Genomic DNA, 229,257 nt, shown 5'->3' with positions numbered 1-229,257 from the left:
GCTTGCCGAAGCCGCAGGTCAAGCGCGGCAACTACCCGGCGTAACTCACTCTCAGATCGAGAACCGCCTCATCGGAATTCCGGTGAGGCGGTTTTGCGTGTCATGCGCGTGCGGTTAGTGGGCTCGGAGACGCGAGAGCCCTCGGTTGATCTGGCGTGCCCACAACGGCCCGAGGTACAAAAACGCCGAGTATCCCTGCACGAGGGTGGCTCCGGCATCGAGGCGCTCGGCGACATCGTCAGCCGTTGACACTCCCCCGACAGAGATGACGCAGAGGGAACTCGGCACGACCCGTCGGATCACCCGCAGTACCTCGAGTGAGCGTGCGGCGAGCGGAGCCCCGGACAGCCCACCTGCACCCGCTGCGTCAATGACGGCCCGGTCGCTCACCAGTCCGTTGCGCGAGATCGTGGTGTTAGTGGCGATGATGCCGTCGAGCCCGCGCGAAACAACCAGTTCGGCGATGCGCACGACCTCATCGTCGCTCAAGTCGGGGGCGATCTTCACCAGGAGCGGGGTCGATCCGGCTTCCGCCTTCACCGCGGTGAGGAGCGGCGCGAGCTTGTCGAGCTCTTGCAGTCCACGCAAGCCCGGGGTGTTCGGCGAGCTGACGTTGACTACCAGGTAATCGGCGACCGGGGCAAGCAACTTCGTGCTGGTGAGGTAATCGTCGATAGCGTTATCGACCTTCACGACCCGGCTCTTGCCAATGTTGACTCCGAGCACCGGGCGGTGTGCGACGTGACGAATTTTGCTCAGCCGCTTCGAAGCATCCGCCGCTCCACCATTGTTAAAGCCCATGCGGTTAATCACGGCGCGATCGCGGACCAGGCGGAACAACCGTGGTGTCGGATTGCCGGGCTGGGAGTGCGCGGTCAACGTACCGACCTCCACGTGGCCGAAGCCGAGAAGCCCCAGCCCGATGACGGCCTTGCCATCTTTGTCAAAGCCAGCAGCGACACCGAACGGCGTGGGAAAGGTGAGCCCGAGGGTCGACACGCTGAGGTCGGTAGTCGGGCGGGTGTGCTTCCGGATCGCCGACGAGAGTCGCAGTTTGGGAAGAGCGCGAATCACGTCGAAGGCAAGGTGGTGAGCGAACTCAGGGTCGAGCTTCGACAGGACCGTTGCAAAGAAGAAGGGGTACATCAGCCCTCGACACTGCCCGTCGTCTCGGCTGCCGCGCCGGAGGCATGCTCAACGCGCAGCAAGGCGATGGCTGCTTCAAAGTCTTCCAGCGAGTCGAACGCCTGGTACACGCTCGCGAAGCGCAGGTAGGCGACCTCATCGAGTTCCCGCAGCGGGGTGAGGATGGCCAGCCCGATTTCGTTGGCATCGATCTGGCTGGTGCCGGTCTGGCGAATCGACTCCTCGACCTTCTGGGCGAGAACGGCGAGGTCAGAGTCGGTGACCGGCCGGCCCTGGCAGGCCTTGCGCACACCGGAGACCACCTTGTCCCGCGAGAACGGCTCGACCACACCGGACCGCTTGATCACGTTGAGGCTCGCGGTTTCGGTCGTGCTGAAGCGACGTCCGCATTCGGGGCATTGACGCCGGCGTCGAATGGAAAGCCCGTCGTCGCTGGTGCGGGAGTCGATGACGCGCGAATCGGGGTGACGGCAGAAAGGACAGAACATGAGGACTCCAGCTGGTAACGGATGCTTCGCGCGGTTCGGACAACGCCTAGGAGAATCGCACGGTGACGGCGGCACCGTGTGCGGGCAGCGCTTCTGCGCCACTGAGCGCAACAACCTGGGCAGCGACCTCTTCGAGCGCATCGCGGCCATAGTCAATGATCTGCTGCGGGCGCAGGAACGTGTACGCCCCCAGCCCTGACGAGAACCGGGCCTGACCGCCGGTGGGCAGCACATGGTTAGAACCGGCGAGGTAGTCGCCGACACTGACCGGCGAGTGGGCGCCCAGGAAAATGGCACCGGCACTCGTGATCGTGCTGAGCACAGCGCTGTTGTCCTCGGTCTGGATCTCGAGGTGTTCGGGACCGTAAGCGTTGCTGAACCGGGCAGCCGTGGCGAGGTCGTCCACAAGGACAATGGCGGACTGCTGACCACCGAGGGCTTCGCGCACTCGAGCGGAATTGGGGGTAACAGCTGCTTGCTCGTCCAGCTCACGAACCACCTGGGCAGCAAAGTCTGCCGATGTCGTGACGAGAAGTGACGCCGCAGCCTCGTCGTGTTCGGCCTGGCTGATCAGGTCCGCCGCGACGAAGCGCGCGTTCGCACTCGCGTCCGCGATGACGAGGATCTCGGTGGTGCCGGCTTCGGAGTCGATGCCGACGACGCCGCGCACCAGGCGTTTAGCCGCCGCGACGTAGATGTTCCCAGGGCCGGTGACCACGTCAACCGGTTCGAGTCCGAGGGAGGGGACGCCGTAAGCCAGTGCGCCAATCGCACTCGCCCCACCCATGACGTACACCTCGTCGATTCCGAGCAGACCGGCCGCTCCAAGAATTGTGGGGTGCACGCGCCCGCCGAAGTCGCTCTGCGCCGGAGAGGCCAGTGCAATGGAGGGAACACCGGCGACTTGCGCCGGGACGACATTCATGACCACGCTCGAGGACAGGGCCGCTTTCCCGCCCGGAACGTAAAGTCCGACGCGGTCGACGGGCTGCCAGCGCTGGTGCACTGATGCGCCGGGGCTCAGCGTCGTAGTCACCGGAGAGTGCAGTTGAGATTCGCTCGCGCGACGCACACGGTCGATCGACGCTTCGAGAGCGCTGCGCACCTCGGGATCCAGACCAGCGACAGCCGCGGCAATCTCGGCTGGTTCGACACGCACCTGAACGTTTTCGACGCGATCGAAGGCGGCCGCGTGGCGCTGGAGGGCCACCTCGCCGTCACGTCGCACCTCGCTGATGAGTCGTTCAGCGGCTTCGCTCGCTACCGCAATATTCACGACAGGTCGAGGGATGAGGTTCAGTAGTTCAGCGCGAGTAGGCTGAAGACCGCGCAGGTCGAGTGTGTGGATTGTGCTCTGGATCATGGCGATACCAGCCTATCGCCCGACGTCGCAAGGTCAGGCATTCGGCGCAGCTGAAAGGAACTCAACATACGATGAACCCCATGCAGGACGATCTCGAAGCGTTCAAAGCCGCTTTCCGTCGGCATGCTGCGGGAGTCGCAGCCATCACGGCCTTGGATGCCCAGGGAAAACCGGTGGGGTTCACGGCAACGTCGCTCGCTTCGTTGAGCGCCGTGCCTCCCCTGGCCACCTTCAACATGGCGCGAAGCGCGAGCAGTTGGCCCGCCATCGCTGAGACCGAGCGACTGGTCATTCACATGCTTGGGGCGCGAAACCGGTCGCTTGCTGAAATCATGAGCGGCGACAACGCGTCGCGCTTTGTCGGCGAACACTGGCATGAGGGAGCGCATGGGCTGCCGGTCCTCGACAACGTCACCACGTGGATGGTCGGGCGCATCATCGAACGATTCCCCGTCCACAACAGTGTCGTGGTCGTCGTGCAGATCGAGGGCGGCGATGTCGGCGCCGACGACGCCCCCCTGCTCTACCATGAGCGCCAGTACCTGCGCCCGGGCGAAGTTGCCTAACCTCGCATGATCCCGCCGAGCTGACGGAGGACGCCAACCCGTCCGTCGTCATGGCGGATGACAAGTTCACTGCCGCGGTCGACGATGGCAAGCGCCCACGCGCTGGGTCCGATCTCGAACACCGTCTGTCCCGATGTTTCGTCCACGACGGGAAGGGGCACCGGTGAGTAGACCCAGAACGGCTGGGCGGACACTGCCGGCGGCGTAGCGGCTGAGGCCGCGGCGTCAGGCACAGAGTCATCGATCCGTGACGTTTCGGTTTCGGCCGGCTCTTCAACCTGCGGTGGCTCAGACGAGCGAGTTGCTGGTTCCGGAGTGGGTATTTCGGCGTCACCGAGCGTTTCCTGCTCGGCGACGTGCCGTATCGCTGACACGGGAGCAGGCTCGTCGGCGAAATGGACCTCGTCGACATCGTCGTCACTCCGACGGGGCTGAGGATCGTCGCTCCCGGCAGCCGGCTGCGCCGAACTCGGGGGCTCAGTTGGCTGGGGCGACTCCGTGCGCGCCTCCCCTGTGCTGGGCTCAGCGTATAAGCCGCCGAGGCTCTCGTCATACGTCCCAGCGGGCTTGGGCGACCACCCTTTTCGGCGGTAGGCCGCGAAGTCTTCAGGACGAGCGTCTGCCGGTGTGAGTTGCACCGTGCCGGTGTTCTCCTGGCTGTAGGAGTGGACCTCCGCGCGCTGCGCGCTGTCCGGACGGACCGAACGCGGCCGGCGAGGAACCGGGTTCGCCTCTCGGGCAAGTGGGTGCGCTGAAATGTCTTCACGGCGTTCGAAGTCGTCCTTGAGCGGCGCTGTGAACGGTGCGAAAGTCGTCGGGACAAGGCTTGCGACGGCAAAAATAAGGCCGAGGATCAAGCCGGGTCCAGGCACAATCACATCGGCATCGCGGCCGAACGCGTTTCCTCCGAACCAGGCGGAGAAGCCCAGGAGAAGGAACAGGGCGCCCACGTAGAAGCCGACCGTCGCGATGGCCATCGCTGAAGCGAACTGGTCGACGGAGAGAGAACCGATCCGAATGCGGCGCGCAGGCTGCAGCCGGCGGAGCACCATCAGAGCGGCAGCGGCAGCGAGCAGGAGCGCACCGGGGATCGCGAGCCACGGCGCCGGCGCCCAGAGACTGGTGTATCCGAAGAGATCGGCATATACACCGCCGATGAACGGGAGGAAGGAGGAGATGAGAACGAGTGCGGCGAGGGCCACGAAGATCGCTTCACGCAGGGTGAACGGACCCACACCATACGCAACCCCGTTCTCGTTGACACGCGGACGGCGCGGCTTCGGCTGTGCCGGTGTGCCGAACTGCTGGGGCTGAGGGTACGAGGAATTCGGAGCACCATATTGCCGCGGCTGTGGGTATGCGGAAGCAGGTGCCGCATACTGCTGGGGCTGGCCGTACTGCTGGGGCTGGCCTGCCTGGGCAGGGTGCGGTTCGCCGACTCCCGGCCGGGCAACGTACTGGTGCTGCTCTGGGAAGCCACCCTGCGGGACAGACGGTTGAGCCGAGTACGGCTCGTGACCGGACGTCGCAGGATGCTCTGCTGGTTGAGCTGCCGGGAATGAGGCCCCTGCATCGTCGACACTCTGACCGGAGTCACGCGCCGGCGGCTGCTGAGGTTCGACGGGCGGGTTTTCGGGGTTCTTCATCACAGTTTCCTTTGATCACCGTGACGGGCACGGTCATTCCGACGAGGCACCACTGTACCCCGAACGGGTGCAGCCGATACTAGCCGAGGCAATTCGGCCCCAGCAACGACTTCAGTTCTCCGAAGAGATCGGGCGTCACTTTGACCGGATAGGGAATCTCAAACAGGCGCGCTGTGTCGCCGCGCACGAGCTTCAATCGCACCTCAGAATCACCGGAGTGACGCGTGAGGATGCCGCCAAGTTGGGTAACAACGTCTGTGGTCGCGCGGAAGTCCGGCATGGTGAGCGTGAGCGGACCGGTTGAGCCACCCTGTCCGGTCTCGGGCGAGAAGATGCTGTATGCGTGCAGGTTCATACCGTCGTCGCGCATGCTGACGCGGCCGCGCACGACAACCACGGAGTCGTTGACCAGCGTTGGCGCGAATTCTTGGTACGCCTTACCCATAAACATCACGGTGATTTCACCGCCGAAGTCTTCGACCTGGATCATCCCGTACTGGTTGCCCGAGGTCTTCGCAACTCGATGCTGCACGCTCGTCGTCAAACCGGCGATGGTGACGGTGTCGCCGTCTTCGGTGTGGTCGGATGTGAGCAGGTCGGTGATTGTCGTCGACGCGTGCTTGGCCAGTTCGAGCTCGAGGCCGGCCAGCGGGTGATCGGACACGTAGAGCCCAAGCATGTCGCGTTCGAAGGCGAGCTTGTCTTTCTTCGACCATTCCGGACGGTCCGGGATAGCTTCAGCCGACGCATCCAGCTCGAAAATGCCACCGAAGAGATCAACTTGGCCGTTCGCCTCATTGCGTTTGAGGCTGACGGCACTTTCAACCGCGTCTTCGTGAATTTCGATGAGTCCGCGTCGTGTGGCTCCCAGCGAGTCAAAGGCACCGGCCTTGATCAGGGACTCCATGGTGCGCTTGTTGGCGACCTGGAGAGGAACCTTGCGAAGGAAGTCGTGGAACGAGGTGAACTCCCCCTCACGCTCGCGGGTGGCACGAATCGCCTCGACGACATTGAATCCGACGTTGCGGACAGCGCCTAAGCCGAACCGGATGTCTTCACCGACGGCGGCGAAGAAGCCGATTGACTGGTTGACGTCAGGGGGGAGAACCTGGATGCCCATCCGCCGGCACTCGTTGAGGTAGACGGCGAGCTTGTCGCGGGCGTCGCCGACACTCGTGAGCAGCGCCGCCATGTACTCAGCCGGATAGTGAGCTTTGAGGTATGCGGTCCAATACGACACCACACCGTATGCGGCGGAGTGTGCCTTGTTGAATGCGTAGTCGGAGAACGGCAGGAGGATGTCCCAGAGAGCCTTCACTGCGGCATCGGAATAGCCGCGCTCGCGCATTCCGCCACTGAAGCCCTCAAACTGCTTGTCCAGCTCGGACTTCTTTTTCTTACCCATCGCACGGCGCAGAATGTCTGCCTGGCCCAGCGAGAAGCCAGCGACCTTCTGCGCGACGCTCATCACCTGCTCCTGATAGATGATCAGGCCATAGGTCTGGCCGAGAATCTCCTGGAGCGGTTCTTCGAGCTCGGGATGGATCGGAGTGATCGCCTGCAGGCCGTTCTTGCGTAAGGCGTAATTCGTGTGCGAGTCAGCACCCATCGGGCCCGGACGGTAGAGCGCAATGACGGCCGAGATGTCTTCGAAGTTGTCGGGCTTCATCGACCGCAGCAGGCTACGCATCGGGCCACCGTCGAGCTGGAACACACCCAGCGTGTCTCCGCGGGCGAGAAGCTCGTATGCCCCGGGGTCATCGAGCGGCAGCTCTTCGAGCTCGATGCGGTGACCACGGTTCGATTCGATGTTGTCGAGCGCGTCGCTGACAATCGTGAGGTTACGAAGCCCCAGGAAGTCCATCTTGATCAACCCGAGAGATTCACACGCCGGGTAGTCGAACTGGGTGACGATCTGGCCGTCTTGCTCGCGCTTCATGATCGGGATGATGTCGATGAGCGGGTCGCTCGACATGATCACACCGGCGGCGTGCACACCCCACTGACGCTTGAGGTTCTCAATGCCAAGCGCGGTATCGAACACCGTCTTCGCTTCCGGATCGGTCTCAACGATCGTGCGGAGGTCAACGGTTTCCTTGTACCGCGGGTGGGTCTTGTCGAAGATGCCCGTCAGCGGCACGTCCTTGCCCATCACGGGTGGCGGCATGGCTTTGGTGAGCTTGTCACCCATGCCAAACGGGAAGCCCAGGACCCGAGACGAGTCTTTGAGTGCCTGCTTCGCCTTAATCGTTCCGTAGGTGACAATCTGGGCAACGCGCTCGTCGCCGTACTTTTCGGTGACGTAGTGAATCACTTCACCACGTCGCCGGTCATCGAAGTCGACGTCGAAGTCGGGCATGGACACACGGTCGGGGTTGAGGAACCGTTCGAAGATGAGGCCGTGCACCAGTGGGTCAAGGTCGGTGATCTTCATGGCGTACGCGACCATGGAGCCAGCACCCGAACCGCGGCCAGGGCCGACGCGAATGCCGTTTTCCTTCGACCACTTGATGAAGTCGGAGACCACGAGGAAGTAACCGGGGAAGCCCATCTGCACGATGACGCCGGCTTCATAGTTGGCGCGGGTGCGCACGTCGTCTGGGATGCCGTTCGGGTAGCGAACGTGGAGACCGCGCTCGACCTCCTTGAGGAACCAGGTCTCCTCCGTCTCACCGGCGGGGACCGGGAACCGGGGCATGTAGCTCGCGCTCGTGTTGAACTCGACGTTGCACCGCTCGGCGATGGCGAGGGTATTGTCACAGGCCTCGGGGTGATCGCGGAACAGCTGTCGCATCTGCTCGGCCGACTTCAGGTAGAACTCGTCGGCGTCGAACTTGAACCGGTTGGGGTCGTCGAGTGTTGAGCCGGACTGCACACACAGCAGCGCGGCGTGCGCCTTGGCGTCGTGTGCGTGCGTGTAGTGGAGGTCGTTGGTCGCCAGGAGAGGCAGGTCGAGTTCCTTCGCCAGGCGGAACAGGTCGGTCATCGTTCGTCGTTCGACGTCGATGCCGTGGTCCATCACCTCGCAGAAGAAGTTGTCTTTGCCGAAAATGTCCTGGAACTCAGCGGCCGCCTTCTTGGCTTCGTCGTACTGCCCCAGCCGAAGGCGGGTCTGGATCTCTCCACCCGCGCAGCCGGTCGTGCCAATGACGCCCTTCGCGTATGTCGACAGCAGCTCGCGGTCCATTCGCGGCTTGAAGTAGTAGCCCTCGATCGACGCGAGCGACGACATCCGGAACAGGTTGTGCATGCCCTCGGTGGTCTCGCTGAGCAGCGTCATGTGCGTGTAGGCACCGCTACCCGAAACGTCGTCACGCCCCTGGCTGCTCGAGCCCCAACGCACACGCGTCTTGTCGCTCCGGTGCGTGCCTGGGGTGACGTAGGCCTCGGTGCCGATGATCGGCTTAATACCGGCTGCTGTCGCGGTACGCCAGAAGTCGAACGAGCCGAACATGTTGCCGTGGTCGGTGACCGCAACAGCGGGCATTTTCTCGGCGATGGCCGCATCAATGAGTGGTTTGACGCGCGCGGCGCCGTCGAGCATCGAATACTCGCTGTGGACATGCAGGTGAACGAACGAGTCGTCTGATGAGGTCAAGACTTCTCCGGGAAGCTGAGGGGCTGGACTACAAGCCTAATCCTCGCGGAGGACATCGAGAGCGTGTTGCAGGTCGGCCGGGTAGTCGGAGGTGAAGGTGACCCACTCCCCCGAGCCTGGGTGGTTGAACGACAGTTGGCGCGCGTGAAGCCACTGCCGCGTAAGTCCCAGTCGGGCGGAAATCGTCGGGTCGGCGCCGTACAGCGGATCTCCGACGCACGGATGCCGTTGGGCCGCCATGTGCACGCGGATCTGGTGTGTTCGGCCAGATTCGAGGTGCACCTCGAGCAGCGAAGCGCTCGGAAAAGCTTCCAACGTTTCGTAGTGCGTGACCGACGGCTTGCCGTCGGCCGTGACAGCGAACTTCCAGTCGTGCCTGGGGTGACGGCCGATCGGCGCGTCGATGGTGCCGGCAAGCGGGTCGGGGTGACCCTGCACGATGGCGTGGTACACCTTCTCGACGTCTCGGTCGTGGAACGCCCGCTTGAGCGCGGTGTATGCCCGCTCGCTCTTGGCGACGACCATGAGTCCGGTTGTGCCGACGTCGAGCCTGTGCACGATCCCGGCGCGCTCGGGCGCCCCTGACGTCGACACCGAATAGCCGGCGCCGGCGAGGGCACCGAGGACGGTCGGGCCGGTCCACCCCACCGATGGGTGCGCGGCGACGCCAACCGGTTTGTCGACGACGATGATGTCGTCGTCGTCGTAGATCACGCCGAGGTCACTGACCACAACGGGAACGATGACTGCTTCCTGCCTGGGGGCCCAGTTGACCTCGAGCCAGCCGCCGGCGCGCAGTCGATCGGACTTGTCGAGGATGCGGCCGTCGACGCTCACTCCACCGGCCTCAGCGACCTCGGCCGCGAAGCTTCGGGAGAACCCGAGCACTTTGGCCAGTCCGGCGTCCACTCGGGATCCGTCCAGCCCGTCGGGGATGGGAAGGCTGCGCGACTCCATCAGGCGGGCAAGTGCTTCGCGTCTGGGCTCGAGTCCGGCTGGGCCGGGGACTCGGGCGCGGAGGTGGTCGACGCTGAATCTGTCTTTAAGTCTCCACGTTCAGAACTGACGGCGTCTGAGCCTGGCAACGCCGTGGCATCCGCTTCAGGTTTTTTGCTGGAGACGGTTCGTGTGCCGTCCAGGTTGATGCCGCGCAGGGTGAGGATGATGAACAAGCCCATGCTCGACACGATGCAGACGTCGGCGACGTTGTAGATCGCGGGCATCATCCACGGAGTCGAGATGAAGTCGATGACGTGGCCCAGGCCGAACGACGGTTCGCGCAGGAGGCGATCGGTGAGGTTACCGAGAACCCCGCCGAGCAGGAGGCCGAAGACAACGGCCCAGCCGATCGAGCGGATCTTTCGCGCGAAAATGATGATGGCGACGGTGACGCCGGTAGCGAGGATCGAGAAGATCCAGGTACTGCCGGCAGCAAGCGAAAACGCCGCCCCCGGGTTCTTGACGAACTGCAGGATGAGCAGCTCGCCAAGAACCGGGACCTGCTCGCCGAGCGGCAGGTTGGTGACGACGAGGTGTTTCGTGAATTGATCGAGCGCCAGCGCCGTTCCCGCGAGGACCGCGAGAACGACGAGCGCTCGAGCACTGGAAGTACCAGTTGGTGTCTTGGGCAAAACCTTAGACGTTGGACTTTTCGGTGCTGGACACGAAGCCAGAACCGGTTCCCTGAGAGCTCGGGCCGCCGTTGGCGTCGAGTTCCTTGAGCTGACCCTCGATGTAACCGCGCAGCTTCTGGCGGTACTCGCGCTCGAACTCGCGCAGGCCGTCGATCTTCTTCTCGAGCTTCGAACGCTCCTCGTTGAGGATGTTCATCTGCGCGCGCTGCTTGGCTTCGGCCTCGGCGACGACACGAGCGGCCGTTGCGTGGCCTTCGGCGATGAGTGAGTCGCGCTTCTCGGCACCCTCGCGAACGTGCTCGTCGTGGAGGCGACGGGCCAACTGCAGGAGGCTCGAGGAGGACTCGGAGTCGTCCTGGGCGCTGGCGGGCTGTGCAACCGGAGCAGCGGCAACCGGTGCGGCGGCAGCGGGGGTCGGAGTGGCTGCAACAGGCTCGGCGGGGCGCTCAGCGGTGCCCGATCCGGCAGCCTCAAGCTTGGCCTGGAGCTCCTGGTTCTCCTGGAGCAGGCGACGCAGTTCGACAACGACCTCATCGAGGAAATCGTCGACCTCGTCCTGGTCGTAGCCCTCGCGGAACTTGGTCTGCTGGAACTGCTTGTTGACAACATCTTCCGGAGTTAGCGCCATGGCTTCCCACCTCTTACTTGTTTGGCTCGATTGGACGTGCCTACGCTAGCAAAATCCTCGGATCTCAACCTGAGGATGCAGCTACCGGGACACGTGTCTTTCAGGATACCGCTACGAACGGACTTAGCGCAGGATCACGTTGACCAGGGTCATGGCGATGATCACGCAGAGCATCGTGATGCTCCAGCCGAAGTCCAGCGCAAGCGCGCCCATCCGGATCGGCGGAAGGATACGCCGGAAGAAGCGGATGGGTGGGTCGGTCAGGGAGTAGACGAACTCAGCGGCGACAAGGCCGAAGCCCTGAGGCCGCCACCGCGGCTTGAACGTCCGCGCGAGATCGAGCGCGAATCGCGCCCACATCACGAAGAAGTACAGCAGCAGCGCGAAGTAGAGGATGTTACGAATCAGAGAAAGAACGGAGTCCACCCGTCAATTATTGCTGAGCGAAGAAGGTGGATTCTGCCGCGGCAGCTCCACCGGCATCTCCGAGCACGGCAACGTGCTGCGGTGAGAGCAGGAACACCTTGCTCGTAACGCGCTCAATCTTGCCGTACAGGCCCTGTGACAGCCCGCTGGCGAAGTCGATCAGGCGCTTCGCATCGCCCTCGCTCATCTGTGAAAGATTGATGATGACGGGAACGCCGTCACGGAATGTTTCCGCGATGACCTGGGCGTCGCGGTACTGCTTGGGGTGCACGGTAAGGATCTCGTTGAGCTCGCTCGGTGCGGCCTGCTTGGTCGCCGTCGGCCGACGAAGAGGTGTAACCGGGGCACGGTTCGCAACGGGAGTCGCCCCCTGCGCCGAAGCGCTGGTCGAGCTGCTGCTGGCGTTCGAGCCCTGTGCGGCAGGCGTTGCCTGCTGCGCGGGCGCCTCGCGCTCCTCGTACTCGAGATCATCGTCTGCGAGGCCAAGGTAGACCATGGTCTTCTTCAGCGGGTTGGACATCGCTACCTCCGTTTGTGCGGTTCCTTCTCTATGAAGATTAACCGGCTGATGGTCGGTTTCCCGTGATTGCCGTCCCAATCCGAAGGTGTGTCGCGCCTTCGAGGATGGCTTCCGTGTAGTCGTGTGACATCCCGGCAGAGATGCGTGTCGCCCTCGGTTCAAGGGCGATAACGCGCTCGGAATATCCGCGCAGCCGGGCGAACGCGGCGCGAGGCTCCTCGCCGAGCGGCGCGACGGCCATCACGCCCCAGAGCTCCAGGCTCTCGGCGTCGAGAACCCGTTCGACGAGTGCCTCCAGGCCGTCGGGCTGCACTCCCCCTCGCCCTTCGTCGTCCGTCAGATTGACTTGGACGAAGCACGGCAGCGGCGGGAAATCACCGCCGGCGGCGTCCAGTGCGCTCACCAAGGCTGGGCGGTCGACCGAGTGAACCACTGACGCGTACTGGCGCGCCTGTCGAGCCTTCTTCGACTGGAGCTGTCCGACGAAGTGCCAGGACAGATCTGTCAGCGAGGCGAGCTCGCTGGCCTTGGCTGAAGCCTCCTGGTGACGGTTTTCGCCCACGTCACGTACACCGAGCGCGTAGAGCTCCTCAATCAGTGATGCGGGATGGAACTTCGTCACAACGATGGTCGTCACCGCGTCGGTTGCTCGACCGGCATCGGCCACGGCCGCGCTGATTCCGGCACTGACCGACGCCAAACGCTCGGCCAGCGGAAGCTGACCGAGCGTTTGTTCGTTCGAAGAGTTCATTCCTACTTGAGGAAATCGGGGATGTCGAGCTCGTCTTCGTCAGCGAACGCCGGGTCGGCGGTTGCTGGCGGAGTCGACAATGCTTCTTCGGTCACGCGCCAAGTCTGCGGTGCCTCGGTCAGCACCGAACTACTCACGGGCGTCTCACTGCTTCCGGAAGACGCAGCAGCAGCTGCGGCTGGAGTGCTGGTCATCACGCCACCGGTCGTCATAACGGCGTCACGAACCGACTCGCCACCGCGCGACGGGGGCTCTCCCCCGTCGAAACCAGCAGCGATGACCGTGACGCGAACCTCATCACCGAGGGTGTCGTCGATAACGGCACCGAAGATGATGTTGGCCTCGGGGTGGACCGCTTCCTGCACAAGACGCGCTGCGTCATTGATCTCGAAGATACCGAGGTTGGACCCGCCCTGGATGGACAGCAGCACTCCGTGAGCGCCCTCGATCGAAGCTTCGAGCAACGGAGATGCGACGGCGAGCTCCGCCGCCTTGATGGCACGGTCGGCACCGCGAGAGGAACCGATTCCCATGAGTGCGGAACCCGCGCCCTGCATGACGCTCTTGACGTCAGCGAAGTCGAGGTTGATAAGGCCGGGGGTGGTGATGAGGTCGGTGATCCCCTGAACACCAGCCAGGAGCACCTGGTCGGCGGTCGAGAACGCCTCGAGCATGCTGATGCCCCGGTCGCTGATTTCCAGCAGGCGGTCGTTCGGCACGACGATAAGTGTGTCGACTTCTTCCTTGAGCTTGGCGACGCCGAGCTCGGCCTGGGCCTGGCGACGGCGGCCTTCGAAACCGAACGGCTTCGTGACGACACCGATGGTCAGGGCGCCGATCGACTTGGCGATGCGAGCAACGACGGGAGCGCCACCGGTACCGGTGCCACCACCCTCACCCGCCGTGACGAAGACCATGTCTGCGCCGGCGAGTGCTTCTTCGATTTCTTCCGCGTGGTCCTCGGCGGCGCGTCGGCCAACCTCGGGATCGGCACCTGCGCCGAGACCGCGAGTGATCTCGCGACCGACGTCAAGCTTTACGTCGGCGTCGCTCATGAGCAGCGCCTGCGCGTCGGTATTGATGGCGATGAACTCGACGCCGCGAAGGCCGAGCTCAATCATTCGATTGACAGCATTGACGCCGCCGCCGCCAATGCCGACGACCTTGATTACGGCAAGGTAGTTCTGGTTTGTAGTCACGTCCGGCCTCCGGTGAGAACTCTCAACCTCAGGTTAAGGTTTAAAGTTATGCTCAGTATGCATTTCTTGTGATTGACGTTAGGGCCAGTTCCCCCCGCGGACGGGACGACTCCCCGCGTGTCGGTGATCCGGTGGAGAAAATCGCGCGACTACCGAACGACGGCGACGCTCGGCGAGCTGACGTCGTAGACGTCGAACCCCGGTTGTGACGCCATGAGCCTAGTGAGCGTGTATGCCTTGAGCTTTGACTCGTCCGAGCTGCCCCAGACGATGCGCGCCTCACTCTCGCGCAGGGTGAAGCTCACATCGTCCTGGGTCGTCGCGGTGACCTCATCGACGGTGGCAAACAGCTCATCAGGGAGACTCCGCAGCACGGCAGCGGCGGGAAGGAAACCGGGTGCTTCCGTTCCACCGTCAACGGCGATTAACGGATAGTTCGCCGGCTGACTTTCCGATTGCTCAATAACGACGCCAGCGGCATCCACCACAGAAAATCCAGTCGGAGTGGCGACCGTGCCGACGGGAGTACGCTCAACCAAACGCACGATCAGTGTCGATGGCGGTCGCGCCTGGACCGAGTATGACTCGATCAGTGGGTATTGCACGAGCGCTGCCTTGATGGCGGTGTCGTCAACGAGGGGAAACGGCGAGCCGAGCTGGCTAGACAGGTCTTTCACCACGGCGTCGGAATTGACCCGGAAGGCACCCTCGACCTGGATCTGGCGAACGGAGAGAACGGGCGTGTACGCCGCAAGAACAGCGATGAGCGCCAGGGCGAGGATGCTGCCGATTCCGATCAGCCAATTGCGACGCAGGCGGCGCGAGGTTGCGGTGAATCGCTTGACCTCGGCCTTTTCGACACGCTTACGGCGCTTGCGCGCCTCGCGCGGGTTCACCCAATCGGGCCGTGGCGCGGGAGCCTCGGTGTGTGTCTCGGCAGACGGCGTCGACGCCTCTCGACCGAATAACGGGATCGGATCTGCCCGTGGGGCCCGTGCGCCGTCGGCCGGACGTTCGGCCGCTCCACCGGTCTCCGCCGGCCGCTGCGGCGTAAAGCCGGAGGGTCGTTTCATTGCTTAGTCCCGCGCGGCCGTGAGCGACCCCAGCAGCTGCGGGACGATCCGGTACACGTCTCCGCAGCCCAGCGTAATGACGTAGTCGCCGGGCTGGGCGATCGAGGCAACGTAGTCTGCGGCGTCCTGCCAGTCCGAGATGAACTTCACCTTAGACGGGTCGGTGAACTTCTCCGACACCAGGGCACCGGTCACGCCAGGTTCGGGATCCTCCCGAGCGCCGTAGACGTCGAGGACGATCGTCTGGTCGGCGTGGGACTCGAGGGTGTCTGCGAATTCGCGAGCCATCAGCCGGGTCCGGCTGTAGAGATGCGGCTGGTGCACAGCGATGATGCGGCCAGTGCCGACGACCGTGCGCGCGGCCGACAGGGCTGCAGCTACTTCGGTCGGGTGGTGAGCGTAGTCGTCGTACACGCTGACGCCGTCGACGGTTCCGTGGAGTTCGAAGCGCCGCTCGGTGCCACCGAACTCGGCGATCGCAGCGAGGGACTCAGCGGCTCCGAAGCCGAGGCCGACGAGGACGGCGAGAGCGCCGGCCGCGTTGATGGCGTTGTGCTTGCCCGGGATGCGGAGCGTCGCGCCGTTGTCCTGCCCCTCGAAGCTGACGATGAACGAGACGGGTCCCTCGGTGCTGATTGACGATACTCGAACGTCTGCATCAGGGCTTTCGCCGAACGTGATGACGCGCTTGTTGGTCAGCTTCTTGGTGACCCGAACAGCACCGGGGTCGTCGGACGAGATCACAACGAATTCGGATGCCTTCTGGGCGAACTCCACGAACGCGTCGTCGAACGCCTCGAGCGATCCATAGTGATCGAGGTGGTCGGCATCCACGTTGGTGATCAAAGCGACGGCCGTGTCGTAGAGGAGGAAGGAGCCGTCAGACTCGTCAGCCTCGACCACAAAGAGCTCGCCGGTGCCGGTGGCACTCGAGACGCCAAGCGACTCGATGACGCCGCCGTTGACGAAACTGGGGCTCTCGGACAGGCCAAGCAGGCCGGTGATGATCATGCCCGTGGAAGTGGTCTTGCCGTGCGCACCCGCAACTGCCACCAGGCGCTTCTGGTTGATGAGCCAGGCAAGGGCCTGGGAGCGGTGCAGCACCGGGATGCCCCGTTCCTGCGCCAGGACGTACTCCGGGTTGGTCGGCCAGAGTGCGCTGGTCACCACGAGGGTGTCAGCCGAACCGACGTTGGCGGCGTCGTGCCCGATGGCGATGGTTGCGCCCAGCTCACGCAGCGCCGCGATGTTCGAGGAGTCACGAACATCGGAGCCGGTGACCGTGTGACCGGCCGCGAGGAAGAGGCGAGCAATGCCGCTCATCCCTGATCCGCCGATGCCCACGAAATGGACAGCGCCCAGTTCACTCGGAATCTCGATGCTGAAGTCGGGTTTGATCACGCTGTACTTCCTGTTGATGGTTCGCGCCGTGTGGCAGCTTGAGTTTAAGCCCGTCGGATGGGAGTCAGGACGAGGACGAGCCGACTGCCTCGTCGATGAGGGTCAGCATTCGGCTGGATCCTTCGAGTGTTCCCATTAGCCGCGACTGAACGGCCATGTCCTGGACCCGCATGCGATCGGTCATGAGCGGGATGAGCGACGACGAGATCCACTCGGGGGTGAACTTCGCATCGAGAACAATCACCGCTCCGCCGGCGTTCACGGCGTCAGCGGCGTTATAGCGCTGCTCACCGTTCCCAACCGGGTAGGGAACGTAGGCCGCCGGAATACCCAGGGCGCTGAGCTCCGACACCGTCGCGGCTCCCGCGCGTGAGACCGCAAAGTCCGCCACAGCGAGTGCGAGATCCATGCGGTCGCAGTACGGTGCCATGCGGTAGTGCCGGGTGCCCGGATCGGTCAGGTCTGACTTGTCGCCGGTGATGTGCAGGATCTGGAATCCGGCGTCGATAATCATGTCGCGGGAATCGTAGATCGTGCGGTTCACCTTGCGTGCTCCGAGGGAACCGCCGGTGACGAGGAGTGTTGGGCGGTCGTCAGCAAGATCGAAAACGTCGCGTGCTTCCCGGCGGGCCGCGTCACGGTCGAGCCGTTCAATCTCGCGACGGAGCGGCATTCCGACGAACCGGGAGTTGCGCAAGCGGGTTCCATGGAAGGCGACGCCGACAAACCGGGTGTACCGGGCACCGAGGCGATTGGCGAGCCCGGGCTTGGCGTTCGCCTCGTGGAGGACGAGGGGCACCTTCGCACGTCGGGCGGCGAGGTAAGCCGGAGCCGATGCGTATCCACCGAAGCCAACGACGACGTCGATCTGATGGGTGGAAATCATGTCGACAACGTTGCGAACAGCTGCGGAGAAGCGCGGGGCAAAGCTGAACGCCGAGCGGTTGACCCGTCGGGGGAACGGGAGTTTCTCGATGGTGAGGAGTTCATAGCCTCGCTCGGGAACGAGGCGGGCTTCGAGTCCTTCCTTCGTACCCAGAACGAAAACGCGAGCGTCAGAATCACGTTCAGTGATGGCATCCGCAATTGCAAGAAGTGGATTGACGTGGCCAGCGGTTCCTCCGCCGGCGAGGAGGTAATTCGTCATCGGGTGTATCGCTCTCCTGTTACGGGGAATCGGGGTTTCGTGGCTTGCTCTCGCGCGAACGAGAGCACGATGCCGACGGCGCAGAGGGACGTCAGGAGTGCCGTTCCTCCCGCGGAGATAAAGGGAAGTGGAACACCGAGAACCGGGAGAAGCCTGAGAACGACGCCAATGTTGACGAAAGCCTGGCCGATAATCCAGACCATGATGGCGCCGGTGGTGATGCGAACGAATGGGTCGGTGCTCGATCGGATCACGCGAACGAAAGAGACGGCGAGAAGGACAAACATGATGAGCACGACGGTCGCCCCGATGAGGCCGAGCTCTTCACCGATGATGGCGAAGATGTAGTCATTCGATGCCGCTGGAAGCCAGGAGTACTTCTCGCGGGAGTTTCCGAGGCCGAGTCCGAACACTCCCCCGTTGGCCAACGCCCAGGTGCCGTGGAGGGGTTGCCAGCACAGGTTCTCGTAGTCAGCGCACTCCGCGTCGAGGAAGGTGAGGATGCGCGCCATGCGGTTCGGGCTGATGAGAGCCATAACCGCGAAAAGCGCGATGCCGGCGAGGAAAGGCACGAGCACATAACGAAGCTTGAGGTTGGCAAAGAACATGGCGCCGATGACGATGCCCGCCATGATGACAACGGTTCCGAGGTCGTGGCCGCCCAGAACCAGTCCGAGCGCCAGAGCGGAGACAGGAACAACCGGGATAAGCGCGTGCTTCCAGTTGCTCAGCAGGTTGATCTTTTTGCCCAGGATGAACCCGAGCCAGACGGCCAGGGCGAGCTTGAGCAGCTCCGACGGCTGGCCGTTGATGGGTCCGACCGCGATCCAGTTTCGGTTACCACCCTCGGCAATACCGAGAGGACTGAAGACGAGGAGCTGGAGGATGAGGGCGCCAAAGAGTGCAAGCCATGCCCACTTCTTCCAGAAGCGCACCGGGATGCGGGAGATGACCAGCATGAGCGGGATGCCGATGAGTGCGTAGGTGGCCTGTTTCCAGAATCCGCCGAAGAAACCCTTGTTGTCGAGGAATGAATCGACCGATGAGCTCGAAAGCACCATGACCAGTCCGACACCCACGAGGAAGACGGTGGTGCAGAGGACGAGCAGGTAATTGCTGGACTCCGGGCGGATGTATGCGCCCAGACGGATTCTCGTGCTTCTGGCGCCGGTTTCCTCGCTACGCAGACGGTCGGTTGGTGGGGCGGTCATCTGCCTCACCTTCCCATCGTTCACGTACAGCATCCGAGAAACGTCGGCCACGTTCCGCGTAATCGATGAACTGGTCCATCGATGCCGCAGCCGGTGCAAGGAGCACCACGTCGCCAGCCACCGCGATTTTCGATGCAAGATCGACGGCTTGCGGCATGACATCTTCAGTGTCATCTGCGTCGACCTCGACGAGGGGGACGTGCGGCGCGTGTCGCTGGAATGCGCTGAGCACGGCCGACCGATCCTTACCAATCACGACCGCTCCTCGGAGCCTGTCGCTGTGCCGGGCGATGAGTTCGCTGACGTCAACGCCCTTCAACAGGCCGCCCAGAATCCACACCACTGATGGGTATGCGGCCAGTGATGCGTTCGCGGCGTGCGGGTTCGTAGCCTTCGAGTCGTTAACCCAGCTAATGCTTCCGCTGGTGAGGACCAGCTGGATTCGGTGGGCATCGAGCCGGAACTTCGCAAGTGCCGAGCGGACCTGGGCGGGTGTCACTCCATACGAGCGGGCGAGAGCGCTTGCGGCAAGTACGTTGGCGACGATGTGGGGGGCCGCGAGGCCGGCAGCATCGAGGTCGTCGATCGTGGTGATCTCGAGCGCCGAGGTGGATCGCTCATCGAGGAACGCCCGATCGACGATGATGCCGTCGACGATGCCGAAGTCACTTGGACCGGGAACACCGAGGTCGAAACCGATCGCACGGGCGCCCTCCTCGACCTCCGCGTCCCGAAGCAGCGCCTCAGTGCGCGAGTCGGACTTGTTGTAGATGCAGGCAACGCGCGTGCGGTCGTAGACCTGACCCTTTGCCGTCACGTACGCCTCGAAGGAACCGTGCCAGTCGATGTGGTCCAGGGCGATGTTGAGGCACGCACTCGAGTGCGGAGTGACGAAGTCGGGACCCGATTGACCGCTGAGGTAGTGCAGTTGGTAGCTGGAGAGCTCGACGACGAAGACATCGAAACCTTGTGGGTCGCGAACGGCGTCGAGCACGGGCACGCCGATGTTGCCGCAGGGAGCAACTCGCAGCCCAGCTTCGGCGAGCATGGCGGCCGTGAGCTGGACGGTGGTCGTCTTGCCGTTGGTGCCGGTGACGAGGATCCACTCGGCCGGAGTTCCCACTTTGTCGCGCACGCGCCAGGCCAGTTCGATGTCTCCCCACACCGGGACACTCTGCGTGGCGGCCCATTCAAGAATGGGGTGATCGGGGTGAAATCCCGGGGAAACGATGATGACGTCTGGGCGCAGTTCAACCAGTTCGGCGGGAACCGTGCTGAGCTCGGTTTGAACGAGTCGCGCGCCGATCACGTTGACGAGACCGGCTCGCTCGTTCTCACCTTCCGGGGCGAGGACGAGAACGTCTGCTCCAAGTTCGGCCAGCGTATCCGCTGCGGCAAAGCCCGTGACGCCCAGACCGAGGACAGCAACTTTCAGGTCTTTCCAGTCGGCGTGCCAGCTGGTCAGCGAGTTCAAACGATCGGACATGGTTAGCGCAGGATCCATTCCAGGTAGAAGGTTCCGACACCGGCGGCGACGAGGAGCCCACCGACGATCCAGAACCGGACCACGACCGTCACCTCGGCCCAGCCTTTGAGTTCGAAGTGGTGGTGGATTGGACTCATCCGGAAAATCCGCTTGCCGTGGGTGATCTTGAAGTAGGCACGCTGGACGATGACGGAGCCCGTCTCGATGACGAAGAGGCCGCCGATGAGGACGAGGAGCAGCTCGGTGCGGGTGAGGATCGCGAGGGCCGCAATGGCACCACCGAGGGCGAGCGAACCGGTGTCACCAAGGAAAATGGACGCCGGGGATGTGTTCCACCATAGGAAGCCGATGAGGGATCCGCAAATAGCTGCGGCGACGATGGCCAGAGCCAGTGGGTCTCGAACTTCGTAGCACTTGTATGCGACTTCGTCTGCGAGCGATGAACCGAAGCAGGACTGGTTGTACTGCCAGAACCCGATCACGACGTAGGAGCCGATGGCCAGGATGGACGCACCTGTGGCGAGTCCGTCGAGACCGTCTGTGACATTGACTCCGTTGGAGGTTGCGGTCACGATGAAACTTGTCCAGAGCAGGTAGAGGACCACACCAATGACCGGCCCGAGGATCATGAGATTGATCGGCAAGTCGCGGGTCGCGGAGATCGCTGTCGACGCGGGTGTGACGCCCTCAGCGCTGGGGAAGTTGATCGCGAGAATACCGAAGATCACCGCGACGATCACCTGACCGAAGACCTTCGCCCATCCCCCGAGCCCGAGGCTGCGCTGTTTGCGGGTCTTCGTGAAGTCGTCAATGAAGCCCACGACGCCAAGACCCACCATCATAAAGAGCACGAGGAGCGAGGACACACTGATCGCGTCGCCCGTGATGAGCATGGCGGTGAAGAAGCCGAAGAGAGTCGCGGCGATGATGACGATGCCGCCCATGGTCGCCGTTCCCCGCTTGGCGTGGTGCGACTTGGGTCCGTCGTCCCGGATGAACTGGCCCCACTGGAGCTTCCGGAATAGTTTCACAAACGCTGGTGTGAGGAACAGCGAGAACGCCATGGACAGTGCGCCGGCCGTGAGGAGTGCTACCACGAGAAGAGTTCTCCTAACCGGTCACCCAGGAATCGTAACTTGGCGGAATTCGAGGACTTTACGAGCACCGTATCTCCGGGGATGATTTCTGCAGCGAGGTAGTCGTAAGCAGCATCCATATCGCCAAAGTACACGCTCTCACCGTCCCACGAACCTTCGTTGATGGCGCTGATGTGCATGCGGCGCGCCTCGGGGCCGACCACAACAAGCCGGGAAATGTTGAGACGAACGAGCTGGAGACCGATGCGGTCGTGCTCATCACCGGAATACTCACCGAGTTCGCTCATCGCCCCGAGGACGGCAATTGTGCGCTTCCCCGGCTCTGAAATCTGGGCAAGAGTCTTGATCGCAGCCGACATGGAGTCGGGGCTGGCGTTGTAGGCATCGTTGATGATAGTGACGTCGTTCTTACCGCCGAGCACCTCCATACGCCAGCGCTCAGCGCGCTCCAACGTCTCCAGGGCTGCGGCAGCGCGTGCCAGCGGGACGCCCAGGGTGTGCGCGGCAGCGAGTGCGGCGAGTGCGTTCGAAACGTGGTGCTCACCGAGTACGCGCAGCCGCACCGACACCGATTCCTCGCCGGGGACATGTGCGGTGAACGACGTGCCCGTTCGGGTACCGGCGACGTTGGTGGCTCGAATCGTGGCGGAGGCATCCTGACCGAATGTGACAACTCGGGCGCGGGTCTTGTCGGCCATAGACGCAACCCGGGGGTCGTCGGCGTTGAGGATGGCAACGCCGTCAGCCGACAGGTCGGCGACCATCTCGGTCTTCGCGGCGAGGGTCGACTCGATTCCGCCAAAGCCGCCGGCGTGTGCCAGACCGACCTTGAGGACAACACCGATGTCCGGTTTCGCGAGGGCAACGAGGCGTGCAATGTGCCCGATGCCGCTCGCTCCCATCTCAACGATGAGGTAACGCGTCGACTCGGTGATGCGGAGCATTGTGGTGGGCGCGCCGACGGCGTTGTTGAACGAGCGGATGGGAGCCACCGTCTCGCCCTCCCCCGCGAGAATGCGCTCGAGCATGTTCTTCGTGGTCGTCTTACCGTTCGACCCGGTGATCCCGACGACGGTCAGCGTGCCGACGGCACGAACGCGCTCGACGACGAACTGCGCAAGCTCTCCCAACGCCGTGACCGCATCCGGAACGACGATCTGCGCAACCGGGGCGTCGACGGGATGCTCCACAATGGCCAGCGCTGCGCCCCGTTCGACGGCAGCATCCACGAAGAGGTGACCGTCGGTGTCATCACCGCGCTTGGCGATGAAAACCCCACCCGGCACGATCTCACGGGAATCAGTCTCAACGGGACCGTCCACGGCTGTATCGCCCGTGGCATCCGTTCCTTCCACATGGAGGGAACCGGACAGGCGATCGGCAATCTCGGACAGGGTTAAACGAATCATAAAAAATTTCTTTCAGGCACGCAGGCGCTCGCACGGGTGCCGATGGCGCGAGAGGACACTTTTGTCTCGCGCACGTGGGTTAGTAGTAGCCCGGGTAATCGGCGCCGGGCGTTGTCGACGGTGGGATTCCGTACTTCTTGATCACCTGGAGGACGGCTTCCTTGAAAACGGGTGCCGCTGCCGCTGATGAGCGCTTGTAGAGCGGATCTTTCAGGGTCACGGTAACGACGTATTCAGGGTCGTCGGCCGGAACTGCGCCGGCCATGGATGAATAGAACGTGTCTTGAAGTATACCGCCGATGATTTGCTCACCTGTTCCGGACTTGGCAGCTACGCGGTAACCCGGGATCTCAAGCTCCTCTGACCAGAAGCCCTCGGTGACCACGGTTTCCATCATTCCCAGCGTTTGCAGGGCAGCCTCTTCGGACACAACGCGCTCGGGCTTCGCCTTCTCCGGCACGTCGGTGACGGTGCCGTCCGGGTACGTGCAGCCCTCAATGAGTTGAAGTGGGAGTTTCTCACCCCTGTTGGCGAGGGCCTGATAAGCACCGGCCAGCTCAATTCCGGTGACGTCAACGCCCTGTCCGAACATGGTGGTGTAGTAGGTCTGGTTGTCCCATTCCTCCCACGGGTGCAGGGTTCCGCGTTGCTCGCCTGGGAATCCGATTTCACTCTTGTGGCCGATTCCGAAAGCGTCGAGGTAGTTGTAGCGCTTCTCGGGGCTGAGCTTCTCACCGAGCTGGCTGGTGCCGGTGTTGGAGGAGGTCTGCAGGACACCCGCGAGGGTGAGTTGCTGGCGCTCGTGCGGCAGGGCGTCCTTGATGCTTGCGCCATTCGACGGCTTGTAGCGGTAGTCGGCGACGACGTGGGACGACGGCGTCGCGACTCCCGCGTCGATGAGGGACGCTGCGGTGAGTGGTTTGAACACAGAGCCCGGTTCGAACCGGTTCTGGAAGACTCGCGAGCGGCGGTCGTCTGACGGGGTCGCCGATACGTCATTGGGGTCGAGCGACGGCGCTTCGGCGATGGCCCGGATCTTGCCCGTCTTCGCTTCGGTGACCGTGATGGTTCCCCACGCTGCAGCCTGCGCCTGCACCTGCGATGCGATGAGTTGTTGCATGAACCAGTTGAGGTCGGCGTCCAGGGTGAGCTTGAGCTCTCCACCCGGCTCCGCTTCCTTCGTCACGGTGGTGGTGCCGGGGAGCGCGACTCCATCTTTGCTTCGCTGGTAGGCCTCTTGGCCGTTGACGCCGCTCAGGCAGCTGTTCTCCGAAAGCTCCAGTCCGCCGAGGCCCACGTTGTCACTGCCGACGTATCCGATCACACCACCGGCGATCGCCCCGTTGGGGTATGTGCGGCCCGAGGTCTGCTTCGGGTAGATCCACCAGATCCCCTGCTTCTTGAGTGTGAGCAGCGCCTGGTAGGTGTCATACTCGACGCCTTTGATCAGATAGGCGAAGTTGCTTGAGGCATCGACCTCAAGAGCTTTGTCCACGATGGCGAGCAGTTCTTCCGGGGTCTGGCCGGTGACGGCACCGATCTCAGCCATGGCCTGCTCGACGCTGACGGTCTCTTTCTTCCCGTCCTCACCGGTCCTCGTGAACTCGTCCACGTCTTTCGGTGAGATCGTGACATCGAACAACGTGACGCTGCCAGCCAGCATGGTTCCATTGGTGTCAACGATGGACCCGCGAGGCGCGTAAATGGTTCCTGCGCTCGACGTTTTAGCGAGTGAGTCGTCAACGAGTTGGCTGGCGCGGACGACCTGGATGTCAACGAGCCGAACGACGAAGACACCGACGATGGCGATCACGCAGACGATTGCTGCGGCCACCCGACGCCGCGTCGAGAGCGAATGCTTCACTTCGTTTTCCTTCGCACTAAGCCCCGGCGTTTAGTGGGTTTGAGGCGACGGGATCCCGTTGTCCAACGATATGGGGGCCACCGGAGCATCAGGATCTGCCACGCCAGAGTTGGCGGGATCAACGGTCTGTTCCGGAACGGTCACGAGCGGAAGGTCAGCAATCAAAGAGTTGGCGACGAGGGTCGAGGCGCCGACGGGCACGCTGCTGTCGGCGGTGCCTGCGGCAGGAACGCCGACGATGCCACCGTCCGACAGTCGCAGGTAGGCGGGCGTCCCGCTGATGACCATGCCGAGAGCCTGGGCGTTCGCCGCGATGAACTGCGGTGACGACACCTCGAGGAGGTCGTCGGTCACGGCCTGCTTCTCCCAGGTCAGCTGGGTCTGCTGCTTGGTCAGAGCGGAGATCTCGTACGCGCCGTGGCTTAGTCCAACGCTCAGCAACAACTGGGTAGCCACGATGGCGAGCATGCCGGCGACGGCGCCGACGGCGTAGGCGATCTTGGGACGCGCCCGGCGTGCAGCACTCGCCGGGACGGCGCGGAGCGGCCGCTCCGGCGTGCTCCGTCGTGGTGCTGGTGCGGAAAGGGGGAACGCGGTCGCCAGGTTCGCACTCATGAGTTGTCTGCTTTCACTCGTTCTGCTGCACGCAAGCGGACGGGCGTCGCTCGCGGGTTTTCAGCTTTTTCTTCGTCTGTCGCCAGTTCGGCTCCGCGCACCAGGAGCCGGAATCGCGCGCTGTGCTCGGGAAGCTCGACCGGCAGGTCCGCCGGTGAGGTAGATGAGGTGGCCGCCGAAAAGTCGCGCTTCACAATGCGGTCCTCGAGCGACTGGTACGACAGCACGACAATGCGTCCGCCGACTGACAGGGTGCCAAGCGCCGCAGGGATCGCCCGCCTCAGCACGCTGAGTTCGGTGTTGACCTCGATACGCAGTGCCTGGAAGACACGCTTAGCCGGGTGTCCAGCGCGCGACACCGCCGCGGGAGTCGCCTCCTGCAGCAACTGGACGAGCTGTCCTGATCGAGTGATGGGCTCGACCTGGCGGGCTTCAATGATCTTCCGGGCATACCGGCCGGCAAGTTTCTCTTCGCCGTAGTCCTCGAAGATTCGGCGCAGGTCGCCCTCGCGGTAGGTCGCGAGAATGACCTCAGCCGTGAGATCGCTTGTCGCGTCCATGCGCATGTCGAGCGGCGCATCCTGCGAGTAGGAAAACCCGCGCTCCGCCCGGTCCAATTGAAGCGAAGAAACCCCGAGATCGAACAGGATGCCATCAGCGGCCTCGAATCCCGACTCGGCCAGCGCGTCAGCGATGCCGTCGTACACGGTGTGCACCGGGTGGAAGCGGTCGCTGAAACGCTTGAGCCGCTCCTCGGCGATCGCCAATGCGTCAAGATCCCGGTCGAGGCCAACGAGCTGCAGCTCCGGGAAGCGCTCAAGGAAGGCCTCGGCGTGTCCGCCCATTCCGAGCGTGGCGTCGATGAGGACAGCTCCGGGCTTGTCCAGCGCGGGGCCCAACAGCTCGAGGGTTCGGTCGAGCATGACCGGGGTGTGAATGTTGTGGAATTCCATAGTTTCTCCGGACTGCCCCTGAATCCTGATCCCCATCCATTCGGACCTGGCACCGGGGAAGTGTGTCAGGGCGAGCGAACGGCTGGGAGTCAGAGCTCAGGGACTAGAACAATCCAGGAATCACCTCCTCTGCGGTGTCGGCGAAGGCAGCTTCCTGCTCTTCGAGGTACTTCTCCCAGGCCTCGGTGTCCCAGATTTCGGCACGGCTTCCGGCACCGATCACGGTGAGGTCGCGCGACAGCCCGGCATAGGTCCGGAGCGAAGCCGGCACGGTGACCCGGTTCTGCTTGTCCGGTGTCTCGGCGCTCGCTCCGGAGAGAAAGACACGGAGGTAGTCACGGGCTTGCTTGCTGGTGACGGGCGCCTGGCGAATCTTGTCGTGAAGCGCTTCGAACTCACGAGTGCTGAACACGTAAACGCAGTGTTCCTGCCCGCGAGTCATGACGACTCCCCCGGCCAGTTCGTCCCGAAACTTCGCGGGGAGGATGATGCGGCCTTTTTCGTCGAGCTTGGGGGCATAGGTGCCAAGAAACATCGGCAGACCCCCCTTCGATTCCGGCCACGCATCAGGTTGCCTCCACTTTACTCCACTTAGCCCCACATATCTACGAAAACCGGCGTAATCGCACTATTCGCTTGTCGAAATTCCGCACCATTACGGGGCACACAGCGGTGGAGGGAAATGGAGCTATCGGGTCGAAAGGATGGCGCTGGGGCCGTCTCCCAGGCCCGTGAGCTTCAGCTCGAGTGGCTCGGCGACAACCGGTGGAGCAAAGTGGAGTACAAGCGATCGTGGCTATCCGCGCGAGAATCGTGGCTCGGGCGAGCCGGTCGGCGACCGAAAAATGGCAACAAAAAAGGACCGACCATGATGGTCGGCCCTTCTCAGACGTTGCGGGTCTCGGCGTGACCGTCGAGACGAAGAATTACTTAGTGATCGTCTTGTCGCTTATCCCAGCGATCATTCATCCGATCCATAAATGACGCGGACGCCTTCGGCTTGGTTCCGCCTGCTGCCCCGGGGAATGCAGAACGCGGCTCAGCACCAGGTGTGCCCTTCCCTGGAGAAATGGCAACCATGACCCCGACCAGCATCGCGGCAAAACCGATGATGCCGATGATGGGCTGCTGGAGAATCACGCCAGCGACGAGAGCTCCGGCACCCACAATGGTGACGACGCAGCCGACGGCAATATTGCGATAGCTCGGGCGGCCCTTACGGTTTCCGACGGTCGAGACGAAATCAGCGTCGTTCCTGTAGAGGTTGCGCTCCATCTCATCAAGAAGCCGTTGCTCCTGTTCAGACAGTGGCATGATGTTCCCCTCCAACTTCGGGTGCGACGCAGGTTCATCCCTGTCAATTCTAGCGTCGCTCTGATGGCTAGGCTAGCGATGTGAATGAAACCGTCAATCTGAACGACCTTGTCCAGTCTCGGATTGGCGAGTTCATTACATCGAGGAAGACAATTCTCGCTCAGGTAGGGTCGGGACTGGATCCCTTTGCCGCCTTTTCTCGGGAGTTTCTCAGCGGTGGCAAGAGGTTCCGTGCACGGTTCTGCTACTGGGGCTGGCAAAGCGTTTCTGAAGCACCCGGGCACCCTCCAGCGGACGGTGCAGCCAGCCTCGACGACATCATTTCCGTGGCAAGCGCGCTAGAGATTTTTCACGCAGCGGCTCTGATTCACGATGACATCATCGACAACTCCGACACCCGGCGGGGCGCGCCAAGTGGACACCGCCGTTTCGAACAGCTGCATACCGACGGCGGATGGGCTGGAAACGGGGAAGAGTATGGTCGCGCGGCAGCGACGCTCCTCGGCGACCTGCTGCTTGGCTGGAGCGACGAGCTGCTCGACGACGCCCTTGATAGGTGCTCGCGACCGGTCGCCCGCGCCGCCCGTTCCGAGTTCAACCGGATGCGCACCGAAGTCACCGCCGGCCAGTACCTCGACATCCTCGAAGAGCGAGCCTGGCGCGCACACGACGACGAGTCACAACTCAGCCGTGCACAGCAGGTCCTCATCTATAAGTCTGCGAAGTACAGCATCGAGAGCCCGCTTGCGCTTGGCGCTCTCCTCGCGGGCGCCACAGCCGACCAACTGGGGGCGCTGAGGTCGTTTGGATTGCCATTGGGAGTGGCTTTCCAGCTTCGTGACGACCTGCTGGGTGTCTTCGGCGACGCGGCCGTCACCGGGAAGCCCAGTGGCGACGATCTCCGGGAGGGCAAGCGCACAGTCCTGATTGCCCTGACTCGCACCGCAATTCCTGCATCAGCGCGACGGATCCTCGACGAGCTCCTCGGCGACCCCGACATGGATGACACCCAGATTGCGGCCCTCCAAGCGACGATTCGGGAATCCGGCGCCGTCGATCAGGTTGAAGCGATGATCGAGAATAACGTCGACCGTGCAACGAGGTCTCTGGCGTCGGCATCACTGTCGCCGACCGCAACGGCACAACTCCGCGACCTGGCGGACGCTGTCACGCGGCGAACTTACTAAGCGACCGCGCGAATTCGACCGAGCGAGCTCGACCCTTTAGGCGAGAGCCTGAGCTACCCGGCGGACTTCGGCCTTGCGACCGGCACGAAGCGCGTCGATGGGAGCGACCTGCAGGCTCTCCTCCTCAGTGAGCAACCACTGAATCGCGTCATCGTCGCGGAAGCCAGCATCGCCGAGCACGAAGAGAGTGCCACGCAGCTCGCTCAGCGGCTCATTGTCGCGAAGGAAGTCCGCGGGAATGCTCAATACACCATCGCGCTTGACGGCGACGAGCTGGCGCTCCTCGATGAGTTTACGAATTCGGCTCTGGGTTACACCAAGTGCGTCAGCGGTCTCAGAAAGAGTCAGCCACTGGCGCTCAGGAAAGATGTTCGTCACGGTAAGAGTCTGCCATGCCGCCCGACCGGATCCCACTCACGAAGTATCAACTCGCCTGTTTCGCACCAGTCACACCAGTCACATTGATTGACTCGCGACACAACTCTGTGGGAACGTGTGTACCGACTGTCACACGAACGGGGGTCATCCCATGCCGTTGCCACCAGCGTCTTACCTACTCTCTCCAGCCACTTCGGACTCCGACCGGACGTCGGACTCCACCGACACCGCCGAATCGGCGCTTGCGCTGCGCACCGCCGCCCGCGCGGCAAGCCGCCGTCGCACCCGCAACCTCACGTTGCCGCTGGTCTTGACCGGATCCATCGCGGCCAGCATGCAGATCGCCCTGCCCGCGACAGCTCACGCCGCGCCTTCTGCGCCGAAGCCACGCTCGAGCGTTCCTGCACCGACTCCCCCACGTGCCGCCCCGGCCCCTGTCGTCGTCCAGGCCGCGCCCGCGCAGTACACCGTCGAGTCAGGTGACACTATTTCTGGCATCGCTTCGAAATTCGGTCTCGCCACGGCGTCAGTCCTCGCGCTCAATGGACTGGGTTGGTCCAGCATGATCTTCCCCGGCCAGGTTCTCCTTCTGACCGGGGCAACGGCCAGTCCGGATGCCCCAACGCCGGCACCGTCGGCCCCGGCCGCCTCAACGTACACCGTGGTTTCCGGCGACACCATTTCCGGCATCGCGTCCGCGCATGGCGTCAGTGTTGCCGCTGTCTTCGCGGCGAACGGCCTGAGTTCCGCCAGCATCATCTACCCGGGACAGAACATCGCCATCCCCGCAGCCGGCGCCACGCAAGCGGCTCCGGCTCCGGCTCCTGCCCCAGCGCCGCCTCTGCAGGCGCCCCAGACACCCCAGACTGTGACACCGCTGTCCGCGGAAATGCGCGCGAACGCGTCAGTGATCGTGTCAACCGCCCGTTCATTGGGCGTCGGTGACTACGGCATCGTTATCGCGCTTGCCGCTGCAGCGCAGGAGTCGAGTCTTCGCAACGTGCAGCACGGCGACCGCGATTCGATGGGCTTGTTCCAGCAGCGCCCGAGCATGGGATGGGGCACCGCCGACCAGGTACGTGACCCGATACGGGCCACCAAGGCGTTCTTCGGCGGTTCGTCGAATCCGAATCCCGGTCTGACGTCAGGCCTGCTCGATGTACCCGGCTGGCAATCGATGAGCGTGACCGCGGCGGCCCAGGCGGTACAAAAGTCCGATCATCCCGACGCATACGCGAAGTGGGAAGCATCGGCGCGCGCCTGGCTCGCCGAGCTGGGTTGATCGACGTACGCGCCGGGACAACCTTACGATCAGGTCACGAATTGACCCTGATTAGCGGGGCGCACGGTGTTTTGCCAGCGCTGAGCGTTCACGGCTCCATAGACTTTCGTTCGTGACAACCAGCCAACAAACCGACCCGATTATCGGACGTCTCATTGACGACCGTTATGACGTGCGCTCTCGCATCGCCCGGGGTGGTATGGCGACGGTTTACCTGGCAACCGACCGCCGCCTCGAACGGCGCGTTGCGATCAAGGTCATGCACGGACACCTCGCTGACGACAGCAACTTCCGCAACCGGTTCGTCCAGGAAGCGCGAAGCGCCGCGCGTCTTGCCGATCCGCACGTCGTCAGCGTCTTCGACCAGGGCCAGGACTCCGACCTCGCCTACCTGGTGATGGAGTACCTGCCGGGAATCACCCTGCGCGAACTGCTGCGTGACCACGGCAAGCTGACCGCCCGCCAGGTGATGGACATCATGGATGCAGTCACCAGTGGGCTCGCCGCAGCCCACCGCGCCGGCATCATCCACCGCGACGTCAAGCCGGAGAACGTACTCCTCGCCGATGACGGCCGCATCAAGATCAGCGACTTCGGACTTGCGCGTGCGGCCAGCGCCAACACCGCTACGGGCCAATCGCTGCTCGGCACCATCGCCTACCTCTCCCCCGAACTCGTCACCCGCGGCGTTGCTGACGCCCGCAGCGACATCTACGCGCTCGGCATCATGATGTACGAGATGCTCACCGGTGAGCAGCCGTACAAGGGCGAACAGCCCATGCAGATCGCCTACCAGCACGCCAACGAGTCGGTGCCGCGGCCGAGCGCCGTGAACCCCGATGTTCCAGACGCGCTCGACGATCTCGTGCTGTGGGCCACCGAACGCTCTCCTGACCAGCGCCCCGCCGACGCTCGAGAACTGCTGGAGCGGCTTCGAGAGGTCGAAAAGCAGCTCGGCTACGGTGGTTCCTCAAACAGCCAGGCCACCATGGTGATGGCAACACCTCCACCCGCAAGCGATGTCGACGGCTTCACGCAGGTACTGACGTCACCCTCCATGCGCACCGACCCCGTCGACCCGGTCGACGCCGCATCCGCGCTGAGCACGGTGACTGCCAAACGTCGCACCAAGGGCTACTGGATCCTCGGCCTCATCCTGCTTCTCGCGGCGCTTTCCGGCGGTACCGGCTGGTATTTCGCGGCCGGGCCCGGCTCCTCCGTCTCGATCCCCTCCCTCGTCAATGAGGACCCAGACGCGGCGGCACAGACACTCGAAGAACTCGGCCTCACGGTGACACGGGGCGAGGAGTACAACTTCGACGTCACGGCCGGTCTTGTCTCAAGCACCGACCCGGCGTCCGGAGCATTCGTCGATAAGGGCAGCGCCGTCACGGTGAATGTGTCCCTCGGCCGCGCCCCGGTCGCACTGCCCGCTATGGCCGGAATGAGCCGCACCGACGTTGAAGCGTTCCTCACCGACAACCGGCTCACCCTCGGCGCCGTCGATGAACAATTCAACGGTGACGCTGGCGAAGGACTCGTTCTGACAGCGACGGATGCTTCCAGCGGCGCCGATCTGTCGGCAGGCGGTGAAATCCTTCAAGGCGAAACCGTCGATATTGCGGTCTCACTCGGGGGTATCCCTTCCGTCGCCGGAATGACTCCCGATGAGGCACGCGCGGCACTGACCGATCGCGGCCTCGTTGTGGCAGACAAGAGCAGGGAAGAATTCAGCGACGACGTCGACAAGGGCACCGTGCTGGGCGCGGACGTGCCCGAGGGCACCGTCCGCCCGGGCGACACTATCACCCTGGTGGTTTCCAAGGGCCAGGACCTCGTCACGGTTCCGGACGTCAGCGGCCGGATCCTGGCCGAGGCGAAGACAGAACTCGAGAAGCTCGGCTTCACGGTGAAGGTGATCAGCGACGTGGCCGAGGCCAACTGGGGCTTCCCACTCGTGACCGTCGACCAGTCAGACCCAGCAGGCGGCACCGCCATTAAGCGCGGGTCGACGGTGACGCTGACCTCGTACCTCTTCGAAGCACCCTAAACGTCGATACTGGCGACTGTGCCTGACCCCGGTCGCGCCGCAACCAACGAACCCCCTCGAGCCGCGGCTCGAGGGGGTTCGTTGTCGTACGGAGTGTCTTACTTCGCCAGTTCCTCAGCCACCAGGAAGGCAAGCTCGAGGGACTGCATGTGGTTGAGGCGAGGATCGCAGAGCGACTCGTACCTCGTGGCCAAAGCGGCTTCGTCGAGCTGCTCCGAACCACCGAGGCACTCGGTGACGTCGTCACCGGTCAGCTCGACATGGATTCCACCCGGGTGCGTTCCTGCTGCCCGGTGTGCTTCGAAGAAGCCCTTGACCTCGTCGACCACGTCGTCGAACCGACGCGTCTTGTACCCGTTGGGCGTCGTGATTCCGTTGCCGTGCATCGGGTCAGTGACCCACAGCGGATTGGCATCCGACGCCTTGATCGCTTCCAGCAGCGGAGGCAGGGCGTCGCGAATCTTGCCGGCACCCATCCGCGTGATGAAGGTCAGGCGACCGGGCTCACGGTTCGGGTCCAGCTTGTCGATGAGCTTCTGCATGGTCTCGGGCGTCGTCGACGGACCGAGCTTCACTCCGATCGGGTTACGCACCCGGGAGAGGAAGTCGACGTGGGCACCATCGAGGTCGCGCGTGCGCTCCCCGATCCACAGGAAGTGGGACGACGTGTTGTATGGCGTTCCGGTGCGCGAGTCGATCCGTGTCATCGGCCGCTCGTAGTCCATCAGGAGGCCCTCGTGGCCGGTGTAGAACTCGACGCGCTTCAGTTCGTCGAAGTCAGCGCCAGCCGCCTCCATGAACCGGATGGCCTTGTCGATATCACGGGCCAGTTGCTCGTACCGGTGATTGGCCGGGTTGGCCGCGAAGCCCTTGTTCCAGCTGTGCACCTCGCGCAGGTCAGCGAAGCCGCCCTGCGTGAACGCACGGATGAGGTTGAGCGTGGATGCCGCCGTGTGGTAGCCCTCAACGAGTCGTGCCGGGTCGGCGCGACGCGACTCCGGGGTGAAGTCGTAGCCGTTGACGATGTCGCCGCGGTACGCGGGCAAGGTGACATCGCCGCGGGTCTCGGTGTCGCTCGAACGCGGCTTGGCAAACTGGCCGGCCATGCGACCCATCTTGATCACGGGCATCGACGCACCGTAGGTGAGAACGACGGCCATCTGCAGGATGGTCTTCACCCGGTTGCGGATCTGGTCGGCCGTCGCACCAGCAAACGTTTCGGCACAGTCGCCACCCTGGAGCAGGAAGGCATCTCCGGAGGCCGCGCGTGCGAGCCGTTCGCGCAGGATGTCGACCTCGCCGGCGAAGACGAGCGGAGGGAACGACGCGATCTGTGCTGACGCGTGAGCGACAGCATCCGTGTCCGGCCATTGCGGTTGTTGCTTGATCGGCAGTTCACGCCAATAGTCCAAGCCGGCAATCACAGAGTCATCTGCCAATACCACCGGGTCGTTTGGATCTACCACGGAACATCCTGTCCTGAGAGAAGGGGAAAAGCCTGCTTCCGGAGGGAAACAGACAACGTTCCCAGACTAGCGCGATTCGATCGCGGCCTTCTCCTTGACGCTGGTTGCGTAGACATCGACGTATTCCTGCAGACTCAATTGCTGCAGTTCGTACATCAGCTCGTCGGTGATCGAACGGAGGATGAAGCGGTCGCCTTCCATGCCCTCGAAGCGGCTGAAGTCGAGCGGTTTACCGATGACGATTCCAATGCGGCGCAGTCGTGGAAGGGTGGTGCCGATCGGCATCATTTTTTCGGTGTCGATCATGGCGACCGGGATGATCGGCACACCGGCTTCGAGCACCATGCGTGCCACACCGGTGCGGCCGCGGTACATCTTGCCATCCGGACTGCGGGTTCCCTCGGGGTATATGCCGAGCAGCGAGCCGCTGCCGAGGACCCGCAGGCCGGTGCGCAGCGATGCTTCGGACGCCTTGCCGCCCGAGCGGTCGATCGGCAGCTGGCCGGTTGCGGTCATGAAGACGCGGGTGGCCCAGCCTTTGAGGCCCTTACCTGTGAAGTAGTCGCTCTTGGCCAGGAAGGAGATGCGCCGGTCGAGGTAGAGCGGCAGGAAGACGGAGTCGATCACCGACAGGTGATTGGAAGCGAGAATGGCGCCACCGGTCTTGGGTATGTTTTCCTGCCCAATGACCCACGGGCGGAAGAGGGATTTCAGCAGCGGCCCCGCCACCAGGTACTTCATGAACCAGTAGAACATCGTTGTCCCAGTATGCTCTACAGCTGCGCGGAGCCGGTGGTACGCCGTGCGGCGACGCGGGCGAGGTCTGCTGCTCCAACGACACCGGCGTCATTCACCAGTTCGGCGATGCGGAACTCGGGCTCGGGGTGGAAGCCCCTCGCCGGGAGGTGCTCGAGGTACGCCTGGCGAATCGGCTCGAGCAGCAGGTCACCGGCCTGGGCCACTCCCCCTCCGATGACGAAGAGTTGCGGATCGAGGATGGCGCCGAGGCTTGCACAGCCCTGACCGAGCCAATGCCCGAGCTCACGCAGTGCAGCGAGGGCACCGCCATCCCCGGCCATGATGAGGTCGGAGACGTCGTGACCGGAGAGGGTGCCGACCTCGGCCCGACGGTCGGCCAGGGCCTGTCCCATGCCGCCTGCGTCGGCGAAGTTGTTGGCAAACCGCAGAAGGGCCCGCCCCGACCCGTACTGTTCGAGGCAGCCGTGCTGGCCGCAGCCGCACGGAAGACCATCGGGAATGAGTCGCATGTGGCCGAGCTCGGCGCCCGCTCCGAAGCCGCCGCGGAACAGTCGGTCCTCGGTGACGATCGCGCCGCCCACTCCGGTTCCGACGGTGAGCATAACCATGTCACTAAAAAGACGCCCAGCACCGAATCGGAACTCGGCCCAGCCGGCGGCGTTCGCGTCGTTGTCGATCACAATAGGAAAAGAGAGCCGCGCAGACAGGCGGGCCTGGAACGGCTCGTTCCGCCAGCTGATATTGGGCGCGTAGTACACCGTTGACTGAGCCGCGTCGATGAAACCGGCGGCAGCAACGCCGACACCGTCGATCGCTTCTCCCGCCGCCAGCTCGGTGACCATGGCCACAACGGCATCCTCAATCAACTGGGTGGACTGTGGCGTCGGTACCCGCGATTCACGGACGATGTCGCCATCTTCATCGACGAGAGCTCCGGCGATCTTGGTTCCACCGATGTCGATGCCGATTGCGTGCACGCGCGGGCCTCCAGTTTGCGAGAAGGATAAGTGACCTGACGAAAGCGACAACAACGGGCCGCGCCAGTACCTCTCACTTTAGTGATCCGGTCCAACCCGCGCCATCTAGCCAGTGGCGCACGGCGTAAGCCCCCTAGAGTAGACGTACCCTGCCCCTCTAGGTACCGAAGGAGATACCTTGGAACAGTTCGATGTCCCCGCAGTTGTCACCGCCGACCCGACAGCGAACACGACGGACCTGCTTGTCGAGCGAGTGAAACTTACCCCAACCGCTCCCCTGTTTGCCGTTCCGGACAACGGCGGCTGGACCGACGTCAGCGCCGAAGAGTTTCTCCGGCAGGTCGTTGCACTCGCCAAAGGATTGACCGCAGCTGGAATCCAGCCGGGCGACAAGATCGGCCTGATGTGCAAGACGAGCTACCAGTGGACGCTCATTGACTTCGCGACCTGGTTCACCGGCGCGATCCTCGTGCCCATCTACGAGACCAGCTCACCCAGCCAGGTCCAGTGGAACATGGAGGACTCCGGTGCCGTTGCCGTCATCCTCGAGACCGCTGACCACTTTGCACGATTTGACGAGGTTCACCCCGATCTCCCGTTGATCCGCAATGTCTGGCAGATCGCGCTCGGCGACCTCGATAAGTTATCCGCCGCGGGGACCGAAGTTTCCGACGAGGAAATCGAACGTCGCCGCTCGCTGGCGGTCGGTTCGGACATCGCAACCCTCATCTACACGTCAGGATCGACCGGCAAGCCGAAGGGCTGTGTGATCACCCACTCCAACTTCGTTGAACTGTCGCGCAACTCTGCGGTAGCGCTCCACGAAGTGGTGGAGGGAAAAAATGGGTCGTCGACCGTCCTCTTCATCACTCTCGCGCACATCTTTGCCCGGTTTATTTCTGTGCTCAACGTGCACGCGGGCGTCAAGACCGGCCACCAGCCAGACACCAAACAGCTGATCCAGGCGCTCGGGTCATTCAAACCGACGTACCTCCTGGCCGTGCCGCGCGTGTTCGAGAAGGTGTACAACTCCGCCGAGCAGAAGGCAGAGGCCGGCGGAAAGGGCAAGATCTTCCGCGCGGCCGCCGATGTCGCGGTCGAGTACTCGAAGGCCCGCCAGGCCGGAACCGTGCCGTTCGGGCTGAAGGCCAAGTTCCTCCTCTTCGACAGGCTCGTCTACAACAAGCTCCGCACCACACTGGGCGGGAACATCGAGTATGCCGTTTCGGGCTCGGCACCGCTCGGCTCACGACTCGGACACTTCTTCCACAGCCTCGGCATCGAAATCCTCGAGGGCTACGGACTGACTGAAACCACAGCCCCCGCGACCGTTGGCCGTCCGGGCAAGACGCCCATCGGAACCGTTGGCCCGCCCATGCCCGGCGTCTCCATCCGGACGCTTGACGATGGCGAGATCGAGGTCAAGGGAAACAACGTCTTCAAGGAGTACTGGAAGAACCCGGAGGCAACCGCTGAAGCCTTCAACGACGGCTGGTTCCGCACCGGTGACCTGGGATCGTTCGACGCCGACGGTAACCTCACCATCACCGGACGTAAGAAGGAGATCATCGTCACGGCCGCTGGGAAGAATGTTGCCCCGGCCGCGCTCGAGGACCCTATCCGGTCGAACCCGGTCGTCGGCCAGGTGGTTGTCGTGGGCGACCAGCGTCCATTCATTTCGGCGCTAATCACTCTCGACACTGAGATGATCGGCACATGGCTGGGCAATAACGGCCAGGACGCCACCCTGACCCTCGACCAGGCGGCGAAGAACCCGGCGGTCCTCGCCGAGATCCAGCGCGCCATTGACACCGCAAACTCGCGGGTATCCCGCGCAGAGTCGATTCGGAAGTTCATCGTCCTCGCCACTGAATTCACGGAGGCGAGCGGACATCTAACGCCGAAGCTCAGCATCAAGCGCCACGTCATCCTCAAGGACTTTGCGCCGGTCATCGACGGTCTTTACACGGACGTTCCCACCCAGGGAATGTCTCTGAAGTAAGTCGGACCACGGTTCGAAAAAAGCATCCCCGCTCCGATTTCGGAGCGGGGATGCTTTTCTCGTGGCCGAGCGAGAGCTAGAACCAGCTGCTCTCGCGCACTTCCTTCATGGCGGCCCGACGGTGCTCTTTGCCGAGTCGGTCAAGGTAGAGCATCCCGTTGAGGTGGTCGGTCTCGTGCTGCAGCGCCTGGGCGAGCACTCCGGTGCCGGAGACCTCGACGGGCTTCCCGTCGAGGTCAATGCCCGTGACCCGAGCGAACGGATACCGCGGAGTGGGGTACCAGAGCCCAGGCACTGAGAGGCACCCCTCGTCGACCAGTTCCGGTTCTCCCCGGGTCTCGGCAAGCACGGGATTCAGGATGTATCCGATCTCCCCGTCGACGTTGTAGCTGAAGGCGCGGAGGTTCACCCCGATCTGGCTCGCGGCAACACCAGCACGCCCGGGCGGGCGCACGCTGTCAAGGAGGTCTTCGACAAGCCCGCGGACTCGATCATCGATGGTTCCGATGGGGTCGGAGGCTGTCTTGAGCACGGGGTCTCCGAAGAGCCGGATCTGTCGTTCTGTCACTGCTGTCTTTCGGTCGGGGCGGGAGAGGAAAGGGTGGGTCGCGTTGTGGGCATGCCTTCGACAACAAGCGCCGCCAGCGTTCGTGCCGCGTGCCGGGTCACCGGTTTGAGGTCGGCGAACGAGATGGCGGAACCCGCGGCAAGCTGCGGGTCATACGGAATACGCACAATTTCGCGCACCCGGGACTTGAAGTGGCTCTCGATCTCACCAAGATTCACCATATGAGAACCCTGTGTGGCCGTGTTGAGCGCGACGATCGCGTTCGCCACGAGGTGTTCGAAGCCGTTCTGCTCCAGCCAGGTCAGCGTTTCGGACGCCAGCCGGGCCTCATCGACGCTCGATCCGGAAACGATGACGACGGCATCCGCTCGCCGAAGGGTTGCCCCCATCACGGAGTGCACAATTCCGGTGCCACAGTCGGTGAGCACCAGCGAGTAGTACTGCGACGCCAGGTCTGCCACGGTGTCGTAGTCGTCGGCGTTGAACGCTTCAGACAGGTGTGGGTCGGTATCGGATGCCAGAACGTCCAGTCGCGTCTCGTCACGGGCGACCATGGTGGAAAATTCGTTGTATCCGCGGATCGAGTCGACCTCGCGAACCACGTCGCGGACGGTGTAGTCGGTTCGCCGGGCGATGCGCTCAGACAGGGTGCCGCGGTCAGGGTTCGCGTCGATGGCTATTGTCCGGTCGTCTCGGGCGTCAGCGAGGGCCATACCGAGCAGTGCGGTGACCGTCGTTTTACCGACGCCGCCCTTGCGGGTGAGCACGGGAACAAACCGGGCACCACCGTGAAAGTGCTTGCGGATGCGCTCGTCGAGCTCTTTGCGAGCGGTGGCCTCCGCGGAGTCACCGAGGTGGACGCGCTGCCGGGTGGCGTCGTAGACGAGTTTGCGCCAGAAACCCTCCGGTGGTCGCCGTACGCCGTGCGCACCCTCAAGCAGGCGCTCGCTCGTCAGCAGGGCCGATGACTCTGCCCCTCCGGTCTCACTGCGGCGTGCGCTCGCGCTCACCGGTGCCGGTTCGGCAGCCATCGGCGTCGTGACGATTGTCGCGATCACTTCGACCGACTGAGTGGGCGACACAGCGCCGGCCTCGATCGAGTCGGGCTGAACAGCGACGTCGTCGATGGCGACGGCCTGTTCGTCGTCGGGGATGTCGTGAATGGGCGCTGCGGGCAACTGGACGGAAACGGTGGCCCGCGACGACACGGCGTCGATCGTGTCGATCGACGCCGTGTCGATGTCAGCGGTGGAAAGCACGGGCTCGGCAACACCGTCCGGTGTGGACCGGTCGCCTGAGTGCCGTGCGTTCCCCCGTGGAGCTTGAGTGGGTGCCATGAGAGCAACCCCCTTCGTTCGGGTTCAGCCAACTAGTTTAGGCGTCAGCGCCCCCGAACGCCGAGAACCGGACTCTACGCCCCCGGCCTGATGACCACGATGAGGTCGCCCGCCTCCACCTGCTGGGTGGTGGGGATGGCCAGACGCTCCACAGTTCCACCCACCGCAGCGGTGATCGCGGCCTCCATCTTCATGGCCTCGATCGACGCGACAGGCTGGCCCGCCTCAACGACGTCACCCTCGGCAACCTTGACGGTGACCACACCGGAGAACGGTGCTGCGACCTGGCCTGGCTTCGACGTGTCGGCCTTCTCGACCGGCTTGGTCTCGACCTTGATGCTCGTGTCCCGAACGAACACCGGCCGAAGCTGGCCGTTGAGGGTCGTCATGACGGTGCGCATGCCCTTGTCGTCCGGCTCACCGATCGCCTCGAGGCCCGCGTACAGGCGCACACCCTTGTCGATCTCGATGACGTGCTCCTGGCCCGGTTCGAGTCCGTAGAGGTAGTCAATGGTGTCGACGACGGAGAGGTCACCGAAGAGCTCCCGGGTCTGCAGGAACTGCTGCGTCGGCGCAGGGAAGAGCAGGCGGTTGAGCGCCGCTCGGCGTTCGACCGCTGTGCCGTCAAGCTGCGTCTGGTCGGCGGCGCTGAGCGGCGCAACCTCAATGTTGATGTTCTTTCCGGCGAGCACCTTGCTGCGGAAGGGTTCGGGCCAACCGCCCGGCAGGTCGCCGAGTTCACCGGCCATGAATCCCACAACGGAGTCGGGTACGTCGTACTTCTCCGGGTTTTCGGCAAAGTCAGCCGGGTCGGCCTTCACAGCTGCGAGGTACAACGCAAGGTCGCCGACAACCTTCGACGACGGTGTCACCTTGGGCACGCGGCCGAGGATCCGGTCGGCAGCCGCGTACATGTCCTCGATGAGCTCGAAGTGGTCGGCCAGGCCGAGCGCGATGGCCTGCTGGCGCAGGTTCGACAGCTGCCCGCCCGGAATCTCGTGTGTGTAGACACGACCGGTCGGGCCAGCCAGCCCCGATTCGAACGGCTTGTAAATGTGACGAACGGCTTCCCAGTACGGCTCAAGGTCGGTGACGTTCTGCAGCGAAAGGCCTGTGTCACGCTCGGTGTGCGCCAGAGCGGCAACGAGAGCGGATGCCGATGGCTGGCTGGTGGTGCCAGCCATCGGTGCGCTCGCAACATCAACCGCATCCGCGCCGGCCTGGCTCGCAGCCAGCAGCGTGGCCAGCTGGCCACCCGCGGTGTCGTGCGTGTGCACGTGGACGGGCACGTCGAACCGCTCGCGGAAGGCTGAAACCAGTTTCGCGGCCGCGGCCGGACGCAGAAGGCCGGCCATGTCCTTGATCGCCAGAACGTGCGCTCCGGCCGAGACGATGTCGTCGGCCAGACGCAGGTAGTAGTCGAGGTTGTAGAGCGACTCCGACGGGTCAAGCAGGTCACCGGTGTAGCAGACCGCAACTTCAGCGACCGTCGTTCCGGTTGCGAGCACCGCATCGATGGCCGGTCGCATCTGATTGACATCGTTGAGCGCATCAAAAATGCGGAAGATACCAACGCCAGTGTCCGCAGCTTCGCGCACGAAGGCATCCGTCACCGCTGTGGGATATGGCGTGTAACCCACCGTGTTGCGGCCTCGCAGGAGCATCTGGATGGCGACGTTCGGCAGGGCCTCGCGCAGGCTGGCCAGGCGCTCCCAGGGGTCTTCGCCGAGGAAGCGGAGGGCGACGTCGTAAGTCGCACCTCCCCAGGCCTCAACGGAGAGAAGCTCGGGGGTGAGCCTCGCGACGTGGGGGGCTGCAGCGAGCAGGTCACGGGTGCGCACGCGGGTGGCGAGGAGCGACTGGTGAGCGTCGCGGAACGTCGTCTCGGTGACGGCAAGGGCGGTCTGCTCACGAAGCGCACGGGCGAAACCCTGCGGGCCGAGCTCGAGCAGGCGCTGGCGTGATCCGGCGGGGGCCGGTGTCGAGAGGTCGATCGCCGGGAGCTTCTCTGCCGGGTGCAGGTTCGTCGGACGTGCGCCGTGAGGCTGGTTGACCGTCACGTCGGCGAGCCAGTTCATGATCTTGGTTCCGCGGTCCTTCGACACGCGGCCACGCACGAGCTCAGGGCGCTCGTCGATGAACGAGGTGCTGAGGTCGCCCGCAACGAAGTCGGGGTCCTCGAGAACGGCCTGCAGGAACGAGATGTTGGTGGAGACGCCACGGATCCGGAACTCGGCGAGTCCGCGCTTGGCCCGGGCCACGGCTGCGGGGAAGTCACGGCCACGGCACGTCATCTTCGCGAGCATGGAGTCGAAGTGCGGGCTGATCTGGGCGCCGGGGTTGATGGTTCCACCGTCGAGGCGAACACCGCCTCCACCGGGCGACCGGTAGGTGGTGATCTTGCCGGTGTCCGGCCGGAACCCTTGTGCAGGGTCCTCGGTGGTGATGCGGCACTGCAGCGCGGCGCCGTGCATCTGGATGGAGTCCTGGCTGAGCCCGAGGTCGGCGAGGGTCTCCCCCGCCGCGATCCGGATCTGGGACTGAACGAGGTCGACGTCGGTGATCTCTTCCGTCACCGTGTGCTCAACCTGGATGCGGGGGTTCATTTCGATGAAGACATGCTTGCCCTTGCGCTCGCCGGCGGTATCGAGGAGGAACTCGACGGTTCCGGCGTTGACGTATCCGATCGACCGGGCGAAAGCGACAGCGTCGCGGTACAGCGCCTGGCGCAGCTCATCGCTGATGTTCGGGGCCGGGGCGATCTCGACAACCTTCTGGTTGCGGCGCTGCACGGAGCAGTCACGCTCAAACAGGTGAACGGTGTCGCCGGTGGCGTCAGCGAGGATCTGTACCTCGATGTGACGCGGGCGCAGGACGGCCTGCTCAAGAAACATGGTGGGGTCACCGAACGCACTGTCGGCTTCGCGCATCGCTTCGGCGAGGGCCGGAGCGAGTTCTTCCTTTGTCTCCACCCGGCGCATGCCGCGTCCACCGCCACCGGCGACGGCCTTGGCGAAGAGTGGGAAACCGACTTCGTCCGCACCGGCGAGCAGCTCGTCAATGTCGCGGGACGCCGGCGTTGATGCGAGAACCGGGACGCCGGCCTCGATCGCGTGGCTCTTAGCGGTGACCTTGTTGCCGGCCATCTCCAGAACGTTCGAGGTGGGACCGATGAAGGTGATGCCGTTTGCGGCGGCCTGTTCCGCGAGGTCGGGGTTCTCGGAGAGGAAGCCATAACCGGGGTAGATAGCGTCAGCGCCGGCTTCGAGTGCAACCCGGATGATCTCGGATACATCGAGGTACGCACGCACCGGGTGGCCCGGTTCGCCGATCTGATAGGCCTCATCAGCTTTGAGCCGGTGCATTGAGTTGCGGTCCTCATAGGGGAACACTGCAACGGTTTTTGCCCCGAGTTCATAGGCGGCCCGGAAGGCACGGATCGCGATTTCGCCTCGGTTGGCAACGAGAATTTTTTTGAACATGCAGACCTCTCTGGCAGCACAGCGCACAGGGAACAGTTAGGTTCTGCCAGCTTAGTGAAGGTAACGTATCTACTTGTGCACGTACTAAGCGTCTCGAGCCTCAAGGGAGGCGTCGGGAAAACCACCGTCAGCCTTGGCCTGGCCTCTGCGGCCTTCGCGAAGGGCGTGAGGACGCTCGTCGTCGATTTGGATCCACAGTCGGATGTTTCGACCGGCATGGATATCGCCCTCGCGGGTCGATTGAACGTCGCAGATGTTCTCGCCTCTCCGAAAGAAAAAACTGTCCGCCAGGCGATCTCGCCGAGCGGCTGGACCAAGACCCACCCCGGCACCGTCGATGTGCTCATCGGCAGCCCGTCTGCGATCAACTTCGACGGCCCGCACCCGTCCATTCGTGACATCTGGAAGCTTGAAGAAGCTCTTGCTCACGTCGAGGACGACTACGACCTCGTGCTCATTGACTGTGCACCGTCGCTCAACGCGTTGACCCGCACCGCATGGGCGGCAAGCGACCGTGTTGTCGTTGTCACCGAGCCCGGCCTCTTCTCGGTCGCCGCCGCTGACCGCGCGCTGCGGGCGATCGAAGAGATCCGTCGCGGCCTGAGCCCCCGGCTTCAGCCGCTCGGCATCGTGGTCAACCGTGTCCGTTCACAGTCCCTCGAGCACCAGTTCCGGATCAAGGAGCTGCGTGACATGTTTGGCCCGCTGGTTCTCAGCCCGCAGCTGCCCGAGCGCACATCACTCCAGCAGGCGCAGGGAGCGGCCAAACCGCTGCACATCTGGCCGGGTGACAGTGCCCAGGAGATGGCGCACAACTTCGACCTGCTGCTCGACCGTGTGCTGCGCACCGGCCGTGTGGGCGAATACGCCGATCCCGCGAAAGCTGCCCGCTAGATCCCTCGCCCGGGTATCTGTATGGCCCACCGGTGATTGTGCTGCCCAGGCGGAGTCGCGCCCGAATGGACGAGACGACCAGGGCATGAGGCACCTGCAGTCAACCGCGGAGTGTGCGCCTGGGCGCGACAGTCACGCCTAATACAGCGTTGGGCAACCAGCCGGAATGCTACGCGGTGCGTGCAGCGCGACGAGCTGCGAGTTCGTCCATCGGATCGGACGCCTGGCTGTCGAACTCAATCAGCGTGCTCTCGACCTCGCGGAGAACCTTGCCGACCGCGATGCCGAAGACGCCCTGGCCGCGGCTCACGAGGTCGATGACCTCGTCGTCTGACGTGCAGAGGTACACACTGGCGCCGTCGCTCATGAGCGTCGTCTGTGCCAGGTCATTGATGCCTGACTCGCGCAGCTGGTTAACCGCGGTACGGATCTGTTGCAGCGAGATTCCCGTGTCGAGCAGTCGCTTAACCAGCTTGAGCACGAGGATGTCACGGAATCCGTAGAGTCGCTGCGAACCCGAACCGGCTGCTCCACGGATGGTCGGTTCAACCAGGCCGGTGCGTGCCCAGTAGTCGAGCTGACGGTAGCTGATGCCAGCCGCACGTGCGGCGACGGCGCCGCGGTAGCCGGACTGGTCATCGAGGTCGGGCATGCCGTCGGTGAAGAGGAGCCCAAGGTCGTACCGAGCATTGTCGTTGGCGGTATTCTCGCTCATCCGTTGGTGCTCCTGTCGAAAAAGGCTGCGGCGTGTACCGCGTTATCCACGGTACCGAGCCACGTCGATTCGAGCAACGACATCCGCTCACGGCACCCGGCGTGTCGAGGTGCCGTGATCATTCTGTGACCTGGCGATCGTTCACGACGTGAGCCTGCCCAGCGCCGCTCGAACCAGGCTGGCCCGGATCACATCGAGTTGCCCGGCGATCTCACCGGAGAGTTCCGCGGCACGCGCGCGACTTCCCGCGTCGTCTTTCCGAGAAATGGGCAACAGCGCGCTCTCGATGAGGCTCACTTCGCGTTCCGCGGTCGCACGGTAGCCGCGCAGGTGGCGCGGCTCGATGCCGCACCGCTTGAGCGCCACCAGCGAACGCAGTACTCCGAGGCTGTCGTCGGTGTAGGTCTCGGATGGCGTCACCAGCGACGCAGATATCGCGTCGTTAAACAGAGAAGCGGATGCTCCCGCCTCCTTAATCAATTCCTCCCGTGAGTACCGTCGGCCAGCAGGAATGATCGTCGAAACACGACCGTTGCCCCCGGGAAGAGCCGGCGACTGGCCGGCGTCGAGGTCGGCCAGGTAACCCCGGATAACCTTGAGCGGCAGGTAATGGTCTCGCTGCATCGAGAGGATGATGCGCAAGCGCTCGACATCCTCGGGCGAAAACTTCCGGTACCCCGACTGTGTGCGCCGCGGTGAGACCAGCCCCTGCTCTTCGAGGAACCGCAGCTTTGAGTTACTGAGGTCAGGAAACTCTTTCGCCAGGCGTGAGAGCACCTGTCCAATCCCGAGCAGGGCGGGCGACGACTGTCCCTTCCTCGGTGAACCGGCGCGCACGTTCTCTGGCGCGCGCTCAACCCCCTGGCGTCTGGCTGCCTGGGCCGACACGGGTTAGGCGCCCGCTTGAGCGTTCAGGTCAACACGTGAGGGATAGAAGGTGAGGCGGAACTTTCCGACCTGTACCTCCGCACCGTCACTCAACAGCGCACTGTCGATCCGCACTCCGTCAAAGTAGGTGCCGTTGAGGGAGTTCAGGTCGCGCACCTCGAATGCGACGCCGCGGCGAATGAACTCAGCGTGGCGCCGAGATACCGTGACGTCGTCGAGGAAGATGTCGGCGTCGGGGTGCCTGCCCACCGTCGTCACATCGGCATCGAGGAGGAAACGCGCACCGGTGTTTGGCCCGCGGCGGGCGATCAGCAGCGCAGAACCTGACGGAAGAGCTGCGATCGCTTCTTTCTCGTCAGCGCTGACGTCGGCTTCGACCGCCTGCAGGGCAGCGCTCAGGTCGCGACTGAAGTCGCGGCTGAAACTCGCCGTCGTGTCGTTGGAAACCTCGCCGCTCGAACTGTCTTGAGCGGCGGGCTCGCGCAGAAAAGCCCCGGTCGGGGGGTTCTGCTCATCGGGGTGTTGCACCGTGAACCTCCTAGGTTTCCAGCGTATCTGATCGGGGCTCCGTGTGTCCTGAACCCGGGTGCTTTGGTTGCACTCTTTTCACGCGGACGGTGTCGACGAGATAGAGGATTCCGGCCCACCAGTAAAGCACGGCACCGACGATGGAGAAAATCATGCCGAATGGCTGCACGTATCCCTGCACATCCGGCAGCGCAGCTGCCAGCATGAGGAGCGGAAGCCCCAGGAACAGGCTTGCCGTCGCGAACTTGCCGACCCAGTTGACCGGGAAGGCACCGTGCCCGATCCTGGCCAGCAGTACACCGATCGCCAGCAACATGACGTCCCGGGCCACAATGATGACGACCAGCCACCAGGGAATGAGTTCGCGCCACGCGAGTCCAAGCAGCGCAGCAAAGATATAGAGTCGGTCGGCGGCCGGGTCGAGAAGCTGGCCGAGGCGCGACACCTGGTTGAGCCGCCGGGCCAGGAACCCGTCGAGGAAGTCAGTGAAGCCCGACACCGCAAGAACGACCAGGGCCCCAATGTCTTGTCCTTCGACCAACAGAATGAGGAAGACCGGAACGAGGGCCAGCCGCAGGAAGCTCAACACGTTGGGGAGCGTCAGAATGCGGTCGCTGACTTCGGTATCGCCATTTCTGCTCACACCGTCAGCCTACTGGACCCGATTTTCCGCTGTGGAAGGCGCCAGGCCGTGACACCCCTATGAGGGCGTTATCGTATCGATACACTGACGTACCCTGTAGCTATGGAGCGAATTGCAGGAGCCGATGCACAGAGGCTCGATGGTTCGCCCACCCGACGCCGGGTACTCCTCCGCGTCGGTGTTCCCGTCGTGATCGCTGCCGTGCTCGCTGCGGCGTTCTTTGTGCTCTCTCCGCGCCCCGCTGTCGTGACCGGCGCAGCGGCCGACAGTGCGGGCGGTACCATCGCAGCTGCGGCTGATCCGGCACTGTCCCTGGCGTCGTTCGCGGATGCTCGTGACCTGCTGAGCGACGCGGACCGCACGTTCGTGGTCCAGGTGATCGGGGACTCCACCGGTAATGAACCGGGTGAGTGGGTCGACGTCGCATTCCGTGCACTTGCCGTCGAACTGGACCGACCCCTCGTCCAACACCCCTGGGACGTCCTCTCCACTTCCTATCTCTCGCCCATCCGCTCCAACGACGACGCACCGAACGCCCTGCTCGAAGTGTGGAACGGATCGGCCAGCGGAAAGACGGCTGCATACTCCCTGGCCAACTTCGGTGCCCTTGTTCCGGTCCAACCGGACCTGGTGATCCTCAACCACGGCCTCAACAACGTTCTCGCGCCAGCCCAGGTGGGCGACGAGTTCACGGCACTCATCGCCGAGCTCGAGCGATCGTGGCCGTCACAGATCGGTTATGCCGCGTTGCTGGAAAACCCGCGGCTCGACCAGTATGCGGCCGCCCATGAGGACGTCATCGCGCACGTCTCCGAGTGGCTGACCGAGCACCCGGAGGTTCGCTCGATCGACGTGCGCTCCGCGTACCTCGACTCCCCCGACCTTCCGCTTCTCCTGCTGCCCGACCTGCTGCACCCGACACCGGCCGGCTCGGCGCTGACCGCCGCAACGGTTCTGGACGCGATCGAGCACTGAGACGTCGCGTCGACCTCAGTCGTTCGGCTCGAAGATCGCGAGGGTTCGGAAGAACGGCTGTGACCGCACTCGCCACCGCCGGGGCAGGACCTGGCGCAATTCGTTTGGCAGGAAGCTCCGACGAATAGAGATGAGGCCGTCTTCCCTGACAAACGATCGGTGAAAGAGCAACCCGGTGATGATGCCATAGAGGACGTATCCGAGTCGGGTCCGGCGGATATCACTGTGGATAGCAATCCGACTCGCCAGGTGTTCGGAGTCTGCGAGGATGCCGCCGAGCTCGACCGGCGAGAGGTGGTGCAGCACATGGTTGGAGATCACGACATCAAATTTCGCTCCTTCCTCGACCATCTGGCCGCTGGTGCACTGGCGATATGCCACGCCGTCGGTGGGCGGAAGCCCGCGCACGTACGCGGTCGCACGGGGGTCGGGGTCGATCGCTGTGACAGCCAGCGTGATCCCATCGCGCCGGGCCAGGCGAACGAGTGCACGAGCGACGTCGCCTCCCCCGCAGCCGATATCGAGCAGGGTGTGGTGCGTTCCGGTGAGCCGCGGGCGAATCTCGTTACGGTAGGTGATCGCCCACCCGGCCACGACGCCGTTGACGATCGGAAATTGCGCGTAGGTGCGAAACAGAGTCGGCAGGTCGCAGTCCGGGTCGTCCATGCGCTCAGTCGCCTCAGTGTCACGCGTTTGCAGCCAGCCGCGTGGGGCGCCGATCACAGCGGTCATCGCGTGACCCGGGTGAAGAGCCCGGCCTCAACGGTCAACCCTGGACCGAAAGCCATCGCGCACACCCTCTCCCCGGGCGCCGATGGCGCCGATTCGAGAATCTCCTTGAGCACGAACAACACAGTGGCGCTCGACATGTTGCCGTAATCCCGAAGAATCGCCCGCGACGGTGCCAGTTGCTCGACAGTCAGGCCCAGTGTTGCCTCAACCTTGTCGAGGATGCTGCGCCCGCCCGGGTGAATCGCCCAGTGCGCTACCCGGGTGGACGGGTCGTCAGCAAGCTGGGGCTCGTCGACGAACAGCGGTTGCAGTGCCGGTTCGATGTAGGTGTCGATAATCTTCGGCACGGCCGCGCTCAGCACCATGTCGAAACCGGCGTCGCCGATGGTCCACGCCATGTCGCCCTCGCCGACGGGGGTGAGGTCGCTGACCAGCTTGTCGATCCGAAGCGTCGACGTGCCGACCGGTCCATCGGCCGCGGTGATGATGGCGGCGGCGGCTCCGTCACCGAAGACGCTTGACGCGACGATCTGGTCGGGGTCGTTCGACGAGCGGACGTGGATCGTGCACAGTTCACAACTGACGACGAGCACGACAGCGGCGGGATCGGCTGCGCACAACGCCGCTGCGGCCCTGAGTGCGGGGAACGCGCCGTAGCACCCCATGAAACCGATGTGGAAACGCTGCGTGCCCGTGTTCAGCCCGAGCCCACGGACAATTTCATAGTCCGGCCCCGGCGCATAAAACCCGGTGCAGGAGACCGTAACAACATGGGTGACATCGCCGGGCTCGATGTCGTCGCAGGCATCGAGCGCGCGTGTCGCCGCCTCAAGAAACAACTCGCGCGCGGCGCGAATGTAGACATCGTTGCGGGTGCGGGTTGATGGCATCAGAAGAGCGCCGGCCGTCGCGTCGTAAAATGTCGACTCCTCCGCCCGCGGCGAGCCATCGAGCTCGTCGATCACGGTGCGGCGTGTCGCAATGCCCGACACATCGAACGAGGTGCGCACGAGGCGCTGCCCCAACCGCGTCAGCCCGTCCTGTTGCGCAAAGATTTCTCGCGCGACCGACTGGTCGAGCACTGTGGTCGGGACAGCGGTCTGAATGGTTCGTAGATGCGCGGGCATAGATCACACTCTAAACACCGCCGCCGCCAGTTTCGGGCGGGTTGCGCTGGCCATGCGGAACCCACAGAGCACTGCGGCTGGCAGAAGCACCGAAGTCAGTGCTGTCGATGCGCGCGCCGAAATGCAAGGCCTTGATGACGGGGGCCGCACCGGCCTAGCCTGATCGGATCACACCGGCCGAAAGGACAACAGGACTATGGCAACGGCAACGCAGGAACGTACGAGGACCTCCTCCGCAAATTCCGGAGCAAAGACCACTCGCAGGCAGAAGCCGGAGCGCGGATTCATCGCCTCCCGCGAGCTCGCCGAAAACATGCAAAAGGTGCTCGTCGACCTCATCGAGCTGCACATCCAGGGCAAGCAGGCGCACTGGAACGTCGTGGGCACAAACTTCCGCGACCTTCATCTGCAGTTGGACGAGATTATCGAGGCGGCTCGGGAGTTCTCCGACGAGATTGCCGAGCGAATGCGCGCTTTGCACGCGGTACCGGATGGTCGCAGCGACACGGTCGCCTCGACAACGACCCTGCCGGCGTACCCCAACGGCGAGACCGACACCGCCCAGACCGTCGACCTCATCACCGTTCGCATTGAAGCGACCGTCGGCACCATGCGCGACGTTCACGACGCCGTCGATGAGGAAGACCCGACAACAGCCGACATCCTCCACGCGATTATCGCGAAGCTTGAGCAGTTCGCCTGGATGGTCAGCGCGGAGAACCGCACCCCGTCGAAAGGCTAAAAGCGCTCAGTCGTCGGCCGACGCGGTCGCCGACACATCAAGGAGTGCGATCGACGCACCGGGCGACACCAGGAGGTAGGCGGGCTCGAGGATGCCCTCACCGCTGTTCACCTGGAGCCAGTGCGATCGCCCCGCAGTCACCGCATCGCCGATCTCCGCCTGGAGGTCGGCGATGTCGCGGTGAGGGACCGAATATCTGGCGCCTCCGTAGACGACGTCGACGCGATTCACGATTCGTCGTCCGCGTGGCTGCCCGCAGCCTTCTGCTGCGGCTCAGGGACGATCTGTAATCCGCTCGCAGAATTGGACGACGCGCTCAGAGCCAGGATCCACTCCCGGTTGAGCGCTGGCAGCCGGGATCCGAAGTACTTGTAGTGCAGGGGAATGTTGGGCGCGAGCCAGATTGTGCTCCGACCGTCGCCGACCGCGGGGTCGTCCTTCCAGCTGAAGTAGAACGACTCCCCGCGCCGCAGCTTCGCACCGATCACAATCTGCAGGTGGGCCAGCACCCGATCATCAAAGTCCACCGTGAGGGTGGAGTCGTAGTGAAGCTTTCCCATGTCACACCTTTCGAAATACCATCTGGCGATTCGACATGCCAGGCGCCGCGCTTCCGCGGAGGTGGGCAGCGAAACACTGCGTCCCCCTCAGCGTAGCCTGAGCCGCCCGGCGGGGTAAGAGCCGGTTTCGATACCGACGACCTCGCCCGTGAACCTCGACGCCCGCCGTAGAATCGGGACCATGCCGCTGTGGACCGAAATTGCCGACCGAGTCTATGTTCGGCGCTACGAACCGCTCGATATCTCGATCACCCTCATTGCCGGCGACGGCGGCCTGTTGCTCGTCGACACCCGCTGTAATCCGCGAGAGGCGAAGGAAATCCAGACGGATGCCACGGGGCTCGGTCTCGGAGACATCACCCGGGTGGTGAACACGCACGCCCACTACGACCACAGCTTCGGAAATTCGGTCTTTGCCCCGACGGCCACCATTTACGGGCACGCCGGGATTCCCGCTCACTTCGCCACCTGGGAGGCTCCGCGACTGGACGCATGGCGGCACAGTCCGGACGCCCAGCCGCAGTATGACTGGCACGGCGTCGAGCTGGTTGCGCCGTCGGAACTCATCGCAGCAACGACCGAACTTGACCTCGGAAACCGTGTGGTGCGACTCATCCCCCTCGGCCCGGGCCACACCGACACGGACCTTGTCGTTCAGGTTCCGGACGCCGGGGCCTGGATCGTCGGCGACGTGATCGAAGAGTCCGGTCCCCCCATGTACGGCTCCGGAAGTTTCCCGCTGGACTGGCCAGTTCAGGTACACGCGCTCGCTGAGCTGATGGGCGACGGTGACCTGGTTGTACCCGGGCACGGCGCCGTCGTGAATGCATCGTTCGTTCACGACCAGGCGGGCGTCCTGGCACAGGTGGCCACCGGCATCCGCTCATCGTTTTCACGATCGGAACCGCTGGAACTCGTTGTCGACCGGATCGTGTCGGAGACCGGCCTGCCCGATGCACACGTCGAGGCGGCCGTGTATCGCGGCTACACACTGTTGGCCGGATCGGACGGTGGCCGATGACATCGACCGTGCGGATCGACAGTTGGCTGTGGGCCGTTCGGCTGTACAAGACCCGATCGATGGCGACGACCGCGTGCCGCGGCGGGCACGTGCGGGTGAACGGTGAACGGGTGAAGGCCGCGTATCCCGTCAAGGTCGGTGACGAAGTGCGGGTTCGCGAGCACGGTTTCGACCGAATCGTTGAGGTAGCCCGGCTGGCCACCAAGCGGGTGGGCGCCCAGGTCGCGGCTGAGTGCCTGGTTGACCGGACTCCCCCGCCACCGCCCCGGGAGGAAGTGGCACTCGCGCCGATGCGTGACCGCGGTGCAGGGCGACCGACAAAACGGGAACGCCGGGATCTGGAGAAGCTTCGCGGACGGGAACTGCCGGAGGACTGAGCGCCCGTCTAGGCTGGGCTCGTGACCGTGCTGACTCCAGACCTGCTCGAGCGCCTGCGCTCGCGAGCCCCGGGCTACGACCGGGACAACACCTTCTTCAGCGAAGACCTCGACGAGTTGCGATCGGCGGGCTACCTGGCCCCACAATCGCTGCTCGAGTCTGCGCGTAACCAGCGGCTGCTGGCACGATTCGCCCCGGCGACAGCGCTCGCCATCAACATGCACCACGTCGTGGTCGGGGTTGCCCGGGTGGTGAGCGAGCGCGGCGACGCAAGCCTGGACTGGATCCTCGACGACGCGCGCGCAGGCGAACTGTTTGCGTTCGGCAACAGTGAAGCGGGCAACGACGAGGTGATGTTCGACTCGGGCACCCGTGCGGAACCGCAGCCGGACGGGTCGTATCTGTTCAGCGGCACCAAGATCTTCACGTCCCTGTCACCGGCGTGGACGCGGCTCGGCATTTTCGGGCGAGACGACTCGGATCCGGACGCTCCCGTGCTCGTGCACGGCTACCTTCACCGCGACAGCGGCGGGCACCGAGCCGTCGGCGAGTGGAACACACTTGGCATGCGGGCAACCCAGAGTTTCACGACAGTGCTGGAGAACGCACCCGTCGCGGCGGATCGCATTGCTCGCGTCCTCCCGGTCGGCCCGAGCGCTGACCCGTACATCTTCGGGATCTTCAGTAACTTCCTCCTGCTGATCAGCTCGGTGTACGCGGGCATCGCCGATCGGGCGCTCGAGCTCGGGGTTGAGGCCGCCCACCGCCGCACCTCGAAAAAATCGGGGAAGAGCTACGCCGATGATCCCGACATCCGCTGGCAACTCGCCGACGCGGCCATCGCTCTCGACGCGCTTGCGCCGCAGATCGAGTCGCTCGCTGCCGATGTTGACCGGCTCATCGACCACGGCGGCGCGTGGTTCCGACTGCTGGTTGGCACGAAGACGCGGGCCATTGACACGGCTCGGGACGTGGTGGAGAAAGCGATTCGGTGCTCGGGCGGCGCGTCGTATTCCGCCGACTCTGAGCTCAGCCGGCTCTATCGCGACGCCCTGGCCGGGCTGTTCCACCCGAGCGACCCGGAGTCAGCGCACGCCACGGTGGCAAACTCCCTGCTTGGTCCGGTCAGCCCACCGGAGTAAGCGACCGCTCACGGGCGGCGTCAGCCGTGCGCTTCTCGGCCTCGACGCTGATGCGGTTCGCCATGCCGTTGAAGATGACACCGTGGAACGGCAGGATCGCAAACCAGTACAGCCGGCCACCGAGGCCCTGCGGAAAGAAGACCGCGCGCTGGCGGTAGCGGGAGCCGCCCTCCGTGTGTTCGACCGAGAGCTCGAGCCAGGCCTGCCCAGGAACGCGCATCTCGGCACGAAGCCTCAGCCGGACGCCACGCTCCAGCAGCTCCACCCGCCAGAAGTCGAGGGCGTCACCGGTCTGTAGCCGGGTGGCGTGCCGTCGGCCCCGTCGGAGACCGACTCCGCCGACGAGCTTGTCCATCCACCCGCGGGCAGCCCAGGCCAGCGGGAACGAGTACCAGCCGTTCTCGCCACCGATACCCTCGATCACAGCCCAGAGGTCGCCAGGCGTGGCCGCGGTCTCGCGTTCCTTGAGATCGGTATAGACGATGTGCCCGGCCCAGAGCGGGTCACTCGGCAGCGGGTCGCTCGGGGCGCCGGCGACCGATGAGTCCTGCCAACTGGTTTCAACGTCGCCGTTGCGCATGCGGGCGAGCGCGAGTCGCACGGCGGAGCGGTACCGGGTGAGCCCCCCGGGCGGAGCGGGAATGTATTCGTCGATGTCGTGTTCGGTGACGACGCAGTCGTACTGCAGCGAGGCGATGATCGGAACGGCCAAGCTGCGCGGGATGGGCGTCACGAGGTTGACCCACTGCGACGCAAGCCACGGGGTCAGCACCGGGAGCGATGCGATGGGGCGCTGTTGCAGCCCCGCTTCGAGTGCGTATCCGTTCATCATCTGGCCGTAACGGAGAATGTCTGGTCCCCCGATGTCGAAGGTGCGGTTCACATCGTCGGGCATCGTGGCGGCCTCAACCAGGTAGTGCAGGACATCACGAATGGCGATCGGCTGGATGCGATTGCGCACCCACTTCGGTGCGGGCATGTACGGCAGCACATCGGTGAGGTGGCGAATCATCTCGAACGAAGCCGAGCCGGAACCGATGATCACGCCAGCCTGGAACGCGACTGTCGGCACAGGGCAGGACAGGAAGATGTCACCCACCGCGACCCGGGAGCGCAGGTGCTCTGACAGCGGACCGTTCGACGGGTGCAGTCCGCCGAGGTAGATGATGCGTGAGACTCCCGCTGCGGTCGCAGCCGACGCAACAGCACGCGCCCCCGCCGCCTCAAGATCTTCGAATCGTCCGCCACCCGCCATGGAGTGCACCAGATAGTAGACAATGTCGACGTCGGCACACGCCGCTGTGACGGCATCCGTGTTCGAGATTTCGCCCTCGACCACTTCGACATCGTTGCGCCAGGGGACGTCGACGAGCTTATGCGGGTTGCGCACGAGAACGCGCACGGCGTACCCGGCTGAGAGCAATTTGGGAACGAGGCGTCCACCGACGTAACCGGTGGCGCCCGTGACGAGAACACGGCGCATATGCCGACCTTACGTCGGCGACCATGCTCCCACCGGGTTTCGGTGCTGATTCACTCCTCGATCACAGACAACACGTTGTTCGCGGGATCACGGAACCAGGCGATCGTCGGTCCGTTGCCGCGCATGATGCCGTTCTCGTCGGTCGGCAACTGGTCATCGTCGTAAATCTTGGTTGTTATCCCCGCAGCGTTCAGCTCGCCGACCGCAACGCTGACGTCAGCCACCACGAAATTCAGAATGGTGAACGACGCGGGCGCGTGGTCAGCTTTGGGGTAGGCGATCACCCGGGCACCGCCCGGAAGCGTGAGTTCGAGAATGCCCATGTCGTTCAGGGAGACGTCGAGTCCGAGGGCGTCCCGGTAGAACGTTGCGGCGGCGTCGATGTCGTCGACGCTGAATCCGCCAAACGCGGCGAGTGTGGTCAGCATGTGCAGCTCCTTTGCGTGCGGTGGCGAAAACTATTTCAGCAGGCCCGCCACGGCCTCCCCTCCGTTTCTACACGGGGGCGCGGCACAACGCGAGCCCCACGCGAACAACAGCAGAAACCTTGCTGGGCATAGCACTGACCGCTTTGTGCGCAAGCCCTTGAATCACTTGTTGTGCGGTGGCAACGTCGCACCATGACGCGATTTGGATACACACTGATGACCGAGCAAAGCGGACCGAGGGAACTCGTGCGCTACGCCGTTGCGGCCGAGAATGCCGGGTTCGACTTCGAGGTGTCGAGCGACCACTACTCACCGTGGGTGACCGAGCAGGGCCACGCCCCCTATGCCTGGACGCTGCTCGGCGCCGTCGCCCAGGCCACGAACCGGGTGGAGCTGGCCACCTATGTCACCTGCCCGACAATGCGATACCACCCGGCAGTGGTTGCGCAGAAGTCAGCGACCCTGCAGCTGCTCGCCGAGGGCCGATTCATCCTCGGCCTTGGCGCAGGCGAAAACCTCAATGAGCACGTGGTCGGCGAGGGCTGGCCCTCTGTCGACGTTCGCCACGACATGCTGGAGGAAGCGGTGACGATCATTCGTGAGCTGCACACCGGCGAGCTCGTGACGTGGGAGGGGTCGTACTTCCGGGTGGACTCCGCCCGGGTGTGGGATGTGCCCGATGACGGGGTTCCGATCGGGATCGCGGTGTCTGGCGACAAGTCGATCGCCCGGTTCGCTCCGCTCGCCGACCACTTCATTTCCACCGAGCCGAGTGGTGAGCTGGTCGAGAAGTGGCATGCCGCCCGTGGCGGTGATGACGGTGACGCCCGGGTGATTGGGCAGATTCCGATCTGCTGGGGCCCCGATAAGGACGCGGCAATTGCACAGGCACACGAGCAGTTCCGCTGGTTTGGAGGCGGCTGGGCCGTGAACGCCGACCTGCCGACCCCGGCTGGCTTCGCGGGAGCGTCGCAGTTCGTGCGACTCGAGGACGTGGCTGAGTCGATCGCCTGCGGACCGGACCTCGACGAAATCGCGGAGAGCGCCCGGGCCTTCATTGACGCCGGTTACACCGACATTGCCCTGGTACAGGTGGGCGACCGCGGGCAGGACGCGTTCCTGGCTGAGGCCGCCGAGCCTTTGCTCGAGAAGCTCCGCGCCCTCTGAACCCGGGTCAGGAGGTCTTCGACTGGTCCATCCACCATTCGGTGAACTGGGTGGCCCGGCCGCCCGGACCGAACCGGATCACCCACAGGTTCGAGTAGGTCGGTCCGTCCCGATAGTCGGTGCTGGCCTCAACGATCGTGACGGCATCCGTTTCAACGATCACCGACCAGGTGAACTCCGCGGAATCCGGCGGGTCCTGGCGATCGAGCCAGCCGGCGACGATCGCGTCGATGCCGCGCCACGGTTCGACCCAGGGCTCGGTGCGATATTCGGCGTCGTCGGTGAAGAGGGCCTGGATGTCGGCGGGGTCGTTGCTCTGCCACGCACGGAGATAGCCGTTCATCCACGACGAGATCTGGGACGTCATGGCATCCGGTATAGCGCAGCCGCGGGCTGACCGGAACCCGTTCCGTCTTTTCGGCGAACAATCAAGCCCTGTAACGCGGCAGAGCGGCGAAGCTACGCTGGCCCACACACGACCATGAGAAAGCACGGGAGAAAGCAGGAGACATGGCACATGCACCGCGGCGAGGTCGACGCCCAACGCTCACGCGCAACGTCGCACCAGGTGTGCACCGGCTTGAGCACGCCTACGTGAACTGTTACCTCATTGAGGATGGCTCGTCGGTGACGATCGTTGACGCGGGATTCCCGTCGACCTGGGCTCCGCTCCTCCTCGCGCTGGATGAGATTGGGCGGTCCAGGCGCGACGTTGACGCACTCGTGCTCACCCACGCACACTTCGACCACATCGGGTTTGCCGCTCGAGCGCAGGCCGAACTGCGGGTGCCGATTTGGGTGCACCAGGCCGATGAACACCTCGCAGCACACCCGTATCACTATCAGCGAGAACGCACGCCATTCATCTACCCGCTGCTCTACCCGGCGGCAATTCCGGTGCTCGCCGGGATGACCGCGGCAGGCGCACTCGCCGTGAAGGGCGTCGAGAACGTGCACCATCTGCCGGAGACCGGCACTCTCGATGTGCCCGGCCAGCCGCAGGTCGTGTTCAGCCCCGGACACACCTTTGGACACACCGCGCTGTTCCTGCCGAACCGGGGAGCCCTTCTCAGCGGCGACGCTCTCGTCACCCTTGACCCGTATAAAGGGTCGCGGGGAGCTCAAATCATCGCGGGGGCCGCAACCGCGGACTCCGTCATGGCGCTGGACACCCTGACCGCCCTTGCCGACACCGATGCGGGGATCGTCCTGCCCGGTCACGGCGACCCGTGGTCAGGCGGAATCCGGGCCGCAGTGGACGCGGCGCGCGAGTTCGGCGCGTCCTAAGCACGTGGTCGCGATCACCCTCGTTCACGGCGACATCACGACCATGCGCGTCGATGCGGTCGTGAACGCGGCCAATAACTCGCTGCTCGGCGGTGGCGGCGTCGACGGCGCTATCCACCGTGCCGGCGGCCCGGAGGTTCTCGCCGAGTGCCGACGGCTTCGGGAGACGGTACTTCCGGACGGTTTGCCCACCGGGGAGGCGGTGGCGACGACGGCCGGACGGTTGCCGGCTCATCACGTGATCCACACAGTCGGTCCGGTCTGGGACCCGAGGGCAGATCGATCGGAACTGCTGGCATCCGCTTATCGACAGAGCCTCGCGGTCGCCGACGAACTCGGTGCAGCCACCGTAGCGTTTCCGGCGATCTCGGCGGGCGCGTACGGCTGGCCGACCGCGGATGCCGCCCGGATTGCCATTCGGACGGTGCGCGAGGTCGACCCGCCGTGTGATGTCACGTTCGTGTTGTTCTCACCCGAGGTGTTCGCCGCATTTCAGACGGCACTCGCCGAAGAAGGTTAGAGGGCTGCGTCGGCGATCACGACCGAGTGCGGAGCCAGGCGGACCCCGTGCTCGCCGTTGTCGAGAATTGCGGCACCCTCGGTCGCGAATGAGCCGAGTACGCCCCCGATGCGGGCAGGGAGCATCCGTTCAACGTCATCGAAGTTGATGAGGATCGCGACGGACCCACGGCGAAGCACAAGCCAGCGCTCGTCGCCGTCGAACTCGACAGCGGTTGAGCCGAAACGCGGGTCGAGCAGGTCGGGTTGGGAGCGGCGCAGTGCGGTCAGCTGGCGATACCAGTCGAGCAGCCGTGCCGAATCAGCGTTCTGGACTTCGTCCCAGTCGAGTTTCGAGTTCGTGAACGTTGTGGGGTCCTGCGGGTCAGGAACGACGTTCGGGTCCCAGCCCATCCGTTCGAACTCGGCGATGCGGCCTTCGGCCGTCGCCTTTCCGAGCTCGGGCTCAGGGTGGGAGGTGAAGAACTGCCACGGCGTTCGGGCGCCCCACTCCTCCCCCATGAACAACATCGGGGTAAAGCCGGCCGTGAGGGTCAGCGCCGCTGCGATCGCCAACTGTCCGGTGTCGAGGGTGGCAGAGAGCCGGTCGCCGGTGGCGCGGTTGCCGATCTGGTCGTGGTTCTGGTTGGCCACGACGAGGCGCCACGTCGGCATGTGCTCGGTGTCGACCGGTCGGCCATGCACGCGCCCTCGGAAGCTCGAGAAGGTGCCGTCGTGGAAGAACCCGCGCGTAAGCACTTTGGCGAGGGCTGAGAGCGGTTCGAAGTCGGCGTAGTAGCCGGTCGTCTCGCGGCTGAGCGCAACGTGGACGGCGTGGTGGAAGTCATCACTCCACTGGCCGTCGAGGCCGTAGCCGTGAGCTTCCCGCGGCGTAATCAGCGTGGGATTGTTGAGATCCGACTCCGCGATGAGGGTGAGCGGGCGGCGCACGGCTGCGCTGAGCGCGGCCACCTCGGTTGCCATTTCCTCAAGCAGGTGTGTGGCACGGGAGTCGACGAGTGCGTGGACCGCGTCGAGGCGCAGTCCGTCGACGTGGTACTCGTCGAGCCACATCAGCGCGTTTTCGAGAATGTAGCTGCGCACCTCGTCTGAGTGCTCGCCGTCCAGGTTGACCGAGGACCCCCAGGTGTTTCCCGGGCCGTCGGTGAGGTACGGGCCAAACTTCGGCAGGTAGTTGCCGCTCGGTCCGAGGTGGTTGTAGACGACGTCCTGGATCACACCGAGGCCGGCGGCGTGGCACGCGTCCACGAAGCGCTGGTAGGCCGCGGGTCCACCGTAGCCTTCCGAGACGGTGTACCACAGCACCCCGTCGTATCCCCAGTTGTGAGTGCCGTTGAATCCGTTGACCGGGAGCACTTCAACGAAGTCGACGCCGAGGCTGACCAGATGATCGAGCCGTTCGATCGCCGAGTCGAGAGTGCCGTCGGGGGTGAAAGTACCGACGTGCATCTCGTAGATGACGCCGCCACCCAACTGTCGCCCGGTCCAGGCGCTGTCGTTCCACTCGTACTCCGACGAATCGAACGACCGTGACAGCTCGTGCACACCGTTCGGCTGGCGCAACGACCGGGGGTCAGGGAACGGCCCCTCACCGTCGATGCGGAAACCGTAGTCAATGTCTGTGCCATTCATCAGAACAGCGGATGCCGGTCGCCACCACCCGTCGCCGCCCGGGGTCATATCGGAGGACGAGTCCCCCAGCACGAGTTCGACATGCGAGGCTGCGGGGGCCCAGACGCTGAACGGTTCACGGTTACGCCTGTTGATCATTCGGATTCTCCCAACAACGCTGCGAGGTCGGTGTCATCGGGCACGAGGAGTGCCACGGGGTATTGGTGAAGCAGGTCGGCCAGTCGAAGGGTGCCGCCCGCGTACCGTTCTCCGGTAAACGCGTCGACGAGCGGTCGCCCAGCGACGACGACCGTTGTGTCTCCCCAGCCGCCCCTCTTACGGAGGCCGACCGGCAGGCGGGTGGCAATAGTGATGGCGTCGCCGCGATCGAAGGCGACGGCATGAGCGGCGGCAGACCCATACGCGGGAATCGCCAGGTAGCGGGAGAACCACTCAGGACGGTCCCGGCGCAGGCGAAGTGCGCGGGCCGTCACGAGGAGCTTGGCCGCACCGGTCTCGTCGACAGGTGGCAGCCAGCCGCGGTCCACCCTCGCCAGGAACTCGCGTCGCAGGTCAAAATCAATGCTGCGACGGTTGTCCGGGTCGACCAGGGAGGTCTCCCACAGTTCACTGCCCTGGTAGACGTCCGGCACGCCGGGCGCTGTGATCTGGATCAGCTTGGCGGCGAGCGAGTTGCTCCAGCCGGCCTGAGCCACCGTGTCGACAAACCCGGTGACGATATCGTTCACCTCGGAGTTATCGAACACCGCATCGATGAGCGCATGCATGGAGTTCTCGAACTCCTCGTTCGGTGCGGTCCACGTTGTCGAGGTGCCCGCTTCACGGGCGGCCTTTTCGGCGTAGGCGTGCAGTCGCTCGCGCGACGCGGGCCACGCACCGAGTACGGCTTCCCAGAGGAGTTGTTCAAACGGGCCGTCGCCGAGCGGAACCAGCTCGCGCAGGCGCTTCAGCGTGGCTTCCCATTCGGCAGGCATTTCCGAGATGACGGAGATGCGGCTGCGCACGTCTTCCCCACGCTTGGTGTCGTGGGTGGACAGGGTTGTCAGCGACGCGGGAAGAGAGGCTTGGCGGAAAAGTTGGCGGCGGTGGAATTCGGCGACGTCGATCGCAAATTCACCGGGATCTGCCCCCACTTCGTTCAGTGACGTCAGTCGGCTGAATCGGTAGAAGGCGGTGTCTTCGACTCCCTTCGCCATCACCATTCCCGAGGTCTGTTGGAATCGCACCGCAGCCGGATGCGTCGGATCCGCCAGCACGGGGTAGAGGGCGTCGACGCGAGTGGCGAGGTCGGGTCGGCGGGCCTTCGCTGAGCGCGCTGCCTCTGCGAGGTGTTCCTCGCCGAACGGCAGGTAGGACCGGTAGACCGGGAAACAGGCGAGGAGCTCGGCCAAGGCGTCGTCAGCGTCGTCGATCTCCGGAACAAGTCGTGCCAGTCGAAGCACTTCCGAGCGGAGAATCCCATCGGCGATGTGGCGCTTGTTTTCGTAGATGAGCTCAGGCCACACGTCGTCCATCGATGCCTGTGTGTCCTCCAGGCGTCCCTCGAGGGCGTCCAGCCTGCCTCGTCCCGCCGGGTCGACAAGAACGCGGTCGATGTCACCAAGCGCGTCGTACCCGGTTGTTCCGGCGGCCGCCCAGTTCGGCGGAAGTCCCTCGTCGCCCTCAAGAATCTTCTCGACGAGGACATAGATTCCGCCGGTCGCCTTCTGCAGGTCGTCGAGGTAATCGCCCGGGTACGCGAGCCCATCCGGGTGGTCGACACGTAGTCCGTGGACGAGGTCTTCCTTCACCCAGCGCAAAATTTCGGCGTGTGACTCTGCGAAGACCCAGGGCACTTCGACCCTGATGCCCGCGAGCGAGTTCACCGCGAAGAAGCGGCGATAGTTGAGTTCGCTGTCTGCACGCCGCCAGTTGATCAGCTCATAGTTCTGACGCGAGTGAACGGTGCGAGCGTCGGCACCGTCATCGGCCGTGCCGGGCGCAATCGGGAATTGGTTGTCGTAGTAGTGGAGTTCACCGTCGACGATTGCCAGTGACTCCAGCTCCTCGTCGCCGTCGCCGAGCACGGGAATCCGAACCTTGCCGTTTCCGGCGGCCCAATCCACGTCAAACGCCTCGGCGTAGCGAGACTCCTGGCCGAAGGTGAGGAGGTCCCACCACCAGGCGTTCGCCCGGGGCGTTGCCACACCAACGTGGTTGGGGACGATGTCGACGAGGATGCCCATGCCGGCTTTCCGCGCTGTTGCACCGAGCTTGTCCAGGCCCTCAGCACCACCGCGTGCAGGATCAATGCGTGAGTGGTTGACCACGTCGTACCCATGGTCCGAACCCGCCTCCGCTTCCAACAGCGGAGACAGGTAGAGCCAGTCGGCACCGAGGGCATGGACGTAGTCCGTGACCGCCGCTGCCTTGTTGAGGTCGAATGACTGGCGGATTTGGAGCCGATACGTTGATGCTGGGATTTTTAGTTCGCTCAACTCATTGCCCCCGGCTTCACCTCGGTGTTCGACGTGCTTTGGGACCCGCTGAGCACAGCGAGTGACGCGGCGACCGAGTGGTCCGGTTCGGCTTCTGGCGTCCGATATGCCCGCATGACAAGAAGCGAGCGCGCCAAGACCGTTTGTTTGGCTCCCGCCGGGCGAGGGATGGCATCCGCTCCTTCACCTGCGGTGTCCACGACGATCTCCCACTGCTCCGAGTATTCTTCGGGCGGCAGAGTGAATTCGGTGTCTTCGACGTCCGCGTTGAAGTACATCAGGAAATGCACGTCGCTGACATTTTGGCCACGGGCGTCCCGCTCCCTGATTCCCTCACCGTTGAAGAACACTCCGACGGTCCGAGCGAGATCTTCGTCCCAGTCCTCCGGCTGCATCTCCAGGCCGTCGCGGTTGAGCCATACGATGTCGGGAAGCGGCTCACCCTCACCGCGTCGCACCGGGCGGCCGTCGAAGAAGCGGCTGCGGCGGAACACCGGGTGCTCCTTACGCAGCCGAGCCACGGCTGAAGTGAACTCGATCAACGGTGCATCGACACGGTCCCAGTGCAGCCAGGTCAGTTCGTTGTCCTGCGCATAGCCGTTGTTGTTGCCCTGCTGGGTACGACCGAGCTCGTCCCCATGAAGGATCATCGGGACGCCCTGTGAGAGCAGCAGCGTCGCAATAAAGTTGCGCTGCTGGCGCGCCCGAAGCGCGAGCACCTCGGGGTCGTCGGTCTCACCCTCAGCACCCGAGTTCCACGACCGGTTGTGTGATTCGCCGTCGTTGTTATCTTCGCCGTTGGCGTCGTTGTGCTTGTCGTTGTAAGAAACCAGGTCGCGCAGGGTGAATCCGTCGTGCGCGGTCACGAAGTTGATGGAAGCGACCGGACGACGGCCGGAGTGCTCATACAGGTCGGCCGACCCGGTGATGCGGGAAGCGAACTCGCCCAGCGTCGAGGGTTCTCCTCGCCAAAAATCACGGACGGTGTCGCGGAACTTGCCGTTCCACTCTGTCCATTGCGACGGGAAGTTTCCGACCTGGTAGCCACCGGGGCCGACGTCCCATGGCTCCGCGATGAGCTTAACCTGCGAGACGATGGGGTCCTGCTGCACAAGCTCGAAGAAGGTCGACAGCTTGTCCACCTCGTAGAGGTCCCGGGCCAGGGCCGATGCGAGGTCGAAACGGAAGCCGTCGACGTGCATCTCGGTGACCCAGTACCGCAGGGAGTCCATGATGAGCTGCAGCGCGTGCGGGTGCCGGACGTTGAGGGTGTTCCCCGTTCCGGTGTAGTCGGTGTAGTACCGCTTGTCGTTTTCTTCGAGCCGGTAGTACGCCTCGTTGTCGATACCGCGGAAGGAGAGGGTCGGTCCCATGTGGTTGCCTTCAGCCGTGTGGTTGTAGACAACGTCGAGAATTACCTCGATGTCCGCAGCGTGAAGGGACTTCACCATGCCCTTGAATTCCTGCACCTGCTGGCCGACCTCGCCGGTCGACGAGTACTCGTTGTGCGGGGCAAAAAATCCGATGGTGTTGTAGCCCCAGTAGTTGCGAAGCCCCTTGTCCAACAAGGTGGAGTCCTGAACGAACTGGTGCACCGGCATCAATTCAATGGCGGTCACGCCGAGGCGCTGCAGATGCTCGATGGTGGCCGGGTGAGCAACACCGGCATAAGTCCCCCGCTGTTGCTCCGGGATCTCCTCGTTGAGTTTGGTGAGTCCCTTGACGTGCGCCTCATAGATGACGCTGCTGTTGTATGGCGTCCGCGGGTGCCGGTCGCCGGACCAGTCGAAGAATGGGTTCACCACAACGCTGAGCATGGAGTGCGGGGCGCTGTCGTCATCGTTGCGCGAGTCGGGGTCACCGAAGTTGTAGGAGAACAACGACTGGTCCCAGTCGTAGGATCCGCAGGTCGCCTTTGCGTACGGGTCAAGCAGCAGTTTGTTCGGGTTGAGCCGCTTTCCCTCTTCCGGTGCGTACTCGCCATACACGCGGTATCCGTACCGCTGCCCGGGCTGGGCCTCCGGCAGGTAGCAGTGCCAGACGAAGGCGTCGGCGTCTCGCAACTCCACCCGCGTCTCGGTGCCGTCCTCATCGAAGAGGCAGAGCTCGACGCGTTCTGCTGCTTCGCTGTAAATCGCGAAGTTTGTTCCGCTGCCGTCGTAGGTGGCGCCAAGCGGGTACGCGGTTCCTGGCCAGCTTTCCATCGGTCTCCTTGTAGGGGTTCCCCGGGCGAAAAGGTCACACGAGTGGCTCAAATCTAGTTCGTTGTTTGGAAAGGTCCCTTTGTCGTCAGAAGGTCTAGCTTTCGGGCCGGGCGGATGGTATTGATGCTTTTTTACATCGACACGCGCGACTTCTGCAGGGCCTTGTATTGTCCGACGCTGGCGGGTTTCATGGGAAGTGGTTACGGCACCGGCGTGGGGGACGAACCTTTCGGCGCGGTGCGACAGCTGGTCGAGGAGGAGGACAAACGAGTGTTGGATTCAGAAACACGGAAGCTGGCAGAACTCTGGCGCCGCGAAGGAAAGTTCTCGACGGTGTTCGTCGAGGCCAATGGCGTGGTCGATAAGCCCGGACAGGACGCCGAGTCCCGAAGACAGGCCATTCGAGATTCTCTCGAGCGCGCCGGTGCGCCGGAGGCCGACCTTGCCACGATTGAGCGCATCCTTTCCGAACCCACCGGCCTCGGCGGCGAGGTGTCACGCTTCCTCGTCGTGCACAACGGTGAGCCGGTGCTCGACGAAATGCTCACCGGGCCCAGGGCGTGGCCAGACAGTTCCACGTACCTGAGCGTTCCCGATCTGCTGCCGCTCGTGCGCCACCGCCAGAACGACGTGGTGTACCTCGTCGTCGAGGCGAGCCGAGGCAATGGTGAAATCCACGCCTACCGCGCGTCCCACACCGCGGTATTGCATTCCGAAGCCGTGGAAGGCAGGACAGACAGCCTCAACAAGGTGCAAGCGGGCGGCGGCTGGGCGCACAGCAAATACCAACACCATTCCGAGGAGATCTGGCGGCAGAACCAGACCCAACTGGCATCGTCGATCGATGAGCTCGTGCGCACGCTCCGTCCGCGGTTCGTCCTGGTGGCCGGAGACGTTCGTGCGGTGCAACTGCTCATCGACGAACTCTCACCAGCGGCTCGTGACATCAGCCGCCCCGTTGCTGCCCACGTTCTCGCTCCCGGGTCATCCCGGACCGCACTCGAGCAACGGATCTCTGAGAAGCTCGAAGAGGTGCGCCGGCAAGATCAGTCGGCGGCCATCGACAAACTCTCCGCCGGCGACTTCGAAAACGGGGCGCTCGGGATCGGTGCTGTGGCTCACGCCCTGCAGCAGAGCCAGGCTGACACTGTGCTCATCGACGAATCCCCCGCGGACGGTCGGACGCTGCTCGCCCTGGCCTCCGAACCGTGGGTGGCGACGGCACCGGAAGAAGCCATGGGTGCCGACGTTCTCGGCCCCGTGCCCGCACTGCTCGCGCTGACCCGCGCTGCCGTGTTGACCGAGTCACGTGTGCTCTTCGTCGACCACGGCATCCTGCCCAAATCGGCGGACGTTGCGGCGGTTCTCCGGTGGCCGACCGGGCCAGCCATCCCCGGTACGCCGCGTTGGCAGCAGGAACAGGACCAGGCAGCCCGCGCGCAAACCCAGGCGCAGGCATAAATCGACCGGCTCGAGGAAAGGAACCGCATGACGGGCAGCGACGATACCTCCGGTGATCACACCGGGCAGGCACAGGAGAGCGGGCCAGGGGCCGCCGTCGGCAAACGCATCACCGGCGAAAGCGATCCCCGCGACCCCGACGGGCTCATCACCCTGGACGATCTGCCGAATCGGTTGGGCAGCGCGTCCGACCTCGGCGACCTGACCCGCAAGGCTCGTGAGTACGGCGACGCGTCCCTCGAGGAGCGCGACTGACCGCCGGCGCAACCCATTGCCCCTGGCACGCGCTCGCCCTACTCTGAGTCGAATGCGCACCCAGGTACACAACATCGGTTCATCGACGCGACGGACACCCGGCACCGCCCGGGCCCTCGCGTCGATGTTCGCCGTGACCGGAGCCGTTCACTTCCTCGCACCACGGGTGTTCGACCCGATCGTTCCACGCTGGCTGCCGGGCTCGAGCCGCTCCTGGACGGTGGCGTCCGGCCTCGCAGAGTGGGCGCTGGCCGCGCTCGTGGCGCACCGCACCACCCGCAACAGTGGAGGGCTCCTCTCCGCCGCATTCCTCGTGGCCGTGTTTCCGGCTAACGTCCGCACCGTGCGGATCGTGCGCTCCAGGGGCATGCTCGCGCAACTGATCGCCATCGCCCGGCTCCCCCTGCAGGTGCCGCTGATTGCGCTCGCGCTCCGGGTCGGACGGAGTGCCTCATGACACTGACTGGATCCGGGTTGGCTGGGGGCGTGCTCGCCGGTGTCTTCGACGGGCTCCGCGCGCTGCGCCATCCGCGTCCGATCCACCCGCACGGCGTCGCGCTGAGGGGCTCGCTCCGCTGGCTCACCGACCGGGCTCCGGCCGGCATCGACCTCATCGACCACCCGCACACGAGCGAACTACCGCTCACCGCACGCGTCTCACGCTCCGTGGGGGTCCCGGCGCCGTTGCCCGACGTGATCGGACTCGCCGTGCGGTTCGGAACGACAACCGGCCCGGCCGATGTGCTCCTGGCCTCGACCGGCTTTGGGGTGCCGTCCCGGTTCTGGCTGGCCGCCCACCGGTGCCCGTCTCGGGCCCGCTTCACCACGCTGCTTCCGCTGAAAACCGAGAACGGCCCACTCCTACTCGCTGCGCGCACGATGGAGCCGACAGACCTGCCCACCGACCCGGTGGCGCTCGCTCACGCCCTCGAGAACTCGAGCTGGCGTCTGAAGCTGTACCACGCCCGCCCGCTGGGCCACTGGCATCCGTTCGCCATTCTGGAGGTCTGGCGTGAACCGGGCGCGATCGACACGATCGAACGATTCGACCCGGTGAGACACGCGCTGCCGGGCACGTCGACGTACGGCTGGGAGCGACGACTTCGAGAACCCTCATACCTGAGGTCCAGAGACGCCAACCAAGGAGTGACAGATGAACAGTGCAGAAATATTGACGGATGCTTTTCAGCGCGTTTCTGAGAACGTCCATCATGCGATCGATGGCGTCGATGCGCCCACTTTGCTGGCGCGCGTCGATGACGACGCGAACACGCTCGCCTGGCTCATCTGGCACCTCACCCGCGTGCAGGACGACCATGTGGCTGACCTGCTCGAGACGGACCAGATCTGGGTTTCCGCGGGTTGGGTGGACCGGTTTCGGCTGCCGTTCCCGCCCGAGGACACCGGCTACGGGCACTCGAGTGACGACGTGGCTGCCGTTGTGGTGAGCGCACCCGAGCTGCTGCTCGGCTACTTTGACGAAGTGCACGACCGCACCGTGCATTTTCTCCGCGGGCTCAGCGACGATGACCTCGACCGGGTGGTCGACGAGAACTGGAACCCGCCCGTGACGCTCGGGGTTCGGCTCGTCAGTGTCATCGCCGACGACCTGCAGCACGCCGGCCAGGCGGCGTTCCTGCGCGGCGTGCTGGAGCGGTCACACCGATAGACCGTGCGGCTGCGCCGTGCCCGCAGCGGAGCCTAGGTGCGGGGGCGGTTCGCCAGGCGCCCGAGGGCCGCCAACGGGATGGGCAGCCAGTCCGGGCGATTGCGCGCCTCGTACACCGCTTCGTAGAGCGCCTTGTCCATTTCGAAAGCGTCGAGCAACTCACGGTGCGCCCTCAGGTCGATGCCCGCGCGCTCGATGTATCCGCTGAGGAACGCGTTGCGTGACGCTCGGGTCCAGTCCTTCGCCTCGTCGGTGCTGCCGAGCGAACCGGCCACATAGTCGAAGCTGCGAAGCATTCCGGCCACGTCGCGCAGGGCGAAGTCGGGCTGCGACCGCTCGTGCATGGGGCGAAGGGGCTCCCCCTCGAAGTCGAGGAGCACCCAGTGCCCGTCTGCGGCCAGCAGGACCTGTCCCAGGTGATAGTCGCCGTGGATGCGCTGCAGCGCCGGCCAGTCGAGCGACTCGGTGGAGGCGTACAGCGCATCGATGGTGCCACGGAACTCCTCGATCTGAGGCACCTCGTCGATGGCCAGCGCCAGGCGGGAGCGCCAGCTGGCGAGGGTGGCGTCGACTTCAGCAGGGGTGGGAGCGGTCGTGCCGAACGAACCGGCAAGCAGGGTGTGCACCTCGGCGGTCACCGTGCCGAGCGAGTGGGCACGCTCCGTGAAGTCGTTTCCTTCCTCGGCCGAGCGCAGGGCGAAGCGCCACGCGTCTTCCGACCCGGCCAGGAACTCCTGCGCGAAGGCGAGGTGTCCGCGGGCGCGGCCGGTGTCCCTGCCGATGTCGTCCCACTCACCGGTCACCGCGCCGATGGAATGCGGCACGTTGGGCGAGCCCGATGCGGCGAGCGCTGCCTGGAGCACAACGTCGGGGTTCTCGCCGTGGTGAAGGGCACGGAATACCTTGCAGATCACCCGGTCGATTCCGTTTGAGGTCACGACCCGGTAGATGATGGACGTGTTCGACTGTTCACCGCGCAGGACGCGAGACGACGTGATCTCGGAGATGTCGATGGCGCCGAAGACCTGGCCCTGTGCTGTCGCGCCGTGCGCTGTGGCCTCGGAGTCCGTTGTGATCATCCTCAGGAGAGCAGCGGCGTATGCCGGGTCGTGCGGACCGTCGTAGAGGTAGGTGGTTCCGCCGTCTGTGGGCACCTCGGCGATCAGGGCAGCCTCCGCTCCATCGAGCGGCTCAGTGCGCTCGGTCACCGGCACCTGATAGAGCACAGGCACCCGCGCGGAGAAGTCCATCACGAGGTGGGTGACGAGTCGAGGGCCGTCTGAGGGGATCTCCCAGCTCCCGATGAGTTCGAGACGGGGAACCCGTCCTTTACTTGCGAACCAGCGCTGGGACACAACCCAGGGTGAGATGAGGTCGAGGGGGCTCGTCGGCGAGGACATAGTGGAAGACTATTGCGTTCGGGGTAACCGGGCCCTCACGCCGCTCGGGGGTTGACAGCCGGATCTGTTCCCGGCAGCTTTCGGCGAGCGTCCTTTTCGCAGCGTCGGTAGAACACCGCGTACAGGGCGAGGGTTGCGGCGAGGCCCGGGACCAGCGCCCAGGCCGCGATTCGTGAGAAGTCCAGCTGCGCCCAGCTCAGTATGATCCCGAGAAGGATGAAGCTCAGGCTGACCAGCTGCGCCTGAAAGATCACCCGGAACGCCGACCACCGAGGGTCGACGAGCAGCCACAGGTTTACCGCGCCCGGAAGAGTGAGCGTCGCGCCAATCACCCGGGCGGTCAGCGGAGTCAGCTGCCAGGCCCAGGTGTCGACGCCGATTGCTGGCACGAGAAAGAGAACGCTCCCCACGGTGAGGGAGGCCGCACCAAGGGCGGCGAGCGCCCTGCACCATCCACGCGGGATGACCGTCTCCTCAGCAACGACATCGGTTGGCCTGCTGTGGGCCCTTCGGGACTGCAGGACGAGGACGAGCGCGAGCAGCACCGGGGTCGTGAGATACAGGGTGGCCCAGGCCACGAAGGAGAGATGCCCCGCGTGAAACTTCTCCCAGTGCAGCAGCGTCGCGATCCCGAGAAGCGTCGCGAAGGTCAGCACCGCCGGAAAGCCCCGGCGCACCGCGACCCAGGAGCGGGTGCGCAGTACTCCGGCGAAGAACCAAATGCCGCCGATATACGCAGACCCGAGATAGAGCGCGGTCACGGGCGGCGCAATCGTCCAGGCGAAATGCTGTTCGGTGTGACCGGGAGCCAGGTAGAGCAGGACGCTCGCCACCACGAGGAAGGGCAGCACAAGGATGCTCACCGCGAGGGTAACCGGCGACAACGAATCGGCACCGCTCTCGGGACTGCTCCCCCGCTTGAGGCTTTCCAGCGCCTCATCCACGAGTGAGCTCCGCGGCCGGTTCACCGAGCGCAAAGGCGAGGGCGTCTGTCACGCTGAACGAGCGCCCGCGGACCCGGGCCTCCTCGAAGGCGTCGGCCCCCGGACCCGCCAGCACGCCATCCACCCACGGCTGGGAGAAGGCAAAGGTCGGCGCGTTGTACAGGCCGGTTTGCTCCCGGAGGTTCTGCGCGGCACCGGCCAGAATTCCGGCCCGTTCGACATCGCCACTCGTCACCGCCGGAACGATCAGTCCCTCGAGGCCGTAAGCGATCCCGTCGTCGTGCCGGAGACGTGCCGATGTGCGCAGGCTCGATTCAAAGGCTGTTCGGGCGTTCTCCAGGTCACCCGCGAAGGCGAGGGCCACTCCAACGTGGTGCAGGGCAATGGTCTCACTGAGCTCATCCCGCTGCTCCTCGGCGAGCGCAAGGCTCTCCCGGAACCGCTCGAGTGCCGGTTCGACCTGCTGGGCGAGAAGCGCCAACCTGCCGAGCACGACGAGCACCATGGCCTGGCCCCAGTTGTCGTGGGTTTCCCGAAACAGGCGAAGGCTGGTTTCAAGATTCTCCTGCGCTGCGGCGGGGTCCGGCGGTTCGGCGGCCAGTCGAGCAAGCGCGGCGGAAACGAGGGCGAGGGCCTGGCCGGAACGTACCCCCTCTGCTCCGAACAGCTCTGCGCTCTCCAGCAGTCCCGGCAGTACCTGGCCGGCCGGTTCTTCCCAGAAGCCAATCGCCCGTGTGAAGTACAGCGCGACCGCCCGGGTCACCCCGGTCGCCGGCGGATCGGTGTCGAGCACTCGCGTCATCCAGGTCCGCACCTCACCGAGCCGGCCTCCCACCCACCAGTACACATACAGCGTCCAGCAAAAGCGCGCGGCTCGCTCAGCATCGCCGATGGACAGGAGGTACAGCACGGCGGCGCGGAGGTTGGCGTCGTCATCGGCCAGCCGAGTCATCCATTCGCGTTGTTCCGGGCCCTCAAGCGAACGCTCGGCCCGCTCGCCGAGGGCAACAAAGTATGCGGCGTGCAGTGCACAGGTGTCCGGCAGTTGACCCGCAGCGTCCAGCTGTTCCCGAGCGAACTCCCTCACCGTGACAAGGAGGGAGAACCACGAGTGCGTACCCCGGTCGTCCTGGCGCACGAGGCTGTTGTCGACGAGCGTTCCAAGCACTGTGAGCGTGTCGGCGTCACGCGAGGCGCCGTAGACCGCTTCGACGGCCTCGAGGCTGAACCCACCGTCGAAGACGCCGAGCGTCGACAGGAGGTCGTTTTCATCCGTACTGAGCATCTGCGTGCTCCACTCGATGGTGCGCCTCAACGTCTGTTGCCGGTGAGGGAGGTCGCGAGGGCCTCCACTGAGAAAGGGCAGCACCTTGTCGAGCCGCTCGAGCATGGCGCTCGGGCTGAGCAGTCGAATCTTCGCCGCTGCCAGCTCAAGAGCGAGCGGGACACCGTCAAGCCGGGCGGCGAGGCGGGATACCGCTGATGCGTTGGCATCCGTCACCTGAAAATCAGGCTTAACGGCTCGCGCCCTCTCGGTGAACAACGCCACAGCGGGAGCGGACCGAATGTTGTCGGCGGTGGCGGGAATCGTGCTGTCAGGGAGGCTGAGCGGGCCTACCTCGAAACTGCGCTCAGCCGAGAGTCGTAATCGCGTGCGGCTGGTCACGAGAATGGTGAGGCCGGGCGACGAACGGAGCAGTGGCATCAGCCGCGGCGCGGAATCGACCACCTGCTCGAAATTATCAAGGAGGAGTAGCAGGCGCCGGCCGCCCACCGACACTGCGATCTTCTCCTCCAGCGAGCCGTCGCCGGTGTCCCGCACACCCATGGCGTGGGCGATGGTGGACAGGACTGCCGCGTCGTCGTGAACCGGAGCCAAATCGACGAAGCAGACACCGGCTGAAAACGTCTCTGCGCTGCGGGACGCGGCCGCAATGGCAAGTCGGCTTTTGCCGATTCCACCGGCACCCACCAGGGTGACCAGGCGAACGGCAGGGTCTCGAAGCAGAGCGTCAACGGCGCCGAGCTCGGTAGAACGACCAATGAGTTCGGTGAGCGGTGCCGGCAGCCCGGAGCGGGTCGGGCTGACCTCGTCGGCCGGCGCCTCGGTCTCGGCGCTGGCCAACGCGAATCGCTCTGCCAGCAACGTGGCGAGATCGGCTTCCAGGAAGTCGGCGAGCTGGCCAGCGTCGGAGAAGTAGGTGAACGACGCCGTGTCGTCGGCCCGGATCTTGTCGAGAAGCTCAACCAGTCGCGGTTCCCGCTGCGCACTCTCTTTGATGTAGATGAGCTTGGGCATTTCCCGAGGTGTGAGGAGGTACTCGTCGGCGAGCCCAGACACCTCTTCGCCGGGCGCGACCCAGCCGTACCGCTCCCAGTACAGGCCCACAAAGACGTCGCTCTGCGCAAGGTAGGCCCGGTACAGGTCACGCGGCGGGTGCGGACGGGCACCGAGCTCGAACATCACCGGTGCAAGGTGCAGCCGTTCGATGGCCGATCGCGCCGACCGGCGCTCGGGCGCGAGTTCCTTGAGCGTCGAGCTGACGAAGATCCGCAGTTTTTGGTCGGGTGTGCGGATAGCGCCGGACTGCTTCTGCATGCAGGCATTCTGGAACGTGACACTCCCTCGCGTCCACCCCTCGCTGCTCTGGAGTCGGACGCAGCGCGCGAGTACACTCGCGGGCAGAACCGCGCCCCGGTGGTCCTCGCGCGGTGTGGAGGTCCCATGACCGACGACCGGCCCCAGCACCCGCGCATTCTCGTGTGCCTGGCCTCGCCCCATTCGCGCTCCCGGATTAGTGACGAGCTCACGCGTCGATACGCGACCGATTACGACATCGTTGAGTCGGCGAGCGCGGCCGATGCGCTGGACGTGCTTCGCGACGCCTCGACCGCAGCGACCCGGGTGGCCCTCGTGCTGTCCGACGACCTCAGCGAGGACAACACCCACGGTTCGGTGTTCCGTTTCGCCCGTCACCTCTTCCCCGACGTCCGGCGTGGGCTCGTCATTGAGTGGGGCTCGTGGGCGCTCCCCCGCACCGCCGAACTCGTGCACTCCGCCCTCGCGTCCACCCAGGCCGACTGCTACGTCGTTGTGCCCCGCCGGTCGCCCGACGAGTACTTCCACCGGGCTATCACCGAGCTGCTCTATGCCGTCGAACGGAGCAGTGAACAGGTGACACCGGATGCCACGATCGTCGGCCCGCTCTCACTCCCGCGGGTGCATGAGATAACGCGATACCTCACCCGGGCGGGCATTCGGTCCCGGGTGGTCGGCCCGGAGTCCACCGAAGGCAGCGACATCAGCAACTCGGGCGAGACTGCCGCCGCCGGAAGTCCGCTTGTCGAGGTGGCGGGCGGCGGTGTGCTGGTGAACCCGAGTAACGCCGATCTGGCCGAGGTCTTTGGATTGACCACCACGGTGCCGACGGACTCTTCAGTGGACGTCACCATTGTCGGAGCCGGACCTGGCGGTCTTGCAGCCGCGGTGTATGCGGCATCCGAGGGGCTTCGCACGCTCGTTCTGGAACGGGAGTCCATCGGTGGCCAGGCCGGGTCGAGTTCGCTGATCCGCAACTATCTCGGATTCGCCAGTGGGGTGTCGGGAGCAGATCTGTCCGATCGTGCCTACCAGCAGGCCTGGGCGTTCGGCGCACGATTCGGGCACACCCGCACGGTGACCGGGATGGCGACCGCGGAAGGCGGCTTTCGGCTGACCCTGGACCGGGGCGACGAGGTTCTCACCCGGTCGGTGATCGTGGCCAGCGGGGTGTCCTACCGGCGGCTCGCGGTTCCTGGCCTCGACAGGTACGTGGGCACGTCGGTGTTCTACGGTGCAACGGCTGTCGAGGCCAAGGCACAGACCGGTCGCCATGTCCTCGTCGTCGGTGGCGGCAACTCGGCCGGCCAGGCCGCTCTGCACCTTGCGCGCTATGCCGCGTCGGTGTCTCTTGTCGTACGTGGACCGACCCTTGCCGCGAGCATGTCGAGTTACCTCATCGAGCAGCTCACCGCGGCCGGTGTCTCCATCCTCACCGAGCGGAAAATCGTCGGAGGAATCGGCACGAACGATGAACTGGAAGCCGTCGTACTCCGGCATCGTGTCGCCGGGGACGAGACGACGGTGCCGGCCAGCGCCCTCTTCATCACCATCGGGGCTGCCCCACACACCGACTGGGTGAATCCGACGGTGCTGCGCGACCGGTGGGGCTACATCTTCACGGGCAACGACATGGTGATCGAGGGCGGTCGTCGAGCCTGGCCAGGAGAACGCCCGCCCGCGCCGCTCGAGTCGTCCGTCGCCGGTTTCTTCGCGGTGGGCGATGTGAGGCGCGGTTCGGTGAAGCGAGTCGCCTCGGCGGTGGGCGAAGGCTCAGTGGTGGTGTCGTCGGTGCACGCCTACCTGGCCGAGAGTCGGGCGCGTTAGCCGGAGCGCTCGAGCGGCCCAGCGAGCTCGGCCACAATTTCAGCCAGGCGCATGGCGTCGAACGGAGCCCGCACCTTGGCGTCGTTATCGCAATACACGTAGACATCCCGTGGACGCCCGTCGGTCGACTCCCCGGTGCGCCAGCCGTGCACCCGCGCTGCCCAGGTCTGCAGCAGCTCCTCCGGGTACCCGCTGACGTACAGCTCCTCGGCGCCGTGCAGCCGCACGTACATCTCACTCGATGTCACCTCAAACATCTGCGGGAACCGGCCGGCACTGTCGGAAACCACGATGGCGACGTCATGGTGGCGCGCCAACTCCACAAAGTCCTCGCACTCAAAGCTTGGGTGGCGCACCTCCAGCGCATAACGGATGGGCCGATTCGCGTCGGTCTTCAGCCACGACCGCCCCTCCATGCGTGCGTCATGCCCGCGGGCGAATTCGACGGCGGCCGTTGTGGTGCGGGGCAATGCCCCGAGGAAGGCGTCGATCGTTCCCCGGTCGTAGGCCAGGTTAGGTGGCACCTGCCAGAGCACCGGCCCGAGCTTCGGACCCAGCGCCAGCACCCCCGAAGCGAAGAAGTTCGGCAGCGCCTTCTCCGCATTCTTGAGTCGCAGGATGTGACTGATGTACCGACCACCCTTCACCGAGAACAGGAAGTCATCCGGCACTTCCGCGGCCCAGCGCACGTAGCTCGCCGGTGTTTGCAGGGCATAAAACGAGCCGTTGATCTCCACCGAGTTCATCCGCCCCGAGACATACTCGAGCTCCCGCCTCTGCGGGAGGCCCTTGGGGTAAAACACCGACCGCCACGGGACGTAGCGCCATCCGGAAATTCCGATCCGAGCGGCACCGATTGACGCTCGTCCGGAAGCGATGCCGACTGGCTCCAGCGATTCAGGCGTCATCTCGCAGCGTTTCCCCTGGCCAGATGTAGGGCAGGTCGGCAGGAACGTCTGGGAAGACCTCGCCGTAGAACTCCGGATCCTTCCGCAGCAGGTTCGAGCGGTGGCTCAAGTGAAAGGCCTCATCGCCGATCCACGGCGGCAGCTCCAGTTCGTCCTGCCGCAACCGATCGACCTCGGGGGCGAAGAGCAGCACCTGCGGACGCACCGTGTCGCTGTGGCCGCGTGCGATCCAGGCATCCGTCATTTCCAGTGCATATTTCGTGAGCGCCGGCACATAGCCTCGCCACATTTTCGCGGCGGGATGATGGCGCCACCCGTAGGTCGGCACGGTGACCGCCCGCAACAGTTGCAACGCTTCGACCCGCTGTTTGCCGAGCCGCGAACGATCGAGGACGGCCGCGCTTTCAGCGAACGAGGGGTACGGAAGAAAGGTCTGCACGATTCAACGACGCTAACCCAGGCGCCGCGCGCGTGGAAACGGGTTGACGGATACCACTTCGGCGCACTCACCGCAGCGCCCTGTTGCACAGCGCGAGAGTCGGGCAGGATCGGTCCATGGAACTTTCGCCGTCACATCCCGTCTCACCGCAGCTCGCGAAGGCGGTTGCGGTTGTGCCCGAGCCCGACAGCGTCGATGGCGGCCTGAGCTATGAGCCGAAGTGGGACGGGTTTCGGGCCATCATCTACTTCGACGGCGAGAACGTCGAGATCGGCAGTCGCGGGTCGAAGATGCTCACGCGCTATTTTCCTGAATTGACGGATGCTTGTCGCCGCCTGTTGCCCGGACCCTGCGTTCTCGACGGCGAGATTGTGGTTCCGCAGGGTGCCGAGGGGTCACAGAAGCTCGACTGGGAGGCGCTGTCACAACGCATCCACCCGGCTGCGAGCCGGGTGACTCTGCTCGCCGAGACGACACCGGCGATGTTTGTGGCGTTTGACCTGTTGGGCTGGGGTGATGAGGTGCTCCTCGACACGCCGTTCGCCGAGCGACGGGCGTTGCTCGACGAGCATTTCGGTGATCTTCCGCACCCGTTTCATCTCACAACGACGACCACCGACGTCACCGTGGCCCGGCGCTGGCTCATCGAGTTTGAGGGTGCAGGGCTCGATGGTGTCGTTGCCAAACCGTTGAACGCGGCCTACGCACCGGGCAAGCGCCTCATGCTGAAGATCAAACACCATCGCACGGCTGACGTGGTTGTGGTGGGGTATCGCGTTCACAAGAGTGGCAGCGGAGTGGGTTCGCTACTGCTGGGGCTGTACACGAAGGATGGTGTCCTTCAGAACGTGGGCGGAGCATCCGCTTTCAGTAATGCCCGGCGGCTGGAATTGGTCGACGAACTGGCACCGCTCGTGAAGCGTGATGCTCACGGCGATGTCGTTGCGGCCGAGACCGACCGGAGCCGGTTCTCGGGTTCGAAGGATGTCTCGTTTGTGCCGCTCGAGCCGACCCGAGTCGTTGAGGTGCAGTACGACCAGATGGAGGGCATGCGATTTCGGCACACCGTGCAGTTTGCGCGCTGGCGGCCGGACCGTGAAGCGACGTCGTGCACCTTCGACCAGCTGGATCGACCGATTGCCTACGACCTCGACGACGTCCTGGCCTAGTCGAGCTTCCCGGCTTTCTCGTTCTTCTCTTCGCCCTCCCAGTTGGCCGCGTTCTTGCGACTCGGCTGCACGCGTGGCGGCTCGCCGGGCATCTTGGGGAAGTCGGGTGGGAACGGCAACTCGCCGAGTCCGTTCTTCACGTCGCGTTCCCACCAGCCGAGGAGAGTGTCGATGCGTCCGGGCTTCGCGCTGAAGTCGGCCCAGGGGTCGCCGATGGTGCGCAGGCGTTCAGGCACCGTCTCGATCGTGAACGCCGCCGGACTGACCTTCTCCACTTCATCCCAGGTGATGGGGCACGACACCGACGCGTGTGCGAGCGCCCGGGGGCTGTAGGCACCGGCCATCGTGCGGTCACGATTGGCTTGATTGAAGTCGACGAAGATGCGCTTGCCGCGTTCTTCTTTCCACCAGTTCGTGGTGACCTGGTCCGGCATCCGCCGCTCAAGCTCCCGGGCTGCCGCAATGACCGCGTGTCTCACGTCGAGAAACTCGCAGGTGGGCTCGATCGGCGCGAAGACGTGGATGCCACGGTTGCCGCTGGTTTTGAGGAACGCGGTGAGACCGGCCTCGGCGAGGACTTCCCGCAACTCGAGTGCGGCAGGAATTGCGTCGTCGAAGTCGGTGCCGGGCTGTGGGTCGAGGTCGATGCGCAACTGGTCGGGGTTATCCGAGTTGCCGGCGAGCGACGGCCAGGGGTGAAACACCACGGTGTTCATCTGGACGGCCCACACGGCGGCTGCCGGTTCGTCGAGAACAACCTGGGGATGCGAGCGGCCGCTCGGGTAGGTGACTGTCACGGCCCGCACGTACTCCGGCGCCCCTTTGGGCGGGTTCTTGGAGAAGAACTGCTCGCCGTCAATCCCACCCGGAAAGCGTTGCAGTGAGACCGGGCGGTCGCCGTTGGCCGTCAGGAACGCGTCGCCGACCTCCACGATGTACTTCGCGAGGTCGAGCTTGGTGATGCCGGGCCCGGGCCAGAGAACCCGACCCGGGCTCGAAATGCGGACGTCGCGGGTCCCGGACGGCCCGTTGACGGAAAGGACGACTGCGTCGGTTGCCATGCGACCAACCTAGCGGCGCGGCCGAGTTGTCGGCACCCCCTGTGCTCCCGCTCGAAACCCCTACGACTCCCCCACGGCGCTGCCCGGGTCGCGGTGCGCTGATCGGTACGATTGATCAGTCCCGACGCCAGGTCGCGACTGAAAGGGCAGAATGACGATCACCGCCTCCGCTGACGGCTCGGCACTAGGCAATCCGGGTCCCGCAGGGTGGGCCTGGTACGTCGACGACGAGCGATGGGGTGCTGGCGGGTGGAAGCATGCCACCAACAACCAGGCCGAGCTGAAAGCTGTGCTTGAGTTGTTCCGCGCGACCGCACACGTCGACGATGACCTGCTCGTGATGTGTGACAGCCAGTACGTCATCAACGCGGTGACCAAGTGGATGCGTGGCTGGAAGGCCAAGGGCTGGCGCAAGAGTGACGGCAAACCCGTGCTCAACGTCGAACTGCTCAAGGAGCTGGACCAGGAACTCACCGGGCGCCGCTACAAGTTCGAGTGGGTTAAGGGCCACGTCGGCCACGAACTCAATGAGGCCGCAGACGCCCGCGCCCGCGCCGTCGCCGAGGCGTTCCAGCGCGGTCGCGATATTCCGTCCGGTCCCGGTTTTCCCGGCGGAGACACGGATGCTGCTGCTCCCGTCACAACGGACGCACCCGATCTGCTCGCCCCCGCACCGCAAGACCTCGAGCCCAGCCTCTTCGATCTCGATGAGGAAGCGAGCGGCACCCAGTGGCACACGGTTACCCTGTCCCTGAGCGCGGCCGAAAACATTCGCCTGCAGGAGCGAGCCCGGCAAAAAGGGGTCAGCGTCGAGGACTTCCTCCGCGACCTGATTTGAGAGAACAGGAGAACCCGGTGAGCGACCGCCCGTACCACCACGGTGACCTGAGGAAAGCCGTAATCGACGCCGCGGTAGATGTCATCAGCGACGCTGGTCCAGCCGCCGTGAGCCTGCGAGACCTGGCCCGCCGGATCGGCGTGTCTCACGCCGCCCCCGCGCACCACTTCGGCGACAAGGAAGGTCTGTTCACCGCGGTGGCCACCGAGGGCTACACACTGCTGGCGGATGAACTCGGCCAGGTAGAACCGGCAAGCGATTTCGTGGAGCTCAGCGTCGCCTACGTGCGGTTCGCCGTCGACCATGAAGCTCACTTCGAGGTCATGTTCCGCCCCGATCTCTTCCACAACGATGACCCGGCTCTGGTCACGGCACGCAACCGAAGCCGGTCGGCGTTGTTCCGCGGTGTCGCGTCGCTTCCCCCGGAACGTCGAGGCGGAGATACCATCCTGACCAATGTCAGCGCCTGGGCATTTGTCCACGGTTTCGCAACACTGTGGCTGCAGGGCGCCCTGCCGAAGGAAATGGGTGCCACCGTCGACGACGCCGTTCGAGTCTCCGCGTCGTTCCTTTTCGGCCGGGTCGGTCACTAGCTAGCCAGCTAAGCCAGCTAGGCCGCTCAGTCCGCTCAGTCCGTTCCGGTCAGGCTCGGTGGTGGATCGACTCGGTGGCGGATCGACGGAGTTCTCCCCCACCCTTCGGCCACCGCCGCTGCCTTCGGCCATGCCATCTGACTCGGTCAGGGCCCTGACCGTTACGCGGCTCGCGGCCTCGGCGGCGTTCTGCGCTGCAGCGACGGCACGCTTTCGAAGTCGTTCTTTCTCGAGCGGTGACTTTGACGGCATTCGCACCCTCACCCGCTCGCCGTCGACTCCAGGCGGCGGCACCGCCCAATAGTCACCCTCAATGCGAACGATTCGGTATTTCTTGACGTGGACCATCGTGTGGTGGAACGGACACATCAGGATGCCGTCCGCGAGGTCGGTGCGGCCTTCGTGCGCCACCCATTCGTTGATGTGATGAGCCTCGGTCATCGACGGCGGGCAATCGCACCCCTCGATCCGGCATCCGCCGTCTCGTACTGCCATAGCAACTCTCTGTTTTGCCGTGTGCAGTCGCTGTTCTCGGCCCACGTCGAGAATCGTCCCGCTTGTATCCATGAGAATCGGTGAGATTCCGGAGATACAGATTTGCTTCTCAACCATGCTGCCGGGTACCGCGTCCTTGCTGTCCTCAAAGTAGCCAGTGCCGACCAGATACTCGGAACCATCCTCGTCGGGAACACGGTTCTCCAGACCCTCCTCAGTCATGACGACGCGGATACCCGGCTGTCGTGACCCGTACGTCGTGCTCGGGTCGGCCTGAACGCCGGTCTTCATCGCGGCCATCAGGATGTCGTAAACGATCTGATCGTTGCTCCGACTGTCCAGTCGAAGCATTTCGGCCTTCTCGGCTTCCACCGGGTCGACGAACCGAGGACCACCACGGCGTGGGCGCATGGCAGCGCCCACGATTGACTCCATCCACGCGGCACCCTCCTCGTCAAACGAGATGTAGGCGTTCTTCGTGCCATCCTCCGCACGACCGAATCGCCACTTCCGATTCTCATATCGCTGGGTCCAACGCACCTCAACCCCGGCAGGATCGATGCGATCACGGAGGTGCCGCGCACGGACGCCCAGCTCATCAGCATTAACTCCCTCTGCCTCGGAAATGATCTCGCGGGCGGCGCTGCGCAGCATGTCGTCGCTCACGCGGTCGTCAGGCTTACCGAGTCCGCGCATGATGATGGTCACGGCCTCTGATCGGATGACACCGTCGTGCACGGCTCTGGTGAGAGGCTCGTGCCACGGCACAACCGGCGCGGGGCGCAAAGCGATCACGTGAGGGGGCGCCTCGGGGTCTGGACCGACCTCATGGTTCCCCTCCGGATCAATCAGGGGCTCGAGCGTGGGATCCGGACTGGTTGGCGTACCGATTGGCGGCAACCCGATCGGATTGGTCGCGGCGTCAGCCTCACCCATGGCCTCACCGAGCCGGATTTGGCGGAACGCCTCCGACTTCGTTGACCCGGTGAGCCGCTGAAGAAGGTTGACCGCCGTTCGATCACCGGTGGACTGAGCCCAGCCCGAGTGGCCGAGTTCACTACTCGACCGTTTCGCGATGACGCCGGCACCGGCGGCAAGGACGACATCCAGTTCGGACTTCGCGCGGGCCGCATTATGGAGCAGGGTCTCAAGGTCAGCGTTCGATGCCTGGTCGAGGAGAAGGGAGAGCGGCACGGAGTCGAGCGAGGCATCTGCCGAGGACTCGCACTGAGCGATCTGGTCGCACACAGACGATGCGACCTCTCGGATTTGCTCAGACATCCTTGCCATACTTGATTGTATCTCAGATTCTCCGAATTCGAAAGTGTATTCGAACAAATCTTTATGAAGCAAGCCCATGTTTCACCCTCGAGGCGTGCTTGGAGCGCACAGGCGTGCCGCCCCAGGGCCGAGATTGCCGCGCATTTGCGCCCTTTCCTCCACCATCTTTGCGATGGATAGATGAATGGGCAGCGAAGTCTTGGCGGCGGCTAGATGCGGTTAGGGCGTCAGCGTTGATTGGGCTGGATGTGGCGCCGAGCGAGGAAGAGAAGAAGGAGGCGGCGACCCGCGTGGCGGAGTAGACGAGCCGCAGGTCTGGGCGGTGAGGGAGGCGAGCCGGGCGGTCTGGGCAGCGAAGGAAGAAGGTGGGATGGCGCGGCCGCTGCAGCGTGTCATCCGCTGGGAAAAAATGAAATGAATTGGGGTCTGGTGGGAAGCGAGGCGCGATGCTAACGTACAACCAAATGGTTGTATATCAGTTGAGTGACTCCGCGGTGGATCGCATCTTTCAGGCTCTGGCAGATGCGACCCGTCGCGACATCGTCGAGCGAATACTGCGGCGCGAGCAGTCGGTTTCTGACCTCGCACGGCACTACGACATGAGCTTTGCCGCGGTGCAGAAACACGTCGCTGTTTTGGAACGCGCAACGTTGGTCACTAAGGAGCGTCGAGGACGGGAGCAGATTGTGCACGGAAACTCCGAGACGCTTCGCCGGGCAGCAGAGCTGCTCGACGCCTATGAACAGATCTGGCACGAGCGTGCCAGTCGTATCGGGGAGATTCTCTCCGAGACTGAGAAAGGAAGCGACACGTGACTCTTCTCGATTCACACAAGGATGTCGACAACCTCACCCTGACCTTCACCACCGAGTTCGACGCCGACGTTGAGCGGGTGTGGCAACTGTGGGAAGACCCTCGGCAGCTCGAGCGGTGGTGGGGACCACCCGACTACCCGGCGACGTTCGAGACGCTCGAGTTCTCGGCCGGTGGCGAGGCACGTTATTACATGACCACTCCGGAAGGAGCGAAACCTCGAGGGTGGTGGAGAATCACGGCGGTGGATGCTCCGCGCCGGCTGGAGTTCCAGGACGGCTTTGCCGACGACAAGGGGGACCCGATCGACGTGACGGACGTCGCGGTCTGCGTGGTCACCTTGGAAGCCTCCGACCGTGGCACTCGAATGACGGTGGTTAACACGTTTAGAAGCGCTGAGCAGCTCGACGAAATGATCAAGATGGGTATGGAAGAGGGCATGGCCCAGGCTCTGGGCCAGATCGACGGGATCCTCGCGGAGTCCCCAGTCTCCCGATAGCCGACCGTGAGGCGGTAGCGAGAGTCTCGCTACCGCCTCGTTCCCGGCTGTTCTCCGCTGGGCGTCTCCCACAACTCACCGGCAATGGGATAACGACAACAGGGCTAACCTGAGTGCGACGGGGCGGAGGTCGGATGGGCATTCACATCGGCACGTCTGGCTGGAGCTACGAGCACTGGGATGGCGTTCTCTACCCACCCGGGCTCCCCCGGTGGCACCGCCTCAGCCACTACGTGAGCCGGTTCGAGACCGTCGAGCTCAACGCCAGCTTCTATCGCTGGCCACGGGACTCGTCGTTTGCAAGCTGGCGTCGGCGTCTGCCGCCCGGATTTCGACTCTCGGTGAAGGCACCGCGCGGGCTCACTCACGGGAAGCAGCTGTACGCGCCGGAGGCCTGGATCGAGCGAATCGCGAGCGGCTGGCACGAGCTCGGGGACAAGCGGGCGGTACTTCTTGTTCAATTGCCGCCATCGCTCGAGCGGGATGATGCGCGTCTCGATTACTTTCTGGCGCGTCTTCCCGATTGGATCCCCGTCGCTGTCGAGTTTCGTCACCCGAGCTGGCACGACGAGCGGGTGTTTCGAATTCTCGAGGCGCACCGCGCCGCTTACTGTGTGATGAGCGGCGCGAACCTGCCCTGCGTCTTGCGGGTGACCGGACCGATCGCCTACGTCCGGCTGCATGGGCCTGACCACAACTGGCTCTACGGCGGTTCCTATTCCGACTCTGACCTGACCTGGTGGGCAGACCGGATTCGTGAGTGGCGCGACACGGGCACTGAGGTATACGTCTACTTCAACAACGACGGCGAAGGCAACGCCGTGCGAAACGCCGACACTCTTCGGTCGCTCATCGGCTAAGGCGGGGTGCCCGCAGAACGACGAAACGCCGTGGCGCAAAGCCACGGCGTTCCATGAGTGCCACTTAGGAGACGGTCTCCGCCTCACGGTGCGGAAGCTTCCATCCCGGACGCACGAAGTGGCAGGTGTAACCGTTCGGGTACTTCTCGAGGTAGTCCTGGTGCTCCTCCTCGGCCTCCCAGAACGGGCCGGCTGCGGTGACCTCGGTCACCACCGGGCCCGGCCACAGCCCTGACGCATCCACGTCGGCGATCGTGTCGAGCGCCACGCGCTTCTGCTCATCGTCGAGGTAGAAGATGGCGGAACGGTAGCTCATCCCGACGTCGTTGCCCTGACGGTTCTTTGTCGACGGGTCGTGGATCTGGAAGAAGAACTCGAGAATGTCGCGGTACGAAATCTGCTCGGGGTCAAAGACCACCTCAACCGACTCAGCGTGGGTACCGTGGTTGCGGTAGGTGGCGTTCGGAGTGTCGCCGCCGGAATAGCCGACGCGCGTGGAGATCACTCCGGGTCGCTTGCGCAGCAGCTCCTGGGCTCCCCAGAAACATCCACCGGCGAGGATCGCGGTCTGTGTTGTGTTCGTCATGTGTGGCTCCCTTGTCTCAAAACAGTCTGCCGAAAAAGAAGAACGCGTGCGACGTCCACCCTGTTCCCCGTTACCTGAGCGTGAGCCGTGAACCGGGTCGATCTCGCGTTGGGCATCATCACTCCCCCGGTCGAAGTTCCTTCACCGGCTGGAGTCGGAAGATCCGCACCCGCCGACCGGAGTCTCGTTCGTATCCGCGATACCCGGGCCACTGCCGCTCGATGCGCTGCCATGCCGCTTCGCGCTCACCCTCGTCGTCGATCAACGTCGCGCGTACCGACAGGCGTCGTCCTTTTACGGTGATGATGGCATCCGCATTCTTCATTAAGTTGTAGGTCCAGGCTGGGTGCTTCTCTCGCGCAAAACTGGTGCCGGCGACCAGGGCACGCCCGTGGCCGTCCGGCGTGTACATGAGCGGGGACTCGCGCTGTTCACCGGTTCGGGCCCCCGCCGTAGAGAGGATGAGCGACGGCACAAGCAGCCCGCTGACCTGCACCTTGCCCCCGGTGACGCGGGTGAGGAGCCGTTCGAACGGCGGCAACGCTTTCGGCCCGATCGCGCGGAAGGCTCGGGTACGGCTCAGTGGCGCGATCACGCGGCGGACAATCTGGGTGACGGTCGGCATGGCACCATTCTGACCCTTCCAGGCGGATGCAACGAGGGCAGGTTTCGCGCGCGCCGTCACGATTGCCGCATGCTCGGCCACGAAGCGGCGACCCGGCACCGTTGCTCCGTCAGGAACGGCGACCCGGCATCGTCGCTCCGTCACTAATGGCGACGTGCGCCGTTGCTCCGTCACTAGTGGCGACGCGAACCGTTGCTCAGTCGAAATGGGCGAGAAAAATCAATGCTTTGCCGCCGCATTCGACCGAGCAGCACGACACTGACCATTTGTGACCGAGCACCCGCTAGCATCGTGCCATGCCAGCCGCGAACGTGGGGCACGAACAGCGACATGCACTGTTGCTCCGCCACGAACGGCGACTCAGCATCGTCGCTCCGCCATTGGTGGCGACGTGCGCCGTTGCTCCGTCACTAGTGGCGACGCGAACCGTTGCTCAGTCGAAATGGGCGAGAAAAGTCGACGTTTTGCCGCCGCATTCGACCGAGCAGCGCGACAGTGACCGGTTGTGACCGAGCAGCCGCTAGCATCGTGCCATGCCAGCGCAAGCCGCCGTGACCACTTCTCGCCTCATGCAGATCATCCTCGCCTGGGCGATCGGCATCATCGGGGTCCTCGCCACGCTGGCTTCGATCGCTCCGAGCCTGTTCGTCGCCTTCTCCTACCTCTCTCCTCTGACCGGCGCGGTACTCGCGCTCGTCCTGGTTGAGGTGAGCATTCCGGTTTTCCTCGGGCTCGCCGTCGCCAACGTCCGAGGGCGCTGGTGGCTCTGGCTCCTGCTTGCGGTCGTTCTTGTCTTGGTGGTCGGTGTGCTGAGCCCCGCATTCGGTTCATTGGGCGTTTTCTGGATGCAGCTTTAGTTCGGCGCCGATTCATGGGCCCTTGCCGCTGACCGAGGCCAAGCCTAGAGTGACCACAATCTGTGGAGTGTGATCACATGCAAGACCTTCGATCTCTCACAACGCGTGTCGAGCAACACGGTGCGCTGCCGCCGGGAACGAACGAGCGATTCGCCGGATACGGCGTCATGAGTTTGCCGTTCTCCTCCGGCTATGTTCTTGGGCTCCGTCGTTTTCCGTTCACGTCGGTTGGCCCCGGTTACACGTCCGTATGGCTGCGCGCCCCGAACGGTGAGTGGACGATTTATACCAACGTCCCACCTGACGTCTCCTGTCCGCGCTATTTCGGCAACGCTCTTTCGCACTCGTCGGTTCATTCCATCTCGATCGAGTGGAGCGACGAGCGGCGCTTCGTCGTTCACATCGGCGACGACGTGAATTTGACCTGGCGGGTCACTCTCGCCGCGCGCCCGATCACTCGGCTGATGACCGGCGCCATGCGGCTGATCCCAAGAGTGGGATGGCGCAGCGCGGCATTCCTCCGTGGAATGGGAGCCGTCGCCGGCCCCGCGCTCGGCGCCGGCCGGATCGCGCTAACCGGAACGACACCGAATGCTCAGCGGTTCTTCGCCAGCCCCAAGCGAATTTGGTTCGTTGAGGACAGCACGGCAGAGGCCTTCGGCACCGACTTCGGAATAGTGAAGAAGCTGACTGAGCAGGACAAACTCGGAGATTTCTGGATGCCCCAACGCGGTATCTTCATGATCGGCTCGGCCGCGTTCGACACTTTTGCTCCGGCCCCACCCATCATCACGGCCGCTGCCTGACGCAGCACACCCCAAGAGGGGCTACCGTTGAACCTATGACGTCTTCTGACACGACGACGCTAAGCGAGGCAGAAACTGCCCGCGAAGCTCTTACATTTTCCGATCTTGGACTGAGTGACTCAGTTCTCAAAGGCCTCAAGGCCGTCGGCTACGAAACCCCCTCCGCGATCCAGGCAGCAACCATTCCCGTCCTTCTCGAAGGACGTGACGTCGTTGGCCTCGCACAGACCGGCACCGGAAAGACGGCGGCTTTCGCCTTGCCGATCCTCTCCCGCCTCGACATGTCGCAAAAGAGCCCGCAAGCACTCGTGCTCGCACCGACCCGCGAGCTCGCACTCCAGGTCTGTGAAGCATTCGAGAGCTACGCGACCGGAATGCGCGGCGTTCACGTTCTCCCGGTCTACGGCGGACAGGGTTACGGCGTTCAGCTGTCGGCTCTTCGTCGCGGTGTCCACGTTGTCGTCGGTACTCCCGGCCGCATCATGGACCACCTGGACAAGGGAACGCTCGACCTGTCCGAGCTCAAGTACCTCGTCCTCGACGAAGCCGATGAAATGCTCAAGATGGGCTTCGCGGAAGACGTTGAGACGATCCTCGCCGACACCCCGGACGACAAGCAGGTCGCCCTGTTCTCGGCGACAATGCCGGCCCAAATCCGTCGGATCTCCAAGAAGTACCTGCACGACCCCGAAGAGATCACCGTCAAGAACAAGACGACGACCTCGGCGAACACCACGCAGCGGTACCTGATGGTGTCGTACCCACAGAAGGTCGACGCTCTTACGCGCATCCTCGAGGTCGAGAACTTCGAGGGCATGATTGTCTTCACCCGCACCAAGAACGAAACCGAGACGCTCGCCGAGAAGCTCCGCGCTCGCGGATACGCCGCAGCAGCGATCAACGGTGACGTACAGCAGGCGCAGCGCGAGCGCACCGTCGAGCAGCTCAAGTCGGGCAAGCTCGACATTCTCGTCGCAACGGACGTCGCGGCCCGCGGCCTCGACGTGGAGCGCATTAGCCACGTGGTCAACTTCGACATTCCGATTGACACCGAGTCGTACGTGCACCGCATCGGCCGCACCGGCCGCGCCGGACGCAGCGGTGCGGCGATCAGCTTCGTCACGCCGCGCGAGCGTCGACTGCTCAACGCCATCGAGAAGGCGACCCGCCAGCCGCTGACCCAGATGCAGCTGCCGAGCGTCGAAGACGTCAACGTCACGCGCCTCGCACGGTTCGATGACGCCATCACCGAGGCGCTCAGCAACAACGAGCGCATCGAAGCATTCCGCGAGATCATCGGCCACTACGTCAAGCACCACGACGTACCGGAAGCCGATGTCGCGGCCGCACTCGCCATCGTGGCGCAGGGCGAATCGCCGCTCTTGCTCACTGCCGAAGACGAACGCGCCCAGCGTCGCGATCGGGAGCGCATCGAGCGCGATGACCGTGCCGCCCGCGGAGACCGCAACGATCGTCCGGGTCGCAACGACCGTGGTGACCGCGGCGACCGCGGCGACCGGGCACCGCGGGGTGAGCGACCCGAACGTCGGCCACGGTCGAGTGACCAGCAGCTGTCGGCGTACCGCATCGAGGTGGGCAAGCGCCAGAAGGTAGAGCCACGCCAGATCGTCGGCGCCCTGGCCAACGAGGGTGGACTCAGTCGCGAAGACTTCGGCGGGATCAAGATCCTTCCCGACTTCTCGATTGTCGAGTTGCCAGCGAATCTCTCCCCCGAGACGCTCGACAAGCTGCGCGAGACCCGCATTAGCGGCAAGCTCATCGAGCTGAAGCCCGACCGCAAGGCCTCGGCTCGACGCGACGATACGCGCAAGCCGCGCTACTAAATCCGGCATACACATCGTCGCCCTCCGCTGCTCCAGCGGAGGGCGATGGTGTTTTCCGTCGTACCTTCCGGCCGTCGGTGGCGAGGACTAGCCTGACCGGGAAACGGTCGGCATCTCGTCCGCCCGAAACCGGAGGTTGTGATGACGAACATTCCGCGCACCTATCCGCACGGCGTCTCCTGCTGGATCGATACCGAACAACCCGACACGGCGGCCGCTCGCAACTTTTATGGCAAGCTGCTCGGCTGGACCTTCACATCGGTGATGCCCGACGACGCTCCCAGCTCATATTTCATCGCGCAGCTCGACGGCCAGGACGTCGCGGCGATCGGCTCACGTGCGAACGGCGGTTCTTCAGCCTGGAACACCTATTTTGCGGTGACGGATGCCGATTCCTCGGCGGCCACGGTCGCCGAGGCAGGCGGAATGGTGACGTCCCCGCCCGAAGATGCAGGACCCGGGGGCAGGACCGCCACCTGCCGTGACCCGCAGGGCGCGGAGTTTCGGTTATGGCAGCCCTACCGACGACTCGGAGCCCAGGTGGTGAACACGCCCGGAGCGTGGAACTTCAGCGACCTCCTCACCACCAACCGAGAGGCCGCCGAGTCGTTCTACACGGAGGTCTTCGGCTGGACGTACCTGGCCTTCGGTCCCGGCTTCGGCGGCATGATCGCGGTGCCCGGATACGGCCAGCACCTCGCGGCGACAGCCGACCCCGATATCTTCGCCCGGCAATCAGACGCTCCCCCGGGCTTCGCAGACGTGATCGGCAACATGAGCGCCGCGGACACGGACGCTCCTCACTGGCAGGTCACCGTGAGCGTCGCCGACCGGGACGACAGTGCCGCCCGCGCTGAATCGCTCGGGGCGACCATACTGCGCAGCTTCGAACACACCTGGGCGGCCCTGGTCACAATTCGTGACCCGCAGGGCGCCGAACTTGTGCTGAGCGAATTCCGGGCGCCTGCCTGATGCTCGTGCACGAATGTGAGACGGTGAGGGGTGATCACCGATACCCCCCCGCACCCGCAGCCACACCCACGCCCACGCCGACCCCCTCGCCCACGCCCACGCCCACGCCGACGCTACGTACTGCTCGCTGCAACCGCACTCGTGGTCGCTGCAGCCGTCGTCGCCGGGCTGTTCGCCTCGGGCGTGCTGTGGCCGACGCGCGGCGTGGCCGGCAGCTATGCGGTGCGCGGGGTCGACGTGTCGGCCTACCAGGGAACCATCGACTGGGAGGTCCTCGGCACCGAGGACATCGACTTCGCCATCATCAAATCGACCGAGGGATCCGGCTCCCAGGACTCCCGGTTCGAGGCGAACTGGGCCGGCGCACGCGACACGGACCTCGTGGTGGGCGCCTATCATTTCATGAGCTTCGAGAGCGCCGGCGAGACCCAGGCGCAGAACGTCATCGACACCGTACCCGCCGAGGAAGGAACGCTGCCCGTCACGGTCGACCTCGAATACTACGGCGATTTCTTCGACAACCCGCCGAGTCGCGCAACCGTTCGGGACATTCTCGATCCCCTGCTCGCCGCGCTCGAGGAGCACTACGGGGTTCCGCCGATCATCTACGCGACCCAAAAGTCATACGACCGATACCTGCAGGACCACTACCCGGACAACCCGATCTGGATCCGCTCGATCGCCTCAGAACCGACACTGCCCGACGGCCGAGACTGGACCATGTGGCAGTACTCGAGCCGTGATCGCCTGCCCGGCTATGACGGCGACGAAGAGTTCATCGATATGAACGTGTTTGCCGGGTCGTTGGATGATTTGCGGGCCGCGACCCAGTGACATCCGCTCGCCATCTGGCATTCTGAAGGAATGTGGATCGGATGGATCGAATTCGACATTCTGCTGGGAGACGTGCGCTCGCTCAAGGAGAAGCGCTCGGTGATTCGGCCGATTGTGGCCGACCTACAGCACCATTTCCACGTCAGCGTCGCTGAGGTCGATCATCTCGACCTGCACCGTCGGGCGGCGATCGGGGTGGCTGTCGTCTCGCCCGACCAACGCCACGCCGTCGACGTGCTCGATGCGATCGAACGGTCGGTGGCCGGACGGCCGGAAATAGAGCTGCTCTCGGCGCGCCGGCGGCTCTCAACCTCCGACGACGAGTGACGACGGTTTTGGCGCGTTGAGCGTCGACCGACCAGACTGGGAACACGCCTACATCGAGAAGAGCCCCTCATGCCTGAACCCGTCGATTCTCGGGTCGCTGTCTACATCGACTTCGACAACATTGTGATCTCGCGCTACGACCAGGTGCACGGTCGCAGCCAGTTCATGCGCGACCGCGCCCGCGGCTTCAGCGCGGCCGACCGTGACTCCAACCCCGAGATCGCCGAGAAGCTCAGTCGCGCAACGGTCGACGTCGGCGCGATCATCGACTTCGCCTCGTCGTTCGGCACCCTCGTGCTGACCCGTGCATACGCCGACTGGTCGGCACCTTTCAACGCCGATTACCGGGGCCAGCTGGTCAGTCGTGCTGTCGACCTGGTTCAGTTGTTCCCTGCCGCCGCATACGCGAAGAACGGCGCAGACATCCGGCTTGCGGTTGACACCGTCGAAGACATGTTCCGCCTCCCCGACCTGACCCACGTGATCATCGTGGCCGGCGACTCCGACTACATCGCGCTGGCCCAGCGCTGCAAGCGCCTCGGCCGGTACGTGGTCGGCATCGGCGTCGCGGGATCGACGAGCCGCTCACTCGCTGCGGCGTGTGACGAGTTCGCGACCTATGACGCGCTTCCCGGTGTGAAGCCGATTCCTCCCGCGACCGTGAGTGAAACGCCGCAGCCGGAGAAGGCCGCCGCACCCAAGCGCGCGTCGCGGTCGAAGAAGACGCCCACCGATGCGGTGTCCACCGAGACGGATGCTGTCGATTCCGACACAGCGCAGGCGCCGCTTCCGGCCACCGCTCTCGTGTTCTCTGGACCGGACCTGCCGCCCGCCCCGCCTCGGCGGCGTGCGTCGAGGCGCGCGGCCGCGCCAGACCCGATTGAGGAAGAGGAGCAGGAGGCCGAGCCGGATCCGCAGGAAGTCGCCACCGGGCTCCTCGAGCGTGCACTGCGACTCGGTCACGAAAAGGACGACGCCGACTGGCTCCACAGCTCAAATGTGAAAACCCAGATGAAGCGGATGGACCCGTACTTCAGCGAGAAGGCCCTGGGTTTCCGGACGTTCTCGGACTTCGTGAAGTCCCGGGACACGGTCGCCGAGATCGACGAGACGAGCACGGCGCGACTGGTCCGACTGGTGCCGTCGCTCTCGGACCGATAGGTTCTGCCGACATCGAACGATGCTGCTGAACCGGGGAACCGGTTCAGCAGCTCGACCCGTGGAAAGGGCTCTGGTGCAACGCTGCGGTTGCCGCTAGCTTCGGGACATGCCCCTCGGATTGGATCTCGGAATGAATATCGGCTGGATCGTCTACCTGATCGTTGTTTTTGCTCTTGTTGTGACGTTCGCCGTTCTGCTCATACGGTTGATACTCGCCGCGACCCGGGCGCTCAATGCATACACCGACGACAAGAAGCTGCAGACGGCGGTGGCGCTCGACGAGCTCGACCCCGTTGAGGACCGACATGTCCACTGACCCCCCGCGGCGAGCCGGTTCACCTTCTGTCCACATCGGTGCGGCGACCTGGCTGGATCCGCGGCGCGGGTTCTGGCTGGGCGTTGCCCTGATCATCGTCGGCAGTTTCGGAGTGGTAGCCCTGGTGCGAGGAACAAACGCCGTCGGTGGGCAGGATCTGGCAGTCAGTTGGCCGATCTGGAGCCTGACCTATCTCCTCGGGCTGACCGTTCCGCTCGGCGCTGGCTTCCTGGCGGCCTCGATCGTCGCGGGGCGGCTCGCACACCCTCGACGCGTCGAGGAGATCGAGTCGGCCGATGCCGAGCCGTCGAAGCTGCCGCCCCGGCTGAGCGCGCGGGTTACGGTCATGGTGGGAGTGATGCTCATTGCGCTCGCGACCCTCGACCAAAGCCTGCACTTCGTCGAGCGGGTTCCGCCAAGCGGCGTTGAACGCGACATCCTGTCCCTGCTCGTGCCGTTGCTTGGAGCTCTTGCGCCGCTCGGAACGGCGCTGATTCCCGCGGGCTGGTTGCTCGCCCGGCTCGTCGAACCTTCCCCTGTCGACGGTGGTTTCGCCGAGACTGGTGGGCCCGCCGCTGCCGAGAACTGAGGACCCGAGCCCGATCACGGACGGCCCAGCGACGTTACGAGGCTGAGCGGTCCGCGTCACGACCGAGAACCTCGGCGAGGTGCCGAAGAGCCGGAATGCTGGCCTGGATCTGGTCACGTTCTTCATCGCTCAACTGGGCGGCCGCCTTGCTGACCGCGTCCGACCAGGCGGTTTCGAGGACTGTCTTGATGCCAAGGGATTCCGCCGTGGGGTGCAAGGCGACATATCGCTTGTCGGCCGGATCGTGCCGACGCGTGATCAACCCGCGGATGACCAGTTCCTTGAGCTGGGTGCTGACGTTGCTCAGCTGCCGGCCGAGCCGGGCCGCGAGTTCAGCCACGGTGATGCCCGGATTGCTCTCGACGACACGGACGATATCGAACGCCGCATTCGAGAGGACGGGAACGCCGGTTCCTTCGTGCGACTTGCGACGCACGTCCGCCGAAATATCCATGAGCGCGACCGCAAGTTCCAGAGAGTCGAGGGCCCGTGATTCGGCGGCGGCGGGAGCATTCTGCATAGCTTCAGCCTACGGCGACTGAGACGGTTCATTGAGCGCCCTCACGTTTGCGCGTCGTGAATCGTCAGTAGTGCAGGATCGGAATGTCGAAGGAGAAGCGCTGTGGGAAATGAACGGGTCGTTGTCATCGTTGGGGGCGGGTACGCCGGCGTGTTGTGCGCGAATCGGTTGCGGTCGTCACTTGGCCCGGACGAGATGACGCGAACCCGGATTGTGCTCGTCACCCTGACCTCAACCTTTGTGGAACGGATCCGGCTGCACGAGGTGGCGGCCGGCTCCCGCGCGGATGCCGGAATTGCGATGTCCGGCCTGGTGCACCCTGATGTCGAGTTGCAATTGGGTCGAGCCGTTCGAGTGGACGCTCACAGGCACCTCGTCGATGTTGAAACCGACGGCTCGGTGACCGCGATGCCGTACGACCGCCTCGTGTACGCGGTGGGCAGTGGCCCGGATCGGAGCGTGCCGGGAGTCGCAGAGTTCGCACTCGGCATCGCGGACGCCGCCGAGGCAACAGCGGCCCACCGGGCGATCGTCTCAGCGGGCGCCGGAGCGCGTGTCGTCGTCGTCGGCGGCGGGTTCACCGGAGTGGAGACGGCGAGCGAAGTTGCCGAACAGAACCCGGATGCGAGCGTGACGCTGCTCTCGTCGGGTGCGCTGCTCGGGAGCATGCGACCCGCCGCACAGCGCTCGATCCGTCGAAGGTTGACGACGATCGGCGTCTCGGTGCGCGAGAACTGCCGGGTCGAGCAGGTGACCGCCACGGGCGCCGTGCTCGACACCGGCGAAGAGGTGCCATTTGATGTGTGCCTCTGGACCGCGTCGTTCTCGGTGCCCGAGCTCGCTCGCACCAGCGGACTCTCGGTCGATGGCGCCGGCCGCCTCCTCGTCGACGAGCACCTGCAGAGCATCGACAGCCCCGACATCATCGGCGCGGGCGATGCGGTGAGGCTGCCGGACTCGGTGGGAGCGCACGTTCGGATGGGTTGCGCCATGGCACTCCCCCTCGGCGGCGCCGCCGCTCACACCGTGCTCTCGACTCTGCGCGGCGAAACGCCGCCGGTCGTCTCGGTCGGCTTCCTCTTCCAGTGCATCAGCCTCGGCCGCACACACGGGTACATCCAAGTGGTCAGGGCCGACGATTCGCCACGACCGCTCGCACTCGGGGGTCGGTTCGCCGCCCTCGTCAAAGAGGCGATCTGCCGCATGACCGTAAACAGAACACGTAAGGAGCAGTTGACACCGGGCGCATACTGGTCGCCGCGCGGCCCACAACGACGCCAGGTTCCCCATCCTGCGCCACAATGGCACGGTGATGTTCGAATTAGGTAGCTCCGCTTACCGACACCTGTTTGGAGTGGCCTACCGGCTCCTGGGCTCGGTGCACGACGCAGAAGACGCGCTGCAGGAGGGCTTCGAACGCTGGCAGCGCCTCAGCTCCGACGAGCGCGCGTCGATCCGCGAACCCGCCGCCTGGCTCACCCGCGTGATCAGTCGCATCTGCCTCGACGACCTGAAATCGGCCCGATCCCGGCGCGAGAGTTACGTCGGCATCTGGCTTCCCGAGCCGCTGATCGGCGAGGCGATCTCGGTAACGCACGCGACAGCATCCGTCGACCCTCTCGAATCGGTCAGCATCGACGAATCCATTTCGCTCGCACTTCTGGTCGCAATGGAGCAACTCACCCCGCCCGAACGCGTCAGCCTGATCCTGCACGATGTTTTCGCGCTGCCGTTCAGCGAAATCGCACTCATTATGGACAGAACAGCGGATGCCTGTCGCCAGTTGGCGACGACAGCGCGCCGAAACCTGCGGTCGCGTCCACGGTTTGCGGTGAACGGGCCCGATCGCGATGCGGTGGTCGAGGCGTTCGCCCGCGCCTGTTCAGACGGCGACCTGCACGCACTCGCTGCCGTTCTCGACCCGAACGTCTTGTCGCGTGCCGACGGTGGCGAGCACGTTCATGCCGCGCGCCGGGTCCTGGATGGCGCAGAGACCGTGGCGACCTACCTGCTCGGCGTCTTGGCCCAGCAGCAGAAACGCGGGGTCACCGTCGTGCCGTCGCTCGAGCCGGTGAATGGTCGAACCGGCGTTGTGCTTCGCGACGGGAACACGATAATCGGCGTGGTTGACCTCGCTATCGCGAACGACATGGTGACGGAAATCGCTTTCGTGGTCAATCCGGAGAAGCTCACGGTGCCGTCCGTACCGCTGGTGTGAGCGTTCTGCCCTCGTCACGTCATCACGGCTCAATGACGGAACCCTCCGCCGGAATGCTGAATGCGCGCGGCTGGAACGCGCTGGACCGTGACCGTTGTTCGCGGTAGCGCCGGAACACGATGGGGAGCCCGTAGGCCACGGACAGGTCTCGACTGCTCATTGCCTGCAGGTGCAAGTGCGGCTGGGTTGAGTTGCCGGAGTTTCCGCACTCGGCCAGGCGCTGCCCCGTCGCAATCCGGTCGCCTTCTCGAACGCGGATCGAGTGTTGTCGAAGGTGCACGAGCGCGACGAAAGTGTCGGGTTGGGAGAGCTGAATGAGGACAAAGTTGCCCGCGACCGCCGCAACTCCCTGCGCCAGTCGGGCGCGCTGAGCGAGTAGGTATGGCAGGGCGGCAAGGGGTGATCGTCGAGCCACATGATCCGGCTCGCCGTCATGCACCTCGACAACGACGCCGGCACAGGGCGAGAGGATGGACCGGCCAAACGAGACCAAACGCTCAGGCGGTTCCACACCGAATGCACTCTGCCAGGACGGCACGTCACTTGTTCGCCTGCGGCTCGTCACCCCGACGAAATCGATTGCATACCGCCCGCCCAGCAGGTCCGTGCCGTGGCTGGGTACCCGTCGAGCCGGACTGTTCTGCACGAGCCAGCGCCCGGTGAACGGGAGCTCGAGAACGAGGCTTTGTCCCGGTTCCTCTGTCTGCTGAGCCATCATCGAAGCCGTCAAGGTGAGGGCTATTTCGGGTACCCGGCTCAACCGCTCGACGGCGATGGCACTGGCGACGATGCGGACGGCATCGGGTGCACTTCGACGTGCTGACCGTCGGGGTCGGTCACGTGGACCGCACCCTCGGTGAGGCGGGCGTCGGTGTATCCGATTCGGCTGAGGCGATGTACGAGCGCGTCGGGGTTGACGTCGCTGTGGATTCCGGGGGCTACTGTCCAGTCGTTCTGGTCGACTCGATCGCCGTGTGCGCGATGAAGCAGGAGCCTCCCACCGGCAGGCGCTTCCCACAGTTCTGCACCCTCACGTTCGTCATCCAGCGTGAAGCTGAGCGCGGTAAGCACGTCTCGGTCCGTCGCGACGGTCGAGGAAAACAGAACGGGCAACACGTCGACGTGCTCGGTGCGCTCAGGGCGCTCAGGGCGCTCAGTGTCAGTGTGGGAGCCGTCGAGGTCGCTGGGCGAAGAGATGTCGTCGATCCGCAGAGGCCCGCGTGTCGTCTCCACACGTCCTGAGCGCCCGAACGCTGTGTCCCACGACGCGATGGTCCCGCCTGACGTACGGAGAGCCTCGACGGTGCCGTCGAGGTCATCTGTTCCGAGGCCCAGGCTGGTCCGTCCCACTTCTGCGGCTCGCGTCGTCGCGCGCAACACGTACCGGGTGGACTGCCCTGCCAGCGGAGGGTAGGTGGAGTGGCCGAGGCGCTCGGTGCGCTCGGAGATTGCGGGCGGCCGCAGCCCAAGCACCGTCAGGAATTCGATCATCGCCGGCACATCATCGGTGTAGCGAAAAAGTGCGATCGACAGGCGCGGAATCATGGGATCTTCTCTTCGATTGCGGGCGGGACCGGCTGTCACACGTGGCCAGCGCCGTTGCGGCCTGCACTGTCGTCGCTCTGCCAGTCCTTCGGAGCAGTTTAGGCGCGGTGGCCCGTGGCGGTCCAGAGCACGTGATCTCTCACGGCACATCCCGCCCCTGGAGAAGTATCGAGGAGCAATCGTCACACGATACGTTGGCTGCATGACGCACGATGACCACCCCGCCACCAACCGGCCCCGTTTCACTCTGTCGCAGGTGGCGTGGCTGAGTGGTGTGACCGCCGTAGTGCTACGCCGGTCGAGACGAGCCTGACGTGCCGTCTCCAGTGGCCTGCGTCACGGGCGTCGGGCGCAAGAATGGCATCGCCCGGGCGATCGCGCTGACCCTTGCCCATGACGGGTGGGATATCGCATTCAACTACTGGACGCCGTACGAGGAGCGCATGTCCCTCGGCGGCAGCGCCGACGACCCAGCCGACATCGCAGCCGAGATTGAAGCGACCGGCCGGCGAGTGCTCCCGATCGAAGCCGACCTCACCGCCCCTGACGCGCCCGCACACATCTTGAGCCGCGCGAAATCCGAACTGGGTCCCGTCTCCGCCCTGGTCCTCTCACACTCCGAGTCGGTGGACTCGAGCATTCTCGACACCTCGGTGGAAAGTTTCGACCGCCACTTCGCTGTCAACGCCCGGGCCGCCTGGCTGCTCATCCGTGCCTTCGCGCTCCAGGTTCCGCCCGACGGCGGATCGATTGTCGCCCTGACGAGTGACCACGTCGTGCATAACATGCCCTACGGCGCGAGCAAGGGGGCACTCGACCGCATCGTCATCGCAGCGGCGGGTGAGCTGGGCGACCGTGGCATTTCGTCGAATGTCCTCAACCCGGGCCCGGTCGACACCGGCTGGATGAACGATGACATTCGCGCATCGGGGATCGCACGCCAGCCGACCGGCCGGCTCGGCACACCCGACGACATCGCGAAGGTTGTTCGCTTTCTCGTCTCGCCCGATGGCCGATGGATATCCGGGCAGCTACTGACCGCCGACGGCGGGTTCTCGATCTAGTCCGACTCCCCGCACAACGGCAGCGACCGCACCGCCTCAAAACGACGACTCTGCCCGTCCACCGGGTCAGTGAACCTCAGTTCGCTCGCCAGCAACTGCAGCGGGTGGTCAAAGTCGTCGACCGACACGTCCCGCACCTCGGGATAAAGCGGGTCGTCCGCAATCGGCACGCCCAGACCCCACATGTGCATCCGCAACTGATGTGTGCGCCCGGTGCGCGGCGTCAGCCGGTACACCGCACGCGACTCATCGAGCACGGTCTCCAGTTCCACCCGCGACTCTGCGTTGGCTGGCCTCCCCTCCACCACCTCGGCCTGCAGGTGCCCGCGGCGCTTCGCCAGGTGGTTTGTCACCGTGACCGGCAGCTCAAGCTCAGGCCGGTAGGCCGCGAGCGCGCGATACACCTTGCCGACCTCGCCGCGCTGAAACAGGGTTTGGTACGGCGCTCGCCATTTTCTCTCGGTCGCCAGAATCAGAAGACCGGATGTCACCCGGTCCAGTCGATGAAGCGGCGACAGTTCCGGCAGCCCCAGTTCGGCTCGCAGCCGCACCACCACACTCTGCTTCACATGTCGCCCGCGGGGAATGGTGGAGAGAAACGGCGGCTTGTCGATCACGACGATGCGTTCGTCGCGATGCACGATCGAAATTTTCCCCGGTACGGATGCTTCCTCCCGCAGATCCCGGTGGAACCAGACGAACGTGTGCGGCCGGTACAGGTCCGACTCGGCCACCGCTTCTCCCGATGCATAGACGAATCTGCCCGCGCCCAGAAACTCGGGCACGTCGATGAATTCAGAAAGACGCTCGTCCAACCACGCACCCATCGTGGGCCACGGCGTCGGCCGCTGCCGATCGAAATCCGGTGTGCGCATCCACGCCGGGTCGAGCCCGTGGCGCTGCGGTAATGGTGAGCGTGGAGGCATCCTTCGATCGTATCCCCGGTTCCGGGTCTCGCACTGAGGCGACGGCACGACGAGCCGGTTCTCGCAGAATCGCGCCAGACACCGATATCGTGGGACCGAACACCTTTGGGGGGTGCGCGACAGCGCTTGCCTGCCGTCGAGCACAGGAGCACAATGAGCGATTCGGTCACGCACTCGCGCAGCGAGAAGATCACCCGTTTCCGTCGCCGATCGATCATCGCGCTGGGTGTGGCCCTCGCCGTGGCGATGACACCGCTCGTTCTCGCAAACCCGCGCACCTCACCGGCTGCCGTTGCGGCTCCCGCCGTCGCAGCCGTCGATGACTCGCAGCTCAACGCGGGCCCGCCCAGCCGCGGCGGCAACTACATGCACGACGCGGATGCACCGTGGGTTCGGCCCGTCCCGGGCAAGGTCACCTCCGTCTTCGGGCCGCGACCGGTGATCTGCACCCCGGCGGGCTGCTCAAACACGACCCACGACGGTATCGACCTCGGCTCGCCGTGCGGTACCGATATCAAAGCCATTTCACCGGGACGGGTCACCTCAGCCAGTAACGCGGGCAGTTTTGGCGAGCGCGTGATCATCGACCACGGCAGCGGACTCGAGTCAATCTACGGCCACATGCAGACGGGCTCATACCGGGTCAGCGTTGGCCAGCTGGTCAAGGCCGGAACCATCATCGGTAAAGTCGGCATGACCGGTGTTGCCACCGGCTGCCACCTCGACCTCAAGATCCGTACCGGTGCGTACATCGACCCCAAGCCCTTCCTGGCGTTCCGCGGGGTCACGCTGTAGCGGCCATCGCCCCACCGTGACCTCCCTCGGTACCGTGTTAGGCCCGAACGTCATCCTCGAGCGGCAGCCAGATGCGCATCGTCGACGGACCGCGGTTCGCCCACGATGAATATGGAATCAAACGGATGCTGTGGGTCTCACCCGCAATCTCCGCATCCTCCACCCCGTAGGGCCAGGTGTGCTCGGGCGCGACCATTCTGTGCACGCCGACAGTCACCTCTCCCCCCTGCTCGGAAAGCTCGCCCGTGATGCGGAGCTCATCGACGTCGTCGGTGAACGCAACATCGGTCGACTCGGCGCACAACACAACCGGACCGCGCTCGACCGCACGCTGGCCGCGCAAGGCGTCGATGCGGGGGTCGGGGGTGGTCCAGCGCGCCGTGACAGGCAGGGTGAGAACGAGTTCGTCACCGACCGCAAAGGCGCGGCGTGCAGTTGCGGAACCGGGAGCAAGCTCCCGCACGTCGTCTCCGTCCTGCAACGTCGCGCCATCCGCTGCCCAGCCCGGGATGCGTAGTGCGAGTTCCCAGTCACTGTCGATCGTCTCGGTCACAACAATACGAATGACGCCGTCCGTCGGGTATTCCGTTTCGACGCGCACGGCCACGGTTCCGCCGTCGATGTCGGCGGATATGGTTCCGGCGGCGTACTGGTGAACCTGCAGGCCATCGGGCGTCGACGAGGCGACGTATGCTCCGAGGGTCGCGAGGGTGCGGGCCACGTTGGTTGGGCAGCACGACACCTCGAACCACGGGGCACGAAGGCTCGACGAGGCTCTCGGGCTCGGTTCGTCTTCGGGCGGAGTGGAACCGGGCTCCCGCTGGTGCAGCGTGTTGGTGTAGTAAAACGCCTTGCCGTCGGCGGCGGGTGACGTGGCGACCACGTTAAACAGGGTGCGTTCGATCAGGTCGGCGTATCGCTCCTCTCCGGTGGCGAGCAGCAACCGGTGGTTGAGCATGACCGAGCCGACACCGGCGCAGGTTTCGGAGTAGGCGCGATCGCTCGGCAACTCGAAGTCCATACCGAACGACTCACCCTCGTGGTGCGCACCCATGCCCCCTGTGATGTAGGTGCGTCGGGCGACCGTGCGGTCTAGCTGGTTCACAACGGCATCGAGAAGCTCGGATTCGTCATCCTCAACGGCCACGTCAACGGCACCGGCCGCGAGGTAGACGGCGCGAACGGCGTGACCACGCAACACCTCGGCGTCCCGCACCGGGGTGTCGTCCTGGAAGTAGCTCCGACCGAGTTCAATATCACCCAGCGTCCCGGTGCCACGGCGGTTGATGAAGAGCCGGGCCTGGTTGAGATAGCGGGTCTCTCCCGTGAATCGGCCGAACTCGACGAGAGCCATTTCCACCTCGGGGTGACCACACACCGATTCGATGCCACCCTCACCAAAGACGTCACAGACGTGATCGGCCGCTCGACGGGCGAGCTGCACGAACTCGTCGTCGGCTCCGACCGTGCGGCCGCGCGCCACGGCGGCCTGCAGTAGGTGGCCGTAGCAGTACAGCTCGTGTCCCCACTGCAGGTCGGAGTATCGCGGCTCCTGCCCGGGGCGCCCAAACATCGTGTTGAGGTAGCCGTCTTCTTCCTGCACGGGCGCGATGCGAGCGACGAGGGCACGGAAACGCTCATCGAGCCGGGAGTCGCCCGTGCGCCCGATCTCCCAGGCCATGGCTTCGAGCAGTTTGTAGACGTCCGAGTCGGAGAACTCCCGGCCGGTTCGGTCAGCGGGAAGGCGCCCCTCGACAGCAGCGTCGAAGTTGCCGATCCAACCGACTTTTTCCATCCAGTATTCGCAGTGGTCGATGATCGCGGAGGCATTGAGCTGTTGTTTGTCAGCCCAGAAGCCGCTGTCGATACTCACCTGTGACAACGAGAGTGGTCGCAGGGTGCCGCGGGAGGGGTTCACGGGAACGGCAGCGGAGGTGGTTTCGGTCAGCATGGATACTCCAGGTGTGTGAGAAACGACGGTGTTCACTTGACGGCGCCGAGGGTGAGGCCTTCGCGCAACAGCCGGTAGGTGAACGTAAAGAGGATGAGGATAGGGATGGAGGTGATGACGCCGAGGGCCATCAGTCCGGGCCAGTTGATTCCAAACGCAGACACCTGCTGCGCGAGCAGGGCACTCAGCGGGTAATTGCCCGGCGAGAGGAAGAAGTTGACCGCGTAGAGGAACTCGCCCCAGGAGAGTAAAAACACGAGGGTGCCCGTTGTGGCCACTCCGTTGCGGGCGATGGGAAGCATGATCGACCAGAAGGTGCGCGGAATGCTCGCACCATCGATGGAGGCGGCCTCCTCGAGCGCCTCGGGCACCGCGCGAAAGAACGGCCGAAGCAGCAGCGTGGCGAACGGGATGAGCAGCGCGGTGTCGGCGATGATGACGCCGGCGTTCTGGTCGAGCAAACCCCACGCACCGAAGATCTGGTAAAGCGGGATGACGTTCGCCGTCTGCGGAACCATCTGCAGCACGATCAGAAGACCGAGACCGATCGTCGTGATGCGCGAATCGACTCGGGCCAGGCCGTATCCGGCCGGTATCGCCACCAGTAGGGTGAGCGCCGTGGTTCCAGCCGCGATGACGAGCGACTGCTGCATGGCGACAAAGAGACCCGAGGTGGACAGGACGTTGGTGTACGCGTCGAGCGTCGGTGTGAAGAGGAACGAAGACTGCGACGAGATCACGTCGCCGGGTTGCTTGAGCGAGGTGAGAACGATGAAGAGAATCGGCACCGCATAAATCAGCAGCAGGACAACGCGCAGCGGTCCGGCGACGGGTTCGAAACGCTTCTTACGGCGAGGCTGCGGTGAGGACGGTGCTGACGCAGTGGCATCCGCTCGGGGAATAACGATACTCATGAGTGAGCCTCCTCTGAACGCACACTGCGCGCGTAAATCACGGCGAGAACGAGGACAAGCAACACGGAGATGACGGCGGTCGCCGCTCCCATGCCGAAGTCGAAACGAACGAACGCCTGCAAGTAGCTGAGGAACGGAAGGGTGTTTGTGGCGACACCGGGACCGCCGTAAGTCATTACGAAGATGAAGTCGAACGATCGGAAGGCGTAGACGATGGTGAGGACCGCGAGAACGAGCGTCGTGGGTCGAACGGCCGGCACGATCATGTGCCAGATCTCTTGCCAACGGTTGGCTCCGTCGATGCGTGCGGCCTCGAAGGTTTCGCCGGGGATACCGAGGATTGCGGCGCGGAAGACCAGGGCGTTGAACGGGACGACAGCCCAGGAGTTGACGATGGCGACCGAGAGCAGGGCGAAGCGCTCGTCGTAGAGGAATGGAACGGCGGTCGGTGAGAGGCCGATTCCCGTGATGATCGAGTTGATCAGGCCGGCGTCTCCGAGCAGGAACTTCCAGACGCTTCCGTTGACGACCGGTGGCAGTGCCCAGATGAACACCATCAGGCCGAGGACGAAGGCGGAGAGCCATGTGCTCGTGCTGAGCAGGATAGCGGCAGCCAGACCCCCGATGAGTCCGATCACCGTGACGATAAGCACGAAAACAACCGTGTTGCCGAATGCCGGCACGAGCGAACCCTGGGTGGCGCTCCCGACGAAGTTGTCGGCGCCGACGAACTCCCACGGCGAGTTGAGGGTGCGCGCCGAGACGTCGCTTACACTCATTCGCCCCAGTTGGGCGAGCGGGAAGAACGAGAAGATGAGGAGGAAGACCCCGGCCGGGAGGGCAAACAGGAGCTTGCCTCGCCGCGACAGGGAGCGGCGTCGTGGGAACCGGCGGGTGTGCCCCGGTGATGCGGACAACCGCCGGGACGGCCGCGCGGCCGTCAGATCTGCTGACATGGGTCTTCCTCCTTTCTCGTGTGGGATTACTTGGCGAGCAGTGGCTCGAGGTCTGCGATCAGCTTGGCTGCCGCATCCTTCGGCGTCATCTGGCCACCGATCACGGCGCTCCAGACCTGTCCTACGGCGAGCTGCTGGTCGGCAACGGCCTCGGCAGGAACGGCCGGAGCCGGGTAGTTCGCTCCGTTGTCAGCGAGTGACTGGGCGAAGGCCTTGAGGATGGGGTCGTCGGTTACTTCCGGAGCGGATGCTGCGTCGCCGCGGCTGGGAATGCTGCCGACATCCTTGAGCGCGATGGCCTGGCCCTCTGCGCTGAAGTAGGTTTCCTCGAGGTATTTCCAAGCGAGTTCGGGGTTCTTACTGAACGCACCGATGCCCTGTCCCTCACCACCGAGGTAGACCTGACCATCTTCACCGACCGGGAGCGGCACGACACCGTAGTTGAACTTGGCATCGCTGCGCGCAGTCCCGATCTGCCAGTTGCCGTTTTCGGCGAAGGCAACGTTTCCGGCGGCCCACGTCTGGAACGGAACCGTCTGGTCCCAGGTCACGGATTCACGGGTGAGTGCTCCCGATGCGGTCCAGTCCTGAATGGCGGCGAAGGCCTCCTCGAGCGGGGCAGCCTGCGGGTCGTCGTAGTTGAAACCGAAGCTGGACAGCCATGGGTATGCCTGCCATTCACCCTGCGACTGGGGCAGCCCGGAGAGCGTGATGCCGCCCTTGCCTGCGGCCGTGACGGCGTCGAGGGCCGAATTCAGCTCGTCCATCGTTGTGGGCGGTTGCACGCCCGCTTCGTCGAGGATGTCCTTGTTGTACCAGAGCCCGAGCAGGTTGACGTAGCCCTGTGCTGCGTAGACGTCGCCCTCAAGTGAGTGCACGACGGACTCGGGGAATTCGCTCTTGTCGTCGAAGCCGTCCCACTGATCCGTGATCGGTGCGAGCGCACCACCGAGGGCCAGGGTTGACGCGTCGGCTCCGTTGAAGACAACAACGTCCGGCCCAGTTTTCGAACCCACCGCAGAGATAAGTTTGGAGTTCAGCTGGTCGTAGGGAACGAACACGTTGTCGACGGTGACACCGTCGTTGTTCTTCTCGAAGAGATCTTTGTAGTCGGTCATCACTTTGACCTGGTTCTCATCGCTGAAGTAGTGCCACACCGTGATGGTGTCGCTGTCGCCATTGTCTCCTGCTCCGCCCGAGGAGGACGGAGTGCAACCGGTGAGCGCGAGCGCCGCTGATACGGCAATAGCCCCCCCGATTAACGGGAGCGAACGAGTGCGGCGGGACCGCGAGAATTTCAGTGCCATAAGACTTCCTTGTCTGGAATCGTCATTGATGAGGGCATAACTCGGTGCAGAGCGACCTTCTCGAAACTTGCCGAAAAGGTTTTCGGCGAACATAACACCGGTAGATCACTTGCGTCAACCCGTGTAGTCTCGAGTCCACTCGAAAGAGACGACAATCAGCTTCATCGACGAAGGCGCCCGCGGGTGCGGGCAGCGCGACGGGCTGGGTATCACCAAGGGGATTCAGCCATGACCATCGCAGACAAACCGCAGAACAGACCGACGCTGCGTGACGTCGCCAGCTTGGCCGGGGTCTCGGTCGCCACGGCCTCTAAGGCGCTCAACGGTCGCGACCAGGTGCATCCCGACACGCGCGCTCGCGTTTTGGTCGCAGCCGAGAAAATCTCCTTCACACCGAATGCCCTGGCACGCGGCCTCCTCGCCGGGCAAACCGGAACCGTCGGGCTAATCACCGGCGACCTTGACGGCCGGTTCTCGCTTCCGATTCTGATGGGCGCTGAAGACGCCTTCGGCAAGGGCAAAATGTCGGTTTTCCTATGCGACGCACGGGGAGACTCGATCCGCGAGCAGTACCACCTCGACGCGCTGCTGAGCCGCCGGGTCGATGGACTGATTGTGGTGGGATCCCGCACGGATCCACGCCCATCGCTGGGTCGCAATCTGCCTGTGCCGGTGGTCTACGCGTACGCCCCGTCGACGGACGACAACGATCTGTCCCTCGTTCCCGACGACGTTCAGGGGGCGAAAGATTGTGTCGACTTCCTGATTTCCCGTGGGCGTCGGAAGATTGCCCACATCACCGGGCAGCCGGACTACGCGGCGGCACAAGACCGGGCACGCGGCGTTGACGAGGGTCTCTCGAGTCACGGTCTCTCTCTTCTCGGAGGAGCGCAGTTCGGATCGTGGACCGAGCAGTGGGGCCGCACCGCGACAGCACGACTGATCGAACAACATCCGGATGTCGACGGCATCCTCTGCGGTAACGACCAGATCGCCCGCGGAGCGTTGGACACACTCCGCGAATCCGGCTGGGACGTGCCTGGTCGGATCTCTGTCATGGGCTATGACAACTGGGAGGTCTTCACAACCGGTGCCCGGCCGCACCTCACCAGTGTCGACATCAATCTAGAGGCGCTCGGAGCCCTTGCGGCCCGTCGGCTGTTCGAAGCGATCGACGGTAGCTCGCGATCGGGAATCGAGTCACTCCCCTGCCGAATCGTCCCACGCGAAACGACCTAGTCACCCATCGACGCTGGGACAGCTCGAACGTATCCTGACTCACATGCGACTCATGACCTGGAACGTATTGTGGCGCTTCGACCCGGATTGGAAGGGGCGACAGGAGCGCATCCTCGCTGTGCTGAAAGAGGTTTGCCCGGATGTGCTGGGGCTGCAGGAGTGCTGGGCAACCGACGAGCACACGCAAGCAGAGATCTTTGCTGAGCACCTCGGAATGCACGCGGCCTACGCCGCCTCTTCACTGCCGCCCGTGCCGAGTCCGCCAGAACATCCCGACCAGAACGGCGTTCGCATGGGCGTCGGTCTCGTCAGTCGCTGGCCGGTTCTCTCAACACGACACCACGCGCTGCCCGTGAGTCACCGGCAGATCGCCCCGGTGGCGCTCGAGGCGCGCATGGAGGACGAGCGCGGACGTCGGTTTGACGTTCTCGTGGCCGGCACGGAGTGGGAGCCGGAGTATGCCGACGACCACCTCGCCCAGACTCGACGCCTGGCCGAACTTCTGGCTGCCGCAGACGACAGCGTCCCACGCTTCCTCTTAGCCGACCTCAACTGTGATGCGTCCCAGGCAGAGTTCGCCCCGCTCGCAGCCGTCGCCGACGACACCTGGGAGCGAGCAAACGGTGATCCCAGGGCCGTCACGCTCAGTTCAGCCGTTCCCTTCGCCCCGCTCGAAGCTACCAAGGAGATCGACCGTCGTGTCGACCATATCGTCGCCCGAGGCGCGGGGATCTCCGTCACCGGAGCTTCCACGATTGACTCGCCCGTCCGCGGCCTGTTCCCGTCTGACCATTTCCCCGTCATCGCCGATGTCGAGCTCCGGGTCTCCTCGCCCTAACATGGGACCCATGCATCGCTCACTGCCGAGAAGCACGCCGTCTGCCCACTCCGTCGACGCGTCGGGCATCGCCGCGTTCGTTGACGCACTGAATGCCGCCCCGCACATCGAACCGCACAGCCTCATGCTTCTCCGCAACGGCGAAGTCCTCGCCGAAGGATGGTGGGCGCCGTACTCTGCCGACCGGGTGCACCTGCTCTACTCGCTGAGCAAGAGCTTCACTTCCACCGCTGTGGCGTTCGCGGTCGAGGAGGGGCTGCTCAGCCTCGACGACACCGTGCTCAGCCACTTCCCCGAGTTTGACGCCGACATCACCGACCCGCGCAGCCGTTCCATGCTCGTGCGTCACGTTCTCGCCATGGCGAGCGGCCACCGCGAGGAGACCCTCGACCGCGCGCTCGATCTCGACCCTGAGAACCTCGTTCGCGGATTCCTCCTGCTCCCACCCGACGAGGATCCCGGAACCGTCTTCGCGTACAACCAGCCGTGCACCTACACCGCCGCACTCATCGTGCAGCGCGCATCGGGCCAGTCGCTGGTCGATTACCTGAGGCCGCGCCTTCTGGATCCGCTCGGCATTGTCGATGTCGGCTGGATGAGAGACGGGTCCGGCCACGAACTCGGATTCAGCGGCCTTCATGCCCCTACTGAAGCCATTGCCGCACTGGGCCAGCTGTACCTCCAGCGCGGGGTGTGGCAGGGCACCCAGCTCATTCCAGCCGCTTGGGTGGACGAGGCGACCCGACCGCAGGTCGCGAACGGGTCGGATCCGACATCCGACTGGGAACAGGGATACGGATTCCAGTTCTGGATGGCTCGCCACGGTTACCGGGGCGACGGTGCATACGGACAGTTCTGCGTGATCCTGCCCGAGCACAACGTCGTCCTCGCCATGACCGGGCAAAGCCAGGACATGCAGGGTGTCCTCGACCTCGCATGGCAGCACCTGCTGCCCGCGATCGGTGGCGATGGCGTTTCTCGAGGCGATTCAGGAACGGATGCCACGCTGGCCGCACAGCTTGCATCGCTGCGGTTGGCACCGGTCGACGCCAGCACCGGTGACCGTACGGTGACAGCGCAGTCCTTCACCCACAAGCCCCCGCATTCCTATCCGAAGCTCACCCGGATCGATCTCGCCCCGGGAGCGAACGGCAGCGACCTCGTCCTCACCCTGGTCGAGGATGAGGACCACATCGATGTCCCTGCCCGGTTTGATAACTGGTTCACGTCCGACGCGACGTCGGCCAGCGCCGGCTGGACCCCCGACGGCCTCGCGGTCGATGTCATCTTCATCGAGACACCGCACCGCCTGCACTTCACCCTCAACAGTGAGACGTCGACATTCGTCACGCGCTGGGAAACCGAGCCGCTGCACGCACCTCCGCTCGCGTCGCTGCGCAAGCCGACGGCATCCGTCTCCTTTACGACCTTCTGATTGGGACGGTGCGGCTCAGCCCCGAGCCAGCGCGCCGCTGCGCAGAAGTGGAGTAAGAAGCTCGATGAGCGCGACCTCCACCTGGTTGGGGGAAAGGCTGCCGTCGAAGCGCAGGACCCGCCAGGTGGTCGCATCGCACATCGCGACGATCTGGGCGAGGCGGCGACGTCGGGTGTCGTCGTCGACCTCCGGGGCCAGGTGATCGGCGAAAGCCCGCCGGCACCAGTCGACGTGATACTCACGACCGCGTGCCGCAATCTCAGGCAGTCCGGGAACGAGCGGCGCCTCGGAGTAGGTCTTGAGGATGAGGGCACCGTAGTTTTCATAGTGCGCGACCAGTGCCTGGATGGTGTCGGCTGCTCCCGCCCGCGCTGCCGCCTCGCGCGCGGCAATAATTCGCCCGAGCTCCCTCTCAACCGTTGTATTCATCAGGCCGGGCTTGTTGTCGAACCGGCGGAGCACGGTCTGAACCGTGACACCGGCATCAGCGGCGACGTCGTCGAGTCGAATGCGCTCGTACGGAGTGTCACGCAGCCGCACCAGCATGGCGTCGACGATGCGCTCGCCCGTGACATGCGCCGCATCCGCACGCGTTGACATTCGATACCCTCGTGTTTTCATGTTAATGACGCTAACATCAAATAATGACACTCCTCTCGGAACACACCGACCGCGTTTCAACGCGACTCGGCTCGCTGCACGTGAGAACGATCGGCTCCGGCCTGCCCACCGTTCTCTGGTCATCGATGTTTGTCGACAGCCACACCTGGGACCGACTTCTCCCCCTCCTCCAGCGCGACCGAAGCGTTCCTCGGCGCGTGATCCTCATAGACCCGCCGGGTCTTGGCCTCAGCGAACCGCTGGGCAGGGCGAGCTCCATCACCGAGGCCGCCGAGGCCGCCCGCGAGGCTCTCGACGGCCTCGACGTTGGCGGGCCGGTCGACTGGGTCGGCAACGCGTTCGGTGGCCACATCGGTTACGAACTCGCCACCGATCCAACCGTCGTTCGGAGCCTCGTGGCGATCAGCGCACCGACCGAGCCGATCGACAACGCACTGCGTCGAAAGATCGCCGCCCTGCGCCCGATCCTGCGCCTGGCCGGACCGGTCGGACCGGTGCGCACCGCGATGATCACCGCTCTGATAACGGATGCCTCGGCGGCCGATCCCGAGATCCGTTCGGTCGTTCTCGACGCGATTCGCCGTCCGCCCCGCTCGAGTCTGGCCTGGGCACTTCAGTCGTTCATCCTCAACCGTGTCGACGTGACCGACCGCCTCCCCCAAATTGCGGTTCCGAGCCTGTTCGTGTCATCCGACGATCGCGGCGACTGGACCCCCGCTGGTGCCGAGCGTGCGGCGAAGCAGACTCCCGATGCACGAACCACGATGATCCCGGACGCGCGCACCCTGATTCCCCTCGAGCAACCTCAGCTCCTCGCGAGTGCGATGCTCGACTTCTGGGAACACACCGAGCGGTGACCCGATTCCGCGAGCGGCTGGTGGCATGAGGTTCGACATAGTGACACGACCCGCCCGCTGCCCAGAAGGCTCACTCGACGTCGACGATAGGAATACTCTCGTTCACTGTTGCCGGCACGGTGATGACAGGACGCTGGGCGAGTTCGAGGATGGCCAAGGCAACGGCGGAAAGCACCAGGGTCCAGAGCGTCACTCCGACGGTCAGTGGCCGCACAAACAGCACGATCCCGGCGGCGGCGATGGCAACGGCCGCACGCAGGAGCATCCGTCTCGTGTAGATCCACACACCCACACGGCCGGTCGTGATGCCCCTGCGCTCGGCCGCCCCGCGCAACCCCCCGGCCGCTTCAGTAGCAAACGCCCGCAGACGACGCGGAAGATCGAATGGTCCGGCGAGCCACGCCACAAGTGCGACAACAAGAGCGAGCACCATCACAGCAACGGCCGTTGTTCGCATATCACCCGCAACAGTCTCGTAGAGGAGCCCGGTTACCCCGGAGGGCAACACCGCGGGGCTGAGAGCGGAGGTCAGGGCGACATTGCCAATGGCGAATCCCGCGAGCGACAGAATCATTGACAGTGCAAGAGCGACCGCTGCCCAGATCAGAGCCACTGCGCGTCGGCGCGCCACCAGCACGCCAGCGGCGAGAAGGAGGATGGCCACCCACGGCAGCCACGATCCCGCTGCGACGGTCATACCGTAGATGAGCTGCACCGAGGCGAGTGCGTCCGATTGGGCGATGATGATCGTGCGGTCAACCACAGGGATCTGGTTCGCAAGGTCGATGCCCTGCTCGATCAGTGCGGACTTGACCGCTTCGATGACCGGGCCGAGTTGGATGCCAACAGAACCATCGTCGCCCAGCTGCACCGCAGCATCCGGATTCTCCCCCATCGCTCTGATCAATTGGGTATGACTGATCCGCAGTGCCGACGCCCAGACATTTGAAAACGCCTCAGACTCGACGAAGCTCGTGACGCCATTCTCAATCAGCGATTGGACGCCTGACGCTGCCGGGCCCTTGAGAAGCTCCAGCGCTTCGGTCGCACGAGGACCCGTACCGAGCTCGGTGATGCCGTCGATCACCTCCGAGGTGATCTGCGGAATGTCGACCTGCTCGTTGATGACAAGAAGAGTCTGATCGGTGACGAATGCGCGAATGCGCGGGCTCTCGGAGAGCGGCGCATAGGTAGCCACAAAACGATCGGTGTCGGTGAGGACCGTCTTCGACCATGAGGCAACGAGCGCAACTGGAGCGAGCAGCGCGCCCAGGACGATGAGAAGCGTTGCAAGAACGGTCCATGCCCAGCTTCGAGTTGTGCGCGGTGCTGATGTCGGATCGGATTCAGCCTGACCCGCATTCTCGTGCTCCCGAAGCGCGAAGTTCTCAGCTTCAAGTTCTTCAATCCGCCGAAGCAGTTCGACACTGGCCAGATCCGTCATCATTTCCTTCGTCGCACAATGCTGGGTCGACTGCCACTCTGCCTCTACGCACGTCCAGCGCAGATCACCCGCCGAGCATGAGATCTGGTGATCCCTCGCTACGGGCTCGGCCGCCGCGATACTCTGTCGCTGAACACCGACGATCTCGAACGCAAAGTGGCGATGAACACCCGCAGGGCACGGGCTCACGCCGGAGGGTGGTCTCATGGCTGAGCTCACGGGAACTGACACCCTCGCGGATGTCGAGGGAGACAGGCCTTCCCGGTCGACCGTGCAGAAGCTTCTGGCACTGTCGATTCCCACCATCATGGTCGGCGCACTGTCAGCGATCCTGCTCTATGCCGTTGAAGCGATCGCGCATGCACTCGAACACGGGCTGTGGTCAGCTCTTCCCGACGCTCTCGGCATCGATCCGGACTCGCGATGGTGGATCTTCGGAGTATTGAGCGCGGTCGGGCTCGTTGTGGGCCTCATCGTCTGGCTGATGCCGGGGCACGGCGGACAGGACTCAGCGACGGTGCACCTCATCGCTCCTCCGCTTCCTCTGCAGACCTTGCCCTCCCTGACGATCGTTGCCGTCTTGGCCTTGGGCGGCGGTGTGAGCCTGGGTCCCGAGGCGGCGATCATCGGCATCAACGCCGGACTGATGGTGGCCCTTTCTCGCTGGCTGTGGCCGAGCATTCCGGTCGAACTTGTCGTTGTGGTCACGGCCGCAGGAACGATCGGGGCGCTGTTCGGCACTCCAGTGGCGGCCGCTTTGGTCTTCACCGGCCTGGTCGGCTCACTGTTCCGGGAGGGGGCGCTGTGGGACCAACTCTTCCTCCCACTGCTGTCCGCCGGGGCCGGCGCGGTGATGATGTCCCTGCTCGCAAATCCACAATTCACCCTCGACCTCCCCGCTTATGAAACCGTTGCACCGGTCGATCTCCTGAGTGCCGCGCTCATCGCAGTGATCTCCGCGGCTCTGGGGCTCACCGCCGCCGCCGTTTTTCCGCGCCTTCACCGGGCCTTTCGCCTGCTCAGGAATCCCGCGCTGTACATCACGCTTGGCGGCGTCATCCTGGGAATCCTCGGAGCGGTCGGCGGCCCCATCACGCTCTTCAAGGGGCTCGGTCAAATGGGCGACCTGATCGCTCACCGCGACGACTACGCGGCTTCCACCCTCATCGTGATCGTGGCAGTGAAGGTCCTTGCCCTGCTTGTGAGCGCAGCCGCCGGTTTTCGTGGGGGGCGCATTTTCCCGGCCGTCTTCATCGGGGTCGCGATTGGCATCCTCGCGAATGCGTTGATCCCTTCGATCCCGCTCGCCGTTGCGACCGCAAGCGGGGTGCTCGGGATGGTCCTGGCGATCTCCCGTGACGGATGGATCGCCCTCTTTATCGCTGTCGCGGTCACCGGCGGGATTACGGTCCTCCCCGTCTTGTGCATTGCTGTCTTGCCGACGTGGCTGCTCGTGTCACGCGGACCAGAAATGATCGTCCATGCCACGCCTGAAGCACTCGCAAGCGACTCTGGTCCCAGCCATGTACGACCCTGAGCTTGTCCCTCGCGACACCACTGCGGTCTCACTCGACGGCCGATACTTTCACTTCACCGGGCCACTTCGGTCGTTCTTCGAGCCGGGCGGCTTCGTCACCGTGCGTCTCGAGGGCGGGATGCGAGAACTCGGCCAAGTCGAGGACGTCACCTTCTCCATGGGCGGCGACATGCACGGTACGGGGAGGATTCTGGGGCTCATCTCAGAGGACACCAGAACCCTCGATTCGCGCCGCTCACTCCCGTTTATCTCTGCGCAGATCCAGCCCGCCGAGCCCGTCGAGATCAATTCCCTGTACAGCGGAAGTGGTGACCTTCTTGACATCGGAACCTCCCTTTCATCAACTGACGTGCCTGCACACCTGCTTCCCCATCGGTTCAATCGCCACACCTTTTGGTGCGGCCAGAGCGGCTCGGGCAAGACATACGCTCTCGGAGTCGTGCTTGAACAACTGCTCTTGCACACATCGCTTCCGATGGTGATTTTCGACCCCAATGGTGACTTCACTCGGCTTCGGGAAGCGAAAGAGACGAGAGAAACGGATGCCATACGCTCACTTTTGAGCCGTAACATCCGAATTCTTCGCCCCGCATCGCCCGATCCCGACTCTCTCCGGGTCAGGTTTGTTGATCTCCCGCTTCGAGCGAAAGCTGCAGTCATGCACCTCGATCCGGTGACCGACCGCGACGAATACAACGAGCTCATCCATCTCCAGGAAGTCGTAGGTTCGGTGACAGGAGAAGAGGTCGTTCCAACGCTTCGCCAGCGCGGAACAGCAGCTGCTCTCGCGCTCGCGTCCCGCATCGAAAACCTGGGACTCGTCGACTGGGCCGTCTGGGCGCGGGAGTTCGAAGCGGTGACGGACATTCTGGACACACGACCAGACGCAACGGTGCTCGACCTCGGTGGATTTGATACACCCGACGAGCCACTCGTTGTCGCCATGGCTGTTCTCGACGACCTCTGGGCGCGCCGGGAACGACGCCGGCCGCTGCTCATCGTGATTGATGAAGCGCACAACCTGGGTTCACCTGACCAGCACAGTCCCCTGCATGACGCCGTTCGAGAACGGCTTATCCAGATCGCGGCAGAGGGCCGCAAGTTCGGACTGTGGCTTTTGCTCTCCACACAGCGCCCGTCCCGAATCGATCCGAGCATCATCTCGCAGTGCGACAACCTTGCGCTGATGAAGATGACGTCACCCGTTGATCTCGACGAGCTGGGCACAATCTTCGGTTTTGTGCCGGGCAACATGCTCACGCGTGCGTCGCAGTTCCGGCAGGGTGAAGCGTTGTTCGCTGGCGGCTTCACGGCGACCCCGACGATGGTGAAGATGGGCGAGCGGTTGCTGGAGGAGGGCGGCGCGGATGTCCGCGTCCCGGTGCGTCTTAGGCCGCAACCTTGAGCGCTTGGCCTTTCAAGCCGTCGAACTCACCCTGGCTAATCGCCCCCGAATCAAGCAGCGTCTTTGCTTTCGCGATCTCTTCGGCTGGTGAGCTCCCTGCGACCGATCGAATGTACTGGTCGGTCTGTGACCGTGCCTGTCGAACGGCAGCTTGCTGTCGCTCGCTCATGCCCTTGCCGCGGGCGATGAGATAGACGAGTGCGGTAAGGAACGGCACGAACACAAGGAAGATCACCCACACAGCTTTGAGACCGCCGTTGAGACTGGTGTCCCGGAAAATATCCCCAATGATTCCGAAAAGAACCATGAGGTACGAAAAGAAGACATAGCTCCAGAAAACGAAAAGGATGAAATCCCAGAAGTTCATTTCGGGCGACCTTTCACGGACGGTTATCGGGCAATGTGCCGATCGCCTGAATCTAGTGAGGCATCACCGACCGGGCATCACCCGGGAAGGATGAAGGCTCTCGCCTGACCCACGGTCACCCCGAGCGGATGACGCCGTTTGTCAGCCATTGCCGTAGCGTTCCGGGGATCTGGAAGTGACGTAGAGGGTGGAGGCAATGACCAAGCCCCGCCGCACGAAGGCCGAATCTCTGGCATCGACGGCCCACCCGGTCGGCCGGCATCCCTCGAGTTGGCGATCCGGCTACTGGCTTGTCCTGACACTGCTCACGGTTTCGTACCTGATGTGCGCCGCTCAGACCTCACCAGACCCGAGCGCCGTGGTTCTTCTGGTCCAACTCGCTACCGTCGCAGCGACCCTGTGGGTGGCTCGCGTCAACGCGGGAGTGCGTCAGGTTGGCTGGGTTGTCCTCGCTGTGACCGGAACCGCCGCCGGTATCGTTCAACTGGCTGCGCTCGAGGGCCGTGTGCTCGATATCGTGCTCTCGTCGGCATCCATGTTGGCGTATCTTGGCGCACCGATCGCGATCATCGCTCACCAGGGAAGGAAAGTGCTTGTCGACGGCCAGACTCTTCTTGCGTCGATAGCTGCCTACGTGATGGTCGGGATGTTCTTCACCTTTGTCTATAACCTGATCGGTCTCACGACTGCCACGCCCCTTTTCGAGAACGCGAATGACGACTCGCTGACCAGCCAACTCTTCTTCTCATTCACGACACTGACGACGACGGGATACGGAAATCTCGTCCCGAGTGGATCAGCCGTCCAGAGCGTCGCCATTGCCGAAGCGATCGCCGGTCAGCTCTTTCTTGTCATCGCGGTCGCTCGAGTTGTATCGGGTTGGCAACCGCAGCGTCGCTGACCACAAACATCATTTTCTCCTCGTCGCTCGATTGACTGACACCAGTTCAATGTTGAGATTCCCAAAGAGAGCCAGAATTCCCTGCAGCTTCGCCTGGTCCGGCAGCGCTCCGACTAAATGGGTCTCGCCGTGATCGACCTTGCTAATCCGGAATCCGTCGATGAGCTCCGCGACCGGGTCACTCAACGTGCCCTTGATCACGATTTCGAATGGTTCGCTGGTCACGGCCGAGTCCTCTCACACAATCCACATTCTGAGTACAACTCTGACTGGAAGCATCATCCGCGGAGGATGAAGGATTTCCTCAGATGACCACTCCCCTTGGCCACCAAAGTCAGATGTGCCACACTGACCGTGGAACGGAGTGGCCATGGGCGCTTCCAGCCAGCCCCTTGCAGGAAAACCTCTCGTCGAGCGACCAGCGCTTCTCGCTGCTCTTGATGGAGCATTGGGGCGGCGTCTCACCTTGGTCGCTGCACCTGCTGGTGCCGGTAAGACGACTCTCTTACGGCAATGGATTGCGACGCACAGCGACCTGAACTTTACCCATCTCTCCATCGACTCGGCCGATGACGACCCGGCTCACTTCACACGTCGCCTCATCACAGCCCTGACCTTTTCTCACCCTTCCAGCGCACGAGCAACAAGATCCATTTCCCGCGACGGGGAGGGACTTGGGCAGGCTCTGATCACCGGCTTGGCAGCGGCTCTCGAGGGCGGCCCGGAAACCGTCCTTCTCCTCGAGGATGTACATCGCTTCACAAACGTTGCTCTTGTTGCTGACCTGGGCAAGCTCATCGAGCGTGTGCCTCGTACCGTTCATGTCGTCATCGCGTCTCGGGTCGATCCACCGATCGCGCTCAGTCGCCACCGCCTGAATGATGAACTTCTCGAACTTCGACCGGCCCAACTTGCGTTCAACGAATCCGAGTCAGCTGCACTCCTCGAAAACATCGTTGGCCACGCGTTCACGCCTTCACAGGTTCACAAGCTGTGTGACCGGACCGAAGGGTGGGCGGCGGGGTTACAACTCGCCGGGCTACATCTGAGGAACGAACCGGACGCTGAGTCGTTCATCGCCGAATTCAGCGGAAGCGACCGGCTTGTAGCCGACTACTTGGGCGAGGAAGTGATTTCTGGCCTTCCTGCTGACCGCAGACAGCTGTTGTTGGAGATGTCAGTACTCGATGACATGTGTGCCGGTCTCGTTGAAGCCGCGGTCGGTTCACACAACGCCCAGCAAACACTTGAGGAGTTGGAGCGGGAGTGCATGTTTCTTATCCCGTTGGATGCCCAGCGCCAGTGGTTCCGCTTTCACCATCTCTTCTCAGAACTTCTTCGATCCCGGCTCCGCGCCGAAAACCCCGCGGCCGAGCTCCAGATCCTTACCGCAGCGGCCGACTGGCACCTGAGTCGAAGCCGGGTGAAGAAGGCTCTCGACTATCTCTTGAGAGCACAAGCCCGCGACGGTGCGATGGAGACCATGCTGGCGTCCGCCGCTGACGATGCGGCCACTGGAGTGGGGGCCCCGGTTCACTCGCCCGTGCCCACCGCTCGCAATCTGGTGCGAACCGCCCAAATAAATGAAGAGCTCTTCGCCGGTGTTCGGCATGCGTGGGGAGATGAATCTGCCGCTTTTCCAGCGCCCGCTGCGGAACCAGAGCGAAACGTGACTGCGTCTGCGGCACCGCGCCGGGGATGGGGATTCGTCGCGGCGCAGGTGTTATGGCGAGCGCGCCCGGATATCTCCAGCGATGAAGCCCGTCGCAAAGTTGGCGCCCTCGCGCAGCGTGGAGACGTTCGCCGAGCAACGTCCCCGGAATTAGCCCAGGCACTCGTATCAGGGGGTCGTGCGTTCTTCCTCGCCGGAAATACGACGGAGGCACGGAAGTGGTTGTCGCGTGCCCTCGTGGCTTCGGGGTCAGATGTCGTCGAACGAGTAAGCGCACTCAGCGCTCTGTCTCTCGTGGAAGCGTGGAGCAGAAACGTGACCCGCGCGGACAAACTCATGCGAGACGCCTTAGAGACAGCACGGGATGCCGGGATGCTCGCCCACCCCGCCATCGCAGACGCCTATCTGGCGTCCGTCCTCACCTCGTTGGAACCCGAGGCCGATCCGGGTGCCGAACCGTCCGGAAGCGAAGAATCAGCTCACAGCTCACCCGCAACCACCAGCGATGCTCGCGGCACGCATCATCCCTTGGCTGCCGCTCCACAGACTGTCAGGACCGATACCGAAGTGCTCGTATCTGATGATCCCAAGCTCGTTCCAACAGTGCTCTTTGAACGAGCAGCAGCATCGATCACCCTCGGCGACACCGGTCCCGCGCGAGAGATCGTGGAAACCTGGCAACAGTTGGTTCACGTCTCGACACCTCTGTCGGTCGTCCAGAATCACATTCTCAGGGCTCGCCTGGCAGCCGTCGACGAGTTGCCTGAGGAAGCCCTACGAGAACTTGCGGCCGCGCTGCAGGTTGCTGAGATCCACGGTTTTGTGGAGGTGTTCGTTCAGGCTGGTCCGCTCATTTTGCAGCGGCTTTCCATGATCTCCGGACCCCAGGCCGCATTCAGTGACCTGATCCGGAGCCGCGCAGGTGAAGAGACGTCGCAGTTGCCCGCTCTCGGTCTGTCCGAACCGCTGACGGAGCGCGAACTGGAACTTCTCGTCTACTTCCCGACTCGGTTCACCAACGTTGAACTCGCGCGGCGTTTCTACGTGTCGGTAAACACCATAAAAACGCATATGGCGCATATTTATCGCAAGCTGGGTGCGACGACACGCGATGGAGCCATCGACCGCGCTCGCGAAGTCGGACTGCTCTAGCTCCAACCAGAGCATTATTCATCCGCCAAACGCGCGCCCTCGACCGCGGCTTCCCGCTCGCCCCGCACTGCACTTCTCCGCGCAGCCCGCTTTCGTCTGTTGTCGGCGTCCTTCGCTCTCAAAACGCTCTTCGCCGCGTCGATGTCGCCCGTCAGCGGTCGCCACCAGGCGGCATCGGGATCGGCGTCGAGTAGAAGGGCGCGGACCAGCAACGTCAATGGCACGGCCAACACCGCACCGACCGGCCCGAGGACGGGTGTCCAGAACAGGACCGAGACAAATGTAATGGTTTGGTTCAATGCGACAACGTTGCTCACCAGGAGGGGCTGAACGATGGACTGCACGATCATGTTGATGATGCCGTAGATCAGGATGACGGCGATCGCTATTGGCCAACCGCCGACGAGCAGACCAAAGACGGTGGGCGGGATGATCGCGAGAAAGTAACCGACATTGGGGATGTAACTGCAGATGAATGACAGAAGCGCCCACAGGAATGGGGCCGGAACTCCGAGCAGGGCTAAGGCGATGAAGTTCATCGTGCTCTGCAGCACACCGAGGCCGGTTGCGGCGACCATATATCGGCGAACGCTGACGGCGAATCCGTTCATCGCGGAGACCAGAGTCGGTCGCCGCTTGTGAAGCTCCGAGAAGAGCGGCGGAAGATATGTCGCGTCCATGGCCATCAGCATCACCAAAGTAATGATGACGACGAGCGAGAACACGATTCCGGTGATCCCACCGAGCAGGCCAGCCGCGAGGTCAAGGAGTTTGGCTGGGTCGAATCCAGCAATGATGGTCTGGGCAGACTCAACTCCGACCCCGACGCTCGCGAGCCAGGCGACGATGTCCTGACCTATCTGCTCCATTTGCGGCGTGAATTGCGGGAGGAGGGTAGTGAACTGGGTCAGCGCAATCAACAAGGATGCGACGAAACCGGCGAGTAACGCGACGACAAGAAGGATGGCAAGCACGGTGGCGACACCGCGAGGCACTCGGATCCGTTCGAGGGCCCCACGCACGGGATGCGCACAGATACTCAGCACGAGCGCAAGAGCCACCGGCGCGGCCACCGGCTGTATCGCCCAGAGTCCGAAAATCGTGGCTGAAGCGCCGCCGAGGCTGAGGAGGACCACAGTCGCCCGCGGAAGGGGCGACGGTGAGGAGGAACCGGCTTCAGCGTCCCGCATGGCTCGTTTCTGAGGATCCTCCGCCCGGTCTTGACGACCCCAGAAGCGTAGATTCATCGTTTCATCCCCAAGCGCGCATCGTCAGCGGTGCGATTGGTGGTCCCCGGCCTGTCGGCAAACTAGCACTGGCCCCCGCGATCGTCCACGGCTCGAGACGCCGTTCGAAAATGTCATCCACCGTGGGTGATCGCACAGCGGAAGCGCTCGATTATGTTTCGCCTCACCGGGGATCGCGGAGGGAGCCGACAGCAATGAACTGGTGGAGCACCTTCTGGGCCGTCATCGTTTGGTTCGTGTGGGCCTATCTGCTGATCGCCTATCTCCTCCTTCTGATCAGGGTGCTCGGGGATATTTTCGGTGATCGGGCCCTGAACGGCTGGAGTAAAGCAGTGTGGGTCGCTGGCCTGGTGTTCCTGCCGTTCCTCACCGTCCTCGCCTACCTCGTTGTACGGGGCAACGGAATGAATGGCCGGAATCCTCGAGGCGAAGCGACGGTTTCCGAACCCCACGACTATCGTCCGCGCATCATCCCGCTGGCCAGTCCTTCAAATCACATCGCCACAGCCCAGTCACTGTTGGCTGCCGGATCGATCACCCCCGAGGAGTTTGCTGCTCTCAAGGCCAAAGCGCTGCTTTAGGTCCGGTCCTCCCGGCTACCCCTGAGTCTCGTGTCGGCGGGCGCGAAGGGCACGTTCCTTTCGACCGACGATCGCGAGCAGCACGATTGCGAGTACGACACACACGAGAATCAGCGCGAACGTCCAGTTCCAGCCGAACGCGTGCACTGCGAGACCGATTCCGGTTGATGCCAGCGTCGCGCCAAGCACATATCCGAACAAACCGGTGAAACCAGCGGCCGTACCAGCGACGTTCCGCGGGCTCAGGTCGAGTGCCTGCAGGCCGATGAGCATCACCGGTCCGTAGATCAGGCCGCCGATAGCGACAAGCGCCGCGAGCGACACCCACAACGGGCCTTCAACGGGCGAGAGCCAGTACACGGCAACGGCCACACCGACCGCGGCCATGAAGAGGATTCCTGTCGGCGATCGCTTGCCCTTAAACACTTTGTCGCTGATGTAGCCGCAAAGCAGGGTGCCAGGAATTCCAGCGAGTTCGAAGAGGGAGAAACCGGCGATGCCTTCACCAAGGCTGGCACCACGCACCTCGGCGAGGTAGACGGGAGCCCACACGAGGACGCCATATCGAAGGGTGTAGATGAAGACGTTCGCCAGCGCGAGGTTGACCATCGTACCGTTGGTGATCACATATTTGCGAACGGTCTGCCATGTGGATGCACCTTCGTCGCTGTGATCCGCCTCCACGGGAGCGGGGTCGTTGCGGTACTCCTCGATGGGCGGTAATCCCTCCGACTCGGGAGTGTCACGGAGAAGGATGAACGCGATCACCGCGATAATGAGACAGACAACTGCCGGGAACCAGAACGCGCTCTGCCATCCTCCGAACCAAGCCAGCGCGAGACCGGCGAGGCCACCGGCTCCTGCTCCACCAACGTTGTGGGCGACGTTCCAAATGGCGGTCTTTCCACCGCGCTCCGACGTCGAGAACCAGTGGACCAAGGTACGTCCGCTTGGCGGCCAGCCCATTCCCTGGAAGAATCCGTTGACAATCATGACGATTGCAAAGAAAGCGACGGACGCCCCAACGGCAGGAACGAAAGCGATGAAGAGGTTCGCGAATGCGGACAGCACGAGCCCGATCGGCAAGAACCAGCGGGCGTTGCTTCGGTCGCTCACGATGGCGCTGAAGAATTTGCTGAACCCGTATGCCAGGAGCACCCCGTTTGTGATGACGCCCAAACCGACAACGCTAAACCCGTGTTCGTCCTTGAGGATCGTGGATACCAACGGGACGTTGTTTCGAATCAGATAGTAGGCGGCGTAGCCGATGAAGATTCCGATGAAGACCTGAAGGCGGAGTCGCGGGTAGCGCTTCGCGATCGTCGCATCGTCGAGACGCGGCCCGGGTGGCGGTGCAGCGAGAAAAGAGGTCAGCCCCTTTTTTACCGCGTCGTCCGATCCTGCCGCGCGTCGAGTGTCCGTACTCATGAGTCCCCCTCCAGCCGCCTCCTGGCATCCACGAGAAAACCCTATGCCTGACGATTCCGCCGGTGAGGGGGTTGCCCTGCCGCTGGCGATGCGAGAAAGTACGCACTTTCTTGTGGTCGGTCAGGGTCGGTGAGCTGCCGCCCCGTACAGCGCCTGGTCCACCACGGGGATAACGAACGACTCCTCCACGGGCACCCTCAGCACGAGCAGACGGTGGTAGCACGCACCCCACAGCTGGTCCACAAGAACATCGAGGTCGGCATCCTCGCGAAGTTCTCCACTCCGTTGCGCACTCCGCAGTCTCTCGCGAGCCAGCTCGCGTCGTGGCAGCCCATAGCTTGCCGACCATGCCGCGCCGAGCTCAGGGTCGAGTTGTGCAGCGCCGATCAGCTCCGCCACCGGGTTGCCCGCTGCAACAACCCAGCGCACGAAAGAGGTCAGCTGCTCAATGAGATCAGCCCGCAGGTCGCCGGTGTCGTGAAAGTCGAGTTGTGGTGCACTACGCGTGAAGTACGCCTCGGCAGCAAGGGCTCCGGGTGACGGCCACCACTTATAAAGCGTCATCTTGCTCGATCCTGCTTCGTTCGCCACGCGATCGAAGGTCACAGCGCGCATACCGTCTCGAAGAAGGATCCGGCCAGCCGCTTCCAGAACCGCTCCGCGCACCTCGCCGGCTGGTCGGCGGCCGCGGCCTCGCCGTGGCGACGGTGTCTCACCCATCAGCACCCTTTTCTAGACAGATCGTACATATCGGCGTACGATCACAAATATACAGTTGGTACATATCGTAGAGGAAGGCATCCAATGCCCCACACATTAGAACGCGTCGCTCTTGTGACCGGTGGCTCAGGTGGCATTGGTCGGGCGATCAGCGAGCGCCTCGGTCAAGACGGCTTCTCGGTCGTCGTGCACTACGCCGGAAATCGCGGCCGGGCTGATGACACGGTCGAGGCGATCGTCGCTGCCGGTGGGCAGGCTATCGCGTTCGGCGGTGACGTCGCCGACGATGTTGCCATGGCTGGGATGTTCGCCCTCGCGGAGCAGACGTTCGGCGGGGCCGACGTGGTCGTACATACCGCGGGCATCATGCCACTCGCCCCCATCGCAGAGATGGACCTGGAGACCTTCGATCGAGTGCAGCGCACAAACGTTCGCGGCACCTTCATCGTCGATCAGCTCGCCGCCAGACGCGTCCGGGACGGTGGCGCAATCATCAACTTCTCGACGTCGATTACGAGGCTGCAAACTCCGAGCTATGGCGCATATGCGGCATCCAAGGGGGCGGTGGAGGCATTGACGCTCATCCTCGCGCGGGAACTCGCCGGCCGCGACGTCACGGTCAACGCCGTGGCACCCGGGCCAACCGCCACGCCACTCTTCCTCGACGGCAAGAGTGACGAGCTCGTCGCGCAGATCGCCTCACGCAATCCGATGGGCCGACTCGGAACACCGAACGACATTGCCGAGGTGGTCGCTTTCCTCGCGGGGCCAGGCCGCTGGGTGAACGGCCAGGTGCTCTTCGCCAACGGTGGAGCGGCCTGACGGCTGGGCTACGACCGAAGACGACTCATCCATGGGAGGAGGTCGTCGATGGCGACGAGTGCGACCGTGCCATGGCCGATTCGTGGATAGGTATGCGACGTGACAGCGGTTCCTGCCGCCTGTTGAGCGAGCACAAAGGCGGCGGTGACTTCCGGACGAACGAGCGTGTCGGACTCTCCCTGCGCCACGAAGAGCGGCACGGGCAGCGGTCCGGCGTGTGGCTTGTTTTGGGCGAGGAGTTCGTCCCACGGAGCGGTGGTGGCCGGCTCTCGAGCGAGAAAGCGACCAAGGAGCGGCCGGGCGATGGCGTGGAGCTGGTTGTTCTGCCCGAGGAGGCAGAGCTCACTCATGCGGCCCGCCGCGCTCACGCCGTCCGAGGTCAGTATCGAGCTGAGCGGATCGGGTGGAAGGGAGCCGGCATATGCCGACGCGTAGGCCGTCAGCGCATAGGCGCCGATCGTGATGCCCGATACGTCCACGATGTCGGCCTGGAGCAGGGCGGCCAGGTCAGTGGCTGGCGCAGCGACGGCAACCCCGAGCAGGTTCAGGTCCGGGGCGTAGGTGGCTGCCCGCTGTGCCGCAAAGAGTGCAGCGTGACCGCCTTGCGAATGTCCCCAGAGGATGAGGTCGTTGCTCGCGTGGGCATCCGGAATCTGACCCGCCACGCGAACGATGTCGAGAACGTTCGCGGCTTCCGTGGCACCGAGGAGGAACGACGGCGGCCCGGGCATCCCCATCCCGGAGTAGTCCGTCGCAACGACGACGTAACCGGCCGAGAGAAGGCGACCGAGTCCCTCGATGAGAACGAACGGCGCCATCCCGATGGACGGAGCACATCGGGACGCGGTCCCCGTTGTGGGATGCCCCCACGCAACGACAGTCCGGTCCGACGTCGGCACCGTCGTTGGGGCCACCACCGTGCCCGAGACCACCGTCGGCTGTCCCTCTTCGTCGCTCGAGCGGTAGATCACCCGCCACGCCTCAGCACCGGGCGGCGCGCCAACCATCGGCTCCGAGCGCACGATGTCGCCGGGTGCACCTCCGGGCGCCGCCGTCGACGCGGCATAGAAGGGTCCCAGCCGTGACTCGGCGAGCTTGCCCTGTTCGACGCGCTCGCCGAAATTTGCCAACCGAACCAGCCCGGGCAACAGGGCCAACAGGAGAATGGCGAGCACCCCGGCAACTACGGCGCGCCAGGGCCTCACCCCACCTCGACGACCGCTCCCCGCGCGACGCAGCTCGTCCTGTGCCATGACGGTCTCCTTGACGCCGCCCTCGATTCTCGGTGGCTGACGATTGGTGCACCATCATGCCCGTCGACCGCGACGGTCGAAAGGGGGTCACCGAAGTCGACGCGCGGAAATCTCGCCGTCTCTCGCCCCGAGAGGCAGCAGTCGCTCCCCCGCCGCAGCCGCCAGCGCCGCAGCCACCCGATCGAGCGCGGTCATCCGCAGCGCCCACTGCTGCCAATAGAGCGCAACGTCGACGGGCTTTCCCGCCTGCAACTCGACGACCTCCCCCTGGGCTTCCAGCTCGCGCGACTGCTGGTCGGGTAACATCGCCCAGCCGAACCCGAGCCGAACGGCCTCCGCGAAGTCCGCTGACACCGGAACGAAGTGCTGCGGCGGCGACAACGGTGTGTCTGAAAACATGCGCAGGTACCGGTGTTGAATGTCATCTTTCGCGTCGAAAACGACCATCGGTGCGGCCGCGAGCGTCGCGGCATCCGTTCCCGTTGGAAACCATCGATCGATAAAGCGAGCGGATGCCATCGGCCGATACCGCATCACCCCCAACGCTGTTGAGGTGCAGCCTTGCACCGGCCGAGCCTCAGTCGTGATGGCGGCCATCACTGTGCCGTCTCGAAGCAGGGCGGCGGAGTGGTCCTGGTCTTCACGGTGGATGTCGAAGGTCATCTCTCCGGCGAGTTCGGCGAGAGCGGGCATCACCCAGGTGGCCAGCGAATCACCGTTGACGGCCAGCGAAACGGCGGGCCACGCGGCAGCGATCTGCTCAGAGACGTCGAGCGCCGCCTGGGCCGAGAGCGCATCGATTTGCCGCGCCAGGCGGAGGTAAACCTCGCCCACCGATGTCGCGGTGATGGGCTTGCTCCGGCGGACCAGCACGCCGCCCACCGTGTTTTCGAGCGCTCGAATGCGTTGGCTGATGGCCGACGGCGTCACACGCAAAGCCCGGGCTGCCCCGTCGAAGGTCCCCTCGTCGACTGCGGCGGCAAGCGCCTGAAGCTGGGAGAGGTCCATGGTTAGCGATTCTAATGGGACGTTAGAATCTTTAGCTGGGCTAATTCGATCGGCGGCCCTAACGTTGACGTGTGCACTCGCCCCTTCTCGCCGGTTTCGGCCTCGGACTCTCACTCATCGTTGCGATCGGGGCGCAGAACGCGTTCGTACTGCGTCAAGGTCTTCGGCGGGAGCACGTGCTGTGGATCGTCGCGATCTGCGCGCTTTCCGACGCCGTACTCATTGGGTTGGGGATCTGGGGGCTCGGCGCGCTCATCGAGACGGCGGACGTGCTGCTCGTTGTCGTGCGCATCGCGGGCGCGGCGTTTCTGATCTGGTACGGCATGCGATCCGCGATCCGGGCCGTGCGACCGGGCACACTCAAGGCGGACTCGACCGGCACGGGCCTTCCACTGCGAACCGCCATCGTCACCGTGTTAGCCCTCACCTGGCTCAACCCTCACGTGTACCTCGACACCGTGGTTTTGCTCGGTTCGATTGGTGCAACCTACGGCGACGGCAGGTGGCTTTTCGGACTCGGTGCGGTGATCGGCAGTGTGGTCTGGTTCTCCGCCCTGGGCTTCGGGTCGCGCATGCTCCGGCCTCTCTTCGCTAAGCCCATCGCGTGGCGGATCCTCGACGCCGCCATTGCGCTCGTCATGTTCGCGATCGCCGCCAGTTTGCTGCTCGGGCTCTGACCGCAGGCGAAAAGGCGGGGATGCTCAGGTCATGAGGATGGGAAGCGGCTCATCGTCGGCCGGAGGATTGAGCGCGAGTTCGACGGCCTGTTCGCGCGTCAGCGAGCCAGGGAGGTTGTAACGGGCAAACTTCCGATTTTCAGTACTCCCGGAATGCCGATGCCTGAGCGCGCTGAGTGGCCGCCGCTTGAGCGTTCAGCCCTGTGCACCACGTCGGATAAACGCGGAATCCACGCTTGCCCGCTTGCCTTCCTGCGGTGACCCCAAGTTCCGAGAGATGCGCGGCGGTGAATCTGAACACACCGCGGCCGCCCTCTTGCTCCACGAAGACGAGCAGGCCCACGGCGGGGTCGTCATCGCTGAAGGGCGTCGTCTTCCCGTCGAGATTTCGCCGCCAGAAAGCCAGAAACGCGCCAGGCTTGGATGGAGTGTTCCTGGCCGTCCGGATATGCCACGCCTCATCGTCGATCTGCGCGACACCCGACTCATAGTCGCTGTTCTGCAACTCAGGAGTCACCACAACGGCCAGCCCTGTCTCGGACGCATAGCTCTCAAACGCACTGAACTGCACCTGGCCACGCTATCGCGGCCCGACCCATACCGATGACAGAACGGTCAACGCTCCAGCTTGAGCAACCCGGCCTAGGCACCGAACCTCCAACGGGCGCTGTCGCTTCCGAGCGCCCGAGCGGGGATCGACGCGGCGAACTCGACGCCGGGTAGTGACAGTGGAGGAACGAGCCGACGAGCGGGTCCCCAACCCGTGTTTTCGATAGATGAGCCAAGGTCTCGTTCGTCCTCACCCGAAGGGACTCACCAGTCTCGAGCTCAACCGCGCCTGCGTCGATAAGCAATTTCGCGGTCCGCGCCAGAGACAGGGACGCTCGAGTTCCGCGTCCCGTGTCCGAAGTGCCATCAGAGCGGCGTGAGCCATGAGGTAACCAGTGGCGTGGTCCAACGCTTGGACAGGAAGCGGCCCTGGCTTGTTGAGGCCAAAAGCGTGCATGCCTGCGTCGGCGATACCGCTACTCATCTGCACGAGACTGTCGAATCCTCGGCGCCCTGCCCAGGGACCGGTCCACCCGTATGCGTCGAGGCTGATCTCGATCAACCCGGGCCGGGCCCTGTCCCTGACGGAGGCGTCGAGACCCAAATTGTCGAGAGCCCCAGGACGGTAGCCTTGTACCAGCATGTCCGCACTCGCCAGCAACTCGAGCAATCGGTTCCGGCCGGAACTCTGCCGCAGGTCGAGGCGAGCGGTGCGTTTCCCGAGAAGCACATCGGGAACAACGCCCGGTTCGTCCCACTCCGGAGGGTCGATCCGAAGCACATCGGCGCCGAGCATCGCCAGAAAACGAGTAGTTACCGGGCCGGCGAGAACACGGGTCAGATCGAGCACTCGGATCCCTTCCAGCGGATGTTGAGGGCCGAACCGTGCGTTCATCGCCCCGCCGTCCATGCCACCGTTCTCCCAACCGATGAGTGGCTCAGTTGCAACCGCACGTCCCGGTTCGCTCGCGTGCCAGTCGGCCAAGCTGTGCATGACGGCCGCACACCCGCCCGCTTCAACGATCGCTGCTTCGAGTTTGTTCGCATTCCATCGCGCCACAGCGGCCCCAACTGCTTTGCGGTCGGCACGCACACCGAGCACACGAAGAGCGACCTCCCGGTGGGCTGGCGCGTTTGTGTGCAAACGGATCCATCCGTCCGCGGCCTCATAATCGCCAGCGACCGCATCCCAGGCGGGCGGTAATTCCCAGCCGCGCGGGCGGATCGACGTGCCAAACCACAGGGAGGCGAGTCGACGATCCACGTTGACGGTGCGGCTTCCGAAGCCGGCGCTGTCCAGCAGTTCGTTGAGGGCAACGCCCGCGGCAGCGATCGACGCTGTTGCGAGTTCGGTTACCGGAAACACTGACCGCAAGCTCCCGCTGCCCGACACTGCGACGTTCCGCGCGTGCTCGCTGCCAAGAATGGCGTCGAGCATGCGCTGAAGAACGCCATCTTCGTCCTGCCTGTCGGGCTGACTCATTCGGTACCGCCTCTCCGTGCCTCAGCGTTGGCGAATCTATCGCAGATTGCTTCCTGGGTTACGGACTTGAGGCGACGCTGGGCCGGGGCTTGAACGGAGCGTTGTCACCGATCCAAGAAGCTTTCGCATCCAGTTCAGGCACACCGCTAGGTTGAGGTCAGTGCAGCGCATCTCGCACGCCGAAGTGGAGGTTCCCATATCCAGCTTTCTGCCCACGGCCATGGACGACCGCGCCACGTTTGACCGTCGCGGGAACGACCCCGCCGTAATCTTCGTCGCGGGCCGCTGGCCCGTGGCGTGCGATCGATGCGGATACTTCCTGCTGGCCTGCGCGAGTTCCCACGGTATCCACCGCTGACGTCGGCGAGTTCCACTCAAGCGACGCGTTGGCTCTCCAGGGCCGTTGGCGCTGGGTATCATCGGCGCGCGGATATGCCGCGAGCAACGGGGCTCGGCGTCTCGCTAGTCGGAGGTCGGGCGTCGCCGGTTCTGCTTGGTCTCGGAACGCTGCCCTTTGGCGGCCAAGCGCCGACGATGAGAGCCCTGGGTGTGTTTCGTCGGGCGTCGACGAGGGGCGTCGGGTGCAAGACCGGCGCGAACCAACTCGGCGAGCTTGCGCAGCGCATCTTCCCGATTACGCAACTGGGAACGCTGCTCCGATGATGCAACTGTCACGACGCCACCAACGAGACGCCCTCGCAATCGCGCCAGCAATCTCGACCGTTGCTCATCGGTCAAGGCTCCCGACTCGGCCACGTTCCAGAACAGCTCGACCCGACTGTCCGAGGTGTTGACGTGCTGTCCACCGGGCCCCGATGACCGGGAAAATCGCCAGCCGAGCTCAGCGGCCGGAATGACGAGCGCGGGCGACACCTCCAGATCCATTCACACAGCGTGGCACGATCACAGCAAACTCGCTGGGCCGTGCCCTCGCCCGGAGGTTCCGGCATAGGCTGGGATCACACGGCAAAGCGAGGTGGCAGGTGAGCCAAACACCAGTGACGGGCACAACGGTCCCGGAGTTGATGGCGGAACTGGCCGCGCTCGATGATCCGGGCGCACGCGCGGTTAACCTCCGGCACGGTGACGACCATGGAGTGAATCTCGGCAAGTTGCGGGCCATCGCCAAGCGGCTGAAGACGCAACACGAGCTGGCGCTTGACCTGTGGGCAACAGGTGACACCGCCGCCCGACTCCTGGCCCTCCTCATCTGTCGTCCCAAATCGTTCTCGCGCGACGAACTGGACGCCATGCTCCGCGAAGCCCGGGCTCCGAAGGTGCAGGATTGGCTCGTCAACTATGTCGTGAAGAAGAGTTCGCACGTCGAGGCGCTGCGTGAAGCGTGGTTTGTCGACGCCGATCCGGTTGTGGCGAGTGCGGGTTGGGCGCTTACCAGCGAACGAGTGGCCAAAAAGCCAGAGGGCCTTGACCTGCCTGGCCTCCTCGACGCTATCGAAGCAGAGATGAAGGGTGCGCCCGAGCGCTTGCAATGGGCGATGAATAGCTGCCTGGCGCAGATCGGCATCGCCCACCCGACGCTTCGCTCACGGGCCGTCGACATCGGCGAACGCCTCGAGGTGCTCAAGGATTACCCGACTCCCCCGAATTGCACCTCGCCGTTCGCTCCGATCTGGATTGCGGAAATCGTTCGGAGACAGAGCGAACGCGAGACGTCGCCAATCTGACACCAAAAACATCTTGACGTGACACCATAATGGTGTCACGATGGTGTCATGGAACTTGGACAGTACGTGGTTGACCTGCAGCGACAGCTGATGGATGCCACGGAGCATGCGTCAGAAGAGACCCGCGTCGCCGCTGAACGGCTCGCCGCGAATCTTGATGCCGCAACGCGACTCGTCCTGCTCGACGCCCTCTCGGCTGCGGCCGGTGAGATCACTCGCGACCTCGCTCCGGGCGCCGTCGACATTCGACTGCGGGGGCGCGACATCGAGTTCGTTGTCACGCAACCTCCCGCTGACGCCGAGTCCGATGAACAACCTGCCGCGCACGTCGACTTTGACGACGCGAGCACGTCACGAACCACGCTGCGCCTGCCCGACGCCCTCAAAGCACGGGTAGACGACGCCGCGGCCGCAGACGGCCTGTCGGTGAACACCTGGCTGGTGCGCGCTGTCGCCGCCGCCCTCCAACCCAAACAACGACGATCCGCCCAGCGATCCCTGCGCACCGGAGACAACTTCGCCGGCTGGGCCAGGTAGCTCTCCCTTCACCCACAGAACGTCAGACCGCTCACCTCATGACCTCATGAGGTCCGGTCACTCACGCCTCCCGAAAGGATCGCGCCAGCATGCCCATTTTCTCCACCCCTACTCCCATTGACCTCGCGATTAATCTGCCCGTCGGCGCTATCGACATTGTCGCGAGCGACCGGCTCGACACCATCGTGACCGTGTCCCCCACCAATCCGGACAAAGCCGTCGACCGTCGAGGCGCTGAGGAGACGAAGATCGACTTCGACGGCCAGCGGCTCACGATCACCGGACCGAAGTCGAGAGTCTGGATCGGCCCCTCCGAATCCATCGACCTCACCGTTGAACTGCCCACCGGATCCCGCCTGACGGCCGAGATCGCCGTTGGCGGCGTCCGCACCGTCGGCACGCTGGGAGCCACCCGCCTGAAAGCGTCCACGGGCGCCGTGAACATCGACGCGACCGGTGACCTCTGGCTCCGCGCGTCCCACGGCAACGGCACCGTTGGCACGGTCGACGGCAGCGCAGAAATCATCGCTGACCACGGCCAGATCCGCGCGGGCACCATCGCCGGAAACGCGATCCTCACCTCATCACACGGCAACATTCGCCTCGAGCAGTCGAGCGGTGACCTTGAGGCCAAACTCTCCTACGGCGACCTCGAGATCGCTCGCGTCCTCGGCTCCCTCACCGCCAAAACGGCATACGGGAGCATCGACCTCGCCGAAGTCTCCGACGGCTCCGTCACCGTTGAAAGCGGCTACGGCGGCATCGCCATCGGCATTCGCGCCGGAGTTCCGGCCTGGCTCGACCTTGCCTCCAAGGAAGGCCGCATCCGCAATGAGCTCGACGGCGATCGCGCCCCCGAACCCACCGAACACACCGTCGCCGTCCGCGCTCGCACCCAGTACGGCGACATCCGCATCTCTCGCGCTCGCTGACGGCGGGCGCCTCACCAGAAGGAACCCATCATGACCAGCCCAGCCATCGACGTCACCGAACTTCGCAAGGTTTACAAAGACAAAGTCGTCCTCAACGGCGTCAACCTCACCGTCGCCCGGGGCACCGTCACCGCACTTCTCGGCCCGAATGGCGCGGGAAAGACCACCACCATCCATATTCTCAGCACGCTGATCCGAGCAGAGAGCGGAGAAGCATTCATCAACGGATGCGACGTGTCGCGCGACCCTGACGGCGTACGCGCCGCGATCGGACTGACCGGGCAGTTCTCCGCTGTCGACGGCCTACTGAGTGGCGAGGAAAATCTCCTGCTCATGGCTCGGCTTCGCCACTTGGGCGCCAAGCGATCGAGAACGCGCGTCGCTGAGCTTCTCGAACAGTTCGACCTGGTCGACGCCGCCCGCAAACCTCTCGCCACCTACTCCGGCGGCATGCGCCGGCGGCTCGACCTCGCCATGACCCTCGTGGCAACGCCGAGCGTCCTCTTCCTCGACGAACCCACCTCCGGGCTCGACCCACGCAGCCGCCACACCATGTGGGATATCGTCCGCGGACTCGTCGCCAATGGCACCACTGTGCTGCTCACCACCCAGCACCTCGACGAAGCCGACGAACTCGCCGACCGCATCGCGGTCCTCGACGGAGGACGCATCGTCGCGGAGGGAACACCGGACGAGCTTAAACGGCTCGCTCCCGGCGGCCACGTCCGCCTCCGATTCGCAGACGCACCGGCGCTGAACGCGGCGTCCGAGCTCTTGCTCGGGTCCTCCCGCGACGACGCCGCTCTCGAATTGGCGGTTCAAAGCGACGGCAGCGTCGGCGCGCTCCGCACGCTCCTTGCCCGTCTCGACGACGCGCGAATCGACGTGGACGACCTCAGCATTCACACCCCCGACCTCGATGACGTGTTCTTCGCCCTCACCGGCCGGACCGACTCACAAGGAACGGCATCATGACCACTCTCACCGCTCAGCAACCAACACTCGTGGGCACTCGCCGACAGTCCCACGTGATCGCAGACGCGGTCACCATGTTGCGCCGCAACCTCCAGCATATGATCCGATACCCGGGCCTGTCGATCTTCACCATCCTCGGCCCGGTCGTCATTCTGCTTCTGTTCGTCTATGTGTTTGGCGGCACCCTCGGTGCCGGGCTCCCCGGCGTCGATCCGGCCGCTGGACGTGACGCGTACATCGCATACGTCATGCCGGGCATCCTGCTCATCACGATTGCCGGCAGTGCGGGCGGAACGGCCACAACGGTCTCCATGGATATGACCGAAGGCATCACGGCCCGGTTCCGCTCCATGGCGATCTCCCGGGCATCGGTACTGGCGGGCCATGTGCTCGGCAACACCATTCAGGCGCTCATCGCCGTCGCCCTGGTCCTCGGGGTGGGCGTGCTGATCGGGTTGAGGCCAACCGCGAGTCCTCTGGCATGGCTCGGCATCGCCGCGCTGCTCACGCTCATCTCGTTCGCAATCACCTGGCTGGCTGTCGGAATGGGAATGCAGGCGAAGTCGGTCGAGACGGCGAGCAACTGGCCTCTGCTTCTCACCTTCATGCCCTTCCTGGGCAGCGGGTTCGTTCCCACCGATTCCATGCCGGCCTTTCTGCAGTGGTTCGCTCAATACCAGCCGTTCACACCGTTCATTGAAGCCACCCGCGGCCTGCTTTTCGGCACAGAGCTCGGTTGGGACGGTGTTCTCGCTGTCGCGTGGTGCGTGGTCATCACGCTCATCGGATATGTCTGGTCGCTCACCATCTACGAGCGAAAGTCGGTTCGGTAGGCACGCGCGGCAACGGGCGATTGCGACGTGTCGCAATCGCCCGTTGCTGTTAGTCCTAGGAGTTGCTTCCCGGCTCTAACGAGAGCCCGTCACTCTCTTCGGCTTCGTCGAACGCCTCACTGGCGGTGGGCATGTCCGGCTCCGGATTGTGTCCATCGCGGAGTGGAATGTCGTCCGCTGAGTTACCTTTCATGCCCTCGCGTTCCTTGGGGCCGCCGAAGTTGGCGCTGCCTGCATCTGGGCTCATCTTCGTTCTCCTCCTCTTCTGGTGCTGCACTTTCGGTCATCTGTCTCGGCCGTTGCGGGCCGAACTTCTCGTGCTGTCAACGGTAGATTCACTCCCCTCGGGTGTCGAGGAATCCGCTCCCCCTAGCCGGACCGCCACAAACGGAGTAAAACGTCCGCCGCTAGTTGAGGGCCGTGCCCGATGAGGTCAACGGCTGCACCGAACTCGGAAAAGCGGGCAGGATCAGCGAAACGAAACCCGCCCCGAAAAAGAGGAAATAGTCGACGAGCGTCAGGCCCGTCGGCATGAGGCCGAAGACTGTGTTGTCGAAGAGCCCGGAAACACCGATGGCCAGCAGCACCACTCCGACCAGGAGAAGCGAGCCGCGGATGGCGCCAGGGGAACTGTTCGTCAGCGCGACACCGAGAAGGAGCACCGCGCTGACCAAGTAGACCACGTCAATGAAGATGTCCACGTTGAGGATAGCCAGCAGGTGCTCCCCTTCGATGAAGAGCCCGACGAGGCCGTGGGTTCCGAGAACGATTCCGAGCATCAATGCATACAGTTTCCCCATGGCGGGCCGCCCTTTCTATCGAGTCGCGTCACGTTCGGGTCCAACGCTAGAAAACGGTGGGACCGACCGGCTAGGCGTTGACAACTGAGAGCGGATGCTTGAAGCGTCATGTCAGATGCTGCTGTTAGCGTGCCCGCATGGCCGAGAGGATTGAGGATTGGTGGGCGCGTCGCCAATTCTCGCGAAACACTGACGTGCCCTACGCCATCGGCACCTACCGCGAGGCATGGGCACCGTATCCGGCGTTGATTCGGCAGTACTATCCCGACCGCAATGCCGGCATCATGCTCACGCAAATCCCGCCGGCCGCGGACGTGCTCCTGCTCTGGACCTGCGACGCCGGGCACGTGTTTGTCGCGACTCCCCTCGAGCAACGGTCCCGCCCGGGGCGAGAGCGACGACGCTCAGCCTGGTGCCCGAACTGTGCGGAACTCGCTCAGCCGACCCGGGTCCGTCCGGCCTCGCCCGCTCCGACACCGCGGCCGACGAAACCGACCAGGCTCATCTGCCCGAAGACGCCGGCACTGCCGATTGGTGAACCGTTCGTGAGCGCCTGTGCGCCGCGCCCCGCGTCGGCCGTTGAATCTCAGTTGCGCGCAGACCTCTTCGGACGCCTGTCCGTCACTGCTGGCCTCAACGCTGTTCGAGTCGGACGCCCCTTCTTCGACCATCTCGAAGTCTGGCCGGATTTCCTTCTCCCCGAGCTCCGCGTCGCGATCGAGTACGACAGCATTGGCCGGCACGGACTCGAGCATGTCGGCAAACGCGAACAGGCTGACCGCAGAAAAGACCGGGTACTCCGCGCCGCCCGGTGGGAGGTGGTGCGCATTCGCACGGGCAAGCTCGAGAAACTCGGGCCACACGATCTGCAACTGGCCGCGATGAACGCCAGCGCTCTCGCGCGCCTGATCGACACCCTCCGAGACATCCGCGGCTCGGTTCTGGTGGACGCATATCTGACCTGACAACCCGCCCGTCACTGGCGGCCGATCAGCGCTAGCCGCCGCTCGGAGCTCGACCGCGCGCGGCCTCGGTATCCAGCATCTTCACCACAGAGACACCGACTCCATAGGTGATGAAGTCACCAACCGGCCGGATGGCAATGCCGAGCAGTTGGCCACCTGAGCCTTCATCACCCAACGTGATTCCCTTGGTCAACGCCGTCCGGGCGGCGGCGGGCATATGACTCGCCGGAACCAGCTCGGCGACGCCGGAGAAGGTGATCGTTGCGGCGGGCACTTTGATCCACGCGAGCAGCGGCACCCGCTTCGGAATCGCCACGGTGACGGACACGCGAGGATTCGCCGCGATGTGACGAGCCTTCCACTCGTTCTCGTTCGTCGTGAACCACAGCCTGCGATCCACCGTGTACGGCATGACCCCCGCAGTACGAGCCTCGCCCCGAGCCGACACCATTCCGACAACCATAAAGTTTTGCTTCTGCAGTACCCGCCAGACGTCGTCCGTGGTCAGGTCCACCATGATGCCTCCCGGTGCGCTCGCGGTTGCCTCAAACTACTGCACCGCGTGACCCGGCGATAGTCCCGTCAGACCCTGCACCCGTTCACGTGGGTAGGCTCGTCGCCATGTCACAAAACTGGATCGAACATCGACGCGGTGTGGACGGGGAACTTCTCGGCTGGATGAATCCGGTCGACGACGGATTCGTCGTCATCGATCTGCTCGGGCGCGTCCGCACCGGCGTCGTCGACTGGTTCGACGCGGAGAACACCCTGGATTCCCTGGGCATCGGCTACCTGGCCGACCCGTACGAACTGCGACTCGAGGACGGCAACTGGCTGCGCGTGCGTTTGGCTGAAGTATCCGCCCACGGTATCCGCGCGAAGAAGGACGACTGGGGAGACATGACCGCCCCGCAGATTTACTACGCGCTGCCGTTCCCGGCGCCGGAGACGCTTCGGCCGCTCCAGCGCTGAGCGCAGTCGGGCGCGCTCGAGCGTCGGTCCCCGCACAATACGAGAGCACCGGCGGACGCGAAGTCCGCCGGTGCTCTCGTGTGTGGGTGTGTGGATGTGTGAGCGGAGTTCGCTACCGGCTCGAACTCGAGCCCTCGAGGGCGTCGTCCTCCGCGTCGGTCTGGGCGCTCCCCGTCGCGCTCGGAACGGACACGCCACGCTGGGCGGCCTCGAGAGCTTCAGCCTCTTCGCCGCCGATGGCCTCACCGCGGGCAACCAGGCCAGCGACGTCAGACAGCGGAACCTTCTTGAGGAAGAGGGAGAGCAGGAAGGCGATCGCCACGAACGGCAGCAGGTACCAGAACACCGGGGCAAGCGCGTCAGCGTACGCCGTCACGATGCCGTCGCGAACGCTGTCAGGCAGCGTGGCGAGAGTCTGTGGGTCCAGCGTGGAGGTCGCGTTCGACGCGTCCGCCGCGTTTGCACCTGCTTTCGTGAAAACATCCGTCAGATTGCCGGTCAATCGTGTGGTGAAGATCGTTCCGAACACCGCGACGCCCAGCGACGCTCCGACCTCACGGAAGTAGTTGTTGGTGCTCGTCGCGGTTCCGACCATCGACGCGTCAACCGAGTTCTGGGCGACCAGAACGACGACCTGCATGATGAGGCCCAGGCCGGCGCCGAAGACAAACAGGAAGACGCAGATCAGCCAGATCGGGGTGTCGGCAGCCAGGGTGGTCATGGCAACCATCGCGGCTGCGGTCACGATCGTTCCGAGGATCGGGTACATCTTGTACTTACCCGTACGGCTGATCGCGATTCCTGAGGCGATCGAGGTTCCCATCAGGCCGGCCATCATCGGCAACATCAGAAGGCCGGATGCCGCGGCGGACGTTCCCGACGACATCTGCAGGAAGGTCGGCACGAAGCCGATTGCGGCAAACATGCCGAGGCCCAGCGTGAGTCCGATGGCCGTTGCGTTGATGAAGACCGGGTTCTTGAACAGCGCGAGAGGAATGATCGGGTCTTTCGCGCGTGCCTCAACGAGCACAAAGAGCAGGGCCGCGACAATCATGCCGATGCCGAACAGCCAGGTCTCGATGGCGTCCCAGCCGTGGGCGGAGTCGCCACCGAAGTCGGTGAAGAAGATCAGGCAGGTGGTGAATGCCGAGAGGAAGATCACACCGAGGATGTCGATCGGTGCTGTGGCCTTCTTGTTCGGCAGCTTGAGAGTGAACCAGGCGATGGCGAATGCCGCGATACCGACCGGGATGTTGATGTAGAACGCCCACTGCCAGGTGAGGTGGTCAACGAAGAAGCCGCCGAGCAGGGGTCCGCCGACAGCGGAGAGGCCGAAGACCGCGCCGAGAGGGCCGAGGTACTTGCCGCGTTCGGACGCCGGCACGATGTCGGCGATGATCGCCTGGGAGAGGATCATCAGTCCGCCGCCGCCGAGACCCTGCACCGCACGCCAGACGATGAGCTGGGTGAAGTCACCGGCGAAGGCACAGCCGACGGAGGCGATGGTGAACAGCGCGATCGCGACGAGGAACAGGTTCCTGCGCCCGAGAACATCACCGAACTTGCCATAGATGGGCATGACGATGGTGGTTGCCAGGAGGTAGGCGGTGGTGAGCCAGACCTGGTGCTCCACTCCCCCAAGCTGACCGACGATTGTCGGCATGGCCGTGGAGACGATGGTTTGGTCGAGGCTGGAGAGCAGCATTCCGGCGATGAGCGCGCCGAAGATGATCCAGATTCGGCGTTGGGTGAGGAGCAGGGGCCCCTCGGGGGAGGTTGTTGTCACTGTGGACCTTTCAGGGGGATGCCGGTGCCAGAACGACGCGCAGGGCGTCGAGGTGGGCACGGAGGATGGTGGAAAAATCTGAGCTGTTGGCCGGGTCGAGGAACCGCTCGCCGGTGTTCTTGAGGAGCGTCGACAGCACGTGAATCACGGCTTCGGCGCGGGGGTCATTCACGTCAACACCTTCGCGGGAGGCCACGAGCGCCACGGCCATCCGTTCGCGCTCCCGAGTCGCACCCATAAATTTGATGAAAAGACGTGGTTCGCGTTCGATGGCCGAGAAGAACGTTGCGTGTTCATCGGCGTCGTGTTCGACAGCACCGAAGTGGGCAATCACCAGGTCGGCCAGGTCGTCGATCACGGCCGGCCAACCGCGGCTGCCACGGGCGGCAAACTCCTCGCCGAACCTCTGCATGTCGTCGTCGGGGTCAACGCCCAGGACGGCATCTTCCTTCGTCGGGAAGTAGTTGAAGAACGTCCGCCGCGAGACGTCGACCACGTCACAGACTTCCTCGACCGTGAAGCCGTTCAGGCCGCGCTCGGCGGTCAGTCGCCGCGCGACGGCAGTAAGACGCGACGCGGTCGCCTTCATGCGTCGCTCACGACGGTTGGAAGTTGCACTATCGGACACGCTGTGTATTTTTGCACTAATTAGTTAATAGTGCAAAACCGCTGCGGATTGTCTCCGAACCCCTCGTCTCTCAACTGCGAACCGCCTATCGTGTCGCCCATGAACCAGACGGGGTCCGCCGCTCGCGCATGGATCGGAACTTTCGTGTTCCTCTTTCTCGCACCGGGCATCGTCGCTGGCTTGGTTCCCTGGCTGATCTCCGGCTGGCGGCCGCACGACTGGGGCCAGGTTGGTTGGGTCATCGTCCCGGTTGGCTGGCTCGCGATCGTTCTCGGCACCGGCTTCCTGCTCGTCGCGTTTTGCCTCTTTGCGCTTCATCGTGGAACTCCTGCGCCGGTTGCACCGACCGAGACCCTTGTCGTGACCGGGATTTACCGCTTCGTGCGGAACCCGATGTATCTCTCAGTCCTGGTCATCATTCTGGGTCAGGCGCTGCTCGTCGGCAGCTGGGGACTCGTGGCGTACGCGGCGGTTCTTCTAGTCTCCGTCGTCGCCTTTGTGAAGGGTTACGAAGAGCCGACGCTCACCAGCACATACGGCGAGTACTACCGTGAATACCGCCGCAACGTCCCCGGGTGGTTGCCACGACTCACGCCGTGGCGCCACTGACGGAATTGGATGGCCGTCGGCGTGGTGTCAGCGGTGCGGCGACGGAACTGCGGTCGTGAAACCGGCGAGTACCTGGAGAACCTCTTCGGTGAGGGCATCGTGAACGGTCGACGCCCAGACGCAGTTGCGATGCTCGCGGAGCAGCCAGTCCATCGCGTCGTCTTCGGCCATTCCGACGTCGTCCCAGTTGATGCCGGGGTTCGCGAAGGTGGCTGGCAGCCCGGTCTCCGGTGACAGGATCACGGCACCCAGGTGAGTGGGCTCGTCTCCCTCGGCGGGAGTCCAGAGCAACTCGGCGTCACCGTTCCGCTCTTCATCGTGCATGTGCCAGGCGTCACCAGCACCGGTCCAGACCTGGGGTTCGGCGTGGCCCGGGATCCGGACGCGGAACACCTTGAAGTCCGACGGACGGAACCGCTTCCAGTCCTCCGGTTCAAAACTCGCTGCTGAGGGCTGCGCAGCCGTCGCGCCCGCTTCGAAGAGGTCGACGGCGTCGTAGATGTCGTCGTCAACCATCTCGATGCAGGCGTGAACTTTGCCCACAAATTCGGCCATCCACTGCAACAGGGCTTCGGTCGTTGCCTCGTCCCACGGCGTCCCCTCGAGCGGTGGGCCATCGTGTCCGCCCACGTGGAGGTGCCACGCCGTGTCCTCATCCGTCGTTTCGACGTGCATGGCGATGTCACCGATCTCAATGAACGTGAGGGTCAGCTCTTCGTCGATGATCCATCGGGCGTGCAGCTTCGGTGTGGGCAGCGTCGCCGGGTAGGTCCATTCCACCGCCGGAAGGTCGGGAAGCAGCAGCTCCGCCTCGAGAGTCACTGCGTCTTGCTGGGTTTCCATCCGTTCGACCTTTCCACCCTTTATCTTCGCAGGAAGAACGGATGCCTGTGGGCGGCGAAGAAGGACGGGTCAGCTGATTGACTCCACCGCGGCACGAATCGCGGCGAGGGTGACGTCGGGGTGCGACACCATCGACACATGAGACGCGTCAACTTCTGTGATCGTCGATCCGGCACGCTCGGCCATGCGGCGCTGGGTGTCGATCGGGATCACGAGATCGTCGACGCCCAGCACGGCCCAACTCGGAATGCTCTTCCAGGCGGGAGGCCCCGATGGCGTCACGTTTGCCACGAATGACGCGGGTCGCTGCGTGGCGACAATTGTCCATCGATCCTGCTCCGACAGGTCTTGGGCAAACGCGGTGTGCACGGTCTCCGGCTTGAGAAACGCTTCCGCCGCACCCTCCGGAGCACCCGGATACCCGGCGACGTCCAACACAGTCGTTGGGTCGGCCCCAGCGAGAGCCGAGCCCGAACCTTCCAGGATGCTCACCACCGTCTCGCCCTCATCTGGGATGAACGCGTCAACGTAGACGAGCGCCTTCACGTCTCCACCCTGCGCCCCGGCGTTGGTGATGACGGCACCGCCATAGGAGTGCCCGACGAGCACGACAGGGCCGGAGGTGCGCTGGGCCAGGAAAGATGCGATGTACGCCGCGTCCCCGGTCAGCCCACGAAGTTCGTTGGGCGGTGCGAAGACCGTGTAGCCCTCGGCCTGGAGCGGAACAATAACGGCGTTCCAACTGGATGCGTCCGCCCACGCTCCGTGGACGAGGACGATGGTCGGCGTGGATGATGTTGGCATGGGACTTCCATTCATGAGTGTCGCGATGGTGACTCGATGTGGTGGTTCTGCGTCCTTGCTGTGCCAAACGCTGGCGCTCAATATAGGGCCAACCGTGCGGAGCCGGTAGGGGTGCGTCCCGATCCGCCCCGCGGGCCTTCTATCTACACCCTCACGAGCAACGTCACCTCGACGACATCGCCCAGCTCTGCCGCCTCCGCTTCACGAAGCGATTTCCTCAATGGAACGATGTAGCCACCATCCTTCGGCCACAACGACGTGGCGGTCTCGGACTCCCCCAGCCGCACGGTCACCGGAATCATGCCCCACCCATACGTCACCGCGGGCGCCAGTTCGGCGATGACCTCGCTCTGATCAGCGGGTACCGTCACAAAGAAATAGGGCGCCGGCCCACGCCAGTGCCACACTTCACCGCGGAAGCTCAGTTCCATGGCCTCACGTTAGTGCTTGACAAACGGATGCCGGCGGTCACGTTCCAGAAATATCAGAACGTGATGACCGTGGCGCCGTCAAGCGTGAACCGGAGAAACTCATCGCGCGCTACGTGAAGCGCGATCCCGCGGTCGCGCAATTGGTCTTCGACACCGTCGGTGCGAGCCATATTGACGCACGCGCCTACCCGGATCCCTTGCTCCAGCAACGCATCGATTTGTGCGTTGAACGTATCGACGTCCTCGTCGCCACTCCGAGTCAGGTGCTTCTGCGCTGGCCCAAAGCAGAACACCTCGACAGCTACTCCGTGCTCTGTCGCCACCTCGGCGAGTCGACCGGCCAGCCGAGTGCCGGTCCGGAGCGAATCGGGATCATCGTGGAACACATGGATAACGGAGGTGGGCATTCGGCTCCCTTTCGGCGGTGAGGACCCTAGGTTACTCCCGGTCAGATCGGCGCCATTGCACCGCATCCTCCTGCCGCGATCGAATAGTTGGACCGTCGGAAACGGGCGATCGCCGCTTAGTTCCGTCGGGCGAACACCGAGTGCAGGAGCGGAACAACCGACGCGACCATGAGCACCGTGCCCAAGACCGAGTCTTCGGTACGAAGCACAGCTCCGCCGATGAGCAACCCGCCGAAAATCACCGCTGACAACAGTCGCTGTGCCAGACGCTCCAAGCGGGCAACCCGGCGCTCCAACGCCGGACTTTGAACCGCCAGCGAACCGTCCTCGAGCCGGGTGATGACCTCATCCAGCCGCCGAGGCAGCCGCACGGCAAGACCTGCGATCTCTCGCGCCTGCTGCGCAATGTCCTTCACAACATTGCCGCTCTCGTCCCGCAGCAGTTGCGCCGCGTACGGCTCGACGGAATCCCACAGGTTGAATTTGGGATCGAGCGCGCTGCACACGCCAGACGTCAGCGACATGGCGCGAATGACGAGCAAGAAGTTTTCGGGTAGCTGGAAAGGCAACGACCTGACCACATCGCCGAACTGCTCGGCAAAGTCGCGGAACTCACGTGGGTCAACTTCCCGCAGTTCGGCGAAGCCCATTCCTCCGAATCGCGCAAACAGCTGCACCATGGCACGCTCGAGTTCGGAGGTCTCGGCGGTCGGCAACAGCACCCCCACGTCGCTCATCGCGGTGACCAGGCCTCGGCCATCACGTGACGCTGCGGCGATCAGGAGCTTGCGCAAACCACTTTTCGTGCGATTCGAAACCTCACCCATCATGCCGAAGTCGATGAACGTCAGCTTCCACGGGCGGTCACTGGTCGGGTCGTCGATCGGCGTGACGAAGATGTTGCCAGGGTGCGGATCGGCGTGGAAGAACCCGTGGGTGAAGAGCTGATCGAACATCACCGTGGCGAAAACGGATGCCACGTAGCTGGGATCAATTCCCGCCGCACGGAGAGCATCCCCATCGGTAATCTTGATGGCGGTCACGTCTTCGAGGGTGAGCACGCGGCGGGTTGTGCGCTCCCACACGACGGCCGGAATCGCGACCCGGTCGTCACCGACGAAGTCCTCCGCAAAGCGCTCCGAGTTCTCCGCTTCGTGAAGGTAGTCGATTTCTTCGAGGCTCGTGACCGCGAATTCCTCGACTAAAGCGGGGGCGTTGACCCGGTCAGAGACGAGGCGCACGTGACTCAGCCATCCCCCGACTTTGCGAAGCGCGGCAAGGTCAACGGCCACGATCTCGTCGATGCCGGGGCGCTGCACCTTGAGCACAGCTCCGGTCAACCCGGTGTCGGCGCGATCGAGGGCACCGAGAGTGGCACGGTGTGCTTGGCCCAGGGACGCCGCGGCCACCGGCACCTCGTCGATCGTGGAAAAGGCGCTCGTGAGCGGCAGCCCGAGCTCCGCTTCCGCAAGCGCGCGGATCGCGGCGAACGGCACGGGTGGAACCTCGTCCTGCAGCCCCTCAAGCTCCGACGTAATTTCGGGCGGCAGCACGTCGAGGCGTGACGACATGAATTGACCGACCTTGATCATCAGCCCGCCGAGGTCAACTGCGAGTACGTGGAAGCGCCGCGCGAATCGCTTCATTCGTCGCGCACGCGTGCGCTCCGCGATACTCCTCAATCCAACACGCGGAAGGAACAGCTCGTACCACCACGTCACCGCCAAATTCCATCCGGCGAACCGGAGGATGCGACGGTAGCGAGCTCGCGTGTTTTCGGCCCCGGTGTACGACTCTGTTCGACCTTCGCGAACCGACGGCACCGCCGCTAGTCCTGGGCGAGAATCGAGTACAGCCGACGACGGGCCTCGTCGAGCACCGCCACCGCCTCGCGAATCTGCTCGGGGGAACCGGTGCGACCCACCTGGGCAGCAGCCTGAGCGAGCTCCATCCCCGCCTTGGGCAGGGCGCCGAAGGCTGACTTGTCATCTGTGCCCGTTGTCGCCCACGGCGCCGCGGTGTCGGAGCCGTCGACGACGTGTCGTCCAGCTTCGGTGAGTGCGTAGGTTTTGCGGCCGTTCGACTCTTCGGCGCTGATGAGTCCCTCGTCGGCAAGCAGCTGCAAGGTCGGGTAGACAGAGCCCGCGCTCGGCTTCCAACTGCCATTGCTCCGCTCTTCGATTTCCCGGATGATCTGGTAGCCGTGCATCGGCTTTTCGGCGAGCAGCGCGAGCACCGCTGCGCGCACGTCACCCCTCCCCATCCGGCTGCTGCCCGGGCGCTTCTCGAACGTTGATTTCAGTTGCTCCATGAACTGCCACATGTTGTCGGGGTTGAAGCCGGCACCGAATCCTCCGGCTGGGAATGTGTTATTCATTCTGGCCTCCTACTAGAACGTGAATGATGCTCAACGATATATCGGTATCGTCCTGAGCGATAGGGGTCGGCGGCCCCATCTTGTGCCTCAATTCCTACTTCTTCGCTCCCGGGGAGGAAGATAGGTAACGATGAATCGATCTCAGTGGCAGCCACATCCCGTCCTCCTTATTTTGGCCATCATCTCAATCGGGTTCATACTCCGTGGGTCGATTGTGGCCGTGGCTCCGATCGTCGGTGAGATTAGTTCCGACCTCTCGCTCAACGCGGCTCAGGCCGGGCTGCTCACGAGTGTTCCTGTGCTCTGCTTTGCCCTGATGACCCCTCTTGCCTCGTTGCTTGTCGGCAGAGCGGGAGCGAACTTCGCAACCACGATCGCCATCGTCGGTGTGGGTGCTGGGTCGATCGTTCGGTCGGCCGGAGGCATCGAAGCGGTTCTTGTCGGCACGATTCTCATGGGTGCGTTCATCACCATCGGCAATGTGGTCATCCCGGTTATCATCCGTCGCGACATCTCCGCCGAACGCGTCGGCATCGTCACGGGTGCATACACCTCAGCGCTGAACGTGGGATCGATGATCACCACGCTCGGGACCGTGCCGCTTGCGGGCGTCCTCGGCTGGCGCGGCGCCTTGCTTGCCTGGGTTGGTTTCGTCGTGCTCGCAGCCGCTGCATGGCTCATTGCTGTTGGCCCTCGACGGGCGTTCCACTGGGGTCCGTTCCGCTCGGCGCTTGAGACGGGTGCCTTCGAAACCGTCGCAATCGATACTCGTGGCCTCCCGGTCGCCCGACCCGAGCCGCGCACCTGGCGCAGCTTGTCCGCGATCTTTCTCGCTTTGGCGTTTGGCGCCCAGGCCTTCTCGTATTACGGACTCACCGCGTGGTTCCCGACCATCCTGGAGCAGGAGCTCGACTACTCGGCAGGCCAGGCCGGTGCGAGTTCGTCAATCTTCCAGATCGCCGCCGTGGTTGGTGCGCTGGGCGTTCCTCTGCTCTCCCGTCGGTTCGGCATACCCAAGACCTTTGCCCTGGTGTCCGCGCTGTGGATCAGTCTTCCCGTTGGCATGATCTTTGCTCCTGCCGGTTGGTTCGTGTGGGGCTTTCTGGGCGGAGTAGCGCAGGGTGGCGGCATCAGGATCGTGTTCATGCTTGTCGTGCAGCTAGCGCTCAGTGGAACGCATGCTCGGCGGCTGTCCGCAATGGTGCAGGGAGTCGGTTACGCCATTGGTGCAACCGCCGCCATTCTCGTCGGCGCTGTGCACGACGCCACGGGAACCTGGACCCTTCCCATCGGCGTTGTGCTCATCTCAACGATGGTCTTCACCGTCGCCGGACTTGCTGGCGCGCTTCGAGCGAGCGGCCCTCGGCGTCGGAGATAACGTCGAGGCGGCGTGGTCGGCGTCGGGCACTCTAGGTGCTCGATTTGAATCACCAACCACTCCATCGGCTCGGGCCATAGCTCTTCAAACTGAGGCACCGTGGCCTGACGGAAAGTCGACGTTGTAATTGCGCATTGCTGCACCGCGCCCTCGAGGTCTACTCGGCGTTGCGCGCGTGATCCTCGACGTCTGGTTTTGCTTGCAGAGCGTCGCTGAGGAATTCCGGTTGCCCTCAGTGGTCGCCAGAAGGGCTGCTGACCTCTGAGCAGATCCGACGGTTAGCGACTTCTGGCGCGACGGGCCGCCCGGGTAGAATGACCGCGGTCAAGCTCACCCTTTACAGGACCAATGGCCCGCGGCTTCAGCTTCGCTCTGGGACTCGGCCTTGTAGTGTGAACCGAAGGTCCGAGAACTCATCGAGGGTCGACGCGGTCTCGGTCCGCGTCGACCCTTCGTCCTTACGAGATCGGCGCGAGGAGAGCTTCCGGATCTGCGATCCGAGCGGCCGTCACCACGACACGATGTTTCCCGGGCCCGACCGTTCCGTCGACGAAAGCCTGCCCGTCTACCTCGATCGTCGAGCGTTCGGTGACCGGCAGATCGAGAACGGCTTCAGCGCCATAAGGAATCACGAGATCCAGGTGCAGTAAGTCGTCGGAAAGACGCCAATCGACGGCCGCCTTCCCCAGCCGGGTCTCGATGGATGCGCGTGCCCAGGAGATTGCGGTCGACGGGCGTGGTGCCACGACGATCCGGCGATATCCCGGTCGCTCCGCGCTCGGTGCGATGCCAGCGACGTAGCGGTAGATCCAATCAACGACCGCGCCGTAGGCATAGTGGTTGAAGGAGAGCATCCCGGAACTGTCGCCTGTGGCCATCTCTCCCGCATGGATGGTCCCATCCGGCGCCAGGGCATCCCACCGCTCCCACACAGTGGTGGCGCCCATTTCCACCTGGTACAGCCACGACGGCGCGTCTCGCCGGAGGAGCATGAGGAAAGCCTCGTCGGTGTAGCCGCCGTTCACCAGAGCGAAAAGAACGAGTGGAGTCCCAAGGAACCCGGTGGCGATGCGACCACGCTCCTCGCGAACGTTCCGCGCAAGGCCCTCGCCGATCCGGTCCCGCTCCTCGTCTGGTGCGATCCGGAACTCGAGCGCGATCGCCGCTCCAGTTTGTGTACCGACCGCAGAAGCGCCCCAGTTCTCCCACGTGTCTCGAGCTACCCGGTCGGCAAGCCGATCGGCCGCATCCGCGCGGTCAGCGTCGCCTACGAGCCGTTCAGTTTTCGCGAGCAGGCGGGCACTGTGGGCGAAGAAGGCGTTCGCCACATAGTCCGACGACACCTTCGCCTTCCACGGTTGATCACCTGGTGCGTCCGGGTCGAGCCAGTCACCAAACTGGAATTCGGTAGGAAGCAGGCCACCAGCGGCCCGCCGCTCAAGACTGTCCACCCACCGACGCATGCTGCTGAGCTGGCGAACGAGCACTTCTTCACTGCCGTAGGACTCGTAGACAGCCCACGGAACGAGCGTCGCGGCATCCCCCCACCCAGCACGGCCCATGGTCGTCCATTCGTCTTTCTTTGGATTCTCGGGGTCCCGAAGGATGTTGGGCACGACGGCAGCGACGGCGCCATCAGCGTCCTGGTCGAGGCCGAGATCTCGGAGCCACGACACCCAGAACTGTTCGACATCGAATAGCGTGCTAGCGGTCGGTGCAAACGCCTGTGCATCGCCCGTCCAGCCGAGTCGCTCGTCGCGCTGAGGACAGTCGGTCGGGAGCGAGACGAAATTGTCGCGCTGCGACCACGTAACGTTCGAATGCAGCCGTTCCAGCCGCGGTTCTGAGCAGGCAAATTCGGAGCGCTGCCGATCCGCGCTGGAGATCGCAACGGCCGTGGCCGACACGATCTCGGCGCCGGTGATTTCCGCGTACTGGAAGCCGTGGAACGTGAATGTCGGCTCGAGGGTGGTTTCGCCATCGTGCGCGAGCACATATCCGTCGGTCGCCCGCGCCGTCCGAAGCGACTTGGTGTGAATGGACCCGTCGGGTTCGAGTACCTCGGCGTGCCGAACCTCGACGCGGTCGCCGGCTGAGCCGCGGACGATGAGCCGCAGCCATCCGGCGATATTCTGTGTGAGATCGAGGAAGCTATGACCCTCGCGTTCCTCGACGTCGACGTCCCACTCTGCAATGGTTCGCACCCCGCCGGCGATCCGGGGCTCCACGCTTGCGGTGTCGATGTCGACCGTGCGTGCGCGGGGCCAGGCGGAGTCGTCGAAGCCTGCCGTATCCCATCCGTCGGGCTCCGCACGCAGGTCGACTTCTACGCCGTCGTAGAGACTGTTCGAGCGGATGCCACCGGTCGACGTCGTCCATTCGCCAGACGTCGCAGCGCGAACGGTCGTGCCATCGGCACAGTCGACGTCAAGCTGCACAAGGGCGGCGGTTTCAGCCCCGTACTGTTCGGTCCCATCCTCCCAACCGAGGCGCCCCCGGTACCAGCCATCGCCGAGCAACGCGCCGAGCGCATTCTCGCCGACATGCAACAATTCCGTCACGTCCCAGGTGCCAAAGACGACTCGGTCCTTATATGCGGTCCAGCCTGGGGTGAGATGCTCATCGGTTGCACGCAGGCCATTGAGGCGCAGCTCCCCGACGCCCCAGAAGGTAGCACGCAGTCGCGCCCGGAGCGGTGCTGACGGGAGATCGAAGGTCGTGCGCAGCAGCGCGGCCGGGCCTTCGACAGGCCCGGAACCACCGATCGGACGAGCAATCAAGGTCGCCGGATCGACGGCGGCCTCCACGCTCAGCTGCTCGCTCCATGGCGACCATCCGGCACCCGTTGCGATTCGGACCTCGTATCGCCGCACTTCACCTGGCTGCAACGAAGGGGCTGGAACGGCGACGCCAATGGAAGCATCGGACTCTCTCGGCTCCGACGTGCCGCTCGTTGCGCCCTCCCAGCGAACCTGATAGCCGATCTGTGGAGATGCAGCCGTCGCTTGCCAGGTAAGGCGCAAGTCGTCCAGCGGAACGCCGATCAAACCCTCGGGATACTGTGTCGCCAAGGCGACGATCCGAGCGCTGCTATCGGCGGTGGTTGGAGCAGGCAAGTGCTGGGTCATCATCGACCTTCCTTGGTTGATTTTCTTGTCTGAACGGTAAAAGTCAGGACTTCTGGCTTGTCGGAACGGGACGGGTGGAGTGTCGGACCCGCAGTTCGGGCCGAACACGGAAGCTACTGGACTCGACGCGTCCGCCGATTCGCTCGAGTAGGAGGCGGATGGCCTGCTCCCCCATGGCTTCGCCGGACTGGTTAACACTCGTGAGCGAGACGGCGGGATGACTGGCGATGTCGATATCGTCGTATCCCACGACGGACACGTCTGCTGAGGTAAGCCCGAACTCGTCGATCGCCCGTAGTGCGCCAAGGGCGAGGTCGTCGTTTCCCGCGAAGATCGCCGTGGGAACCTCCTGGTCGAGCAGCGCAAGAGTGTCGAGCCGCGCGGATTCTTCGGTGAGACCGGTGCGAGCGACACGGATGTCGTCGCCGAAGCCAGCCTCGCGCATCCGGGCGACATACTGCTCCAGCCGGACAGCATGCGGATTGCCTGAGCCGGGACGGGTGACCTCTTCGCTGCGGGTGAGGTGAACGATCCGGCGGTGTCTGAGGTGGAAGAGGTGTTCCATGACCAGTCGGGTCCCCTCGGCATCATCACCGAAAACCGAGTCGTATGAATGGGCGTCGCCGTGCCGGCCCAGCATCACGACCGGGACTTTTCGCGAAAGATTCTCGAGCCACTCGGAGGTCACGAGGGGGGAAATCGCGATGATGCCATCGACCTGGCGGTCGGCTAGCGCACCGAGCGCTCGGACGCCTTCGTCGCTATCGTCCCCGGTCGCAGGCGCGATGATCAGTTGGTACTGGGTGTGCTGCAGTGCTCTTGTCGCTCCCGCAACAATTTTCGAGAAGAACGGGTTCGAGATGCCCGGCAGTTCGATCCCGAGCGTGAAGCTCACGCCACGCATAGCTCGGGCGGCAACGCTTGGACGATAGTCCAGCATCTTGATCGCGGCATTCACACGGTCCCGCATCGCAGGGCTCACGCCGTAAGCATTGCGAATGACTTTGGAGACCGCTGCACGCGAAACGCCCGCCTCGCGAGCGACATCCTCAATCGTCGCTCCTCCCGATTTCGACACCGCATCCCCTTTCGATTGGCTGCCACGATACACGTCCGACCACAAAAAAATAGACCGATCTACGAAATCGGCGCAGTGTTATAAAAACGTTTCAAATATTTTGTGTAGATCGGTTGACATTTTTTTGACGACGCTTGTAACGTGGGCCACGCCACAGCACCGAGTCGATTCGGAGCATCAACAGCGCAGTTGCTTTACATGGAGGTAAAGATGATGGTTTCCCGTACTTCGCGACGCTCGGTCGTCGCCATCGGCGCAGGCGGTCTCGCCCTGTCGCTCGCATTGGTCGGCTGTTCCGCTGGCGGATCCGACTCGGATTCGGAGTCCGGTTCCGCCACCCTCAGCTACCTTGTGGACAACCAGGAGTCGACGGTCAAGACGGCAGAGGCACTGGCCAAGGCGTTTACCGAGAAGAACCCTGACATTACGGTCGACGTCGAGACTCGCCCGCAGGGCGCGGACGGAGACAACGTCATCAAGACTCGTCTCGCGACAGGAGAGATGAGCGATGTCTTCGCCTACAACTCTGGCTCACTCCTTGAGGCGCTGACTCCTCAGTCGACTCTCGTCGACCTTTCCGGTGAAGCCTGGGCGGACAAGCTGGATAAGAACTTCATCAACTCGGTGGGCGGCGATGACGGCCTCTACGGTGTGCCGATGGGGCAGGCCATGGCCGGCGCCGTGCTTTACAACAAGGCCATCTACGAAGAACTAGGGCTGGAGATTCCCACCACGTGGGAGGAATTCCTCTCCAACAGCGAAGCGATCAAGGCCTCAGGCAAAGCCGCTCCGATCGTGCAGACCTATGGCGACACCTGGACCTCACAGTTGTTCGTCCTCGGAGACTTCAACAACGTCCTGGCGGAGGACCCCGACTGGGCTGAGAAGTACACAAACAACAAGGCGAAGTACGTCGATCAGCCCGCGACGGCTGGGTTCGAGCACCTCCAGGAGGCGTTCGAGGATCAACTCTTCAACGAAGACTTTGCGTCAGCCACGTATGCGGATGGTGTCACCATGGTCGCGACTGGTGCAGGCGCTCAGTACCCGATGCTGACCTTCGCGGCGTCGCAGTTGATGACCACCAACCCGGAGGCCAAGGACGCCGTCGGAGCATTCCCGCTCCCCGGCCCAGACGCAGACACTAACGGGCTCACCGTGTGGATGCCCGGCGCCGTCTACATTCCCAAGTCCACCGAGGGCGCGAAGCTCGAGGCGGCGAAGAAGTTCGTCGAGTGGCTTGTCACACCTGAAAGCTGTGACATCCAGTCTGAGACGACCTCGCCTCAGGGACCGTTCGTCGTCGAAGGCTGCGACCTGCCTGACGACGTTCCGGCGATCGTCTCCGACCTTCAGCCGTACTTTGACGATGAGAAGACGAACCTCGCGCTCGAATTCCTCTCCCCTATCAAGGGCCCGGCACTCGAGCAGATCACGGTTGCGGTCGGATCCGGCATCACCTCGGCTGCTGAGGGTGCAGCCCAGTATGACGAAGATGTGAAGAAGCAGGCCCAACAACTCGGTATCGAGGGCTGGTAAGCCGCATCATTTCAGTCTGCGGGGTCGGACCCGACAGTCCGGCCCCGCAGGCGTATCTGGGAGATCTAATCATGACCACAGCGACAGCTCCGGCCTCGAGATCGCGCGACGATGTCAGCCCACCACGCCCAGCCCTGCGTCGACGAATGAAGAGTTCATATCCGACCTGGTTCTTCATCCCGGCCGGCGTCTTCTACGTCGTCCTGTTCCTCGTTCCCACCATCGCCTCGTTCTACTTCTCGTTGACGCGCTGGACGCTCTTCGAGGTCGACTTCATCGGCTTCGACAACTTCGTGCGGTTCTTCCAGGAACCCCAGCTGGTGCAGGGCTTCCTAAACACGTTCATCTACGCCTTCGTCACGTCCGCCTCCAAGGTCGTGCTCGGGCTCCTGCTCGGTGTCTTCCTCAGCTCGCAGATCATCGCGCGTGGTTTTCTCCGGGCGACCATCTTCTTCCCCGTGCTCGTCAGCACCATCGGCGTCGGCATCCTCTTCAAGGTATTGATGGACCCGTTCGGCGGGCCCATCAACGAGATCCTCGGGGCGGTCGGGATCCAGGGCCCGGCGTGGCTGACCGACCCATCGATCGCCCTCCTCTCCGTCGCCCTCGTCGACATCTGGAAAGGCGTCGGCCTGGCAGCCCTGATCTACATCGCCGGAATGGTCGCCATTCCCCAGGAATACTTCGAAGCTGCCAAAGTCGACGGCGCCGGGGCGTGGCACAACTTCAGGCACATTACCCTTCCGCTGCTCCGTCCAGCGACGGTGACCGTTGTCCTGCTCTCGCTCATCGGCGGTCTCCGTTCGTTCGACCTCATCTGGGCGATGACCAAAGGAGGTCCGGGCTTCACGAGTGACGTGCTCGCCTCCGTCATCTTCAAGCAGTACCAGGCCGGTTTCTTTGGCCTCTCCACCGCAGGCAACGTCGTCCTGTTCGTCGTTGTTGCCGCCATCATCTTTCCACTGTCCTGGTGGCTCAACCGAAAGGGAGACGAGCAATGAGAAATGTCGTCTGGAAGTGGGGCGCAGGCACCGTTGCGATCGCCCTCGCGTTTGTCGTTTTCATCATCCCATTCGCGTTCATCCTCTTCACCGCCGGAAAGACCCAGGCAGAGGCAGCCGCGCTCGAATTCACGTGGCCGACCGAATGGGTGTTGTTCGAAAACATCGTCACCGTCATTCAGACCCGCGACTTCCTGCTGGTTCGGGCATTTTTCAACAGCACCGTCCTCACGGTTGTGGCGGTCGCGATCATGGTCGTCCTAGCCGCCATGGTGGGCTACGTTCTCCAGCGCCGGAGGTCTCGGTGGAATCCGCTGGTGAACAGCCTCGTCCTGGCCGGGCTCATCATCCCTCCCGCTGTCGTGCCCACCATCTGGGTCATGCAGGGCCTCGAGATCTTCAAGACGCTGCCTGGGCTGATCGCAGTGCACGTCGCGTTCGGGCTGTCGTTCTGCATCCTCCTGTTCCGCGCATTCGTCGCCACGATTCCGCGCGAGCTCGATGAAGCAGCAATCATCGACGGTGCCGGACCGATCAAGCTCTTCTTCCGTGTCATCTTCCCGCTGCTGAGATCCGTGATCGTTACGGTCATCGTCGTGCAGGCGGTGTTCGTCTTCAACGACTTCACCTATGCGTTGTACTTCCTGCCCGGAGACGACAACGCCACTGTTCAGTTGACGACCTTCAATTTCATTGCCCAATCCACGAGTTCATACAATCTCCTGTTCGCGGATGTCCTTCTCATCACGATTCCGCCGCTGATCATGTACATCTTCTTTCAACGCGAAATCGTCGGCGGCATGACCTCCGGTGCAGTGAAGGGGTGACCGGAGAAGACCAGGCGCCGGTCACGGCAGTCGAAATCCGTGCCTGGGTACGGAAAATGTCCCCACAGCCCTTCGACGAGCATGCCGTCAGGCCGCCTCCGAACGAATGGGCGTGGATATACGGAGCTGGGCAGTATGAACTCGCGCTGCTTGCCCGCCTCGTGGATGATGGCTTCGCCGCCAATCGCAACGTGCACTACCCCCGCAACTACGGTCAAGTGTCGAGGACCGCGTCGTTCGCCGCAACAACAACGGAGGCCGCAAACTTCACCTTGGGCATTTCCGGCACGCTGACCTCGGTCACCGTTGGCGGCACGTCGGCTGAGCGCGGCCTCGTCCAGTCGGGAGATACATCGTGGGTCACCTTAGATGCTCCGGCAGGCGCGGAGATTCGGCTCGATGTCGCGGCCGGCTCAGGCGGGGTGCCGGCGATAGCGGTCGACCATAACGCACCAGTTCGGGCCTGGCGGGCGCGCATCGGCGACAACCCGTGGGAGCCCGTGAGCCCACGGCCAGGCGGGGATCAAGCCGCGCATCTCGAACCGGCCGGCTCGGTCGACGTAATAGCCCGCAGCATCGGGAACTCACTCTTCGACGTGGGCGCTCCGGTGCTCGGCCGTCCCATTTTTCCACCAGGCTCTCCCCCACGTGTGTCCAGCGGCGAGAGCATCGAAGAAGCACTCGCCGACCCCTGGACTCATGAAACGCGGCATGACCTCGTTTCCCTCGCCGACGGAGGCTGGACCACGAAACACCTGTTGGGCTTCCGATACCTCTTCGTGGAATCCAGCACCCCGCTCGGGGCGATTGACTTACAAGCCTCGATACCAGCCGTCGAACGACCAGGAGCGTTCGCCTGCTCCGACGACCAGCTCACCCGCATCTGGGCGTCCTCCCAGTACACCCTGCGTTTGTCCATGCAAGGACTAATGATCGACGGGATCAAACGCGACCGGATGCCTTGGGCCGGCGACCAGGCACTGAGCACGCTAGCCAACGCCTACGCAATCGGCGCCGGTGGGGTTGTCGCCGACGGGCTGGTCGCCTTAGGCCAGCCAGGGCACGGATACGTCAACGGAATCGCCGACTACTCACTCTGGTGGATGGTGAACTCGGAGCTTCGCCTGCGGTATTTCGGAGATCTTGCGTTCGCCGAAGCCGAAGCGGAACGGCTAAACAATTTCGTTGCTGACCTCGCTCAGCAGGCGGACGAGGATGGGGTGTTCCGGCCTGCAGACCAGCCCGGCGGCTTCGTCGACTCTGGACCCGGCTCGGTCTTCCTCGACTGGGGTGTGGCGCTCAAGCCCGGTCGCGATCCTGTCGCACTTCAAATGCTCTGGTACTGGGCGCTTCGCAGTGCACAGCGGGTGCTCGAAGAGGCGGGACACTCGAACGCTCAACGTTGGGGCGACTTGGCCGACAGCCTCGCCGACACTCTGCATCGACGCGCGTGGCTTTCCCGGCACGGGCGCTGGGCTGATTATCTCGATGCAGACGTGTCCACGGGCCCGGCACCCTATGCGAACTTCCTCGCCGTCCTCTCCGGAATACACGACAAAAGCGGCATTCCCATTGGAGTAGCGGATGCCATTCGCGTGGGCGCGAAGGGAACCCCCTTCATGACGGCTTTCCGTCTTCGGGCGATGCTCGCAACGGGCGACGGGCAGGCCGCGCTTGACCAGGTGCGGGAAATCTGGGGCACGATGCTCGATCGGGGACCAGGCACTTTTTGGGAAGAAGCAACGCTGGGCGATGACGTGCTAGCGATGTACGGGCGACCATTCGGGCGAAGTCTCAGCCACGCGTGGGCGTCGGGTCCGGCTGCCATCTTGCCCGAGGCGATTCTCGGTGTCCGACCGCTGGGCAACGGATGGGCGCGGTTCGAAGTACATCCGGAACTCGGCGACCTCGACTGGGCGACCGCCGTCATGCCTGCCCCTCAGGGCGACATCGTGATCGTTGCCACCCGTGAACGCACGACCGTCCAGATACCTGCAGGAACCGTTCTGGTGCGCGACGGAGACTCGGTCCACGGTCCGTCGACGGTCGTGCAAGAAATGTTTCGAGCGCGTTCCTCTTCCTAGCCGCCTCTGGTTGTCCTTCACTGTGGCATCCTCGGCCGACGGGATGGAGGAGTTTCGATGGGTAGGACCGGTCGGTGATACTCACAGCGTGAATGGTCCTTAGTCTAAACAGCCGACGATCGCAGACGAATGAGCAGTGGCGTGCCCCGACGCCAATCTCAGCCCTTGACCGCACCTTCCATGACGCCGGCGACGAGCTGCTTACCCGCGATGGCAAGCACGAGGAGCAGCGGCACTGCAACGAGGAAAACACCGGCCATGACAAGTCCGGTATCCGACGTGAACGCACCACGGAGTTGCGGCACCACGAGGGGCATCGTGAGCTGCGAACGCATCACCACCGACGGCCAGAAGAAGCTGTTCCAGGAGCCGATAAAGGTGAACAGCGCCAGGGTAGCCGCTCCCGGGCGCGCAGCCGGCAGTGCGATTGACCAGAACACCCGGAACATCGATGCGCCGTCGACGCGGGCCGCTTCAATGAGTTCGAACGGCAAAGCCTCTTGAAGGTACTGCGTCATCCAGAACACACCGAACGCTCCGATGAGGCCGGGGACGGTCAACGCAAGCAGCGAATCGATCCAGCCGAACTCGTTCATCATGACGAACATCGGGATGGTCCCGATCTGGGCCGGGATCACCATAGTGCCGATCACGGCCAGATACAGCGCCTGGCGGCCGCGGAAGCGGAGTTTGGAAAATGTGAAGCCCGCAAGCGATGCAAAGAACACCGTCGATGCGCTCACCGTGGTGGCGACGAGCAGCGAGTTAGCGAACGCCACCCAGATGTTGAACTGTTCGGTCGAGAAGACCTGGCCGAAGTTCTCGAAGAGCGTCAGTGTCGGAAGCCATGTCGGCAGCGTTCCGACAGACCGGGCGATCTCCGTGGTGGTCGACGAGCCGTACATCGCCGCCGAGTAAAGCGGAAAGACCGACAGCACAAAGGCAACCCCAAGGATGGCGTATGTCACCCACCCTGGGCGTCGCCCCGAAGGCTGGTGCGCGGCAGCTTTTCCTTTCGCTGTGCGCTTCTTGGCGTACTGAGCGGCGCCTCGGCCTGCGGTGTTCTCAATGAATGCGGTATTCATCGGCGGTCTCCTTTGACTAACTCGACCGCGTCGGCCGACTGCGCGGCGCGCACCTCTGAGCTGGACGCTGAACGGCGAAACAGAGGCTTCCGCTTCACGCCAGAGTCGGAGGATGCGATCAAGCGGGTAAGGACAATGTTGAGTAGGGAGAGGGTCAAAATGATGGCCGCGAAGATCCAACCAACGGCAGCAGCCTGGCCCAGCCGGTCCTGCCAGTCTCCGAACCCGAGGTTATAGAGGTACAGCACAACGGTGGTCCACTGGCTGTCTGCGCCACCGGCTCCTCCGCCGGTTCCGCCACCGTCAAACATCCGTGCTTCATCGAAGATTTCGAGACCACCGATTGTCATGGTGAGAATGACGAAGATCAAGGTCGGACGAATGCCGGGGATCGTCACCGAGAAGAACTGGCGCACCCGACCCGCACCGTCGACCGTGGCGGCTTCGTACAGGTCTCGAGGCACCGCCTGCATCGCAGCGAGGAAGATTAGGGCGTTGTATCCGGTCCATCGGAAAATGACCATGGATCCGATGGCGATGTGAGAAAGCATCCGGTCCTGGAAGAACGGTGAACTGTAGTTGGTCCAGATGCCGAGCTCGTGCAGGTTGGGGACGAGGAGACCGAACTGGCCGAAGACCTGACCGAAGATCATCGACGTGGCGACCGGCATGACGACGAATGGGATCAATACGCTCATTCGCCAGAATGTGCGGGCCCGGAGATTCTGGTCGAGGATCGACGCGATGACCAACGCCAGAATCAGCTGCGGGATGCTTCCCCACAGGAAGATGGAAAAAGTGTTCTCCAGCGACCGCCAGAACAGCGGTTGGCGCAGTACCCAGGCGAAATTGTCGGGCCCGACAAAATCACCCATACCGGTGCGGCGGTGCCAGTCATGAAGGGCTACGACGACGTTGAAGACGAGGGGAAATGCGCCGAAGATCGCGAACACGATGAAGAACGGCGAAATGTAGAGGTAGGGCGAGACCTTGATGTCCCAGCGCGATAACCGCTGTCCCCAGCCGAGGCGCCGCGCGGTACGCGGAAGCGCCAATGTATCGGTAGCCATGGCTCGAGCCTTTCGTGAAAAATCGAGAGAGTTGCGGCCGTACAGTGGTCCGGGCCTCGATCGAGAAGGCCCGGACCACAATCCGGTGGGGTTAGTCCGCGGTGTCGAAGCCGAGAGCCTCGAACTCGCTGACGACGGACGCCCAGGCATCTTCCGGGGTCGCGCTGCCCGACTCGACAAGGGCGATGCCGTTGGTCACCAGAGTCTGGATTCCGGCGAAGTTCTCGCCACGGAAGCCACCTGCTGCGGAGTCCCCTGCCGACGCCGCGAGGCTGCCGTAGACCTCACCGAGACGCTGACCGCCGAAGAACTCGTTCTCGGTCTCGGCGATGTCGGGGTTCTCAATGGCGTCGAGCTGCGACGGGAACTGGCCGGTCTCGTGGAACCACTGCACGGCTGCGTCTGCGGAGGTGAGGTAATCAGCGAGCTTGACTGCCCACCCGGTGTTCTTACCGGTTGCAGGTACGGAGAAGAACGAGCCTCCCCAGTTTCCGCCGCCCTCGGGGAAGGCGCTGGATACGCGCCAGCCTTCAACGCCGTCAGCGTTTTCGGCGATGATGCCCGTCATCCATGCGGGCGTGATGACCGTTGCCCACTCTTTGTTCTGGAAGCCAGCGCCCCAGTCAGCGTGCCCAATCGGAATGCCCGCTGAGACGCCATCCGCTGCTGCCTCAGCGAAGGTCATGAACAATTCCTTGATCTCGGCGTTGTCGGCGAGGTTGTACGGGTCGCCCGACTCCGGGTCTTCGAACGCTGACGGGAGCAGGTTGACCGCGGCCTGGAAAGCGCTGGACAGTGAATCAACGAAGTAGTTATCGGACGTCGCGACATAGGCGCGACCAGCGTCGAGGAACGACTCCCAGGAGGCAGCGTCACCGCCGATGAATTCACCAAATGATTCAGGGTCTGTCGCCACACCGGCGGCGGCGGTCATGTCCTGATTGAAGGCCACACCAAGCGGGCCAATGTCGGTGCCGTATCCGGTGATGACCCCGTCGACGGAGCCCTGTTTGACTTTCCAGTCCACCCAGCGGTCGTCGATCTCGGGAAGCTCGACCCAGTCTTCGGGAGCTGCCATCATCTCGGTCCACCAGTCGAGCTCGATCAGGTGCACATCCGACAAGCCGGCGCCCCCTGAGGAAAGCCCATTGCGAAGCACCGTTTGAGCGGAGGCTCCGTCCGGGAACGATTCGACGGCGACTTTGATCCCGTACTCCTCCTCAAATGAGGCAAGCAGTTCCGGCGGAAAATCCATCCACGCCGCGACAGTCAGCTTCTCGGGTTTGTTCTCCTCGGTGGCTTTCTCACCGCCGCTCCCGGCGCCTCCCCTTCCGCCCGTGCAGGCGGTAAGGGCGAGGGCAGTGAACGTCGCGAAAGCGGCGATTCCTGCTGATCTTTTGGTGAGTCTCATGGTGTGGGTCCTTTCAATACTTCGTCGTACGTGGGATTTAGAGGGAATGTGGTGTGGCGGGAGAAATCGACATCACGGCCCAGGGTGCGAGCGAGATGTCGATGGTGAGGACACCGTCGACGTTCACGGTGAGCGTTCTGCGGTCCAGATCGTCGGCGATCTTCGTGAGGTCGGCGACGTCTGTGCGTGACAGGTTGAGCGGCTCCCCCATCCGGTGCCATTCCGCCGCGACGTTTCCGTGGTCCTGGTCCAGGATTTCGACGTCATAGACGGCGCCGGGGTTCAATCCCGCCACAATGTGCCTGATGTGTCGTTCGGGGCCTTCGTCGGCGAGGCGACGTGTCTCAGCATGGGAGTTCGCGCTGCCCACGGATTTTTCGCCCATGGAGTCCGGATAGTTGAAGAACAGGGCGGCGATGGCATCATCGGCGGTGCGAGTGACGATGCCGTGCTCGGTTTGCAGGGCAATCTTTTCGCCGAGGCGGTTGAGCATTGTCATCGCGTGGAAGGTCGGCTTGTGAATGCCCTGCTCGTTGACGAAACCGAAACCGCCGTGGAAGGGTCCGATGCCGCCGCCGCCTTCTTCGAACACGTCGGTGAATGTCCAGTAGGAAATGGAATCAGCGAGGTCATGGCATTGAAGAAAAGCGCGGGCGATATACGTGGCCGCGAAAACTGTGTCGTGCATCCGATCACGGCTTGACGGCGACGTTGACCATTCAGTGATGTGCAGCTCGGCGTCCGGGTACGGAGACTCAGCAATGATCTGCCGCATAACGACGAGGTCATTGCGTGTGGCATCGCGCTGTCGGCTGATGTGCCGCCCAACACCTTGTGTGTCGAACGCAAAATCCGTGGGGTAGAGATGCGTGGAAAGGAAGTCGATCGGAACGTTCCGCTCAGCACAATATGCGATGAACTCGTGGATCCATACCGGCTTCCACGGGAGAACTTCGGGATCCGAAGCTTCCGCCGTGGCTGCCTCTACGGACGTGTCGTGGTACTCACCGTCGTAGCGGGCATCTGGAACGAAGACCGACGATGACGGTCCACCGACACGCAACTCCAAATCGATCGCCTTGATGGCATTCGCGGTCGCTTCGTAAAGCTCGAAGTACTCGGTTCTGGTCCCTGTCCAGAAATGGGGTACGAGGTTGGGTTCGTTCCACACCTCGAAGGGCCAGTTGCGGACCTCGTCGAGTCCGTAGCGCTCAATCCAGTGTTCGATCGTCGCGGTGACAAGGGCGACCCATGCAGCCATGTCTTTCGGAGGGCTGCAGTGTGCCTTCCACCAGAACAGCGTTTCGGTCTGCGTCGCCAATTCGCGCGGCATGAAGCCGAGCTCGACGAACGGGCGCGCACCGGCGTCCAGGATGGCATCGAAGACTTTGTCAACGTAGGCGAAGGTGTATACCGGTTGCGCCAATGGCGTCGGTGGCCCAAATCCGCCTCCGTTTGACGCGCGGTAGACGAACATGTCGTCGTGGAAGACGCCGTGGAAACGCACATACCGTGCGCCCAACACGTCAACGGCCTCACGGAAATGCCGCTGCCAGTCCGCGCGGAGTGCCTCGTTCGCCCGACCAGCGCCGATGCATTCGTTCCAGATGTGGCGAAGTGAAACATCGCCGGAGGGCTGCCCGTCAATCAGTACGCTGGCTGATGGTTCGACAGGCATGGGACCTCCTTTGGTCACAACCGAGAGCATCCGGTTGTTCGGCGAAATTGTTTCGCAACTTGTATCGTTGCCTCATATTAGGTTTGCTCGGTCAAGCCTGTCAATAGGTTTATTGAAACAACGAATTCGAGATTCGTTCAAGACGTTATGTACCGCGATTACGAAAACATTTCGCTAGGATGAGCGCATGACAACGGATGCCTTAGGGCGTAGGACAACGCTGGAGGACGTCGCCAAAACGGTGGGCGTTTCAAAGGCGACCGTCTCAAAGGCGCTCAACGGGCGCGATGACATATCGCCAGAGACCCGCGAACGAGTGCTGGCCGCGGTGGCCGCTCTGGAGTATCGCCCGACGACGCTCACCGGGCCACAGAACTCGCGCCGGGCAGTCGCGATCGTCTTCGACCTTCCCGCTTCGCCCTACATCCTCGGGCTTCTTCAGGGCGCGTTGGCCGAAGCCACAGACTCCCATGTTGACCTCCTGGCCCGCTTAGCTCCCGAGCGAACGTCTCGAGCGCATCGTGCGGTGGCGCGGGAGTGGATTGCCGATCAGCGAGCCGCCGGGGTCGTTGGCATCATCGGCCTTACGCTCTCGGGACCAAACGGTCTCATCGACGCAGCCAGCGACGCGAACCTGCCGTTTATCATCGTTGACCCGGTCGACACCCGTCATCGCCGAATGGTAAGCGTGGGATCAAGCAACTGGTCGGGCGCCCGTACCGCAGCGGAGCACCTCATCGCTCTTCACCACACACGCATTGCCTGGATCGGCGGACCCGAGGCATCAGATGCGGCCCGCGACCGTCGCCTCGGCTACCAGGCTGCCCTTGACTCCGCCGGGCTCTCGGTTGACCCGCAGCTCATCCGGCACGGCTCCTTTGCGGTCGCGACTGGCGCGGAGCTTGCGCACGAACTGCTCACAATGGACAACCCGCCGACGGCGATCATGGCGGCCGATGACGAGATCGCTGTCGGTGTGCTTGCAACAGCACACTCGCTGGGCATTCGAGTGCCGGAGCAGCTGAGCGTTACGGGTTTCGATGACACACCTCAGGCCGCTTGGACGACGCCGCCGCTCACCACCGTCTACCAGCACCTCGAAGGCATGGGCGCGATGGCGGTGCAAACCGTCCTCATGATGGCCGAGGGGCGGAGCCCCACCTCGTCACACGTTGAGTTGGCAACGTCGCTAACCGTGCGCGCGAGCACCGCCGCCGCTCCCGCCGCCGACTGAGCTACCGGGCGCCCGCAAAAACGCTCGTGAGCGGCCTCGACGGTCGACCACGCCATCTCCCCAGGCTGGTTAACTTTGTGGGTGGTGCCCCGGCTGTCGTTTATGCAAGAACGCGGTACCGGAGGTGGGTCTCGCTGGCGTAGGCCAATGTTTCGACACGTTCCAGCTTGATCTGCTTCGTTAGTCCAGTGAAGAGCGATATCCCTTCTCCGAGGAGGACCGGCACAACGTGCAGTTGGATTTCATCGACGAGTCCGAGTTCGAGGCACTGCCTCGAGACGCTCCCTCCGAGCAGGCTGACCCACTTGTTTCCTGCAGCCTGTTTGGCGGATCCAACCGCCTGCGCAATGTCGTCGACGACGAAGGTGTATGTGACGCCATCCTTCTCAATCGGCTCATGAGCACTGTGAGTCATCAAGTACACCGGCACCTTGACCATGGCCCCGTATGGAACTTCCCCGTCGTCTATGGTCTGCGTTTTATTAGCGCCCCCGACGACTGCACCGAGTTCTTGCATGATTTTTCCGACGATCTCTTCGTCCTCCGGGGCCGACGGGAATCCGTTCATCCAGTCCACGCCTCCGCCTAGGTCAGCCATGAACCCATCTAGGGTCACGGTCGCATGGATGAATACCTTCGACATTGCTGCTCCTTTGCTGCCCGTTGCTTCCAGTGAAAGGTGAGACCACTAACTCGCCTCATGCCGAGAGGATATGCCCGGGCATGTCATGAGTCAACCGACTCACCACGCCGTCATAATGGGAGCATGCCTCGCGAACTCACTGCCTACCATCGACAGGTCGCCGTCAATAAGCGAGCCGCAATCCTTGAGGCCGCCACCGATCTGTTTCTCGATCTTGGCTACGACCGAACCTCACTGGCTCAAGTCGCCGGCAAGGCTGGCGTCTCCAAAGCGACGCTGTTCAAACAATTCCCGACGAAGGCGGAGCTCTTCGAGGCCTTGGTGCTGGCCGCAGGCGACACGTCGAACTCGGAGCAGTTGGAGGCGCCGTCGGGAAACTTCCATGCAGGTTTAGTCAGTCTTGGCATGGCGTACGTGGAGCTGTTGTCCCGACCACGAATGGTGGACCTAATTCGAGCCGTGATCGCCGAATCGGCTAGATTCCCAGAGCTACGCCAGCGCACTTTCGATTTCAGCACACTGCCAGCACTCAAGGCACTCCGGCGTTTCTTCCAGGCTGCGAACATTCACGGGACCGCAAACGTCAACGACCTCGATGTCGCTGCGGCACAGTTTCTGGGCATGATCGCCACGGTTGTGTTCTGGCCCCGCCTCGTCCACGTCGGCTGGTCACTAACTGATGAGGAGACGCTGCACATAGTCGACGAGGCCGCGCGGACAATTGTCGCCCGCTACGGAACGAGTGTCAGTTGACGTCCAACCGGCAAGGGCGTTCGACCGAACCCTTCGCGCTTCCCCCAGCGGGCGAAAGGCATCCACTCGAGCTCTCACGGAAGCATGCGCCAATGAGACCTGCACGGTCGGGCTGACAGTGTCCGGCTGACAAGATTTGAACCTGCGACCCCTTGGAGGTTATTTCCTAAACTCCGGTCTTACCGAAAATCTCCGAAAACTGCTGGATTCCCTTGTGTTTACAGGGAACCGGGCGGTTCGCTGCCTCCAATTGTACGCGGAGAGACACGGTCGATCAGGGTCGTTTTTGATGGGTAAATGATGGGTAAATGATGGGTATTCGAGCAAGTCCACCGAGAACGGGGGTGGCGTCGCCGATTGGTATCACTTGCGCTCGCTTTTGATTATCAGTGCCGAGGACCAAGAATGTACCCACTACTGTTTTCCCGTCGTTCCTGTACACCGGAATAAAGTTGTCACTGGCCCCTCGGCTTTCTTGCCAGTCCGTGAAGGTCTATACCGGACGAACAGCGATCGCGTTGGCCGAAAGACTCGGCCAACAGGCGACGGTCGTTCCTAGCCACCATGGTGGCTTCATGGGTGGTGAGTTCGGCTACGCCGGCCAGCCTGAGGCCCTCGCCGCTAAACTCCGCGTGAACCAGTCCTGAGGCCGCCAACCTTTCGCTGAAGGATTTCGGGCTCGGTATCGGACCCGCAATCAACGTGGACTTCGTGGGACGGTCGGTTCAGCACTGTTTCTCGCCGCTAAACCCCTTTCTCGAGCCACGGCACTAAGTGGTGGCGCATCATCAACCGGTCGTGCTAGTTCTCACTTGCATGGCCTGAATATCAACGACTCTGCCGCGAGAACACGGTGGACGTTTGGGTACCGCGAGACAACTCCGCTGTGCGACCTCGAGAACTTTCATTCGGGCCGTGCGCGTTATCCATGAACGCTTGAACAAGCTGGGCACCCCGAATGACCGTCGGGCGGTCATCGCCAAGGCGGTCTGGAAGCGTTGCAAGTTCGGGAAATGGTGGGCCCGGGAAAACTGTCACGGACGATTGGTCAACCACGAGGAAGCTAGCCTCGTGAGCCGGCTTCGCTTGGCTGAATTCGAAACCGCTCTCATCGAATTCCCGCTTCAGTTCTTCGAGTTCGACGCGGTCGGAGCGCGACATCATTTGAGTCGAAGGTGTCTCTAAAGTCACGGGACATCCAGCAGCATGTATCTGCCGGAGAATGCCGATGTGGTGCTCCCGCCGGGATCGCGGCCACAGTCTCGAGGCCGAGATCAGCACACCCCCACGTGCACCAAGCAGCGCAACCTCGGTGAACTCCGCCGCTTCTATTATTGGAAGACGTCTGACTGGCATTCGGGCGAGACGCGCCCGAACTTTCGCGCGCCTGGTGTCCGAAGCAGTTTCATCTGAACCCGAAGCACTTACAAGACGCAGTTTCCGAAGCTCCTCGAGGGCGTCTTCGACGCTAGCGTCGGGCGCCCGCAATTCAAGCATGTCTGAAGATAGGAGCCTGTCGACACGTCGCTGGTCCTCTGCGATGCGGTCGGCCAACCGCATCGTATCGAGGAGTCCCCCCTCCCGGACAAGCGCTTCGACTCTTTCGTCTTGGCGCCCATCCACGCTGACTCGCAAATATCTATCTCCGGGATCTGTTTCGGACTCGAAAAGCAGCAACGTCACAGCGATGTACTGCTTCGTCATCGATTCGACCGCGAGGACAGACAACAGCGAACTCTCTCGGTCTGGGCGAACGGGCTCGACGCTGAGAAACCGCGCTGTGTCATCCGGACTGAAGTCGAGATCGGGGTCAGACTCGGGGCTTAGGACGAGCCGGGGATCTTTGTCGATATCGTCTGCGGACAAGAGGAGGTTTCGCTGCACGGACACCGGCTCACCCGTGAGCCCGTCAACGAGATAGTTAACCGTGGCCTCAATGACGCGTTCTTGGACGAGCGTGCCCGCCAACGTGCGTCCGGTGGGACTCAATTGAAGCAGGGACTGACCAGAGCTCGAATTCACGGTCACGTAGCGATCCAGAAGGAGTTCGGCGATGATGCTATCTACAAGCTTCGTCGGCAGATTGAGCAAGCGTGTGACCTCATCCGCACTATCAACTCCAAGTCCGATAGCACGGAGGATGAACTCGGTGAATGTAGGCACCTGACTTCTCTTAAGGATCCGGCACCGGAGAGCGGTGCGCCAGACGGGAATCGCCGCTTTGCGCGTGGAAAGCAGCCTGAAGCCATCCCGACGAAGCAAGGAATCGGGGTTTGCGCCCAAGGGCCGATCAGCGTCCATTGCGTTGAACCTCCGCTGGTGAGATAGCTCTCGCGACTGCGGCGAGCGCCTTGGATTTTTTGTGCGACTTGCCTTGGTTTTGAGCCATCGAACGATTCCCGACTATCACAAGACCATCTCGCGCCCTAGATATCGCTACGTTCAACCTCTCCGGTGAGCCAAGGAATCCTACGTCTCCCCGACTGTTGCTGCGTGTGAGGGAAATGATGCAAATGTCGGCTTCTTGTCCCTGGAAGGAATCAATCGTTGCTGCCTTCACGCGCACGACCTTGAGCTTCGATTTGGTGCTGCTCAGAATTTCTTGGAGCGTCCGGACCTGCGCAGCGTAGCCAGAGAGGACAGCTACCTCCACCTCTCCTAGTCCCAGTAGAACCGCGTAATTGTCGATGTTGCCGACGATCTCAGCGATTATCTTCGCTTCGGATCGGTTCTCGAAGCTAAGGCCCACCCTGCGCTCTGTCTCCTGCGAGCCTGTATCTCGCCACGTGACAACACCGGCAAGTGCCCGCTCAACCAGCGGGGACGTGCCACGGTTTGTGGATTGCAGCTGGCCCCCGTAGAACACATCGCTGACTACTTGACCAATATCGGGGTGCATCCGGTGCTGATGGCTAAGTGTGGATACGCATGCAGATGGTAATTCTCCGCCGAGTTCAGTGAACAATCTTTCGTCCACCTCCGCGCGCGTCAGGTCACGTTCAGCAAGGAAATCGGGGTCAACGAGTCCAGAGTCGAGGAAAGGCGGGAGCTGTTTGTCGTCACCGACAAGCACCCACTGGCGCGAGTTGGCCATTGGAACCATGAGTTCTGTTGGGGTTGCCTTCGACGCTTCGTCAATAATGCACAAATCGAACTCCACACGCTCCGCCCCCTTAGATCCTGTGAGCGCGACACACGTCGATGCGACAACCGAGGCCCGAAAGAGAAGGCCCAGCCGGAATTCTCCATTGGGGCGGAATCGTTCCAGCCACTCCTCTGCCAGCAGTCGAAGGCCTTGGATACGTTCGTCATCGGCCGACATCGATTCCTCGATGCGTTTCAGCATCTCGTCCTCTGTGGAGGCATCGGCCAACTCCTCGACCCTTCGGAGTTCCTCGAACGCACTTCTGGTATCGGCCTCAAGTTCGTCAAGGCGCTCCCGCAACTCGACCGCCCTCTCCCGCAGCCCGCTCATACTTCGGAGAGCCGGCGACCGCTTCTCCAAGTTGGCACCCAGTTGAGTGACGGCATCGGCGAGTCGGGCGAGGTCGTCGATGACATCGCCGATCGAACCGGCGGCCGCCTTTTCGATTCCGCTCACGGCGACGAAAAGCGACTCGATACCGGCGCGGGTAGCCTCATGTTGTGTTACTGCGGAGTTCAGGTCAGCCTCGGCTGCAGCGAGCTCGTCCCTGGTCCGAACCCGGCGTTCAACTTGGGCACGCAGGCGGGTTGCCGTCCCCCGCACAGCAACGTTCAGCACCCCCGCCGTCTCAAGGTGGTCCTGAACGAATGCGGTGACTGACGCTTCGGTCTCAGCACGCCAGGCCTCAAGTTGGGACGGCACGGTCCACGCCTCGGAATCTGCAGAGAGCTGGTCCGGTGAGCCGATTCTCAAGACCGATGCTGATGGCGTGACATTAGCCACTTTGCTCAGCGCGTGATCGAGAGCGATGTGTGTCTGTGATGCCAAAAGAATTTGCGAGTCGGGCTTCCTTCGCAACTGCTGCGCCACAAGCTCAGCGATTAGGGTTGTCTTGCCCGTGCCAGGCGGCCCCTTGACGAGACTCATGCCTTGCGAACCGAGCACGGAAGCAACCACCTGTCGCTTTGCATCGTCGAGTTGCTCTTGTTCGAAGTTCTCAACCACAGCGTCGTTTGGAAGAGGATTCAGCGCAGGATGGCTCAAGATGTCTTTGAGGTCGGCGCGCGCAGCGCGCCCTTCGAATACGCGACGTACAGCATCCTGCTCGCGCCGCAACTTGGAAACGGTACGCTCGGCATCTACGGTCAGGGTTCCACGCCTCGGGAGGTCTTCTGGGCTTCCTTCGCTGACATAGAGAACTACTTCATTCCCTTCGATCGCTTCTATCTCGCCTCGAAGATGCCGGTTAGTAGTGGTGCGAACAACGCGAAGCTCACCAAGTTGCGGGTCAGCTGCATGGCCACCTGTAGTGAAATATGCCCGAGCGCCATCCACGCGGACTGCAGAGTAGGGGACGTCTTTGCCGCTTTCCCGGGCTAACGCGAACTTGGCATCCAGAACGCGCTCCCATCGGTCGTGGATCTCTGCCCGATCGTGTTGTTCAGGGTTAGCCGCTTCGCGCTCTGCGAGCAGGCGGAGGATCTCGCTAATAGCTGTGTCGGCGTCGAATGGCCGCATCGGCACGGGGACCCATCTCACATTGAGTCCGATTCCTCGCTTTCGCAGCCGCTCAAGATGTGCTACGGGTGGCCGCCACACATGCTTCACAAATAATGCCCCCGTACGCGATCCGTGAGGTGCGGCTGCGGCGATCAGTGAACGCCCAACGAGCAAAAGGCCTTGTGTATCGACAGCCTTTGGATCTCTGACGATGCGGACACGTGGCCCGAACTCACGTCTGAACTCGTCGAATTCAGCCGTCTCCGCGAGCGTCACGTCGCGGAAGATTTGGGTTACGTTGACCGGTAGATGAAGCCCGATCTCTGGAATGTCATCACCGACCGGGGCGCCCTTAGCAATTTGCTCCAATTCAGCGAGCACCACTCCGGCGCTACCGGGTCGTTCTTCCTCTCGGTCGCTGAGGCATCTGGCAAGCAACAGGCGGATGGGCTCCGGTACGTCGACCTGCCCGAGCGCGGCTTCCGGAGTACTGCCTTTCAACTCGAAATCGTTCAGGAGACAACAGATGATGAGGACAGCGAACGAGTAGACATCGTAGGCGGGCACGGGGTTCTCGGTGCCGGACTCAGGCGGACAATATGGTCGCGTTCCGAGCTGACTCATGGTCTTACCGAAGCTTGTCACTTCGCGGTAACGCATCGTGCCGAAGTCGGCGACTTTCACACGCCCTCCGTCGATGAGTATGTTCCCCGGCTTCACGTCCCGATGAACCCATCCTCTGGCATGAAGAACACTCAGTCCCCGAAGAATCTCCAGCGCAATAGGTTGCAGCTGAGCCCACACCATCATCGAACGCGCCGCGATCGCACCCAAGTCGTCGCCGAACCATTCGAAAGCGATCCACGGTGCGCCGTCCGCCGGAGTGCCAAACCCAACGACTTTCAGGAGGTTGGGATGAGCCTCCAGCTTGCTGTAGACGGCCAACTCATTGCTCCACGAAAGCTCGAGCGTTCTTATGTCAACATGGGCAACTGGAGTGAATAGCTTCACAGCCACATGGGCGCCGGATTCGTTGTCATACGCTTTGAAAAGCCGCGCATGCCCTCCGGATCCGAATTCCTCTCGCGGCAACACGAAGCGGTTGTCCAGGACGATAGGTTCGACGATGACTGCCATCTCTAGAAGCTAGCGCACGTCGACGACATCGGCGTCTCACCGCTTATGACGCAGGATGATTGCCCTCCGAAATGGGGCTCTCACTCCCTTAGACAAGCACTACGCCGAGGGTGCGGACCAGCTATTCTCGCGGCTCTGTCTAGATGCGGGTAGCGAACTGATAGCCGTCATACCCAGCGCCGGTCACGGAGGATATCGACGAAGAGACATCGGCCGGAATGCACTCAGCTATAAAGACTTCTTTGCAGGTGGCGGCTTGATCTGCGACGCTGCGGGCCGCGCTGCCGGCTTCTGTTGAACCTTGGCCGGCTGCATGCCGAATTCTCCAGATCGCCCAGCTGTCTTTTTCGTCGGTTCAGTCATTTCTCTGTCAGCCATTTTTTGGCTGAGGCGGTGGGGGTTTGATCTGCGACGACGCGGGCCTTGATGCGGGCCGGTATTGAACCCGTGCTGGCTGCATACCACGCTCCGTCAGCTTCCGTTCTGATGTGCTGTACTGGCCTTTTGACTTGTCAATCATGCGGTTGCACCTCCACTAGCATTCTCTCTTACGAAGGGAACAAATGCCTACAAACATCTGGGGAATAGCGTTCTACGTCTTTGCGCTCTTTCCAGGCGTCGCGTTCCTTTTCGCCCGCGAGGGACATCGGCCTGCGGCTAAACGCTCCGCCCTACGCGAAACCGCGGCCGTTGTGTTGGTCAGCGCAATTTGTGCAGCGGTGGTCGCGGTTCCGGTTGCAATCGTCGCGCTGTTTTGGGCCGATTTCGAACGACAAGTCGTTGACTTGCTGGCGGGCGATGTTACATGGATCCAGGACAATCTACCGGCTTCAATCGGTCTTGTCATCGCTGTCCTTGCCTTGACAACAACTCTTGGCTTCGGACTCGGAACCCAGTGGGCGGACGAGCACGGCCTCGGGCGGCTTTGGCGGTCCGCCATCCCACGTGACACCTCCGCATGGAATGCACTGTTCTCAGGAGCAGAAGATCGTCAGATCGTAGAAGTCGCAATCACCCTGAAGTCGGGAGCCTGGGTATCGGGAACCCTGTACAACTTCGACAACGATCCCGACCCACATCCGCACCGGGCGATAACGCTCACTCAACCGTCTTACCGTTCTGCCGGAGGCGAGGAAGCCGCGGAACTCGAAGGTACGGACTATGTAGTGATTGAAGCCGGAGACATCGAGTTGCTGCAAACGTCATATAAAGAGCTGGACGGCGCTCCTATTTCTACTTCACCTCCCACGTAGCGCTCCTCCGCTAACGCTTCACATGACACTCACTTGCGATCCACTTGCGATGCATCTTGGGACAGCACGAAACCCGAGCGTTAGGCGAGGTGCCCCCTCGCCCGTGTGGAGCCCGACGACGCCGGAAGCCAAGTTCAGAACGAAATGCCGGCAGGGGGCAGTCCTGTAGCAACAGTTGGTCGGGGCGCGTCGTACCGGTCGCGCCCGAACCGCCGGACCGCCTGGAGTGCGGCACGAGCACGGGCAGCGTCCATTTCCTGGCTCCGCGTTTGTGGCGCCTGTCCGAGCGGGCTCGCATCGACGATCCCGTAGCGGTCCCGGTATGCCGCAATCGTGCACGCATGCTGCCGCCACAAGGCGGCAGTTGAGCCCTGGGGCGTACTTCGGAGCGCACGGGCCCATGGCGCCCCCGCAAGCAGCGCCTGGTCTAGGACGGCGCTCGCTCGCGCTTCGATCAGCTTCTTGCGCTCGACGAGCGCCCGGTGCATGTCCGGGTTCATCGGGCCGGTCACACCGGGAATCAGGCCGACGATCAGACGGGGCTTCAATCGCAAACGACCTGCACCCGTTTCGCGGGCGATCACCATTGCGATCCTGGCGTGAACGACCGCTGCAACATCCTGCACATCGTCGAAAGCGCGTTCTGCGACAACTCGCGTTAGCAAGTTCCTAGCATCGAGGTGGTATGCCTCAGCTCGGCGGAGCTCGACAGTTAAGGCTCCGAATGCGACCGACCGGATGGCGTCGTCAGCCTGGCCAGGCGAGAGCCCGCTCTCTCGCAGCATTGCCGCCCATCTGTCGTGCTGCGCCGCGGCTGCAATAGTCTCGTACTCCGCCGCGAGTTGTGCAATCGATCCCCAGGCGTCCTGCTCCGCCGCGACGGTCTCGTGCGCAGACAATTCGGCGCCGACGTGCTGGAGAACCCCGTGAAGGACGCCGCGCGCCGTTGCGTCGTCACAGGGGCGTGCTCCAACATGGGCGAGATCCGGCCGGTCCACCGTCAAGTACGCGGTGTTCGTCTCGCGGCCGCGGGTCATGGCGACGTAAAACTTCTCTCGTGTCGAGCCTGAGGCGACGACGACGTGTGCCGTGTCGGTCGTGATGCCCTGCGCACGGTGGGAAGTGACGGCATAACCGAGTTCGACGTGGTGTTTGACGTACTCGGCAGGAAGCAGCACCGCGCTCCCCCACCGCCGACCGTACCGTCGCACTTCGGCCGAACCGTTCCGGCGGACTCCGATTACGGTCCACCGGTCGCCGTTACGCACCCAAGGTCGGCCGGCGCGCAGCCGACGATCGTTGCGACGCGTGATGACTGTGTCACCAACAGCCGCGCGGCTTCCGTCATGGAGAGTGACTTCACGAAGGGCCTGCACCCGGCCCTCCAGGATCATTTCTGTGCGGGCGCGCTCGTTCAGCGACGCCACTGCCTCGTTGGAGTCGCTGATCAACACTGTTGCTTTTCCTTCTCGGGTGTCTTTGCGCCAGGCCTCGTATGCGGCATCCGCCATGGCCTCAGTGCTACCTTCGCGGATGCGATCGTGCGTGATGTACAGGTCGATGGACGCCGGGTCACCTTGACGTAGTCCAAGGGATGCCGTCTTCTCCCATTCGTGGGTGAAGCGGAATACGTCTGCGAGCTCTGGTGCGTCCGCCCGATCGTGGACCAGTAGCGATAACGCACCGCCCGCATCCACCGACTGGAGTTGGGCGTAATCGCCAACCAGAAGTGCTTTCGCGCCGGATATCGCAGCGAGAGCTGTGATTCTGTCCAGAGCCAGGGTGCCCGCCAGAGATGCCTCGTCGATGATCACGAGCTGACCGGAGCGGAACGTTTCTCCTAGGACCAGGTGGTTTTGCCACCATTTGGCCAGATTCTCCGCCACGATGCCAAGGTCCTCCCCCAGTACCTGAGCGGCAGCCGCGGAAGGAGCAAGACCGACAACTGACCCCGGACCATGTGCCACCTCCCAGGCCAGACGGAGCGCGTGCATTGCGGTCGTTTTGCCCGCACCGGCCGGACCTACGAGTACATCAATGACGCGCCCCGAGCCAGCGATCGCCGCGAGCGCTCGAAGCTGGTCAGCGGCGAGTACTCCCCCACCGTGCAGCTGCGTACGGGCAACGGAACGCAACGTGGCCAGCGCGACCCTTGGTCCCGTCACATCGGCAGCGCGTTCGAGCAGTCGGGCCTCTGCATTGAGCAACTCCGACGAGGTGAACACGGTGGAGTGCCTCGGACGGAAAACCGACGTCCCGTCGTCTCGCTGGAATGCCTGCGGGGTCGACGCCAGCTCCGGTGGCGTGATTCGCAGCGATGCGGTCTGGGCGGCATCAAGGACAAAGCCGAGTATGGCTTCCCGATCGGCGGCCGACGCGAATCGGAGTCGCATGGTTTGACGTGCTGCTTCAGCAGCAAGATTCCAATGTCGCCAAGTCGAACGCTTCTCGCTAACCGCCGACATCACACTCAATCCGAGCGCGCCAATTTCGGCAAGAGAAACGTCCTCTGCGCGCAGCACCGACGATGAAAAGTTTGCGGCCGCGGCCCGCGCCCACGTCGTCGCGTCCTCTCCCAACACTGACTCGGCTCGTTCCCGCCACTCCGCTGTGAGCTCAGCAAGCGAACCCATGACCTTCGCTGGTCGTGTCGAAAGGGTGGCTTGCGCACGCAGCTTCATGATCGTGACAGAACCGGGGCGATGACCATGCCTCTTCACAAACGCTTCAATCAGCGCATCGGTCTCGACATCGATATGCCGCGACCTCGTAGAGAACTTCGCAACCAGGACCTCGGGAACAGACTTGATCGCCCACGCAGGGTGCCGATCTCGGCCCCGCTCCCTCATCTCCCACTGCACGCCCAGGGACCGTGTGAGCGCATCCGCGAACAGAGTCTCGTGAAGTTCCGACAGTGCCACGACGGCAGCGTGCATGGGTCGTCCATCAAGGGAGCGCCATTTCCCGTCCAGCACGGCTTGCGCCTTGTTGCTGATCACTACGTGAGTGTGCAGGTGAGGGTCTCCGGCCCTGCTGTCAAAGTGATCGAAAGCCGTCGCGATGATGCCGGTCACACCGACTTGCGCGACGGCACCGTCGAACACTGTTGCGCCGGTCCTCGTGGCGGCGACTTCGCGCTCCATGTGGGCAATCACGTCAGCAATCGCCTCATGATGCGCACTCGCGATGACCGCCTGCGTAGCCGCGTCAGCAACACCCCACAGGACGCTCGCTGACTTCGGAATCGAAAAGGTGAAATCGTAACCAGCAACAGCGCGTCGCCGCTTGGCTCGGGGTGCCTGCCCCGCTGATCCCGCAGTCGCGTCCTCCTGTTCGATCCGTCCGTCTTCTGGGCCCGCGTCGCTCGCGGTTCCGTAGACGGGGTATGCGCGCCCGAGAGCCTCACCGGTGAGCGGGTTTTGGCCCAACCCAATCAGCAGCTGTAACTGCGCTTCCGTGACTTGGTCGCCTTCGAGAATGAGTCCAGCACCGAGTCCGTCGAGGCCACCGCCGATCCACCGTCCCGGCGGTGTGCCTTGCGCGCTGTAATAGCGGGTCAGCGGTGCTGAGAGTGAGCGTTGTCCGTCGCCAGCGGCGACGGTGCGCAGCAAGTATTTGTACCCATCGCCCGCACTCATTACCCGCATCGACACCGTCACCGGGCGCTCCTCCGCTCTCGCTTAGGAGGTGCGCCGCCTCAATCTGCAAGAGGCGTGGCAATTCGAACTTAGGGTCGGAGGCAGGCTTCCAGGCAGTCACGAGCATGACGTTTCGTAGGCGGGATGACGGCGTGACACGGCGCGAGACCGAGGTCGGATTCCGCGCAACTCCCGAGTGTTCCTGACGTACTCGGACATTCCATACCGCGTCCATGAGGCGTCGGTCGCCGCAATGCGTACGTCTCCCGTTCAACGGGAATCTCACCGAACAGGTCTTGCGAGACAGCGCTCTGCCTCCCCCTCTCACAGTCAGTTGTCCGGCGTACCCTTTCATTGAAGGTCCGTCCTGCGGACGGCGGGGTTGCTCCTCGCCCGCACAGGGGTGCCTCCAGAACCTGAGTGGCACAGCTCAGTGCAGCGAGTGAAGCGTCCTCGCGGTCCCCTCAAGTAGTTCGACCATCCGACCGACGTGCATTGCCGCGGCTTCCGACAGCGACAGGGACGCGTTCACACGTGGACCTGTGCATACTGAGGTGACACCCTTCCAGGACCCCTTTTCGATGGAGCCGACTTGACGATCCGTGTACAAATATCATGAATGCCACCGTTGACTGGAACCGCATGCTTGAGCTGCCGAAACGAGCGGAGTGGTTCAATGTAGCGGTAGACGATTTCTCCACTCTGGAGATCCGCCCGGCTGACGAGCACTTCTTTTTCTTCTATAACTCCGCGCGGAAAACACTGGTCAAGCAGTTCTTGTTGAGCGAAACGCCCCGTGTGGTGCTGCTCTGCGAAGTGAAACTAATCGCGAAAGGCGGCCGATTCTCGCCCCGCATCCGGCTTATGCGGGCCGACAAGACCAAGCTGGCTGCTGAGACAGAAGACGTCGTGACTCGCTCTATCGCTCTCAAAGCCGCTGTCAGCACCGAGGGTGGGCATGAGAATTTCATGAGGTTGATGAGTTTCGTGCTGAGCCTTGAGGAAGTCGACGTGGGTGCCGGCACCTTCCGAATGGCGAATGCGACGGACGCGGAAATCATCGAGCTGGTCGACGGGCGCGATCGTGACAAGATTCTGCCACTGGTTTCCAGTTTGCTGAAGTCTTCGTTGACCGAGCGGGAGATCAGCTTGATCAATAACCGCAAAGAACAGATCGACTACTTTGAACGACTCTTGTCCGAGGAAGGCTTCTTTTCTGCGGAGCTCACCCGGACCGGCAAGAAGCCCGAGGCGCTTTGGCAGTCATTTTTCGAGGACGCCACTTGGATATTCGGTTACGGGTTAAGTCTTGTAGGCCACGAAGCGGTCGACTCGGGAAAGCTGGAGCAGATAACTACAGGCGCCAACCTTTGGACCGGCGGTGGTAAGCGCAGCGACGCCGTGATGAGGTCGCGTGCCGTGATTAGCACTTTGCTCTTTTGCGAGATCAAGCGCCACGACACCCCCCTGTTAAGGCCGGTGCCCTACAGGAAGCCGGACGTGTACGTGCCTTCAGAAGAATTGGTTGGTGGTGTTGCTCAGCTCCAGAAGACCGTGCGAAAGGCGTACCGGAGCTTCCTTGATCAAATCAAAGCCCACACGGCGGAGGACGGTTCACCGACCGGGCTAGATTTCTCTACTACCAAAGCACGTCAGGTGCTATTGGTCGGCGACTTGAGCGAATTCCGAAATCAGCACGGAGTGAATGGAGAGCGGATGGAATCTTTCGAACTGTTTCGACGCACTCACAGTGACATCGAGGTCATCACATTTGACGAGCTCCTCGCGAGGGCCAGGTTCATCATCGAGGGTTAGCCGACCGATGGCCGCTGTGCTAACTCTAGGGAGCAACAGCTCCGAGACGTTTCAGGAGAGCAAGCGACGGGGCTCTGTTCCCATCCGAGAATGAGTTAGTACCCGTCGAGACTCAAGTCATCCCGACCGGACCTATCACTGAAACGTGTACGCGTTGAGGATTCGCGTAAGGGGTCCACATCGGCCGAACGATGCCGGGCTTGAGATGACGATCAGCGGCGGAGGTCTCGTTTACGTCAACCCGCCTCCTTGGGTGAACTCCAATACGTCATGAACTCTGATCGACCAGCGGCGTCGGACGAACGGACGACGGGCCCATCACCAATAGCCTTTGGATCATGACACAGCCCAATCCCAAGAATTTAGTCTGGCACTACACCACACTGGAGACGTTGGAGAAGATCCTTAGTACACAGACGCTTCTGGCTACTGAGGCCAACTTTCAGAATGATCCAAACGAAGTCTCGTACGCTCAAAGCATGATCACGGCCGCGTTGGAGCGTGCACGCGGAAGGCACAAAGGCGCCGGAAATTTCTTAGTAGATCTCGCGAAGCATCTGAACGATCCACCGTACTCCAGCGTCAATCTCGATCGATTGCTCGATGGTTCACGTTTCTTGCTCTGCGGGAGCGCTGACGGTGACAGCATGTACTGCTGGCGCACATATGGAGCAATTGGGGATGTGAGCTGCGCGGTGGGGCTCGACCCTGCGGTACCTCTTGGGATCAAAGAGTCCACTAGTCGGCAGAAGACATCCTGGCAGTCCGTTTCGTACTCTACGAAGGAATTGCAAAACCAGGTTGACTCGCTGATCGATCAGATCATTGAGGAGTATCAGGAATCCGGAGTTGGCGACGAGGCTCCGAACCATGGTGTCTTGATTACCGGGTACTCCAGCATTCAGACGCTAATTTTGTCTGCGGCCAAGTCGCCGTCATATGCGGACGAGAGGGAGTTCCGGATCACCGTCACGGACCCACCACGGACTGCTATCAGGTTCGGCGCGGGCAAAGCGGGACCTCGTCCCCGCGTGGGGCTCACCACACTTGCCCCATCTCCTGGCGGGCCGACAGAGGATGAGAATGCGCTCCCAATTCGCGAGATACGTCTTGGGCCCACTGCACCGCTAGGCGCGGAGCAATCCCTTCGCTGGATACTTGCTGCATACGGTTACTCACTAGACGGAGTGCAGGAGTTCGAAATGTACGAGGATGAGCGCGGTAACACGGTCCGGAACGCCAGACTGAATCAAAGTCGGCGAGTGCGAGTCTCTCTCTCCGAGCACGCGTTTCGCGACGTGTGAGGCATCCCCTGGTTGCTCACGCCCCGGGCGTTCGGGACCGTCATAGTCAGCTCTTAGCGCGATGCGGACAACCCGGCAGAACGAGACTCGCGCCTCAAACCGAAGGAGAACTCCATCTCCGCGCCAGCCCCGCCCGTCGCGCCAAGAACCCAGCGCGAGGGTGTGGTGACTATGGGGCTCAAGAGCGCAGATCTCTACCGCTCGCTTCGGGCTACCGCCGAGGCACGCGCGTATTCAATCTTCCGCGCCCCCACCTTCAGAGCAGAGTCGGATGCGGGGTTCATGGCAACCCTCCGCATCGAGGGATGGTGATCCTCGTGAGGAGCACATGTGCGAGCCAGCTACGGGCCCCTTACTCCCGGAAGGCATCAGTCTGCCGCGAAATGCGAACGTCGACCTTATGTCTATGGACGCGCTCCGAATATTTCGTGATCGCCGTTCTGGGAACCTTGTGGAACCTTGTCGCATCGCCGTAGCCTGCAGTAACCACGCTGAGGAGAGACCATGGAGCAGACAGCGCTGTACTTTCCGTATATTCGGGTTCCCGAGTCGCCATGGTTCACACAGGTTCTTCTCTATTGGGACAGCGTGGCGTCTATAGTGCCTCGATCGTTCCAGCGCGCCGGAGAAGCTGAACATCCGTATATGCAGCAACTGCGCAAGGAAGGCATGCTTGAGTACCTCAGCCCTGATGACGCGATGCGGGAGATCGATCGTGACTCGTTCGACGAGGGGTTCCTGGGTTTGCTGTCGGCTCCGGCAGGTCCGCCGAGCAGTTGGAGATTCGTTCGCCTTCACTCCGGGAAGATGTCCTGGAGTCTCTTCGAAAGGCTGAGTAAGAAAGGCCTCGCGCGGACGGACGATGGACTCGAGTTTGGCTGGTGGCAAATCGAGAGCGAGACGGCAGACACCTACATGGCGTATCTGGCCGCTGCGATGAGCGGAGCACGCAAGGGCCTGCTTCCCGTCACAGATCAGAGGCGTGCGATAGGAATCCTCGCGCCCGGAATTGATGACGTGGACCGACGCCTTGCCGAGTTGCGATTCGCCGTAATCATGGACGCACTGCCCGCTCCAAGCTCCCCGGTTCCAGCGGCCGAGCTGAGGGCGTTCAAGGAGGACAACCACGAAGAGCTGCAGCGATGCCGTGTGTTCCTCGACGCTAAATTGGTTGACCTCGCGCTGATCGACAACGCTACGCAGCGCGAGGTGAAGGCTAAAGGAGTCATGCAGGAGATTGAGAGAGATCTCGCCAAGCTCCGCGAACAGATGCAGAAGAAGCGCTGGCCAAAGGTTGTCTTGGTTGGCTTCGGAGGCGTAACGGGTATCGCTCTCGCGACCGCGGCAACCATTGTCTCTGGAGGCGCCGCGCTATCGGTCGGCCTCAGCGTAGGAGCTGGCGTGCTTGAGGCGGGAGCGGTTGGGTATGGAGTAGCTGAATTGCTGAAGCAACGTGCCTATGATCCGCTTGAACCTCTCGCATACGCTGCTCTTGCGAGTCAACTCTAGAGTCAGTTCTCCGGCGTGCACTTTCATTCAAGGTCCGTCGTACGGCTAGCTGACTGACCACCTTTGTACCAAGAGCCGACAGAGCAGGGGCGTTCGACAGGAAGGCTCGCACGCGCCTCCACTGAGTCAACAGTTGTTGCGGATTAGGAACTGACTCTCTAGTCACTTGAGCGCTTACTGAATCCACGAACAACCGGCCTAAGCAGAGGAGGGATTGCGTTCCAGCCGCGTGTTTCGAAGGGCTTGTCGAACTCGACTTCACCGTCAACCCTACGAAAAACTTGGATGAGTTGTCTGGGGGTCGAATGTGCGGACAACCCAATAACCGAGATGGCTTCTTTCCGTCCCCCGATGGTGTCGCGAGCATAGTGCGATGATTCTTGCTCTTCATCTTCGTTTGGCGTTGGCGTCACTTCGCTTTTCTCTCCTCCGGAAGTGCCGGTACCCATCCACAATTCCGTCACAAACAGCGCTCCGTCGAAACTTCGCGCCCCCAGGCCCTCAACAGCCATTTCGATTTTGGCCTCTCTTGGTCGATCACTCTCGAAGGTTAGCGGCGCGAATGAGAAGGGTTCATCTCCGTAGTAGAACATCAGAAATTGGCCAGCGAATCCTTCAGTGCGTACCATCGCCCGGGCCATTTCTAAACGAGCCTCAAGATCGCCGATTGGGCCCTTTCCAAATGTCGGCGTGGGTATCCCGTAGTGCTCGTGGAAGAAGGCTTCGTCCATGTCCGGGTCTCTATTCACCCGAACGTACTGCGGCGTCCGTACTTCTCCTGTCCTCCCATCCAGAAACATCACCGATCCGCCGATATCGGGCCCCATACATCCGAGGCCTGCATCTATCTCAGCGTTTACGCACGATCTAGAGAAGTGCGGTGCCGTGCACCGATCGACTTGAGATCGGGTGTGTGCCTCTTCCACGACATGCGCCACACCCCTGTATACCTCCCGCAACGCGGATACAAGTTCTAAATGGGGCAACCCCGAATCAATCCACTTGCGACGAACGCGAATAGTCATCTCCGCTGGATCGCCCGCAGGAATGGGTTCATTCTGCTGCGACGTTCCAGCCTGAGATGGCTGCGCGATAATTCGCAGCACGTCTTCTGCCGTCGTAGCAGCTGGAACGACGAAGGCGTCCTCGAGCACTTTAAGACGCGGGCCGTAGATTCCGATCTCTGCGACGCTCGACGTTTTGAGATCTTCCTCCTTGACGATTTTGTTTCGTGAATGCACGCTCCAAGCCAGAACTGGATTCAGCTTGCTTGTCGCTACCCAGGTGCCATACCAGTCATCAAAATCGGCCCACTTTGACTTCCGCTTCTGAATCAGAAACGTGACGCTTCGAGCGCTCTGGATGGCCGAGTTCAAACTGCGGCGAAACTCCTCAGGCTCGTGATAGTTGTCTATGGCGCGGTGGATGTCTTCGTGCACGTCCATAAGCCGGCGATGTGCATCGATGCATGGACAGGCTTTAAGACTCATGGGCATGAGTACAGTCTGCAACTTCTGTCGTGGTTCCATTACTCGGGAAAGCCCTTCGAAATTCTGACCCGGGCGCATGTCAGCTCGCCACTCGTTCCTTAGTCCCCGCAGCGAAGTGGAATGTCGGGATCAACGCCTTGCTTCCGACCGTAAGCTCGTGCCATGAAGCGAATGCGCCTCGAAGGGATCCCGGTCCTCTTGTTCACGCGGCAGCTGTCGACACGTCGCTGGGAGTACTCGACGTTGCTCGAGCGGGATGTAGATGGGTGGCGCTGGTCCGTGACAGTCTCACCCAGGAGCAGGCTTGGTGATGTTGAGGAAATACCAGAGGCGCGGGTACATATTGAACGCGCGGACGGTCGGGTGGAAGGCGTGTGGTGGTCCCCGTCCTCGAAGAAACGGTGGACGTACGTTCGGACGGTGATTTTGAATGAAAGTGAACCGCCGCCATCACTTGTGGTGCACGAGTCACTACTCCCGCATAGATTGGCGGTCGTGCGGCGTCGGCTGCCGGGCGCTACGTGAGTGCAGCGTCCCGCTGAGGCTTCCCTCACCGTCGGTGCCGCGTCGCCGGGCCCCAGAAACCTAGGCTACGTGAGGGACCAATTCGGCAGGTCGTCAAGCCTCGGCCGGACTATGCGGTAGCGCTTCCGGGTGCGCAACTCATGCTCTTCGTTGCCCCACACGACCTTCGTGGTTTCTAGCAGACCCTGTGTTTCAAGTTCTTGGGTGGCTCTCGTCCATGTGTCGTCAGCAAGCCCGTATTGTTTCTTGCGGTGTCCACTCATCATCTCCCCATGCGGGTGGTTCGACCCTCCGTTGAGCTCAAGGAGTGCAAGTAGGACGGCGAGGTCACGCCCCCCGAGTTGCAGGATCCACCCCTTAGTCCAAAGCGAGAAGGGCACCCCGACCCAACGTGTCGCTCCCTTAACCTCCCAGGGATCCCCTGACCCATCGGGCTGGAGGAGCAGAATTCCCTCTTTCCCATCAGCGAGGGTCGTGCTCGCAATGAGCTTCTCTTCTCGAAGCCACTTCATCGCGTCGTTGATCCGGCGGGGCCCTGTGTCGCCAGGAACATTCAGCAGCCTTGCCAGGTAGCGAGTTGTGTACTTGGGGAGCGTGTGCGGAGCTTTAGTGGCCCTCATCACCAGCGTCATGTGGAGTTTGAGTCGAAGGTCGTTGGATCGAAAGAGCCGAGCTGCCATTGGCTTAGTCCCGTCCGCACGCTTCACATACTCGATGGGAAAGTTCACGCTGGACTTCCGCTTTGACCTGTCGGCGAACAGCCCGAGCGACTCGATTGCTTCAGCGGGGGTGTCCATATATGCGGCTCCGGTCAGATTTTTTGCCTACCTCAGCGGAGCGACATGCAGTACGGGGGTACACAGCGGTACAGAGCTACGAGAGTTACTCCTTACCGTACCGCTCGCGACGGATTCGCGGCCCGCTCACGTCGCATTGCTATACCGCTTGGAACATCGGGCTGCCTCGAAAAAGGGTCGTTCTGCTCCGCTCAGAGCGTTGTGTCTCGAAGTTGCACGGCGGTCAGCTGTGGGGCCAAAGTTGGCTCATAAGCTAGATGCCCCCTCGTCCGGCAAGACAGGAGGGGGCATCCCGAGAGAAGGGAGGACCCGATTAACGCAGGCATCCGCATCACTGTGACTGTCACTGTAACCGCAATCACGATCACTATCGAGCCCTTGTAGCTCTGGGAGCGGGGGCGGGATAGTGGTCCAGCCCCCGCTCCCAGAGGGGTGGGCGTGAGCCGATCCCTTCAAGATGGAGCTGCAGATAGACCGCGGGCGTCCAACTCAAGCGCGGCGCAAGACCCGAGAGCCGAGAATCGCCCCGACGGGCGGGTGAGCGTGTCGACACCCGGCCGCCAGAAACACCTTCAGTTTCCCTCTCGCTTCGCCGCCGGACTATGCATCAGCTGCTGGCTCCGCGTGTTCAGGCTTCGCGGGCCTTGGCTTCAACATCCCCTCGTCAGGAAACTCCGGTGGCAGGCCCGCCATTCGCATCGTCACCGGGTTCGCCTCCGGGAGCTCATTCGGAACGAAACGCGCGTCTTTAGGGTGGTGGAAGACAACCTCCGACGCATTCGTCACAGTGCTCAGATTGAAGAACCGCCCCATCTGAGTGCTCCCTACCTGTGCGAGGTCGAACTCCCCTCGCTGGACACGCGACACATGGATGCTGTCGGAGAGCACCATCGGATCGCTCATGAGGAGACCCAGTTTGCGCGTGAGTGGATATGTAACTCCCCAGGCGGTCATGAAGCCAACGCCCGACTCCAGGCCATGGTCATCCTCGCGTTCCGCGTGCGGCACGAGACCAACCGGTGTATCGGACGTGAAGAGGGAGCGCCTATCGAAGCGAACCAGTGTCCAAGGACGACCGAGGACAAATGGCGTGAGCGCCTCGCTCTGTTCCGCCATCTGACGGATGTGCGCCAAGGGTGAGATCCGAATGGGTGGCCCTTCTGGGCGCGTCGCTTGCTCCCACATCTCCTCGGCCTGCTCGTCGCTTAGTTCCACGCGGAGTTTGCGCTTCGCCCAATCTTTGATCTTTGACCTGCCACCGGCGCCGACTTCCAACCGGGTGATCTGCGCCCTGAGAAACTGCATGTTTCTGCGCTGCTCCGGCCCGCGGCTCACCTGTAGAGCGATAAAGGCCCCAAGTGTCGTCCGGTCCTTTGGTTCGAGTGGCCAGACGCCGGACTCCACCGATCTGAATATGCCTGCCGCTTCGCCCTCGATGGAGCTGAGCATCTTCTCGAACACGTCCGCGCCGTCCTCGTGCCCCGGCACCGAGTAGAACCCGTTCTCCGCGGCCGCCTTGCGCACTGACTGGACATAGCGTTTGTCCCCGGGCAAGCGAACGGTCGTAATCTGCTCACCGTCCGCAAAGCCGCGAAGGTAGAACTGAGGAACATGGTGGTGTCGCTTCGCTTCGTGGGTGCGCTCTCCGGTCACTTGTTTATCCTGCCCCACGCGGGACAGTAGGCCTGCCGGTTCGCGGACGATCCATCACACGGGATGAAGCTGAGTCGCTCTGCCTAGCTGAAGGCTTCCACTCGACTGCGACGACAACGCCGGTGCCGGTGCCGCTAGGATTCCTGGATGGCGGATGGGTATGAAGAGACCGAGTACAACGGTATTCCTTATAGGACAACGCGCTCCGAACGAAGTGACGAGTTTGGCGTGATTTGGCATATTGAGTACAAACAGGCGAAAACTTACCCGTGGGGGCCGCGTGGCATCATGCACGAGCGTGACGGTCGGTTTTTCGCAGGTGACCGCGACTTCGGCACTGCACACGAGGCACTACGGTATCGCGCGATCCATTTGTGACGCATTCGCGTCGCCGGCTCAAAATCGGCATTGAAATACCTAACGGCCGCCCTCGCATTTCAGTAGCCGCCGTGTGCCTGGTCGACGCGTCTCTCGGCGCTGGTGAATCCGTCCGAAGCTAACGCGGCGGATGGCCCGTAGGGGTTCATCATGCGGCACGATCGACGAAGCGGCCCCGAGCGGGAACGATGATTAGTCCGTCGTCTCGGAGAAGGGGACCGGGTTCGCGTCCAGATCGTCGGTTGTGGCGATGCGGCAGAGTTACCGCTACTCGCTGCGTCGCACCTGCGAGGGGTGTGCTGGAGTTCACGGACGACGGCGAGTAGCGCACAGAGTGCCCTCAGAGACCGTGGGGTTCGAGCCAGGATGCCCCCACCCACGACAACCGAGATGCGATCCCTTACATATCCCGCTCGCGTGTCGCCATCAAGGTCCTAGATTCAGAGGATGGAGAATTCAACAGCCCCGGCTCTTCGGATGTCTCTCATCGAGAACGCGTACGACTCATTCGCGGAGTCGCTTAGCGATGTCGAGCGCGCTAAGGGCGACCACTCACGTTGGAAATTCGCCGTGCTCAATCTGGTTCATGCAGTGGAACTCGTCCTGAAGCAGAAGTTGAGCGACGAGCACCCGCTCCTTATCTGGCAAGACGTCGACAGACCAGGTCGAAACACCGTGAGCCTAGAGAGGTCGATTGATCGCCTTATTGCAGCGGGTATTTCGCTCGAAGACGAAGACACTCGGGCAATCCGGCTAGCGGTCAAGTGGCGAAACAACATAACGCATTACGAGGTAGACCTCATAGCTCCAGAGGTGCGCGAAAACTACCTCCTCATCTTCGAGTTCCTCGACAAGTTCCACGAGGAGCATTTCGAAGGCTCACTGTCTGAACATATCCCCGAAACCCACGTCCAGACGGCCATGGACCTCGTGGAGTCTTTCAAGCGGGAGTTCATTACGTTTCGTGGCCGACCGATGCACCGGCGGTGGGCACGGAAGCTGGTTGCGGCGCAGCGGGTTCATAGTCTTTACCTCGACGGCGTCGAATATCCCCGGTTGCGATGGGGGCGCGAGCACGTGTGGGAGCAGGACTGGATGGATGGCAAGATTCCATCCAGGTACTGTCGCGACTGCGGGGCGGAGTTAGACGAGTACCACGGCCCGGGTTGTGTTCTAGAGGAATGCCCCCGCCAAGGAGGTCAACTCTTTGGCTGCGAATGTGACTGGGATGCCAGTGAGCTATGGGCTTTGGACGCCGATGAGTGGGAGACCGAAGGCGAACCCAGCGCGGACGGTGAATGAGCACGGTGAGCCGCCGTCGACATATTCGACATTGCTGCGAGCTGAAGCGGCGGAGCGCCCGTGAACGCTTTCAATAAGCATCGTCGAAGGCGGGTTATCTGAGTGCGCAAGCGTCCGGACGACCTGGCAGACGGCGGGGACCCAAACTGGGCGTATCCCGGGGTTGCGCCAACCAACGATCGTGATTGCTCCGCTAACTCAGAGAGGGTGCCCCTCGGATCGACGTCGATTGATCTAGTGCGACTCACGTTCGCATGCCTGGGGGCGATAGCCGCTGGCGCCGAGTTTCCGAACCCACTCGTCCTTCTTCGTGCTCCCCGGTCTTTGTATGTGGTCACGCCAGCGAAGAAGAGCCGGATGGGTTGCGGAGTCGCAAGTCCGAGGCTTCGCGGCCGTCATCGCGTACAGGACGCGCAGGAGCGACTCTGCTGCCTGGTGGCGAAGGCTTGGTACTACGACAGCGACCTGCAAACCGGTCCCCTGGGGAAATGTTTGACGTGGCGTCACTATTGATCACGTTGTGTGGGTGGCCGGCGCGTTAAGAATCGCGGCTGAAGAGCATTCAGGCCATTCTGGTTCTGGGCCATCCTCATACGTGGGTCATCGAGTGACAGATGTGCGCTAATCGTGACGTGCGCAGCGATATCGTTGGCGTGTTCGGAGGAACGAGGCCGCCTCCTCCTATGCTCGACGGCTCGGCATTGTGCTCAGGAGAAACAGCAATGAAGTTAGACATATGGTCCGCACTTTGGCCGGTCCTCGGCTGGTTCATTCCCGCCCTTGTACTCATCTTCTGCATCGGACTCCTTCGTGTTTGGGTGGAGGCCCGAATCGAGGAGCGTCGAAAAGCCTCTGAACCCCCGCCCCTGGCGCTCGAAATGAAGATGCTTCAGCTTGCGGAATTGACCGGGGCGGCGGGTCAGCTGAATCGCGAAGTGCAAGCTGAACTCCTTCTGGCGCAGACGGAGACAGCAAGACTGAAATTTGATGCGGAGGAGGCCCACCGCGTTGCAACGCTAAACGACGAACAGCGTCAAGCGGTGGCTTCCCTCGTAAGCGGGCAGTTGGGTCTTCAGCTAAAAAGGTCCGCCAAATCTGACTTCCGTACCCAGCTTGTGGTCAATATCATCTTCTTCACCGCCGGAGTAGCCGCCACACTCTTCGTACCTCCTTTGTTCTAACGCGGTTTTCCCCTTGTCGTTCTCAATACCTGTGAACCGTCTTGCGACCGGGATTTGTACGCCTCGTCAGGTCGGGGTGAGTAGCCGCCGTTTCGCGCCGCGATAGCTTTTCGACGCAAGAGACTCGAAGGGCGGCGCTGCGTTCCCGTTGAAGGTTCCGCTTTCGCGGATGGAGCGATTGCGAACGCTCAATCCTCGGCGCACAATGGAAGGTAGTTCCGAGCAGGCCTGCACCTTGCATCGCGGACCTGATTCTTGGGCTCTCGCACAACTCCAGAAGAGACGGTGGTGCCACCGTGGCACCACCGTGATCGGTGGTCGACGCTCGCCGGCTCCTGGTCCATGTGGTTAGCCGCGACCGGAAACAGTGATTCACTGCTGGCGGCAAACCCCAGGATATGCGGTGCCGCCACCGTGGCGGCACCGTGAGAAGTCGGCATCCTTCGTGAAAAGCCGGTGACGAATGCAGTTGCGGTCGGGGCGCTGATTCCAGGAGAACCAGCGAAACCCCCGGATAGACGGTGCTGCCACCGTGGCAGCACCGCGTTCACTGTTCATCCTTCGCGAACGCCCGATCGAGGAGCGCGGCAGTGGCCGGGTTCACCATCTCGCTGCGCTGTATGTAGTGCTGCACCGTGATCTTCGTGTCCGTGTGGCCAAGCAGTTCTGCCGCGAGCTCGATGCTGGCGTTGGTGTTGACCGCGGTTGCAACCGTTCGGCGAAACATGTGCGGGGTCACTCCCTCGATCCCTGCTCCCCCGAGCACGTGACGCAATTGACGGCGCACGTTCGCGGTCGTCAGCGGCGTGCCGTCCCGCGACTGGAACAGCAGCGAATCCAAACCCATGCTCCCTGCATTCGCGAGCCGCCGGCGGACGGCGTCTGCGGTGAAGGTGGGCAGCGCAACGACACGACGGGATTTGGCGGTCTTCGGGTGGTCTTGTCGGAACGTCCGCTCGCCGTTCCGACTGACGATCGTGCCAGCCAGGCGGATAGACGGCACGGCGCTGGTGATGTCGACGTCCCGTTTCCGGATGGCCAGCACCTCGCCGATGCGAGCCGAGGTTCCGAGCATCACCTCGACGATCGCCCCGAGCTGGCCGTCGGGCTTGGGACCGGACACATGGTCTTCGCCGGCCTCCCACCGAGCGATCGCCGCACGAATGACGTTCACCTCGGGGGCGGTGAGCGCATCCGGGATGTGCGGCTCGCGGTGCAGGCGGGAAACGTGGTCCATCGGGTTCCGCGGGAGAACCTCATGGCGCACCGCCAGTTCCAGCGCCAGCCGCAGCACAACCCGGGCCTGCTTGGCGCGGCTGTAGGAGAGCTTCGCCAGTTGTTTGATGAACTGGTCGCACCGGGCGACGCCGATCTCACGCAGCGTGAGGCTGTCGAACGCCGGAGAGACGAGCGTGCGCATATTGCGCTCGTACAGGTTCCGGGTGGTTTTGGAGATCCGGCCCTCCAGGTCGATGTCGCTCAACCAGTAGGCCACGAGGTCTGCGAAGAGGCTGTCGGGTGTCAGGGTGGTGTCGGTGGGTCGGAGCAGGGACCGCTCAGCGAGTTTCGCCTTGAGCGCGCCTTCGGCGGCCTTGGCGGTGGCGCCGGTGGCCTGCACTTGGCGCGCTCGACCGTCCCAGTCGCGGTAGCGGGTTCGTGCCTCGAATCGGCCGGATGGCATCACCCGCGTGGTGATGTCGCCGAAGGTGCCGATCGTCAACCGTGGCCGGGCCATCTCAGTTCACCGCCGATCGGTGTGACCGGGTTGGTTGGACGGTTCGCGCTGCTCGGCGATCCACGCCCGCACGTCGGAGACGGCGAACTTGAGATGTTTGCCGAACCGGTAGGCCGTCGGCCCTTTGCCGTGCACGCGCCAGTCGTAGACCGTTGAGAGCGGTATACCGAGGTAAGACGCCAGTTCGGCGACGTCCATCAGTGGTTCCAGTCCCCATGCGTCGGTCGGAGAAGAGGTTGGGTGTTCTTCGTGGATGCTCATATCCACTAGGTGCGCACGAGAATCCCGAACGATCGGAGCGGACCCAGAAGGACGTCAGCGCGACGGACGGGAGCGCGGCCTCAATGCCGTTTGAGAGGAGTAAAAGGTGGGTTTTTGATGGGGTAATCAAATCTCTTAACCTAAAAAGTCCCGGAAACCCTTGAGTTTCCGGGACATTCGGTCGGGCTGACAGGATTTGAACCTGCGACCCCTTGACCCCCAGTCAAGTGCGCTACCAAGCTGCGCCACAGCCCGCGACCAGTCGCCCTCGCGGGCAACCTCATCAATGCTACAGGACAAACGACACCGGTTTTGTCACGCCCAAGTCTCGCCCCTCAGGCTCCGTCGTTCCTCGAGAACCGCGTCGACGGCCGCCCTGCGGTTGCATAGTCGAGCGTTCTCTGCGCTCGGTTCACTGCCACCAGGTATTCGAGATAACGACGCGCGCTCACCCGTGAAATACCGGACAACTCCGCGATCTCACCGGCCGAACTATTTGGCGCGGACCCCAACGCCGATTCAACGGTGACCAGCGTTTCGCCACTCAGCCCCTTGGGCAGCTGCGTGCGTGCACGGACACCTGAGCGCATGAGTGCGTCGATCTCACGTTGCGCGAGTTCCTCGCGAGCTCCCGACTCCACGAGCGCCAGCCGGTCCCGGGCCACATCGTCGAGCCGCGCCGTGAGGTTACTGGCGGTGAAGGGCTTCACCAAATAGTGCTGAATGCCCGCACTCCGCGCTTGCCGCACACTCTCAACATCACGGGCAGCGGTCACTGCAATGACCTCCGGCTGAGCGCCTCCCATGGCGCGGACGTCTCGCAAAACCTCCAGGCCCGGCTTGCCCGGCAGATCAAAGTCGAGCAGAACCAGATCGGGCCGACGCTCGGCAATGAGCCGCAATGCCTCCGGCCCACTGTGCGCGGTGGCGATCACGTCGAACGCCGGATGGACCGACACGAATTTCGCGTGCAAGGACGCCACCTCGACATCGTCGTCCACGATGATCGTGCGGAGTTTGGCGGAGACGGTCACGACAACACTCCCGGATGGCCAGCTTCGAACGGAGCGCCCGCGAGCCGATCGGGCAGATCGCCGACCGGCAACTCCACGGTGAACAGCGCACCGCCCAGCTCCGATGTGCCAACCGTCACCGTTCCGCCGGCACGCTCGACAGTGCGCCGCACCAGGGCCAGGCCAATCCCCCGCCGCCGCAAGGTCGGACTCGCGTCACCCGTCACGACCTTCGAGGACACCCCCTCCTCAAAGATCCGCTCGTACTGGTCTGGCTCAATCCCGTTTCCGTCATCCTGCACGGTCACCCGAATGACCCCGCCATCGACGGCGAAGCCGAGTTCAATGTGGTTTCCGCTCGCACACGCCTCGAGTGCGTTGTCGAGAAGGTTGCCGACGACCGTCACGAGGTCGCCTCGCAACGTCAGCGCGGCATCCGTTCTCAACCACATCGGCAGCGGGTCGGACGACGTGATCGACACCGACATTCCCAGCTCACGGGCGTGGCTCGCCTTGACCAACAGCAGGGCGGCAAGCTCGGGGATCTCACGAATGACCTCTTCGCCGGGCACCCGCAGCGGACCACCCGTTCCGGTGCGCTCGACGAAGGCGCGGGCGTCTTCGACCAGACCAAGCTCGAGCAGCCCGGAGATCACGTGCAGCTTGTTCGCGAACTCGTGCGCCTGCGCCCGCAGACCGTTGGTGAGCGACTGCGCGCCGTCCATCTCGCGCAGCAGCTGGTGAAGCTCCGTGTGGTCGCGCACCAACAACGTCGCTCCGACAGCCCGGCCGTTCAACTCGGTACCGGTGCTGCGAGCCACGAGAATTCGCTCGCCGGCAAGTACGAGCTGCCCGCCAGACTCCCCGCGCTGCAGCACACCGACAAGCGAGGGGTCAAGGACATCAGCGGCCGCTCGACCGGTCAGCGCATCGTTCTCGAGCCCCAGCAGCGAGAGCGCCGCGTCGTTGACGAGCACGATTACGCCGTTCTCGTCGACACTGATCATGCCCTCGCTCATGCCGTGCAGCATGGTTTCGCGGGAATCGACCAACGACGCGATCTCCCGGGGCTCGAGCCGGTAGATGCGCCGCCGGATAATCGCTGTCACCCCGGCAGCGCCGAAGATGCCGACCACGGCGGCAATCACAAGCGGAATCACCAGCCCGCCCAGCCCGCCGACAAAGTCATCACGCAACGACGATTCCAGGATGCCGACCGACACGGTGCCGATCACGTCGCCGTCCGCGCTGTGCACGGGAACCTTCGCCCGCCAGGACTCCCCCAGCGTTCCGGTCTCCGTGCCGACGAACATCTTCCCCGACAACGGAACCGATGGGTCGGTCGAGACACGTTCGCCGATTCGATCCGTATCGGGATGTGAATAACGGATGCCATCGGCATCCGTCACAACAACGTAGGTGACGTTCGACGCCTCACGAATGACCTCGGCGATCGGCTGGATCACGGCCGCCGGGTCGGCGTCGTCGTATGCGTTTCGGATCGCGGGAAGGGTGGCCACCGACTGCGCTACCCCGATCATGCGATCCAAATAGGCATCACGCACCTGGCGCTCGATGAGGCTCGCCGCGACGATACCCGTCACGAGCACCACCGCGCAGACGATAAACGCCTGCAGCAGGAGGAGTTGCATCCGAAGCGACATTGCTTTCACCCCTCCATTGTCACGCCAACGTTGTGCCGACGACGAACGGATGCCACGGAGTGCGTCGATAAGTCGCGTCCAATAGTTACGAAAGCCTCGGCTGGCGAAGAGCCCGAACTAACGTGCATTTCAGCATCATCGCGTTTTGCAACGAGGCAATCACTCAATGAGGAGGAATCATGCGACGAATCGCACTGGTCGTTGTGGCAGCAGCAACGGCACTCACCCTGGCATCCTGCAGCTCACCGGGCGGGAGCGGCGGGTCCGACTCCGGGTCGGCCGAAGCCACCGAGGTCACCGACCTCTCGATCATCGTTCCGGCTGAGCCGGGCGGCGGCTGGGACCAGACCGGTCGAGCCATGTCGGAGACGCTGACGTCAGAGAAGCTCGTGGACAGCGCTCCGGTCACCAACATCGGTGGAGCCGGCGGCACGGTCGGACTCGCCTCACTGGCGAACGAGAAAGACCCGCACACCGTGATGGTCACCGGGCTCGTCATGGTGGGCGCCGTTGAAACCAACGCGGCCACCAATCGGATGGAAGACACCACCCCGATCGCTCGACTCACCGAGGAAGCCCTCGTCGTCGTTGTGCCGGCCGACTCGAAGTACGACACCCTCAAGGACCTCGTCGACGACATCGTCGAGAACGGCCAGGATGTCACCGTGACCGGCGGATCAGCGGGCGGCGCCGATCACATCCTCGCCGGCCTGCTGCTCGAAGAGGCTGGGCTGTCCGGAAGTGAGATCGCCGAGAACCTCAACTACATCCCCAACTCGGGCGGCGGCGAAGCGGTCAACCTGATCCTCGGCAACAACGCTGCCGCGGGCATCTCCGGAATCGGCGAGTTTGTCGAGCACATCGAGTCAGGCACGATGAAGGCGCTCGCCGTCTCAAGCGCCGAACCGGCCGAGAACCTGCCGGATGTACCCACCATCACCGACGAGGGCTACGACATCACCCTTACCAACTGGCGCGGTATTCTCGCCCCGACCGGCATCTCCGACGGAGACCGTGACGCCCTGATCGACGTGGTCACTGAGCTCCACGACAGCGGCGCCTGGACCGAGCAGCTCGAAACCCGCGGCTGGGCAGACGCCTTCCTGGCCGGTGACGAGTTCTCGACGTTCCTCGACGAGAACATCACCGAGGTCACCACCACCCTGAAGAACATCGGGCTGGTCGAGTAACCATGTCCTCCCCATCGACGGGCGCGTCGGGCACCGGCCCGGCGCGCCCGACGGCTGGAGACGTTCCAGCCGCTTCCCCCGCTCCGCGCTCGAAGCTCGGCGAGTACATCTTCGCGGCCCTCGCGCTCGCTCTCGGCATCTTCGTGTTCGTCGGAGCGTTCTCCATCCGGGTTCCCGGTGCGGGAACGCAGGTCGGCCCTCGCGTCTTCCCGTTCCTCGTCGGAACGATCCTCATCGTCTCAGCGGCCATGGTCGTCGTAGACGTGATTCGAGGCCGTCTCGCCGACCTCGAAGAGGGCGAAGACATCGACAGCGCCGCGAAAACCGACTGGATCACGCTCGCGAAAATCACAGCGTTTGTCGTCGCGCACATTGCTCTAATCGAGCTGATCGGATGGCCCTTCGCGGCGGCCGTGCTCTTTGGTGGTGTTGCCTGGTCACTGGGCGCCAAACGCTGGTGGATGGCACTCGTCATCGGCCTCGCCCTCGGACTCGTGATCTACGTACTGTTCGGCGGCCTCCTCGGCCTTTCCCTCCCTTCCGGTCCGCTGCTCACGTGGCTCGACCCACTCCTCGCGACGCTGAGAGGCTGACATGGACAACATCCTGAGCCTGATGGAGGGGTTTGCAACCGCCCTCCAACCTCAATACCTCATCTTCGGATTCATCGGCGTGCTCGTCGGCACGGCCGTTGGCGTGCTGCCCGGCATTGGCCCGGCCATGACCGTGGCCCTGCTGCTTCCGCTGACCTATTCGCTTGACCCGACCGCCGCATTGATCACCTTCGCCGGTATCTACTACGGCGGCATGTACGGCGGATCGACCACGAGCATCCTGCTCAACACACCCGGTGAGTCCGCCTCCATTGTGACGGCGCTCGAGGGCAACAAGATGGCGAAACTTGGGCGCGGTGCTGCCGCGCTGGCGACGGCGGCGATCGGCTCCTTTGTGGCCGGCACCCTCGCGACGGTCGGCCTCACGCTGTTCGCCCCGATCATCGCGTCGTGGGCGGTCACCCTGGCCCCCGCCGACTACGTGGCGCTCATGGTCGTCGCGTTCATCACGGTCGGGGCCCTACTGGGCTCATCGGTCTGGCGAGGCCTCACCTCGCTGGGCATCGGCCTCTTCCTGGGGCTCGTCGGAACCGAGATCCTCTCCGGCCAGCAGCGCTACACCTTCGGTTTGCTTCCCCTCGCTGACGGCATCGACGTCGTTCTGGTGGCCGTCGGGCTCTTCGCGGTCGGCGAAACGCTCTTCGTGGCCAGCCGGATGAGGCACGGAGCCGTTGCTCTGATCCCGGTGACACGCGGATGGCGCAGCTGGATGACGAAGGACGACTGGCGTCGATCCTGGAAGCCGTGGTTGCGTGGAACGGCCATCGGCTTCCCGATTGGAACGATCCCGGCCGGTGGAGCAGATGTCGCGACCTTCCTGTCGTACGCGAGCGAGAAGAAGCTCAGCAAACACAAGGAGCAGTTCGGACGCGGCGCGATCGAAGGAGTCGCGGGGCCAGAGTCAGCGAACAACGCGGCGGCGGCCGGCGTGCTCGTTCCGCTCCTGACGCTCGGACTGCCGACAACGGCAACCGCCGCCATCATCCTGTCGGCGTTCCAGTCCTACGGCATCCAACCGGGACCGCAACTCTTCACCAACCAGCCGGCGCTCGTCTGGGCGCTCATCGCGAGCCTGTACATCGGCAACGTGTTGTTGCTCGTGCTGAACCTGCCGCTGGTGGGCATCTGGGTGAAACTGTTGCAGATCCCTCGGCCCTACCTGTACGCCGGCATCCTGACCTTTGCGGCGTTGGGCGCGTACGCCGTGAACTTCTCGATCGTCGACATTGTGATCCTGTTGATCATCGGAATCGTCGGATACTTCCTTCGGCGCTACGGGTACCCGATCGCGCCATTGGTCATTGGCCTCATCCTGGGCCCGATGGCAGAAGCCCAGCTTCGGCGAGCGCTTCAACTCAGCCAGGGTGATCTCGGGGCACTGTTCACCCGTCCCTTCGCGGCGATCTGTTATCTCGCGCTGATTCTCATCATCGGTCTCGGGCTCTGGCTGCGTCACCGCCAAAGCCGGTTGGAGCGCACGCTCGCGGCCGCGGCAGCGGCCGACACCTCGCTCAAGGTGGCGGTGAACCAGATGTGGGACGCCGGAGACCGGCCAACCGACATCAAGACACGGGACCTTCGCGTCATCCCGTGGAAAGACGACGAGTCCGACTCGCCAGACGATCGACAGTAGCTCGTCGGCTTCAGAGGACCGGATTCGCGAGTGGGCGGGCGGCGGGGCGCAGCTCCAATGCCCGCTCACGCACGAGTGAGAGTGCGTGCTCGATCGCCCCGGTCGCGACCGCCTCTGCGCCCAGCGCCGACGCCCTCAGATCGGGAGCGGTCGGGTCACCGCTCTCGGCGACGAGCCGAGCAGCATCACCGATGACCATGGGCAAGGAGTCCACCATCGCTCCCCCGACGACCACTCGATCAACATCGAGCACGTCACCGAGCACAATGCAGATGCGTGCGAGGCGCTCGGCCAAGCGGTCGAGAATACGTTGGGCGACGGTATCCCCGGACTCGGCGGCCCGAGCCACATCGTGCTCGGTCAGGGTGGCGAGATCCAGCCGTCCGAGTGGCGACTCGATACCGGCCTCGCCTGAGCGGATCGCGTCCTCCGCCCACCGCCGTGCCTGCAGGGCGAGCCCATTCGCCGTGCCCACTCCATCGACGTAGTCGAGGAAACGCATCTCACCGGCACCACCGCGGCGACCACGCACGAGATGCCCGTCGATCATGAGCCCCGACCCGATGCCCTCCCCCACGAGCATCGCGATGTACGAGCTGACATCACGGCCCTGGCCGTGCACCGAGGCCCGCTCGGCGATCGCCACGAGGTTGGCGTCGTTCTCCACCGTGACGATCGGAGCCGCGTCCGCGAAAGCAGCGCCGAAGTTCGGGTTCATGGCCGCCCAGAAACCGTTTTTTCCTTCCGGCGACAAGCCCGCCGCGTCCACCGGCGCGGGGACGCCCAGCGTCACAGCGAGGAGCATCGACCGATTCACTCCCGCAGCCGACAGCGCACGCTCGACAACCTCGTGCGTCAGTCGACGGCGCTCGCCCCCATCGGCTGCGTTCCAACTACCCAGCGTCGAGCGCGCCGGAGTCCTCACGTCCGCGCTGCCGATCACCCGACCCCGAAGGTCGGCAACCCGTGCACCGATGTGGTCGGTGCCCGCGTCGATTCCCGCCACGAATCCTGCTCGCTCCCGCAGGGCATAGCGTCGAGCCGGTCTGCCCTTCCGCGCCGTCTCGTCGAGTTCTCGTTCCTCCAGCCAGCCTCCCGCGACGAGGTCATCACAGATCCCGATGATCGTCGCACGGGTCAGACCAACGGATGCCATGGCATCCGTCGCTGTAAAAACCTCCGTTTGCCACGCATGCTCGAGGACTCCGCGCGCATTTTGCATGCGGATTCCCTGAGGTGACGACACGGTCACGCTCGGTCTCAAGGTCTTGACCTTTCAAATCTGAGGGCGCATCATTTACGACACCAATAGATATACGTCCTAAATTTAATATTCTCGCAAGCGACGTCGAAGTGATATCCCCCAAAAGCGCCACCCACACATTCGTCAAGGGAGACAGTGTCGTGAAACGCAGCACATCCATCAGCAATCGACTGGGACTCGCTGTAGCGGTCCTCACTGCTGCAACCGTGTCGCTCACCGGCTGCGCGAACTCCGGCAGCGGGCCCGAGGAAATCACCTTCCACATGAGCAAGCCCGAGGCAATCGGCTTCTTCCGGAACCTCGCCACGGAGTTCAACAGCGAGCAGTCGGATGTCCACGTCACCCTCGACACCGCGTCGAACCTCTCCGCCGGATTCCTCCGCGGGAACCCGCCGGACGTCGGGCTCCTCAACTACAACATGGAGATGTCACGGTTCATGGAACGCGGCGCCCTCTCCGATCTCTCCGATATGCCGGAAGCAGACCGGATTCGACCCGAGGTGCAGGATCTCGTCGATCAGTATTCGACCTACCCGGGACGCACCAGCGTGCTGCCGTATTCGATTGCCGCGGCATCCGTCATTTATAACGTTCAGATTTTCGAAGAGAACGGCCTCGAGATTCCCACAACGTGGGACGAACTGATCGATGTCTGCGACACGCTCCTCGACGCCGGGATCACGCCGATCTACAGCACGTTCTCGGAACCGTGGACCGTCGCACAGGGGCTGTTCGACTACACGGTGGGCGGATCGGTCGATGTCGCCGACTTCTACGAACAAATGAACGAGCTCGGCACCGAGGTGGGCCCGGACTCACCGGTCTCGTTCGAGAAGACCCTCAAGGAACCGGTCGAGAAGATGGTTCAGCTCGCCGGGTACTCGAACGATGACGCCGAGAGTCGCAGCTACGGCGACGGCAACGTGGCGTTCGCCAAGGGCCAGGCCGCGATGCTCATGCAGGGGCCGTGGGCACTCGGCGAAATCGCCAAGACAAACAAGGACCTGCGGCTCGGCACGTTCCCGCTGCCCGCGTCGAACGACCCCGAGGACCTCAAGGTGCGGGTGAACCTCGACCTCGCTCTCTGGATCCCCGAGATTGGCAATAGTAAGGAGGCGGCGCGCAAGTTCGTCTCGTTCCTCATGCAGCCGGAGATCATGGACGAGTACAACGCCAGCTTCCTCGGTTTCGGCACCACCACCGACGCGGCGCCGGTGACCGACGAACGCATCCTCGGTATGCAGAAGTTCTACGACGAAGGCAAGTTCTACCAGGGTGCGTCACAACGCGTGCACCTGAGCATCCCGACCGCCAACTATGTGCAGACCATGGCGACGGGTGGCGACGTCGACGCGACACTGCGCCGGCTCGACGCCGACTGGGCACGACTCGCCCTGCGCGACTGAAGCACCAGGAGGGAAACATCATGAGTACTCCCATCACTCCGGCATCGGCGACAGCCGGCTCCCTCGTCTCCGACGCTGAGCGCGGGCGCGCCGCCCACATCGCCGGTTTGCGTTCCCGCCGAGGCAAACCCAAGGTCGACCCGGTCTACTACCTCTTCCTCCTACCGACACTGGTGCTCTTCACCCTGGCGATCACGCTTCCGGCGGTCCTCGGCATCTTCTACAGTTTCACCAACTTCATCGGCTTCGGTGACTGGCAGCTCGTCGGCTTCACCAACTACATTGCGGTGTTCTCCGACCCGGCCGTGCTCTCCAGCTACCTCTTCACCTTCGGGTTCGCCTTCGTCACGGTCATCCTCGTGAACGTGATCGCGTTCCTCCTCGCCGTTGCGCTCACCTCACGCATCCGGTTGAAGACTCCCCTACGCGCGATCTTTGTCATTCCCATGGTCATCTCCGGCATTGTGATCGCCTTCGTGTTCAAGTTCCTGTTCTCGAACTCGCTCCCGGCCTTCGGCGCCGCAACCGGAATTAGCTGGCTCCAGGAGTCGATCCTCACGAACGAGAGCACCGCGTGGATCGGCGTGGTCATCGTCACCGCGTGGCAGTCGATTCCCAGTACCCTGCTGATCTACATCGCCGGGCTGCTGTCGATCCCCGGCGAAGTGTACGAAGCGGCCGACATCGACGGCGCCAACGCCTGGGTTCGCCTCCGCTCGGTCACCCTGCCGCTGGTCGCCGGCTACGTCGTCATCAACGTCATCCTCGGCTTCAAGAACTACCTGGGCGCCTACGACATCATCGTCGGTCTGACCAACGGCGGGCCAGGCACCGCCACCCGCAGCATCGCGATGACCATCTTCACCGGATTCACCGGTGGCGACTACGCCTACCAGATGGCCAACGCCACGCTCTTCTTCATCATCGCGGTCCTGATCTCGATCCTCCAGCTCCGGCTCACCCGCGGAAAGGCGGCCCTCTCATGACGCAAGAACTTTCGCGGCCTCTTGCTCCGGCCGTGGCCGCCTCCGCCGACGGTTCGAAGTCCTCGGGCCGACGCCGTCGCGGCAAGGTCGGCCAGGAAACCACCAACTGGTCGGTCATGGTCATCCTGTTCCTCTGCGCGCTGACCGTGCTGCTGCCGCTCTACGTCACCATCTCGATGTCGCTCAAGAGCACCGCGCAGGCGGTCGACGGCAACGCCTTCTCCCTCCCTGCGCCGATTGACGTCTCCGGCTTCGCCGAGGCCTGGAACCTCACCAACTTCCCGGTCTCCTTCACCATCACCACCCTCGTCACCCTGGGCACCGTCGTCGGCACCGTGCTCCTCGCCGCCCTCGCCTCCTACGCCATCGTGCGCAACTGGGAACACCGACTCTTCCGCTACTCGTTCTTCTACCTGCTCGCCGCCATGTTCCTGCCGTTCCCGGTCGTCGCCCTCCCGCAGATCCAGCTCACCGGCCTCGTCGGCCTCGCGAACCCGGTCGGCGTGACAATCCTGCACATCATGTTCCAGCTCTCCTTCAGCATCCTGCTGTTCACCGCGTTCCTCCGCTCGATTCCCCTCGAACTTGAAGAGAGTGCCCGCATCGACGGCGCCACCACCTGGCAAACCTTCTGGCAACTGATCTTCCCGCTGCTCGCACCGATGAGCGCGACGGTGGCGATCTTCGCGTTCCTCGCCTCCTGGAACGACTTCATGATGCCCTCGCTGATCATCGCCGACGCCTCCCAGCAAACGATCCCCGTGGTGCAGAACATCTTCCAAACCCAATTCAGCACTAACTACAACGTCTCCTTTGCCTCGTACCTCATGGCCATGGCCCCGGCCATCATCGTCTACCTCTTCACCCAGCGTTGGGTGATGGAAGGCGTCACGCAAGGTGCGGTCAAGGGCTGAGATGTCGATCAGCGAAACGGATGCCACGTGGTGGCGTCAAGCGGCCGTCTATCAGATCTATCCACGCAGCTTTGCAGATGCCAACGGTGATGGGCTTGGCGACCTTCCAGGCATCCGTTCTCGCATTCCTTACCTGCGAACGCTGGGCATCGACGCGGTCTGGCTGAGCCCGTTCTACCCGTCAGCCCTCGCGGACGGCGGATACGACGTCGACGACTACCGCGACGTCGACCCGCGGCTCGGCACCCTGGCCGATTTCGACGACCTCGTGGCCGGCCTGCACGCGGCCGGCATCCGGCTCATCGTTGACATTGTGCCCAACCACAGCTCGAACCGGCACGAGTGGTTCGTCGAAGCCCTCGCATCTCCCCCAGGGTCCCCCGCCCGACAGCGCTACATCTTCCGCGACGGGCTCGGGCCGAACAAAGCGCTGCCGCCCGCCGACTGGACCAGCGCGTTCGGTGGCCCCGCGTGGGAGCCGGTCGGTGACGGCCAGTGGTACCTGCACTATTTCGCCACCGAACAGCCCGACCTGAACTGGGACAACCGCGAGGTACGCGACGACTTCCTCACCACCCTTCGGTTCTGGTCCGACCGCGGTGTCGACGGCTTCCGCATCGACGTGGCGCACGGCCTCGCCAAGCAGCTTGACGAGACACTGCCGAGCCAGGCCGACCTCGACGCGACACCAAAGAGCAACGGCGGTCACCCGCTCTGGGACCGCGACGAAGTGCACGACATCTACGCCGAGTGGCGTACCGTCTTCGACAGCTACTCGCCACCGCGCACTGCGGTGGCCGAAGCCTGGGTCGAGTCACACCGCATTCCGCGCTACGCGAGCCCCGAGAGCCTCGGCCAGGCCTTCAACTTCGATCTTCTCGAGGCCAACTTCAATGCGGATGCCTTCCGCCGCGTCGTCGAAGACAACCTTGCGTTGGCCGCGGTGTCCGGCTCGTCAACAACCTGGGTGCTCTCCAACCACGACGTCGTCCGGCACGCCACCCGGTATGGCCTTCCCGAACCCGCGAACCCGAAGGAAAAACACGGCCACGCCTGGCTGCTCACCGGGGGCGTCTCCCCCGTCCTCGACCGGGAGCGCGGTCTGCGGCGGGCTCGTGCGGCCACCCTGTTCGAGCTCGCGCTGCCGGGTTCTGCCTACCTCTACCAGGGTGAAGAACTCGGGCTGCATGAGGTTGCCGATATCCCGGCGGCGAGCAGGCAAGACCCGGCGTTCTTCCGCAACGCGGGTGTTGAGATCGGACGAGACGGGTGCCGAGTACCCCTCCCGTGGACACCCGACCGGCCCTCGTTTGGGTTCGGAACGGCGCCTGCGCATCTTCCCCAGCCCGACTGGTTCGCCTCGGTCTCGGTGTCGGTGCAGGAGCTCGACCCCGACTCGACTCTCGCGCTCTACCGGCGGGCGCTCGACCTGCGCCGCCGGCTGCAGACTGACGAGTCCCTCGAGTGGATTGACTCCCCTGCTCAGGTGGTTCACTTTCGCCGACCGAACGGGTGGGAGATCGTGATGAACTTCGGCTCGGAGCCGACGGACCTGCCGGCCGGAACCCTGTTGCTCTCGAGCACCCGGCTCCGCCACCGCGAGCTCCCGGCCGAGACCACCGTCTGGCTCCAGCAGGGAGCCCCGTCGCTTCCGCTTAGCTGACGAGTACCCGACCGAACGCCTTGCGCAGCGCGTGGATCGCAAGCTCCACCGCAGCGGTGGTCGCGGCGCTGGGCCGCAGCGGGTTGAGCATCATGAAGTCGTGAACGGTGCCGTTATAGCGAACACTGGTTGTTCGCACTCCAGCCTCGGTGAGCTTGCGCGCATATGCCTCGCCTTCGTCTCGAAGGACGTCGTTTTCATCGACAAGAAGCAAAGCCTCCGGTAGCCCGGAAAGTTGGTCGACCGTGGCACGGAGCGGTGAAGCCGTGATGTCCGAGCGCCTCGTCACGTCCGGCAGATAGTTGTCCCAGAACCAGGCCATTGCTTTGGCAGTCAGATACGGCCCGTCAGCGAACTGCCGATAGCTGGCTGTGTCTTGTCCAGCATCGGTAACCGGGTAGTACATCGACTGATGGATGAACGTAACATCGCCCCTTTGCTGAGCAAGGATTGCGAGTGCCGCCGTCATATTGCCACCGACGGAGTCACCGGCAACTGCGAGGCGGGTTGCGTCGAGGCCCTTGGATTCGCCCTCACGAGTGATCCACTGGGCTGTGGCATATGCCTGCTCAATCGCGACCGGATACCGGGATTCAGGTGAACGATCGTACTCAACAAACACCACAGCGGCTTCAGCTCCAACGGCGAGCTCGCGAACGAGGCGGTCGTGGGTACCGGCGTTGCCCAGAACCCACCCTCCGCCGTGCACGTAGAGGATGGTCGGAAGAATCTCCGCCGCTGCGTGGGGTTTGACGATTCGGACACGGACATCGCCCACGGCAGCGGGAACCGTGATCCATTCCTCGTTGACGTCGAGAAGAGCTACCGGCGCTTTCTGGAGATCGTCGAGCACCTTCCGAGCGCCGTCAACTCCGAGTTCGTAAAGAAATGGAGGTTGTGATGTTGCGTCAGCAAGAGCCTGTGCCTCTGGCTCGAGAATGTTGGAGTTCATAGTCTTTCCCTTTCACTAGTGAGCTTGTGTGCGTTGAAGGCGACCGATGTTGGGCGCTTCCACCAGCTAGGACAAGACGCGTTCATCCGTTGTGACGGGACCGTCCTGAGATTTCCCGGGTGCCTCGTGCGCCAATACTGCGGGCTGAATGCGGTCTTCGAAGAAGAGTTGAGACAGCGCGGCCCTCAGCCTGTGACTCAGTGGCAGCTGTCCACGTTCGTTGGGTCGAAGCTCGAGAGGCCGATAGTCGTCTGCCCGAGCAAGTCTTGCGTGCTCGGAGTCGCCGACCTTCCGGTGGACCTCCACATATTCCCCACCGGGGAGTCGGACGACGCGCCCTGTTTCGAAGCCGTGCACAAGCACCTCACTGTCTTTCCTCTGTAAAGCGAGACAGATTCGTCGGGTGAGGCTGAACCCGATCATCGGACCCAGGACAAGCGATACCTGAAGGACGCCGATGATCTGCTCGAGTGCGATGGAGAAATGAGTTGCGATGAGGTCGGCGCTCGCCGCGACCCACAACACCGCGTAGAAGACCATTGCGGCGATGCCGATGCTCGTTCGGATTGAGGTATTGCGGGGGCGATCGAGCAGGTGATGATCGCGCCGGTCACCGGTGATCCATTCTTCGACAAACGGATAGGCGGCCATGGCGAGGAGGTAGACCGTCACCACAGCAAGCGGGACAAGCAACGCCAGAGTCCAGGTGCGATCAAACAGCTGCAATTCCCAGCCCGGAGGCACGAGACGGAGTGCACCGTCAAGGAAGCCGGTGTACCAGTCGGGCTGACTTCCGGCGGAAGCATCTCCAGGAGAGGCTGGGCCATAGAGCCAGATCGGATTCACCGTCACGGTTGCTGACACGAGAACGAGAACTCCCGCGGTGAGAAAGAACAGCCCGGCTGCGCGGGTTGCCACGACGGGTACCAGCGGAGAACCCACGATAGTTTCGTCGGTGCGGTCCCGTCCTGGAAACTGCGCTGGTTTATGCCGCCAACCGGCCAGCCCACGAAGGATGAGGAAGACGAAAAGCGTCGCCGGAACGACGACGACGTGCAGCGGGTAAAGATTTTCGATGACAGCACCCGGAAAGGAGCCACCAAAGAACAGGTACGTCAGCCATGTGCCGATAAGCGGAATCGAGAGAATAATGCCTTCGGTGATTCGCAGCCCGGTGCCCGAGAGCATGTCGTCCGGCAAGGCATAGCCGCTCCAACCGCCCGCCAGGCTGACGACATAGATACCGAAGAGCAACAACCACATGCCTCGTCGCGGCCGACGAAAGGCGCCGGTGAAAAAGGCAACGATCAGTTGCAGCAAGACCGCGGCAGGGAGCATCAGTGCGGACCAGTGGTGGAGCTGTCGCAACAGAAGCCCGCCGGGAACCTCGAAGGTGATGCGCATCATGGATGCGAATGCCTTGGAGACCTCGGCACCGTGCAGCGCCGCGTAGGTGCCGCTGTACCGCGTGGAATCGCTCGACGGAGTATAGAAAAACATCAGAATGAGCCCCGTCACGGTGACGACAAGGACACAGGCCATGGTCACGACTCCGACCAGAGTCGTCCAGTGGTTCGGAACGGTTCTGCGCCGAACGTCAGCGTTCAGTTCAGCGATGCGGTGCCCGAATACCCTGGTGTTCAGCAGCTTGAGGCTGAGTCGGTCACTCAGGGAAGGACGCCGAGGACGGCGGTCAGCGGGCATGAGGGATACCTCCTGAAACGAAGGCTTTCCGCGGCTCTTGCACGGAGAGCAACGACACGATGTCGCGTCCGCTCACAAAGGCCGTCAACCAGACCGCGAGCACCCGGATCTTTCGTTCCCAGGTCGGAATGGCGAGCACGTGGTAGCCCCGGTGCATCAGCCATGCCGGCAGGCCCGTGATCACAATTCTCTTGTACTGGAAGATTCCCCGGCCAAGTCCGAGCGTGGCAACAACCCCGAGCGAATCGTGTCGATAGGGACGCGGACGCTCACCTCGCAGTGACGCGACGATATTGGCTGCCAGTCTCTTGCCCTGGCGCACGGCGTGCTGGGCGTTCGGCACGGTGAACGACCCGGACTGTTCCAAGGCAAGATCGGGAACGGCTGCGTTGTCTCCTGCCGCCCAGGCATTCGCGACGGGCTCATCGAACGTTCCGATTCGGAGATCGGCCCGCACCACAAGCCGGCCGCGTTCGTCCGTTGGCAGGTCAGTGTGTTTAGCGATGATGGGGTGAGCGGCATTTCCCGCCGTCCACACGATGAGGTTGGCGTCGAACGCCTCACCAGTCGAGAGCTCGACATGACCGTCTACGGCGGAAATAACTCGTGTACTGAGATGCACGTGCGCGCCTCGAGATCGAAGCGACTCCACCACCCACAAACCCGGTTTTTCTGTAACTTCGGGAAGTATTCGAGGACTCGCTTCGACAAGATGGAAGGACAACTCGGAGAAGCGAATTTCCGGATAGGACTTGAGGAGCCCGGTTGCGAGGGAAAGCAGTTCCCCAAAGCCTTCAACACCGGAGAAGCCCCCGCCGACAAATGCGAAGGTGAGCAGCCGTTGCCGCTCAGCACCGGAATCAAGGACGGACGCGCGGTCAAAGGCGGTGAGGACTCGATCGCGGATCGCAACGGCTTCCTCAACGTGCTTCATTCCGATGGCGACTTCTTCGGCACCGGGAATCGGAAGCTTCCTGGTAACCGCTCCTGCCGTCACGACTATCGTGTCGTACTCCACCTCCAGCTCCGGCCCATCGGCGGGTTCAACGGTCACCGACCGTGCCGAATGATTGATCATGGTGGCACCACCAGCGAGAATGCGTGTCCGCCGCAAGTGAGAGCGAAGCGAGATCGCCGCATGCCTGGGCTCGATCGAACCGGCGGCGACCTCAGGAAGAAACGGTTGATACGTCATATATGGCCGCGGATCGATGATCAGCAGTTCAGCTTCGTGCGGCTTCAGCCGCTTCTCGAGCTTCCATGCCGTGTAAAAACCGGCATAGCCGCCACCGACGATAACGATCTTGTGCATGCGATGCTCCTTATGTAGACGGGTTCATCACTTAGACCGGACGGGGCGCTCTCGTGTGACATCCCGAGAGCGCCCCGAATCTTCAGATCAGTGCCGGACGATCGAGTTCAGCCACGCCGAGAACGATGTGGCACCACGAAGCTGCCGGGTCACGCGGTCGTCATGTCCCGGCGTCAGCGACTCATCTGTGACGGTGCCGCCAAAGTAGCCGACAGAAATCTCCGGAACTACCTTCCGGGAGTCAGAGGTCGCCTGGAGGAGGTCAGCCGCAACATCCGCCAGACGAAGAGCGTCGGGGCCGGCCAGTTCGATGACGTCGTTGAGAGCGTCTCCGACGGCGATGTGAGCCACCGCTTTCGAGACATCGGCGGCCGCGATCGGCTGCATGAGAACCGGAGCGAGCCGGACGACATCTCCCTCTGTAGCGCCGTCGGCGAGCGCCGAGATGAACTCGAAGAACTGCGTGGCGCGCACGATCGTGTATGGGATCCCGCTCGCCCGCACGATTTCCTCCTGCCGTGCTTTCGCCCGCATGTATCCGATACCAGGGAGTCGGTCGGTCCCGACGATAGACAACACCACGTGGTGCCCGACTCCGGCCTTCTCTTCAGCTGCGACCAAGTTTTGTGTCGACGCTCGGAAGAATTCCATGACCGGGCCGTCTTCAAATGACGGCGCATTCGGGACGTCAACCACAACGTGAGCTCCCTGGAGCACATCATCAAGGCCTTCGCCAGTCACCACGTTGACGCCCGTGGAACGTGACGCGGCAACCACCTCATGGCCTGACTCCTGCAGGATTTGTCCGACGCGACGCCCGATCAGCCCGGTTCCTCCGACGATGACGATCTTCATGTGTAGTCCTTTCATATGCCAGCACGCAGCAAACACCGCGCGACTCATCAGCAACGACCGGGACTACATGCGGTCTGTGACGGCTAGCGGACAATCCGCGTCGACCAAAGTCGGATACCCGCGGCATCAGCTCCCAGCTGGAGACTAAAAGCGGAGATTCCAGCTACCACGCGTCATCACCGTTGACGGCGAACGGCGAAGGCCTTTCAACGACTGAGAGGAACTGGCCAACGAGTAGTCACGCGAGGGCAGGCAGTATCTTGTCGAGCTTGGCCGGATTCACCATCCAAAACAGCTGGTGGATACCTTCAGCAGAAACGCTGACGGTGATGAGCGCAAAGGTTTCGTCGTTGGCCACAAGGCGCAGCGCCGCGCGACCATTGGCCTCGATCCACTGAATGTCAACACCGTCCCAGAACCACTCGGATAGAGCGGCCACGAATTTGACCACACGCGTACGTCCGACCAGTGGAATCCGGGCCGCCTGCCTCGTGCCGCCGCCATCGGAGTAGCTCACGATGTCGTCGGAGAAGATGGTCTCCAGCCCCTCGACGTCTCCGGATTGAGCGGCGCCGAGGAACGCTTCCAGGAAACGCCGTTGTTGGGACGCACCGACCGGTGGATGTTTCTCAGTCGCGAGGTGTTTCCGCGCGCGGCTGACCAACTGACGAGCGTTGGCTTGTTCCACCCCGACAATGGCGGCGATCTGCGCATAGGGATAGTCGAAGGCCTCGCGAAGCACATACGCCGCTCGCTCCGCCGGCGAGAGGCGTTCGAGCAGGAAAAGCACTCCAAGCTCGAGCGTCTCCTCGCTCTCTGCGGCCAGTTCCGGATTAACACCAGTGTCAATCGGCTCAGGGAGCCAGGGCCCAATGTATGCCTCATGCCGTGCCCGCGCAGACGTCATCATGTTGAGAGCGAGGTGCGTTGTCGTTGTCGCCAGGAACGCTGCCGGCTCCCGCACGACGGAACGGTCACAGCCTTGCCAGCGAACCCAGACCTCCTGGACGACATCTTCCGCGTCTGACGCGCTCCCGAGCATCCGATACGCGATTCCAAACAGACGACGTTGCACCGCGGAAAACGCCGCTAATGCCTCATCGAGATCGGGGGACGCTGTCTTCGGAAGGACCGATGCTGATGGATAACTGATGCGACCGGGGCGTCGAGACTCGCGCGGCGACGAAGCCAGCTGCGTTGTTTCATGGGAACGCATTGGTTGTCTTTCGGGTTGGCGACCGTTCACGCCTGCGATTGCCGAGAACGCCCGCAGGTCGGCACCCGTCCAAGCTGTCACTGAAGGTGAGTAAATGTCAAGAAAAAGTCTGGGCGCAACACCGTGATTCCGATTTCCTGTCACAGCACCGGCCTTGGTGCTGTCTGAGTTGGTGAATCATCGACAGGGGTGGTTCACGGAGAAAGGAAACACTCATGTCAGATCAAAGCCCAACGGTCGTGTTCGTGCACGGCGCTTTCGCTGAATCAGCAAGTTGGAATGGTGTCATCGAACGACTGTACGCAATGAGAATCACCTCAGTCGCGGTCGCAAACCCGCTCCGCAGCTTGAGTGGTGATGCGGCATACGTCCGTGACGTCATTGCTTCTATCGACGGCCCGGTCGTTCTCGTCGGGCATTCGTATGGCGGTCTCGTGATCAGCGAAGCGTCAGCCAACAATGACAAGGTCGCGGCCCTCGTTTACGTTTCCGCGTTCGTGCCTGAGCAGGGTGACAGCGCGTTCTCGCTGTCAGCAAGCGCACCGGGCAGCACACTCGGCGAGGCCCTGGATCCGATCCCGCTGTCGACGGGCGGAGTGGAGTTTGTTATTCGTCGGTCGCTTTTCCACAGTCAATTCGCCGCGGATGCTCCAGTACAAGTTGCCGGTCTCATGGGCGCCACCCAACGCCCCATCACCGAGGCAGCACTGCGCGATACCGTCCAGTCGGATCAACCGGGCTGGACCAATCACCCCTCGTGGCATGTATTCGGATCCGAGGACCGCAATATCCCCGCCGCAGTGTTCCGTGCGGGTGCTGAGCGCGCCGGTTCCCGAGGAACGACCGAACTCACCGGCGCGTCACACGCGACCAGTGTGTCGCGGCCGGCTGACGTCGCGTCAACCATCGCTACCGCCGTGCGCACGGTTGCCGAGGCAACAATTACGGTGTGATTCCGCGAGGTAAACGGGGTGCGGCGACGTTCGCTGTCGCACCCCGTCAGTGCGTCCAAAAGAAATTGTCCGAATGCTGTCACAGGTTTGAGGGCTGTCTGGTCTGAATAGGTAGAGGGACGTTCTGCAGACCCTCGATGAATCGACAGGACTATCGCCATGACTACCGACCTCCAAGACGCGCTCTCGGTCTTCGCGACGGTACGCCCTCGCCTCTTCGGCATCGCCTATCGAATGCTCGGAAGCGCTCACGAGGCGGAAGACATTGTGCAAGAGGCGTGGCTTCGATGGCAGGGTACAAACCGATCTGTTGTCGAGAATCCCGCTGCCTTTCTCGCCACGACAACGACTCGTCTCGCCATCAACGCACTCCAGTCCGCACGAGCGAGGCGCGAGACATACGTCGGCCCGTGGCTACCCGAACCCGTCGACACCCGCAACGACCCCGCGCTGGGGGCGGAACGCGCTGAAGCGCTGAACTTCGCCGTCCTGGTCATGCTGGAACGGCTCACACCAACTGAACGCGCCGCTTACGTTCTCCGGGAAGCCTTCGCCTACTCGTACACACAGATTTGCGAGATCGTTCAGGTCTCAGAAGTGGCAACTCGACAACTCGTCAGTCGAGCACGCAAGCATCTCGAGGGAGAGCGCCGACGGCAGGTCTCAACGACGGAGCAGCGCCGGCTCCTTTCCGCATTCCTTTCCGCCGCACAGACCGGCCAGCTCGAAGACCTCGAGCGCCTCTTCGCGGCAGATATTGTCTCGTACTCTGACGGTGGCGGAATCGTCCGCGCTTCCAAGTTCCCCGTGCGCGGGAGGGTGACGGTGGCGAAGTTCGTTCGTGCCTTCCAGAGGCAGTTCTGGACCGGCGTTCGAATCGAGGAAACCACACTGAACGGCCAACCCGCGGTCGTACTCTCTCGGGACGAGAGCGTTTTCGCTGTTGTCTCAGTCGTCGCGTCCATCGATGGCATCGACCAGCTGCTGTGGATGATGAATCCGCACAAGCTCGGTGCCGTGACTTCCCGTGTCGCGTGATGATGTCATCGCCCGTTTGCTCAACGCACTGAACACCGGCGATGACCTCGCTCTCGCCGCTGTGTTCAAGAACTCAGTGCGAATGGTCCTCGACACCGGCGACGAAACCGGCGGTGTGATTCACGGTCGCTCTTTGTGCGCCGCCCGGTTGCAGAGCTTTCGTCACGCATACGACGGTGCATTCTTTGTGGAGGTTTCTGTCAACGGAGCTCCTGGACTGGCGCTTCGACTGTGCGACGGATGGGATGTCGGGGTTCTCACCGCTGGTTACAGCCTCACCGGGCAGATTGACCGCCTGTGGCTCTCTGCCGCACCCCGGAAGCTTCTCCCGTGGAACCGACAGCGATTTCCGGAGCTCTGAAGGGTGAACGCGTCACAGACGCAGGTGCCGTTCGGTCAAAGCTGGCACGGGGAGGAGAACCATCCCCACAGCCAGAAAGGAACACCATGAAAATCGTCGTCATCGGAGGCACTGGCCTCATCGGATCGAAACTCGTGTCCACCTTGGGAGATCACGGTCACCTCGCGATCGCGGCTTCGCCCGCTTCGGGTGTAGACACCCTCACCGGCGCCGGCCTATCCGAAGTGCTGGCCGGCGCAGACGTCGTTGTTGACGTTTCCAACTCCCCCTCCTTTGAAGAACGGGCGGTGATGGACTTTTTCACCACGTCAACAACGAATCTCTTGTCCGCCTCACGCACCGCAGGCATCCGTCACTATGTTGCACTGTCGGTTGTCGGAACCGACCGGCTCTCCGAGAGCCCCTATTTCCGCGCGAAGATTGCTCAGGAGCGACTCATCGTTCAGGGTGGACTCCCGTACAGCATCGTCCACGCGACCCAGTTCTTTGAGTTCGTGACAAGTATCGCGGATTCGGCGACAGTCGATGGGGAGGTCCATCTGGCCCACGCGGGGATTCGGCCGATGGCCGCCACTGACGTAGCGGCAGCGGTCGCGGAAACTGCTGTCGACGAGCCGACGAACGCTGTGATCGAGGTGGCCGGGCCTGACGAGTGGTATCTCGACGATCTGGTGCGAACCGGATTGGAGTTTCGTGAAGACGGCCGACGCGTTGTCGCTGATCCCGCCGCTCGGTACTTTGGTGCACTTCTCGACCCCCACACTTTGTTGCCCGCAGCCGAGGCCCGCCTTGCTGCGACTCGCTTCCAGAGCTGGCTGCCGGCGAACCCGGTGCCTGTGGGTCGCTAGCAACCCACGTGACCCGCACTAATCCATAGACCATCCAAGGAGGACTGCAATGACTCATCACGACGGTTTTCACACCTTCGAATATCCCGATACCGCCGGGTACCCTGACGGTGCTGGTTTTCTCGATGAAGGAACGGCCAGGCTCATCGCAGAAGTGACAGCCGATGCTGCCCGAGAGGTTGATCGACCATCAGCGGAGACGAACTCGGAAATCACACTACGTCGGTATGACGATGAAAGTGTCTACGTGGCAATGATGGACTCGCAGGAAATCGCGACTCTTCGATTCGCCGTCGAGGACGACCGGATCGACGTGCTGGCGACAACCGTTGACCCGGCATTTCGGGGGCGCGGTCTCGCCGCCGACCTGATCGCCGATGCGCTCGACGACATCCGCTCACAAGGAAGACACATACGCGTGTACTGCGGGGTTGTTGCCGCTTTCATCACGAGGTACCCGCAGTATGCCGATCTCGTCGATCCGGCGAGATAGAACTTCGTCGCCCGGCTCTCATACTGAGCACCCCGGCATCAGGCAGACAGCCACATGCCGGGGTGTTTGCGAGTGTGACTGGCGGGCGCCACTCAGACGGTGTTCCAGTGACGCAGCATCAAGGGGCGCAACCGTATCCACACCACGCTGACCAGGCGTCCGGTGAAGTCAATCGTGATTGTTGCCGTTGTTTCATCGTCCTGACGAAGAAAGAGGCCGGCTTGACCGTTGACGGAACGCTCGAGAAGGCATCGTCCCGGTTGGCCTCCCATGCCGAGAAGGAGGAGCGCGACCGCGTCATATTCACCGTCGACCACCTTGATGGAGTGTTGTTCGGCATGACCATCGTCGACGACGACGGCGACAGCGGGTTCAAGCAGCGAAGCGAGGCGAGCGGCGTCTCCGTCCTCGAGCGCCAGCCGCAAATTTCGGACCGCCCGGTAGTGGGTCGGTCGCGCTAGCCATTCCCAGGCCATGGCCCACGGTGTCGGCGAGGAGTGCTGAACCGATGAGTATTGTGCAGTGCTGAGTGACATGATGATCCCCGGTTGGTGATGTACCACGCCCGGTCTCCTTTCAGCCCGTTCGCGAATCCGCTTCAGCGGAACTGCAAGCTAAGACCAGATGAGACGTGACGCTGTGACCGTTCCATCGGGAACTTTGTCATGGCCAGCCGCGCACCGATGGACCGATGTCCTTTATACGCTTTAGGCTTCCGGCATGGAAGGGAACTCGAACATTCGCGTCGTTTCGGTTGCGGATACACCCTGGCAGGACGTCCAGGCGGTGTTCGGCACCCGAGGCGACCCGTCGACCTGCTGGTGCCAGTTCTTCAAGATGAACAAGGCCGACTGGAAGGAAGCCAGCCGAGCGACCTGCGAACCCTTGCTGGCCGAGCAGGTTCGAGAACTCGACCCGCCACCCGGCGTGATCGCATACCTGGGTGACGAACCCGTCGGCTGGTCAGCCGTCGAACCGCGGCGCAATTACCCCGAGCTGCACCGCACGCGCGTTGCGGCCGATCCCGACCCGGCTGACGACCCGTCGATCTGGTCAGTGACCTGCTTCGTGGTTCGAGTTGGTTTTCGTAAGAAGGGCATCGCGACCGCACTCCTCGCCGGCGCGATCGAGCAGGCACGAGCTCACGGTGCGACAGTGCTCGAGGGCTACCCGGTCGACCCGACCGCCCGCGAGAAAGTCGCGTCAGCCGACCTCTACTACGGCATCGTCTCGCAGTTCCTTGCCAACGGCTTCACCGAGGTGTCTCGGCCGAAACCCGACCGGGCGCTCATGCGCCTCAACCTCACGATCTGAAGCCCCGGTCGTTCGTCAGCCGGAGAGTCCCAGCGTCTCGAGGAACAAGGCGGCGAAGCGCGGTGCGTCCACGTCGACAGCGACGTCGATCACCGTCCAGTCCCCGACTCCGCCGTGAATCGCGTCCTCACCCGAATACCGGCGCCGATCGACAACGGTCTGCCCGCGGCCATAGCCCGCCAGTTCGACCCGCACCGGCCGCCGCTCGACGACCAGAGCGTCAGGGGCAACGAGCGCGCACACCGCGCCGGCGTCACCGATGAGCCCGGTGTAAACGAGCGAGCGGTCCTCGCTCAGGGCGACCCGGTTGCCCAGCAGCGCACCGACCACCCGCCCCAGCGGCGAGTCGCCCACGGCCAGTGTCTCGGCGATCGCCGCGTCCACGGTCACCTGGTTGAACACGTCGAGTCCGTACATGAACACCGGTACCCCCGCGCCGAGGACGATGGCTGCGGCCTCCGGGTCGTGCCAGACGTTGAATTCGGCCACGGCTGTCGCATTCCCCACACTCGCCGAGCCGCCCATGAAGACGATGCGCTCAATCTTCTCGAGCACCTCGGGGTGAGTGCGCACGAGCAACGCCAGGTTTGTCTGCGGGGCGAGCGCGACGAGGGTGACCGGCTCGGCACTGTCTATGAGCGTGCGGCGCATTAGTTCGACCGCGCTGACATCCGCTGCCTGCCGGCTCGTTGGCGGCAGAGTCAGCCCGCCAAGCCCGTCGGCACCGTGCACGTGCGAGGCGACGCGCGGCGCGGCCAGGAGCGGTCGGACAGCGCCGGCAGCGACCGGGATCGCCGGAGCATTCGCCGCGTCGAGGATGCGCAGCGTGTTGTCGACGACCTGCTCGAGCGGAGCGTTCCCCGCCACACAGGTCACGGCGCGCACATCGATCGCGGGATGCGTCGCCGCAAAAAGCAAAGCCAGGGCGTCATCGACACCGGTATCAACGTCGAGGATCACGGGAAGAGTGCGCATTCGACCAGCTTACGATTCCCCGCCGGGCACCCCGTCCAGCAGCTCGCGCAGCCACCCAGCGCCCCGGGTCACCGCTCCGAGCGCCTCCACGCGCACCCGCAGGCCGCGATCACTTGTCACCACGGTGACGGATGCCCCTGGCTCAGCCATCAAGCGGCTCACTTCGGTGACGATCCTCGAGTCACCGTCTGTCGACGAGCGCACCACCGAGAATCGTTCAGCGTCGTCCACGGTGGCCTCGTTCGCCCGCCCCTCGAGCACAGCAACCACATCCGGCCACCAGTGTGACTGCGGCAGTCCCAACTGCTCGGCGGGCAGGCCGGTCATGGCCAGCGCCTGCAGCTGTGATCCGAGTCGGTCGGCCGCTCCGGCGCGGTCGTTCCACCAGCCGTCCGGCCGGGAGCCGACAACGTTGGCCATGTCGACTACGAGCACCGGTCGACGGTCAAGGTCACGCCGGAGGGCGGGCCACGCCGACTCAAAACCGGGGTGCAGCGGCAGCGTGTCCACCTCATCGAGCGGAACCCACCGCACGTCGAGGCTCTCCGGGTCGGCAATCCGCGGGTCGAACGGAGCGATCGCGTCGGCCACCACGGTGACGTACGACCAAATGTCGAGATCGAGAGTCGCCGAGAATCGTGGCCGAAGAGCATCCGTTGGCACCGCCGCTTCTTCGTTCGCCTCACGGATGGCACCATCGACGGCACCCTCGCCCTCGTGGCGCGCGCCGCCGGGCAGCCCCCAGGTGCCACCGAAGTGACTCCACAGGGCGCGGTGCTGCAGCAGGATCCCGCGATCGGCGTCTACGACGAGCAGCCCGGCTGCGCCGAAACGGCCCCAGTATTTGGAGCCGTCCTCGGCGTGCACCCAGGCGTCGCCCGGGTTGCGCGGGTGCGGGGGAACAAACTCGCTGGTCACAATTCAGCTTCTCACGAGTTCTGCAGCACCCGGCGGTTTATGACCGTTTGCGCTTCTCACGCACACGCATGTTGACGTTGATCGGGCTGCCTTCGAAGCCGTAGACCTCGCGGAGGCGACGCTGGATGTAGCGACGGTAGCCCGGGTCGAGGAATCCGGTGGTGAAGAGCACGAATGTCGGCGGGCGGCTCGAGGCCTGGGTGCCGAACAGGATGCGCGGCTGCTTGCCACCGCGAACCGGGTGCGGGTGCTCTGCGGTGAGTTCGGCGAGGAACGCGTTAAACTTACCGGTGGGCAGGCGGGTGTCCCACGACTCGAGCGCGAGTTCGAGCGCCGGAACCAGCTTCTCCATGTGACGACCGGTGCGGGCCGAGATATTGACGCGCGGCGCCCAGGACACGTGCGCAAGGTCCTGCTCGATCTCACGTTCCAAGTAGCGACGGCGTTCGTCGTCGAGGAGGTCCCACTTGTTGAAGGCGAGAACGAGGGCGCGACCGGACTCGAGGACGAGGTCGATGATGCGCACGTCCTGCTCGCTGATCGGCTCGGAGACGTCGAGCATGACGACGGCAACTTCGGCCTTCTCCAGCGCAGCACTCGTGCGCAGGGTGGCGTAGAAGTCTGCGCCCTGCTGCAGGTGAACGCGACGGCGGATACCGGCGGTGTCGACGAACCGCCACACCTTTCCGCCGATCTCGACCTGCTCATCGACCGGGTCACGCGTGGTTCCGGCGAGCTCGTTGACGACGACGCGTTCTTCACCGGCGGCCTTGTTGAGAAGGCTCGACTTGCCCACGTTCGGGCGACCGAGGATCGCGACGCGGCGGGGTCCCCCGACCTCTTCTTTCGCGACAGCTGACACTTCGGGCAGCTTGGTCATGATGAGGTCGAGCAGGTCGGCCACGTTGCGGCCATGCAGTGCTGAGACCGGGTACGGCTCGCCGAGGCCGAGTGACCACAGCGAGGCAGCGTTCGGCTCCTGGCGCACATCGTCGACCTTGTTGGCCACGAGGAAGACGGGCTTGTCGATCTTGCGCAGCAGGCGAACGACGTGCTCGTCGGTGGCGGTTGCCCCGACGTTGGCGTCGACAACGAAGAGCACAGCGTCGGAGAGGTCAATGGCGACCTCGGCCTGCGCGGCCACTGACGCGTCGATGCCCTTGGCGTCCGGCTCCCATCCGCCGGTGTCGACGAGGGTGAACTGGCGTTCGTTCCACTCGGCCTTGTACTTCACCCGGTCGCGGGTGACGCCGGGGGTGTCTTCGACGACGGCCTCACGGCGGCCGAGGATCCGGTTGACGAGCGCTGACTTGCCCACGTTCGGGCGACCGACGATCGCGAGCACCGGCAACGCGGGCAGGTAGTGAATCGCGTCGGGGTCGTCGGTCGTCAACTCGAGAATCTCGAGGTCCTCGTCGCCGAGGTCATAGTCGTTGAGCCCGCTGCGCAGCGCGTCGGCGCGACGAGAGGCGAGCTCTTCGTCGATGTCGCTCATACGCTCGACGAGTCGATCGTCGTAGTCGGTGGTGTTCTCGTCAAAGGCGTCAGCCATGTTGTCTCTCTCTACGATCGTGCCGCGCGGATGCGCGGGCACTCTACGTTTCTTGCGAGGTGCGAATCACGTCGAGTACGGCATCGACGGTTTCGTCAAAGTTCAGGTGTGTGGAATCGACGGTGACAACGCCATCCGCTGCAGTCATGAAGTCGACGACGCGCGAGTCCGCGCGATCACGCTTCTGCAGCGCAATCGCGACGTCGGAGGCCGACTCAGTCACAAGTTCTGCAGAGCGTCTTGACATTCTAGCCTCTTCGCTGGCTGTGAGCAGAATGCGCGCTGTGGCGTCCGGTGCCACCACCGTGGTGATGTCACGTCCCTCGACGATGATTCCGGCCTTGTCGCTGTCCCGAATGATGCTCCGGAACAGTGCGGTGAGGTGGTTGCGAACCTCAGGAACGCGAGCGACAGCACTCACCGCGGCAGAAACACGCGGTTCACGGATGCTGTCCGTCACGTCCGTTCCGGCCACGTGCACAGCGTACCCATCCGGGTCCGTCCCGATCGCGTAGTCAAAACCTGCGAGGGAGGAAATCACCTCGGTCGCCTGCTCCGGGTCCGCGTTCGAATCGAGGACGTGCCACGCCAGTGCGCGATAGGCGGCACCGGTGTCGAGGAACGCGAAGCCGAGTCGCTTCGCGGCTGCCTTGGAGACACTGGATTTTCCGCTTCCGGCTGGACCGTCGACGGCTACTACGGTGTTCGTCACTCTTATGTGCTCGCAATCCGCCAGCCGCGCGCCTCGAGGTCATCGATGGCGCGTTGCTGGACCTCGGGAAGAACGGCGATCTCGGCGAGGCCGATTTGGGCACCGGGTGAGTGCTCCAGTCGCAGGTCTTCCATGTTCACTCCAATGTCACCGAGTTCGGTGAGGAGCTTGCCCAATTGGCCGGGGGTGTCGTCGACCATGACGACGATGGTTTCGTAGCGGCGGTCCTGGCCGTGCTTGCCCGGCAGCCGGGCCACACCGCTGTTGCCGGCCGCGATGGCGTCGGCAATGGTGCGGCGAGCTCCGGGAGCGTCGGGTCCGCGCAACGCCTCGGTCACCCGGGCAAGGTCGGCCGCGAACGCGTCGAGCACGTCGACGACCGGTTCGGCGTTGGAGGCGAGGATCTGTACCCAGAGCTCGGGAGCGCTCGACGCGATCCGTGTGGTGTCGCGGAGGCCCTGGCCGGTGAGCCGGACGGCGGAGTCCGGTGCGTGCACGAGCTGCTTCGCGAGGAGACTCGCAACGAGTTGCGGTACGTGCGAGACGAGGCCCACCGAACTGTCGTGCTCGTCCGGGGTCATTTCAATCGGGCTCGCACCGAGGTCGAGGGCGAGGTCTTCGACGAGCGCGAGCGCTTCCGGAGGCGTCTCCTCGTCACGGCAGACCACCCACGGCCGACCGAGGAACAGGTCGGCGCGGGCGGAGATCGCTCCCCCGCGTTCCCGCCCGGCCAAGGGGTGCGACCCGATGTACTGGGTCAGGTCCACACCCCGATTTTTCAGGGCAAGGAACGGCTCGAGTTTCACGCTCGCCACGTCGGTGACCACAGCGGACGGGAATCGAGCGAGCTCTGCCTCGATGACGTTCGCTGTGACATCCGGTGGAACGCTCACCACTACGAGGCGAGGATTATCACCGTCCCGTTCGACCCGGCCGGCACCGTAATCGACGGCGAGCTTCAGCTGGGCCGGCGAGGAGTCGGCGAGGATCACGTCGACGCCGTTGGCGCGCAGCGCCAGACCGATGCTGGCACCGAGCAGGCCTGCGCCGACGATGCGGACCTGTCCGGTCAACCGGGACGGGGTAGTGCTCACGGGGCTGCTCTATTCGGAGGGTTCGGTTTCTGCGGCCGCGCGGGCTGCAGCACGCTCGGCGTCTCGCTCGGCTTTGTCGAGTTTGGTGACCTCTCGCGAAATCGTGAGAAGCTCACCGAGTTCAACTTTAGTCAGTTCGCGCGTCTGCCCCGGGCGGAGGGTGCCGAGGCTGACCGGGCCGAACTGGCGGCGCACGAGTTCAAGCACGGGGTGGCCGATGGCCGCGAGCATGCGGCGAACGATGCGGTTCTTGCCGGAGTGCAGGGTGATTTCGACGAGGCTGCTGTCTCCGCTGGACTGGCCGGCCAGGAGCCGGGCCTTGTCGGCGGCGATGACGCCGTCCTCAAGCTCGATGCCGCGGGTGAGCGTCGCAATGTCTTGAGCGGTCACGCGACCGGACACCTTGGCGATGTAGGTTTTCAGCACGCCAAACGAGGGGTGCGCGAGCATGTGCGCGAGGTCGCCGTCGTTGGTGAGGATGAGCAGGCCGCTCGTTTCGGCGTCGAGGCGGCCAACGTTGAACAGCCGCTCGTCGTAGTCGTGTGTGTACTGGGTGAGGTCGGCACGGCCGCGCTCATCAGCCATGGTGCTCACAACACCGACCGGCTTGTTGAGCACGACATAGCGCTTCGTGGTGTCGAGCTGGACGGGAACGTTGTTGACCTCGACCTGGTCGTTCTCCGGGTCGATACGCCGGCCGAGCTCGCGCACAACGACGCCGTTCACGCGAACGCGACCTTCTACGATGTACTGCTCGGACACGCGGCGAGAGGCGACGCCGGCGGCGGCCAGCACCTTTTGGAGCCGAACGCCTTCGGGTTCGAACGGGTCGAACCGTGGCTTGTCGGCCGGCTGTGCGTCGGACTCGAAGTCCTCGGAGGGGGTGGGGTTATCGGAAGTCACTGGTGAATCCTTCGGTGCCGTCGGCGAGCAGGGGGGAAAGAGGGGGCAGTTCGTCGATCGAGTTGATGCCGAGCTGTTGCAGGAGGAGGTCGGTGGTGCCGTAGTTGATGGCGCCGGTCTCACTGTCGGTGAACAACTCGGTGATCAGACCGCGGCCGGCGAGCGTGCGCACAACGGAGTCGACGTTGACCGCGCGGATGGAAGCGATGGACCCGCGGGTGATCGGCTGCTTGTACGCGATGACCGCGAGCGTCTCGAGCGCGGCTTGTGACAGCTTGCTCGGGTTTTCGCTCGCCACGAAGTCGGTGACAGCGGTGTCGTACTCGTCACGGACGTAGAAGCGCCAGCCACCGCCCACCTCGCGCAGCTCGAACCCACGGCGGACCGTGCCGTCGACGCCGTCGAAGTCGGCCACCAGCCGGTCGATCGCCGCCCGTACCGCCTTCACCGGGGAACGCAGCGCCGTTGCGAGGCTGACGATGCTCTGCGGTTCGTCCGCAATCATCAGAATGGCTTCGAGGGCTCGTTCGAGGTCGGGCGTCGGGGCGGGAGCTGGCGTGGCGCTGGAAGCATCCGTGTGATCAACATCTGTATCGGGGGTACCGGTGTCAATTGTCATAGTCGGCTCCGAGGTTCGCGAGGGTCTCTTCGGTGAAGTTTTCGGCGGTCCAGCGCAGGGTGAGTTCGCCGAGCGGTTCGAGCTGCTCGAAGCTCAGCGCCGCCCGGCGGTAGAGCTCAAGCACCGCGAGGAAGCGGGCGATGATGATGCCTTTCGCGTCGGCACCGGCGATGAGCTGCCGGAACGACATGGGTTCACCGTGCTTGAGCAGAGCAACGACGTGCGCTGCCTGCTCACGGATACTGATCAGCGGGGCGTGCAGGTGCTCGAGGCCGACCACCGGGATTTCGCGCGGGGTCAGGGCCAGCGTGGCGAGGGCTGCGAAGTCGTCGAGCGTGACGGTCCAGACCAGTTCGGGTTTGCGCTGCCGGAACTTGTCTTCCAGCCGCACCGACCGGGGGTGCCGGTTGGCTTCGGTGTCGAACTTCTCGGCAAACCACGCGGACGCCTCCTTGAACGCGCGGTACTGAAGCAGCCGGGCGAACAGCAGGTCGCGGGCTTCGAGGAGCGCGACGTCTTCGGCGTCGACGAGCTCGCCCTGCGGCAGCAGCCCGGCAATCTTGAGGTCGAGCAGGGTCGCCGCCACCACGAGGAACTCGCTGGCCTGGTCGAGCTCTTCGGCCGAGTCCAGGCTGCGGAGGTAGCTGATGAACTCGTCGGTCACCTTCGACAGCGAGATCTCGGTGATGTCGAGTTCGTGTTTGCTGATCAGCGAGAGCAGCAGGTCGAACGGCCCCTCAAAGTTGCCGAGCGCGACCTGGAATCCGGTCGGGCCCTGCTGCTGATCGGGCGTGGCTGTCTGCGCCCGGGCGGTGTCAGGCGACAGCGCCACGCGCAACCAGCTCCCGCGCGAGCTGACGGTAGGCGCGGGCCGACGCGTGCTCGGGGGCGAACTCGGTGATCGGGGTGCCCGCAACGCTCGCGTCCGGGAACTTGACGGTGCGGCCGATCACGGTTTCAAGTACGTCGTCGCCGAACGCGTCGACCACCCGCTCGAGCACCTCACGGGAGTGCAGGGTGCGCGAGTCGAACATGGTGGCCAGGATGCCGTCGAGCTCAATGGCCGGGTTGAGCCGGTCCTTGACCTTCTCGATGGTCTCGATGAGCAGGGCAACGCCGCGCAGCGCGAAGAACTCGCACTCGAGCGGGATGAGCACGCCGTGGCTGGCGGTCAGCGCGTTGACGGTGAGCAGGCCGAGCGACGGCTGGCAATCGATGAGGATGACGTCGTAGTCGTCCGTCAGCTTGCGCAGGACACGAGCAAGGATCTGTTCCCGGGCAACCTCGTTGACGAGGTGCACTTCGGCCGCGGAGAGGTCGATGTTTGCGGGGATGATGTCGAGGCCGTCCACCGAGGTGTGCTGGATCGCATCGGTCGGTTGGTGCTTGTTCGACAGCAACAGGTCGTAGATGGTGAGTGCGTCGTGGGTGTTGACGCCGAGGCCGGCTGACAGGGCACCCTGCGGGTCGAAGTCAATGCACAGCACCCGGCGGCCGTAGTCGGCGAGGGCAGCACCCAGGCTGATCGTCGTCGTCGTCTTACCGACGCCGCCCTTCTGGTTGCACAGGGAAATGATGCGGGCAGGGCCATGACTTTTGAGTGGTGCGGGTACAGCAAACTCGGAAAGGGTCCGACCGGTCGGTCCCTTCTTTTCGATCGGTGTCTCCACCGAGAAGAGCTCTTCGCTTGTTTTGGCCACCAGGCTTGCCCCACTCCCATCGTTTCTCGACGTGTTTCGTTCCCGATTCTATCGGGCGGGCCCCGCTCAGCCGTGCGGCCACGCGTAAACCCGCCGTTCCGGGCGCGCCACACGGCGCCGGTCAGCGGGCGCGGGGGTGCGCGGTGGTGTACATGTCACGCAGAGTGTCTGCTGTGACCAGAGTGTAGATCTGGGTGGTGGCGACCGACGAGTGCCCGAGAAGCTCCTGCACTACGCGCACGTCAGCACCACCCTGCAAGAGGTGCGTGGCGAAGGAGTGCCGGAGCGTGTGCGGCGACACCTCGGTGGTCAGGCCGGCGCGTTCGGCCGCCGCGCGGATGATCAGCCAGGCGTTTTGCCGGGACACTCGCTGGCCGCGCAGCCCGAGGAACAGCGCGGGCGTCGCGGTGCCACGCACGGAGAACACCGGGCGGGCCCGCACAAGATAGGCGTCGAGCGCGTCCCGGGCGTACGAACCGACCGGGACGATCCGTTCCTTGTTCCCCTTGCCCGTCAGCCGCACGATGTCTTCATCGAAGACGTCGTCGACGTTGAGCGACACCGCTTCCGACACGCGGGCACCTGTCGCGTAGAGCAATTCCAGCAGCGCCCGGTCGCGCAGCGACTGCGGATCATCGCCACCTGTCGCTTCGAGCAGGGCGGTCACCGATTCAAGCGGAAGCGCCTTGGGCAGCCGACTGGGCAGTTTGGGCGGCTTGATGTCGCGCGCCACGTCAACCTCGATCGCCTCCTCGTCGAGAAGGAACCGATGCAGCCCGCGCACCGACGAGAGCACCCGGGCGAGCGACGTCGCGGTGAGCGGCGAGTCTTCACGGGTGGCGAGATCCCGGAGAAAATCCGAAACGTGCTGCCGCTCGACGTCGACGATCTCGGTGACCTCCCGTGACGCGAGCCACTCGAGGTATAGCGTCAGATCGCGGCGGTAGGCGGCCACGGTGTTCGCCGAGAGGCCCCGCTCAATCGAGACATGACGGAGGTACTGGTCAAGGTCCCGCGTCAGCGCCATGTCAGGACGCCGAAGACGATCCGAATTTCGGATGCCGCGTCCACGGCGCGTTCGCATCGCCGAGCGTGTCCCAGTTGCGACGCTCGGCGGCCGAAGCCGCAAGAACCGCGATGCACAAAGAGGGGTTCTGAATCCGCCGCTCGAGCACCGCTGTGACGAGTTCGTCCAACGGCGCCCAGCGCACCACGATGTCGGCCTCTTCCGCGGTCCGCTCGAACGCCTCCCCGGTCGAGCTCAGGCCGCGGGCCAGGTAGATCCGAATGACCTCATCGCTGCCGCCGGGTGATGTCGCGAATTCCGCGAGCACCTTCCAGTCGCGCGCTTCGAGGTCAACTTCCTCGGCGAGTTCCCGCTGGGCCGCGACGAGGGGGTCCTCACCCTCCACATCGAGCAGCCCGGCAGGGATCTCCCATTCGCGCATTCCGACCGGGTGCCGGTACTGCTGGATCAGCAGCACCTGGTCGTTCTCGTCCATGGCGAACACCGCAACCGCACCGGTGTGGTCCATGTACTCTCGCGTGATGTCCTCACCGTGATAGTCGAAGACGTCCCGACGGATGCCCCAGACCATCCCGTCGAAGACGAGTTCGCTTGAACGAACCTCAACCTCGGTGGGCTCGTCCGCGAGCGGCGCCGACGATGCGCCGGTCGTCGACTCAGGCACCGGCAACTTCGAACAGCAGGCTGGCCTGCTGACGCTCGAGGGCGGCACCGATCAGTCCGCGGAACAGCGGGTGCGCGTGGGTCGGTCGTGAACGGAGCTCAGGGTGCGCCTGGGTGCCGACATAGAACGGGTGCTCGTCGCGGTCCAGCTCGACGAACTCAACCAGCTGGCCGTCCGGGCTGGTGCCCGAGAAGATCAGTCCGGCATCCGCAATCTGCTGGCGGTAGCGGTTGTTGACCTCGTACCGGTGACGGTGACGCTCGGAGATCTCGGTCGAACCGTAGAGCTCCGCGGTGATCGATCCCTCGTCAAGGTGTGCCGGGTAGAGGCCGAGTCGCATGGTGCCACCGAGGTCTCCCCCGGCGATGATCTCCACCTGCTCCGCCATGGTCGCGATGACCGGGAACGCCGTGTCCGAGTCGAACTCGCTCGAGCTTGCGCCTGCGAGGTCGGCTTCATTGCGTGCATACTCGATCACCATGCACTGGAGGCCAAGGCACAGGCCCAGCGTAGGAATCTTGTTGTCGCGGGCGAACTTCAGCGCCCCAAGCTTTCCTTCAATGCCGCGGATACCGAAGCCACCAGGCACGCAGATGCCGTCGAGATCGGCCAGCGCCTTGGCGGCACCTTCCGGCGTCTCGCACTCGTCTGACGCAATCCACTGCAGTTTGACCTTGGACTCGTGGGCGAACCCACCGGCGCGGAGCGCTTCGGTGACGGAGAGGTACGCGTCGGGCAGGTCGATGTACTTTCCGACCAGGCCGATGGTGACTTCGTGCTTGGGTTCGTGCACGGCTTTGAGCACCGGCGACCACGCCGACCAGTCGACGTCATCGGCTTCGAGGCCGAGGAGGTCGATGATGTAGGCGTCGAGGCCCTGGTCGTGCAGGACAGTCGGGATGTCGTAGATGCTGGGAACGTCGACACAGTTCACGACAGCAGCCTCGTCGACGTCGCACATGAGCGCGATCTTGCGCTTGTTCGACTCGGAGACCGGGCGATCGCTGCGGAGCACGAGCGCGTCAGGCTGAATACCGATCGAGCGGAGAGCGGCAACGGAGTGCTGCGTCGGCTTGGTCTTCTGCTCCCCCGAAGCGTTCATGTAGGGAACGAGTGAGACGTGCACAAAGAAGACGTTCTTGCGACCGAGTTCGTGACGCACCTGGCGAGCGGCTTCGATGAACGGCTGCGACTCGATGTCACCCACGGTTCCACCGACCTCGGTGATGATCACGTCGGGCTTCGGGTCGTTCGACGCCTGCAGGCGCATCCGGCGCTTGATCTCGTCGGTGATGTGCGGGATGACCTGGACGGTGTCGCCGAGGTACTCGCCGCGACGCTCCCGAGCGATGACCGTCGAGTAGATCTGGCCGGTGGTGACGTTGGCCGCCTGGCTCAGGTTGATGTCGAGGAATCGCTCGTAGTGTCCGATGTCGAGGTCGGTCTCGGTGCCGTCGTCGGTGACGAAGACTTCGCCGTGCTGGAACGGGTTCATCGTTCCCGGGTCGACGTTCAGGTATGGGTCGAGTTTCTGCATGACAACACGCAGTCCCCGAGCTGTGAGCAGGTTACCCAGGCTTGCCGCCGTGAGTCCCTTGCCCAACGAAGAAACGACACCACCGGTCACAAAGATGTGCTTGGTCGTGTCGTTCGAAAGGTCCGCGTCTGTAATGTTCACCACGGGCTTCTATCCTACCATGTGAGTTGCGGAGCGGGCGAGCGTCAACAGCTCTTCCGCGTGGGCCAGCCCGGAGTCACTGTCGGCGAGGCCGGAAAGCAGTCGAGCCATCTCGGCGGTGCGTTCGTCGCCGGTCAGTTGTCGAACGCTGGATGCCGTGACCGTTCCGTCGGAGTCCTTCACGACGGCGAGGTGGTTGTTGGCGAATGCGGCGACCTGAGCGAGGTGTGTCACGGCGATCACCTGCGCCGATTCGGCCAGCTTGGCCAGCCGACGACCGATCTCGATCGCTGCTGCTCCCCCGACCCCGGAGTCCACCTCGTCAAACACGAAGGTGGGGACGGGGTCGCTGCCCGCGATGACCACTTCGATGGCCAACATCACGCGCGACAGTTCGCCGCCGGACGCCCCCTTGGCCAGCGCGCGGGGTTCTGCGCCGGCGTGCGGTTTGAGCAGGAACGAGATGGAGTCACGACCGGAGAAGGTGAGTTCGTCGCTAGCGGCGACCTCAATGACGAGGGTCGCGTCGGGCATGGCCAGGGCGGACAGCTCGTCGGAGACGGCGTTCGCGAGCTGGCCCGCTGCCTCCCTGCGGGTCTCAGTCACGCGAGTCGCCAGCGCGTCGACGAGCGCGGCATCCGCCTCGACGACCGCGGTCAATTCGTCAATGCGGTCGGAGTCACTGTCGAGTTCGAGCAGCCGGGCGTTACCGTTGTCGAGTGTCGCCAGCACGTCCTCGAACGTGGGGCCGTACTTGCGCAGCAGAACGTTGAGGTCGGAGCGGCGGTCCTGGACAATCTCGAGTTCGCGGGCGCCGTCGGCGTCGAGGCCAGCCAGGTAACGCGAGAGTTCGAGCGCCACTTCGGAGAGCTGGTAACTCGCGTTCGCCACCTGCTCGGCGAGCGTGCCGAGCTCGGCATCGAAACTGGAGACCCGCTCGAGCTGGCGACGTGCCGAATCGAGGAGCAGGGCGACGTCGGGGCCCTCAGACTCCTCGGCGGAGATGGCCTCTCGAGCGCTGGCGGCGGCGAGCCTGAGCTCTTCGAGGTTGGTGAGCCGTTCGGCGCGCACGGCGAGTTCGTCGTCTTCGCCCGGCTGGGGTGCGATGGCTTCGATCTCGGCGATGATCTCGCGCAGTTCGGCGGCTTCGGCGCTGCGTGCGTCACGTTCACGGATGAGGGTGTCGCGCTCGGTCGTGTTCTCGAGGTAGCGCGAGTAGACACTGCGGTAGTCGGCGAGCAGTCCGGCCAGGTCACTTCCCGCGAACCGGTCGAGGGCATCGCGCTGGGCCGTCTGGGAGCGCAGGCGGATTTGGTCGGACTGGCCGTGCACAACGACGAGCTGTTCACCGAGCTCCGCGAGCACGCCGACCGGCGCACTGCGACCGCCGACCTGGGCGCGGCTGCGGCCCTCAGCTGACACCGAGCGGCCGAGGGTGAGTTCTGCCTGGCCTTCTCCGAACGGGTCGACTCCCCCGCCGGCCTCGGCAACGCGCTCGGCGACGGCACCGTCTGCGGGAATCACCCAGCGACCGTCGACGCTCGCTGCACCACTGCCCTGCCGGATGACGCCGGAGTCAGCGCGACCGCCGAGCAACAGCCCGAGGGCGGTCACCACCATGGTCTTGCCAGCACCGGTTTCACCGGTGATGGCTGTGAATCCCGTGCCGAGTGGCAGCGCCGCTTCGGCGATCACACCGAGGTCACGGATGCCGATTTCCTCAATCATTCGCGTCAGGTCCCCTCCACCCGGTGACCGGCAGGTGGAATTTCTTTACGAGGCGGTCGGTGAATGGGCTCTGGTGCAGGCGCGCGAGGCGCACCGGGATCGACGAACGGCGGACGACAACCCGGGCGCCCGGTTCGAGTTCGTGGGTGCGTCTCCCGTCACACCAGAGCACGCCGGTGCCGTCGGTGCGCCGCAGCACTTCGACGGCGAGCGACGAGTCTGGTCCGACAACGATGGGTCGCGCAAACAGGGCGTGGGCGCTGAGCGGAACGAGCATCATCGCCTCAACGGTGGGCCAGATCACCGGGCCGCCGGCCGAAAAGCCGTACGCGGTTGATCCGGTCGGTGTCGATACGACGACGCCATCGCAACCGAAGGTGGAGAGAGGGCGACCGTCCACTTCAATGACGACCTCAAGCATCCGTTCTCTACTGCCTTTTTCGACGGTGGCTTCGTTGAGCGCCCAGCTTTCCCAGACCACTTCGTCGCGCACCTTCACGCGGACTGACAGCGTGAGGCGCTCTTCGACGAGGTAGTCGCCGTCGATGACCCGTCGCACAGCTTCGTCGAGGTCGTCGCGTTCGCTCTCCGCGAGGAAACCGACGTGGCCGAGGTTGATTCCGAGCAAGGGTGCTGAGTAGCCGCGCACCAGCTCTGCGGCGCGCAGGATGGTGCCGTCGCCGCCCAAAACGATGACAAGTTCGAGGTCATCGGCGGTGACGTCTTCACCGAGGATCGAGACGTCGCCGAGCGGATCAACGGTCGACGGGTCGGCTTGGATCTCTTCGCACTCCTGGCGCACAAGCACGGGGCGTGCGCCGGCCGCCTGCAATTGGGCAATAACCTGAACGGCTGCTGCGACCGAATCAGCGCGACCCGTGTGCGAGACGACGAGGATGAATCTGCGGTCAGAATCCATCCGGGTCACGCTCCAGCTATCTCAGTTATCGTGTCCAACCATTCTGTCGGATTGCGCCCCGCATCGCTCGGGGGATTGACAGCCGGTCCGGCCGGACGGAACCAGGCCAGGTACTCACGGTTGCCGTGGCCACCGACAATGGGCGATTCGATGAGCCCCGATGTGCCGAGGCCGAGGTCCCAGGCATGCCAGAGCACCGTGGCAATGGCGTCGGCTCGCAGAGCGTCGCTCCGCACGATTCCTTCGCGAATGCCACCACGGCCGACCTCAAATTGCGGCTTGATCAAGAGAACAAAGTCGCTCTCCTGGGCCACCGTGCGCTGCAGCGGGCCGAGCACGTGGGTCAGCGAAATGAATGACAGGTCACCAACGACAAGGGTCGGCGATTGTGAAACAGCGGATGCCCCGGCGAGATTCTCGCGAGTCAGGTCACGAACGTTGAATCCTTCGATCACACTCACGCGCTCGTCGATCGCAATTTCGGGTGCTAGCTGCCCGTGCCCGACGTCGAGTGCGATGACGTGGCGCGCTCCCCGCTCGAGGAGCACCTGGGTAAATCCGCCGGTTGAGGCACCGACGTCGAGGGCGAGCCGGCCGGTGGGGTCGACTCCGAACGCATCGAGCGCTCCGAGGAGTTTGTGGGCGCCGCGGCTCACGTAGTGGTCGGCGCCGGCAACCTCGATCTGTGAGGTTGCCCGGACTTTCGCGGCGGGCTTCACCACGGCGCGGCCGTCGACGGTGACCAGGCCGTCAGCGATGAGCCGAGCGGCCAGGGTGCGCGAGCGCGCGTGCCCACGTGAGACGAGCGCAGCGTCGAGGCGCTGGACGGCGGCGTCGGTGCCGGCAACGGGGTCGGTCAAGCGGAGTTCCTCGACGCCAGCTTGTCGCCGCCCTCAAGCTGCGCGCGCAACTCTTCGTGCAGTTGTGCGTACGCCTCGGCGCGCGCCTCAAGCGGCTGATCTTCGATCAGGTGAAGCCGAGGAACGAGCGCGTCGTCGCTCAAAGGGGAAGTGTCACTCACGGTCCCTAGATTACCGGCGACCTCAGGAATAGAGGCGCTCCGGCACGTTGAACCCGAAAATCGCACGACCCGATGCCCAGATCACAGCGCAGGCCGCGCGGAGCAGGTCGATCGGCTCGCCCTCCTTCACGATGACCACGTCGTTTCCCTGGATCCGCACCACGGCGGCCCCGACGGTTGCCTCCGCATTGTCGCGGGACATCCGGGTGACCGGGTACGGCTCGTGTAGTGAGCGCAGGTCCTCGACGATGAACGTTGGACGGGAGAACTTGTCGGCGGCCAGCACGTGCTTGGCCTTGTCGACACCGGTCAGGACGAGCACCGAGTCGATGCCGGCCCGGTTCGCGCCGAGGATATCGGTGTCGAGCCGGTCGCCGATGAACAGTGGACGCGAGGAGCCGAAACGGATCTTGGCCTCATCGAAAATGGGCGTCTCGGGCTTGCCGGCGACCGTCGCAAGTCGACCGACAGCGGTGTGCACAGCCGACACGAGCGTGCCGTTTCCCGGCGCGATTCCCCGAGCCTGCGGAATCGTCCAGTCGGTGTTCGTCGCGATCCACGGAATCTCGACACCGTCTTCGCGCGGGTGCAGCGCGTATGCGGCCTCGGCGAGGTCGGACCAGCTCACCTGCGGTGCGAAGCCCTGCAGCACCGCAGCCGGTGAGTCATCGGCCGAGCGGGTGACGACGAAGCCGCCCTTCTCGAGTTCAGAAACGAGTCCGTCTCCCCCGACAACCAACACGGTCGACCCTGCCGGTACGTGATTGCCGAGCAGGCGAACCGCTGCCTGCGGACTGGTGACAACCTCATTCGGCGCGACGGTCAGCCCGAGCTCCGTGAGGTGCTGGGCCACCGACGCATCGGTGCGCGACGCATTGTTGGTGATGTATCCGACCCGAATGCTCTCGGCGGCCTGGTTGAGGCTCTCGATGGCGTGCGGAATCGCATTCGGCCCGGCATAGACGACCCCGTCGAGGTCGGCGAGCAGAACGTCGACGCCGTCGAGCGGTGTCCGGCCCTTACTTTTCCGACTGAGAAGCGGACTCATCCAGCTCGTCTCCCATGTTCTCTTCAGCGTTCTCGTCGGCGTTCTCGCCGACGTTGGTCGCAACGTCCGCGACGACGTTGCCGTCGAGGTTTTCGTCACTCGTGACGTCGTCGCCGACGGTTTCCTCAGACTCCTCATCGGCGTCGTCGAACGCGCCCGCTGCGACGGCGCTGGCGAGGTCACCCATCTCATCGATGTCGAGCGGAATTCCCTCGGCAGCAGCAGCGTCGTCCGCGTCCTCGTCGTCACTCAGTTCCTCGAAAATTTCGATGGTCTCGAGTTCGTGGTCACCGCGCAATTCCGCGAGAGCAGCGGATGCCACCTGCGAACGTTTGCGCCACACCTCTGCTTCGTCCGCGCGACCGAGTTCCTCGAGAACTTCAGCTTCGGCGCCGAAGAGTTCCGGGCTCCATTCGAAAGCGCGGTCCGGGTTCAGCTCAGGAACCTGCAGCTCCGCCAGTGCGAGCTCGGGCTGACCGAGGTCAAGCCGGGCACCGGACATGGCGATCGCCAGAGCGACACGCACCGGAGCGTCGAGGCTCGCCCGGTCAACAGACCGGCCCACCTCGAGCGCGCGCTCGGGACGACCGACACCGCGTTCACTGTCGACCATCAGCGGCACCTGGTCGTTCGACCCGGTGATGCGACGGTGGGTGCGCAACTCGCGCAACGCCAAAGCGTAGTCACCGGTCTCGTACGCGGTGATCGCAAGCGTCTCGCGAACAACACCAATACGGCCGGCTCGGCGTGCGGCCGAGAGCGCGTGCTGATGCGCAAGCTCGGGATCTTCCTCGATGAGCATCGCAGCCATGGCGAGGTGCCGAGCGACGCGCTCAGCATTGTCAGGGGTGAGGGTCTTGAGCTCGTTGCGCGCAACTCGGTCGAGGTCCTTCGACGTCACGGAGTCGGGCAGCTCAGGGTCGTAGTGGTCCTTGCGAACCATACGCAGCTCCCGCTGCATCCGCTGCTCTTCGGTCATCTCGTCTTCGGGACGGCTCGCTTCCCGGTCGCCGCGAGCGGGAGCGCCGCCACGGGTCCACAGCTTCTGGTCGCCACCTCGGTCGCGACCACCACGCGGACGGTCTTCGCGGGGACGATCAGACCGCTCACCGCGGGGGCGGTCACCGTACGACGGACGGTCGCCACGAGGCTTGTCACCGTAGGAGGGACGCTCTGAACGGTCGCCGCGAGGCTTGTCACCGTACGTTCGCTCGCCACGAGCCTTGTCACCGTAGGAGGGCCGCTCTGAACGGTCGCCGCGAGGCTTGTCACCATACGTTCGCTCGCCACGAGGCTTGTCACCGTAGGAGGGACGGTCAGTGCGCGGGCGGTCACCGTACGAGGGACGCTCAGAGCGCTCGCCCCGGGGACGGTCACCGTAGGAGGGACGGTCTCCCCGCGGCTTATGGCCGTAGGACGGACGATCCGACCGGTCACCGCGAGGCTTGTCACCGTACGTGGGGCGTTCACCACGGGGGCGATGACCGTAGGACGGACGGTCAGTACGCGGGCGGTCACCGTACGAAGGGCGCTCAGACCGCTCACCACGGGGACGGTCGCCATAGGCGGGACGGTCACCACGCGGCTTGTCACCGTAGGAAGGACGGTCAGACCGCTCACCACGTGGACGGTCGCCGTACGACGGACGGTCACCACGCGGCTTGTCACCGTACGAGGGACGTTCAGACCGCTCACCACGTGGACGGTCGCCGTACGACGGACGGTCACTGCGGGCCTGGTCATCGCGACCGGCTCCATACCGAGGACGGTCGCCGCCGCCGGTGCGCGGTCGCTCGTCGCGGGACCGGTCGGAGCCACCGCGGCCGTAGGCGGGACGGTCTCCACCGCTGCGTCCGGATCCAGCGCGGTCCGTACGCGGACGGTCACGGGAGTCACCTCGGCTCGGGCCGCCGGATCGCCGATTGTCGCTCGATGAGCGATCGTTCGGGCCGCGATCGGGGCGCTGAGCGCCCGAATTGTCCGCAGAATCCGGCATGAGGTACTCCCTATTATGTTGAAAATGATGCGTTAAAACGCAAAATGGCCACCCGCACTTGGGTGGCCATTTTACTAAGTTAAGTCCGGCGGTGTCCTACTCTCCCACAGGGTCCCCCCTGCAGTACCATCGGCGCAAAGAGTCTTAGCTTCCGGGTTCGGAATGTGAC

213 protein-coding genes, 1 tRNA gene and 1 rRNA gene (1 of these 215 only partly in view) are annotated in these 229,257 nt (G+C 63.6%); 85 read left to right on the top strand and 130 right to left on the bottom strand.

Features of this window, described 5'->3' with window-relative positions; genetic code table 11:
• Window positions 1-44: the 3' portion of a DUF3043 domain-containing protein gene (locus L1277_RS14255; RefSeq protein ID WP_253377321.1), read on the top strand. The gene continues 547 nt to the left of window position 1, outside the view; the window shows 44 of its 591 coding nt (coding positions 548-591); the start codon falls outside the window, past its left edge; the stop codon is at window positions 42-44.
• Between the two features lie 70 nt (window positions 45-114).
• On the opposite strand, the gene L1277_RS14250 is transcribed toward L1277_RS14255, so the two are convergent.
• Genes L1277_RS14250 through hisD form a run of 3 tightly spaced genes read right to left on the bottom strand, consistent with a single transcriptional unit; the run spans window position 115 to window position 2,997 of the window.
• A complete protein-coding gene (locus L1277_RS14250) occupies window positions 115-1,146 on the bottom strand; it encodes a quinone-dependent dihydroorotate dehydrogenase (protein WP_253377319.1) in 1,032 nt (343 codons plus the stop codon).
• Window positions 1,146-1,634, bottom strand: a complete 489-nt coding sequence (gene nrdR, locus L1277_RS14245; RefSeq protein ID WP_253377318.1) for a transcriptional regulator NrdR — start codon at window positions 1,632-1,634, stop codon at window positions 1,146-1,148. Before nrdR ends, L1277_RS14250 begins: the two co-directional genes overlap by 1 nt.
• 46 nt (window positions 1,635-1,680) lie before the next feature.
• Window positions 1,681-2,997, bottom strand: coding sequence for a histidinol dehydrogenase (gene hisD / locus L1277_RS14240; protein WP_253377317.1), 1,317 nt, complete (start codon window positions 2,995-2,997; stop codon window positions 1,681-1,683).
• Window positions 2,998-3,077: 80 nt separating this feature from the next.
• On the opposite strand from hisD, the gene L1277_RS14235 reads away from it, so the two are divergent.
• Window positions 3,078-3,563: a flavin reductase family protein gene (locus tag L1277_RS14235; protein WP_253377316.1), complete on the top strand. Its 486-nt coding sequence runs from the start codon at window positions 3,078-3,080 to the stop codon at window positions 3,561-3,563.
• On the opposite strand, the gene L1277_RS14230 is transcribed toward L1277_RS14235, so the two are convergent.
• The 21 genes from L1277_RS14230 to L1277_RS14130 all read right to left on the bottom strand — a co-directional run bounded on the left by L1277_RS14230 (window position 3,560) and on the right by L1277_RS14130 (window position 27,535).
• On the bottom strand, window positions 3,560-5,209 hold the full coding sequence (locus L1277_RS14230) for a hypothetical protein (protein WP_253377315.1): 1,650 nt from the start codon (window positions 5,207-5,209) through the stop codon (window positions 3,560-3,562). The genes L1277_RS14235 and L1277_RS14230 overlap by 4 nt on opposite strands.
• A 79-nt stretch (window positions 5,210-5,288) precedes the next feature.
• Complete coding sequence (gene dnaE / locus L1277_RS14225; RefSeq protein ID WP_256481722.1) at window positions 5,289-8,807, bottom strand: DNA polymerase III subunit alpha; 3,519 nt, start codon at window positions 8,805-8,807, stop codon at window positions 5,289-5,291.
• Between the two features lie 36 nt (window positions 8,808-8,843).
• On the bottom strand, window positions 8,844-9,764 hold the full coding sequence (locus L1277_RS14220; protein WP_253377314.1) for an RluA family pseudouridine synthase: 921 nt from the start codon (window positions 9,762-9,764) through the stop codon (window positions 8,844-8,846).
• Complete coding sequence (lspA, locus tag L1277_RS14215) at window positions 9,764-10,438, bottom strand: signal peptidase II (protein ID WP_256481721.1); 675 nt, start codon at window positions 10,436-10,438, stop codon at window positions 9,764-9,766. Before lspA ends, L1277_RS14220 begins: the two co-directional genes overlap by 1 nt.
• Before the next feature lie 4 nt (window positions 10,439-10,442).
• Window positions 10,443-11,069, bottom strand: coding sequence for a DivIVA domain-containing protein (locus L1277_RS14210; protein ID WP_253377313.1), 627 nt, complete (start codon window positions 11,067-11,069; stop codon window positions 10,443-10,445).
• Window positions 11,070-11,192: 123 nt separating this feature from the next.
• Complete coding sequence (locus L1277_RS14205; RefSeq protein WP_308215108.1) at window positions 11,193-11,495, bottom strand: YggT family protein; 303 nt, start codon at window positions 11,493-11,495, stop codon at window positions 11,193-11,195.
• 7 nt (window positions 11,496-11,502) lie between these two features.
• Window positions 11,503-12,015, bottom strand: coding sequence for a cell division protein SepF (locus L1277_RS14200; RefSeq protein WP_253377312.1), 513 nt, complete (start codon window positions 12,013-12,015; stop codon window positions 11,503-11,505).
• A gap of 37 nt (window positions 12,016-12,052) precedes the next feature.
• Entirely contained in the window at window positions 12,053-12,766 is a 714-nt protein-coding gene (locus L1277_RS14195) for a YggS family pyridoxal phosphate-dependent enzyme (protein ID WP_253377311.1), read from the bottom strand.
• A gap of 2 nt (window positions 12,767-12,768) precedes the next feature.
• Window positions 12,769-13,965 carry a cell division protein FtsZ gene (ftsZ, locus tag L1277_RS14190; protein WP_253377310.1) on the bottom strand — a complete coding sequence of 399 codons (1,197 nt, stop codon included), beginning with the start codon at window positions 13,963-13,965 and terminating at the stop codon, window positions 12,769-12,771.
• Between the two features lie 149 nt (window positions 13,966-14,114).
• Window positions 14,115-15,038, bottom strand: coding sequence for an FtsQ-type POTRA domain-containing protein (locus tag L1277_RS14185; protein WP_253377309.1), 924 nt, complete (start codon window positions 15,036-15,038; stop codon window positions 14,115-14,117).
• A 3-nt stretch (window positions 15,039-15,041) separates the two neighbouring features.
• Complete coding sequence (gene murC, locus L1277_RS14180; protein ID WP_253377308.1) at window positions 15,042-16,439, bottom strand: UDP-N-acetylmuramate--L-alanine ligase; 1,398 nt, start codon at window positions 16,437-16,439, stop codon at window positions 15,042-15,044.
• A gap of 64 nt (window positions 16,440-16,503) precedes the next feature.
• Window positions 16,504-17,586: a glycosyltransferase gene (locus tag L1277_RS14175; RefSeq protein ID WP_253377307.1), complete on the bottom strand. Its 1,083-nt coding sequence runs from the start codon at window positions 17,584-17,586 to the stop codon at window positions 16,504-16,506.
• A complete protein-coding gene (ftsW, locus tag L1277_RS14170) occupies window positions 17,583-18,797 on the bottom strand; it encodes a putative lipid II flippase FtsW (protein ID WP_253377306.1) in 1,215 nt (404 codons plus the stop codon). Before ftsW ends, L1277_RS14175 begins: the two co-directional genes overlap by 4 nt.
• Window positions 18,766-20,283 carry a UDP-N-acetylmuramoyl-L-alanine--D-glutamate ligase gene (gene murD / locus L1277_RS14165; protein ID WP_253377305.1) on the bottom strand — a complete coding sequence of 506 codons (1,518 nt, stop codon included), beginning with the start codon at window positions 20,281-20,283 and terminating at the stop codon, window positions 18,766-18,768. The genes ftsW and murD overlap by 32 nt, the downstream gene beginning before the upstream one ends.
• Window positions 20,284-20,285: 2 nt before the next feature.
• A complete protein-coding gene (gene mraY, locus L1277_RS14160) occupies window positions 20,286-21,380 on the bottom strand; it encodes a phospho-N-acetylmuramoyl-pentapeptide-transferase (RefSeq protein WP_253377303.1) in 1,095 nt (364 codons plus the stop codon).
• Window positions 21,374-22,789 (bottom strand): UDP-N-acetylmuramoyl-tripeptide--D-alanyl-D-alanine ligase, encoded by a 1,416-nt coding sequence (gene murF, locus L1277_RS14155; protein ID WP_253377301.1) that lies wholly within the window; start codon window positions 22,787-22,789, stop codon window positions 21,374-21,376. Before murF ends, mraY begins: the two co-directional genes overlap by 7 nt.
• A 79-nt stretch (window positions 22,790-22,868) precedes the next feature.
• Complete coding sequence (locus L1277_RS15820) at window positions 22,869-24,653, bottom strand: penicillin-binding protein 2 (protein WP_253377299.1); 1,785 nt, start codon at window positions 24,651-24,653, stop codon at window positions 22,869-22,871.
• 30 nt (window positions 24,654-24,683) lie between these two features.
• Window positions 24,684-25,268 (bottom strand): hypothetical protein, encoded by a 585-nt coding sequence (locus L1277_RS14145; RefSeq protein ID WP_253377297.1) that lies wholly within the window; start codon window positions 25,266-25,268, stop codon window positions 24,684-24,686.
• Window positions 25,265-26,221: a 16S rRNA (cytosine(1402)-N(4))-methyltransferase RsmH gene (rsmH, locus tag L1277_RS14140; protein ID WP_253377295.1), complete on the bottom strand. Its 957-nt coding sequence runs from the start codon at window positions 26,219-26,221 to the stop codon at window positions 25,265-25,267. Before rsmH ends, L1277_RS14145 begins: the two co-directional genes overlap by 4 nt.
• Window positions 26,222-26,324: 103 nt before the next feature.
• A complete protein-coding gene (mraZ, locus tag L1277_RS14135) occupies window positions 26,325-26,756 on the bottom strand; it encodes a division/cell wall cluster transcriptional repressor MraZ (protein ID WP_253377294.1) in 432 nt (143 codons plus the stop codon).
• A 395-nt stretch (window positions 26,757-27,151) separates the two neighbouring features.
• Window positions 27,152-27,535 carry a DUF3040 domain-containing protein gene (locus L1277_RS14130; RefSeq protein ID WP_253377293.1) on the bottom strand — a complete coding sequence of 128 codons (384 nt, stop codon included), beginning with the start codon at window positions 27,533-27,535 and terminating at the stop codon, window positions 27,152-27,154.
• Between the two features lie 80 nt (window positions 27,536-27,615).
• Here L1277_RS14130 and L1277_RS14125 point away from each other — a divergent pair, with 80 nt between their 5' ends.
• Window positions 27,616-28,722, top strand: a complete 1,107-nt coding sequence (locus L1277_RS14125) for a polyprenyl synthetase family protein (RefSeq protein ID WP_253377292.1) — start codon at window positions 27,616-27,618, stop codon at window positions 28,720-28,722.
• Between the two features lie 36 nt (window positions 28,723-28,758).
• Here the strand turns inward: L1277_RS14125 and L1277_RS14120 are convergent, their stop codons facing one another.
• Window positions 28,759-29,100 (bottom strand): Rv2175c family DNA-binding protein, encoded by a 342-nt coding sequence (locus tag L1277_RS14120; protein WP_253377291.1) that lies wholly within the window; start codon window positions 29,098-29,100, stop codon window positions 28,759-28,761.
• Window positions 29,101-29,251: 151 nt separating this feature from the next.
• Between L1277_RS14120 and L1277_RS14115 the strand changes: the two genes are divergently transcribed.
• Together L1277_RS14115 and pknB are read left to right on the top strand one after the other, a co-directional pair.
• Window positions 29,252-30,382, top strand: coding sequence for a LysM peptidoglycan-binding domain-containing protein (locus tag L1277_RS14115; RefSeq protein ID WP_253377290.1), 1,131 nt, complete (start codon window positions 29,252-29,254; stop codon window positions 30,380-30,382).
• Between the two features lie 112 nt (window positions 30,383-30,494).
• Window positions 30,495-32,432 (top strand): Stk1 family PASTA domain-containing Ser/Thr kinase, encoded by a 1,938-nt coding sequence (gene pknB / locus L1277_RS14110; RefSeq protein WP_253377288.1) that lies wholly within the window; start codon window positions 30,495-30,497, stop codon window positions 32,430-32,432.
• 98 nt (window positions 32,433-32,530) lie between these two features.
• Here pknB and L1277_RS14105 read toward each other — a convergent pair whose 3' ends face one another.
• The 3 genes from L1277_RS14105 to L1277_RS14095 all read right to left on the bottom strand — a co-directional run bounded on the left by L1277_RS14105 (window position 32,531) and on the right by L1277_RS14095 (window position 35,634).
• The gene (locus tag L1277_RS14105) at window positions 32,531-33,898 is read right to left on the bottom strand and encodes a class II 3-deoxy-7-phosphoheptulonate synthase (RefSeq protein WP_374110251.1); all 1,368 of its coding nucleotides are present in this window, start codon (window positions 33,896-33,898) and stop codon (window positions 32,531-32,533) included.
• Between the two features lie 66 nt (window positions 33,899-33,964).
• Window positions 33,965-34,654: a 1-acyl-sn-glycerol-3-phosphate acyltransferase gene (locus L1277_RS14100; protein WP_253377286.1), complete on the bottom strand. Its 690-nt coding sequence runs from the start codon at window positions 34,652-34,654 to the stop codon at window positions 33,965-33,967.
• Window positions 34,655-34,671: 17 nt separating this feature from the next.
• Window positions 34,672-35,634, bottom strand: coding sequence for an ROK family glucokinase (locus L1277_RS14095; protein WP_253377284.1), 963 nt, complete (start codon window positions 35,632-35,634; stop codon window positions 34,672-34,674).
• 178 nt (window positions 35,635-35,812) lie between these two features.
• Between L1277_RS14095 and L1277_RS14090 the strand changes: the two genes are divergently transcribed.
• Window positions 35,813-37,636: a long-chain fatty acid--CoA ligase gene (locus L1277_RS14090; RefSeq protein ID WP_253377283.1), complete on the top strand. Its 1,824-nt coding sequence runs from the start codon at window positions 35,813-35,815 to the stop codon at window positions 37,634-37,636.
• 76 nt (window positions 37,637-37,712) lie between these two features.
• Here L1277_RS14090 and L1277_RS14085 read toward each other — a convergent pair whose 3' ends face one another.
• From L1277_RS14085 to L1277_RS14075, 3 genes are all read right to left on the bottom strand, one after another.
• Entirely contained in the window at window positions 37,713-38,204 is a 492-nt protein-coding gene (locus L1277_RS14085; protein ID WP_253377282.1) for a peptide deformylase, read from the bottom strand.
• Window positions 38,201-39,541 carry a MinD/ParA family protein gene (locus tag L1277_RS14080; RefSeq protein ID WP_253377281.1) on the bottom strand — a complete coding sequence of 447 codons (1,341 nt, stop codon included), beginning with the start codon at window positions 39,539-39,541 and terminating at the stop codon, window positions 38,201-38,203. The genes L1277_RS14085 and L1277_RS14080 overlap by 4 nt, the downstream gene beginning before the upstream one ends.
• A gap of 74 nt (window positions 39,542-39,615) precedes the next feature.
• The gene (locus L1277_RS14075) at window positions 39,616-43,023 is read right to left on the bottom strand and encodes a pyruvate carboxylase (protein WP_253377280.1); all 3,408 of its coding nucleotides are present in this window, start codon (window positions 43,021-43,023) and stop codon (window positions 39,616-39,618) included.
• A gap of 75 nt (window positions 43,024-43,098) precedes the next feature.
• On the opposite strand from L1277_RS14075, the gene L1277_RS14070 reads away from it, so the two are divergent.
• Window positions 43,099-43,917: a ParA family protein gene (locus tag L1277_RS14070; RefSeq protein ID WP_253377279.1), complete on the top strand. Its 819-nt coding sequence runs from the start codon at window positions 43,099-43,101 to the stop codon at window positions 43,915-43,917.
• Between the two features lie 169 nt (window positions 43,918-44,086).
• Here L1277_RS14070 and L1277_RS14065 read toward each other — a convergent pair whose 3' ends face one another.
• The 4 genes from L1277_RS14065 to L1277_RS14050 all read right to left on the bottom strand — a co-directional run bounded on the left by L1277_RS14065 (window position 44,087) and on the right by L1277_RS14050 (window position 46,691).
• Window positions 44,087-44,632, bottom strand: a complete 546-nt coding sequence (locus tag L1277_RS14065) for a MerR family transcriptional regulator (RefSeq protein ID WP_305884295.1) — start codon at window positions 44,630-44,632, stop codon at window positions 44,087-44,089.
• A 141-nt stretch (window positions 44,633-44,773) separates the two neighbouring features.
• Window positions 44,774-45,469, bottom strand: a complete 696-nt coding sequence (locus L1277_RS14060; RefSeq protein ID WP_253377407.1) for a MerR family transcriptional regulator — start codon at window positions 45,467-45,469, stop codon at window positions 44,774-44,776.
• Window positions 45,470-45,523: 54 nt separating this feature from the next.
• Window positions 45,524-46,006 (bottom strand): FHA domain-containing protein, encoded by a 483-nt coding sequence (locus L1277_RS14055; RefSeq protein WP_253377406.1) that lies wholly within the window; start codon window positions 46,004-46,006, stop codon window positions 45,524-45,526.
• Between the two features lie 52 nt (window positions 46,007-46,058).
• Window positions 46,059-46,691, bottom strand: a complete 633-nt coding sequence (locus L1277_RS14050) for a CDP-alcohol phosphatidyltransferase family protein (protein ID WP_253377278.1) — start codon at window positions 46,689-46,691, stop codon at window positions 46,059-46,061.
• A gap of 102 nt (window positions 46,692-46,793) precedes the next feature.
• Here L1277_RS14050 and L1277_RS14045 point away from each other — a divergent pair, with 102 nt between their 5' ends.
• On the top strand, window positions 46,794-47,666 hold the full coding sequence (locus L1277_RS14045) for an SGNH/GDSL hydrolase family protein (protein ID WP_253377277.1): 873 nt from the start codon (window positions 46,794-46,796) through the stop codon (window positions 47,664-47,666).
• 15 nt (window positions 47,667-47,681) lie between these two features.
• Here the strand turns inward: L1277_RS14045 and L1277_RS14040 are convergent, their stop codons facing one another.
• Together L1277_RS14040 and L1277_RS14035 are read right to left on the bottom strand one after the other, a co-directional pair.
• The gene (locus L1277_RS14040; protein WP_253377275.1) at window positions 47,682-48,398 is read right to left on the bottom strand and encodes a class I SAM-dependent methyltransferase; all 717 of its coding nucleotides are present in this window, start codon (window positions 48,396-48,398) and stop codon (window positions 47,682-47,684) included.
• Complete coding sequence (locus L1277_RS14035; RefSeq protein WP_253377273.1) at window positions 48,395-49,525, bottom strand: type III polyketide synthase; 1,131 nt, start codon at window positions 49,523-49,525, stop codon at window positions 48,395-48,397. The genes L1277_RS14040 and L1277_RS14035 overlap by 4 nt, the downstream gene beginning before the upstream one ends.
• Window positions 49,526-49,721: 196 nt before the next feature.
• On the opposite strand from L1277_RS14035, the gene L1277_RS14030 reads away from it, so the two are divergent.
• Window positions 49,722-50,267, top strand: a complete 546-nt coding sequence (locus L1277_RS14030) for a Dps family protein (RefSeq protein ID WP_253377271.1) — start codon at window positions 49,722-49,724, stop codon at window positions 50,265-50,267.
• Window positions 50,268-50,273: 6 nt separating this feature from the next.
• Here the strand turns inward: L1277_RS14030 and L1277_RS14025 are convergent, their stop codons facing one another.
• On the bottom strand, window positions 50,274-50,498 hold the full coding sequence (locus L1277_RS14025; RefSeq protein WP_253377269.1) for a hypothetical protein: 225 nt from the start codon (window positions 50,496-50,498) through the stop codon (window positions 50,274-50,276).
• Window positions 50,495-50,827, bottom strand: a complete 333-nt coding sequence (locus tag L1277_RS14020; protein WP_253377267.1) for an ATP-dependent DNA ligase — start codon at window positions 50,825-50,827, stop codon at window positions 50,495-50,497. The genes L1277_RS14025 and L1277_RS14020 overlap by 4 nt, the downstream gene beginning before the upstream one ends.
• A 181-nt stretch (window positions 50,828-51,008) precedes the next feature.
• Here L1277_RS14020 and L1277_RS14015 point away from each other — a divergent pair, with 181 nt between their 5' ends.
• From L1277_RS14015 to L1277_RS14005, 3 genes are read left to right on the top strand one after another with little or no spacing between them, the layout of a single operon-like run.
• The gene (locus L1277_RS14015) at window positions 51,009-51,848 is read left to right on the top strand and encodes an MBL fold metallo-hydrolase (protein ID WP_253377265.1); all 840 of its coding nucleotides are present in this window, start codon (window positions 51,009-51,011) and stop codon (window positions 51,846-51,848) included.
• On the top strand, window positions 51,845-52,225 hold the full coding sequence (locus L1277_RS14010; RefSeq protein ID WP_253377263.1) for an RNA-binding S4 domain-containing protein: 381 nt from the start codon (window positions 51,845-51,847) through the stop codon (window positions 52,223-52,225). The genes L1277_RS14015 and L1277_RS14010 overlap by 4 nt, the downstream gene beginning before the upstream one ends.
• Before the next feature lie 21 nt (window positions 52,226-52,246).
• Window positions 52,247-53,368: an acyl-CoA dehydrogenase family protein gene (locus L1277_RS14005; RefSeq protein ID WP_253377261.1), complete on the top strand. Its 1,122-nt coding sequence runs from the start codon at window positions 52,247-52,249 to the stop codon at window positions 53,366-53,368.
• Here the strand turns inward: L1277_RS14005 and L1277_RS14000 are convergent.
• On the bottom strand, window positions 53,352-54,851 hold the full coding sequence (locus L1277_RS14000; RefSeq protein ID WP_253377259.1) for an SDR family oxidoreductase: 1,500 nt from the start codon (window positions 54,849-54,851) through the stop codon (window positions 53,352-53,354). The genes L1277_RS14005 and L1277_RS14000 overlap by 17 nt on opposite strands.
• A gap of 50 nt (window positions 54,852-54,901) precedes the next feature.
• Window positions 54,902-55,279 carry a VOC family protein gene (locus tag L1277_RS13995; RefSeq protein ID WP_253377257.1) on the bottom strand — a complete coding sequence of 126 codons (378 nt, stop codon included), beginning with the start codon at window positions 55,277-55,279 and terminating at the stop codon, window positions 54,902-54,904.
• Between the two features lie 192 nt (window positions 55,280-55,471).
• On the opposite strand from L1277_RS13995, the gene L1277_RS13990 reads away from it, so the two are divergent.
• Window positions 55,472-56,446 carry an LLM class F420-dependent oxidoreductase gene (locus L1277_RS13990; RefSeq protein ID WP_253377255.1) on the top strand — a complete coding sequence of 325 codons (975 nt, stop codon included), beginning with the start codon at window positions 55,472-55,474 and terminating at the stop codon, window positions 56,444-56,446.
• Between the two features lie 7 nt (window positions 56,447-56,453).
• On the opposite strand, the gene L1277_RS13985 is transcribed toward L1277_RS13990, so the two are convergent.
• On the bottom strand, window positions 56,454-56,813 hold the full coding sequence (locus L1277_RS13985) for a nuclear transport factor 2 family protein (RefSeq protein ID WP_253377253.1): 360 nt from the start codon (window positions 56,811-56,813) through the stop codon (window positions 56,454-56,456).
• A gap of 143 nt (window positions 56,814-56,956) precedes the next feature.
• Here L1277_RS13985 and L1277_RS13980 point away from each other — a divergent pair, with 143 nt between their 5' ends.
• Complete coding sequence (locus L1277_RS13980; RefSeq protein ID WP_253377250.1) at window positions 56,957-57,733, top strand: MBL fold metallo-hydrolase; 777 nt, start codon at window positions 56,957-56,959, stop codon at window positions 57,731-57,733.
• Window positions 57,734-57,737: 4 nt separating this feature from the next.
• A complete protein-coding gene (locus tag L1277_RS13975; RefSeq protein WP_308215107.1) occupies window positions 57,738-58,253 on the top strand; it encodes an O-acetyl-ADP-ribose deacetylase in 516 nt (171 codons plus the stop codon).
• Here the strand turns inward: L1277_RS13975 and treZ are convergent.
• Genes treZ through glgX form a run of 3 tightly spaced genes read right to left on the bottom strand, consistent with a single transcriptional unit; the run spans window position 58,250 to window position 64,565 of the window.
• Entirely contained in the window at window positions 58,250-60,022 is a 1,773-nt protein-coding gene (gene treZ / locus L1277_RS13970) for a malto-oligosyltrehalose trehalohydrolase (protein WP_253377248.1), read from the bottom strand. The genes L1277_RS13975 and treZ overlap by 4 nt on opposite strands.
• The gene (gene treY, locus L1277_RS13965) at window positions 60,019-62,361 is read right to left on the bottom strand and encodes a malto-oligosyltrehalose synthase (RefSeq protein WP_253377246.1); all 2,343 of its coding nucleotides are present in this window, start codon (window positions 62,359-62,361) and stop codon (window positions 60,019-60,021) included. The genes treZ and treY overlap by 4 nt, the downstream gene beginning before the upstream one ends.
• Complete coding sequence (gene glgX / locus L1277_RS13960) at window positions 62,358-64,565, bottom strand: glycogen debranching protein GlgX (RefSeq protein WP_253377244.1); 2,208 nt, start codon at window positions 64,563-64,565, stop codon at window positions 62,358-62,360. The genes treY and glgX overlap by 4 nt, the downstream gene beginning before the upstream one ends.
• Window positions 64,566-64,835: 270 nt before the next feature.
• Here glgX and L1277_RS13955 point away from each other — a divergent pair, with 270 nt between their 5' ends.
• Genes L1277_RS13955 through L1277_RS13935 form a run of 5 tightly spaced genes read left to right on the top strand, consistent with a single transcriptional unit; the run spans window position 64,836 to window position 67,950 of the window.
• Window positions 64,836-66,026 (top strand): Vms1/Ankzf1 family peptidyl-tRNA hydrolase, encoded by a 1,191-nt coding sequence (locus L1277_RS13955; RefSeq protein WP_253377242.1) that lies wholly within the window; start codon window positions 64,836-64,838, stop codon window positions 66,024-66,026.
• 27 nt (window positions 66,027-66,053) lie between these two features.
• Window positions 66,054-66,281: a hypothetical protein gene (locus tag L1277_RS13950; RefSeq protein ID WP_253377239.1), complete on the top strand. Its 228-nt coding sequence runs from the start codon at window positions 66,054-66,056 to the stop codon at window positions 66,279-66,281.
• Between the two features lie 52 nt (window positions 66,282-66,333).
• On the top strand, window positions 66,334-66,738 hold the full coding sequence (locus tag L1277_RS13945) for a hypothetical protein (protein ID WP_253377237.1): 405 nt from the start codon (window positions 66,334-66,336) through the stop codon (window positions 66,736-66,738).
• Window positions 66,735-67,481 (top strand): hypothetical protein, encoded by a 747-nt coding sequence (locus L1277_RS13940; protein WP_253377235.1) that lies wholly within the window; start codon window positions 66,735-66,737, stop codon window positions 67,479-67,481. The genes L1277_RS13945 and L1277_RS13940 overlap by 4 nt, the downstream gene beginning before the upstream one ends.
• Window positions 67,435-67,950, top strand: a complete 516-nt coding sequence (locus tag L1277_RS13935; protein ID WP_253377233.1) for a DinB family protein — start codon at window positions 67,435-67,437, stop codon at window positions 67,948-67,950. Before L1277_RS13940 ends, L1277_RS13935 begins: the two co-directional genes overlap by 47 nt.
• Window positions 67,951-67,982: 32 nt before the next feature.
• On the opposite strand, the gene L1277_RS13930 is transcribed toward L1277_RS13935, so the two are convergent.
• Genes L1277_RS13930 through L1277_RS13920 form a run of 3 tightly spaced genes read right to left on the bottom strand, consistent with a single transcriptional unit; the run spans window position 67,983 to window position 72,893 of the window.
• Window positions 67,983-69,350 carry a phosphotransferase gene (locus L1277_RS13930; protein WP_253377232.1) on the bottom strand — a complete coding sequence of 456 codons (1,368 nt, stop codon included), beginning with the start codon at window positions 69,348-69,350 and terminating at the stop codon, window positions 67,983-67,985.
• A gap of 35 nt (window positions 69,351-69,385) precedes the next feature.
• A complete protein-coding gene (locus L1277_RS13925) occupies window positions 69,386-70,294 on the bottom strand; it encodes a hypothetical protein (protein WP_253377231.1) in 909 nt (302 codons plus the stop codon).
• Entirely contained in the window at window positions 70,287-72,893 is a 2,607-nt protein-coding gene (locus L1277_RS13920; protein ID WP_253377230.1) for a DUF4062 domain-containing protein, read from the bottom strand. The genes L1277_RS13925 and L1277_RS13920 overlap by 8 nt, the downstream gene beginning before the upstream one ends.
• A gap of 126 nt (window positions 72,894-73,019) precedes the next feature.
• Here L1277_RS13920 and L1277_RS13915 point away from each other — a divergent pair, with 126 nt between their 5' ends.
• On the top strand, window positions 73,020-74,720 hold the full coding sequence (locus L1277_RS13915) for an FAD-dependent oxidoreductase (protein ID WP_253377229.1): 1,701 nt from the start codon (window positions 73,020-73,022) through the stop codon (window positions 74,718-74,720).
• Here L1277_RS13915 and L1277_RS13910 read toward each other — a convergent pair.
• Window positions 74,717-75,628 carry a DUF72 domain-containing protein gene (locus tag L1277_RS13910; protein WP_253377228.1) on the bottom strand — a complete coding sequence of 304 codons (912 nt, stop codon included), beginning with the start codon at window positions 75,626-75,628 and terminating at the stop codon, window positions 74,717-74,719. The two genes, L1277_RS13915 and L1277_RS13910, sit on opposite strands and share 4 nt — an antisense overlap.
• Window positions 75,618-76,067 (bottom strand): MSMEG_6728 family protein, encoded by a 450-nt coding sequence (locus L1277_RS13905; protein WP_253377227.1) that lies wholly within the window; start codon window positions 76,065-76,067, stop codon window positions 75,618-75,620. Before L1277_RS13905 ends, L1277_RS13910 begins: the two co-directional genes overlap by 11 nt.
• A gap of 116 nt (window positions 76,068-76,183) precedes the next feature.
• On the opposite strand from L1277_RS13905, the gene L1277_RS13900 reads away from it, so the two are divergent.
• Window positions 76,184-77,236, top strand: coding sequence for an ATP-dependent DNA ligase (locus tag L1277_RS13900; RefSeq protein WP_253377225.1), 1,053 nt, complete (start codon window positions 76,184-76,186; stop codon window positions 77,234-77,236).
• Here the strand turns inward: L1277_RS13900 and ligD are convergent.
• Window positions 77,233-78,297 (bottom strand): non-homologous end-joining DNA ligase, encoded by a 1,065-nt coding sequence (ligD, locus tag L1277_RS13895; protein WP_253377223.1) that lies wholly within the window; start codon window positions 78,295-78,297, stop codon window positions 77,233-77,235. The genes L1277_RS13900 and ligD overlap by 4 nt on opposite strands.
• A 151-nt stretch (window positions 78,298-78,448) precedes the next feature.
• Between ligD and L1277_RS13890 the strand changes: the two genes are divergently transcribed.
• Together L1277_RS13890 and L1277_RS13885 are read left to right on the top strand one after the other, a co-directional pair.
• A complete protein-coding gene (locus L1277_RS13890) occupies window positions 78,449-79,135 on the top strand; it encodes a ribonuclease H (protein ID WP_253377221.1) in 687 nt (228 codons plus the stop codon).
• Window positions 79,136-79,152: 17 nt separating this feature from the next.
• Window positions 79,153-79,728 (top strand): TetR/AcrR family transcriptional regulator, encoded by a 576-nt coding sequence (locus L1277_RS13885; RefSeq protein WP_253377220.1) that lies wholly within the window; start codon window positions 79,153-79,155, stop codon window positions 79,726-79,728.
• Here L1277_RS13885 and L1277_RS13880 read toward each other — a convergent pair whose 3' ends face one another.
• On the bottom strand, window positions 79,729-81,504 hold the full coding sequence (locus L1277_RS13880; RefSeq protein ID WP_253377218.1) for a DUF222 domain-containing protein: 1,776 nt from the start codon (window positions 81,502-81,504) through the stop codon (window positions 79,729-79,731). It lies immediately after the preceding gene.
• 464 nt (window positions 81,505-81,968) lie between these two features.
• Here L1277_RS13880 and L1277_RS13875 point away from each other — a divergent pair, with 464 nt between their 5' ends.
• The 3 genes from L1277_RS13875 to L1277_RS13865 all read left to right on the top strand — a co-directional run bounded on the left by L1277_RS13875 (window position 81,969) and on the right by L1277_RS13865 (window position 83,676).
• A complete protein-coding gene (locus L1277_RS13875; RefSeq protein ID WP_253377217.1) occupies window positions 81,969-82,319 on the top strand; it encodes a helix-turn-helix transcriptional regulator in 351 nt (116 codons plus the stop codon).
• Window positions 82,316-82,816, top strand: a complete 501-nt coding sequence (locus L1277_RS13870; RefSeq protein WP_253377215.1) for an SRPBCC domain-containing protein — start codon at window positions 82,316-82,318, stop codon at window positions 82,814-82,816. The genes L1277_RS13875 and L1277_RS13870 overlap by 4 nt, the downstream gene beginning before the upstream one ends.
• Before the next feature lie 134 nt (window positions 82,817-82,950).
• Window positions 82,951-83,676, top strand: coding sequence for a DUF72 domain-containing protein (locus L1277_RS13865; RefSeq protein ID WP_253377213.1), 726 nt, complete (start codon window positions 82,951-82,953; stop codon window positions 83,674-83,676).
• A gap of 64 nt (window positions 83,677-83,740) precedes the next feature.
• Here L1277_RS13865 and msrA read toward each other — a convergent pair whose 3' ends face one another.
• Entirely contained in the window at window positions 83,741-84,262 is a 522-nt protein-coding gene (msrA, locus tag L1277_RS13860) for a peptide-methionine (S)-S-oxide reductase MsrA (protein WP_253377211.1), read from the bottom strand.
• A 118-nt stretch (window positions 84,263-84,380) separates the two neighbouring features.
• Window positions 84,381-84,986: a nitroreductase family deazaflavin-dependent oxidoreductase gene (locus tag L1277_RS13855; protein WP_253377209.1), complete on the bottom strand. Its 606-nt coding sequence runs from the start codon at window positions 84,984-84,986 to the stop codon at window positions 84,381-84,383.
• Between the two features lie 434 nt (window positions 84,987-85,420).
• Between L1277_RS13855 and L1277_RS13850 the strand changes: the two genes are divergently transcribed.
• The 9 genes from L1277_RS13850 (at window position 85,421) to L1277_RS13810 (ending at window position 92,593) form a co-directional block, all read left to right on the top strand.
• Entirely contained in the window at window positions 85,421-85,744 is a 324-nt protein-coding gene (locus L1277_RS13850) for a hypothetical protein (RefSeq protein ID WP_253377208.1), read from the top strand.
• A 77-nt stretch (window positions 85,745-85,821) separates the two neighbouring features.
• The gene (locus tag L1277_RS13845) at window positions 85,822-86,550 is read left to right on the top strand and encodes a hypothetical protein (protein WP_253377206.1); all 729 of its coding nucleotides are present in this window, start codon (window positions 85,822-85,824) and stop codon (window positions 86,548-86,550) included.
• 35 nt (window positions 86,551-86,585) lie between these two features.
• Window positions 86,586-88,394, top strand: coding sequence for a DEAD/DEAH box helicase (locus L1277_RS13840; RefSeq protein WP_253377204.1), 1,809 nt, complete (start codon window positions 86,586-86,588; stop codon window positions 88,392-88,394).
• A gap of 141 nt (window positions 88,395-88,535) precedes the next feature.
• Window positions 88,536-89,366, top strand: a complete 831-nt coding sequence (locus L1277_RS13835; protein WP_253377203.1) for a VOC family protein — start codon at window positions 88,536-88,538, stop codon at window positions 89,364-89,366.
• A 141-nt stretch (window positions 89,367-89,507) separates the two neighbouring features.
• Complete coding sequence (locus tag L1277_RS13830; RefSeq protein WP_253377202.1) at window positions 89,508-90,200, top strand: GH25 family lysozyme; 693 nt, start codon at window positions 89,508-89,510, stop codon at window positions 90,198-90,200.
• 30 nt (window positions 90,201-90,230) lie between these two features.
• Window positions 90,231-90,527, top strand: coding sequence for a DUF503 domain-containing protein (locus tag L1277_RS13825; RefSeq protein ID WP_253377201.1), 297 nt, complete (start codon window positions 90,231-90,233; stop codon window positions 90,525-90,527).
• Window positions 90,528-90,596: 69 nt separating this feature from the next.
• Window positions 90,597-91,688, top strand: coding sequence for an NYN domain-containing protein (locus tag L1277_RS13820; protein ID WP_253377200.1), 1,092 nt, complete (start codon window positions 90,597-90,599; stop codon window positions 91,686-91,688).
• Between the two features lie 106 nt (window positions 91,689-91,794).
• Complete coding sequence (locus L1277_RS13815; protein WP_253377199.1) at window positions 91,795-92,004, top strand: hypothetical protein; 210 nt, start codon at window positions 91,795-91,797, stop codon at window positions 92,002-92,004.
• Window positions 91,994-92,593: a hypothetical protein gene (locus L1277_RS13810; protein ID WP_253377198.1), complete on the top strand. Its 600-nt coding sequence runs from the start codon at window positions 91,994-91,996 to the stop codon at window positions 92,591-92,593. The genes L1277_RS13815 and L1277_RS13810 overlap by 11 nt, the downstream gene beginning before the upstream one ends.
• A gap of 34 nt (window positions 92,594-92,627) precedes the next feature.
• Here L1277_RS13810 and L1277_RS13805 read toward each other — a convergent pair whose 3' ends face one another.
• On the bottom strand, window positions 92,628-93,113 hold the full coding sequence (locus tag L1277_RS13805) for a MarR family winged helix-turn-helix transcriptional regulator (RefSeq protein ID WP_253377197.1): 486 nt from the start codon (window positions 93,111-93,113) through the stop codon (window positions 92,628-92,630).
• Between the two features lie 102 nt (window positions 93,114-93,215).
• On the opposite strand from L1277_RS13805, the gene L1277_RS13800 reads away from it, so the two are divergent.
• The gene (locus L1277_RS13800) at window positions 93,216-94,442 is read left to right on the top strand and encodes an FAD-dependent oxidoreductase (RefSeq protein WP_253377196.1); all 1,227 of its coding nucleotides are present in this window, start codon (window positions 93,216-93,218) and stop codon (window positions 94,440-94,442) included.
• Window positions 94,426-95,331, top strand: a complete 906-nt coding sequence (gene sigJ / locus L1277_RS13795; protein ID WP_253377404.1) for an RNA polymerase sigma factor SigJ — start codon at window positions 94,426-94,428, stop codon at window positions 95,329-95,331. Before L1277_RS13800 ends, sigJ (L1277_RS13795) begins: the two co-directional genes overlap by 17 nt.
• A 22-nt stretch (window positions 95,332-95,353) precedes the next feature.
• On the opposite strand, the gene L1277_RS13790 is transcribed toward sigJ (L1277_RS13795), so the two are convergent.
• Both L1277_RS13790 and L1277_RS13785 read right to left on the bottom strand, forming a co-directional pair.
• Window positions 95,354-96,046 (bottom strand): M23 family metallopeptidase, encoded by a 693-nt coding sequence (locus L1277_RS13790; RefSeq protein ID WP_253377194.1) that lies wholly within the window; start codon window positions 96,044-96,046, stop codon window positions 95,354-95,356.
• 41 nt (window positions 96,047-96,087) lie between these two features.
• Window positions 96,088-96,876: a VOC family protein gene (locus L1277_RS13785; RefSeq protein ID WP_253377192.1), complete on the bottom strand. Its 789-nt coding sequence runs from the start codon at window positions 96,874-96,876 to the stop codon at window positions 96,088-96,090.
• A 314-nt stretch (window positions 96,877-97,190) separates the two neighbouring features.
• Here L1277_RS13785 and L1277_RS13780 point away from each other — a divergent pair, with 314 nt between their 5' ends.
• On the top strand, window positions 97,191-97,940 hold the full coding sequence (locus tag L1277_RS13780; RefSeq protein ID WP_253377190.1) for an SDR family oxidoreductase: 750 nt from the start codon (window positions 97,191-97,193) through the stop codon (window positions 97,938-97,940).
• Here the strand turns inward: L1277_RS13780 and L1277_RS13775 are convergent.
• Complete coding sequence (locus L1277_RS13775) at window positions 97,937-98,866, bottom strand: pseudouridine synthase (RefSeq protein ID WP_253377188.1); 930 nt, start codon at window positions 98,864-98,866, stop codon at window positions 97,937-97,939. The genes L1277_RS13780 and L1277_RS13775 overlap by 4 nt on opposite strands.
• Before the next feature lie 153 nt (window positions 98,867-99,019).
• On the opposite strand from L1277_RS13775, the gene L1277_RS13770 reads away from it, so the two are divergent.
• The gene (locus L1277_RS13770) at window positions 99,020-99,661 is read left to right on the top strand and encodes a M23 family metallopeptidase (RefSeq protein ID WP_253377186.1); all 642 of its coding nucleotides are present in this window, start codon (window positions 99,020-99,022) and stop codon (window positions 99,659-99,661) included.
• Window positions 99,662-99,698: 37 nt separating this feature from the next.
• On the opposite strand, the gene L1277_RS13765 is transcribed toward L1277_RS13770, so the two are convergent.
• From L1277_RS13765 to L1277_RS13750, 4 genes are read right to left on the bottom strand one after another with little or no spacing between them, the layout of a single operon-like run.
• The gene (locus tag L1277_RS13765) at window positions 99,699-101,612 is read right to left on the bottom strand and encodes a glycoside hydrolase family 127 protein (protein WP_253377184.1); all 1,914 of its coding nucleotides are present in this window, start codon (window positions 101,610-101,612) and stop codon (window positions 99,699-99,701) included.
• A 32-nt stretch (window positions 101,613-101,644) separates the two neighbouring features.
• Complete coding sequence (locus L1277_RS13760) at window positions 101,645-102,526, bottom strand: carbohydrate ABC transporter permease (RefSeq protein ID WP_253377182.1); 882 nt, start codon at window positions 102,524-102,526, stop codon at window positions 101,645-101,647.
• Window positions 102,523-103,482, bottom strand: coding sequence for a carbohydrate ABC transporter permease (locus L1277_RS13755; RefSeq protein ID WP_253377181.1), 960 nt, complete (start codon window positions 103,480-103,482; stop codon window positions 102,523-102,525). The genes L1277_RS13760 and L1277_RS13755 overlap by 4 nt, the downstream gene beginning before the upstream one ends.
• A gap of 26 nt (window positions 103,483-103,508) precedes the next feature.
• Window positions 103,509-104,789 carry a sugar ABC transporter substrate-binding protein gene (locus L1277_RS13750; protein WP_253377180.1) on the bottom strand — a complete coding sequence of 427 codons (1,281 nt, stop codon included), beginning with the start codon at window positions 104,787-104,789 and terminating at the stop codon, window positions 103,509-103,511.
• Between the two features lie 228 nt (window positions 104,790-105,017).
• Here L1277_RS13750 and L1277_RS13745 point away from each other — a divergent pair, with 228 nt between their 5' ends.
• The 3 genes from L1277_RS13745 to L1277_RS13735 are packed head-to-tail and all read left to right on the top strand — an operon-like array spanning window position 105,018 to window position 108,301.
• On the top strand, window positions 105,018-106,028 hold the full coding sequence (locus L1277_RS13745; protein WP_253377179.1) for a LacI family DNA-binding transcriptional regulator: 1,011 nt from the start codon (window positions 105,018-105,020) through the stop codon (window positions 106,026-106,028).
• 52 nt (window positions 106,029-106,080) lie between these two features.
• Complete coding sequence (locus L1277_RS13740) at window positions 106,081-106,866, top strand: endonuclease/exonuclease/phosphatase family protein (RefSeq protein WP_253377178.1); 786 nt, start codon at window positions 106,081-106,083, stop codon at window positions 106,864-106,866.
• Window positions 106,867-106,876: 10 nt separating this feature from the next.
• Window positions 106,877-108,301 (top strand): serine hydrolase, encoded by a 1,425-nt coding sequence (locus L1277_RS13735; RefSeq protein ID WP_253377177.1) that lies wholly within the window; start codon window positions 106,877-106,879, stop codon window positions 108,299-108,301.
• A 15-nt stretch (window positions 108,302-108,316) separates the two neighbouring features.
• Here the strand turns inward: L1277_RS13735 and L1277_RS13730 are convergent, their stop codons facing one another.
• A complete protein-coding gene (locus L1277_RS13730) occupies window positions 108,317-108,901 on the bottom strand; it encodes a TetR/AcrR family transcriptional regulator (RefSeq protein WP_253377176.1) in 585 nt (194 codons plus the stop codon).
• A gap of 44 nt (window positions 108,902-108,945) precedes the next feature.
• Between L1277_RS13730 and L1277_RS13725 the strand changes: the two genes are divergently transcribed.
• Window positions 108,946-109,779, top strand: a complete 834-nt coding sequence (locus L1277_RS13725; RefSeq protein ID WP_253377174.1) for an alpha/beta fold hydrolase — start codon at window positions 108,946-108,948, stop codon at window positions 109,777-109,779.
• 70 nt (window positions 109,780-109,849) lie between these two features.
• Here the strand turns inward: L1277_RS13725 and L1277_RS13720 are convergent, their stop codons facing one another.
• The gene (locus L1277_RS13720; RefSeq protein WP_253377172.1) at window positions 109,850-111,226 is read right to left on the bottom strand and encodes a hypothetical protein; all 1,377 of its coding nucleotides are present in this window, start codon (window positions 111,224-111,226) and stop codon (window positions 109,850-109,852) included.
• A gap of 202 nt (window positions 111,227-111,428) precedes the next feature.
• On the opposite strand from L1277_RS13720, the gene L1277_RS13715 reads away from it, so the two are divergent.
• Window positions 111,429-112,760, top strand: coding sequence for an ion channel protein (locus L1277_RS13715; protein WP_253377170.1), 1,332 nt, complete (start codon window positions 111,429-111,431; stop codon window positions 112,758-112,760).
• Window positions 112,705-114,165, top strand: coding sequence for an ATP-binding protein (locus L1277_RS13710; protein WP_253377168.1), 1,461 nt, complete (start codon window positions 112,705-112,707; stop codon window positions 114,163-114,165). The genes L1277_RS13715 and L1277_RS13710 overlap by 56 nt, the downstream gene beginning before the upstream one ends.
• Here L1277_RS13710 and L1277_RS13705 read toward each other — a convergent pair.
• Window positions 114,149-114,532 (bottom strand): PLDc N-terminal domain-containing protein, encoded by a 384-nt coding sequence (locus L1277_RS13705; RefSeq protein ID WP_253377167.1) that lies wholly within the window; start codon window positions 114,530-114,532, stop codon window positions 114,149-114,151. The two genes, L1277_RS13710 and L1277_RS13705, sit on opposite strands and share 17 nt — an antisense overlap.
• A 196-nt stretch (window positions 114,533-114,728) precedes the next feature.
• Between L1277_RS13705 and L1277_RS13700 the strand changes: the two genes are divergently transcribed.
• Complete coding sequence (locus L1277_RS13700) at window positions 114,729-115,433, top strand: ion channel (RefSeq protein WP_253377165.1); 705 nt, start codon at window positions 114,729-114,731, stop codon at window positions 115,431-115,433.
• 9 nt (window positions 115,434-115,442) lie between these two features.
• Here the strand turns inward: L1277_RS13700 and L1277_RS13695 are convergent, their stop codons facing one another.
• Entirely contained in the window at window positions 115,443-115,658 is a 216-nt protein-coding gene (locus tag L1277_RS13695) for a hypothetical protein (protein WP_253377163.1), read from the bottom strand.
• A 145-nt stretch (window positions 115,659-115,803) separates the two neighbouring features.
• Here L1277_RS13695 and L1277_RS13690 point away from each other — a divergent pair, with 145 nt between their 5' ends.
• Window positions 115,804-118,257: a LuxR C-terminal-related transcriptional regulator gene (locus L1277_RS13690; RefSeq protein WP_253377161.1), complete on the top strand. Its 2,454-nt coding sequence runs from the start codon at window positions 115,804-115,806 to the stop codon at window positions 118,255-118,257.
• Window positions 118,258-118,271: 14 nt separating this feature from the next.
• Here the strand turns inward: L1277_RS13690 and L1277_RS13685 are convergent, their stop codons facing one another.
• Window positions 118,272-119,447, bottom strand: a complete 1,176-nt coding sequence (locus L1277_RS13685) for an AI-2E family transporter (protein WP_253377159.1) — start codon at window positions 119,445-119,447, stop codon at window positions 118,272-118,274.
• 251 nt (window positions 119,448-119,698) lie between these two features.
• Between L1277_RS13685 and L1277_RS13680 the strand changes: the two genes are divergently transcribed.
• Window positions 119,699-120,085, top strand: a complete 387-nt coding sequence (locus L1277_RS13680) for an SHOCT domain-containing protein (RefSeq protein ID WP_253377157.1) — start codon at window positions 119,699-119,701, stop codon at window positions 120,083-120,085.
• A gap of 15 nt (window positions 120,086-120,100) precedes the next feature.
• Here the strand turns inward: L1277_RS13680 and L1277_RS13675 are convergent, their stop codons facing one another.
• Together L1277_RS13675 and L1277_RS13670 are read right to left on the bottom strand one after the other, a co-directional pair.
• Entirely contained in the window at window positions 120,101-121,513 is a 1,413-nt protein-coding gene (locus L1277_RS13675) for an MFS transporter (protein WP_253377155.1), read from the bottom strand.
• A gap of 120 nt (window positions 121,514-121,633) precedes the next feature.
• On the bottom strand, window positions 121,634-122,233 hold the full coding sequence (locus L1277_RS13670; protein WP_253377153.1) for a TetR/AcrR family transcriptional regulator: 600 nt from the start codon (window positions 122,231-122,233) through the stop codon (window positions 121,634-121,636).
• An 84-nt stretch (window positions 122,234-122,317) separates the two neighbouring features.
• Between L1277_RS13670 and L1277_RS13665 the strand changes: the two genes are divergently transcribed.
• The gene (locus L1277_RS13665) at window positions 122,318-123,055 is read left to right on the top strand and encodes an SDR family oxidoreductase (RefSeq protein ID WP_253377151.1); all 738 of its coding nucleotides are present in this window, start codon (window positions 122,318-122,320) and stop codon (window positions 123,053-123,055) included.
• A gap of 8 nt (window positions 123,056-123,063) precedes the next feature.
• On the opposite strand, the gene L1277_RS13660 is transcribed toward L1277_RS13665, so the two are convergent.
• Both L1277_RS13660 and L1277_RS13655 read right to left on the bottom strand, forming a co-directional pair.
• Complete coding sequence (locus L1277_RS13660) at window positions 123,064-124,308, bottom strand: alpha/beta fold hydrolase (RefSeq protein WP_253377149.1); 1,245 nt, start codon at window positions 124,306-124,308, stop codon at window positions 123,064-123,066.
• Window positions 124,309-124,395: 87 nt separating this feature from the next.
• Window positions 124,396-125,316 carry a LysR family transcriptional regulator ArgP gene (locus tag L1277_RS13655; RefSeq protein ID WP_253377147.1) on the bottom strand — a complete coding sequence of 307 codons (921 nt, stop codon included), beginning with the start codon at window positions 125,314-125,316 and terminating at the stop codon, window positions 124,396-124,398.
• Window positions 125,317-125,387: 71 nt separating this feature from the next.
• Between L1277_RS13655 and L1277_RS13650 the strand changes: the two genes are divergently transcribed.
• Window positions 125,388-125,993 (top strand): LysE family transporter, encoded by a 606-nt coding sequence (locus tag L1277_RS13650; protein ID WP_253377145.1) that lies wholly within the window; start codon window positions 125,388-125,390, stop codon window positions 125,991-125,993.
• Window positions 125,994-126,132: 139 nt separating this feature from the next.
• Here L1277_RS13650 and L1277_RS13645 read toward each other — a convergent pair whose 3' ends face one another.
• The 3 genes from L1277_RS13645 to arfB form a co-directional block, all read right to left on the bottom strand.
• Complete coding sequence (locus L1277_RS13645; RefSeq protein ID WP_253377144.1) at window positions 126,133-126,564, bottom strand: MepB family protein; 432 nt, start codon at window positions 126,562-126,564, stop codon at window positions 126,133-126,135.
• A 228-nt stretch (window positions 126,565-126,792) separates the two neighbouring features.
• A complete protein-coding gene (locus tag L1277_RS13640; protein WP_253377143.1) occupies window positions 126,793-128,025 on the bottom strand; it encodes a CoA transferase in 1,233 nt (410 codons plus the stop codon).
• Between the two features lie 462 nt (window positions 128,026-128,487).
• Complete coding sequence (gene arfB, locus L1277_RS13635; protein WP_253377142.1) at window positions 128,488-128,910, bottom strand: alternative ribosome rescue aminoacyl-tRNA hydrolase ArfB; 423 nt, start codon at window positions 128,908-128,910, stop codon at window positions 128,488-128,490.
• Between the two features lie 140 nt (window positions 128,911-129,050).
• On the opposite strand from arfB, the gene L1277_RS13630 reads away from it, so the two are divergent.
• The 5 genes from L1277_RS13630 (at window position 129,051) to L1277_RS13610 (ending at window position 132,987) form a co-directional block, all read left to right on the top strand.
• Window positions 129,051-129,710: a DNA alkylation repair protein gene (locus L1277_RS13630; RefSeq protein WP_253377403.1), complete on the top strand. Its 660-nt coding sequence runs from the start codon at window positions 129,051-129,053 to the stop codon at window positions 129,708-129,710.
• Window positions 129,711-129,758: 48 nt separating this feature from the next.
• Window positions 129,759-130,247, top strand: coding sequence for a histidine kinase (locus L1277_RS13625; protein WP_253377141.1), 489 nt, complete (start codon window positions 129,759-129,761; stop codon window positions 130,245-130,247).
• Between the two features lie 89 nt (window positions 130,248-130,336).
• The gene (locus L1277_RS13620) at window positions 130,337-131,179 is read left to right on the top strand and encodes a DUF4097 family beta strand repeat-containing protein (protein ID WP_253377140.1); all 843 of its coding nucleotides are present in this window, start codon (window positions 130,337-130,339) and stop codon (window positions 131,177-131,179) included.
• 30 nt (window positions 131,180-131,209) lie between these two features.
• The gene (locus L1277_RS13615) at window positions 131,210-132,154 is read left to right on the top strand and encodes an ATP-binding cassette domain-containing protein (protein WP_253377138.1); all 945 of its coding nucleotides are present in this window, start codon (window positions 131,210-131,212) and stop codon (window positions 132,152-132,154) included.
• A complete protein-coding gene (locus tag L1277_RS13610) occupies window positions 132,151-132,987 on the top strand; it encodes an ABC transporter permease (RefSeq protein ID WP_253377136.1) in 837 nt (278 codons plus the stop codon). Before L1277_RS13615 ends, L1277_RS13610 begins: the two co-directional genes overlap by 4 nt.
• A 55-nt stretch (window positions 132,988-133,042) precedes the next feature.
• Here L1277_RS13610 and L1277_RS13605 read toward each other — a convergent pair whose 3' ends face one another.
• Together L1277_RS13605 and L1277_RS13600 are read right to left on the bottom strand one after the other, a co-directional pair.
• Complete coding sequence (locus L1277_RS13605) at window positions 133,043-133,234, bottom strand: hypothetical protein (protein ID WP_253377134.1); 192 nt, start codon at window positions 133,232-133,234, stop codon at window positions 133,043-133,045.
• Between the two features lie 160 nt (window positions 133,235-133,394).
• Window positions 133,395-133,787, bottom strand: a complete 393-nt coding sequence (locus L1277_RS13600) for a hypothetical protein (RefSeq protein ID WP_253377132.1) — start codon at window positions 133,785-133,787, stop codon at window positions 133,395-133,397.
• A 137-nt stretch (window positions 133,788-133,924) separates the two neighbouring features.
• Between L1277_RS13600 and L1277_RS13595 the strand changes: the two genes are divergently transcribed.
• Window positions 133,925-134,752: a hypothetical protein gene (locus L1277_RS13595; protein WP_253377130.1), complete on the top strand. Its 828-nt coding sequence runs from the start codon at window positions 133,925-133,927 to the stop codon at window positions 134,750-134,752.
• Window positions 134,753-134,783: 31 nt separating this feature from the next.
• On the opposite strand, the gene L1277_RS13590 is transcribed toward L1277_RS13595, so the two are convergent.
• Window positions 134,784-135,269, bottom strand: coding sequence for a pyridoxamine 5'-phosphate oxidase family protein (locus tag L1277_RS13590; protein ID WP_253377128.1), 486 nt, complete (start codon window positions 135,267-135,269; stop codon window positions 134,784-134,786).
• A gap of 104 nt (window positions 135,270-135,373) precedes the next feature.
• Between L1277_RS13590 and L1277_RS13585 the strand changes: the two genes are divergently transcribed.
• Window positions 135,374-135,724: a hypothetical protein gene (locus tag L1277_RS13585; protein WP_253377126.1), complete on the top strand. Its 351-nt coding sequence runs from the start codon at window positions 135,374-135,376 to the stop codon at window positions 135,722-135,724.
• A 112-nt stretch (window positions 135,725-135,836) separates the two neighbouring features.
• On the opposite strand, the gene L1277_RS13580 is transcribed toward L1277_RS13585, so the two are convergent.
• Together L1277_RS13580 and L1277_RS13575 are read right to left on the bottom strand one after the other, a co-directional pair.
• A complete protein-coding gene (locus tag L1277_RS13580) occupies window positions 135,837-137,510 on the bottom strand; it encodes an MDR family MFS transporter (RefSeq protein ID WP_253377124.1) in 1,674 nt (557 codons plus the stop codon).
• A 10-nt stretch (window positions 137,511-137,520) separates the two neighbouring features.
• Window positions 137,521-138,138, bottom strand: coding sequence for a TetR/AcrR family transcriptional regulator (locus tag L1277_RS13575; RefSeq protein WP_253377121.1), 618 nt, complete (start codon window positions 138,136-138,138; stop codon window positions 137,521-137,523).
• Between the two features lie 99 nt (window positions 138,139-138,237).
• Here L1277_RS13575 and L1277_RS13570 point away from each other — a divergent pair, with 99 nt between their 5' ends.
• Window positions 138,238-138,747 carry an isoprenylcysteine carboxylmethyltransferase family protein gene (locus L1277_RS13570; protein WP_253377120.1) on the top strand — a complete coding sequence of 170 codons (510 nt, stop codon included), beginning with the start codon at window positions 138,238-138,240 and terminating at the stop codon, window positions 138,745-138,747.
• Window positions 138,748-138,774: 27 nt separating this feature from the next.
• Here L1277_RS13570 and L1277_RS13565 read toward each other — a convergent pair whose 3' ends face one another.
• From L1277_RS13565 to L1277_RS13540, 6 genes are all read right to left on the bottom strand, one after another.
• Window positions 138,775-139,590 carry a hypothetical protein gene (locus tag L1277_RS13565; protein ID WP_253377118.1) on the bottom strand — a complete coding sequence of 272 codons (816 nt, stop codon included), beginning with the start codon at window positions 139,588-139,590 and terminating at the stop codon, window positions 138,775-138,777.
• 69 nt (window positions 139,591-139,659) lie between these two features.
• Window positions 139,660-140,394, bottom strand: a complete 735-nt coding sequence (locus L1277_RS13560; RefSeq protein WP_253377116.1) for an alpha/beta fold hydrolase — start codon at window positions 140,392-140,394, stop codon at window positions 139,660-139,662.
• Between the two features lie 143 nt (window positions 140,395-140,537).
• A complete protein-coding gene (locus tag L1277_RS13555) occupies window positions 140,538-140,825 on the bottom strand; it encodes a DUF1905 domain-containing protein (protein WP_253377114.1) in 288 nt (95 codons plus the stop codon).
• Window positions 140,826-140,878: 53 nt separating this feature from the next.
• A complete protein-coding gene (locus tag L1277_RS13550; RefSeq protein WP_253377112.1) occupies window positions 140,879-141,232 on the bottom strand; it encodes a DsrE family protein in 354 nt (117 codons plus the stop codon).
• A 116-nt stretch (window positions 141,233-141,348) separates the two neighbouring features.
• Entirely contained in the window at window positions 141,349-143,055 is a 1,707-nt protein-coding gene (locus tag L1277_RS13545) for an AarF/ABC1/UbiB kinase family protein (protein ID WP_253377110.1), read from the bottom strand.
• 5 nt (window positions 143,056-143,060) lie between these two features.
• Window positions 143,061-143,609, bottom strand: a complete 549-nt coding sequence (locus tag L1277_RS13540; protein WP_253377108.1) for a PadR family transcriptional regulator — start codon at window positions 143,607-143,609, stop codon at window positions 143,061-143,063.
• A gap of 130 nt (window positions 143,610-143,739) precedes the next feature.
• Between L1277_RS13540 and L1277_RS13535 the strand changes: the two genes are divergently transcribed.
• Entirely contained in the window at window positions 143,740-144,987 is a 1,248-nt protein-coding gene (locus L1277_RS13535) for a CynX/NimT family MFS transporter (RefSeq protein ID WP_253377106.1), read from the top strand.
• A 458-nt stretch (window positions 144,988-145,445) separates the two neighbouring features.
• Here the strand turns inward: L1277_RS13535 and L1277_RS13530 are convergent, their stop codons facing one another.
• Both L1277_RS13530 and L1277_RS13525 read right to left on the bottom strand, forming a co-directional pair.
• Complete coding sequence (locus L1277_RS13530) at window positions 145,446-148,118, bottom strand: family 78 glycoside hydrolase catalytic domain (protein ID WP_253377104.1); 2,673 nt, start codon at window positions 148,116-148,118, stop codon at window positions 145,446-145,448.
• Window positions 148,119-148,158: 40 nt separating this feature from the next.
• On the bottom strand, window positions 148,159-149,193 hold the full coding sequence (locus tag L1277_RS13525) for a LacI family DNA-binding transcriptional regulator (protein ID WP_253377101.1): 1,035 nt from the start codon (window positions 149,191-149,193) through the stop codon (window positions 148,159-148,161).
• Between the two features lie 210 nt (window positions 149,194-149,403).
• Between L1277_RS13525 and L1277_RS13520 the strand changes: the two genes are divergently transcribed.
• The 4 genes from L1277_RS13520 to L1277_RS13505 all read left to right on the top strand — a co-directional run bounded on the left by L1277_RS13520 (window position 149,404) and on the right by L1277_RS13505 (window position 154,644).
• On the top strand, window positions 149,404-150,732 hold the full coding sequence (locus tag L1277_RS13520) for an ABC transporter substrate-binding protein (protein WP_253377099.1): 1,329 nt from the start codon (window positions 149,404-149,406) through the stop codon (window positions 150,730-150,732).
• Window positions 150,733-150,878: 146 nt separating this feature from the next.
• Window positions 150,879-151,733: a carbohydrate ABC transporter permease gene (locus L1277_RS13515; RefSeq protein WP_253377098.1), complete on the top strand. Its 855-nt coding sequence runs from the start codon at window positions 150,879-150,881 to the stop codon at window positions 151,731-151,733.
• Complete coding sequence (locus L1277_RS13510; RefSeq protein WP_253377097.1) at window positions 151,730-152,560, top strand: carbohydrate ABC transporter permease; 831 nt, start codon at window positions 151,730-151,732, stop codon at window positions 152,558-152,560. Before L1277_RS13515 ends, L1277_RS13510 begins: the two co-directional genes overlap by 4 nt.
• Entirely contained in the window at window positions 152,557-154,644 is a 2,088-nt protein-coding gene (locus L1277_RS13505) for a hypothetical protein (RefSeq protein ID WP_253377096.1), read from the top strand. The genes L1277_RS13510 and L1277_RS13505 overlap by 4 nt, the downstream gene beginning before the upstream one ends.
• 158 nt (window positions 154,645-154,802) lie before the next feature.
• On the opposite strand, the gene L1277_RS13500 is transcribed toward L1277_RS13505, so the two are convergent.
• From L1277_RS13500 to L1277_RS13485, 4 genes are all read right to left on the bottom strand, one after another.
• Window positions 154,803-155,729, bottom strand: coding sequence for a carbohydrate ABC transporter permease (locus L1277_RS13500; RefSeq protein ID WP_253377095.1), 927 nt, complete (start codon window positions 155,727-155,729; stop codon window positions 154,803-154,805).
• Window positions 155,726-156,799, bottom strand: coding sequence for a carbohydrate ABC transporter permease (locus L1277_RS13495; RefSeq protein ID WP_253377094.1), 1,074 nt, complete (start codon window positions 156,797-156,799; stop codon window positions 155,726-155,728). The genes L1277_RS13500 and L1277_RS13495 overlap by 4 nt, the downstream gene beginning before the upstream one ends.
• Before the next feature lie 91 nt (window positions 156,800-156,890).
• Entirely contained in the window at window positions 156,891-158,210 is a 1,320-nt protein-coding gene (locus L1277_RS13490; protein WP_253377093.1) for an ABC transporter substrate-binding protein, read from the bottom strand.
• Between the two features lie 37 nt (window positions 158,211-158,247).
• A complete protein-coding gene (locus tag L1277_RS13485) occupies window positions 158,248-159,888 on the bottom strand; it encodes a beta-xylosidase (RefSeq protein ID WP_253377092.1) in 1,641 nt (546 codons plus the stop codon).
• Window positions 159,889-160,075: 187 nt separating this feature from the next.
• On the opposite strand from L1277_RS13485, the gene L1277_RS13480 reads away from it, so the two are divergent.
• The gene (locus L1277_RS13480) at window positions 160,076-161,122 is read left to right on the top strand and encodes a LacI family DNA-binding transcriptional regulator (RefSeq protein WP_253377091.1); all 1,047 of its coding nucleotides are present in this window, start codon (window positions 160,076-160,078) and stop codon (window positions 161,120-161,122) included.
• A gap of 100 nt (window positions 161,123-161,222) precedes the next feature.
• On the opposite strand, the gene L1277_RS13475 is transcribed toward L1277_RS13480, so the two are convergent.
• Entirely contained in the window at window positions 161,223-161,765 is a 543-nt protein-coding gene (locus tag L1277_RS13475; protein ID WP_253377089.1) for a dihydrofolate reductase family protein, read from the bottom strand.
• A gap of 123 nt (window positions 161,766-161,888) precedes the next feature.
• On the opposite strand from L1277_RS13475, the gene L1277_RS13470 reads away from it, so the two are divergent.
• The gene (locus L1277_RS13470) at window positions 161,889-162,518 is read left to right on the top strand and encodes a TetR/AcrR family transcriptional regulator (protein WP_253377087.1); all 630 of its coding nucleotides are present in this window, start codon (window positions 161,889-161,891) and stop codon (window positions 162,516-162,518) included.
• An 828-nt stretch (window positions 162,519-163,346) separates the two neighbouring features.
• On the opposite strand, the gene L1277_RS13465 is transcribed toward L1277_RS13470, so the two are convergent.
• The gene (locus L1277_RS13465; RefSeq protein WP_253377085.1) at window positions 163,347-164,681 is read right to left on the bottom strand and encodes a hypothetical protein; all 1,335 of its coding nucleotides are present in this window, start codon (window positions 164,679-164,681) and stop codon (window positions 163,347-163,349) included.
• 127 nt (window positions 164,682-164,808) lie between these two features.
• The gene (locus L1277_RS13460; protein WP_253377083.1) at window positions 164,809-168,300 is read right to left on the bottom strand and encodes an AAA domain-containing protein; all 3,492 of its coding nucleotides are present in this window, start codon (window positions 168,298-168,300) and stop codon (window positions 164,809-164,811) included.
• 563 nt (window positions 168,301-168,863) lie between these two features.
• Here L1277_RS13460 and L1277_RS13455 point away from each other — a divergent pair.
• The gene (locus L1277_RS13455; RefSeq protein WP_253377081.1) at window positions 168,864-169,553 is read left to right on the top strand and encodes a DUF6338 family protein; all 690 of its coding nucleotides are present in this window, start codon (window positions 168,864-168,866) and stop codon (window positions 169,551-169,553) included.
• Window positions 169,554-169,687: 134 nt separating this feature from the next.
• On the opposite strand, the gene mobF is transcribed toward L1277_RS13455, so the two are convergent.
• The gene (mobF, locus tag L1277_RS13450; protein WP_374110253.1) at window positions 169,688-173,191 is read right to left on the bottom strand and encodes a MobF family relaxase; all 3,504 of its coding nucleotides are present in this window, start codon (window positions 173,189-173,191) and stop codon (window positions 169,688-169,690) included.
• A 615-nt stretch (window positions 173,192-173,806) separates the two neighbouring features.
• On the opposite strand from mobF, the gene L1277_RS13445 reads away from it, so the two are divergent.
• From L1277_RS13445 to L1277_RS13435, 3 genes are all read left to right on the top strand, one after another.
• On the top strand, window positions 173,807-175,006 hold the full coding sequence (locus L1277_RS13445) for a Shedu immune nuclease family protein (protein WP_253377079.1): 1,200 nt from the start codon (window positions 173,807-173,809) through the stop codon (window positions 175,004-175,006).
• 338 nt (window positions 175,007-175,344) lie between these two features.
• Window positions 175,345-176,310 (top strand): DUF2971 domain-containing protein, encoded by a 966-nt coding sequence (locus L1277_RS13440; RefSeq protein WP_253377076.1) that lies wholly within the window; start codon window positions 175,345-175,347, stop codon window positions 176,308-176,310.
• A gap of 504 nt (window positions 176,311-176,814) precedes the next feature.
• Window positions 176,815-177,819 carry a DUF6236 family protein gene (locus L1277_RS13435; RefSeq protein WP_253377074.1) on the top strand — a complete coding sequence of 335 codons (1,005 nt, stop codon included), beginning with the start codon at window positions 176,815-176,817 and terminating at the stop codon, window positions 177,817-177,819.
• A gap of 158 nt (window positions 177,820-177,977) precedes the next feature.
• Here the strand turns inward: L1277_RS13435 and L1277_RS13430 are convergent, their stop codons facing one another.
• The 3 genes from L1277_RS13430 to L1277_RS13420 form a co-directional block, all read right to left on the bottom strand.
• On the bottom strand, window positions 177,978-179,309 hold the full coding sequence (locus tag L1277_RS13430; RefSeq protein ID WP_253377072.1) for a hypothetical protein: 1,332 nt from the start codon (window positions 179,307-179,309) through the stop codon (window positions 177,978-177,980).
• A gap of 590 nt (window positions 179,310-179,899) precedes the next feature.
• Entirely contained in the window at window positions 179,900-180,631 is a 732-nt protein-coding gene (locus L1277_RS13425) for a hypothetical protein (RefSeq protein ID WP_253377070.1), read from the bottom strand.
• Window positions 180,632-181,231: 600 nt separating this feature from the next.
• On the bottom strand, window positions 181,232-182,284 hold the full coding sequence (locus tag L1277_RS13420) for a DUF4238 domain-containing protein (protein WP_253377068.1): 1,053 nt from the start codon (window positions 182,282-182,284) through the stop codon (window positions 181,232-181,234).
• An 825-nt stretch (window positions 182,285-183,109) separates the two neighbouring features.
• On the opposite strand from L1277_RS13420, the gene L1277_RS13415 reads away from it, so the two are divergent.
• Window positions 183,110-183,964, top strand: a complete 855-nt coding sequence (locus L1277_RS13415) for a hypothetical protein (protein WP_253377066.1) — start codon at window positions 183,110-183,112, stop codon at window positions 183,962-183,964.
• A gap of 722 nt (window positions 183,965-184,686) precedes the next feature.
• Window positions 184,687-185,145, top strand: coding sequence for a hypothetical protein (locus L1277_RS13410; protein ID WP_253377064.1), 459 nt, complete (start codon window positions 184,687-184,689; stop codon window positions 185,143-185,145).
• A 547-nt stretch (window positions 185,146-185,692) separates the two neighbouring features.
• On the opposite strand, the gene L1277_RS13405 is transcribed toward L1277_RS13410, so the two are convergent.
• The 5 genes from L1277_RS13405 to L1277_RS13385 form a co-directional block, all read right to left on the bottom strand.
• Window positions 185,693-186,880 (bottom strand): site-specific integrase, encoded by a 1,188-nt coding sequence (locus L1277_RS13405; protein WP_253377062.1) that lies wholly within the window; start codon window positions 186,878-186,880, stop codon window positions 185,693-185,695.
• Between the two features lie 6 nt (window positions 186,881-186,886).
• On the bottom strand, window positions 186,887-187,141 hold the full coding sequence (locus tag L1277_RS13400) for a helix-turn-helix domain-containing protein (RefSeq protein ID WP_253377060.1): 255 nt from the start codon (window positions 187,139-187,141) through the stop codon (window positions 186,887-186,889).
• A gap of 181 nt (window positions 187,142-187,322) precedes the next feature.
• Window positions 187,323-187,396: transfer RNA gene (locus tag L1277_RS13395), tRNA-Pro, on the bottom strand.
• Window positions 187,397-187,476: 80 nt separating this feature from the next.
• Window positions 187,477-188,175 (bottom strand): response regulator, encoded by a 699-nt coding sequence (locus L1277_RS13390; protein WP_253377058.1) that lies wholly within the window; start codon window positions 188,173-188,175, stop codon window positions 187,477-187,479.
• Entirely contained in the window at window positions 188,172-189,818 is a 1,647-nt protein-coding gene (locus L1277_RS13385) for a sensor histidine kinase (RefSeq protein WP_253377401.1), read from the bottom strand. The genes L1277_RS13390 and L1277_RS13385 overlap by 4 nt, the downstream gene beginning before the upstream one ends.
• 179 nt (window positions 189,819-189,997) lie before the next feature.
• On the opposite strand from L1277_RS13385, the gene L1277_RS13380 reads away from it, so the two are divergent.
• The 3 genes from L1277_RS13380 to L1277_RS13370 are packed head-to-tail and all read left to right on the top strand — an operon-like array spanning window position 189,998 to window position 193,255.
• Window positions 189,998-191,008 carry a tripartite tricarboxylate transporter substrate binding protein gene (locus L1277_RS13380; protein ID WP_253377056.1) on the top strand — a complete coding sequence of 337 codons (1,011 nt, stop codon included), beginning with the start codon at window positions 189,998-190,000 and terminating at the stop codon, window positions 191,006-191,008.
• Between the two features lie 2 nt (window positions 191,009-191,010).
• Window positions 191,011-191,601 carry a tripartite tricarboxylate transporter TctB family protein gene (locus L1277_RS13375; RefSeq protein ID WP_253377054.1) on the top strand — a complete coding sequence of 197 codons (591 nt, stop codon included), beginning with the start codon at window positions 191,011-191,013 and terminating at the stop codon, window positions 191,599-191,601.
• 1 nt (window position 191,602) lies between these two features.
• Window positions 191,603-193,255, top strand: coding sequence for a tripartite tricarboxylate transporter permease (locus tag L1277_RS13370; RefSeq protein ID WP_253377052.1), 1,653 nt, complete (start codon window positions 191,603-191,605; stop codon window positions 193,253-193,255).
• Window positions 193,256-193,265: 10 nt separating this feature from the next.
• Here L1277_RS13370 and L1277_RS13365 read toward each other — a convergent pair whose 3' ends face one another.
• Window positions 193,266-194,477 carry an ROK family protein gene (locus L1277_RS13365; protein ID WP_253377050.1) on the bottom strand — a complete coding sequence of 404 codons (1,212 nt, stop codon included), beginning with the start codon at window positions 194,475-194,477 and terminating at the stop codon, window positions 193,266-193,268.
• Window positions 194,478-194,659: 182 nt separating this feature from the next.
• Between L1277_RS13365 and L1277_RS13360 the strand changes: the two genes are divergently transcribed.
• The 4 genes from L1277_RS13360 to L1277_RS13345 are packed head-to-tail and all read left to right on the top strand — an operon-like array spanning window position 194,660 to window position 199,488.
• A complete protein-coding gene (locus L1277_RS13360; RefSeq protein ID WP_308215106.1) occupies window positions 194,660-195,925 on the top strand; it encodes an extracellular solute-binding protein in 1,266 nt (421 codons plus the stop codon).
• Between the two features lie 20 nt (window positions 195,926-195,945).
• On the top strand, window positions 195,946-196,911 hold the full coding sequence (locus L1277_RS13355; RefSeq protein WP_253377048.1) for a carbohydrate ABC transporter permease: 966 nt from the start codon (window positions 195,946-195,948) through the stop codon (window positions 196,909-196,911).
• A complete protein-coding gene (locus L1277_RS13350) occupies window positions 196,908-197,825 on the top strand; it encodes a carbohydrate ABC transporter permease (RefSeq protein WP_253377046.1) in 918 nt (305 codons plus the stop codon). Before L1277_RS13355 ends, L1277_RS13350 begins: the two co-directional genes overlap by 4 nt.
• Before the next feature lies 1 nt (window position 197,826).
• Window positions 197,827-199,488, top strand: a complete 1,662-nt coding sequence (locus L1277_RS13345) for a glycoside hydrolase family 13 protein (protein ID WP_253377044.1) — start codon at window positions 197,827-197,829, stop codon at window positions 199,486-199,488.
• Here L1277_RS13345 and L1277_RS13340 read toward each other — a convergent pair.
• The 5 genes from L1277_RS13340 to sigJ (L1277_RS13320) all read right to left on the bottom strand — a co-directional run bounded on the left by L1277_RS13340 (window position 199,481) and on the right by sigJ (L1277_RS13320) (window position 205,527).
• Complete coding sequence (locus L1277_RS13340; protein ID WP_253377042.1) at window positions 199,481-200,440, bottom strand: alpha/beta hydrolase; 960 nt, start codon at window positions 200,438-200,440, stop codon at window positions 199,481-199,483. The genes L1277_RS13345 and L1277_RS13340 overlap by 8 nt on opposite strands.
• 66 nt (window positions 200,441-200,506) lie before the next feature.
• Window positions 200,507-202,144, bottom strand: coding sequence for a cytochrome b N-terminal domain-containing protein (locus tag L1277_RS13335; protein WP_253377040.1), 1,638 nt, complete (start codon window positions 202,142-202,144; stop codon window positions 200,507-200,509).
• Complete coding sequence (locus tag L1277_RS13330; protein ID WP_253377038.1) at window positions 202,134-203,456, bottom strand: NAD(P)/FAD-dependent oxidoreductase; 1,323 nt, start codon at window positions 203,454-203,456, stop codon at window positions 202,134-202,136. The genes L1277_RS13335 and L1277_RS13330 overlap by 11 nt, the downstream gene beginning before the upstream one ends.
• A gap of 87 nt (window positions 203,457-203,543) precedes the next feature.
• Entirely contained in the window at window positions 203,544-204,311 is a 768-nt protein-coding gene (locus L1277_RS13325; RefSeq protein ID WP_253377036.1) for an SDR family oxidoreductase, read from the bottom strand.
• Between the two features lie 238 nt (window positions 204,312-204,549).
• Window positions 204,550-205,527, bottom strand: coding sequence for an RNA polymerase sigma factor SigJ (gene sigJ / locus L1277_RS13320; protein WP_253377035.1), 978 nt, complete (start codon window positions 205,525-205,527; stop codon window positions 204,550-204,552).
• A 215-nt stretch (window positions 205,528-205,742) separates the two neighbouring features.
• Here sigJ (L1277_RS13320) and L1277_RS13315 point away from each other — a divergent pair, with 215 nt between their 5' ends.
• From L1277_RS13315 to L1277_RS13295, 5 genes are all read left to right on the top strand, one after another.
• On the top strand, window positions 205,743-206,480 hold the full coding sequence (locus L1277_RS13315; RefSeq protein ID WP_253377034.1) for an alpha/beta fold hydrolase: 738 nt from the start codon (window positions 205,743-205,745) through the stop codon (window positions 206,478-206,480).
• Between the two features lie 159 nt (window positions 206,481-206,639).
• The gene (locus L1277_RS13310; protein WP_253377033.1) at window positions 206,640-207,518 is read left to right on the top strand and encodes an RNA polymerase sigma-70 factor; all 879 of its coding nucleotides are present in this window, start codon (window positions 206,640-206,642) and stop codon (window positions 207,516-207,518) included.
• Window positions 207,508-207,879 (top strand): hypothetical protein, encoded by a 372-nt coding sequence (locus L1277_RS13305; protein WP_253377032.1) that lies wholly within the window; start codon window positions 207,508-207,510, stop codon window positions 207,877-207,879. Before L1277_RS13310 ends, L1277_RS13305 begins: the two co-directional genes overlap by 11 nt.
• Window positions 207,880-207,965: 86 nt before the next feature.
• Entirely contained in the window at window positions 207,966-208,727 is a 762-nt protein-coding gene (locus L1277_RS13300) for an SDR family oxidoreductase (RefSeq protein WP_253377030.1), read from the top strand.
• 49 nt (window positions 208,728-208,776) lie between these two features.
• The gene (locus tag L1277_RS13295) at window positions 208,777-209,220 is read left to right on the top strand and encodes a GNAT family N-acetyltransferase (RefSeq protein WP_253377028.1); all 444 of its coding nucleotides are present in this window, start codon (window positions 208,777-208,779) and stop codon (window positions 209,218-209,220) included.
• Window positions 209,221-209,312: 92 nt separating this feature from the next.
• Here L1277_RS13295 and L1277_RS13290 read toward each other — a convergent pair whose 3' ends face one another.
• Complete coding sequence (locus tag L1277_RS13290; RefSeq protein ID WP_253377026.1) at window positions 209,313-209,756, bottom strand: hypothetical protein; 444 nt, start codon at window positions 209,754-209,756, stop codon at window positions 209,313-209,315.
• 184 nt (window positions 209,757-209,940) lie between these two features.
• On the opposite strand from L1277_RS13290, the gene L1277_RS13285 reads away from it, so the two are divergent.
• Window positions 209,941-210,534, top strand: a complete 594-nt coding sequence (locus tag L1277_RS13285; protein ID WP_253377024.1) for a GNAT family N-acetyltransferase — start codon at window positions 209,941-209,943, stop codon at window positions 210,532-210,534.
• A 15-nt stretch (window positions 210,535-210,549) separates the two neighbouring features.
• On the opposite strand, the gene L1277_RS13280 is transcribed toward L1277_RS13285, so the two are convergent.
• The 20 genes from L1277_RS13280 to rrf all read right to left on the bottom strand — a co-directional run.
• Complete coding sequence (locus L1277_RS13280) at window positions 210,550-211,509, bottom strand: nucleoside hydrolase (RefSeq protein WP_253377022.1); 960 nt, start codon at window positions 211,507-211,509, stop codon at window positions 210,550-210,552.
• A gap of 9 nt (window positions 211,510-211,518) precedes the next feature.
• Window positions 211,519-212,427, bottom strand: coding sequence for an NUDIX hydrolase (locus L1277_RS13275; protein WP_253377020.1), 909 nt, complete (start codon window positions 212,425-212,427; stop codon window positions 211,519-211,521).
• A gap of 37 nt (window positions 212,428-212,464) precedes the next feature.
• Window positions 212,465-213,979 carry a ribosome biogenesis GTPase Der gene (gene der, locus L1277_RS13270; RefSeq protein ID WP_253377018.1) on the bottom strand — a complete coding sequence of 505 codons (1,515 nt, stop codon included), beginning with the start codon at window positions 213,977-213,979 and terminating at the stop codon, window positions 212,465-212,467.
• Window positions 213,980-214,022: 43 nt separating this feature from the next.
• Window positions 214,023-214,691, bottom strand: coding sequence for a (d)CMP kinase (gene cmk, locus L1277_RS13265; RefSeq protein ID WP_253377016.1), 669 nt, complete (start codon window positions 214,689-214,691; stop codon window positions 214,023-214,025).
• A 2-nt stretch (window positions 214,692-214,693) separates the two neighbouring features.
• Window positions 214,694-215,785 (bottom strand): prephenate dehydrogenase, encoded by a 1,092-nt coding sequence (locus L1277_RS13260; RefSeq protein ID WP_253377014.1) that lies wholly within the window; start codon window positions 215,783-215,785, stop codon window positions 214,694-214,696.
• A 9-nt stretch (window positions 215,786-215,794) separates the two neighbouring features.
• Window positions 215,795-216,688, bottom strand: a complete 894-nt coding sequence (locus tag L1277_RS13255) for a pseudouridine synthase (RefSeq protein ID WP_308215105.1) — start codon at window positions 216,686-216,688, stop codon at window positions 215,795-215,797.
• Window positions 216,675-217,307 carry an SMC-Scp complex subunit ScpB gene (scpB, locus tag L1277_RS13250; protein WP_253377012.1) on the bottom strand — a complete coding sequence of 211 codons (633 nt, stop codon included), beginning with the start codon at window positions 217,305-217,307 and terminating at the stop codon, window positions 216,675-216,677. Before scpB ends, L1277_RS13255 begins: the two co-directional genes overlap by 14 nt.
• Entirely contained in the window at window positions 217,297-218,139 is an 843-nt protein-coding gene (locus L1277_RS13245) for a ScpA family protein (RefSeq protein WP_374110244.1), read from the bottom strand. The genes scpB and L1277_RS13245 overlap by 11 nt, the downstream gene beginning before the upstream one ends.
• On the bottom strand, window positions 218,123-219,007 hold the full coding sequence (locus L1277_RS13240; RefSeq protein ID WP_374110243.1) for a ParA family protein: 885 nt from the start codon (window positions 219,005-219,007) through the stop codon (window positions 218,123-218,125). Before L1277_RS13240 ends, L1277_RS13245 begins: the two co-directional genes overlap by 17 nt.
• Before the next feature lie 121 nt (window positions 219,008-219,128).
• Window positions 219,129-220,034: a site-specific tyrosine recombinase XerD gene (gene xerD / locus L1277_RS13235; protein WP_253377010.1), complete on the bottom strand. Its 906-nt coding sequence runs from the start codon at window positions 220,032-220,034 to the stop codon at window positions 219,129-219,131.
• Window position 220,035: 1 nt separating this feature from the next.
• Entirely contained in the window at window positions 220,036-220,698 is a 663-nt protein-coding gene (locus L1277_RS13230; RefSeq protein WP_253377008.1) for an NUDIX hydrolase, read from the bottom strand.
• Window positions 220,691-222,376, bottom strand: coding sequence for a CTP synthase (locus tag L1277_RS13225; protein ID WP_253377391.1), 1,686 nt, complete (start codon window positions 222,374-222,376; stop codon window positions 220,691-220,693). Before L1277_RS13225 ends, L1277_RS13230 begins: the two co-directional genes overlap by 8 nt.
• Before the next feature lie 9 nt (window positions 222,377-222,385).
• Window positions 222,386-224,104: a DNA repair protein RecN gene (recN, locus tag L1277_RS13220; protein ID WP_253377006.1), complete on the bottom strand. Its 1,719-nt coding sequence runs from the start codon at window positions 224,102-224,104 to the stop codon at window positions 222,386-222,388.
• Window positions 224,097-225,023, bottom strand: a complete 927-nt coding sequence (locus L1277_RS13215) for an NAD kinase (RefSeq protein ID WP_253377004.1) — start codon at window positions 225,021-225,023, stop codon at window positions 224,097-224,099. Before L1277_RS13215 ends, recN begins: the two co-directional genes overlap by 8 nt.
• Window positions 225,024-225,028: 5 nt before the next feature.
• A complete protein-coding gene (locus tag L1277_RS13210; protein WP_253377002.1) occupies window positions 225,029-225,883 on the bottom strand; it encodes a TlyA family RNA methyltransferase in 855 nt (284 codons plus the stop codon).
• Window positions 225,880-226,044 carry a hypothetical protein gene (locus L1277_RS13205; protein ID WP_253377000.1) on the bottom strand — a complete coding sequence of 55 codons (165 nt, stop codon included), beginning with the start codon at window positions 226,042-226,044 and terminating at the stop codon, window positions 225,880-225,882. Before L1277_RS13205 ends, L1277_RS13210 begins: the two co-directional genes overlap by 4 nt.
• A 22-nt stretch (window positions 226,045-226,066) precedes the next feature.
• Complete coding sequence (locus L1277_RS13200) at window positions 226,067-227,092, bottom strand: HAD-IIA family hydrolase (protein WP_253376999.1); 1,026 nt, start codon at window positions 227,090-227,092, stop codon at window positions 226,067-226,069.
• Entirely contained in the window at window positions 227,064-228,071 is a 1,008-nt protein-coding gene (locus tag L1277_RS13195) for a hypothetical protein (protein WP_253376997.1), read from the bottom strand. The genes L1277_RS13200 and L1277_RS13195 overlap by 29 nt, the downstream gene beginning before the upstream one ends.
• On the bottom strand, window positions 228,068-228,979 hold the full coding sequence (locus L1277_RS13190; protein ID WP_253376995.1) for a hypothetical protein: 912 nt from the start codon (window positions 228,977-228,979) through the stop codon (window positions 228,068-228,070). The genes L1277_RS13195 and L1277_RS13190 overlap by 4 nt, the downstream gene beginning before the upstream one ends.
• A 192-nt stretch (window positions 228,980-229,171) precedes the next feature.
• Window positions 229,172-229,257, bottom strand: a 5S ribosomal RNA gene (gene rrf, locus L1277_RS13185); the annotation flags it as partial.

Source organism: Okibacterium sp. HSC-33S16, from assembly GCF_024171565.1.
Lineage (GTDB): Bacteria > Actinomycetota > Actinomycetes > Actinomycetales > Microbacteriaceae > Mycetocola_A.
Note: the sequence above shows the minus strand (reverse complement) of the source record. Positions and strands in the feature narration are given on the sequence as shown.

Bases quoted from the DNA above. Each gene is read 5' to 3' on its own strand.
- L1277_RS14250 (WP_253377319.1), bottom strand. From the start codon at position 1,146: ATGTACCCCTTCTTCTTTGCAACGGTCCTGTCGAAGCTCGACCCTGAG.
- nrdR (WP_253377318.1), bottom strand. From the start codon at position 1,634: ATGTTCTGTCCTTTCTGCCGTCACCCCGATTCGCGCGTCATCGACTCC.
- hisD (WP_253377317.1), bottom strand. From the start codon at position 2,997: ATGATCCAGAGCACAATCCACACACTCGACCTGCGCGGTCTTCAGCCT.
- L1277_RS14235 (WP_253377316.1), top strand. From the start codon at position 3,078: ATGCAGGACGATCTCGAAGCGTTCAAAGCCGCTTTCCGTCGGCATGCT.
- L1277_RS14230 (WP_253377315.1), bottom strand. From the start codon at position 5,209: ATGAAGAACCCCGAAAACCCGCCCGTCGAACCTCAGCAGCCGCCGGCG.
- L1277_RS14220 (WP_253377314.1), bottom strand. From the start codon at position 9,764: ATGGAGTCGCGCAGCCTTCCCATCCCCGACGGGCTGGACGGATCCCGA.
- L1277_RS14210 (WP_253377313.1), bottom strand. From the start codon at position 11,069: ATGGCGCTAACTCCGGAAGATGTTGTCAACAAGCAGTTCCAGCAGACC.
- L1277_RS14200 (WP_253377312.1), bottom strand. From the start codon at position 12,015: ATGTCCAACCCGCTGAAGAAGACCATGGTCTACCTTGGCCTCGCAGAC.
- L1277_RS14195 (WP_253377311.1), bottom strand. From the start codon at position 12,766: ATGAACTCTTCGAACGAACAAACGCTCGGTCAGCTTCCGCTGGCCGAG.
- L1277_RS14185 (WP_253377309.1), bottom strand. From the start codon at position 15,038: ATGAAACGACCCTCCGGCTTTACGCCGCAGCGGCCGGCGGAGACCGGT.
- L1277_RS14175 (WP_253377307.1), bottom strand. From the start codon at position 17,586: ATGACGAATTACCTCCTCGCCGGCGGAGGAACCGCTGGCCACGTCAAT.
- ftsW (WP_253377306.1), bottom strand. From the start codon at position 18,797: ATGACCGCCCCACCAACCGACCGTCTGCGTAGCGAGGAAACCGGCGCC.
- murD (WP_253377305.1), bottom strand. From the start codon at position 20,283: ATGTCCGATCGTTTGAACTCGCTGACCAGCTGGCACGCCGACTGGAAA.
- murF (WP_253377301.1), bottom strand. From the start codon at position 22,789: ATGATTCGTTTAACCCTGTCCGAGATTGCCGATCGCCTGTCCGGTTCC.
- L1277_RS14145 (WP_253377297.1), bottom strand. From the start codon at position 25,268: ATGAGTGCGAACCTGGCGACCGCGTTCCCCCTTTCCGCACCAGCACCA.
- rsmH (WP_253377295.1), bottom strand. From the start codon at position 26,221: ATGGAATTCCACAACATTCACACCCCGGTCATGCTCGACCGAACCCTC.
- mraZ (WP_253377294.1), bottom strand. From the start codon at position 26,756: ATGTTTCTTGGCACCTATGCCCCCAAGCTCGACGAAAAAGGCCGCATC.
- L1277_RS14130 (WP_253377293.1), bottom strand. From the start codon at position 27,535: ATGCCACTGTCTGAACAGGAGCAACGGCTTCTTGATGAGATGGAGCGC.
- L1277_RS14115 (WP_253377290.1), top strand. From the start codon at position 29,252: ATGCCGTTGCCACCAGCGTCTTACCTACTCTCTCCAGCCACTTCGGAC.
- L1277_RS14100 (WP_253377286.1), bottom strand. From the start codon at position 34,654: ATGTTCTACTGGTTCATGAAGTACCTGGTGGCGGGGCCGCTGCTGAAA.
- L1277_RS14080 (WP_253377281.1), bottom strand. From the start codon at position 39,541: ATGGCACCCACTCAAGCTCCACGGGGGAACGCACGGCACTCAGGCGAC.
- L1277_RS14075 (WP_253377280.1), bottom strand. From the start codon at position 43,023: ATGTTCAAAAAAATTCTCGTTGCCAACCGAGGCGAAATCGCGATCCGT.
- L1277_RS14065 (WP_305884295.1), bottom strand. From the start codon at position 44,632: ATGAGCGAGAATACCGCCAACGACAATGCTCGGTACGACCTTGGGCTC.
- L1277_RS14045 (WP_253377277.1), top strand. From the start codon at position 46,794: ATGGAGCGAATTGCAGGAGCCGATGCACAGAGGCTCGATGGTTCGCCC.
- L1277_RS14040 (WP_253377275.1), bottom strand. From the start codon at position 48,398: ATGACCGCTGTGATCGGCGCCCCACGCGGCTGGCTGCAAACGCGTGAC.
- L1277_RS14035 (WP_253377273.1), bottom strand. From the start codon at position 49,525: ATGCCCGCGCATCTACGAACCATTCAGACCGCTGTCCCGACCACAGTG.
- L1277_RS14030 (WP_253377271.1), top strand. From the start codon at position 49,722: ATGGCAACGGCAACGCAGGAACGTACGAGGACCTCCTCCGCAAATTCC.
- L1277_RS14020 (WP_253377267.1), bottom strand. From the start codon at position 50,827: ATGGGAAAGCTTCACTACGACTCCACCCTCACGGTGGACTTTGATGAT.
- L1277_RS14015 (WP_253377265.1), top strand. From the start codon at position 51,009: ATGCCGCTGTGGACCGAAATTGCCGACCGAGTCTATGTTCGGCGCTAC.
- L1277_RS14010 (WP_253377263.1), top strand. From the start codon at position 51,845: ATGACATCGACCGTGCGGATCGACAGTTGGCTGTGGGCCGTTCGGCTG.
- L1277_RS14000 (WP_253377259.1), bottom strand. From the start codon at position 54,851: ATGCGCCGTGTTCTCGTCACGGGCGCCACCGGTTACGTCGGTGGACGC.
- L1277_RS13995 (WP_253377257.1), bottom strand. From the start codon at position 55,279: ATGCTGACCACACTCGCCGCGTTTGGCGGATTCAGCGTCGACGACATC.
- L1277_RS13990 (WP_253377255.1), top strand. From the start codon at position 55,472: ATGACGCGATTTGGATACACACTGATGACCGAGCAAAGCGGACCGAGG.
- L1277_RS13985 (WP_253377253.1), bottom strand. From the start codon at position 56,813: ATGACGTCCCAGATCTCGTCGTGGATGAACGGCTATCTCCGTGCGTGG.
- L1277_RS13980 (WP_253377250.1), top strand. From the start codon at position 56,957: ATGGCACATGCACCGCGGCGAGGTCGACGCCCAACGCTCACGCGCAAC.
- treZ (WP_253377248.1), bottom strand. From the start codon at position 60,022: ATGATCAACAGGCGTAACCGTGAACCGTTCAGCGTCTGGGCCCCCGCA.
- glgX (WP_253377244.1), bottom strand. From the start codon at position 64,565: ATGGAAAGCTGGCCAGGAACCGCGTACCCGCTTGGCGCCACCTACGAC.
- L1277_RS13950 (WP_253377239.1), top strand. From the start codon at position 66,054: ATGACGGGCAGCGACGATACCTCCGGTGATCACACCGGGCAGGCACAG.
- L1277_RS13945 (WP_253377237.1), top strand. From the start codon at position 66,334: ATGCGCACCCAGGTACACAACATCGGTTCATCGACGCGACGGACACCC.
- L1277_RS13940 (WP_253377235.1), top strand. From the start codon at position 66,735: ATGACACTGACTGGATCCGGGTTGGCTGGGGGCGTGCTCGCCGGTGTC.
- L1277_RS13935 (WP_253377233.1), top strand. From the start codon at position 67,435: ATGAACAGTGCAGAAATATTGACGGATGCTTTTCAGCGCGTTTCTGAG.
- L1277_RS13930 (WP_253377232.1), bottom strand. From the start codon at position 69,350: ATGTCCTCGCCGACGAGCCCCCTCGACCTCATCTCACCCTGGGTTGTG.
- L1277_RS13920 (WP_253377230.1), bottom strand. From the start codon at position 72,893: ATGCAGAAGCAGTCCGGCGCTATCCGCACACCCGACCAAAAACTGCGG.
- L1277_RS13915 (WP_253377229.1), top strand. From the start codon at position 73,020: ATGACCGACGACCGGCCCCAGCACCCGCGCATTCTCGTGTGCCTGGCC.
- L1277_RS13910 (WP_253377228.1), bottom strand. From the start codon at position 75,628: ATGACGCCTGAATCGCTGGAGCCAGTCGGCATCGCTTCCGGACGAGCG.
- L1277_RS13900 (WP_253377225.1), top strand. From the start codon at position 76,184: ATGGAACTTTCGCCGTCACATCCCGTCTCACCGCAGCTCGCGAAGGCG.
- ligD (WP_253377223.1), bottom strand. From the start codon at position 78,297: ATGGCAACCGACGCAGTCGTCCTTTCCGTCAACGGGCCGTCCGGGACC.
- L1277_RS13890 (WP_253377221.1), top strand. From the start codon at position 78,449: ATGACGATCACCGCCTCCGCTGACGGCTCGGCACTAGGCAATCCGGGT.
- L1277_RS13880 (WP_253377218.1), bottom strand. From the start codon at position 81,504: ATGTCTGAGCAAATCCGAGAGGTCGCATCGTCTGTGTGCGACCAGATC.
- L1277_RS13875 (WP_253377217.1), top strand. From the start codon at position 81,969: ATGGTTGTATATCAGTTGAGTGACTCCGCGGTGGATCGCATCTTTCAG.
- L1277_RS13865 (WP_253377213.1), top strand. From the start codon at position 82,951: ATGGGCATTCACATCGGCACGTCTGGCTGGAGCTACGAGCACTGGGAT.
- msrA (WP_253377211.1), bottom strand. From the start codon at position 84,262: ATGACGAACACAACACAGACCGCGATCCTCGCCGGTGGATGTTTCTGG.
- L1277_RS13850 (WP_253377208.1), top strand. From the start codon at position 85,421: ATGCCAGCGCAAGCCGCCGTGACCACTTCTCGCCTCATGCAGATCATC.
- L1277_RS13845 (WP_253377206.1), top strand. From the start codon at position 85,822: ATGCAAGACCTTCGATCTCTCACAACGCGTGTCGAGCAACACGGTGCG.
- L1277_RS13840 (WP_253377204.1), top strand. From the start codon at position 86,586: ATGACGTCTTCTGACACGACGACGCTAAGCGAGGCAGAAACTGCCCGC.
- L1277_RS13835 (WP_253377203.1), top strand. From the start codon at position 88,536: ATGACGAACATTCCGCGCACCTATCCGCACGGCGTCTCCTGCTGGATC.
- L1277_RS13825 (WP_253377201.1), top strand. From the start codon at position 90,231: ATGTGGATCGGATGGATCGAATTCGACATTCTGCTGGGAGACGTGCGC.
- L1277_RS13820 (WP_253377200.1), top strand. From the start codon at position 90,597: ATGCCTGAACCCGTCGATTCTCGGGTCGCTGTCTACATCGACTTCGAC.
- L1277_RS13815 (WP_253377199.1), top strand. From the start codon at position 91,795: ATGCCCCTCGGATTGGATCTCGGAATGAATATCGGCTGGATCGTCTAC.
- L1277_RS13810 (WP_253377198.1), top strand. From the start codon at position 91,994: ATGTCCACTGACCCCCCGCGGCGAGCCGGTTCACCTTCTGTCCACATC.
- L1277_RS13805 (WP_253377197.1), bottom strand. From the start codon at position 93,113: ATGCAGAATGCTCCCGCCGCCGCCGAATCACGGGCCCTCGACTCTCTG.
- sigJ (WP_253377404.1), top strand. From the start codon at position 94,426: ATGTTCGAATTAGGTAGCTCCGCTTACCGACACCTGTTTGGAGTGGCC.
- L1277_RS13790 (WP_253377194.1), bottom strand. From the start codon at position 96,046: ATGGCTCAGCAGACAGAGGAACCGGGACAAAGCCTCGTTCTCGAGCTC.
- L1277_RS13785 (WP_253377192.1), bottom strand. From the start codon at position 96,876: ATGATTCCGCGCCTGTCGATCGCACTTTTTCGCTACACCGATGATGTG.
- L1277_RS13775 (WP_253377188.1), bottom strand. From the start codon at position 98,866: ATGCCTCCACGCTCACCATTACCGCAGCGCCACGGGCTCGACCCGGCG.
- L1277_RS13770 (WP_253377186.1), top strand. From the start codon at position 99,020: ATGAGCGATTCGGTCACGCACTCGCGCAGCGAGAAGATCACCCGTTTC.
- L1277_RS13765 (WP_253377184.1), bottom strand. From the start codon at position 101,612: ATGCTGACCGAAACCACCTCCGCTGCCGTTCCCGTGAACCCCTCCCGC.
- L1277_RS13760 (WP_253377182.1), bottom strand. From the start codon at position 102,526: ATGAGTATCGTTATTCCCCGAGCGGATGCCACTGCGTCAGCACCGTCC.
- L1277_RS13755 (WP_253377181.1), bottom strand. From the start codon at position 103,482: ATGTCAGCAGATCTGACGGCCGCGCGGCCGTCCCGGCGGTTGTCCGCA.
- L1277_RS13750 (WP_253377180.1), bottom strand. From the start codon at position 104,789: ATGGCACTGAAATTCTCGCGGTCCCGCCGCACTCGTTCGCTCCCGTTA.
- L1277_RS13745 (WP_253377179.1), top strand. From the start codon at position 105,018: ATGACCATCGCAGACAAACCGCAGAACAGACCGACGCTGCGTGACGTC.
- L1277_RS13740 (WP_253377178.1), top strand. From the start codon at position 106,081: ATGACCTGGAACGTATTGTGGCGCTTCGACCCGGATTGGAAGGGGCGA.
- L1277_RS13735 (WP_253377177.1), top strand. From the start codon at position 106,877: ATGCATCGCTCACTGCCGAGAAGCACGCCGTCTGCCCACTCCGTCGAC.
- L1277_RS13730 (WP_253377176.1), bottom strand. From the start codon at position 108,901: ATGTCAACGCGTGCGGATGCGGCGCATGTCACGGGCGAGCGCATCGTC.
- L1277_RS13725 (WP_253377174.1), top strand. From the start codon at position 108,946: ATGACACTCCTCTCGGAACACACCGACCGCGTTTCAACGCGACTCGGC.
- L1277_RS13720 (WP_253377172.1), bottom strand. From the start codon at position 111,226: ATGATGACGGATCTGGCCAGTGTCGAACTGCTTCGGCGGATTGAAGAA.
- L1277_RS13715 (WP_253377170.1), top strand. From the start codon at position 111,429: ATGGCTGAGCTCACGGGAACTGACACCCTCGCGGATGTCGAGGGAGAC.
- L1277_RS13710 (WP_253377168.1), top strand. From the start codon at position 112,705: ATGCCACGCCTGAAGCACTCGCAAGCGACTCTGGTCCCAGCCATGTAC.
- L1277_RS13705 (WP_253377167.1), bottom strand. From the start codon at position 114,532: ATGAACTTCTGGGATTTCATCCTTTTCGTTTTCTGGAGCTATGTCTTC.
- L1277_RS13700 (WP_253377165.1), top strand. From the start codon at position 114,729: ATGACCAAGCCCCGCCGCACGAAGGCCGAATCTCTGGCATCGACGGCC.
- L1277_RS13690 (WP_253377161.1), top strand. From the start codon at position 115,804: ATGGGCGCTTCCAGCCAGCCCCTTGCAGGAAAACCTCTCGTCGAGCGA.
- L1277_RS13685 (WP_253377159.1), bottom strand. From the start codon at position 119,447: ATGCGGGACGCTGAAGCCGGTTCCTCCTCACCGTCGCCCCTTCCGCGG.
- L1277_RS13680 (WP_253377157.1), top strand. From the start codon at position 119,699: ATGAACTGGTGGAGCACCTTCTGGGCCGTCATCGTTTGGTTCGTGTGG.
- L1277_RS13675 (WP_253377155.1), bottom strand. From the start codon at position 121,513: ATGAGTACGGACACTCGACGCGCGGCAGGATCGGACGACGCGGTAAAA.
- L1277_RS13670 (WP_253377153.1), bottom strand. From the start codon at position 122,233: ATGGGTGAGACACCGTCGCCACGGCGAGGCCGCGGCCGCCGACCAGCC.
- L1277_RS13665 (WP_253377151.1), top strand. From the start codon at position 122,318: ATGCCCCACACATTAGAACGCGTCGCTCTTGTGACCGGTGGCTCAGGT.
- L1277_RS13660 (WP_253377149.1), bottom strand. From the start codon at position 124,308: ATGGCACAGGACGAGCTGCGTCGCGCGGGGAGCGGTCGTCGAGGTGGG.
- L1277_RS13655 (WP_253377147.1), bottom strand. From the start codon at position 125,316: ATGGACCTCTCCCAGCTTCAGGCGCTTGCCGCCGCAGTCGACGAGGGG.
- L1277_RS13640 (WP_253377143.1), bottom strand. From the start codon at position 128,025: ATGAGTCAGCCCGACAGGCAGGACGAAGATGGCGTTCTTCAGCGCATG.
- arfB (WP_253377142.1), bottom strand. From the start codon at position 128,910: ATGGATCTGGAGGTGTCGCCCGCGCTCGTCATTCCGGCCGCTGAGCTC.
- L1277_RS13630 (WP_253377403.1), top strand. From the start codon at position 129,051: ATGGCGGAACTGGCCGCGCTCGATGATCCGGGCGCACGCGCGGTTAAC.
- L1277_RS13625 (WP_253377141.1), top strand. From the start codon at position 129,759: ATGGAACTTGGACAGTACGTGGTTGACCTGCAGCGACAGCTGATGGAT.
- L1277_RS13620 (WP_253377140.1), top strand. From the start codon at position 130,337: ATGCCCATTTTCTCCACCCCTACTCCCATTGACCTCGCGATTAATCTG.
- L1277_RS13615 (WP_253377138.1), top strand. From the start codon at position 131,210: ATGACCAGCCCAGCCATCGACGTCACCGAACTTCGCAAGGTTTACAAA.
- L1277_RS13610 (WP_253377136.1), top strand. From the start codon at position 132,151: ATGACCACTCTCACCGCTCAGCAACCAACACTCGTGGGCACTCGCCGA.
- L1277_RS13605 (WP_253377134.1), bottom strand. From the start codon at position 133,234: ATGAGCCCAGATGCAGGCAGCGCCAACTTCGGCGGCCCCAAGGAACGC.
- L1277_RS13600 (WP_253377132.1), bottom strand. From the start codon at position 133,787: ATGGGGAAACTGTATGCATTGATGCTCGGAATCGTTCTCGGAACCCAC.
- L1277_RS13595 (WP_253377130.1), top strand. From the start codon at position 133,925: ATGGCCGAGAGGATTGAGGATTGGTGGGCGCGTCGCCAATTCTCGCGA.
- L1277_RS13590 (WP_253377128.1), bottom strand. From the start codon at position 135,269: ATGGTGGACCTGACCACGGACGACGTCTGGCGGGTACTGCAGAAGCAA.
- L1277_RS13585 (WP_253377126.1), top strand. From the start codon at position 135,374: ATGTCACAAAACTGGATCGAACATCGACGCGGTGTGGACGGGGAACTT.
- L1277_RS13570 (WP_253377120.1), top strand. From the start codon at position 138,238: ATGAACCAGACGGGGTCCGCCGCTCGCGCATGGATCGGAACTTTCGTG.
- L1277_RS13565 (WP_253377118.1), bottom strand. From the start codon at position 139,590: ATGGAAACCCAGCAAGACGCAGTGACTCTCGAGGCGGAGCTGCTGCTT.
- L1277_RS13560 (WP_253377116.1), bottom strand. From the start codon at position 140,394: ATGCCAACATCATCCACGCCGACCATCGTCCTCGTCCACGGAGCGTGG.
- L1277_RS13555 (WP_253377114.1), bottom strand. From the start codon at position 140,825: ATGGAACTGAGCTTCCGCGGTGAAGTGTGGCACTGGCGTGGGCCGGCG.
- L1277_RS13550 (WP_253377112.1), bottom strand. From the start codon at position 141,232: ATGCCCACCTCCGTTATCCATGTGTTCCACGATGATCCCGATTCGCTC.
- L1277_RS13540 (WP_253377108.1), bottom strand. From the start codon at position 143,609: ATGAATAACACATTCCCAGCCGGAGGATTCGGTGCCGGCTTCAACCCC.
- L1277_RS13535 (WP_253377106.1), top strand. From the start codon at position 143,740: ATGAATCGATCTCAGTGGCAGCCACATCCCGTCCTCCTTATTTTGGCC.
- L1277_RS13530 (WP_253377104.1), bottom strand. From the start codon at position 148,118: ATGATGACCCAGCACTTGCCTGCTCCAACCACCGCCGATAGCAGCGCT.
- L1277_RS13520 (WP_253377099.1), top strand. From the start codon at position 149,404: ATGATGGTTTCCCGTACTTCGCGACGCTCGGTCGTCGCCATCGGCGCA.
- L1277_RS13515 (WP_253377098.1), top strand. From the start codon at position 150,879: ATGAAGAGTTCATATCCGACCTGGTTCTTCATCCCGGCCGGCGTCTTC.
- L1277_RS13510 (WP_253377097.1), top strand. From the start codon at position 151,730: ATGAGAAATGTCGTCTGGAAGTGGGGCGCAGGCACCGTTGCGATCGCC.
- L1277_RS13500 (WP_253377095.1), bottom strand. From the start codon at position 155,729: ATGAATACCGCATTCATTGAGAACACCGCAGGCCGAGGCGCCGCTCAG.
- L1277_RS13495 (WP_253377094.1), bottom strand. From the start codon at position 156,799: ATGGCTACCGATACATTGGCGCTTCCGCGTACCGCGCGGCGCCTCGGC.
- L1277_RS13490 (WP_253377093.1), bottom strand. From the start codon at position 158,210: ATGAGACTCACCAAAAGATCAGCAGGAATCGCCGCTTTCGCGACGTTC.
- L1277_RS13485 (WP_253377092.1), bottom strand. From the start codon at position 159,888: ATGCCTGTCGAACCATCAGCCAGCGTACTGATTGACGGGCAGCCCTCC.
- L1277_RS13480 (WP_253377091.1), top strand. From the start codon at position 160,076: ATGACAACGGATGCCTTAGGGCGTAGGACAACGCTGGAGGACGTCGCC.
- L1277_RS13475 (WP_253377089.1), bottom strand. From the start codon at position 161,765: ATGTCGAAGGTATTCATCCATGCGACCGTGACCCTAGATGGGTTCATG.
- L1277_RS13470 (WP_253377087.1), top strand. From the start codon at position 161,889: ATGCCTCGCGAACTCACTGCCTACCATCGACAGGTCGCCGTCAATAAG.
- L1277_RS13460 (WP_253377083.1), bottom strand. From the start codon at position 168,300: ATGGCAGTCATCGTCGAACCTATCGTCCTGGACAACCGCTTCGTGTTG.
- L1277_RS13455 (WP_253377081.1), top strand. From the start codon at position 168,864: ATGCCTACAAACATCTGGGGAATAGCGTTCTACGTCTTTGCGCTCTTT.
- mobF (WP_374110253.1), bottom strand. From the start codon at position 173,191: ATGAGTGCGGGCGATGGGTACAAATACTTGCTGCGCACCGTCGCCGCT.
- L1277_RS13445 (WP_253377079.1), top strand. From the start codon at position 173,807: ATGAATGCCACCGTTGACTGGAACCGCATGCTTGAGCTGCCGAAACGA.
- L1277_RS13440 (WP_253377076.1), top strand. From the start codon at position 175,345: ATGACACAGCCCAATCCCAAGAATTTAGTCTGGCACTACACCACACTG.
- L1277_RS13435 (WP_253377074.1), top strand. From the start codon at position 176,815: ATGGAGCAGACAGCGCTGTACTTTCCGTATATTCGGGTTCCCGAGTCG.
- L1277_RS13430 (WP_253377072.1), bottom strand. From the start codon at position 179,309: ATGAGTCTTAAAGCCTGTCCATGCATCGATGCACATCGCCGGCTTATG.
- L1277_RS13425 (WP_253377070.1), bottom strand. From the start codon at position 180,631: ATGGACACCCCCGCTGAAGCAATCGAGTCGCTCGGGCTGTTCGCCGAC.
- L1277_RS13415 (WP_253377066.1), top strand. From the start codon at position 183,110: ATGGAGAATTCAACAGCCCCGGCTCTTCGGATGTCTCTCATCGAGAAC.
- L1277_RS13410 (WP_253377064.1), top strand. From the start codon at position 184,687: ATGAAGTTAGACATATGGTCCGCACTTTGGCCGGTCCTCGGCTGGTTC.
- L1277_RS13405 (WP_253377062.1), bottom strand. From the start codon at position 186,880: ATGGCCCGGCCACGGTTGACGATCGGCACCTTCGGCGACATCACCACG.
- L1277_RS13400 (WP_253377060.1), bottom strand. From the start codon at position 187,141: ATGAGCATCCACGAAGAACACCCAACCTCTTCTCCGACCGACGCATGG.
- L1277_RS13385 (WP_253377401.1), bottom strand. From the start codon at position 189,818: ATGTCGCTTCGGATGCAACTCCTCCTGCTGCAGGCGTTTATCGTCTGC.
- L1277_RS13380 (WP_253377056.1), top strand. From the start codon at position 189,998: ATGCGACGAATCGCACTGGTCGTTGTGGCAGCAGCAACGGCACTCACC.
- L1277_RS13375 (WP_253377054.1), top strand. From the start codon at position 191,011: ATGTCCTCCCCATCGACGGGCGCGTCGGGCACCGGCCCGGCGCGCCCG.
- L1277_RS13370 (WP_253377052.1), top strand. From the start codon at position 191,603: ATGGACAACATCCTGAGCCTGATGGAGGGGTTTGCAACCGCCCTCCAA.
- L1277_RS13365 (WP_253377050.1), bottom strand. From the start codon at position 194,477: ATGCAAAATGCGCGCGGAGTCCTCGAGCATGCGTGGCAAACGGAGGTT.
- L1277_RS13355 (WP_253377048.1), top strand. From the start codon at position 195,946: ATGAGTACTCCCATCACTCCGGCATCGGCGACAGCCGGCTCCCTCGTC.
- L1277_RS13350 (WP_253377046.1), top strand. From the start codon at position 196,908: ATGACGCAAGAACTTTCGCGGCCTCTTGCTCCGGCCGTGGCCGCCTCC.
- L1277_RS13345 (WP_253377044.1), top strand. From the start codon at position 197,827: ATGTCGATCAGCGAAACGGATGCCACGTGGTGGCGTCAAGCGGCCGTC.
- L1277_RS13340 (WP_253377042.1), bottom strand. From the start codon at position 200,440: ATGAACTCCAACATTCTCGAGCCAGAGGCACAGGCTCTTGCTGACGCA.
- L1277_RS13335 (WP_253377040.1), bottom strand. From the start codon at position 202,144: ATGCCCGCTGACCGCCGTCCTCGGCGTCCTTCCCTGAGTGACCGACTC.
- L1277_RS13330 (WP_253377038.1), bottom strand. From the start codon at position 203,456: ATGCACAAGATCGTTATCGTCGGTGGCGGCTATGCCGGTTTTTACACG.
- L1277_RS13325 (WP_253377036.1), bottom strand. From the start codon at position 204,311: ATGAAGATCGTCATCGTCGGAGGAACCGGGCTGATCGGGCGTCGCGTC.
- sigJ (WP_253377035.1), bottom strand. From the start codon at position 205,527: ATGCGTTCCCATGAAACAACGCAGCTGGCTTCGTCGCCGCGCGAGTCT.
- L1277_RS13315 (WP_253377034.1), top strand. From the start codon at position 205,743: ATGTCAGATCAAAGCCCAACGGTCGTGTTCGTGCACGGCGCTTTCGCT.
- L1277_RS13310 (WP_253377033.1), top strand. From the start codon at position 206,640: ATGACTACCGACCTCCAAGACGCGCTCTCGGTCTTCGCGACGGTACGC.
- L1277_RS13300 (WP_253377030.1), top strand. From the start codon at position 207,966: ATGAAAATCGTCGTCATCGGAGGCACTGGCCTCATCGGATCGAAACTC.
- L1277_RS13295 (WP_253377028.1), top strand. From the start codon at position 208,777: ATGACTCATCACGACGGTTTTCACACCTTCGAATATCCCGATACCGCC.
- L1277_RS13290 (WP_253377026.1), bottom strand. From the start codon at position 209,756: ATGTCACTCAGCACTGCACAATACTCATCGGTTCAGCACTCCTCGCCG.
- L1277_RS13285 (WP_253377024.1), top strand. From the start codon at position 209,941: ATGGAAGGGAACTCGAACATTCGCGTCGTTTCGGTTGCGGATACACCC.
- L1277_RS13280 (WP_253377022.1), bottom strand. From the start codon at position 211,509: ATGCGCACTCTTCCCGTGATCCTCGACGTTGATACCGGTGTCGATGAC.
- der (WP_253377018.1), bottom strand. From the start codon at position 213,979: ATGGCTGACGCCTTTGACGAGAACACCACCGACTACGACGATCGACTC.
- scpB (WP_253377012.1), bottom strand. From the start codon at position 217,307: ATGACAATTGACACCGGTACCCCCGATACAGATGTTGATCACACGGAT.
- xerD (WP_253377010.1), bottom strand. From the start codon at position 220,034: ATGGCGCTGACGCGGGACCTTGACCAGTACCTCCGTCATGTCTCGATT.
- recN (WP_253377006.1), bottom strand. From the start codon at position 224,104: ATGATTGAGGAAATCGGCATCCGTGACCTCGGTGTGATCGCCGAAGCG.
- L1277_RS13215 (WP_253377004.1), bottom strand. From the start codon at position 225,023: ATGGATTCTGACCGCAGATTCATCCTCGTCGTCTCGCACACGGGTCGC.
- L1277_RS13200 (WP_253376999.1), bottom strand. From the start codon at position 227,092: ATGAGTCCGCTTCTCAGTCGGAAAAGTAAGGGCCGGACACCGCTCGAC.
- L1277_RS13195 (WP_253376997.1), bottom strand. From the start codon at position 228,071: ATGACCGAAGAGCAGCGGATGCAGCGGGAGCTGCGTATGGTTCGCAAG.